This is a genomic window from Alkalispirillum mobile (assembly GCF_003664325.1).
Lineage (GTDB): Bacteria > Pseudomonadota > Gammaproteobacteria > Nitrococcales > Halorhodospiraceae > Alkalilimnicola > Alkalilimnicola mobilis.
This window is the reverse complement of the sequence record NZ_RCDA01000003.1, coordinates 1-226811: the sequence shown is the minus strand read 5'-3', so window position 1 is coordinate 226811 and position 226811 is coordinate 1. Positions and strand designations below refer to the sequence as shown.

Below are 226811 nucleotides of genomic sequence, written 5' to 3'. Positions count from 1 at the left end.
CAACCGGCAACGGTGGCAATCGCAAGCGGACGGGGCGTGACTGCGAGACAGGCACTTTATGATGGGTAGCACATAAAAATCACTTATGCGCCAAATCCTATATTGCCGGCTTATCGCGTTTAGCGCATAATCAACGCATGAACGTCCTCGCCCGCACCCCCAAACAACTCGGCAATCTCATCCGCCGGGCCCGCAGGAAACAACACCTCACCCAGCAAGCCCTGGGAGAGCGGGCCGGCTATCGGCAAGAGACGATCTCTCTGGTAGAGAACGGCAACCCGGCCGTCAAACTGGAAACCCTGCTCGCCATTCTGGCCGCGCTCGATCTGGAACTGCAGGTCGCCACCCGCACCAAGGGTGACGCCACCGATATCGAGGCACTGTTCTGATGCCGAGGCAGCCGCGCCATATCCCGCTATCCGTTCTCCTGTATCCACGAAAGCGTCAAGCACGCGCTCGCCAATCGGCTACGCACATTGCAGGCAACACTTTAAGAACGGCAGCGCAGGCGAGTCGTTGCGCTCAATTCAACCACCAGATCGCGCCATTGAGCACCATCGCGAACGCCACCCACAGCGCGTAGGGCACGAACAGCCACGCCGCCCAGCGGTCCACCTCGCCGAACTTGCGGATGCAGGCCAGCAGCACGAGAAAGAGCAGACTGATCCAAACCAGCGCCGCGCCAGTCGCCTGCAGCCCGAAGAAGATCACCGACCAGCACAGGTTCATCACCAGTTGCAGGCCCCAGAGCGCCAGCACGCCACGCCCCTGCGCCCAGCCCAGCACCCGCCACAGGCGCCAGCCGGCCACGCCGATGGCCAGGTAAAGTACCGTCCACACCGGCCCGAATAGCCAGTCCGGCGGGTTGAACGGCGGCTTGGCCAGCTCCCGGTACCAGTCATCCACGCTGGTAGCGGTCACCGCGCCCCCCAACGAAGAGACCACCAACACCATAAACAGAAATGCCAGCAGCATCGGGAAATGGCTGCGCGGATTGGTGCGCATTTGATCCGTCATGAGACCTGATCCTCTCCATTGAAACTGGCTTGCCCCGCCGTTACTGCGAGCCCCGAAGGGGCGCCCACTCGGAGCCCCACGGCCCGCCTCGCCGCCCCGGCCAACCGCCAACACCATGTTGCCACGGGCAAACGCCGCCGACTCTGGTATATACTGCGGCGCAACCGAACACCCGACGGATCAACGACTATAAAACGACCCACCCCGGAGGACGCCAATGGCTACCATCCGCCAGGATGACTTCATCCAGAGCATTGCCGACGCGTTGCAGTATATCTCCTACTACCACCCCAAGGACTTCATCGACGCCGCCCACGAAGCCTGGGAAAGGGAGGAATCGCCTGCCGCCAAGGATGCCCTGGCGCAGATCCTGATCAACTCCCGCATGTGCGCCGAGGGCCGCCGGCCCATCTGCCAGGACACCGGCATTGTCACCGTGATCCTCAAGATCGGCATGAACGTGCAGTGGGACGCGGAGATGAGCGTCGAGGACATGGTCAACGAGGGCGTGCGCCGGGCCTACAACCTGCCCGACAACAAGCTGCGCGCCTCCATCCTGGCCGATCCGGCCGGCGCTCGGAAGAACACCGGCGATAACACCCCGGCGGTCATCCACATGTCGCTGGTGCCCGGCGACACGGTGGACGTGCAGGTGGCGGCCAAGGGCGGCGGCTCCGAGGCCAAGACCAAGTTCGCCATGCTCAACCCCTCCGACTCTGTCGTCGACTGGGTGCTGGAGCAGGTGCCGAAGATGGGTGCCGGCTGGTGCCCGCCCGGCATCCTGGGCATCGGCATCGGCGGTACCGCCGACAAGGCCATGCTGATGGCCAAGGAGGCCTGCATGGAGAGCATCGACATCCATGAGCTGAAGGCCCGCGGCCCGCAAAACACCGCCGAGGAGCTGCGCCTTGAGATCTTCGACAAGGTCAACGAGCTGGGCATCGGCGCCCAGGGGCTCGGCGGGCTGACCACGGTGCTGGATATCAAGATCCGCGACTACCCCACCCACGCCGCCAACAAGCCCGTGGCCATGATCCCCAACTGCGCCGCCACCCGCCACGCCCACTTCGTGCTGGACGGCTCCGGCGTGGCCGATCTGCCGGCACCCAAGCTGGAGGACTGGCCGCAGGTAGCCCGCGAGGGCGGCGGCGAGGTCAAGCGCGTGAACCTCGACGAAGTGACCACCGAGGAGGCCCAGAGCTGGAAGCCGGGCGATACCCTGCTGGTGTCCGGCACCATCCTCACCGGCCGCGATGCCGCCCACAAGCGCATGACCGACATGCTCAGCCGCGGCGAGGAACTGCCCGTCGACCTGAAGGGCAAGTTCATCTACTACGTGGGCCCGGTGGACCCGGTGCGCGACGAGCCGGTCGGCCCGGCCGGCCCCACCACGGCCACCCGGATGGACAAGTTCACCGACCAGATGCTGGCCGAGACCGGCCTGATGGGCATGATCGGCAAGGCAGAGCGCGGCCCCGAGGCAGTAGAGGCCATCCGCAAGCACGGCGCGGTCTACCTGATCGCCGTGGGTGGCGCGGCCTACCTGGTGTCCAAGGCCATCCGCAAGAGTCGGGTGGTGGCCTTTGAGGACCTGGGCATGGAGGCCATCCACGAGTTCGAGGTGGAGGACATGCCGGTGACGGTCGCGGTGGACAGCCGCGGCGAGTCGGTGCACGAGACCGGCCCGCGCGAGTGGCAGGCCCGGATCAAGGGGATCCCGGTCACCGAGGCCTGAGGAGGGTGCGCACCCCATGAGCCAGACGCCCCCGCCGGCCAGGTCGCCAGAAGAGCTGCCCATGTTGGCACCCTGCCGCCAGGTGGGGGTGGATGCCCCCTGGCGCTGGTTGCGTCGGGGGTGGGCAGACCTGCGCGCCGCGCCCCGGCAGAGCCTGCTCTTCGGCGCAATTACCGTGATCCTCAGTTACCTGGTCACGGGGGCGACATGGCAGTTCGGCAACCTGGGGCTTTACCTCGGACTGGTTTCCGGCTTTGTCTTCGTGGGACCGTTGCTGGCCTTGACGGTCTACGCGCTTAGCCTGCAACTGGAACGTGGGGAAAACGTCTCGTTGCGCCGGGGTTTACGCAGCACCCTCAGGTCACTGCGCAGCACCCTGTTCTTCGCCGTCATCCTGGTGGTGGTGCTGCTGATCTGGGCGCGGGCCGCCAACACCCTTTATGTCTTCTTCCCGGATACCGCCGAGCCCGCAATCGGGGAATTGGCACTGTTCCTCGGCAGCGGCATGGCCGTTGGGGCGCTGTTCAGCCTGGTGGTGTTCGTGGCCAGCGCCTTCTCGCTGCCCATGTTGATCGAGCGCCGCGCGGATGCGATCACCGCAGTGGTCACCAGCGTCAATGCGGTCATGCGCAACAAGCCGGCGATGCTGACCTGGGCGTTGATAATCGTGGGCTGTGTCGGGATTGCCGTCGCTACCGCCTGGCTGGCCTTTCTGGTGCTTATGCCGCTGCTGGGCCATGCCACTTGGCACGCATACCGAGAGACGATCGACGCATCGGAATGGCCGTTGCTGGAGCCGGAGACGGGCCCGGAGACGGACTAGACGCACTAGGCAGACCGTAAAACTGCTCAGTCCGCCGCACCCATCAGCGCCTTTTCCAGCTCTGCCAACTCGGCACGGGCGGCGTTGAGTACCTCCACGTCGGCCTCCGGCCCCTCGCCCGGCAACTGCAGGCGGCTTAGTGCCGGGGTGGTGTGCAAGGTCTCCAGCGCCGTGTCATCACCGCCGTTGGCGGCGCAGAATAGTCGGGCCACGACCACGGCATCAGCCAGATCGGCCGGACCATCGTGCTGGCGCATGAAGTCGGTGCTCGCCTCCGGCACCTCGACCAGGTCCTCGTCAAAGTCCCAGGCCTCCAGCACCTCGCGCCCCACCAGGCCGCTCAGCCCCTGCACCACTTCCGACAGCTCCGTGCTGTCCGATATGCCGGCCTTCTCGGCGAACGTCACGATGGGCACGGCGCCGATATCGTGGGTCAGGCCCGCGAGCAGGCAGCGGTCCATGTCGAGTCCGGCCGCGGAGCGTTGCGCGATGACGGCCGCTGTCACGGACACCGCCACGCTGGTGCGCCAGTTCTGCTTAAGCAGACGCCGCGCCGAGGGGGACTGGCTTTCGAAGGGCGCCGACAAGGTCATGGCCAGCGCCAGTTTCTTCACCGTGATGAAACCGAGCATGGCCACGGCTTCGCGCAGGGTGGTCACCCGTCCCCCGCTGCGCCGGTAGACCGGGCTGTTGGAGGCCTGGACCACCCGCGCGGCCACGGAGGGCTCGAGCTGCACGATGCGGCCGAGCGCGGTGAGATCCGCCTCCTCCTCCGACAGCCCCTTCAAGCGCAGCGTGATCTCCGGCATCACCGGCAGGTCCAGCGTACCCGCATGCAAGTGATGCAGAATGCGCTGAAACAGGCGCATGCCCGATTCATCCACCTGCACCTCGTGGACATCGTATCCGGCGCTCCGCTCCTCGTCGGCGAGCACATCAAACAGCGGCCGGGGGAGGCGCATGATGACACTGTCCACGTCCGCCCGCGCCACGGTCTGATGGGGCCGCCCGTCGAAGAGCGGCTCACGCGCCGCCTCCGAGTCCGCGGTGATCCTATCGGCGCCACCCCCCTTGGAGACCAGCGTGAACTGCCCGTGGAGCAGGTAGACGAGACTCCGGTCCTCGTTGGGCGCCTGCAGGGTGTCCCCGCGGTTCACCCGGGACAACTCCGCCTTCTCGCTCAGCCGGGCCAGGCGCGTCTCACTCAGTTCGTTCAGCGGCGCCAACGAGGCCAGCCGTGTCTCGTCAGGAATGGCGATCATAGGTGGTCAGGGTCATCTGCCAGGCAACAATGACGGCCATCTTGCCACAGGTTGTCGCCGCCTGCCGTGTCCTGTCGCACGGCACGCCCCGGCTGTATACGCTGCCGGTTTAACTGGAGAAAATCGCCGCGTATACTGAAAGGTTCATTCTCGAAAAATCAGGTGTAACACCATGCAGGTTGCCAAAGACCGGGTCGTGTCCATCGACTACACCCTGAAAGACACCGAAGGCACGTTGCTGGACTCCTCCGAGGGTCGCGGGCCGCTGGCTTACCTCCACGGCGCGGGCAACATCATCCCGGGCCTGGAACAGGCGCTGGAAGGCCAGGACAACGGCGCATCGGTGGAAGTAACCATCGAGCCCTCCAATGCCTACGGCGAGCGCGACGACAACCTGATTCAGGATGTCCCCAAGCAGATGTTCGATTCGGTGGACAAGGTCGAGCCCGGCATGCAGTTCCAGGCCCAGACCCCCAACGGCGCGCAGCTGATCACCGTGCGCGAAGTGGGCGACGAGACCGTGAAAGTGGATGCCAACCATCCGCTGGCCGGCGTCACCCTGAACTTCGATGTGAAGGTGGTGGACATCCGCGACGCCACCAGCGAAGAGGTCGAGAACGGCCAGCCCGAACAGCAGCAGTAAGCTGCCCGGGCGGCCCCGCCGCCCCATCGGGTAAACGCGCCCCCGGCAGGCCGCTCTGCGCGGGCCGGGGGCGGTTCGCCTACCGGAAGACTCGGGAAAGCGCCCCGCTCACCAGCGGAACACCGCCTCCACGCAGTTCCCCCGCCCCTGCCACTCCAGGCGCTCACACAGGGCACTGACCAGCATCAGGCCTCTCCCGGCCGGCGTCACCAACGCCTCCGCCTCTGGGTCATCGCCATCCGATGCGTCCGCCTGCATTTGGTTTTCCGCCAACCACGCCTGCAGGCCCTGATAATCAAACCCCGGGCCGTCATCCTCGACGCGGATCACCAGGCGCTCGCCCTCGTTACGCAACCGGAAGGTGATCTCGCCCTCGGCCAGGTCCGCGAGACGGCTCTCGCGCATCTCGTAGTACGCGACAAAGCCGTCTTCGGTCTTCTTGATGCCGGAGTCCAGCCCCAACAGCCCGTGTTCCAGGGCGTTGGCATAGAGTTCGGCCAGCACCATGTAGACGCTCTGCCGTTGCTGCACCGGACCGTGCAATCGCTCCACCGCACCGAGCAACAGGGGCAGCGGGTTCATCCGGCGCAACAGTGCCGCGCCCAGCCGGATCTCACAGCCCCATTCGCCCTGGCGTACGTCAGGGCCTGTCTCTGCCGCCAGGCCATCGGCCTCGCGGCAGCCGGCCAGCTCACTCAACAAGCGACCGCAGTCTAACTCGACAAAGGTGATGTCATCCGCGCCGGGCAGGTCGTGCCCCAGGTGCGCGACCAGCGCCTGCTCGAGCCGCTCCACCCCTTGGTCCGGTGCCGATTCCGTCAGCACCTGCTCCACCTGCTGCTGGCCAAATGGTTGCCGGCCCCCGGCCTCCACCACGCCGTCGCTGCACAGGAACAGCCGGTCGCCGGCCTGCAACTCCAGCATAGTGGGCAGCTCCCGGCCCGGTGAGTGGGCGCCGTCCACGCCCAGGGGCAGCTGGCTGGAGCCGATGCGGTGGCGGACCGTGCCATCCCGGCCAATGACCAGCAGGGGCGGCATGGCGCTGTTCCACACGGTGAGGGTACGACTCACCGGATCCAGCTCCAGGGTGATCGCCGCCAGGAACATCTCCGCCGGCAGGGCCTCGCACATGCGGGCATCGGCCTCGCGCAGCACTTCCGCCGGGGAGAAGCCTTTACGGGTCATGCTGCGGAAGATGTTCGACAGGGGAATGACACCGATGGCCGCCGCAATGCCGTGCCCGGTGAAATCGCCCAGCATGAGCATCAACCGCCCACCCGGGGTGCAACCGGCCAGCAGGATGTCACCGCTGAGGATCTCGGCCGGATGGTAGCGGTAGCGCAGCCCCGGGGTTTCCAGCACCGGCGACGCCACGGCCTTGCCCACGATACGGCGCGCCAGTTGCTGCTCCATGTCCAGGCGCTGCTGATGGCGCTCCAGCTCATCGTGCTGGCCCTGCAACGTCCGGTGCATGGCCTGGGTGCGCAGCCAGGAGTCGATCTTGGCGTTGAGCTGGACCCGGCTGATCGGCTTGGTGAGGAAGTCATCCCCGCCACAGGCCACGCACTCGGCCAGCCGCTTCTCGTCGGTGAGGGCGGTAACGAACAATACCGGGATGAACCGCCCGGTCTCGGCCTCGATGCGCTTGATATGCCGGGTGGCATCGTAGCCGTCCATGCCCGGCATCATCACGTCCATCAGGACCAGGTCGCAGTGCCCGTCACGCACCCGGTCCACCGCTTTGGCGCCGTCCTCGGCCGTGGCCACATTGAAGCCGCGGGCCTTCAGGATCATCTCCAACAGCAGTACGTTGACCGGCTCGTCGTCCACCACCAGCACGGTCAGCTCGTCCGGCTCCGGCACCCGCTCCCTGTCCGTCGGGTCGGTATCGGTCAGCCCTGGCGAGTCCGCGGCACTCATTTAGGAATCCCCGCGGGCCTCAACCCCGTTGCGCTCAATCTGAAAGAGCTTCTGGAAGTTGGCGATGCGCAGGATCTTCTCCACCTCTTCCTGGCAGTTGCACAGCACCACTTTGGCTCCCTGGCCGGAAGCGTGCTCGCGCAGCAGCAGCAGCATGCCCAGCGCCGAGCTGTCCATGTACTCCGCCTGGGCAAGATCCACCCGGTACACCTCCACCCCGTTGTGGCCACGGTAGGCCTGGCGAAAGGGCTTGTGGAGCGCAAAGTCGAACTGGCCCTTGATCTCCAGCACCAGTTCCTTGCCGTTGCGGGCGGTGTAATCTTTGACTGACATGGGCTCTCCCCGGTTTCTTAAAGGGCGATAAAACTCGCTAGGCCGTGTACTCAGAAAAGCTCCACGTCCCCCTCGTCCATGTTGCGCTGCGCCACGTGGCGCGCCTCGGCACGGCGGCTTTCCCGGGCATCCCGCTGCTCCGCCAGACGGCGCCGGGCCTCGGCCAGACGCGCCACGTAGTCCGCACCATGCTCCGCCTGGTCGGCGGTCTCACTGAGCACATGACCCAGGCCGCTGAGGTAGCGGTCCAGCCCCTCCACGCCGCTGCGCGAGCTGTCCACCAACTGGGTAACGATATCCTCGAACTGCAACGAGCGCACCGCGGCGCCGACGTGGCCATCGATGGACTCCGCCACCTGCTGTATCCGCCCCGCGGCCTGCTCGACCTCGTCGTCCAACTCACGGAGCCGGGTCATCATGTCGGTGATGTGATCCTTGGCCTGCAGGGTCTCGTTCAAATCCTGTGAGGCCATGTCACCGACCGCCTTGCGGGCCTTGTCGACGCTGGTCCGCACCCGCCCCACTTCGCCGCCGATCTTCTCATTAAATTCCCCGGCCTGAACAGAGAGATTCCGGACCTCCTCCGCAACCACGGAGAAGCCACGCCCGGAATCACCGGCGCGGGCCGCCTCGATGCTGGCATTCAACGCCAACAGGTCGGTCTGCTCGGCAATGCCCTTCATGTTGACCAGCAACTGGCTGATACCGTCCATCTGCGTGGCGATATCGTCCATGGCGTGGACGGTCTCCACGCTGTTGCGGCTCATGGAGACCACCAGATCCACGTAGTTGTTGAGGGTGCCCTCGGTCTCCTGCACGAAACTCCGGATACCGAACTGATCCAGGTTACTGTCACCCCCGGTCTGGGTGATGACGTTGTTGGCCAGTTCTTCCTGCTCGCGCGTACCGGCCTGCATCCCGTGGAAGCTGTCGTTGAGCTGGCCGACGGCATCGGAGACCAGACCGCGGATCTGACCCAGGTCATCGAGCACGGTGCGGAACTCCGCCTGCAGGCTGTCATCGATATCGTGCAGCAGACCGCGCAGCTCTTGCTCCAGCTTCTCCAGCGACTCGCCCTCGGCCTCCGCCTGTCCGCCGTCGGCCAGCCGGGCACCGAGGAGCCACGCCACCGCGGTGACCAGCACTGCCGGAACGGCCGCCACCGGCCAGACGAACGCCCCGCCGGCGGCGGCCGCCGTCACCACTCCCGGCACACCGTAGCGCCACAGCCCGCCGCCGGTCCCCGGCCGTGCGGTGTCCGAACCTGCTTTTGCGTCAGTCATGCGCTTTCCTCCCTGGTCTTGCCCCGCGCAGCCGTGAGCAGCCGCTCGGCGATCCGGTCCAGCGGCAGCACATCGCAGGCCGCGCCGATGCGCGCCGCCTCTCCGGGCATGCCCCAGACCACGCTGCTGTCCTCATCCTGCGCCACCGTCCAGGCGCCGGCCTCCCGCAGGGCCAGCAGCCCCTCGGCCCCATCCTTGCCCATGCCGGTGAGCAGGGCAGCGGCGGTGCTCTTGCCGGCCTGCTCCGCCACGCTCCGGAACAGCACGTCCACCGACGGGCGATGGCGGTTGACCAGGGCGCCACTGGACAGGCGACAGATGTAGCGGGCCCCGTCGCGCTCCACCTTCAGGTGGTAGCCGCCGGGGGCGATGTAGGCGTGCCCGGGCAGGATACGCTGCCCGTCCCGCGCCTCGAACACGGTCAACGCGGTGTTCTCGTCCATCCGCCGGGCGAAGGCGGCGCTGAACCCGCCGGGGATATGCTGGGCGATGACGATGCCGGGGCAGTCGGGGGGCATCTGCTCCAGCACATCGCGGATGGCCTCGGTGCCGCCGGTGGATGCGCCGATGGCAATCAGCCGGTCCGTGGTACGGAACCCGCCGCTGCGGGCGCTGGCCAGTTGCCGCCCCGGGCGGCGCGGCTGGTCGGTCAGCTTCTGCACCCGGGCCCGGCTGGCGGCCCGCACCTTGTCGGCAATCTCGTCGGTGTACTCGGCCAGCGAGTGCGCCACGTCCGCATCGGGCTTGGTGACGAAATCCACCGCCCCCAGGGCCAGGGCGTCCAGGGTAATATCGCCCCCCGACTCGGTCAGGGAGGACACCATCACCACCGGCATGGGGCGCAGGCGCATGAGATTGCGCAGGAAGGTGATGCCGTCCATGCGCGGCATCTCCACGTCCAGGGTGAGCACGTCCGGGTCCAGCGCCTTGATCTGCTCGCGGGCGTCGTAGGGGTCCCGGGCGGCGCCGACCACCTCGATGTCCGGCTGGCTCTCCAGCATCTCGGTGAGCAGTCGCCTGATCAGCGCCGAATCGTCCACCACCAGTACGCGTATCATGCGCTCTCCAGGGTCATCAGAACTCAAAAGAGGTCGACCTCACCGCTGACTGGCGACTGGTCGATCTCCTCCAGGTAGTGCACCTCGCGCTGCACCACCGTGTCGTTGCGGGTCCGGTACAGCTTCTTGGCCCGGGCCCGGCCGGACTCCGGAAAATACTGCACCTTTCGCGGATATTCACCCCCGAGATCGCGCGCGGCCAGTTGCAGCCCCTCGGTGATCACGTAGTCAAGCGCGAACTCGATGTTGCGCTGCCCCACGTCGGTGACCCCGGCCAGCACCCGACCGCCGCCGAACAGCTTCACCTCCAGTCGGCTGCGGCGCCCGCCCAGCCCCAGAATGGTGTTGATCAGCTGCTCCATGGCGTGGTTGCCGTAGCGCGTGGCCAGGCTCAGCGGATCCTGCTCCCAGTGGTCCGGATTACCGCCGCGCACGGGCAGCATGAAGTGGTTCATGCCGCCCACGCCCAGGTGCCGGTCGCGCACGCAGGCCGCCACACAGGAGCCGAGCGTGGTGACCACCATCTCATGGCCTCGGGTGACGTAAAACTCTCCCGGCAGGATCTTGGCCGCGTATATGCCGTGCACCGGATCCCAGTAGCGGTTCACGTGGTCGAAGCCGGGGAGGGCCTCCCGGGGCGCTGCCGGCTTTACCGCGCTGCTCATCGCCTCAACCCTCCAGCCGGTAGATGGTGCGGCCGTGGTTCTCGAACCGGTCGGAGACTTTCCAAAGGGTCTCGGAGTGGCCGATGTACAACCAGGCCCTGGGCTGCACGGCGGCCACCAGGCGTTCGAACAGGGTCCGCTGCGTGGCCTTGCTGAAGTAGATGATCACGTTCCGGCAGAACACCACGTCGAACGGTTCGTCGAAGGGCCAGTCGTGCAGCAAATTGAGCTGGCTGAAGCTGACCAGCCGCTGGACCTCCGGCCGCACCCGGACCTTGCCGGCCATCCGTCCCCGGCCTTTCAGAAAGTGCTGTTTGAGTTGCGCCCGGGACAGGCCCGCCACCCGCCGCTGTTCATAGATGCCGGCTGCACCGTGGGCCACCACGTTGCTGTCCAGGTCGGTGGCCTCAATGTGCACCCGGTCGGCCGCGGCCCGCTCGCCCAGGGCCTCGCGGGCGGTCATGGCGATGGAGTAGGCCTCCTCGCCGGTGGAACAGCCGGCAGACCAGATCCGGATGGGTCCGCCCGGATGCGCCTTGAGCACCCCGGCCAGGTGATCGAAGTGGTGCGACTCGCGAAAGAAGGCGGTGAGGTTGGTGGTCAGGGCGTTGACGAAGTGGCCCATCTCCTCGCCGCCGCCGTTCAGCAGCTTCGCCCGGTAGCTGGCGAAATCGGGCAGCCCGAGGGCGCGCAGACGTCGGGCCAGGCGAGAATAGACCATGTCCATCTTGTTCTCGCCCAGCTCGATGCCGGTCTCGCGACCGACCTGCGTCCGCACCCACTCGAAGTCCTCGGGGGTGAAGCGGAATTCCCGCTCCCGTTCAGCCACCCCTCACCCCCGGGCCCGGTGAGCAGGACCCGGGCGCCTGCCGGCGCGTGCGAACGCCATCAAAACTCCTCCCACTCGCTGTCATCCGCGCCGTTGCCGGCCGGTGCCGGCTGACGGCGGGACGAGGCCGAAGAGGGTGCAGGACGGCGCGCCTGGGCACCGGGGCGGGACGTACCCGCAGGCCGCTTCGGGCTCGGCCTGGGCGCCGCGGCAGGGGCCGCCTCGGCCTCACCCCCGAAGAAGGCCATCAGTTCACGCAGGCTCTGGGCCTGGGAATCCAGGGACTCCGCCGCGGCAGCGGACTCTTCCGCCAAGGCCGCATTCTGCTGTGTCACCTCGTCCAGCTGCGTGACCGCCTTGTTGATCTCGTCAATGCCCGAGGATTGCTCCTCGCTGGCCGCCGCGATCTCCGCCACCTTGTCGGTGACCGTCTTCACGCCCTTGACGATCTCTTCCAGCGTCTCGCTGGACTGGTCCACCAGCCGGGTGCCCTCTTCGACCTTCTCGCCGCTGTCCTTGATCAGCGCCTTGATCTCCTTCGCCGAGGTAGCGCTGCGCTGGGCCAGGTTGCGCACCTCCGCTGCCACCACGCCGAAACCGCGACCGTGCTCGCCGGCCCGCGCCGCCTCCACCGCCGCGTTCAGCGCCAACAGGTTGGTCTGGAAGGCGATCTCGTCGATAACGGTGATGATGTCGGCGATCTCGCGGCTCGAACTCTTGATGTCCGACATCGCGGTGACCACCTTGGCGGAAAGCTCTCCCCCCTTCTCGGCGTGCTCCCGGGCGGCCGTGGCCAGCTGGTTGGACTCGCGGGCGTTATCCGCGTTCTGCTTCACCGTGCTGGTCAGCTCCTCCATGCTGGAGGCGGTCTCTTCCAGGGAACTGGCCTGCTCTTCGGTGCGCTGGGAGAGGTCCTGGTTGCCCTCGGAGATCTCACCGGCCGCCGTGCCCACACTGGTGGTGGCCTCGCGGATCTCCGCCACCACCCGGCGGAGGTTGGTGATCGACTCGTTCACCGCATCCTGCAGCCGGCCGAAGTCACCCTTGTACTCCCCCTCCATCTTGTCATCGAGGTTGCCCTCGGCCACACCCTGCATCAGCCGCACCACTTCCTGCATCGGTGCCTGCACGGCGGCCATCACCTGGTTGATGTCGTCGCTGAGCGTCTTGATGAAGCCCTCGGCCATCTCGTCGGTATCGATGCGCTCGTCCAGCCGGCCCTCGCGGATCTTGGCGATCACATCATCGAGATCGGCCTGCGCGATCCGTTCGGCCTCCTCACGCCGGCGCTCATCGGTGACGTCGAACCACTCCAGGGTGTTACCCAGAAAGTCACCCTCCTCGGAGTCCTCGCCGGTGACGTACACCCGGAAGTGGACATCACCGATGGAGAGTTCCTCTTGCAGGGCATCCTCGCGCACCCTTTCCATCTGGCGGGCATAGACCCGGAACTGCGGCAGCACGTCGACCAGCGGCTCGCCCTCAAGCGTATCCGCCCGGAATCCGCGATTTTCGGTGGCGATCTCCGCCTCCCGCTGCTGTAGCATGGCCAGCATGGGCTCGTTCAGGTACTCGATGCGACCGTCCGGCCCGGTCTTCATGAACGCCGTGGTGGCGGTGTCCATGGCCAGCTTGAAACGGTAGATGGTGTTCCACTCGTCGCGACTGACGGTGACCTGGTCATTGCTTTTGCGGGTGTTGCTCGGGGTGGCCATTGGGCTGCCCTCCTCGGCTGATTGCGCCTGTTCGGATTCCGCGTGATCGTTGTCGTCGTGTCCGGTTCCCGGTGACGGTTCCGGCTGCCGGTCCTCCCCGGCCAATGGCGGCGGGGGCACCGGCTCCTGTTGGTCCGCTGGCTCCGGCGGGGGCTGCGCGTCGGCGGCCTCCTGCTTCATCCAGGCCAACGGATCGTTGCCGAGCTTCTTGCGGCCGGAACCGCTGCGGCTGCTGCGGGCCATCAGTGCACCCTCCCCTGCTTCAAGTCCTCGACCAGCGCGGCATAATCGGCGGCACCGTTGCTGTCGGGTTGGTATTCGAAGATGCTCTGGCCGAAACCGGGGGCCTCGGCCAGTGCCACGTTGTCCCGTATCGCGGTACGCAGCAGCTGGTCCGGGAAGTACTCCAGCAACTTGTCCTGCACCTCGCGGGGCAGCCGGCGCCGGGGGTGGAAGCGGGTGAGCACCAGCCACTTGCGACTCCATGCCCCCAAGCGCTGTTCCACCCGCTGCAGGGTCTGCATCAGGGTCGACAGCCCCTGCAGCGCCAGAAAATCACTGCTCACCGGCACCAGCAGGTCATCGGCCGCCAGCAGGCCGTTCATGACCAACAGACCCGATGAGGGCGGGCAGTCGATCACCACCCAGTCGGCGACATCGCTCATGCCGTCGATGGCGGCCTTCAGCCGCCAGCCCCGCTCAGGGCCGCCACCGCCCTGCTGCTCCACCTGCATCAGACGCGCACCCGAGGTGAGCAGCTGCAGCCCCTCCCGGGCGGGTCGCATCAAGTCCTCGGGACTCGCCCCTTCCAGCAGCACGCTGTCCATGCCCGGGCGGTCGCTGTCGGCGCCCAGACTGGCGCCCAGGTGGCCCTGCGGGTCCAGGTCCATGGCCAGGACCCGGTTTCCGGACAGGGCCAGCCCGTGGGCCAGCGCCGAGCTGGTGGTGGTCTTGCCCACACCGCCCTTCTGATTGAGCACGGACAGCACGCGCACGGCTCAGACGCTCTCCGTGGCCAGCTCTTCTTCGGCAAGCAACCGGTCCGCATCCAGGACGATGATCATCTTCTCGTCCACCTGCGCCAGGCCGCGGATGAAGTCGGTACGGATGATGCTGCCGAACTCCGGTGGCGGCCGGAGCTCGTCCTCCGGGATGCCGTAGACCTCGGAGAGGGCGTCCACCACCAGGCCCATGATCCGCTCCTTGTCCCCGGGCCCGAGCACGCGCACCAGCACCACCACGGTGAACTGGGTGTACTCGCGGCTGGGCATGCCGAACCGCTCCCGCAGGTCGATGACCGGCACGATGGTGCCGCGCATGTTGATCACGCCCTTGACGTAATCCGGCGTGTTGGGGATGGGCGTGGCACCGCTCCACCCCTTGATCTCCTGCACCCGCAGGATGTCGACGCCGTACTCCTCGTCGCCCAGGTTGAAGGTGAGGTACTGATCACCCTCCCCCACGGTGCCCTGCAGGGCGGCATCCTGCTGGCTTGCGCTCATCTCGCTCATTGGGTTTGCTCCCCGTGCGCTTCTTCGGTGGCGACGCGCATGGCCGCCGCATCGGCTGGTTTACGTTGTGCCTGGGCCAGATCCACCAGCCCGGCGATATCGAGAATCAGGGCCACGGTGCCGTCACCGAGGATGGTGGCGCCGGCAAAGCCGGTAACCCGCTGGTAGTTGGCCTCCAGGCTCTTGATGACCACCTGCTGCTGGCCGAGCAGCTCGTCCACGTGCAGCCCCACCCTTCGGTCGTCGTCCTCGACCACCACCATCAGGCCGTTGGCCAGTTCACCGCCCGGGTCGGGCTCGTTGAAGAGCTCACGCAGCCGCAGCACCGGCAGGTGCCCCTCGCGCCAGTGGTAGAGCTCCGCCTTGCCGGCCACCCGACTGAGCTTCTCGCGCTGGATCTGCAGCGACTCGATGATGGAGACCAGTGGCACGATGTAGACCTGGCCGCCCACGCGGAAGAGCTGCCCGTCGAGGATGGACAGGGTCAGGGGCAGGTGGATGGTCAGCTGCGTGCCCTCACCCGGCTGCGAACGCAGGTTGATGTTGCCGCCCAGTTGCCGGATGTTGCGCTTGACCACGTCCATGCCGACGCCGCGCCCGGAGACGTCGGTGGCCTCCTCGGCGGTGGAAAGCCCCGGATGGAAGATCAGGTCCAGCACCTGCTCGTCGGGCAGTTCCTCGCCCGCCTGCAGCAACCCGGCGGCCCGGGCCTTGGCCAGCAGCTTGTCGCGGCTGATCCCGGCGCCGTCGTCGTTGATCTCGATGACGATGTAACCGCCCTTGTGATAGGCCTCGATCTCCAGGGTGCCGGTCTCCGGCTTGCCCAGCTCGCGCCGCTGCGCCGGGGGCTCAATGCCGTGGTCCAGCGAATTGCGCACTAGGTGGACCAGCGGGTCGATGAGCTTCTCCATGACCGTCTTGTCCAGTTCGGTCTGCTCACCCTCGAGCTTCAGTTCCACCTGCTTGCCGAGCTTGTCGGACAGGTCGTGGACAATGCGCGGCAGCCGGGCGTAGGCAAAGCTGATCGGCACCATGCGGATGCGCATGACGTTTTCCTGCAGCTCCCGGGTGTTGCGCTCGAGCTGTCCCAGGCCGTCGCGCAACTGCTCCAGCTTGTCCTCGCTGAAGTCCTCGCCCAGCTGATTGAGCATGGACTGGGTGATGACCAGTTCGCCCACCATGTCGATGAGTGCATCAATCTTGTCGGTGTTCACCCGGATGGAGCTGGCCGCTGCCGGTTTCCGCGGCTGGCCATTGCCGCCGCCGGCACCGGGCGCCGGGGGTTGGTTCCCGTTATCGCCGTGACCCGCGGACGAAGGGGCGGGCGCCTCGGAAACCACCGCGGCATCGGCGGCCTCGTCGCCTTCGTCATCAACGTCCGGGGCGGCAGCTGCGGTGCTCTCCTCTGGCGCGTCGGGGGACCCTTCGGCCGCCGGCGGCTCGTCCTCAGCGCCCTCGGGCGCCAGCGGACTGATCGTGAGTTCGCAGTCGTCCTCCACCCATTCGAAGACCTCGCGTACCGCGTCTTCATCCGCTCCGCCCTGCAGGGTCAGGGTCCAGCTCAGATGGCACTGCTCCGGGTCGAGGTCGCCGAAGGCGGGCAACTGCCCGCTATCGCACTCGGCGGTCACCTCGCCCAGCTCCGCCAGCTCTTCGACCAGCCGCAGCGGATCGTTGCCGGTCATGAACAGGTGCGGTTCGGGGCGAAAGCCGATCCGCCAGCCGCCGGGAGCCGGCGAGTCGACCGCCTGCGATGCCTGCGACTCTTCGGACTCCGGGGCATCCGGCACCGGTGAGGGGTCATTGCCCTCCGCCACCAGCGCGGCCAGCCGCTTCTCCAGGGCCACGGCCTGTTCCGGATCCGCCTCGCCGCCGTCCTGGGCGGCCTCGAGCATGCCGCGCAGGCAATCGACCGACTCCAGCAGCAGGTTCACCGCCTCGGGGGTCACGGCCTGCCGACCCTCGCGGAGCCGGTCGAGCAGCGTCTCCATGTGGTGGGTGAAGCCGGCCAGGGCCTGCAGGCCGAAGGTGCCGGCCCCGCCCTTGATGGAGTGGGCGGCGCGGAAGATGGTGTGCAGCGTCTCGGTATCGGGATCGCCGCTGTCCAGCGCCAGCAGGCCGGCCTCCATCTCCTGCAGGCCCTCGAAGCTCTCCTCGAAGAAGGTCTGCAGGAATTGCCCCATGTCGATGCTCATGACGCCCCCCGGTGTCAGAACGGCAGTGGTGTGTCGCTAGCGGACGACCTTTTTGACGGTGGCCAGCAGCTTTTCCGGATCAAAGGGCTTGACCAGCCAGCCGGTGGCGCCAGCCGCCTTCCCCTGCTGCTTCTTCTCCGGCGCGGATTCGGTGGTGAGCAGCAGGATGGGCGTGAATTTGAAGTTCGGCAGCGCCCGCAGCTCCTTCACCAGGGTGATGCCGTCCATGTTGGGCATGTTCACGTCGGTGATCACCGCGTCGAATCGCCCCGCCTTGGCCTTGGCCAGGGCATCCCGCCCATCGGCGGCATCCACCACCTGGTGGCCGGCCTGCTTGAGCGTGTAGCTGACCATCTGCCGCATGGAAGCGGAGTCGTCCACCGCCAGGATCTTCGCCATTTTTCTGACTCCCTCGATCGTCAATCGGTCAGGCCGGGCCGGCCTGAAGCTTCAAAGCACTGTCCATGCCAAGCAGCCGGGCCGCATCCACCAGCATGGCGGGTGACTCTGCCCAGCTGCAGTCGACTTGCTGTCGCTCCGCCTCCTGCATGAAGGCGAGCAGCAGTTGCAGGCCGGCGCCGTCAACACGCTCCAGCTCGCTGCCATCCAGCTCGATGGCCTTGACACCCGCTGCCAGGGCCTCGGCCAGGCGTCCGTATAGCTCCGCCGCCATAGAGACCTCCAGCATGGTGCCCAGCGCCACCCGGTGGTTTGCTTGTTCCGACATCAGCCCACTCCTGTACAAAACGTGTACACGACCCTGATCCTAACAGGTTTATCGGCCAGACCAAGGGAAAACTTGAAGAGGAATTCCGGAAGGGTGGGACGGGGCATCAACGCGAGGGGTCAGGTCGACCCCCTCTCGAACCCCGCCAGGACGGTCTCGATCTGCTGATCCAGCTTCGCCAGAACACCCTGCAACTCGGCCACGGCCCGAAGTGCCTCGTCCGCCGTACACGCCCGCGCGCGCTCTTCCAGACTGCGGGCGGCGATCTCGGCTTCCACCGCACCCAGTCCCAGCAGCACGCCCTTGAGGGCATGGGCCTCCCGGGCCAGACGCTCCCGGTCACCCGCCTCGGCTGCCGCCTCGATGCGCCGGGCGCGGGCGGGGGCGTCGTCACGGAACAGGCGCAACAGCTCGGTCATGGTCCGGGTATCGTTGCCCGTCACCTCGCGCAGGCGGGCGAGGTTCAGGCCTGGGGGCGAGGCCGGGGCGGCGTCCTGCGCGTTTGCGGACACCGCCGTCCTCAGGCCACCGCCGGACAAGTGACGGGCCAGCAAATCGCCCAAGTGGTCACGGTCGATGGGTTTACTGAGGTGGTCGTCCATGCCCGCGCCGAGGCACTGGTCGCGGTCCGCTTCCAGGGTGTGCGCGGTCATGGCGATAATGGGGATGTACTGGCCTTCCGGGCTCCGACGGAGGCGCCGCGTCGCCTCCAGGCCGTCCATACCGGGCATCTGGAGGTCCATCAGGATCAGGTCCGGGGCACGCCGGGCCACGCTGTCCAGGGCGGCATATCCGTTTTCCGCCTCGCGTACACGGTAGCCGAGCTGTTCGATCAGGCCGCGCGCCAGTACCCGGTTAACCGGCTGATCCTCGACCAACAGGATCTCAGGTGGGTGGGGTTCGGATGGGTCGGAGCCATCAGTCATACAAGGTTCGGTTTAGAAGTGCGTGACGTGGGCGGGGCGTTAGCGGATATAGCGTTGCAGGACCTCACGGAAGACGTCGGTGCCCGCCCGCTGCAACCACTCGAAGGCGACCATCTCACGGGTGACCAGCCAACAGCCGGCCTGTTGCATGCGTTCCAGTGCGCAGTCCCGGTCGTGCGACCGCCGGGAGCCGACCGCCTCGGCCACCACGAAGACCTCGCGCCCGGCCTCCAGCAATGCCAGCGCCGTCTGCATCACGCAGACATGGGCCTCGGTGCCGGTCAGCACGACCTGGGGCCGGGTCAACCGGGTCAGGGCCTCGGGCTCGTCCGGCCAGCCAAAGCAGATCTTCTCGTGGACGTGATCCTCCTCCAGGCGGCTGCGCAGCAGCGGGATGGTGTGCCCCAGCCCCTTGGGGTACTGCTCGGTGGCGTGCACCGGGATCTTGAGGATGGCCGCCACGTCGATCAGCCAGGCGGTGCAGTCCACCACCCGCTCGTGGTCGTGGATCTCCGGGACCAACTGCTGCTGGATGTCCACCACCAGCAGCGAGGATTCTTCTGCTTTTAAACGCATGCGCGGCTCCTGATAATGTGCCGGCCACGGGGCAGCCCTGCCCACGTAGCAATGCATCATACCACTCAATTGGTAAGGATAATCCCGACGCCGAAGTGGACCCGCGGCGAGGTCCGCTGCACCTCACTGGCCTGGGGCCAGAGGTACAGATCATCGGGCTTGACCCGGGGGTAGCGGTAGGCCGCCTCCCCGATCCGGCCATCGACCACCTCGTCGACCACGCCCGCGACCGTGAGGCTTCGCCCCGGCCCGTAATCGGCGGTCTCCAGGTAGCCGGGGTGCTCCACGATGAATCGACCCTGCGGGCTCTGCGCGGTCCGGGGCCGCTGGCTGCGGTCGAGGGGGTAGGCCAGCACCTCGAGGCGGGTGCGGTCCTCCAGGTTTTTCGACGCCACGATGATACCGCCCCAGACCACCTGCTCGTCCTCGGCCACGTCCGCCACCGCAGAGAGTCGTTGCGGTGTCAGCTCCCGGTCGACGCCCGCGGTATCGAACCCGGGCCCGGTGGCACAGGCCGCGAGCAACAAGGGCGACAGCAACAGCGCAACAAGCTTGAACGTTCGGTTCACGGGCGTCACCAGTAGGGACCGTAATAGGGGTGACGGTAGGGCCGGTGCCACGGCCGGTACCACGGGTCATACCAGGGGTCGTAGAACGGGTCCCGGCGGTAATCGCGCACGGGCTCCCGCTCTGGCCAGAGGTGGTACACCTCGGCCTGGACCACCGGGAACGAATAGGCGTACTCCCCGACGGCCTGCTCGCGCACCCCTTGCACAACACCACGCACGGTGATCGCACGCCCCGCCGCGTAGATGGCCGGATCGAGGAAGCCAGGGACCTGGGCCAGGAAGCGCCCGGGACTGGCGTCATCCCGGTCCACCGGGCGTCCACCGGACTGCAGCCGGCGGGCCACCACCTCCAGCTCGGTGTGATCGGACCGGTTGCGAACCTCGGCGATCACCCCGCCCCACCGGACCGTCTCCCCGACCGCCTCGTCCGGGGCTTCGCGCACCGCCTGCACCCCGGGCGCGGCCTCCGGTGCGCTGCGTATGGGCTCCGGCACGCCGGTGGCACACCCTGCCATAAGAAGCGCGGCCAATAGGGCCAACAGGATTTTCATGGGACACCTCCCAACCCTTTCAGACCCGCTGCAGTCGGGCACAGTTCAATCCATTTTCAGCCGATCGATGGCAGGCAGGCAGGCCGGGCTTTGAAAGTCGAGCCCCAACTCCCGGATGTGGCCGCTGTCCAGTTCGTAGATCCAGCCATGCACGCTCAGCGCCTGCCCCCTGTGCCACGCCCGTTGGACCATCGTAGTCCGGCAGACATTCCGCACGCTCTGGCGGACATTGAGTTCACACAACAGGTCCACCTGGCGCTCAAGGGGAAGGTCACGGAAAGCCTCCTCGTGCAGGTGGTAGACATCCTCGATCAGCCGCAGCCAGTTGTTCACGAAGCCCACGTAGTGGTTGCTCAGCGCCGCCTTGATGCCGCCGCAGCCATAGTGACCACAGACAATGATGTGGGGCACTTTCAGGACATCCACCGCGTACTGCAGCACGCTCAGGCAATTGACATCATTATGGGCGACCACGTTGGCGATGTTCCGGTGCACGAAGACCTCCCCCGGCTCCACGCCCAGCATCTCCCCCACCGCGATACGGCTGTCCGAACACCCGATCCAGAGGTACTCGGGCACCTGTTCGGCCGCGGTCCGTGCAAAGAAGTCCGGGTCGCGCGCCCTTTTTTCCTCGGCCCACACCTTATTGTTGGCGAGTAATTCCTGCAGGCAAGGCATATCATTCCCCAGTTTGATTGACAGTTGCCTCCAACATTGACCGACGGACGGATCCGCCGCAAGCCGGTGCAAGCGCAACGCTTGATAACCCGTGGTAATATCTTGCGCCGACCAAAAAGCCAGCGCCTGGGGGCTGATTTGCAACTCGACCCGGTCATCCTGTTCTTCCTTCTGGGGTTCGGTGCGGGGCTGTTGAAGGCCGAAATGCGGCTACCGTCCGCCGTTTATGAACTGCTCACCGTGGTGCTGTTGCTCTCCATCGGCCTCAAGGGGGGCATGGAGTTGGCGGAGACGGACTGGGTCCGCCTGCTCCCGCAATTGGGCGGGGTTGCCCTGATGGGCGTGGTATTGGGCCTGCTGGCCTTCGCCCTGCTGCGCTTGTCACGCAAGCTGCCCCGTTCTGACGCCGCCGCTATCGCAGCTCACTACGGGTCGGTCAGCGTCGGTACCTACGCGGTGGCGGTTGCGTTCCTGGACACCGTTGGGGTGCCGTATGAGGCGTACTCCGCGGCGTTCGTGGTGGTGCTTGAGGTACCTGCCATCCTGCTGGGGATCATCCTGGTTCGCGGCCTGCGCCCCGATAACGGGTGGAACGAGGTGATGCGGGAGGTCTTCCTCGGCAAGGGCGTCGTGTTGCTGCTCGGTGGCCTGCTCATCGGCCTGATCGTCGGGGCCGAGGGCGTGGCACCACTTGAGCCGTTGTTCATCGATGCTTTCAAGGGGTTCCTCGCCCTCTTCTTGCTGGAAATGGGCCTGGTTGCGGCTTCCCAGTCGGGCACTATCCGGCGTCACGGGATCTTCCTGCTGGCGTTTGCCCTTGTCTTCCCCCTGCTGGGGGCGACTGTAGGAGGGCTGACAGCCTGGCTACTGTCCATGAGTCTCGGCGGCGCCGTCCTTCTCGCCACACTGGGGGCCAGTGCCTCCTACATCGCGGCACCGGCGGCGATGCGACTATCGGTGCCCGAGGCCAATCCAGGGCTCTCGCTGACCGCCGCGCTCGCCATCACCTTTCCCTTCAACGTCCTGGTGGGTGTCCCCCTATACTACGGCGTGTTGAATGCCCTCTACCCCGCGACAGGAGGCTGACGGTGAAACGAAAACTGCTCACGGTCATCACCGAACAAGCGCTGGAGCGCCAGCTTGTCCAATGCATAAAGGCGGCCGGGGCGCACGGGTACACCATCACCGAGGCCCGCGGCGAGGGCCAACGCGGTGTGCGAAACGCCGATTTCGACCAGGGCGCAAACATCCGGGTGGAGGTCGTCTGCGAGGCCAACGTGGCCCAGCAGATATCCGAAGAACTCCACCGCCGGTATTTCCGTGATTTCGCGATGGTGCTCTACCTGAGCGACGTGGAAGTGCTCCGGCCGGAGAAGTTCTGAGCCACGCCCCGCGGCCTGCGCCGTCGGTTTTAGCCCAGTCGGTGGCCCGGCAGCCCCTTCAGGTGGTCGCGGACCTCGGCCCACAGCGCCTCGTAGGCGCGGGCCGCGGGGCTGCTGGGTGCGAAGGCGGGCAGCGGCTGGCGGTGCACGCCCATCTGCTCCACCTGGGTGCTGTAGGGGATGGCCGGGCCGAGCAGGCGCTTCATGTTCAGCGGCGGGCGCTCCAGCAACTGGCGGTGCAGGCTGCGCCGGCGATCCGCCATGGACCAGAAGGGCAGCAGCTTGCTGCGCGGCAGGTCATGGGCCTTGAAAAAGGCGCGCAGTTGCTGCCAGGCGCGCAGGGAGAGCGGCGTGGGCACCAGGGGCACCAGCACCCGGCTGGCGACGCGAAAGACATTCTCGGACAGCCGGGAAAAGCTGGGCGGGCAATCGAGCACGGCCAGGGCGTAGGTCTCGGACAGCGGCTCGAGCAAGCCCTGTAGCCGGTCCGGATCGCCCTTCTCCTCCAGGCGCAGGTCCAGGTGGCGGTAGCTCTCGTCAGCGGGTAACAGTTGCAGGTTGTCCCATTCGGTCTCGCGCAGTTCCCGGCCGATCGGGCGTTTGCCGCTGATGAGCTTGCGCGGCTTGCCCTCCAGCCCCTCGTCCACCCCCAGGTACCAACTGGCAGCGCCTTGTACGTCCAGGTCCCAGAACACGGTGGGCAGCCCGTCGCGGGCGGCCAGCCAGGCCAGGTTGACGGCGGCCGCCGTCTTGCCGACGCCCCCCTTGAGGTTGTAACAGGCGATAACTTCCAAAAATCCTCCCGGGCCGTAGCCCGTTGCCTCGGCTCTGCCGGCCGATTGTTCGGTGCCGGGGCCTACTCCTTTTGGCCCTGCTCTTCCCGCCAGACCGTCCACCACGCCTGCAGCCGCCGGCTGACGGCACCGGGGCGATCCGCGTAGAGCCGCTGGCCAAGTCGCAATGCTGGGACGCGCAACGCTTCGTGCTGCTGGGCGATCATCCCGTGGATCATCCGGCGATGCAGTTCGTCGAGGTGCTCCGGTTCCTGCGCCAGCAGGGTCTCCAGGACGTCGAGGTCATGGTCGTCACCCAACAGGTCGGACAGGCTTTTCAGCTCGGCCTGCAGGGCCTTGAGCACCGGGGGCCAGAGCGGGCGCAGGATCTGGACATGGTACCAGTAGTCCTTCACCCGCTTGCGCCACTCGTGCCAGGGTTCGGGGGCGCCAGTCAGGTGGCTCTGCTGCATGGCGCGGGCGCCATCGGCATAGTAACGGCGAAAACCGCCGGTGAAGGCTGCCGCCCCGGTTGCCTTCATCGGCCAGCTGCCGATGCGCTCACGGGCGATGGCCAGCTCGTCGATCAGCCCTGCGATCTGCTCCGCCAGGCTGCCCTCTTCCTCGACCAGGCGGTCGCGGCGGCGGACCAGGGCCTGGCGACAGGCCTGCAGGGCCTCCTGCTGGGCGGGCAGGCGGAATTGCCCGGCAAGGGCGTCCACGGTCTCGATAACCGCCTGGGCGTCACGGTAGCCGGACAGCGCGCGGGCGTGATCGCGGTACCAGGTGTTCTCGCGGCGTGCGATTCTGCCGCCCAGAGCGGGGCGGAAAAGGCGCACCAGCGCCCGCATCTCCTTGAAGCGCTTGCGCGCCTGGTGGACGGACTCATGCGGGTCCCGCGGGTCGGCCAACACCTCCACGGCGGCGTCGACGCGACCGCGGGCCAGCTTACGGATGTCGTCGGCGAGGGGGCCTTTGCCGTCAAGCCGGAATGCCATGGTCCTTCTCCCTGAGGGCATGGCTTTAGAATAACTTACTCGCCCCGATAATTAATCCTAGTCTAATACTGAGTTTTGCTGCAGGGCGGCATCCACTCCATCGCCCAAGCGCACCCGTTCATTCCAGCGCCGCCTCGGCCGCTTCCAGGCGCTCCAGGGCCTCCATCCAGTCACCCTCCAGCGCCTCCTGCCGCGTCTTCAGTTCGCCCTGGCGCCGGAGTAGTTCCGTCAAGCGCGCCTTGCCCTGCCCCTCGTAGAGCGCCGGGTCGGCCAACTCCTCCTCCACCCGCGCCAGGTCCCCGCCCACCTCGTCCAGGTCCTTCTCCAACTGCTCGGCCTTGCGGCGAAGGGGCCGGAGTTGCTCGCGCTGGCGGGCCTGGGCGCGGCGCTGCGCCTTGCGGGACTCGGCGGTGTGCGCGGTGCCGCCGAGTCCGGCCGCACCGCGATCCGCCTCGGCGGCACCGGCCTCAGCCGCCGCGGCCTTGCGGGCCTCCCGCCACTCGACGAACCACTGGCGGTAGGTCTCCAGGTCGCCGTCCAGGGGGCGCACGGCGCCCTCCGCCACCAGGTAGTACTCGTCGCAGGTGGTGGTGAGCAGGTGGCGGTCGTGGGAGACAAGCACCACGGCCCCCTCGTACTCCTGCAGGGCGACGGTGAGGGCGTGGCGCATCTCCAGGTCCAGGTGGTTGGTGGGCTCGTCCAGCAACAGCAGGTTGGGGCGCTGCCAGACCAGCAGGGCAAGCACCAGGCGCGCCTTCTCGCCACCGCTGAAGGGGGCAACGGCGCGGTCGGCATCGTCGCCGGAGAAGCCAAAGCCGCCGATGAAGTTGCGCAGGGTCTGTTCCTGCGCCTTCGGGGCAAGGCGCTGCAGGTGCAACAGGGGCGAGGCCTCGCCGTCCAGCTGCTCCAACTGGTGCTGGGCGAAGTACCCCACGGCCAGGCCCTGGCTGGTGACGATCTGCCCGGCCTGGGCCGGCAACTCCCCGGCCAGGGCGCGGATGAAGGTGGACTTGCCAGCCCCGTTGGGGCCGAGCAGGCCCATCCGTTCGCCGGGGCGCAGGGAGAGGTGCACCTGGTGCAGCACCGGCTCACCGCCGTAGCCCAGGTCCACCCGATCGAGCACCAGCAGCGGGTTGGCCGCGCGCGGCGGTTCGGGGAAGTGAAACTCGAAGGGGGCATCCACGTGGGCCGGGGCAATGCGCTCCATCCGCTCCAGCGCCTTGACCCGGCTCTGGGCAGCCTTGGCCTTGTTGGCCTGGGCCCGGAACCGGTCGACGAACTTCTGCAGGTGGGCGATCTCCGCCTGTTGCTTTTCGTACTGGGCCTGCTGCTGGGCCAGCCGTTCGGCCCGGCGTTTCTCGAAGTCGCTGTAGCCGCCGGTGTAGTGCACCAGCTGCTGGCCGTCGACGTGCACGATGCCCTGCACGACGGCGTCCAGGAAGTCGCGGTCGTGGGAGATCAGCAGCAACGCCCCCGGGAACTGGCACAGCCACTGCTCCAGCCAGAGCACCGCTTCCAGGTCCAGGTGGTTGGTAGGCTCGTCCAGCAGCAGCAGGTCGGAGGGCTGGATGAGGGCCTGAGCGAGGTTGAGGCGCATCCGCCAGCCACCGGAGAAGTCGCTGACCGGGCGGGCACGCTCGGCCGCGTCGAAGCCCAGCCCCTCCAGCAGGGTCTCGGCGCGGGAGGCCGCGGTGTAGCCGTCGATGGCGTCCAGGCGGGCGTGCAGCCGCCCCATCGCTTCGCCATCGTTACGCTGTTCGGCCTCCGCCAGTTGCGCCTGCAGCTGGCGAAGCGCCTTGTGGCCGTCAAGCACGTAGTCCAGCGCGCTGCAGGCGAGCGCCGGTGTCTCCTGGACCACGTGGGCAATGCGCCAGTCGCGGGGGATGTCCACCTCGCCCGTGTCGGGACCGATCTCGCCCTGCAGCAGGGCGAACAGCGTGCTCTTGCCGCAGCCGTTGGGTCCGACCAGGCCCAGGCGCTGGCCCGGGTAGACGGTCAGGGCGGCCCCGCGCAGCAGCTCCTCGGGGCCACGGGAGAGGGTAATGTCCTTGAGGGTAATCATGGGACGCGATTCTACCAGCCCGGGGCGGGCCGGGCGGTCAGGATTGCGCCACCGGCAGACAGCCCTGCTCGGCCAGCGCCAGGCAGGCATCCACGACGTCCGGGTCGAAGAGTACCCCCCGTTTCGCGCGCAACTCCTCCAGGGCCACGTCCAGCCCGAGCGCGGCCCGGTAGGGGCGGTGGGAGGAGATCGCCTCCACCACGTCGGCTACCGCCAGGATGCGCGCCTCCAGCAGGATTTCGTCCCCCTGCAGGCCGTCCGGGTAGCCGGACCCGTCCAGCCGCTCGTGGTGCTGCCGAACGATCTGCGCCACCGGCCAGGGGAAGTCGATGCCCTTGAGGATCTCATAGCCGGTGGCGGCATGGGTCTTGATGACTTCGAACTCCACGTCACTGAGCCGGCCGGGGCGGGAGAGGATCTCGGCAGGGATGGATATCTTGCCGATGTCGTGGATCGCGCCCGCCAGGTGCAGACCCCGGCGCCGCTCCTCGTCCAGACCCAGCGCCTCGGCGATCACCTCGGCCAGGTCGGTGGTACGCCGCTGGTGGCCCGCGGTGTAGGGGTCACGGACCTCGATGGTGGCCGCGATTGCCTCGATCGTCTGCTCCAGCGACTGGGCCAACGCCCGCCGGGTCTGCTCGCTCTCCTCCCGCCGCTGCTGCGCCCGGATGCCGTAGGCCAGGTCGCCGGCCAGTTCCACCAGCCGTTGTACCTCCTCCGCATCCGTGAACACCCCCGGACGATGGCTGTCGACCTGCAACGCCCCCACCACGCCGGCGGCATCCCGCAGCGGCAGCAGCAGCGCCCGCTGCCCCTCTTGGCCGGCCGACGGCAGCAGGCAGGGCCCATCGGGCGGCACCACCGGCTCCCCGTCCGCCGCCGCGGAGGCCGTCGGCGGATACCGGCCACCATCCGTGAAGGTGATCACCACACCGTCATACCCCCCCTGGTGGACGATGGCGTCGCGCATGCCGCGGAGCAGGTCATCCAGGGTCTGGGCGTGGACCAGGGCCTGGTTGCCGGCGGACAGGGTCCGAAGCGCCCGGGTGCGGTCCTGCACCTGCGCCTCCAGCCGCTGCTGCGAGGCGCGCAACGCGAGGTGGCTCTGCACCCGCACCAGCACCTCCTCGGTCACGAAGGGCTTGGTGATGTAGTCCACCGCCCCCTCGGCAAACCCCCTGACCTTGTCGGCGGGCTCGCGCAGGGCACTGAGGAAGATGACCGGGATGTCCCCGGTGGCGGGGTCGGCCTTCAGACGCCGGCAGACCTCATAGCCGTCCATGTCCGGCATGCGGATATCGAGCAGCACCAGGTCCGGCGGCCGCGCCTGCACCGACTCCAGGCCCAGCCGGCCACCGGGGGCCACCCGCACGGTGTACCCGCCGTCGCGCAGGACCTTGACCATGAGCCGCAGGTTGGCGGGGTTGTCGTCCACCACCAGCACTTCGCCCGGCGTGGCGTGCTGTGCGGTCCCGGTCGCCATCAGCCCCTCTCCTCTTGCAGGGCCCGGAGGATGTCCTGGTAGCGGAACTCCTGAACGAGGCCGTGCAGGGCACGCCCCAGGGCGCCATCCTGCCGGGCAATCGCCTGGACGACAGCCTCCAATGCCTCCAGATCGCCCGCCCGCACCGCGTCAATAAGCGCCTGGCGTTGCTCTGAGGGCAACGCCTGCAGCCGCTGCGGGAAATCCTCCGGGATACCCGGATCCTCGGCATCGGCGGCCGGCTCCTCGTCCGACGGTTCGGCGTAGCGGTATTCCACGCCCAGGTGGCGCTCCATGGCGGCAAACAGGTCCGCCTCGCGGAAGGGCTTGCGATGCAGTTCCACGCAGCCGCTCTCCTTCACCGCCTCCGTCTCGACCAGGGAGGCGCTGGCGGTGAGGGCCGCGATTACCGTCCGGTCACCCCCGGGTAATTGCCGGATGGCCCGGCTGGCCTGGTAGCCATCCATCACCGGCATGCGCAGATCCATCCAGATGAAATGGGGCGCCCAGTCCTGGAAACAGGCGACGGCCTCCTCGCCGTTGGCCGCCTCGCGCACCCGGAACCCCACCTGCTCCAGCAACCGCTTGAGCAACAAGCGGTTGGCGTCGGCGTCGTCCACCACCAGTACCCGCCACGCCGGTTGACCGGGTGCCAGCCCGACCACCCGACGGGGTGTCTGCTGCGCCTCCTCGTCCCCCTCGGCCACCCGCAGCGGCAGGCTGACCACGAACCGGGAGCCCTCGCCCGGGGTGCTCTGCAGACTGATCTCGCCCCCCATCAGCTCGACAAACTGACGGGTGATCGGCAGCCCCAGGCCGGTCCCCTCGGCGGCACCCAACTGGCCGCTCTGGAAAAAGGGCTCGAAGATCCGCGCCTGGTCGTCCAGCGGGATGCCGCGACCGGTGTCGACCACCTCCAGGCGCAACGTTTCCGTCCCCGCCGCGGCCGGGCAGCGGTCCGCTCGCACGGCCACCCGGCCCCGGTCGGTGTACTTCACGGCGTTACTGATGAGGTTGATAAGGATCTGGCGGAGCTTCCGGCCGTCGCTGTGGATATACCGCGGCAGTTCCGGGTCACGCTCGGCGACCAGGCCCAGGCCCTTGCCCTCGGCCCGGTGACGCAGCGCTTCCACGGCGTCATCCAGGGTGCGCGCCAGGTTCACCGTGCCCTCCTCCAGGGTCTGGCGCCCGGACTCGATCTTGGCCATGTCCAGCACATCGTCGATCAGCGAGAGCAGGTGCTCGCCGTTGCGCTGCACGTAACCCAGGTGCTCCCGTTGGTCCGGGCTCGCACCGGGCCCCTGCCCCGCCAGTTGCGCAAAGCCCAGGATGGCGTTGAGCGGGGTGCGCAACTCGTGGCTCATGTTGGCCAGGAAGACGCTCTTGGCGCGATTGGCCGATTCCGCCGACTCGCGCGCCTCCTCCAGTTCGGCGGTGCGCTGGCGGACCCGCTCCTCCAGCCCCTCGTTCAGCGCCCGGATCTCGCGGCTGGCCGCCTCCTGGTTACGGGCGTCACGCACCAGGCGCCGACCGGCATAGCCCAACCCCGCCAGACCAATCAGCCAGACCCCCGAGAGCGCGCCCAGGGTGCGGCTCACGTTCACCTGCTCGTGCTCCTTGTAGCCGGAGAGCGGGACGGCCACGGAGACCCCACCCCGGATATCCCCCTCCTCGTAGCCCTGGTGGGCATGGCATTCCAGGCAGCCCCGATCGGTCTGCATGGGCGCCATGTAGCGCAGGTAGGGTTCACGCTCGATGTAGGAGACCTCCAGCCGTTCTTCCTCGCCGTCCTCGAAAGTCTTGAGGGCCTCGCGCTCCCAGTCGTCAGGGGCGTTCTCGGGGCGAAGCGGGTCCAGGCTGGTGATGTTGCCGCGCACGCCGAACAACTCGCCGAACTGCTCGTTGAGCTGGCGCAGCATGTAGGCCGGGTTCATCAGGGTGAGTTCCTGGCCCTGCGGCGTGGTGATGTCCCGCTCCGGGAGGTGGGCCAGGTGCGGGTTGCGCGGGGTTTCCTCGCTGACCGGCACGTAGACACCACCGTGCAGCGTCCCCCAGAAGCGGAAGGCCTGGTCCTTGTTGAAATTCGCCTTCGCCTCCTGGTAAGCGAGATCTTGCGTGACGCTCTGGAAGTGGCCCGTCAACCACCAGGCCATGCCGGCAAACGTCACCGTCCACGTGACCAGGGCCAGTAGCAGAAAGTACCGCAACCGGCGGACCCGGTCACCGGCACCTTGGCGGGGGGCGGAGAGCCACATCAGGTGCATCTCTGGTTCAGTTAAAGGAACCCGCAGTCTAACAAGGGGATTAGTAGGGCAACAGCGCCCTCACTCCCCGGGCCGGAGCATCCCGCAGTTCCAGCAGACATCGAACTGGCCACCCAGGGTCTCCTTGCAACGCGGGCAGGTCCAGTCGGGGCCGGGGTCCGCCTCCCGCGCCTGTTGCGCCGCCAGCAGCGCCCGGGCCCGATCCTCGTCCTCGTCGGCCACCCAGATCTCGGGCCAGACCTCGTTTACCGGCAGTTCCCCGGCGCCGCCGCCGAGAAACTCGTTGCGCAACTGGCAGGGGATGCCTGCATCCTCCAGCACCTGCCGGTAGCGCTCCACCAGCATCCGGTTCTCGACGCTGAACACCCGTTTCATCACGCCACCGCGGCAGCCACGAACAGGCCGACGATACAGGCGAAGGCGGCCATCCAGATCAGGCTGCGCAGCGTGGCCAGATCGCGGACATAACAGACCCCGAAGGCCAGGCGCAGCAGGATGAACAGCACCGCCAGGGTATCCACCGCGCCCTGGGCGGCCCCCACCTGGTGGGCGATGATCACCCCGGCGGCAAAGGGCGGGAAGGCCTCGAACTGGTTTTGCTGGGCCCAGTTGGCCCGCTGCCGCCAGCCGGAGAGCTGCTCCAGGTAGGCGCGCGGCGCCCGGTTGTCGAAGTCGTTGCCGCCACCGCCGAACTTGGCCGTGGCGGCAAACACGAAGGGCAGGAAGGCGGCAACCAGGACCATCCAGTAGGCAAGCGTCATGGGCGTTTCTCCGGGCGTAGGGAGGCGGCGCGGCCGCCGGAATCAGCGTCGGCGGACCGGGATGTGATCCGCTCTGATGCTGACCGTATCACCTTCGCGCCGCTGGGGCAGGCCCTCGCTGGCCCAGGCGTGGCCGTAGACCACCTCCCAGCTGGCGGGGATGCGCCCATCCGGCCCCTGGTGGGCCGCCTCGTAGGCCTGGCACATGGCCTGGAGCCGCCGCCGGGTGGTGAGCCCGCGGCTGCGGCCACTGGCGGCATTGCCCGCCCCCAGGCCGCGCAGGTCGCGCAGCACGCCCATGGGATCGTCGTAGGTCAGGGTGAAGGCCTCCATGTCCATCACCGGATCGGCGAAACGCGCCTGGATCAGGGCATCACCCACGTCGTGCATGTCGATGAACTCGTGCACGTGGGGCTTGTCGTCCACCTGCGCCCACGCCTCGCGCAGCTCCTTGAGCGTGTCGGGGCCGAAGCTGGAGAACATCAGGAGCCCGCCGGGCCGGAGCACCCGCTGGAACTCGGCGAAGACCCGTTCCAGGTCGGGCAGCCACTGCAGCGCCACGTTGGAGAAGACCATGTCCATGCTCTCGGAGGCCAGCGGCAGGCGCTCGGCGTCGGCACAGACGGTGCGGATGGGGCGCAGCCAACGGCCCCGGCGCCGGGTGGCCTGGAGCATGGCCGGGGCCAGGTCCAGGCCAATGACCCGCGCCTTGCGGTAATGGTCCTGCAGGGCGCGGGTGCAGAAGCCGGTACCGCAGCCCACGTCGAGGATGGTCTGCGGCTGCATCAGGATCAGGGGCAGGCGCTCGATCAGCCGCTCGCCCACCTCGCGCTGCAGCACGGCGACCTGGTCGTAGCTGTCCGCGGCGCGGTGGAAGCGGCGGCGGACCTGGAGCTTGTCGATGGGGGTACGGGTCATGATCGGCTTTGTCGGCTGAGGGCTTGCAGGGCGTCGGTGGCCCACTCGGGGTGGGTGAGAAAGGGCAGGTGCCCTGCCCGGGGATGATACGCGATTTCCCCCCGGGGCATGGCCCGGGCTCCCCACGCCGCGGCCGCCCGGGGGATCAGCGGGTCGCCGTCGCCGGCCAGCCAGCAGGCAGGGCAGTCCACGCGAGCCAGACCGGCCCGCAGGTCGGTATCCCGCAGCAGCGCCAGGCCGGCGCGCAGGGCCCCGGGCGACGCGGAGGGGCGCCGGCGCCAGGGCTTCAGGGCCCGCCGGTCCGCCACCCCGCCCCGGCCTAAGAGGGTGCGGAAGCGGTGCACGGTGGCCTCCGGCGCAGCGTCCAGGCCATGCACCATGGCGTCCAGATCGGCGGCAGGCACCCCGTGGGGCCAGTCCGGGCGTTGGCAAAAACAGGGGCTGGCGGCCAACAGCAGCAGAGCCCGCGGCCTGGCCCCGTCGATGACCGCCTGCAGGAGCGGCAGCCCCCCCAGGGACCAGCCGGCCCACAGGGCGTCCTCCGGGATCGCCCGCCGGATGGCCGCTGCCCACTCCGTCAGCCCCCCCGCCGCGCCGGACGCGGGGCTGCGGCCGTGCCCCGGCAGGTCCACCCGGGTGACCCGCCAGCGGTCCGTGAGCGCGGGCAGCCAGGGGGCGAACACGGTGTGATCGAATCCCCAGCCGTGAACCAGCACCAACGGCTCGCTGCCCTGTCCTTCGGTGCGGGTGAAGATCATCGCGGCAGGCAGTCCCCCAGGGCGCCGAGCAGGCCGTCGACGTGGTGGTCGGCGTGGGCGGCGCTCAGGGTCACGCGCAGCCGGGCCGTACCCGGCGGCACGGTGGGGGGCCGGATGGCGGTAACCCAGTAGCCGCGCGCCTCCAGGGCCCGGCTGGCGGCCAGCGCCTGCCCGGCCTCGCCCACCAGCACGGGCTGAATGGGGGTCTTGGAGGGCATCAGGGGCAGGTTCAGGTCGGCGGCACCGTCGCGGAAACGGCGGATCAGCCGCCCCAGGTGGTCCCGGCGCCAGTCCTGGTCGCGGGCCATCGCCAGGGCCTCCCGGGTGGCGGCCGCCTGGGCGGGGGCCGGGGCGGTGGTGTAGATCCAGGTACGGGCGGACTGAACCAGGGCGTCGATCAGCACGCGGCTACCCGCCACGAAGGCCCCGAAGCTGCCCAAGGCCTTGCCCAGCGTGCCCACCAGCACGGGGACGTCCGCCTGCCCCAACCCGGCTTCCGCCAGCAGGCCGGCACCGCTCCGGCCCAGCACGCCCAGCCCGTGGGCGTCGTCCACCATCAGCCACGCCCCGTGACGACGGGCGACCCGGGCCAGCGCCGGCAACGGTGCGCAGTCGCCGTCCATACTGAAGACCCCGTCGGTCACCACCAGCCGGTGGCGGCCGGTGTCCTTCTGCAGCAGGGCGTCCAGGTGTTCGGCGTCGGCATGGTGATAACGGCGCAGCCGGGCACCGGAGATCCGCGCCCCGTCGAGCAGTGAGGCGTGGTTGAGGCGGTCCTCGAGGACGGTGTCTCCCCGCCCCACCAGGGCGTCGATCACCCCCAGGTTGGCCATGTAGCCGGTGGAGAAGAGCAGCGCCGCCTCGCGCCCTGTCCAGGCGGCCAGGTCGCGCTCCAGGGCCTCGTGCTCCGGACGGTGGCCGCTGACCAGGTGGGCAGCGCCGCTGCCAGCGCCCTGGTCCACCGCGGCCTGGGCCATGGCCTGACCGGGCCGGGGGTCACTGGCCAGGCCCAGGTAGTCGTTGGCACAGAACACCACCACGGTGCGCCCGTCGGGCGTCAGGCCGTAGGGACCTTCCACGCCCTGCAGCCGTCGCGGGCTGCGGTGCAGCCCTGCAGCGTGCCGCTCGGCCAGGCGCTGGCTCAGCACCTGGTCAAGGCCGGGGCGGTTCATGCCGGGTCGTTGGTCTCGCATTGGGTCTGGGCGCAGGCGCGTTCCTCGAACCCCATGCCGAGCCGGTCCAGCAGTTGGCGGTCCGCATCGGCCTCGGGGTTACCGGTGGTCAACAGCTTGTCACCGTAAAAGATGCTATTGGCGCCGGCAAGAAAGCACAGCGCCTGCAGTTCATCGGACATCTGCTCGCGCCCGGCGGACAGGCGGACGTAGCTGCCGGGCATGAGCAGACGGGCGACGGCGATGGTGCGGACGAACTCGAAGGGGTCGGGCGGCTCGATACCGTGCAGCGGCGTGCCCGGCACCTGGACGAGCTGGTTGATGGGCACGCTTTGGGGATGGACGGGCAGCGTGGCCAGTGTTCGGAGCAGCGCGACCCGGTCCTCGCGCGCCTCCCCCATGCCGATGATGCCGCCGCAACAGGTCTTGAGGCCGGCATCACGCACCTTTTCCAGCGTGTCGAGGCGATCCTGGTAGCTGCGGGTGGTGATGATCTCGTCGTAGTACGCTTCGGAGGTATCGAGGTTGTGGTTGTAGTAGTCGAGCCCGGCGTCGCGCAGGCGCTCGGCCTGGCCGTCGCGCAGCATGCCGAGGGTGAGGCAGGTCTCCATGCCCAGCGCCTTGACCTCGCGCACCATGGCCTCGACGGTCTGCAGGTCCTTGTCCTTGGGCGAACGCCACGCGGCACCCATGCAGAAGCGGGTGGCGCCGGCAGCGCGGGCCCGCCGGGCGGCGTCGACCACTTCTTCCACCGCCATGACCTGTTCCCGCTCCAGGCCGGTATCGTAGCGGATGCTCTGCGGGCAGTACTTGCAGTCCTCGGGGCAGGCACCGGTCTTGATGCTCAGCAGCGTGCTGACCTGGACTCGGTTGGGGTCGAAGTGGGCCCGGTGGGTGGCCTGAGCCTGGTGCAGCAGGTCGCTGAAGGGCTGCTGGAAGAGCTGCAGGACCTCCCGCTGGGTCCAGTCGTGGCGGATCGGGCTCGGGTCCATGGAGTTCGGCTCCGGTATGGGTTGTGCTGTCGAGGTGGGTACAGGTGCCGGCGGGCCTCCGGTAGTGCGCACCCCTTCGGGGTTCCCTGCGCTACTCGCGAAAAGGCGGCGGCGCGAACTCGCTTCGCTCGGACAGGCGCGCCTTGTCTCCGCCTTTTCGCTGCGTTGCTCGGTGCGCAATAGTCGGCCCGCCGGCACCTGCACCCACCTCAACAGCACAACACGATATTTTGGGGGCTCAGCGGATGCTAACAACCCCTCACACGCCGTCAACCTGTATCGTTATTTTGTGGTTTACAAATTGGCCTGTTTCTCGTGCCAAGGCGGCTAACCATTCCGCTAAACTGCCCGGATGTGCTCACTGCGGAGGAGACTGCCATGGAAGGCGTACGCCGCTGGTTGCAAGCCCTGGAGCGCGGGCTCGACCGGCTTTACCCGCCCTGTTGCGTGCTGTGCGGCGCGCCGGGCGAGCCACCGGCGCTGGACCTGTGCGCCGGCTGCCGGCAAGACCTGCCCTGGCTAAGCCGGCCGTGCGCAGGTTGCGGTGTCCCCCTGCCCGCTGGCGCCGTCGCCAACGACCTGTGCGGCGATTGCCTGCAGGCACGCCCCTGTTTCGACCGGGTGCTCGCTCCGCTCCACTACCGGTTCCCAGTGGACCGGCTGATCACCGGGTTCAAATTCCACCGCCAGCTGGCCACCGGGCGGGTGCTGGGTGCCCTACTGGCCGAGGTGGCGGACTCCCGGCCGGAGCCCCTGCCAGAACTGCTGTTGCCGGTGCCGCTGCACCCTCAGCGGCTGCGCGCCCGCGGGTATAACCAGGCCACGGAGCTGGCGCGCCAGCTGACAAGCGCACTGCCCGGGGTCAGGATCTGGCACGGGTTACGGCGGGTACGCGCCACCAGCACCCAGAGCGGGCTGGACCGCGCACAGCGACCGGGGAACGTACTCGGGGCCTTCGCGGTGAATGGAACCTTGCCGGCGCGGCACGTGGCGGTGGTGGACGATGTGATGACCACCGGATGCACCCTTGACGAGATCGCCCGGGTACTGAAGGCAGCCGGGGTGGAGACGGTGGAGGCCTGGGCGACGGCGCGGACGCCGCCACCGCCCGGATCGCGCTAGGTGCGGTAGCGGTCAGGCCGCGAGGTGGAGGTCCAGCACCAGGCCCAGAAACACCACCCCGCCCCACCAGTTGTTGTTGAGAAAGGCGCGGAAGCAGTCTTCGCGCTGGCGCGCGCGGATCAGCCACTGCTGATAGGCGAACAGCCCGGCCGCGGCCACCAGCCCCAGGTACCAGAAAAGCCCCAGCCCCACCGCCAGGCCGGCAGCGACCAGCAGCCCCAGCATCACCACCTGCAGGCCGCCGATGATGGCGCGATCGGCCTGGCCAAAGAGCACGGCGGTGGATTTCACGCCGATCTTGAGGTCGTCGTCCCGGTCCACCATGGCGTACTGGGTGTCGTAGATGGTGGCCCAGACCACCGCGGCGATGAACAGCAGCCAGGCCACCGGCGCCACGGCCCCGGTCTGAGCCGCGAAGGCCATGGGGATGGCCCAACCGAACGCCGCCCCCAGGTGGACCTGTGGAAAGTGGGTGTAGCGCTTCATGAACGGGTAGGTGGCAGCCAGGGCCACGGCAACCAGCGAGAGCGCGATGGTCAGCCAGTTCATCAACAACACCAGGCCGAAGGCCACCAGGCAGAGCACCACGAACAGGGTCAGGGCCTCGCGCTCGCTCACCCGGCCATTGGCCATGGGCCGATGGGTGGTGCGCTTGACGTGGCCATCGAAATCGCGATCGGCGTAGTCGTTGATGACGCAACCGGCGGCACGCATGACCAACACGCCGAGCACGAACACCACGAGCACCTTGAGATCGGGCAGACCGTCCGCCGCAATCCACAGCGCCCAGAGCATGGGCCAAAGCAGCAGGAAGTTGCCGATGGGCCGGTTGAGCCGGGTGAGTTGCGCGTACTGCCAGGCGCGGTCGCGCAGCGTATCAGCGGTGAGCTCCATGGGGTTCAGTCCTCCAGATACCGCAGCAACGGCGGCAGAAACACCTCGGTGACCAGCAGGCCGGCATCGCCGTACCACAGCCGCGAGCGCCGCGCCCAGTAGCCGGCCCCGCCCCCCGGCACCCGCCGCGCCAGCGGGTCCCGGCGAGTCAACCGGGCGATGCTCAACGGCCCGCGCACCACCGACCGTCCCCGGAACAGCGCCCCACCCAGCGGCGTCCGCCCAAGCCGGGCGAGGCGCCGGCCATCACCGGCCAGGGCTTCCGGCGGCATGATGGTGCGGGCATAGATCCACGCGGTATCCCGGCTGCCCAGCAACACCTCGCGAATCCGCGCATGGCGCCCGTCGGGCAGGGCCACCGCCCGGGCCTCGTCCTGGCTGGGCCGGCCCCAGCGCTCCACCAGCACGGTCACCACCAGGTCACCGGGCACGCTGCGGCGCAGCCGGGCGGTAAGCGAGCCCGGTTCGTCCAGCCAGGCCTGCAGGCCGGCCGGCGCCTTGCGCCGCACCGGGTGGCGACGCGGCCGCCAACTTGCCTCTGTGTTCCGGTACAAACGATTCTCCAAACAATGCGTTCCGGCCCGGCGAGCGGGCACCGGCGCGGGACTCAGACCTGCCCGTAGCGCTCGGCCGCGCCCACCCATCGGCGCACCAGCGGCTCGACGCGCTCGGGGTGCTGCTGTTGCAGCCGGTCGCCCAATGCCTGGACCCGTGGCAGCAGCGCGGCGTCGCGGTTCAGGTCCGCGACCCGGTAGGTCAGGTCCCCGGTCTGGCGGGTCCCGAGCAGCTCGCCCGGCCCGCGGATCTCCAGATCCCGGCGCGCGATCTCGAAGCCGTCGTTGCTCCGGCGCAGCACCTCCAGCCGCGCCCGCGCCGTGCGGGACAACGGGCCATGATACATCAGCACGCAGCTGCTTTCGGCCTCACCGCGGCCCACCCGCCCGCGCAACTGGTGGAGCTGGGCCAGCCCGAGGCGCTCGGCGTTCTCGATGATCATCAGGCTGGCATTGGGAACATTCACCCCCACCTCGATGACCGTCGTGGCCACCAGCAGCCCGATCCGGCCGGCGGCGAAGTCCGCCATCACCGCATCCTTTTCCGTCGGCTTCATCCGCCCGTGCACCAGTCCCACGGCGTGTTCCGGCAGGGCCTCCTCAAGCGCGGCATAGGTGGCCTCGGCCGCCTGCGCCTCCAGCACCTCGGAGTCCTCGATCAGGGTGCAGACCCAGTAGGCCTGGCGCCCCTGCTCCAGCGCCGCGCCGATGCGGGCCACCACCTCGTCGCGCCGACTCTCGGACAGCGCCACGGTCTTGACCGGCTTGCGCCCGGGGGGCAGCTCGTCGATCAGCGACACATCCAGGTCGGCGTATGCGGTCATCGCCAGGGTGCGCGGGATGGGGGTGGCGGTCATGATGATCTGGTGGGGCTGGCTGCGGCCCTGGTGGCCCTTCTCCTTCAGGGCCAGGCGCTGGTGCACGCCGAAGCGGTGCTGCTCATCGACGATGACCAACCCCAGGGCGTGGAACCGCACGTCCTCCTGGAACAGGGCGTGGGTCCCCACCACCACGGGGAGTTCGCCCGCGGCCAGGGCGGCCAGCACCGCCTCGCGCTTGCGCCCGCTGGCCCGCCCGGAGACCCAGCCCACCTCCAGGCCCAGCGGGGCGAGCCACTCGCTGAAGCTGCGCAGGTGCTGCTCGGCCAGCAGCTCGGTGGGGGCCATGATCACCGCCTGGTAGCCGGCCTCCACCGCGCGCAGCGCCGCCAGCGCGGCCACCACGGTCTTGCCCGAGCCCACGTCCCCCTGCACCAGCCGCAGCATCGGCACCGCGTGGGCCATGTCGCCGGCCAGCTCCCGGTCCACCCGGCGCTGGGCGTTGGTGAGGGCGAAGGGCAGGGATTCCAGCAGCCGCCGGGTCAACCGGCCGTCCCCGTGGATGGCCGGGGCGTCGGCAGAGGCCTGCAGGTGCGCCCGCAGTCGGCGCATGGATAGATGGTGGGCCAGCAGCTCTTCCACCGCCAGCCGCTGCACGCAGGGGTGGCGCCCCTCCACCAGTGGCGCGGTGTCGGCATCCACCGGCGGCTTGTGCACGTAGTGGAGCGCCTCGGCCAGGCTGGGCAGGCCCAGGTCCCGGGTGAGTTCCGTGGGCAGCCAGTCGGGCATGTGCCGGGCGCGGGCCAGCGCCTGGTCGATCAGTTTCCGCAGGGTCTGCTGCTGCAGCCCCTGGGTGGCGGGATAGACGGGCGTGAGTCCGTGCGGCCCCGAGTCACCGGCCTCGGCCTGGGGGCCCAGCCGGTACTCCGGGTGGGCCATCTGCAGTCCGGTGGGGCCGGGGCGGAGTTCACCGAAGCACCGGATCGGCGTACCGGGGCGCATCTGCTGCCGCTGGCCGGGATGAAAGTGAAAAAAGACCAGGTCGGCCTGCCCGGTGCCGTCGCTGATCCGCACGATCAGCCGGCGGCGCCGCCCCTCCGCGACCCCGGCGTGCTCCACCCGGCCCACGATCACCCCGGACTCGCCGGGCTGCATGGCGCCCAGCTGCCGCACCGTATCGCGGTCCTCGTAGCGCAGCGGCAGGTGGAACAACAGGTCCTGCACCGTCTCCAGGTGCAGGCGTGCCAGGCGCTGGGCCATCTGCGGGCCCACCCCTTTCAGGGTGGTGACCGGCTGCATGGCCGGGTCGTCCCGCAGTGCTGGCAAGGGGGCTTTGGTCAAAACCGCCGCGTCAGGGCAGGACCAGGATGGCGTCCATCTCCACCCGGGCGCCCTTGGGCAGTTCTGCCACCCCGATGGCCGCCCGCGCCGGATAGGGCTCGGCGAAGTACGCCTGCATGATCTCGTTGACCAGGCCGAAATGGCTCAGGTCGGTGAGGAAGATGTTCAGCTTCACCACGTCGGCCAGTCGGCCGTCCGCCGCCTCGGCCACCGCCTGCAGGTTGTTGAAGACCTGGCGGATCTGCGCCTCCATGTCGCCCTCCACCAGGGCCATGGTCTCGGGCACCAGGGGGATCTGGCCGGACAGGTAGACGGTGCGGCCGGCCTGGATGGCCTGGGAGTAGGGGCCGATGGCGGCCGGGGCCTTGTCGGTCTGGATGGTCTTGCGTTCCATGACGGGTCCTTGTTGTGTTGAGCGGTCAGTTGCCCTTGCGCCGGGTGATGCGCTGGACCGGGCGGGTCACGCGCAGCCGGCGCATGATGTTCGCCAGGTGGCGGCGATCGCGCACGCTGAGGGTGAAGCGCACGGTGGAGATCATGGCATCCCGTTCGTCGATGACCACGTTGTCGATGTTGCCCTCGGCCTCGGCGATGGTAGTGGCCAGGGTGGCCAGTACCCCCCGCTCGTTGACCACGTCCACCGCGATCACGGTGGAGAAGCTCCCCTCCACCTCCGGCTCCCACTGCACGTCGATCCACTTGTCCGCCTGCTTGCGCGAGGCGGCCACGTTGCGGCAGTCGCGGTGGTGCACCACCACGCCGCGCCCGGCGCTGGCGAAACCGAGGATGGGATCCCCCGGGATCGGCCGGCAGCACTTGGCGAAGCTCACCACCGTGCCCTCGGTACCGCGGATACTGAGTTGCTGGCGATCAGCCTGGTGCGGCAACGGGACCGGCTCGCCCTCGACCGGGGTCTCCTGACCGATCCCGGCCAGCTTTTGCGCCACCACCCAGGGCACCCGCCGCCCCAGGCCGACGGCACGCAGCAGGGTCGGCAGGTCCTTCTCGCCCAGTTCGATGGCGCGCTCGCGCACCTCGTCGGCGGGCAGGTCCTCCAGGCTCAGCGACAGGCTGGTCAGGGCCCGGTCGAGCATGCGCCGCCCGAGGTCTTCGGCCTCGTGCTGCTTGAGCTTCTTCAACGAGTGGCGGATGGCGGCGCGGGCCTTGGCGGTCACCACGAAATCGAGCCAGACCGGGTTGGGCCGACCCACCGGGGCGGTGATAATCTCCACCATCTGCCCGGTCTGCAGCGGGGTGCGCAGCGGGGTAAGCCGGTGGTCCACCTTGGCGGCGATGCAGGCGTTACCGACATCCGAGTGCACGGCGTAGGCGAAGTCCACCGCCGTGGCGCCGCTGGGCAGCTCCATGATCTCGCCCTTGGGGGTAAAGACGTAGATCTCGTCCGGTAGCAGGTCGATCTTGACGTTTTCGATGAACTCCAGCGAATTGCCGGCCGTCTCTTGGATCTCGAGCAGCCCCTTGACCCACTCCCGCGCCCGCACCTGGGCGGTGTTGCCCCCGTTGCCGTCGGACTTGTACAGCCAGTGGGCGGCGATACCCGATTCGGCCACCTGGTCCATCTCCCAGGTGCGCACCTGCACCTCCAGCCGGATGCGGTGGGGCCCGAGCAAGGTGGTGTGCAGCGACTGGTAGCCGTTGGCCTTGGGGATGGCGATGTAGTCCTTCACCCGGCCTGGGCGGGGTTTGTAGATCCCGTGCAACACCCCAAGCATGCGGTAGCAGGCGTCCACGGAGTCCACCAGCACCCGGAAGCCGTACACGTCAAAGACGTCGCGGAAGTTCAGCCCCTTGGTCTGCATCTTTTGGTAGATGCTCCACAGGTGCTTTTCGCGACCGGTGACCTGGCCCTGGATGGTGGCCTCACCCATGCGCGCCTCGATGACCTGACAGACCTTGTCGATGATCTCGCCGCGGTGGCCGCGCTGGCGGCGTAGCTTCTCCTTGAGCACGCGGTAGCGCAACGGGTACAGGGCGGCGAAGCCCAGGTCTTCCAGCTCGACGCGGACGGTGTTAATGCCCAGCCGCTGGGCGATGGGGGCGTAGATCTCGAGGGTCTCGCGGGCGATGCGCCGGCGCTTGTGGGGCGCCATGACCCAGATGGTGCGCATGTTGTGCAGCCGGTCGGCCAGCTTGATCAGGATGACCCGGATGTCCCGGGCCATGGCCAGCACCATCTTGCGGAAGTTCTCCGCCTGGGCCTCGGCCTTGGACTTGAAGTCGATCTGGGTGAGCTTGGAGACCCCGTCCACCAGCTCGGCCACGTCCTCGCCGAACTGGTTACGGAGCTGCTCCTTGGCGGTGGGGGTGTCCTCGATGACGTCGTGCAGGATGGCGGCGACGATGCTGTCGCCATCCATGCGCATCTCGGCCATGATGCGCGCCACCGCCAGGGGGTGGGTAATGTAGGGCTCGCCGGACAGACGGCGCTGGCCGGCGTGGGCCTCGGCGCCGAAACGATAGGCCTCGTAGACCTGCTGAACCTGCTTGGGTTCCAGGTAGGTCTCGAGCAGGGAGCACAGTTCGCTGGCCCGACGGGCCGGCTCGCGGCTCAGGCGCTGCTCACGCGGGGACAAGGCCTCGGCACGACCCATACATGCGTCGCCCTCAGCTGTCCTGGCCCGGGGTCTGCTCCCCGTCGCCCTGACCGGCCTCGGGCTGGGCCTTCGGCTGCACCTTGGCCTCTTCCTCTTCCATCAGCGCACTGGCTTCGGCCTCGAAGTCCATCACCGCCTCGGGCTGTTCCTCGAGGATCTCGCGGCCGACGTGACCATCGGCGATCTCGCGCAGGGCGACCACGGTGGGCTTGTCGTTGTCCCACTCCACGTGGGCCTCGGCGCCATTGGCCAGCTGCCGGGCGCGCTTGGAGCCGACCAGCACGAGCTGGAAGCGGTTGTCCATGTTGGTGAGGCAGTCCTCAACGGTAACTCGGGCCATCGGCCAACCTCCGGGTACTGATTAATAAGAATGCTTGTACGGACTTCTGATTCTATAGTCTTGCGCACAGGACATAAAGGACGTTGCACCGCAGCGTGACAAAACGTTCAACATCGGGCCCCACTTTGGTGCCCGATGGGGCTCAGATACACCTGCCGGGCCTTCGTGGTCGCAAGGGCACCGGCGTACACTTGACCGTCAAACGCGCACCACGGGAGGGCCTGTGACACGCCGCAGACGCGCCCTGCTCCTCGTCGCCGGGCTGCTGGGACTGATCCTGCTCGCGTTGCTCTGGGCCCTGCTTTCACCCGGCGCGGGCTGGCAACCGGAGCGGCTGGAGGCCCTCGGCCGCCGTTTCGCCGACGCGGCCTGGTTCCCCTGGGCGGTGTTTGCGCTGGTGTTGCTGACCCAGCAACTGGCCGTTCCCCATCTGCTGCTGATCGCCCTGGCGGTCTTGCTGCTGGGGTTCTGGCAGGGGTTCCTCGTGGCCTACGCCGCCACGGTCGCCGGGGCGTCCGTCGGCTACGTGGTCGGGCGGCTCTTCGGCCAGGATCTGCTGGAACGGTACTCGGGGCCGCGGCTGGAGCGCCTGAACCGGGCCCTCGCCCGGCGCGGGGTGGCCGGGGCGGCGGTGGCAAACCTCTTCCCGGTGCTGCCCCACACCCTGATCAACCTGGCCGCGGGCACCACTCGCGTGGCCTTCCGCCACTTCATGCTGGGCACGGCCATCGGCCTGTTCCCATCCACGCTCGTGATCGCCCTGATCACCCAGGTGCTGCTCCATTTTGCCCGCATGCCCACTGCCACCGAGGCCTTCGTCGCCCTGTTGGCGACCGGCGTGGTGGCCCTGGCGCTCTGGCTGGTGGGCCGAAGGGTCTGGCAGCGGATGATTGAGGCCGATCAGGACGATCCGTAACCCGGCTGGCGGGTCACCGGCGCTGACGGCATCAGGACAGCAGGTTGTCCAGCGTGCCCTGCAGCAGGGGTTGCTGACGCGCCAGACGAAAGCGCTGGGCGGTGAAGATGGCCTGCAGGTCGGCCAACGTGCGGTCGAAGTCGTCGTTGACCAGCAGGTAGTCGTACTCGTCGTAGTGGGACATCTCGCTGACCGCCTCGGCCATGCGCCCGTCGATGACGGCCTCGTCGTCCTGGCCGCGCTGGGTCAACCGGCGGCGCAACTCCTCGCGCGACGGGGGCAGGATGAATACGGAGACGCAACCCGGCATCAGCGCCCGGACCTGGCGCGCGCCCTGCCAGTCAATCTCCAGGATCACGTCCTGCCCCTGGTCCAGCAGCGCCTGCACGGCGCTGCGCGAGGTGCCGTAGTAGTTCCCGAAGACCTCCGCGTGCTCCAGGAAGTCGCCCTGGGCAACCTGGCCCTGGAACTGCGCCTTCTCAACGAAGTGGTAATTGACGCCGTCCTGCTCCCCCGGGCGGGGCGCACGGGTGGTGTGGGAGACCGACAGACTGACGGCCGGGTCCTGTTCGACCAGGGCGTTGACCAGGCTGGTCTTGCCGGCGCCGGAGGGGGCGGAGACTACGTAGAGGGTTCCTGGCATGGGCTTACTCGATGTTTTGTACCTGTTCGCGCATCTGCTCGATGAGCACTTTCATCTCAACGGCGGCGCGGGTGGTCTCGGTGTCGTTGGACTTTGAGGACAGGGTGTTGGCCTCTCGGTTGAACTCCTGCATCAGGAAGTCGAGGCGACGGCCAATGGGCTCGCTCCGCTGCAGCGCGTCCGCCAGTTCGGCGCAGTGGGCCTGGAGCCGTTCCAGCTCCTCGTCCACGTCCAGCTTCTGGGCGATGATCGCCAGCTCCTGCTCCAGGCGGCCTTCGTCCGCCTCCACGTCCAGGCTCTCCAGGCGGGCCAGAAACTTCTCCCGCACCTTGTCGTTCACCGCCTGGCGGCGGGCGCGGACCTGGTCCACCAGCTCGGTCACGCCGGCCGCCCGGTCACGCAACACCTGGGCCAGTCGCTCGCCCTCGCGCTCCCGCGCCGCCTCAAAGCCGTCCAGGCAGCGGTCCAGCAGCGCCAGGGCGGCCTCGGCCACGGGCTCCAGGTCGGGGTCGCTCTCCTGCACCACGCCGGGCACCTTGAGCAAGTCCAGCCCGGTACCGGCCGGGTCGGCCCCCACTCGCTGCCCCAAGGCGCGGGCCGCCTCGATCACCTGCTCGGCGTACCCCTCGTCGATGGTCAGCCGCCCGGCGTAACCGGCTGCCGGCTTGAAGCGCAGGGTGCATTCCACCTTGCCCCGGCCCAGACGGGCCCCGATGCGTTCGCGCACGGCCGGCTCCAGGTGGCGCAGTTCTTCGGGCAGGCGCGGTTGCACGTCCAGGTAGCGGTGGTTGACCGAGCGCAGCTCCCAACTGATGCGGCCCCACTCGGCCTGGTGCTGCTGGCGGTCGAAGGCGGTCATGCTACGGGTCATGGCGGGCACCCTGTCCGGTTTGGAAAGCGGGCATTCTAACAGGACCAAACCGGCCCCACCCACTTCGCCCCCGTCCGAGGCCCGATCAGGCGGAAAAACCGCTTCGGGCCATCTCCGCGCCAGAGCGGGCCCTGCCCGGTGGCTTGCAAAATAACCCGATACGCCTAAAGTTGCACTGCAACAAAGTCACATTTTTACTGAACGCCCCACCTGACAGAGGGAACTGCCATGGTCACCTTCCTCCGCAACACCGGCATCCGGCTCCGCATCTGGCTCCTCCTCGCGCTCGCCATCCTCGTGCTGGCCGCAAATATCCTCTACTCCAACGTGCACCTGTACGGGAGCCTGCAGCACGAGAAACTGGCCCAAGTGGACAGCGTGGTGGATACCGCCATGCATGTCCTCGAGCACTACCACGAACGCGAGCAGGCCGGCGCCCTGAGTCGCGATGAGGCGCAGGAGCTGGCCCAGGACGCCCTGCGGCGCATCCGCTATCTGGAGAACGACTACCTCTGGATCAACGACTCTCACCCGCGGATGGTCATGCACCCGATCGACCCCGACCTGGAGGGGCAGACGCTTCGGACGTACGAGGACAGCGAGGGCAAGCGGTTCTTCGTGCCCTTTACCGAGCAGGTGGTCCAGCACGGCAGCGGCGAGATCCGCTACCAGTGGCCCCGTCCCGGGGAAACCGACCCGGAGGAAAAGCTCTCCGGCGGACAATACTTCGAGCCTTGGGACTGGGTGGTGGCCAGCGGCATCTATGTCGCGGACATCAACGACGAGGTGGCTGGCGAGGTCACCAGCCAGGTGGCCATCGGGATCGTCCTCTCCGGCCTGTTGCTGATGATTGGCGGCGTGGTTGCCCGCAGCATCACGCAACCGCTGGAACGGACGGCGCAGGTGATCGACGAGATCGCGGAACCACCAGTGGCGCTCAGCACCCGCCTGGAGGCGGAGGGGCGGGACGAACTCACCCGCATGGCCCGCAGCATGAACAACCTGATGGAAGTGCTGCAGCAGCCCGTCTCCCGGGTGCAGCAGGCCAGCACCCAGCTGCGCGATGCCGCCGAGGCCATGAGCGAGGATACCGATCAGCTCAAGGAGGGCGTGCACCACCAGCAGAACGAGACGGAACAGCTGGCCACCGCGATGAATGAGATGGTGGCCACGGTCCAGGAGGTGGCCCGCAACGCCTCGACCGCCGCCGATTCCGCCCGCCAGGCAGACCAGGAGACCGGCAACGGCCAAGAGGTGGTCTCGCGGACCCGCAATGCCATTGAGGCCATGGCCAATGAGCTGCAACACACCCGCGGGGCCGTCGAGCGACTGGCCGCGGACTCGGATAACATCGGCACCGTGCTGGACGTGATCAACGGCATCGCCGAGCAGACCAACCTGCTGGCGCTGAATGCCGCCATCGAGGCCGCGCGCGCCGGCGATCACGGCCGGGGCTTCGCGGTGGTAGCCGACGAGGTCCGCACCCTGGCCAGCCGGACGCAGGAGTCCACCCGTGAAATCCAGGAGATCATCGGGCGGCTCCAGGAGGGCACCGAGGCAGCCGTACAGGCCATGAAGACCAGCGCCGACCGTGCCCATAAAACGGTGGAAACCTCCGGCGAGACCGGCGAGGCGCTGGATGCCATCACCCAGGCGGTCGCTACCATCAACGAGATGAACGACCAGATCGCCAGTGCGGCCGAGGAGCAGGCCTCCACCGCCGAGGAGATCAACCGTAATGTCATCGATATCCGCGACGTAGGTGAACGCAGCGGCCAGTCGCTGAACCGGACGAACGAGGCGGCGGAAAGCCTGCGCCAGCTCGCCCGCAAACTGACCGAGTCGGTGGCCGACCTGCGCAGCTGACGACGGCGGGGGTTGGGCAGCCGGGCGCCTGTGTTAACCTTCGCGCCCAGTTCCCCCCCAGCCAACCAACCAGGGAGTCGTTCATGCGCCCCAGCGGTCGAAAGCCCGACGAGTTGCGCCCCGTGCGCCTGACCCGCCATTACACCTGCCATGCGGAGGGCTCGGTGCTGGTGGAGTTCGGCAACACCAAGGTGCTGTGCACGGCCAGCGTCGAGGAGCGCGTGCCGCCGTGGTTGCGCAACAAGGGCCGGGGCTGGGTGACCGCGGAATACGGTATGCTGCCCCGCGCCACCGGCTCACGGAATGACCGGGAGGCCGCCCGCGGCAAGCAGCAGGGCCGCACCATCGAGATCCAGCGCCTGATCGGCCGCGCCCTGCGCGCGGCGGTGGACCTGGAGGCCCTGGGCGAGCGCCGCGTCGTGCTGGACTGCGACGTGCTGCAGGCCGACGGCGGTACCCGCACGGCCGCGATCACCGGCAGTTACGTGGCCCTGGTGGACGCCTGCCGCCTGCTGGTCAAGCAGGGCCAGATCCGGCGCAGCCCCCTCATGGGCCAGATCGCAGCCATCTCGGTGGGTATCTATAACGGCACGCCGGTGCTCGACCTGGACTACGCCGAGGATTCCGAGGCGGAAACGGACATGAACGTGGTCATGAACGAGGCCCGGGGCTTCATCGAGGTGCAGGGCACCGCCGAGGGCCACGCCTTCCGCCGCGACGAGATGAACGCCATGATGGAACTGGCAGAGCACGGCGTGGCCCAACTGATCGAGATCCAGCAGGCGGCACTGGCGGACTGAGGCCGGCCGCGCCCCACCCGCGTAGTGGCTGACCAGAGAGGCCCATGACCATGAATCGCATCGTCCTCGCCAGCGGTAACCAGGGCAAGGTCCGGGAGCTCCAGGGCCTGCTCGCGGAGACCGGCATTCAGATCATCCCGCAGTCGGAGTTCTGCGTGCCGGACGCCGATGAGACCGGGCTGAGCTTCATCGAGAACGCCATCCTGAAGGCGCGCCACGCCTGCCGGCACACCGATCTGCCGGCCCTGGCCGATGATTCCGGCCTGGAGGTGGATTTCCTGGACGGCGAGCCCGGCATCTACTCCGCCCGATACGCGGGTGGCCACGGCAATGACGCCGCCAACAACACCCGCCTGCTCGGCGAGCTGGATGGCGTACCGGAGGCCGAACGCACCGCCCGGTTCCGCTGCGCCATCGCCCTGCTGCGCCACGCCGACGACCCCATGCCGCTGGTGGTAAGCGGCACCTGGGAGGGGCGCATCCTTACCGCCCCCCGCGGCGAGGGCGGCTTCGGCTATGACCCGCTGTTCTTCGACCCGGAACTGGACCAAAGCGCTGCCGAGCTGGACGGCGAAACCAAGAACCGCCACTCCCACCGGGGCCGGGCCCTGCGCGCCCTGCTGGCGGCGATGACCTCGGAGCCGGCCCTGCAGCGCGCCTGACCCAACCGTGACCCAGGCCGCCCTCAGCCCGCCGCCCCCGCTGGGCGTCTACCTGCACCTGCCCTGGTGCGTGCAGAAGTGTCCCTACTGTGATTTCAACAGCCACGCCCCGCCGCGGACACCGCGCACCGGCGAGGCGGTACTCCACCACCGCCCTGCCGGGACCGCCGAGCCTGCAGGTGAGATCCCCTGGCAGCGCTACACGGAAGCGGTGCTCGCCGACCTGGCCGCCAGCGCCCCGGCGCTGCAGGGCCGCCGGGTGGCCACCGTGTTCATCGGCGGCGGCACGCCCAGCCTGTTCCCACCCGACGCCATCCACCGGATGCTCAGCACCCTGGACCGCGAGATCGGCCTGGCCGACGACGCCGAGATCACCCTGGAGGCCAATCCGGGCACCGTGGAGCAGGCCCGCTTCCACGGTTACCGGGCGGCCGGGGTCAACCGGCTGTCCATCGGCGTGCAGAGCTTCGATAGCAACGCCTTGCGGCGGCTCGGCCGCATCCACGGCCCGGACGAGGCACGCCAGGCCGTGCAGGCTGCGCGCCGGGCCGGGTTTGAGCGGGTCAACCTGGACCTGATGTACGCCCTGCCCGATCAGACCACCGCGCAGGCACTGGCCGACGTGGAGGCCGCCCTGGCGCTGGAGCCGGAGCACCTCTCCCACTACCAGCTCACCCTGGAGCCCGGCACCCCGTTCCACACCCGCCCGCCGGCCGGGCTGCCGGACGAGCCCCGTCTCCTGGCGCTGGAAGGGGCGTGCCGCGACCGACTGGCGGCGGCCGGCTTCCACCGCTACGAGGTCTCCGCCTGGGCCCGTCCGGGCGAGGCCTGCCGCCACAACCTAAATTACTGGCGCTTCGGGGACTACCTGGGGCTGGGCGCCGGCGCCCACGGAAAGATCAGCAACCCGGTGGCGGGAGACATCCAGCGCGAGGCGCGCGTGCGCATGCCCGGCGCTTACATGGCCGGTGCCGGGACCGACGCCGCCATCGCCGAGACCCGCACGCTGCAAAATCCCGACATCGTGCTTGAATTCATGATGAATGCCCTGCGTCTGGCCGACGGGTTCTCCCGCACCGAGTGGCACCGCCACACCGGGCGGCCCGCTGCCCTGTGGCAGGCCACCGTGGCCGAGGCGGTGGCCGACGGCCTGCTGGCCGATGATGGTGAGCGGGTACGACCCACGGCACGCGGTTGGCAATTGCTGGACGCATTGCTGCAACGGTTTCTATAGGCCGCGGCCCGGTTCGGGCGCCCGGCCCCTGCGTGAGGAGGCGCCATGCACGCTGAGACCCAGGAACGCAGCATTCAGTGCCCCTACTGCGGCAAGCACTACACCGCGGTACTGGACCCATCCGGCGGCGATCAGGTCTATATTGAGGATTGCGAGATCTGCTGCCGTCCGATCGAGTTTCATCTCCACCTGGATGATGACGGCGAGTTCGCCGGCCTGGAATTGAGGCGAGACGATGACTGACATGGTGGACGAGGATTACCGCCCGATTTCCTGCGAGCGCTACGCGGAACTGGAACTGTATATCATGCGCTGCCGCCACCTGCGGGTCGCTTGGCGGGACCAGATGGGCGCGCACATCGAGAGCCTGTTACCAGAAGACCTGCGCACCCGCGGCGGCGCGGAGTATCTGCTGGCGCGTACCCGACAGGGCGAGCAGCGCACTATCCGGCTGGACCAGTTGCGCCACTTCACACCCCTTTGAGACCGCTAAAACGCTCAGCGACAATCGGCGGCATTCACATCACCCCGGAATCGTTATAGGCTCCCGCGGATGAGAGCCTTGCTGATCCTCACAGGGGTGGTCCTGCTTGCCCTGCCCGCGCTTTTCCCCGCTGCTTCGTCCGAAGAGTCGCAGGAGTACCGCCTTGGTGCCCTGGGCTTCCGCGACGCGGAGGCCACCCTGGACCGCTGGCAGCCCACGGCCGACTACCTCAGCGAGGCCATCCCCGGCGCCCGCTTCACCGTCGTGCCCATGAATTACCCGGAGCTGGAGGCCGCGATCGCCGAAGAGACCGTGGACTTCGTGCTCACCAACACCGGGCACTACGTGCGCATGGAGGACGAGCACGGCATCACCCGGCTGGTGACCATGATCGCGGACCAGCAGGGCGAGGCGGTGCGGGTATTCGGCGGAGTCCTGTTCACCCGGGCCGATCGAGATGACCTGCAGTCACTCACCGACCTGGCCGGGCAACGGCTGATCGCCGTGGGCGAAGGTTCTCTCGGCGGCTGGCATGTGGGGCGTGAGGCCCTGCTGGACGCCGGCGTCGACCCGGTCAACGACCTGGCCAGCGTCGAGTTCACCGGCATGCCCCACGACCAGGTGGTGGAGGCGGTACTGGCCGGCGAGGGGGACGCCGGTACGGTGCGCACGGGCGTGCTGGAGAGCATGGCCGACGAGGGCCGGCTGGACCCGGCCGATATCCGGGTGCTCAACCCGCGCCAACTGGCCAACTTCCCGTTGCAACACTCCACCAACCTCTACCCGGAGTGGCCCTTCTCCCGACTGAACCACACCCCGGACGCCATCGCCGAGGCGGTGACCGTGGCCCTGCTGGAGATGCCCGCCGAGCACCCGGCTGCGCACCAGGGCGGCTACCAGGGGTGGTCGGCACCGCTCTCCTACGGCGAGGTCCATGATCTTTTCCGGCGGCTGGGAGAACCCCCTTACGAGCCGACGCCCGGTTTCGACCTGCGTGCCGCCTGGGAGAATCACCCCCAGGTCGTACTGGGCCTGATGCTGCTGGTCACCACGCTCATGACCGGCGCCATCGTCAAGTACCGCCGCCTGAACCGAGAGCTGGTCACCGAGGTGGACCAGCGCCGGGTGGTGGAGCAGCAATTGCGGCAACACCAGGCGCGACTGACCCACCTGGCCAATCACGACCCGCTCACCGACCTGCCCAACCGGTTGATGCTCACCACCCGCCTGGAGCAGGCCATCGCCCGGGCCACCGGCACCAATGAACGCGTTGCGGTCATGTTCCTGGACCTGGACCGCTTCAAGACCATCAACGACAGCCTGGGCCACACCGTCGGCGATGACCTGCTGCGGATCCTGGCAGAGCGGCTGAAGCGGCACGTGGACGCCAACACCATCGCGCGCCTCGGGGGGGATGAGTTCATCATCCTGCTGGACCGGGTCACCGACATGGCAGAGGTGGACCGGCACGCGGAGGAACTGCTACGCCTCGTGGCCGAGCCCTTCGCCGTGGGCGGTTGGCGCTCACTGCAGGTGGGCGGCAGCATTGGCATCAGCCTGTTCCCCGATGACGCGGAGGAGGCCTCCGAGCTCATCACCCAGGCCGATGCCGCCATGTACCTGGCCAAGGCCGAGGGCCGCAACACCTTCCGCTACTACACCCAGGCGCTCACCGAGGCCGCCAGCGAGCGCCTGGAGACCGAGACCCGCCTGCGCCGGGCACTGGAACTCGGCCACCTGGAGGTCTTCTACCAGCCGCAACTGGACGTGGCGACGGGCAGCATTATCGGCGTGGAAGCGTTGGTCCGCTGGCGCGACCCGGAGGAGGGGCTGATCTCGCCGGCCCGCTTCATCCCCGTTGCCGAGGAGACCGGGCTGATCAACCGGCTGGGTCAACAGGTGCTGGAGCGCGCCTGCCGGCAGGCGGTGGCATGGGAACAGGCAGGCCTGCCCGCGCTGGACATGGCGGTAAACCTGTCCGCCCACCAGATCATCGACCCGCAAATGACATCCCGGGTCCGCCGCGCTTTGCACGAGAGCGGCCTGTCGGCGGAACGGCTGGTCCTGGAGATCACGGAAAGCACCCTGATGACCCAGGCGGAGGATGTGCTCGGCACCCTGGAGGAACTGAAACAGCTGGGTGTGCAGGTGGCCATCGACGATTTCGGCACCGGGTATTCCTCACTGGCCTACCTGAAACGCTTCGCCATCGACTGGCTGAAGGTGGACCGCTGCTTCATCCAGGACCTGCCGGCGGACAAAAGCGACGCCGAACTAACCCAGACCATCATCAACCTGGCCCACAATCTGGGTATTCAGGTGCTGGCCGAGGGGGTGGAAACGCGGGAACAACTCGACTTCTTGGCCCGACTTGGCTGTGATAGTTGGCAGGGGTTCCTGTGCAGTCGGCCGCTGCCGCCGGAGGAGCTGGCGGAGCATTTGAATAATCGTGATGACGAAAAGCGGCGCGCGTAACACGTGAAAGGCCCCGCTTGGCCCCCGCACCAATTAGGGCTGCAGCATGCACGCCTGGCATCACCGACCATAATAAAAAAACGCCGGCGCAATTTGGCTGCGCCGGCGAACAGGAGGTCTCCCCTCCTCCCGACCAGGACGTATCCCGGTATACCGCTAGGGTCAGCGGCTAGAGTTCTAGCTCATTACGCTCCCGCGTCAGACTATCGATGATGCTGTAAATCAAAGCACGACACGGTTTCAGCATGCCTTGGATATTGCATACCCCCATGCCGCCCAACCCCTCCGCAAAGGCCTCCGGCACGGTTTCGTCTCCGATCCACGGATAGCCAATGCGCACTAGAGGAATGCCCAGCTTGTTGATCGCCGCGGCATCGGTCTGACCAGCCAACATTGGTGCGCCGGGGTACTGGTGCCCTTCCTGGGCTTCCCAGCCTCGGGTTGCTGAGCACACAACCCAATGATCTTCCGGAGTGCGCGACCCCGGTACCGAAGCGTACATCTCCCAGTCGGCCTCGATCTCTGGGTGACGGGCGAGGATTTCGCGCATGGCGGCATCAAACTCCGCCTGCACTTCCGCGGTGCTCTGATAGGGGTTCGACCGAAGGTCGAGATAGATCTCCGTGGTGGCACTGGGGAATGCCGGTTTTTCCGGCCAGCCAGAGCGTACTGCGGCAATCCAACCCTCGGGGGCAATCTGCCCGCGGGTGTTGCGCTCGGTGTATTGGGGCAACCACTCCTCGAGGGCCAGGATCAGCTGGGCTGCCGGCACGATGGAACTGCGGAAGCCCGGGGTTCCGCGCGGGATGCCGGAATAGCCCAGCGTGCCCCGAACGGAAACCTTGAACCAGCACATTCCCGGGTGCTCGTGGTAGATCTCCCACCAAGGCTTGAAGATGATACCGAAATCGGCGGTAACCCCCCGCATCAGCATCTGGCTGACGCCGGAACTCAGACCGAAGTGGTTCCGCTCGGGCACGATCTGCGGCATGCCGCCGCCGGCAAAGGCCAATACCGCCTCACCCTTAAGGGGCACGCCAGCCTCTCGCACAGCATGCACTGCCTCCATCAGCGTGGTTACCATGCATTTAGGGTTCGATGCCCCAAGCCCGATCACCAGATCGCCTTGGGTGTAGGCATCCGTCTGCATGTCATCCCGCAACTCTGGCCCCACCCAAGGGACATCCTGCGCCGCATCGGCCTCAAGGTGCGTATCCACCGGCGCATAAAGCAGCATTCGCGCCCCGTCGCCGGAACCACCCAACCGGCCGACGGCGTTACCACTCAGTTCACTGATGGCCTGGTACTCGGTATCCAGGCCCATACGTTCCATTTCCTCAACCAAGTAGCGGCTTGCCGCCGCCTCGGCCCCGGTGGGGCTGTGGATACGGGTGAGTTCCAGCGTCCGCTGCTTAAGACGGTCCTTATCGATCTGCGCGCAGGCCGCTTCGTACCAGCGCTGTTGTTGCTCCGAGAATGCCATCACAAAACCCTCTGCTTTAGTGGTGCTCGGGGCGCAGGGCGCGCAACCCCAACGCATCGCATAACCAGGTCGTAGCGGCCAGCAGGGCATCATCCCCTCCGCGGCGGCCCACCAGTTGCGCGGCCAGCGGCAGACCGTGCCCCCCCCTGCCCGTTGGCACCGATACGCAGGGTGTGCCGAGCAGTGTCCAGATACGGTTAAACAGGGGATCACCGGTGCTCTCCAGGCCCTTGGGCGCCTCGCCCGGGGTGGCCGGAGTCAAAATAAGGTCGTAGTCGGCAAACAGGCCGTCAATAATCCGCCCCCAACGCTCGCCCAGCTTCAGGGCCTCGGCATAGCGGTCATCACTGACTGATCGGCCGAAGGCCAGGAATTCACTCAGCACCTCACTGAACCCATCAGCGCAACGGGCAAAGTCTTCGGCGAGCGCCTCGCTGCCCTCGCGAGCCATAATCATTCGCTGCGCGTCCAGCAAGGCCTCCATGCCGACAGGCAGTTCCGGTTCTTCCACTTGTACGCCGGCCTCAGCGACGGCCCCTGCCAGAGCATCCAACGCATGTCGCATGTCGAAATCACCTTGGCCCCACATCGGGGTAGGCAGATACGCAATGCGCTTTGGACGTTGGGCCGGCAACCGCGGGGCATCAGTACTGCTCAGTACCTGGCGTGCCAGGGCCAGGTCCTCCGGGCCACGCGCGAACACGCCAATGGTGTCTAGAGACCGGGCGAACTCGTAGACCCCGTCACGGGGGATATCACCAAAGCTTGGCTTGTACCCCAGCACCCCATTGAAGGCAGCGGGTCGAATAACCGAACCCGCCGTTTGAGTCCCCAATGCCAGGGTGACCTGGCCATCAGCCACGGCCGCCGCCGAGCCACTGGAGGACCCCCCTGGCGTGTGTGTAGGGTCGTGTGGGTTGCGCGTTGCCCCCGGGGCGTAAAACGCAAATTCGGTGGTCACCGTCTTGCCCAAGATCACCGCCCCAGCCTTCTGCAGGCGATGGACGCACGCTGCGGAGCGCAGCGGCACGTAACCGCGGTACAGAGCGCTGCCGTACTCCGTAGCCATGTCAGCAGTATCTATGATGTCCTTAATGCCCACCGGCACACCATGTAGCGGCCCGGACACTTCGATGGCCGCATCCTGTTGGCGTGCCTGCTCGAGGGCCTTGTCCGCATTGACGCAGTTCCAGGCGCGAACCGTATCGCCCCGCCGGAGGATACGGTCTAGACAGGCTTCCACCAGCCCCTCTGCACTGAGTTCCCGACGTCGTATGGCTTGCGCGGCACTGGATGCAGGGATCCAATTGAACGCCCCCGCGCCATCGCGCCGCAGTGCCTGACCACCACTGGATTCCCCGAAGGCGGGGGCCTTTAGCTGACTGGATGCCATACAAGGCTGAAAGAGAGACCAGGACATAACGGATCACCTCGTCGCGGGGGCCAAGAATTCGGGGAGGGCCTGCGATAGGGCAAGCCCTCCGGCTCGGTTTATTCGAACGAGCCCTCAGAGGCCTCGGCGAACCGATAGCTCTGATCCTTGAGCACGCCCGGCACGCCCTTGGGCTTGCGGGCCAGGCCACGATTGTGGCGCGACGCGATTTTGCGCCACGTCACCACCGAGGCGTCCATATCGGCCAGCTGCTCCTCGTTCCAGCCAGTGCCATCCGCGTAGAAGTTCTGCATGGCATCACGGGCGAACAGGTCGCAGTCGTTGAAGCCGTGCAGGCACATGGGTTTGTAAAGGTTCTCGAAGCGGTATTCGAAGTCCTTTCGCTCCTGCTCGTCCTTGCAGTGCTTGACCAGGACCTCCCAGTACTCGTAGGTGTCGTCGGTGATCGGCACGTACCACTCGTACTGCACCACGTTATCCTCCGGCCAGTTCTCCACCATGAGCACACCGGGCAGATACATGGAGGTACGGAAGTAGCGGGGCACCGTGCCCTGCGCCTTCACGCCGAGTTTCTCGTTCTCCAGGATCGGCTCGTAGTGGTCGGTGTAATACCGGTTCAGGAACCCCTTGGGTCCGTTATCGTCTTCAATCAGGGCAATGGCCTGATCCGTCACTGGCTTCACGCCCAGCGGTAGGGCCCAGTCACGGGCGTGGACGATGGCATTGTCCTTGTGGATCAGCAGGTGGCCCGGATCGAAGCCGTTTTCCGCCGCCAAACGCCAGTTGGCGTAGCCCTTGCGGTGGATCCCCAGGGCCACGGAGTGCTCATCGAGCACACTGGGGGTATCAGGCCAATAGGGGTGCGGGAAGCGCTCGTTGTTCTCCGGGTAGCGCAGCGGCAAGTCGGCGGCGAGCGGCGGCACATCCTCGTCCCAGTCCTCGTCGCAGACGAAGACGAAGATCATCCCGCTGTGCTCCTCTACCGCAAAGGTCTGCACACCAGTGGTGCCGATAATCTCGTCATCCGGCGCTGCCACGATGGAGACCAGCTTCCCAGAGGCCAGGTCGAAGGTGAACCCGTGGTACCAGCAGGTAATGGTGTCATCAGTCAGGCACATGGGCTTGGCCGAGAGCTTCACGCCACGGTGTATGCACTGATCCTTCAGGGCATACACCTTGCCCTTGGAACGCCGCAGCACGATGGGCACCCCACAAATCTGAATGCCCTTGGTATCGCCCTCCTCCAGCTCATGGGTGAACAAGGCCGGGTACCAATGGTTGATGAAACCCCACTCGGCTTCCAGGTAGGGCTGATACATGCGCTTGGCCATCTTGTCGTTAATGACCTTGGGATCGGCAGCCATCTCTTTTCCTCCTAGGACGAATCGGGGCCCTCTCGGGGCCGTCTTGTGATATCCAGCGGTCGCCTGTCGCCGACCGTGCTTACTGTTTAGTACACATATGGATTGTTTGTCAATTGAATTTTTATCGATCTTCGATGAGTTTTGGCTCCAGCCAACCTGAAAAGGCCCGGGTCAACAGGGGCAGCAACAGATAGCTCATCAACGGCACCACAACCCCCGTCACCACCAACAGGCGGACCGGCAGCGAGAGCTCCATCAACCAGGTACCGGCAACAGAGAAGATCAGCCAGAGCAGTGGGAACAGCGCCAACCACACCAGCAGCGCCATTTTGTAACGGGGCGGTTCGTCCTTGGCGGCCGCCGTCGAAACCGTGCGGCCACAAGTCCTGGCCGTAGTGCTCACACGAGCTGGCGTACCATTGATCACCGAAGGCGACCACAACTGCCAACAGCCCCAGCGGATCGCGAGCGCCCCGGCCAGGTCATCCCAGCGGTCAAACAGAGCGGACCGGCGTAACCGCTCCAGGCTGTCCCGGCTGTTCAGTCGGAGCAGCAACCGGTAACGGCAACTCTCCTTGACCAGATCGCAGACTTGAGCCTCGCCACTGTGCTCAATCGCCTGCCGCCATTCGTTGAACGCCGACATGAACGTCGGCTCCTCACCACAGCGCACATGCCACTCGCTGGTCAGCCAGATGCCATCGCTGGTGTTGTACATATCTCCTCCCGATGCCTCGCATCAACGTTGCCCACAGACAAACCTTATCTTTGTTTTTGATTGACTATCAATAGACTGTCAAGTAATTTTATATCAACCGCGCACCAAAACACTTGCAACCCGCTGCGCGGCAATGCCATGCGAGGAACAAAGGAGAAGACAATGACCCAGAACCCCGAGATCGGTCTGTTCCATGAGGCCGGCGACATCAAGACCAACTACCACGATGTGGGCGAAGGCCATCCGGTGCTGCTGATGCACGGCTCCGGCGCGGGCGTCACTGCGTGGGCCAACTGGATGGGACTCATTCCTGAGCTCTCCCAGGAACGGCGCGTGGTGGCGCCAGACCTGGCCGGTTTCGGATACACGGAGGTTCCGGACGACATTGAATACCGGTTCATGGACACGTGGGTGGAGCAGATGATGCGGCTGCTGGATGACCTGGACATCGAGCAGACCGATCTGGTCGGAAACTCCTTCGGGGGCACGCTGGCCATTGCGCTGGCAGTGCATCACCCGGACCGGGTCCGGCGCATGGTCCTCATGGGCAGCGGCGGCCAGCCGTTCACTGTCAGTCCGGAGTTGGAGGCGCTGTGGGGCTATACGCCGTCGTTTGAGAACATGCGCCGCATTCTTGACATCATGGCCTTCGACCGCTCGCTGGTGACCGACGACATCGCCGATATCCGCTATCGGGCCACCATTCGCCCCGGTGTCCAGGAGCGCTTTGAACGTATCTTCCCGCCGCCGCGGCAGCGCTGGGCCGATGCCACCGCTTTCTCTGACGAGCAGCTCGCGGGCATCGACCACGAGACCTTGATCCTGCATGGCCGGGAGGACCGCGTGGTGCCGGTTTCTGTCTCGGAGCAGCTGTTCCGGAAGATCGACAGAGCGCAACTGCACATCTTCGGCCGTTGCGGTCACTGGACCCAAATCGAGCAAAAGCAGCGTTTCATCAGCCTGGTCCGCCAGTTCCTCAACGAGGCGGAAGACCGGTGAGAACGTCCTGACGGGGAGGAGTAACCCATGATGCCGAAGATCCACATCAGCCCTGATGCACAACAACATTTTCGGGAACTGCTTAACGAGCCCGCCCGTTCAGGCGAGTCGCTCCGCATCTATGTGCTCAACCCAGGGAGCCGGGAGGCCCACTGTGGTATCGGATACCGCGCTGCCGGGCCGCTGGCCGAGGACGAGGCCGTGCTCCCATTCGAAGGCTTTTTGCTGCATTATCGGCCCAGCCAGTCCTTCTACCTGGATGGCGTGCGGGTGGACTACAAGGATGCCCGACGCGGCGGGCGCCTCATCATGAAGGCCCCCAATGCAGCGCGTCTGCCCGAACCCGACGCCATGGACTCGCTGGAGGAACGCATCACCTACGTGCTGGAGACGGAGATCAACCCCGACCTGGCGGCGCACGACGGCAGCGTCACCGTGGAGAGGGTGGATGAGCAGGGTCGCGCGCTGGTCCGTTTCGCCGGTGGCTGTCAGGGTTGTGCCGTGGTGAATCAGACCCTGAGCGGCCTGGTGGAAAAGACACTTCTGGCGCATATACCGGAGCTTAGCGGCATCAAGGACGTCACCAACCACGCGGAGGGCACCAACCCCTTCCACACCATCCGACCCAACCCCCAGCGGCAATCGTCAGCGGCGGGCTAAGGCGCTGCGCACAACCCTCGACGGCAAAACGCCCCGCGTCGGTAAAACCGGGCGGGGCGTTTTGCTATCAGGGCCTGCCGTCAGTCCTGCGCCTTGCCGAGGTTGTGGCCCCAGAGTTTGGGCGCATTGTAGAACTGCACCTCCCACTCTTCCTCATCCTCGATGGTCCGCCCACCATAGCCGTACTCAATGGCAAAGCCCCCGGGGGTCATCATGTAGAAGGACGTCATGTGGTCATTGGTGTGCTTGCCGAGGGTCAGCGCCAGCGGAATACCCAGGCGCTGCACCTCGTCGTAGCCCCGACCCACGTCGTCGATGGATCGGGCCTGCAGCATGAGATGGTTGAGCTCACCGGCACCGGTGCCGAAGCAGGGGTTCATGATGGCCAGACTATGGTGGCGTGGGTTGCAGTGCAGGAAGGTGGCCTTAGCCTCGTCCCAATGGATGTAGTCGCTTACCTTGAAACCCAGCTTATCCTGATACCACTGCACGGTCGCTGCCGGATCAGCGCTGGCCATTAGGATGTGGCCCAGTCCCTGCTCACCCGTGTTGAAGCCGCTGGTAGCGCGGCTGGGCTTAAAGGGTTGGCCGTCCACCACACCCCCGAAGGCCAACTCGGTACGCACGCCGTCTGGCCCTTCGAAGTAGACCATCCGCATCACCGCACGCTCCGCGCACAGGCGTGCATCGGCCTCCTCGCAGGCCACGCCCTGCTCGCGCAGTCCGCGTAGCACCCGGTCGAACTCTGCTTGGGTATCGGCCTCCCAGCCCACGTAGGCCGTGCCGTTCTCACCAGTGGGGTAAAGGGAAATGCGGTGATGGCGGTCATCCACGCGCAGTTGCAGCGGCTCGCCCTCCTCACGCGGCCGGGCTTCGAGGCCCAACACATCAAAAAGGATGGCATTCCACTGTGCATCCAGTTTCTCTACGTTAATGCCCAGATAACTCAGTTGCATGGTTCTCTCTCCTGGCGTTGCCTTGGTTTATGACCCGGGACAGTGCCGGGCTTACTCGGCGCTCGGGGTGAATTGCTCTGCGAAGATGCGGTCCGCTGGCAGACCCAACTCGATCAGGCGCTCACGGGCGGCCTCAATCATGGGCGGCGGACCACAGAGGTAGGCGGTGGTGCCCGGGGTAGCCACATCCTCGGCCTGCAGGGCGTCTACCGGAGTACCAACACGACCGGTGTAGTCCTCTGGTGCGTGGTCCACCGAGGTGCGCACCTCCAGTTTGTTCATCCAGAAGCAGCGCAGCTCTAACTCATCGCCGTGAAATAGGTTGTCCGGGGTAGCACAGCCGAAACTCAGCATGGTTTTGGGGGCGCGGCTGCCCTGCACGCGCACCGTGTCCAACATGGACATCATCGGTGCCAGACCGGTGCCACCAGCCACCATCACCAACGGGCCCTCGGGGTCACGCAGGTAGAAGGCACCGTGCGGCCCCTCTACCTCCATGTGATCCCCAACGGCCGCCTGCCCCCGCAGGTAATCCGACATGGCGCCAGACTCCAGGATGCGGATAAGAAATTCCACGCGTGGTGCTTCGCTGGGGGCACTGGACATGGAATAGGAGCGCCACTCCTCCGTCCCCGGAATACGCAGGCGCGCGTACTGACCCGGCCAGAACTCGAAGGGCTGATCGTCCGGCAGTGTCAGCGCCAGCCGCACCACGTTGCTGCTTAACCACTCGAGTTCCGTGATCTCCGCCTCGGACTGCTCCGCGGTCTGCTCGCCCAACGTGCTGGGGTAGTCCAGCTCCAGCACGCTGTCGGCCTCGGCGAAGGCCTGGCACGTGAGCCGATAGCCCTCCTCGCGCTCGCTGGACAACAGCGCTGTCTGCTTTTTGCTGTTCATCCGCACGTCGCCGTCACAGACACGGGCTATGCAGGTGCCGCAACTACCACTCTCGCACTGGGATATCAGGGGCACGCCCTGAGACAGGGCGGCAGCCAGCACGGACTGGCCGTGGGCTACCTGCACCTGATGCTCCACTTCATCGGCAAAGCGCAAGGTCACCTGGTGACCCCCTTGCGCACCCTGAGTCACTGTCTCGGCATTTGCACTCATGGTCATCTCCTCCGGACTTGCAGACCCCGCTGCAGCCAGTCGCCAGGCCGGCCGAGGCGGTTGTCACGTGTGCAGCCAGGGGCAGGTGAATTGATTGGACGCTGCCCTGCTGGCCGGCTATCATGAAATTATGTATTGACCGTCAATTGAAGTTTTATATTTAATCTATGCGAAGTCAACCGCTATTCCTGAATCCAGGGGAGAGACAGATGGAGCCAGACAAGATCGACCACTACGGCGAGGAGCTACACCAGGCCCTGGTCAACAGCCAGCCAGTGGCGCCCATTACCGAACGCGAGCCGGACCTGACGCTGGACGACGCCTACCAAATTCAGCTGCGCATGGTGCAGCGGCAGCTGGATGCCGGGCAGCGAGTGGTAGGCAAAAAGATTGGCGTCACCAGCAAGGCAGTACAGAACATGTTGGACGTGTACCAGCCTGATTTTGGCCATCTGCTGGACGGCATGGTTTACGGGCAGTCCAGCGCGGTACCGGTTTCGGAGATGATCCGCCCCAAGGCTGAGGGCGAGATCGCCTTTCTGTTGGGGCGCGACCTGGAGGGCCCCGGCATCACCAACGCCGATGTCCTGAGAGCGACTGAACTGGTGATGCCCTGCTTCGAGATCGTTGACTCCCGGGTCCGGGACTGGCGTATCCGCATTCAGGACACGGTGGCCGACAACGCCTCCTGCGGTCTGCTGGTTCTGGGTGATGCCGGTGTTTCCCCGCGAGACTTGGACCTAAGCCTGTGCGGGCTGGTGCTGGAGCGCAACGGTGCCGTGGAACAAACCGGGGCCGGCGCGGCCGCAATGGGCTCGCCAGTGAACTGCGTGACTTGGTTGGCCAACACGCTGGGCCGCTTGGGCATCCCCCTGAAGGCCGGCGAAGTCATTCTGTCCGGCGCACTCACCGCCATGGTGGACGCCCATCCGGGCGACAACATGCGGGTTGCCATCGACGGGATCGGCTCTGTCTCCGTCCGTTTCGTCTGATCCCAGACCCCATGCAACGCGAGGTACCGCACATGAAGATCAAATGCGCCATTATTGGCTCCGGCAACATCGGCACCGACCTGATGGCCAAACTGCAGCGTAGTCCGGTGCTGGAACCGGCCTGGATGGTCGGCATCGACCCGGACTCCGACGGGCTGGCCCGCGCCCGGGCGGCTGGCCTGAAAACCACCCACGACGGCGTGGACGGGCTACTGCCGCACGTTGAGGAGGATGGGGTGCGTATCGCCTTCGACGCCACCTCCGCCTACGTGCATGCAGAGAACGACCGCAAGCTACAGGCGCAAGGGGTCATGATGATCGACTTGACCCCAGCCGCCATCGGCCCCTTCTGCGTCCCACCGGTCAACCTCAAGGACCGGATTGGCGATGGCGCCACCAACGTCAATATGGTGACCTGCGGCGGCCAGGCCACCGTGCCCATCGTGGCGGCGGTGAGCCGCGTGCAACCGGTGGACTACGCCGAGATCGTGGCGACCATCTCCTCCCGCTCCGCCGGGCCGGGCACCCGCAAGAACATCGACGAGTTCACCCGCACCACCTCGCGGGCCATCGAGCAGGTGGGCGGTGCCAAACAGGGCAAGGCGATCATCATCCTCAACCCTGCCGAACCCCCGCTGATCATGCGCGACACCGTGCACTGCCTGGTGCAGGGCGAGCCAGACCGCAAGGCCATAACCGAATCCATCGAACGGATGGTGGCCGAGGTGCAGCGCTACGTGCCCGGTTACCGGATCAAGAACGGCCCCACTTTTGATGGTCGCCGGGTCAGCACGTTCCTGGAGGTGGAAGGGCTGGGCGATTACCTGCCCCACTACTCCGGCAATCTGGACATCATGACCGCCGCAGCTGCCCGGGCTGCCGAGATCTTCGCCGAGAGCCTGCAATCGCAGTCTGATTCACCGGCCACTGCTTGAGGAGCACACCATGACTGACAAGAAGGAAATCCTGGTCCACGACATGTCCCTGCGCGACGGCATGCACTCGGTCCGCCACCAGTTCTCGCTGGCGCAGATGATCGAGCTCTCCACCGCGCTAGATGAGGCCGGCGTACCGCTCATCGAGGTCACCCACGGCGATGGCCTGGGCGGGCACTCGGTGAACTACGGCTTTGCCGCGCATTCCGACAAGGCCTACCTGGAGGCGGTCATCCCGCGGATGAAGCAGGCCCGCGTTTCGGCCTTGTTGCTACCCGGGATCGGCACCGTGGACGATCTGCGTATGGCCGCCGACTGTGGCGTGCACTGCGTACGCGTGGCCACCCAATGCACCGAGGCCGACGTGTCGGAACAGCATATCGGCCTGTCCCGCAAACTGGGCCTGGATACTGTCGGCTTTCTGATGATGGCCCACATGCTGTCGGCCGAAGGCCTGCTGGAGCAGGCGCGGTTGATGGAGTCCTATGGTGCCAACTGCATCTACATGACGGATTCGGCGGGCTACATGCTACCGGAAGAGGTACGTGAAAAGGTCGCGACGCTGCGGGAAGGCCTCTCCCCGGAGACCGAGGTGGGCTTCCACGGGCACCACAACCTCGCCATGGGCGTGGCCAACTCCATCGCCGCGGTGGAGGCCGGTGCCCACCGGATAGACGGTTCGGTGGCCGGCTTCGGTGCCGGCGCCGGGAACACCCCGTTGGAGGTCTTCGTGGCCGTCTGCGAACGCATGGGCATTGTCACCGGCGTGGACCTGGGGCGGATCCAGGATGTGGCCGAGGACGTGGCGATCCCGATGATGGACGCCCCCACCCGAATCGACCGTGACTCCCTCACCCTCGGGTACGCCGGCGTCTATTCCTCGTTCCTGCTGCACGCCAAGCGTGCTGAGGCCAACCACGGCGTCCCGGCACGGGACATTCTCGTGGAGTTGGGCGCTCGGCGCACCGTCGGCGGCCAGGAGGACATGATCGAGGATGTCGCCCTGGAGATGAGCAAGGCCCGCACGGCGAACGCCTGACTGGATCCGATACGGCCCGGTGGTCACGCCGGGTCGCATCCCTAGGGGAGACGCAGAAGTGAAGACACTGTTACTCGTGCAATCCAGTGCCCGCAGCGAGGGCTCTCGCACCCGCGAGATGGCTGAGATACTGACCGCCCAATGGCGGGCTCGGGGCAGTCACTGCCAGATACAGGTCGTGGACCTGGCCGATGCACCCCCACCCCATGTGGACGCCGCGACCATTCGCCATTTCTTCGGACTTGCCGGACCGGACGAACCAACCACGGCCAGCCTGGAGTTGTCCGAAGCCTGGGTCGAGCAATTACTACAGGCGGATGCCCTCGCCTTTGCCGTGCCGATGTATAATTTTTCGCTGCCCTCGACCCTGAAGGCGTGGCTGGATCACGTCATTCGACCGCGGCGCACCTTCGTAAAGGTGGCCGACGGCCAGTTGGAAGGGCTCGCCGGTCCCAAACCGGCGCTGGTCATGAGTGCCAGTGGGGGCCTGTTCGCCGACACGTCACTGGACCACCTGCGTCCTTATCTCAAAACAGCATTGGGCTTTATCGGCATTGACTCCCCCCAATTTGTCGACTGGGAGGGTACTGCTCGCGCTGATGTAGACCCGGAAGTGAGACGTCGCCAGGTCGTTGCCCAATTGCACGACTGGGTCCAGGCGTGTTGAGACCGATTGCAAACAAGCCAGAGTGTGACCAGGGACAGCTACCAATAAATGCGTGACAACGGCCCAGTAACCCAGCGCCCGATCCACCTAAGCGACCAGGACCGTATTTTCTCCGTCACCACCCACAAGGGGGTGACCAATTACGCCAACGACGATTTCGTTCGCATTAGCCAGTTCACCCGGGAGGAACTGGAGGGCGAGGCGGCCAATCGCGTCCGTCACCCGGACATGCCCCGATCTGTCTTCCGCGAGGTCTGGCAAAAGCTGTCGGCCGGAGGCGCCTGGGTGGGCGTGGTGAAGAACCGCGCAAAGAACGGGGACCATTACTGGGTCAATGCCTACATGATGGCCGTCGAGGATGAAGACGGGCAGGTCACCGAATGCCAGTCGGTTCGCTTCAAACCGGACGCTGCAGCCATCGACCGGGCAGAGAGAGTCTACGCCCGGATGCGCTCTCAAGAGCGGAGCGGCAACGGCTTTGTCGACTACCGCAGCGCCGTCAGGTGCCGGTGGCCCCTCTCTCGACGGCTACCCTCTGTGCTGGGCCTTATCGCTGCGCCCACCCTCGCAGTGCTGCTCCACCTAGCGAACTGGCATCCTCTGGGCGTAGCGGTTGCTGGGCTTGCCGCTATCACGACGGTAGGAGCCAGCTATCTGGTTACACGCCCGGTGGACACCCTAGCCAGCCACGCCCGCCGCATCATTGACGACCCCGTCCAGGAATACATTGAGACGGGTCGCTGCGATGAAATAGGCGCTATCGACATGGCTATCCGGACACTGGAGAACGAACGTCGGGCCGTGGCCGAACGCTTGGCATCAGATACCCGCAGTATTCGCCAAGGCAGCACGCAAGCGAATGCGGCATTGGACCAGGCGAGCCAGATAGTCAATCGGCAAAGCGATGAGGTCACCCAGGTGGCCACGGCCATGAACCAAATGACCGTCAGTGCCCAAGAGATCGCCCGCCTGGCCGATGAGGCCCGCAGCACGGCTGCCCAAACCGACACCTCTGTCGCCGAAGGCAGCGAGCAAGTGGTTGCGGCCACCCAGGCACTCACCGAACTGACCGGGGCGATGGAAACAGTCGGCGAACAAGTGCGGGGCCTGCATGAGCAGTTCTCTGAGATCACTGAGGCCAGCCAACTGATCGAGAATATTGCCAAACAAACCCAACTCCTGGCACTGAACGCCTCGATTGAGGCGGCACGGGCCGGCGAACAGGGCAAGGGGTTCGCTGTGGTGGCCGAAGAAGTACAAGCCCTGGCCCAGCAGGTGAACCAATCGTCCCATCGGATCCGCGAACGGACGATCGAATTGGGCACCACCATAGACACCATGGCTCGGGAGATGGACCAGCGTCAGCGCAGCGCTCGGGCCCATGCCCAACAAGCAGAACGCGCCGCCGGGTCCATTGACAACATGCGTGCCGCTAGCGGCGCGATTGAGTCTATGAGCAACCAGGTTGCCAGTGCGGCGGAGGAGCAGACCCAGGTCGCTCAGGAAATCGATGCGACCTTGGTGCGGATCGCGGAAATGGCCCAGGACTCCAGCGACGCAGTGGAGACGTCGACGAGAGAGGCCGCACAGGTCGCGGAGAGAGCCGGCCAGGTCACGCGCATCGCGGCCCGCATGGCCGGGTAAGCCCAACCCTGCTCAGTATCGAAAGCGTGCAACCAATTCCCGCAATTCCAGGGCCAAATTGCCGAGGGCGCGGCTGCCCTCGGCCGTCTCCCGCGCCCCTTTGGCTGCCTCGTCCGCCAACCCGCCCAATCGAGCCGTGTTCCTAGCCAATTCCCCGGTGGTGGCCGACTGTTGCTCGGTGGCTGAGGCGACCTGCAGGTTCATCGCTTCAACTTCCTGCATCTGATCGGCAATGCGCTCCAGCGCGGACAGGCCCGGACGGGCTTCCGCCATGCATTGCTCTGATAGCGTCTTGCTGCCATTCATGGCGACCACCGCCTCCACAGTCTGCTCCTGGAGGCGCGCGATCATGGCGCCAATCTCCTCCGTCGCACATCGGGTGCGCCCCGCCAGTCCGCGGACCTCGTCCGCCACCACCGCGAAGCCCCGCCCGTGTTCGCCGGCCCGCGCCGCCTCAATGGAGGTATTCAGGGCAAGCAGATTGGTCTGCTCGGCAATGCCCTGAATCGCACCAATAATCGACTCGATCTCATGCCCCACGAGCTGCAACTGCTGCAGCTTTTCGGAGGTACCCTGAACCTCGCCCGCCTGCTGACCGATGGTGTTGACCATTTGCTGGATCACGCCCTGCCCGGCATCTACCTCCTGGCGCCCGGATCGGGTCAGCACAGTGCCCTCCTGGGCATTGCCGGCCACCTGTTGCACGGTGGTACTCAGCTGTTCCATGCCGGCCGCCAATGCCGCAACTTCAGTGCGCTGCTGTTCCACTCCACTGGAAGCAACAGTACTGGTCTCCTGCAGTCGGGTTGCCGTATCGGTCAGGGTTTCACAGTGCGCCGCCACTTGGGCGACCACGCCGCGCACTTGCTCCGCGAAGGCGTTGAAGGCCCGCCCGAGCCGGGCCAACTCGTCAGCACCCCTGACCTCCAGGCGTCGGGTCAAGTCCCCCTCGCCACCTGCCACATCCTCCATCGCCAGGGCTGCAGTCTCCAGGGGCCGACTGATCCCCCGGGCCAGCAGCAGGATGACAACCATCAAGCCGGCCAGACCGGACAGGCCAATCACGATCACTTGCCCCTCAATGGCAGTAACCGCTTCCAGAACCTCACTCATGGGCATCGCCATGGCAAACGACCACGCGCCCGATTCACCGCCTAAAGGGGCAGGCTCGAAGACGATCAACGCCTCCTCACCGAACAAGTCGTTATGCATCACGGTGACGTAGGACTCCCCGGCGGTGACCGCAGAGACGGCGGCGGGCAGTTCCTCTGCCATGAAGTCCCCTTCTGTATCTTCCATCAATTGGCCCAAGCGACTGACGTCGGGGTGCGCGATGATCGCGCCAGTCTGGCCAAAGAGCGCCGTCACACCGGCATTGTGCTGAACCCCCGTTACGCTCTCCTGCAGGCCATTCAAGCTCATCTCCACGGCGACCAAACCGGCATCGTGGTTCGCTGCATTGAGCGGGACCGCCAGCGTGACCACCCAGTGTTCATCCTGGCGCCCCGTGGCGGGATGAGGGTCGGTGACCACTGGTCTCGAACCCTGCACGAGGGACTGCTCCAGCGCTTGCTCCCGATCCCCCCAGGTAATGCCATCCAGGCGCTCCGGCGACGCGCCCACCTCAGCTCGTCGCCAGCCACTGGCGTCGCCCCCCCTGTCCACCCCGTCTGCGGCAGGCCAAGCGCTCCAGGCACGCAACAGATGAGGCCGCTGTGCAAGGTGGGCGCGCAACATGGCAGAAAGCGCGGCCTCGCGTTGCTCCACCGAAAGCATATCGTCAACCTGATCAATGGTGGCGATTGCTGTCAGGGCCTCCCATTCATCATGCAGCGTGCCCACGACGCGCTCACCCTCCAGAGCCGCCAGCGACTGCACCGAAGCGAGCGCCTCCTCCGTCACCGCTTCCTGTACGGCCTGGCGGACAAACAAGAGCACCAGGATGAGAATGGCCGTAACCACCGGGAGCAAGGTAAACAGGAGCTTCCGGTTCATGGGAAGGCGTGAAAGCATCAATCCACCCTCTCGGCGGGTATCGCCCGAAACCACTCGGTTGCTGGCCAGTGGAGTGAGTTCGCGGCTAGCTTTGTGGCTTGCGGGCCGGTACGAAAAGCGGGGGCGGACTGCGTGAGCCCGCCCCGTCAACACGTGGACCAGCGAGGTGTGTTAGGCCGCTTGGCGGCGCTGGGAGAGGAACTGCTCCAAGGCATCCGCCGAGCCAATGAGCCGGCCGTCCACGAACACCTGGGGCAGGCTGCCGGAGCCGGTGGCGGCGCGCACCGAACGGGTGGTGACCCCGTCACCTAGGGTAATCTGCTCGTAAGCCATCTGATGGCTCTCCAACAACGACTTGGCCCGGGCACAGTGGGGGCAGCCGGCCTTGGCAAACAGGGTGACGAACTCCGGATGCGGTGCCTCCGGGTTGATATAGCGCAGCATGGTATCGGCATCGGAGACCTCGAAGGGGTCACCGGGCTTCTCCGGCTCGATGAACATCTTGTCGATGACACCGTCCTTGACGAGCATGGAGTAGCGCCAGGAGCGCTTGCCGAACCCAAGGTCGGTCTTGTCCACCAGCATACCCATGCCTTCGGTGAACTCGCCGTTCCCGTCGGGAATCAGGGTGATGTTCTCGGCGTGCTGATCCCGCGCCCACTCGTTCATCACGAAGGCGTCGTTGACAGACAGGCAGACAATCTCGTCCACACCGTTCTCGAAAAACACAGGCGCCAGCTCATTGAAGCGCGGCAAATGGGTGGACGAGCAGGTCGGGGTAAACGCGCCGGGCAGTGAGAAGACCGCCACGGTCCGGCCGTTGAAAACATCCCTGCTATCCACATCCGCCCAGTCACCATTTTTCCGGGTACGGAAGACGACCTCGGGTACACGCTGACCTTCACGATTTTGCAACATGGTATTCACCTCGATTTTCTATATGGAGTGATGAACTCACCTGCGCTTAGGCGTTCAACCCCATGGGATGGCTGCGAAAGACTTCGATCCGGCGGAACAGCTCACTGTGTGAATCGAGAAACCAGAAATTGCATGCATTGCTCCGCGTCTCACGCCCTTCACGATCCACCAGCCGCACCTGATAAAGGCTGGCAATTGACCGGCCCACCGGATCCACAGTGCTACGGAAGTTGTTGTGTTCGACTTCTAAAAAGTTGTTGAAGATCTCCTCAAAAAGGGCCCGGACCTGGGTATCCCGCCCCTGCAGTATCTGCCCGTCGTTATGCAGAATGAGTTCCACCTCCGGATGCAGACACCTCAGGGTGCCATCCAGATCCTTCCGGTCGCAGGCGCCGAAATAACGAACAATGGCATTGGCTTCGTATTCCTCACGGCTAATTGGGCTCATTGCTTCTCCATCGTCAGCAATCGCCCTCCGGCCCTACCCGCTGACCGGAGGGCTGCGCCCTTATCAGCGCGCTACCGAACGCAGCGTGGATACGCCGATGTCATCCTCCGAGAACCCCGGGGTGTTGGTGCTCCATTCCGCATGGTCCGGAATGAAGATAGTGGCCCGATTGCGTAGGAAATCGATCACTACCCCGGCGTTGGTCCGGATATCACGGAAGCCATCCTCGCCCTCTCCGGGCGTGGAGTTGAACTGCAAGAACTTCCAGAAATCACCTGCCTGGTTGTAGGCCTCGCCGTAGTGCAAGCGCGGATACTGGGTATCCATGTACACCACCTTCTTGCTATAGGGGTGCTCACTCGGCGGGACGGCCTCGATCACCCACACTTCGCGCGGCTCGTAACGATCGAAGTTCACATTCCAGTAGGGGGACTGAGAGAGATCGAACAGCGGGTATTGATCATCCACATCGCTTGCACCGCTGTTGACGTTTTCCTCCCGGCCGTTGGCTGCAGCCAGCACCCAACGCCGCTCCACCAACCGGTACTCGTCATACCAGGATGGTTGCGCGTTGAAGATCTCGATATCGTCTTGGAGCTGGTCGGTGCTGCCCACCGGGTCCATCCAGGCCCCACCCGACAGGCGGCGGACACGACGCACTGCGGGGATATAGGCCCAGACATCCTCCATGGCATCAGAGTCGTACCGGATGCTGAGCGTACCCAAGCCCCGTACGTCGCGCGGCTCAGTGGCCACGAATAGGGTGCGGCTCAGTTCGCTGCCGTCACCAGCGACCGGGTCATCGGCCGCCAGCCGCCCCTTCATGGTGTAGCGCAGGAACCACCAATTCTGGATGCGGTCCACACCGCTGTCACCGTCCACCATCATGTAGGTGACGTTGGGCACGTTCATGACGTCGCCACGGGGCTGACCGTAGTACCAGTTCCAGATCAGCTTTTCGGCGATGTGCGGATCATCCTCGCTGATCTCGGGAAACGGCATCCCGGCCTTCCAGCCCTCCACCTGGCGGGAATCCGGGTTGAAGCTCACAGTGTCTCGATTCGCTTCGGTAGCCTCCTGATAACTGGGATCCAGCTCGATCTCCTGGGAGTGATACATCGGCATTTCAAACCCGGACTCGCGGATGCGCCACTCCAGCCGCTCCGTCAGCAGGTCCTTCACCTTGTGGCCTTGGAAGGTTTGGTCGTAGAGTTCGTCGATATTCTCGGCCGACAGGACCGTGCCCTCAGGGATCTCTGCCCAGGCCCATCCCGGCAGGGCCATCAGGCCCGCCAACAGCGCCGAATAACTCGCATTTCTTAATTTCATATCGTCATCCTCCAACCCAAATCAGAACTGGTAGCGCGCGCGCGCAAATAGCTGATTGTTATCCTCGAAATAACCAAACAACGAACGACTACCAACGTCGTCGCCACCCCAGAAGAGATCCGCCTCAAGCTTGAAGCGCAGGCTGTCGCCGTATTCAAAGGCAATGCTGGGCACGGCAAACCCACCGCCATAGCTGGTATCAAAGCCGAGTACCAACTCCGGATTCACCCGCCCATTCAGGTAACTCAGCCCCAGGATGCTGGTCACCAAGGTGGAGTGCTCGCGGCTTTGCTGCCCAAAGCCCACCAGCTCCACCAACTCGTCGTCGCTGTCGAAGCTGGTGATCCAGGTATCGAAGACCTGTACTGAGAAAAAGGCGGGGCGATCTGCGTTGAATAGCCGGCCCAGGCCGCGCAGGTCCTTGTCCATACGAACCATGGTCCGGACCACGTCCTTGGTCTCGATGCCCTCGAAGCCGGCCAGGCCTAACGCTGCTGCAGCCTCGTTTTCCGCAGAGGCGTTCTCCACGGAGCCGAAGTTGTAGGGCTGATCCTTGATGTAGGCGACCTCTGTACTCCAGATGAAATCACCCCATCCGGCATAGCCATTGGCCGTGGCACCAAAGACATCCACCGTGGGATGGATGGTCTCGCCCCAAGGGCCGCGGGTATCGTCGCTTCGGTAGGGGTTCCAGGCGGGGCTTACCACCGGATCCGCAGCAAAAGTGTGCAGGTAAGCGAGTGAATACCCGATGCCGCCCGCGAAACCTTCCCAGCGAAGCCCGCCGGTGACGTCCTGGTAGTCACCCTGATCATGCTCGTAGTTGTAAGGAACCAAGGTGGTCAGATCGACGCCTTTGTTGGGCGTGTTGGCCCAACGCCCACCCTCCAGGTCGTAGCTGTTACCGATGTCGGTGCGCCGATCCAGGCCCGGCCGGACCAAGACCTGCAACGACCCGTCAAGCGACGGGAAGTGCTGGGTGACATTGGCCATGATGACGGGCTTGCGAAGCTCCTCGTTGGCCGGCTCCAGGAAACTGCGCCAGCGGAAGTCGAACCCGTGCACCAGATCCGTGCCCTGGAAGAAATCGGTCTCGCCCCAAGCCACCTGCTGCTTGCCCAGCCGCACATCCGTGTTGCGGGTGGGGTAGAGATCAACGTAGGCCTCGCGCAATTCGGTCTCGTTGTAATACTCGCGCAGGCTATCCTCATCGCCCGCGTTCGCCCCTGCATCTTCCAGCCGCCGCATGTATCGGGTGCTAGCCTCGCGCACCACCCGTGACTTGGTCACGAATTTTGCCCAATCCGTCTCGGCGTCGATGTCTAGATGCAGTGTGGTCCGCACCATGGAGAGCCGGTTGCGGTGGTTACCCTCCAGCGCCGAATTGGAGGACGCCGGGTTGTCCAGGTTCATGGAGATGTCCTGGGTAATGGCACCGCTGATACTTGCATCCAGGTCCAGGGCCTGCGCGGCGCCGGAGGCCGTCAATAGGGCTAAGGCGCTGACGCCCAGTACCGACGATCGGCACCTGCCCCCCTGTTTGAACACGCAATGGGTCATGGTTGTTGTCTCCTCTTAGACCTCTTTGGCAAAGGACACCGGCACCGCTCAGCCCTCATTCGGGACCAGGCGATCACCGGTTGTAGCGGCCTCTGGGCGAGGCTCTGGTTGGAAGTCCCGGTAGATGAACCGGGGTTTGAACACGTAGGCCAGCGACGGCATGACGAACAGCGCTGTCACGGCAGACACTGTCAGCCACAGCCCCATCAGCAGCCCCATCTCGGCCTGGAAGCGCAGCGATGAGGCCCACCAGAGCAGGGTGCTAGCGATGAGCACGGCTGCTGTGACCAGCACTGCCCGGCCAGCGGAATGCAGGGCCATGCGATAGGCCTGCAGTTCGTCGCCCCCCCGGCGCAGCTCCTCGCGGATGCGGTCACAGATGTAGAGGGCGTAATCGACGCCCAGGCCAATACCCAGCGCGGCCACCGGCACCGTGTTGATGTTCATGCCGATCCCCTGCCAGGCCATGAAGCTGAAGGTCAGGGTGTTGGACATGATCACCGGTACCATGAAGAACATGCCGGCCATGCTGGAGCGGTATACCAGCGTGCACATCACCACCAGCACCAGCAGTGCCAAGGCGATGGACTGGATCTGCCCGGCCAGGATCACCTCGTTGACGGCCCCCAACAAACCGATCAGGCCTCCAGCAAGCAGATACTCGCCCCCCTCCAGCGGATTGTTATCGATGTACTCATTCAGCCGGGCCAGGGCGGTCCGGATGGTCTCCCCCTGGCGGTCTTGGAAGAACAGGGTGATACCGGCATGCTGCTTATCGGAGTCGACGAACTGGTCGAGGTCCCCCGGTTCGGAGACCGACTCGAAGATGTACATCAGTTCGCCGGTCATCAGCGCATCGTTGGGCAGCTCCTGATAATGGGGATTACCCTCACGCAACACCCGATGAACGGTCGGCAGGATGTCGGCCACGGAGAGCGTGCCACCGACCTGGGGTTGTGCTTCCATGAAACGCTGCAAGCGGTTCATGTTGGCCAACACCTCCGGGCGTTGCACGAAGCCCTCCTCCTCGCCACTGGCCACAATGAACATGCGGTCGGCGCCGTGGTAGTTGGCATTGACCGCCGCCGAGTCCTGGTTATAGGTGCTGTCCGGCCACAGGATGGGCGAGCCGGGGTTGGCATCCCCGACCTGCAGGCCGAAGGCGAAGTAGCCGGAACCGACCAGCACCACCAGGGCGGTCACCAGCGCAGGCACCCGAGCACGGCTGGCCACAGTCCGCAGGGCCAGATTCAGCACCGGGCGCAGCGGGTCCAGGCGGCGTCGCGTCTGTACCCGAGCCTGGTTCACCCAGGAGAGCAGCACTGGGGTGAGAATGATGGCGCTGACTGCGACCGTGGATATCCAGGTGATGGCCATGAACGCCAGCTTCTGGAGCAGCGGAATGGGGCTAAGGGCCACCACCGCGACGCAACCGGCGTCCGTGGCGATACCCAGCAGCCCGGGCCGGAACAACTCCCGCAGTGTGTTACTGGCCGCCCGGCGCGAAGCGCCCTCCACGTCGCCAAGACAGCTTAGTTCCTCCTCGAACCGGGTGACGATCTGTACCGAGTGGGAAACCGCGCGGGAGGTGATTAGCACCGCAACCACCACCACCAAGGGATCGAAGTGGATGCCCAGTAGGCTGGCGGTACCCAATGCCCAGCTGCCGCTGGCAAAACCGGATACCAGGGGCAGCAACGTCCCCCGCCAGGTGCGGACCAAGGCGAACAGCACAACCGCCATGACCAACAAAGCCAACAGCGCCAACTGCAGCGTCTCTGTGAGGTAGTGGTTCACCCAGCCGTAGAGGATCGGGTCGCCCACCAGGCGCACGTTGACCGAGGCGTCGTCCACATCGTCGATCAACGCCCGAATCTCGTTGAACACCACCTCGTAGTCGACGAGATGATCAATAAAATCAGCGGTGACCAGCGTGGAGTGCAGGTCCTCAGAGACGTAAGTGCCCATCACCACCGGGTTGGTCACCACGGATTCACGCAGTTGATCCAACTCCGCTTGCGTGGTCGGCACCTCCGGCCACATCAATGACCGGGTGTCTATCCCGGCGGTGGACCCAGTGACCTCTTTGAGCTTGCGGGCGGCCAGGGAGACAATCTGATAGTCGTCCACCGCCGGTACCGTACGCAGCTCTCGTGTCAGGTACTGGACTTTGCGCAGCACCTCGGTCTGGAAGATATCTCCCTCCACCGGCTCGATCATGATCGTGACCATGTTCGAGCTGCCGAAGGCATCCTTGAACTGCTCGTGTGTCTCTACATAGGGGTGTGATTGGGGGAGCAGGTCCTCAAAGACCGTCTCCACGTTGATGTTCAGGGCATTCCAGGCATGGAACAGCGTGATGAAGGCCAACAGGCCAACCAGCCAGGCTCGGAATCGAATGCACAGGTCCGCGAATCGTTGCACCATGACGCCTTACTCCCCGTTGGACGTGAATTGCCGCCAGGCGCCTGCTGGGCCTTCCCAGACCCCGACCTGAGCCCCGACCATCAGCGCACCGCCATCCACGGGCTGCACGTCCATCAACCAAGGCATGCTGTTCTGGCTGATGCGACCGCTCTCCCACTCACCATCGATCTGTCCTACCACCCAAGTGCCCTGGTCGCCCACGGCTAGCCAGCGCTGGGAATCGGCATCCCAAACCACATCGAACAGGTGAAACTCAGTGGGGCTATTGACCTGGGCCCAGGTCTCGCCATGATCGGTGGTGGTCAAAATCACGCCTTCCAAGCCGACCGCCACGCCCTGGCCCTCCTCCGCAAAGGCCACCGACGTCAAGCTGCTTTCGACCTTTGGAGTCAGCGTTTCCCAGGTTTGGCCGCCATCGATGGAACGCCGCATCTCGCCGAACTCACCCACCAGCATCGACACGCCGGTGCCGTTAAAGCTGATGTCGGCCCAGGCCAGGTCCTTCTCGGGCATGGCGCGGGCCCAGGAGGCGCCCCCGTCCTGCGTATGCAACAGCGCCCCCATCTCGCCCACAGCCCAGGCCTCTGCCTCACCCACGGTGCGCACCCGCAGCAGCTTGTTGGCAATCTCGGAGCGGGGGGCATCACCCAGATGCCAACTCGCGCCACCATCCTGGGTGTAGAGGGCGACACCGTCATTCCCGACGGCGACTGCCCGGTCCTCCGACCAGGCCGCAACGTGCTGGAGATGCTCCTGCGTGGCAGCGTCCTGTCGGGTCCAGGTGGCCAACCCGTCTTCGGAGCGCAGGATCTTGCCGTCGCTGCCCACCATCCAAGCCACGTCAGCAGTGGGTAGCGTTGCGCCGAAGAAGGCGTCTCGCTCCTCGATCAGCGGCGGCTGCACCGTGGAGCCCAACGGTTGCGGGCGCACGAAGATGGCAGCCCAAAGCAACCCGGCAATGAACAACCACGGAGCCACCGCCAGCACACCCCGCCCTAGCGCACCGGCAACGCGGACCACACCGGACCGTTCCGACTGTTCTTGAGCCGGCGCTGTCTCTGTGGTCAGCGCGTCCGGGGCGCCATCCCGGAAGAACGCTGTCAAAAAGAACTCGAACCGCATCGTCTCACTCCTCGTTTGCAACGCTGCGGCCGACCGTTGGCAGCAGCGTCAAACGAAAGATGGACAATTTTCAATTGAAAGTCAATTGGTGATTAGTTGGCTTCGAAGCGATAAGCTATTCGATATCATCCGATCGCGCCGGAGACGTGGGCCGCGAGAGAAGTACAAAGCACTCACAGCCAGCGGCAGAGTTGTGAAGAACAGGCAAGACAAAAATCAAAAATTTTCATAAAAAACAATATTTTAAAATATTCAATCCAGTATCCATCAAGGTTCATGTCTGTTAGAATTACGCTGTACAAGCCTTTGCACACGCGCAGGGGCGGGCCCTGGACACCATCCCGGGCCACGAGATTCCACCCAGCGGGACTACGGACTCAGACATGGACTCAGACAAGACGGCACCGGGTGCTCCCGATCGGCCCGGACAGCGCCAGCGAGGCAGACGGCGGGCAACCGATACACCAGTGGCCGACAACTTTGAATGGGCGACGGTACGCATGGCAGAGGCCTTCGACCGTTCTACCAAAGGGCTATTGGCCGCCGTGGGTTATGGAGACGTCACGCCGCAGGAAGAGCGGATACTCAACATGATCCGCCTACACGATCACCCCAAGCCAGCACTAATCGTGGCGCGACTTCTGAACCGCGACGACCTCCCCAATTTGCAGTACAGCCTGCGCAAGCTGGAGCGCAGCGGGTTGGTGGAGAAGGTCGCGGATGAGCGGGGCAAAAAGGTTAATTACACAGTCACGGCAGCCGGCCGGGAACTGACCGAGCGGTTCGCGGAGGTACGTCGACACCTCATCATCGATCAGCTCCAACCCTTAGAGGGCATCGAGGATCGACTGCGGCGCGGGACGCGAATTCTGAGCTTACTCACCGGTCTTTACGACGAAGCAGGCAGAATCTCTGCGACTTACGCGCCAGAGAATAGTTAGCCGGGGGCCCATCGGTTATCGGTTCGGGTGTAAGCCGGCATCATGGCCGCCCCATCCCACTGAGCCGGCTCTATGCACAACAATGGATACCGTTATACTCTCAAGGCGACAGAACGGATGAACCGGAAAACCCAAGCGCCCAGAAACCCTGCAATAGTGGCTCGCGACATGAATTCAATGGTGGACACCAAACGATATCGGAGCTGGCACCTGGCCCGTACCGAGCATGAGGCCCTGACCACGGAGTTCGAGTGGTCGCTGCTCCGATTCCAGGAGGCCTTTCAACGCTTTTGCCTCCAAGTGGCCAGCATCACGGGGCTGGGCAGCCTAAATTACTCGGAGCTGATCATTCTGCACGTCATCAACATGCAGAGCCATCCACAGCCCTCGGCGTTGATCGCCCGCCAGCTCAACCGGGATGACCTACCCAACATCCAGTACAGCCTGCGAAAGCTCATCAAACAGGGCCTGGTGGAAAAGATCAAAGACACCGGCGGCAAGACCTACTGCTTCGATGCCACGGACGAGGGCCGGCGCCGGCTACAGGACTACGCCAGGCTGCGCCACGAGCTGCTCACAGAGCAGACCAAGAACATCGAACACATTGATCGCAAGCTGTTCGAAACCGGTCGGCTCATCAGCCTGCTGACCGGTCTGTACGATGAAGCCGGTCGCATCTCGGCCACCTACAGCCCATATTCCACCGCTGATTACGACGAAGAGGAAGATGCCCGCCCTCAGGGCGATGCCTGATCCCTGATCCCTAAGCCAACGTGCTTGACGAGAAAGGCCGGCAGCCTCCCTGGGCTGCCGGCCTTTTTATGCCCTTATTTCGCGTGAAAGGACTCCATGAGGTCACAAGCCACGCGATCACACACGGCAAGGGGTGCGGTACGACCACAGCGCTGCGCCCCACGCAGTCGGCGCCGGTCCGACTGCCGCAGCCCAGCCAGTCCGGCGTTGAGATAGCGGCTCAAACAGCGGTCCCAGATAGTGTCCACAGCCCCCAGGTGGCAGAATCGCTCCAGAGCCAGGCTGCCATCACCTCGCTCGCCCAGGCTTTGCGGCGCAAACAAGGCTACTGCCTTCTCTGGCAGGGCACGGATGCGGGCGCCCTTCAGGGCATACAGTTCATCCGCCATCATGGCTGAGGCAATAAAACTGGCACCCCAGCCACTCTCACGCAGCAGTGCGATCACCCGATGCCCACGGGTACGGGCATGGGCGATCACCGCCGCAAGGTGCGCGAGGGCCAGCGCAAAGCCTCGCTGCTCATTCTCAACGCTAAAGGCCTGCTCGGCGTCAGCGAGAAGCAGAATAGACCGCCCGGAATCATGCGTCATAGTGGCCAGCAGTTCCTGGGCCAATCGGACCACCTGCACGAAGCCGGCCGGGCGTCCGGAGACGAACCCCAATATCCGGACCTCCTCGCCACAGGTCCTGACCCCGCTGCCCTGAACCAGCCCATCATGCTCGGCAACCACCAAGCCGTTGGGAAACAGGCGGTCCAAGTCGTTCTGGAGGGCTTTGAAAACGCCCCGTTGTTCCGGCTTGGCACCTGGCAGCCTCGTTTGCAGAAGGGCCTGAGTCGTCTTCAGATCCTCGACGCCGGGCGGCTGGTAGTCATCCAAGTACTGGATAATGGCCCCTCGAACCGCCAAGACATCATCCACGACAACGGCATCGGCCTCACCGGTAGCGACCCGGCTGCTGGCCGCAACGGCCATTTCCAACACCTCCCGCTGGTGCGATGTGAGTCCGGCACCTCCATCAGCCATGACATCCATGACCCGAATGCCTGAGGTGCCAAAACGGGCCCCCTCGACCATGACCACTCGATCCGCACTGCGGGCCACCAGAGCAGCCGCACCGAAACAACCGAGTTGGCCCCCAACCACGGCGAGCACGGGGATGCCGGCCGCGCGCAGTTCTTGGATCCCGCGAACGATCTCGGCTGCCCCCAGCATGGCCGATTCGGCTTCCTCCAGACGCACGCCGCCGGAGTCCAGGAGCAGCAGCACCGCATCCGGTGCTGCCCATTGCGCCGCTTCCAGCATGCCTTTCACACGCGCAGCGTGGGTCTCGCCAAACGACCCCCCGCGGCAACTGCTGTTCTGGGCGGCAAGAAAAACCCGACTGCCGTCAATCTCACCCACGCCGACCAGCACGCCATCATTACTGTTGAACTCGACGCGCACCTCTTCGGGCAAGCCCTGCAGGGTGCCCGGCTCAACCAAACGTTCCATGCGCTGACGCGCTGAGGCAGCTCGATATTGACTGGGCGCACCAGGCGATGCCCCCCTGTACTGTTTCTCAATATTTGTAGTCATTACTCCTCCCGGCCAACAATCCTTGCGCGGCCTGTTCTGACGTGGCCTACGCGAGGCTGTTCTGTCACCCGCGGAGAGGTGGTGGCCCCACCTTGTTTATTAAATTATCGCCAATAATCCGCGGATGTATTTTAAGCTTGTCTTACAATATATAAAACTTCAATAGCGTCTCTATAGACCTGCCATAAAAAAGCCGCCATATCCCTGGCGGCCCGCTTTGCTGCATGTGCGCCCTTTCGACGAGGTCAGACGGTGAGCACCGTCGACCCGGTGGTCTGGCGCCCCTCCAGCGCCTTGTGCGCCTCGGCGGCCTGCTGCAGGGGCCAGGTCTGGTTGACCTCCACCTTGAGCACACCCTTCTGCACCACGTCGAACAGCGCCTGGGCCCCGGCCAGCAGGTCCTCGCGCTTCGCGGTGTAGGTCATGACCGTCGGCCGGGTAATGAACAGCGAGCCCTTGGCGGAGAGCGCCTTCAGGTCCACCGGCGGCACGGGGCCCGAGGCGTTGCCGAAGCTCACCATCAGCCCCAGAGGCCGCAGGCAGTCGATGGAGTCCTCGAAGGTGTCCTTGCCGATGGAGTCGTAGACCACCGGCACCCCCTCGCCGTCGGTCAGCTCGCGCACCCGGTCCACGAAACGCTCGCGGGTATAAACGATCGGGTGGTCACAGCCGTGGGCGCGGGCCAGTTCCGCCTTCTCGTCGGTGCCCACGGTGCCGATGACGGTGGCCCCGAGGTGCTTGGCCCACTGGCAGACCATGAGGCCCACCCCGCCGGCAGCGGCGTGGATGAGAATGGTATCGCCGGGCTTGACCTCGTAGGTGCGGCGCAGCAGGTACCAGGTGGTCAGGCCCTGCAGCATCATGGCGGCCGCAGTCTGGTCATCGATGCTGTCGGGCAGCCGCACCAGCCGATCCGCCGGCATCAGCCGTTCCTCGGCGTAGGCGCCCAGCGGCGGCGCCGCGTAGGCCACGCGGTCACCCACCGCCACCTCGGTCACACCATCCCCCACGGCCTCGACCACGGCCGCGCCTTCCAGGCCGAGGCCGCTGGGCAGCGCCGGCGGCGGGTAGAGACCGGTCCGGAAGTAGACGTCGATATAGTTCAGGCCCACGGCGGTCTGGCGCAGGCGCACCTCGCCCGGCCCGGGCTCACCGACCTCAATGGGCTCCCACTTCAGGACTTCCGGGCCGCCGGTCTCGTGGATTCGTATGGCGTGGGGCATGTTCGGTCCTCCGCTTGGTGTTGTTCTGGTTTCGGTGCCGGATCACACCTCAACACCCGGGCGGAGGGCCGCCCGCGACTCAGCCGAAGCGGCTCTTGACGTAGTCGCGGAAGGCCGGGCCCAGCTCCGGGTGCTTGAGGCCGTAGTCCAGCATCGCCTCAAGGTAACCCAGCTTGCTGCCGCAGTCATAGCGGCGTCCGGAAAACTCGTGCACCAGCACCCGCTCCTTCTGGAGCAGACTGGCGATGGCGTCGGTGAGCTGGATCTCGCCCTTGGCGTCGGGCGCGGTCTGCGCCAGTTCATCGAAGATGCCCGGGGTAAGGATATAGCGCCCGACCACGGCCAGATTGGAGGGGGCCTCTTCCGGGGCCGGCTTCTCGACAATGCTGTTCACGGCGAACAGGTCATCGGTAACGGGCTCGGCGCTGACCACGCCGTACTTGTGGGTCTCCTCGCGGGGCACCCGCTCCACGCCCAGTACGCTGTTGTGGTGCTCGGCGTACTGCTCGGCCATCTGGCAGAGCACCGCCTGGCCGTTGCCGTCGATCAGGTCATCGGCCAGCAGCACCGAGAAGGGTTCGTCGCCGATGACGGCGCGAGCGCAGTACACCGCATGCCCCAGGCCCAACGCCTCGCCCTGCCGGATGTATATGCAGTGCACCCCATCGGGCACGGTGGAGCGGACCAGCTCCAGCATCTCATGCTTCTGCTTCTGCTCGAGCTCGGCCTCCAGTTCGTAGGCCTTGTCGAAGTGGTCCTCGATGGCGCGCTTGGTCCGGCCGGTGATGAAGATCAGGGTCTCGGCCCCGGCCGCCACCGCCTCGTCCACGGCGTACTGGATCAGCGGCCGGTCGACGATGGGCAGCATCTCCTTGGGGCTCGCCTTGGTGGCGGGCAGGAAGCGCGTGCCCAGCCCTGCGACGGGGAATACGGCCTTTTTGATGCGGTGGTCGGTCATGGTCCGGGTCCTTGGGTGGTTCTCAGTGTTGCAGGCGCGGCACGCGGGTTGCCTCAGCCGATCCAGCGACGGGCATTACGGAACAACCGGAGCCAGGGGCCGTCCTCGCCCCAGTCCGCCGGGTGCCAGCTGTGCTGCACCGTGCGGAAGACCCGCTCCGGATGGGGCATCATGATGGTGTAGCGCCCGTCCACAGTGGTCAGGCCGGTGATGCCCTCCGGCGAGCCGTTGGGGTTGGCCGGATACTGCGTGGCCACCTGGCCGCGCCCATCAACATAGCGCAACGCGAGCAGGTTGGCCGAGGCCGCCTTGCGCGGGCCGCTCTCGGGGCCGAACGCCACCCGACCCTCGCCGTGGGCCACGGTGATCGGCAGCCGCGAGCCGGCCATCCCGTCCAGGAAGAGCGACGGCGAGGGCACCACCTCCACCTGCGAGAGCCGCGCCTCGAACTGCTCGGAGCGGTTGCGCACGAAACGGGGCCAGAGCTCCGCGCCCGGGATCAGGTCCTTGAGCTGGGAGAGCATCTGGCAGCCATTGCAGACCCCCAGGCCGAAGGTGTCACCCCGGTTGAAGAAGGCCTCGAACTGATCCCGCGCCCGGTCGTTGTAGCGGATGGAGCGGGCCCAACCGCCGCCGGCCCCCAGCACGTCGCCGTAGCTGAAGCCGCCGCAGGCCACCAGCCCGGCGAAGTCACCCAGCTGCGCGCGGCCTTCGATGATGTCGCTCATGTGCACGTCCACCGCCTCGAAGCCGGCGGCGTGGAAGGCGGCGGCCATCTCCGTGTGGCCGTTCACCCCCTGCTCGCGCAGCACCGCCACCCGCGGCCGGGCGCCGCTGGCGATGTAGGGGGCCGCCACGTCCTCGGCCGGGTCGAAGGTGAGCGCCGGGTTCAGGCCGGGGTCATCGCTGTCGGCCAGTGCCGCGAAGGCCTCGTCGGCGCAGGCCGGGTTGTCGCGCAAGGCCTGCATGCGATGGCTGGTCTCCGCCCAGGCCCGCTGCAGGTCCACCCGGGGGGCGTCGATGACCGCCTGATCGTGGAAGCGGAACAGGAAGCGGTCGTCGTCGCGCAGAGTGCCCAGGTTGTGGCTGTGGGCGTCGAGGCCCGCCTCGCCCAGCCGGTCCAGTACGGCGTCCAGTTCGGCACGCCGGACCTGGAGCACGGCACCCGGCTCCTCGGCGAAGAGCGCACCCATCACACCGCTACCCAGGTTGTCCAGGCGGATGTCCAGACCGCAACGGGCGGCGAAGGCCATCTCCGCCAGGGTCGCGAACAGGCCGCCGTCGGAGCGGTCGTGGTAGGCCAGCAGATGCCCGTCGCGCAGCAACCGCTGCACGGCGTTGAAAAACCCGCTGAGCAGTTCCGGCTCGTCCAGGTCGGGCGGGTTCTCGCCCAGCAGCCCGTGCACCTGGGCCAGTGCGGAGCCACCCAGGCGATTGCGGCCGCGCCCAAGGTCCACCAGCAACAGCACGGTGTCGCCACCGTGGGTCTGCAGCGCCGGGGTGAGGGTACGGCGCGCATCGGCCACCGGGGCGAAGGCGGAGACGATCAGCGACAACGGCGAGGTCACGCTGCGGGTCTCGCCGCCCTGCTCCCAGACGGTCTTCATGGACAAGGAGTCCTTGCCCACGGGGATGGCCACGCCCAGTTGGGCGCACAGCTCCATGCCCACGGCACGGACGGTATCGTAGAGCCGGGCGTCCTCCCCGGGGTGACCGGCGGCGGCCATCCAGTTGGCGGAGAGGTTGACCTTGCGGATATCGCCGATGTCGGCGGCGGCCAGATTAGTCAGCGCCTCGGTGACCGCCATGCGACCGGAGGCGGGGGCATCCAGCAGGGCCACCGGGCTGCGCTCGCCCATGGCCATCGCCTCGCCGGTGTAGCCCCGGTAGTCGGCCAGGGTGACGGCCACGTCGGCCACCGGGGTCTGCCAGCGACCCACCATCTGGTCGCGGGCCACCAGGCCGGTGACCGAGCGGTCGCCGATGGTGATCAGGAAGTCCTTGGCGGCCACGGCGGGCAGGCGCAGCACCCGCTCGGCGGCGGTGCGCGGATCGAGCTTCTCGAACTCGTCGGACCGGCCGGCGTCGTCACCGTGCTCGACGTTGCGGTGCATCTTCGGCGGCTTGCCGAAGAGCAGTTCCATGGGCACGTCCACCGCCGGCTCGCCCAGCAGGCGGTCGTCCAGGCGCAGGCGCTGTTCCGCCGTCGCCTCGCCGATCACGGCCACCGGGCAGCGCTCCCGCTGGCACAGGGCGCGGAATGCCTCCAGTCGGTCGGGTGCCACGGCCAGGACGTAGCGCTCCTGGGACTCGTTGCACCAGATCTGCATCGGCGACATGCCCGGCTCGTCGTTGGGTACCTCGCGCAGCTCCAGCTCGCCGCCGCGACCGGAGTCGTCCAGGATCTCGGGCACGGCGTTGGACAGACCGCCGGCGCCCACGTCGTGGATGGAGACGATAGGGTTGTCACCGCCCAGCGCCCAACAGGCGTCGATGACGCCCTGGGCGCGGCGCTGCATCTCCGGGTTGGCCCGCTGCACCGAGGCAAAGTCCAGGGCCTCGTCGCCCTCGCCGCTGGCCACGGAGGAGGCCGCGCCGCCGCCCAGGCCGATCAGCATGGCCGGACCACCGAGCACCACCACCGGGGTGCCGGCGGGCACGTCGCCCTTCTGCACGTGGGCATCGCGGATGTTGCCCATGCCACCGGCGATCATGATGGGCTTGTGGTAGCCGCGCCGCTCACCGTCCGCCTGCACCTCCAGGGTGCGGAAGTAGCCAGCCAGGTTCGGGCGGCCGAACTCGTTGTTGAAGGCGGCCGCACCGATGGGGCCGTCCAGCATGATGTCCAGCGCTGAGGCGATGCGGGCCGGACGGCCGTAATCGGACTCCCAGGGCTGCTCGTGACCGGGGATGCGCAGATCGGAGACCGAGAAGCCGACCAGTCCGGCCTTGCTGCGAGCGCCGACGCCGGTGGCCGCCTCGTCGCGGATCTCGCCGCCGGCGCCGGTGGCTGCGCCGGACCAGGGCTCGATGGCGGTGGGGTGGTTATGGGTTTCCACCTTCATCACCAGGTGGGCGGGCTCGGCGTGCTCGCCGTAGACCCCGCTGCGCGGGTCGGCGAAGAAGCGCTGCGCCGGGTAGCCCTCCGCCACCGCGGCGTTGTCGGCGTAGGCGGACAGCACTCCCTCCGGGCGCTGCTGGTGGGTGTTACGGATCATGGCGAACAGCGAGCGCGCCTGGCGCTCGCCGTCGATGGTCCAGTCGGCGTTGAAGATCTTGTGCCGGCAGTGTTCGGAGTTCGCCTGGGCGAACATCATCAGTTCCACGTCCGTGGGGTTGCGCCCCAGGCCCTGGTACTGCTCGACCAGGTAGTCGATCTCGTCATCGGCCAGGGCCAGGCCCAGCGTTTTGTTCGCCTGGACCAGCGCGTTGCGCCCACCGCCCACAAGGTCCACCCGCGCCAGCGGCGCCGGCTGGTCCTCACGGAACAGGGCCTGCTCCGGCTCCCCCTCGAGCCAGACCGCCTCGGTCATGCGATCGTGCAGCACCGCGCCCAACCGGCGCCAGGTGGCCGCATCGGGCGTATCGCTGCAGACGACGGTGTAACGGATGCCGCGTTCGACCCGGGCCACCGCGTCCAGGCCACAGTGGTGCAGGATGTCGGTGGCCTTGCTCGACCAGGGGGAGAGCGTGCCGGGGCGCGGCGTGACCAGCAGCTCGCGGCCGTTGAGATCCGCTTCGGGCAGGTCCGGGCCGTAATCCAGTAGCCGCTCCAGCAGCGCCCGCTGCTCGCCGGTGAGGGGTTCGCGGCTGGCCGCGAAATGGACGAAGCGGGCGGCCACAGCCTCCACGCCGCCATGAACGGACTGCAGCGCCTCCAGGAGGCGCTGCAAACGAAAGTCGGACAGGGCCGGACGGCCCTGCATTCGCGAGACGTGCATGGTGTTTCCCTGTAGGCGTGTGGTTAACGCATCTGTTCGGAGATCACGGCCAGCAGGCGCTCAGCCAGTTCCTCGTCGGCGGGCTCGCCCTCAGGGGTCTGGACCCGCATCTGGCTGCCGCCGGTACGCGGCTCCACCTGCAGCCGGTAGGGCTGGGGCCCCTCCTGAACCTCGTCACGCCAGAAGGCAAAGCGGTCCAGGAAACCGGTCTCGGGCGCACCCTCCTCCGCGAAGGGATCGTACCGGATCAGGTAAGCGCCGGCGTCCCGGTCGCGGTCGTCCACGCTGAAACCCAACTGGTCCAGGGCCAGCCCGGTGCGGCGCCAGGCGGTTGCCGGGGCGTCCTCAAGCAGCATGACAGGCTGCCCGTCGTCGTCCTGCTCCACGCGGGTCCGCGGGGTGCGCTCCACCGCCCCGATCTGCTGCGCGGCCTCGGCCTGGCGCAACCCCAGGAAGACCATCATGCCGCGCAGCATCTCGGCCTCGGCAAAGCTGTCGGAGGTGCGCCACCGCCAGCTGTCGTCCTCGCGGACCACGGCACTGTGGGCAACGTGCAGTTCGGTCGCGCCATCGTCACCGCGGTCCAGGCGGAAACGGTAACGCTCGGCCAGCGCCCCCTCGTCCTGCTCATCGACGGCAATCGGTGTGAACACGCCGCGGCCGGCGTCCACGCGACCCTCGAGCCATTCGGTCTCCACCAGGCCCAGCGGCGGCGAGGTCTCGGCCACGGGGATCTCCTGGGCGGCCAGGAACTCCTCCAACCACTCCCAGACCTGATCGGGTGCCGCCTGCAGCTCCAGCCAGCGCTGTCCGCCGACGCGCTGCACGCGAACGTTGTCGGCAGCCTCGGGCAGCAGCGTGCGGGAGAGCTGCTCGGCCCCGGTCACCTGGCGCTGCCCTTCGGGGATGCTCATCGCTTCCGAGTGTTGCGCGGTGAGGTCCGGCGGAAGCTTGAGGCGCTCAGGGTAGTCCAGCCGTTCGGGGTCCAGTTCCGGCCGGCCGCACGCGGCCAGCAACAGGGCCGCGGCGGACGCGGCCAGCATCAGTTTAGTCAGTCGCATGGTATGTATGACTCAGAGCGAGCCGGCCAGTTTCATGGCCTGGCGCACGGTTTCATGGTGCTGTTCGGAGAGTTCCGTCAACGGCAAGCGGATGCTGGGGCCACACAGCCCCATCTGACTCACCGCCCACTTCACCGGGATCGGGTTGGACTCGAGGAACAGGGCCGAGTGCAGCGCCGCCAGGTGCGCGTCGATACGACTGGCCTCCTCCCCGTCACCCCGCAGGGCGGCGGCGACCATGTCGTGCATCTGTTGCGGGGCGACGTTGGCGGTGACCGATATCACCCCCTTCGCGCCGGCCAACACGGCCTCGCGACTCAGTCCATCCTCGCCACTGAAGACGTCGAGCCGGTCCGCGCAGCGCTCGACCAGCTCATGGACACGCTCGATGGTCGAGGCCTCCTTGATGCCGACGATATTGGATATGTCGGCCAGGCGATCCACCGTATCGGGCAGCAGGTCGCAGGCGGTCCGCCCGGGCACGTTGTAAAGGATCTGCGGGATGGCCACGGCGTCGGCGATGGCCGCGAAGTGGCGGTACAAGCCATCCTGAGTGGGCTTGTTGTAATAGGGCACTACCAGCAGCGTGGCGTCACAGCCGCCCTCCATCGCGCAGCGGGTCAGCTTGATGGCCTCCCAGGTGGAGTTCGCGCCGGTGCCACCGATAACCGGTATGCGACCACGGGCCGCATCCACCACCTTGCGCATGACATGGCAGTGCTCTTCATAGTCCAGGGTGGCGGACTCACCGGTAGTGCCGACGGCGACGATGGCATCGGTGCCGTGCTCCACGTGAAAATCCACCAGACGCGCCAGCGACGCCTCATCGACCGCCCCATCCGGGTGCATGGGCGTCACCATCGCCACCATGCTGCCATGGAACATCGCCACCTCCGAAAAGCCTGATCAGGGATGAGGCAGCATGGTACTGCCGGTATCCCCAGGACACAAGAATAGCGCGGGTTCCCGGCCGATAGCGCCCCGGCCGCATGCTAAACTCCAGCGTCCAGGCACACCACTCAGGGACGGACCACCCATGCCCGGCCACGACAACGCCATCGCCAACCTGCTGGTCATCACTGCACTGGGGCAGGACCGCCCTGGACTGGTCGGCGACCTGACCGCGGCCGTGGGCGACACCGGCTGCAACATCCTCGACAGCCGCATGACCACGCTGGGCTGCGAGTTTGGCGTGATGATGCTGGTCTCCGGTCGCTGGGACGAGCTGGCGCGCCTGGAGGCGGGCCTGGCCGGCGTGGGCCGCCGCCTCGGGCTGGTCCTGCAGTCACGACGCACGGAGAGCCCGGAACCCACCGGGCAGACCCTGCCCTACGTGGCCGAGGTCGTCAGCCTTGACCAGCCGGGCATCGTCAGCCAGTTGGCCGGCTTCTTCGCCCAGCGGGAGATCAGCATCCGCGACCTCTCCACCGCCAGCTACCAGGCCCAGCACACCGGCACCCGCATGGCGACCGTGCAGATCACCGTGGACGTGCCCGCAAGCCTGCACCTGGCAACGCTGCGGGATGAATTCATGGAGTTCTGTGATCAGCTCAACCTGGATGCGATGATTGAACCCTTGAAACACTGACCGAGAGGACAACCCCATGAGCGAACTCCAAATCGACCAGCCCGTCCCGGATTTCCAGACCGCGGCCACCGGCGGCAGCGATGTCAGCCTGTCCGGGCTGCGCGGCCAGTGGGTGGTGCTGTTCTTCTACCCCCGCGCCAACACCCCGGGCTGCACGCTGGAGGGGCAGGACTTCCGCGACCTGCACAACGAATTCCACCAGCAGGGGGCCGTCATCCTGGGCGCCTCCCGTGACAAGGTCCGCACCCAGGAAAACTTCAAGGCCAAGCACGAGTTCCCCTACACCCTGCTGGCCGACCCGGAGGAATCCCTCTGCGAGCAGTTCGGGGTGATGAAGGACAAAAACATGTACGGCAAGAAGGTGCGCGGCATCGAGCGAAGCACCTTTCTCATCGACCCCGACGGGGTCCTGCGCAAGGAGTGGCGCAAGGTCCAGGTCAAGGGGCACGCCCAGGAAGTGCTGGAGACCCTGAAATCACTGGCCTGAGGCCACAACCCCAACCGCGCACCCGGGGAGGGACTGCAGCGATGATCAACCCGGCCTGCGCACCGGAGCGGCTTTACGTGCTGGACACTTCGGTGCTGATCCACGACCCCACGGCCCTGTTCCGCTTCCAGGAGCACGGGGTCTGCCTGCCCATGGCGGTGCTCACGGAGCTGGATGCGGCCAAGCAGGGGCATTCGGATATCGCCCGCAGCGCCCGCCAGGCGTCGCGGTTCCTGGACGGGCTGCTGAGCGACACCGATCGCGCAGCGCTCACCGCCGGCGTCCCGCTGGCCGGTGCCGACCCGGGCGCCACCGGCCGGCTCTGGTTCCATCACGCCGACGACCGCCCCGGGGACACCGGCATCCTGGCCAGCGCTGACCAGCTCAGCCGGGAGTTGCGCCACACCCGTGTCACCCTGGTCAGCAAGGACGTGAACCTGCGGGTCCGTGCCCTGGCCAGCGGCCTGCGGGCGGAGGACTATCGCAGCGACCGAGTCACCGAGGACCTGGACCTGCTCCACAGCGGCATTGCCACCATCCCCGATGCACAGTGGGAGGAGGCCCGCGAGACCCTGCTGGAGAGCGGCCACGAGGGCTGGCGCATCCCCCTGCCCCCGGAAACCGGCTGGTTCCCCGGGCAGTGCCTGCACCACGACGCAAGCGGCTTCGAGGGGGTGGTACGCCACACCGAGCCTGGCGCCTGCTGGGCAGAGCCCACGCAGGACTACCGCAACGGGGTCGGCCCCTGGGGCATCCAGGCCCGCAACCAGGAGCAGAACTTCGCCCTCAACCTGCTGATGGACCCGGAAATGGACTTCGTCAGCCTGCTCGGCCCTGCGGGCACCGGCAAAACGCTGCTCACCCTGGCTGCCGGCCTGGAACAGACCCTGGAGCAGAACCGCTTCGCGGAGATCATCATGACCCGGGCGACCATCGCCATCGGCGAGGATATCGGCTACCTGCCCGGCTCGGAGGAGGAGAAGATGACCCCCTGGATGGGCGCGCTGGCGGACAACCTGGAAGTGCTCGGCCAGCCGGAGAGCGGCGGAGAGTGGGGACGGGCGGCCACGGCGGACCTGATCCACTCGCGCATCAAGCTGCGCTCGCTGAGCTTCATGCGCGGCCGGACCTTCGTGCGCCGGCTGCTGATTCTCGACGAGGCACAGAACCTGACCTCCAAGCAGATGAAGGCCCTGATCACCCGCGCCGGCCCCGGCACCAAGGTGGTCTGCATGGGCAACCTGGGCCAGATCGACACCCCCTACCTCACCGAGTCCAGTTCCGGGCTCAGCTGGGCGGTACAACGCCTGCGCAACTGGCCCCACAGTGGCCACATCACGCTGCAGCGGGGTGAGCGCTCGCGCCTGGCGGACTTCGCCAACGAGGCGCTCTGAGGCGGCCTGGGCCGACGCGGCTCAGGCCCTGTCCACCGCCGTCTGGGCGGTGCGGGGCCAGGCCTTGATCACCGCCTGGATCAGCGTGGCCAGCGGGATGGCGAAGAACACCCCCCAGAAGCCCCAGAGGCCGCCGAAGACCAGGATGGCGACGATGATTGCCACCGGGTGCAGGTTGACCGCTTCAGAGAAGAGCAGCGGCACCAGCACGTTCCCGTCCAGCGCCTGGATGACGAAATAGGCCACCATCAGCCAGGCGAACTCCGGGCTCAGCCCCCACTGAAAATAGGCAATGATCGCCACCGGCAAGGTCACCACCGCCGCCCCCACGTAGGGCACGATCACCGATAGCCCGACCATGACCGCCAGCAGCATCGCGAACTGCAGGCCGAACAACGAGAACGTAATGAAGGTCACTGCCCAGACGATGAGGATCTCGACGAACTTGCCGCGCACATAGTTGCCGATCTGCAGATCCACCTCGCGCCACACCTCCGAGGCCAGTCCCCGCTCCCGGGGCAAGTGGTCACTCAGCCACTGCAGCATCAGCCGCTTGTCCTTCAAAAAGAAGAACACCATGAACGGCACCAGCACCATGTAGACCAGCAGTGTGATCACCACCACCACGGACTGAAAAGAGAATGACGTGACAATGCGTTGTGCCCAGTCCACCAACTCCCGGCGCAGCCCGTTGATGATCTCGCGCATCTGCGCCTCACTGAACAGTTGCGGGTAGTGCTCCGGCAACTGCAGCAGCACCGACTGCCCCTGGGCGAGGATGGCGGGCAGCTGCTCCACCAGCTGCACCAGCTGGCGATAGAGCACCGGAAAGAGGATCAGGAAGAGCGCAAACAGGAAGGCGGTGAAGGCCAGGAACACCACCGTAACCGCAGCCAGGCGCGGCACCCGCCACCGCTCCAGGTAGCGGACAAACCCCTCCAGCAGGTAGGCCAGCACCAGGCTCGCCAACACCGGCGCCAGCATGTTGCCCATGAAGAGCACCACACCGAAGCCCAACAGCAGCACCACCCCCAGCACCACCACCTGGGGGTCGTTAAAAGTCCGGGAAAACCAGTCTCTGATCAGTCGCATGTCCGTCCTGCGGAATCTTGAATATCCGGGCCCGTCAGACGCCGGCCACCGGCCTCAATCATAGCCAGTAAACCGGCTGGGCGGTAACCTGTCCGGGCAGTGGAACCCCATCCCATCCCCCGGGGTCTTAACGCCGTGACCATGAAGATACGCACGCCCCTGCTGTACCCATTCGTCGCCCTGCTCGCGGTGATAGTGCTGCTCGTCAGCTTCAGCCCGGCGAAGGCGGGCGATGACCTGCGCCTGCCCGACCTCGGCGACCCGGCCTCCCAGGCGCTGTCCCAGGCCGAGGAGCAGGAGATCGGCGATGAGTTGATGCGCCAGTTGCGCCGCCACATCCCGCTCTCCGACGACCCGGAGCTCACCGCTTACGTCGAGGAGCTCGGCCAGCGGCTCGCGGCCCACAGCGATATGCCGGGGCTGCAATACACGTTCTTCCTGGTCGAAGACGACAATATCAACGCCTTCGCGATGCCCGGCGGCTATATCGGCATCAACACCGGCCTGATCGACGCCGCCCGCACCGAGAGCGAGCTCGCCGCCGTAATGGCGCACGAGATCGCCCACGTCACCCAGCGCCATATCGCCCGCCACTATGCCACAGCCCGGCGCCTGAACCTGCAGACCGCGGCGAGCCTGCTGGCCGCCGTGTTGATCGGCGCCTACGACCCACAGGCGGGCAGCGCCGCGGCCATGGCCGGCCTGGGTGGCACCCTGCAACAGCAGCTCAATTACTCCCGCGCCTTCGAGCGCGAGGCCGACCGGGTCGGTCTGCGCATCCTCGCGCGTTCCGGGCTGGACCCACAAGGCATGCCCGGCTTCTTTGAGCGCCTGCTGGAGGCCAGCCGCTACCGCGAACGCGCGCCCGAGTACCTCAGCACCCACCCGTTGACCGAAAACCGCGTCTCCGAGTCCCGCGCCCGCGCCGAGGCATACGAAACGGGAGAGCCACTGGAGAGCGGCCAGTTCCACCTGATCCAGGCGCGCCTGCGCGTCCAGGCAATCAACGACGCCCGGGAGGCCGTGGAGCAGTTCCGCGCCCGGACGGAACAGACCGGGGGCGCGGAGCAGGAGGGGGCCCGTTACGGGCTGGCGCTGGCATTGATCCGAGACCGCCAGTTCGATGAGGCCGAAGCCCTGCTGGAGCAGTTGGAGGAAACCCTGGGGAGCCAACCGGCCTGGCACCTGGCAATGGGGCGCCTGCGCCAAGAGGCTGGCGAACTGGAGGCCGCCATCAAGACCTACGAACAGGCCCAGGAGTTGTTCCCCGGCAACCGGGCCATTCCAACCTACCGGGCGGAGGCGCTGATGGCCGCTGACCGCCCCGGCGAGGCGCGGCAGGTGCTCACCCGCGCCGTGCGCAGCCACCCCGGCCACCCGGAGCTGAAACGCCGTCTGGCCGAGGCCGCCAGCGAGGCCGGCCGACCGGTGGACGCCCACCTGGCGATGGCCCGCTATTACCACCAGCTGGGGGACCTGAGCAGCGCCCTGGGGCAGTTGCGCGAGGTGGAACGCCACCCGGAAGCGGATCACTACCAGCAATCCCGCGCTGCAGCCCTGCAGAGCGATTGGCAGCGCCAGGCCGCCGACCGCTAGCCTGTTATCCACCCGCCGCCCTTACCCCGTGCCGCAGGGGTGGTAGACTGGTGCCGCATAACAGGGGATGTGGGCAAAGTGTCTGAACACGGGGATCAAACCGGAAACGAATGGCGCGCCTGGACGGATGCCGTCCGGGGCCCCTTCCGTGCGTTCTGGACCACTACCAATGAGTTGCTGATCGGCCAGCAGCTCGCCCCGCTGCTCGAAGTCGTTCGCGAGGCGGCCGCCCGGGAGCGCACCCCCGACCCCGCCGCAATGCACCAGGCCCTGGCGCCGCTCCGGGCCCAGCTGGACCAGACCTTCCAGCAGTTCACCCGCACCCTGGACTGGGCCCGCCCCCTGCACCAGGCCATGCAGCCGGGTGGGCCAGACGATGCCAGCCCACCGCCCGCCTGGCTTCGGCCCTGGCTGGACCTGGTGAGCGCCCGCCTGGGCCCGTGGCATGAGCAGCAGGCCCGGCAACAGCAACTCATCGAGGCCGGACTGGACTACCAGGCCGCCCTGGCCGACTACACGAAGCAGGTCCGCCAGTCGGCCCTGGAGGCCCTGGACCGGCTGGTGGACAACCTGGCCACAACGCCCCTCGAAGCTATCGACCTGCACCAGCTGGAAGCGCGCTACCTGGAGGCGGCCGAGCAGGCCTGGGAAGCACGTATCGCCACCACGGCATACCGACAGGCCTTCGCCTCGGTGAGCAACGCCGGTCTGGCCTACACCCGATCGCTGCAGACCCACCTTGACCATTGGCTGGGGCTGCTGGACCTGCCCACACGCCGCGGCCTGCAGAGCACCCAGAGGCGCTTGCACGAGCTACGCCGGGCGCACCGCGCGCTCGCCACCGAGATGGACGCAGACGTGGCCGGTCTGCGGGACGAGGTCCGCAGCCTGCGTGAAGAGGTGCGCCGGCTGAAGGCGGCCTCGGAACAGCAGAGCCAAGGGGGGCGTGGCGCGTGACCGCTGCTGACTCCCCGGGCAGTCAGGGGCCACACCCAAACCAAGAGGCCCTGAAGGCCGCCCTTCGCGAATGCGCGGCGTTGCAGCCAGTCCCCGTGGGCGAGACCCCGCGCCAGGTGGTGCGAGAACTGCCACCGGCCACTCTGTACCACTATCCCTCGGAGCCGGAGGGCAGCGCACCGACCACCGGCAAACGCCCCCTGCTGGTCCTCTACTCGTTGGTCAACCGACCCTACCTGCTGGATCTCTCCCCGCAGCGCTCGATGATCCGCAGCGCCCGTGACGCCGGCCTACCCGTTTACCTGCTGGACTGGGGCCGCCCGGAGCCCGCGGACCGTTTTCTCGGCCTCGATGATTACCTGAACGACACCCTGCACCAGGCCATCGTCGAGCTCAGCAAGCGCTACCAGGGGCAGCCTGTGGACCTGCTGGGGGTCTGCCAGGGGGGCACCTTCGCCCTCTGCTATGCGGCCCTTGAGCCGGCGCGGGTGGGTCGCATTGCCACACTGGCCACACCGGTGGACTTCCACACCCCGGAGGACACCCTGAGCGGGCTGGCCCGCGACCTCCAGCTGGACCTGGCGGTGGAAACCCTGGGCAACATTCCCGCCGACCTGCTCAACTTGGTCTTCATCAGCCTGAAACCGGCGGAGTTGCTCTCGCGCCGTTATCTTGAGCAGCTGCCGCAGCTGCGGGCACGGCCCGACGCGCTGCGGGAGTTCCTGCGCATGGAGCGCTGGATGTACGACAGCCCCGACCTGGGCGGGCAGGTCTTCCTGGAGTTCGTGCGCGCGTTTTACCAGGACAACGCCTTGACCCGGGGCCGGCTGCGGATTGGCGAACGACCGGTGGACCTCTCGCGCCTGCACCACCCCGTCTACAACGCCTACGCAACCCGGGACCATTTGGTACCGGCCGCCGCTGCCGCAGCACTGGCCCGACTGCTACCGGCCGCCGTGGACTACCAGGAAGAGGCGATCCCCGGCGGCCACCTGGGGGTCATGCTGAGTCGAAAGGCGCGCCAGGGCCTGCACCAGCGGCTCTGGCAGTGGCTGGCCCAGCCCCTGCCCTCGCCAGCGCGGCGATAAACCAAGCGTCAGGATGGGGAAAATTTCGGCAGGACAGTCCCTTATGACGGAGCACTCATGATGCGGCGCGTCAACGAAAGTGCTTGCCATGTCTGTCGACCTAACTACAATGGCCCACATTACGCCGTTGGGACAAATTGCCGCAGAGCGACCCAGTCGGCGTAAAAGCAGGACAAAAAAAACCCCCTCATGAGAGAGGGGGCAAGAGGAAGGCGACGTTTACCTAGGATACGCGCCGCCAGGAGGAGACCGACTAACAACTATAAAAAGCAGTCCTTGCCAAGGCGTTACAACAAGCCGCCTGTCATCGAACGGGCCATAACAGCGCCTACTTACCGCCGGGGAGCCGCCACCGCTCCCTAATTTTTTGCCTGTCCGATGTTGCTGTGCAACATTCTATGACCAGCCATTCAGTTTGTCAACGCCAGGTCAATTGGTTTGACCGATCCCGCTGATCGAGGTTCCGCAGGGCACGACCTGATGCGGCGGTGCCCTGCGCCCTACGCGATCAGAATCAGAAGCTGCAGAACAATCCGCCGTTCACCGGGATATTCGCACCGGTGATGTAACCGGAGTCATCCGCGGCCAGGAAACGCACCACCCGGGCAATCTCACCGGGCTCACCCATGCGGCCGGCGGGCACCTGGCCGACGATCGCCTCGCGCACGTCATCGGGCATGGCCGCCGTCATGGAAGTGGCGATGTAACCGGGGGACACCGTGTTGACGGTGACACCTTTGCGCGCCCCTTCCTTGGCCAGGGCCATGGTGAAGCCGTGCATGCCGGCCTTGGCCGCCGAGTAGTTGGCCTGGCCGAACTGGCCGGTCTGGCCATTCACCGAGGAGATGTTGATCACGCGGCCGAACCCGCGCTCGCGCATGCCGGCGACGAACTGCCGGGTCACGTTGAACACGCTGTTCAGGTTGACGTTGATGACCGCGTTCCAGGCCTCGGCATCCATCTTGTGGAGGAAGGTGTCCTTGGTGATGCCGGCCACGTTGACCAGCACGTCCACCGGACCGTGGGCCTCTTCCACCTGGCGCGCCATACGCTCGCAGCTGGCGAAGTCCGCCACGTCGCACTCCACGTACGCCGCGTCCACGCCCTCGGCGCTCAGTTCCGCCTGCCAGCCGGCCAGGTTCTCCTTCTCGGCGTCCAGGCAGGTGGTGATGACCCGGTAACCGGACTGACCCAGTTGCCGACAGATCTCGGTGCCGATACCGCCGTTTCCGCCAGTTACAAGTGCCACGCGCTCTGCCATGACAGTTCCCCTCTTAGATCAGAAAATGGGGGTGGGCGCGCTCAAACCCACCCGAAAGCGGTGTGACCGGAAAGGACAAGGCCTCGGTGTTGCGGCGCACAATCGCTAATGTGAGGCGATACTATGGGGGAATCCCCCGGGTGTCAACCAGGTGATCGGGTATTCAGGTCGTTATTGTGACGGGCGCCTCAGCTCTTGCGGCGGCCGGACTGACCGCCGGGCTTGTTCTTGTCGCCTTCCGGCCCGCTCTTGCCCTTGCCCTGCTGCGGCGCTTCCTGCTCATCCCCCTCACCCGGCCCGTGCGGCTCCAGCCCGCTCATGGCCTGCCACATGGACAGATTGCGCTCGGCGAACTGGGTGAGCACATTCATGGGGCTGTGGTCCATGAATGTCCGGGTGCGCTCCTGGAGCATGCGCTGCTGGTCGAACCACAGCTCAAGGCTTTTCTCGAGGTAGCTGGTCAGCACGTTCTGCATGTTGCCACCGTAGGCGCGGATCAGCTGGGCCAGCAGTTCGCTGCTGAAAATGGGCTCGCCGCCCTCCTCCTCTTCGGAGATGATCTGCAGCAGGATGCTGCGGGTGATGTTCTGCCGGGTCTTGGCGTCAACCACCTGGAAATCCACACCATCAAGCACCAGCCCCTTGACGTCCGCCAGGGTGATGTAACTGCTGATGGCGGTATCGTAGAGACGGCGGTTGGGGTACTTCTTGATGACGCGGGTTTCACTCATGCTGGATTACTCCGGACGGGATCATGCGGGTGGGTAACTACGGTATACTGACCCGAAGCGGCGGGGGAGCTCACCAATGCCATTGCCGCGCCGCACCATAGACTTATGGATTTCACAGTATTGTGCAGGGCCGAGGCTGTCAAGCCGGCATGCCGGACCGCAGCATGAGCCGACCACCCGAAAGAGATGCCCCCGCATGAGCAAGTCCGCGCTGGACACATTACAGGGCCAGGACACGCTGCCGCCGCTGCCCTACGTGGCGCACGACATCCTGCTCGCCGCCAACCGCAGCGAACCGGATATCCGCGAGGTGTCTGACAAGCTGGCACGGGAGCCGGGGCTGTCAGCACGGGTGGTCGCCATGGCCAACTCCGCCTTTTTCGCCAGCCAGCAGCCTCTCTATTCCATCGAGCACGCCATCATGAGGCTGGGGCTGGTTCGGGTGCGGGTGCTGGCCGCCTCGGTGCTGCTCAACAAACTGTTCGACCCGAGCCGTTGCCCGGCCTTCAGCGCCCCGCGCTACTGGCACGACGCGATCGCCACCAGCTACACCGCCTCCCGGCTGGCCCCCTGGCTGGCGCCGGAGGAGGCGGGCGAGGCGGCCTACATCTCGGGGCTGCTGCACAACATCGGCCTGTTGCTGCTGGTGCATTTCTTCCCCGAGACCATGCACCGCATCCTTACCGAGCATGGCCGCCAGCCAGAGGGGTCCTTACTCGCGCTCACCCGCGCGGAGTTGGGCTGCGACCACGGTGAGGCCGGCGGCATGCTCCTCAAGGCCTGGGAATTGCCGGCACCGGTGATAACCGCGGCCGCCCACTTCCACTCCGCTCACTACCGCGGGGAGCACGCCGAGCTGGTCCAGCTGGTGCGCCACGCCGCCGAGTGGCACGAGGCCGGCTTTGAGCTGGCGGAGGACCACCCGCTCTACCAACAACTGGACCCCTCATTGCTAACCCGCGAGGCCCAGCATTGCCGACGCGAAACGGAGCAACTGGCCAGCTTCGCCGAGTTGCTGGCCTGACGACTAGGGGCAGTCCCCGTCGGTCAGCGCCAGAAACGGCAGGGCCTTGTCCACCGTCTCCCGCAGCTCCGCCTCCTCCTGCGAGTCGACCACCACGCCCCCGCCGGCCCAGTAGCGGATTTCACCGTTATCGCAGACGGCCGTCCGGATGGCGATATTGGTGTCCATGTTGCCATCCCAGCCGATGTAGCCGATGGCGCCGCAATACACCCCGCGCGGCCCCGGCTCCAGCTCGTCGATAATCTCCATGGCCCGGCGCTTGGGCGCCCCGGTGATGGACCCCCCGGGCAGGCACGCACGCAGCAGGTCGGTGGCGGTGCGCCCGCGGGCGAGCCGCCCGGTCACGTAGCTGACCAGGTGGTGCACGGCGGGATAGGTCTCCAGCCGGCAGAGCAACGGCACCCGGACCGACCCGGTTTCGCACACCTGGCCGATGTCGTTGCGCAGCAGGTCCACGATCATCACGTTCTCGGCCCGGTCCTTGGCGCTTTGCTGCAGGGCCTCGGCCAGCCGCCGGTCCAGCTGGGGCGACCCGCCGCGCCGGCGCGTGCCCTTGATGGGCCGGGTGTCCACTTCGCCGTCTTCCAGCCGCAGAAAGCGCTCCGGTGAGATGCTGAGCACCTGCTGGCCGGGAAAGCTCTGCCACGCCCCGAACGGGCCGGGCGCGCGCTCACGCATCCGCAGCCAGGCCCCCAGCGGATCCCCCCGGAAAGGCGCACTGAGACGGCGGGCCAGGTTCACCTGGTAGCAGTCACCGGCGTGCAGGTAGTGCTGCACCCGGCGGAACGCCTGGCCGTAGGCCTCGGCGTCGGGCACCCGGGTAATCCCTCCGCTCAGGCGAAAGGCAGGCAGGGCCGTGCCCTGGCAGGCGAACAGGCGCTCGCGCAGCCAGAGCAGTGTTTGCGGGTCGATCTCGCCGAGCACCGCACTCAACCGCTGGTGGTGATCGGTGACCAGCGCCCAGTCGTAAAGCCCGACCCGCATCTCCGGGCCCGCCCCGGCGCGCACCGGCAGGCCGTGCAGCCGACGGCCCAGGTCGTAGCTGAAGTAGCCCACCGCACCGCCGGCAAAGGGCCAGCGGGAGGCCCCGACCGCCTCGCGCCGGGCATCCAGCTGCTGCTGCAGCAGGGCCAGCGGGTCATCCTCACTGGCGGCCGTGCGCCCCCCTGTCGTGATCCGGGTGGTGCCCCCTTCGGACTCCAGCGTGGTCCGCGGCCGCATCACCAGGATGTCGTACCGGCCACCGGAAGCGGCGGGCCACCCGCTGTCCAACCACTGGCACCAGGGCTCATGGCCCACCGCCCGCAACAGGCGGGTGCCATCGGCCAGATAGGGCATCGGGTAATACGCGGGCATGGGCGTGTCCTGCTATGCTCCTGAAAAGTAAAGCACCAATGTCTCCGGTCCACCGTGATGCTGCACGACGGAAGCGGCATTCCGGGCGCACGGACCGTCGGCCTCCGGGGATCGCCAGCACCGTGCCAACAGCGCAGTCATTCTATGACCGACAGCCCTGGCAAGCCGCCTACGGTGAGGGCGTCGATCCGGCCTTCCAGCCGCTGCCGGAGAGCAGCCTGGCGGAGATGTTGCGCCAGAGCAGCCACCGCCACGCTGAATACACCGCCTTCACCACCTGCCTGGACAACGGACTGAACGCCAGCCTGGACTACGACACCACTGACCGGCTGTCCGAGGCCTTCATGGCCTGGCTGCTGGGCGAGGCCGGCCTGCAGCCGGGGGACCCGGTGGCACTGCAGATGCCGAACTGCCTGGCCTTCCCGGTCTGCGCCTTTGGCGCCCTGAAGGCCGGCACGCCGCTGGTCAATATGAACCCCCTCTACACGGCCCACGAGATGCGGCATCAGCTGCAGGACAGCGGTGCGCGCGTACTGGTCATCGTCGACCTATTCGCGGACAAGCTGCCCCAGGCCTTGCCGGATACCCGCGTCGAGCAGGTGGTGGTCGCCTCGGTGGCCGACTTTTTCCCGCCCCCCGTACGATGGCTGATCCAGGGCGCGCTGCGCTGGCGCGGTGAGTGCCCGGCCGCGCCGGCCGACACCGTGGCGCTGCGCCGTGCGCTGGACGCCGGAACCACCCGGCTCGGGCGGTTTACGCCACCCACGCCGGCCACTGACGATATCGCGCTCCTGCAGTACACCGGCGGCACCACCGGCCGCGCCAAGGGGGCGGTGCTGCGCCACAGGCACCTGCTGGCCAACATCGCCCAGGTGGAGGCGGTGGCGGGCCCGGCCCTGCGCGGACGGGAGGATACCGTACTCACCGCGCTGCCGCTCTACCACATCTTCGCCTTCACCTTTAACCTGCTGTTCTTCCACCGCCAGGGCAGCCACAACGTGCTCTGCCCCTCGCCCCGCCCGGTGGACAGGCTCCGCAAGGCGTTCGCCCGCTTCCCGGTGACCAAGTTTTCCGGGGTGAACCTGCTGCTCCACGGGCTGTGCCAGGCCGACTGGTTCCGGGAGACGCCGCCGCCGCGGCTGGACCTGACCATCGCCGGCGGGACCGCCCTGAGCCGGCGGGTGGCGGAGGACTGGCAGACCACCACCCACAGCCGGGTGCTGGAGGGCTATGGACTCACCGAGACGGCCCCCGTGGTCGCCGTGAACCCCCCAGCGGGTGAGTCGCGCCTGGGCACTGTGGGCCTGCCGGTGCCCGGCACGGACGTGCGCATCGTGGACGATGCCGACCAGCCCGTACCCCCCGGCGAGCGGGGCGAGGTGGTGGTGCGCGGCCCCCAGGTCTTCGACGGCTACTGGCATCAACCGCGGGAGAGCGAGCACGCCCTGCGTGGCGGGTGGTTCCACACCGGGGATATCGGCGTCATGGACCAACAGGGCTACCTGCGCATTGTGGACCGCAAGAAGGACATGATCGACGTGGGCGGCTTCAACGTCTTCCCGCAGGAGGTGGAAGAGGCCCTGCTGGAGCACCCGGCGGTGCTGATGGCGGCCGTGGTCGGCGCGCCGGCGGACGGTGAGGCCGGCGGCGAGCAGGTAGTGGCGTATGTGGTCTGCGACCCGGCGGGCGAGGCGCCGGACGAGACCACCCTGCGCGACTTCCTCAACCAGCGGCTGACCCGCTACAAGCTCCCGCGTCGGGTCTTTTTTCGCGAAAGCCTGCCCACGAGCACGGTGGGCAAGGTGCTGCGCCGGGAGCTGCGGGCGCAGGCACTCGAAGATGTGGAAGCGGGGAGCTGAGGCATCAGCCCCCCAGCACGCCCTTCAGCCGCTCAATCTCCTCGCGCGCCTCGTCCAGCAGTGCCGGGTTGGTGGCCAGCAGCCGATCCATGCCCAACTCGACCCAGGCCGGGCCGCCGGCCACGGCGTCCCACGCCGCCTGCTCTTCCAGGGCGCGGGCCAACGCGTCGGCCACCAGGATCAGCGCCGGGTAACCGGCCCCCGCATTGCCGGCGTGCCCACCCTGGCCGGACCAGACAACAGCGGGCACCTCACAGATAGCTTCCGGGAAGTTCCAGTTACGCAGGATCATCCCGCCGAGCTGGCCGGCGTACTCGTGTAGCAGGGCCTCCACCTGGGCCTCGTCGATCGCCCCGCCGTCGAGCCGGTCCAGGTGAGTGAGCAGCGGGATGCCGCCAATGCTGTGGAGCAGACCGCCGAGCAACGCCCGCTCGGGGACGAAACGGGGGAGGTGTCCGCCCAGCAACGCCGCCACCGCCGCCACCCGCGCGCTGTGCTCCCAGAGCTGCGCCATGCGTGCCTGCAGCAGCGGGTGGCGGGCACGGAACACCTCGCGCAGGGTGACCGCGATGACGATATGCCGGACGTTCTCCAGGCCCAGCCGCACGATCGCGCCGGTCAAGGTGTCCACGCCGCTGCGGGAGGAGAACATGGCGCTATTGGCCACCTTGATGAGCCGGGTGACCACCACCGGGTCGGCCTGGAGGATACGTGCCACGGCGGTGCTGTCCGCATCCGGGTCGGCGATCGCCTCCCGCACCCGGATAGCCAGATCGGGCATCGTGGGCAACTCCAGCCGGTCGTGCAGCAGATCCTGGGCCACCTCGGCAAACACCCGGTCGGCCACCGCGCCCCCCTCGCTCAGGTCCTCGACCGCGTAATCCGCGGGACGAACGGCATCCACGCAGGCCTGCACGGTCTCGCGGGGCAACAGCAGCAGTCGGGCATCGGTGCGCGCCACGGCGGTGCAGGGCCAGGGCGGCTCCCAGGCCAGCGGCTCGTCGGGCACATCCTCCCGGCCGGTGGCCACCAGGGTGCGCGCCTCCCCTGGCGCCCGGGCGAGGACCACCTCCCCCGCCAGCAGATAGCGCAGCCAGTGATCGTCACTGTCCTTGCGGAAGATCACGCTGCGCTCAGCCACCGCCTCGACCCGCCCCTGTTCAGCGAGCATCTCCAGGTCGGCGGCGTCCAGCATGTCCAGGGGCTTGAGGTTGCGCAGGAAGGCGGGCGGGATTGGCTGACTCATGGGGTCCATTCCTCACTTGGCATCCGGTGCGGGTACACTGCAGAGTGACAGCGGCAGCACTTGCGAGAAGCCTATCACAGCCGACCGTGGAGCGGCCGGCCAGCGCGGCAGAGGGGTAGCAGACCATCATGTCCCTGAACCAGCCATTGGCCTTGGCGCTGCAGGGGGGCGGTGCCCACGGCGCCTTCACCTGGGGTGTGCTCGACCGTCTGCTGGAGGCCGGCGTGCAGCCCGGCGGCCTCAGCGGCACCAGCGCCGGGGCCATGAACGCCGCCGCCCTGGCCTCCGGTTGGGCCCGGGGCGGGGCCGATGGCGCCCGCGGCACGCTCGCGGACCTTTGGCGCCGGATCAGCGCGCTGGGCAGCCCGGTGCAGCCCTCGCCAGCGGACTACCTGCTCCAGGGCTGGAACCAGGACTGGTCCGTTCACTACCGGGCCTTTCAGGCCGTCACCCGGGTCGCCTCGCCCTACCAGTTCAACCCCACCGGCATCAATCCGCTGCGGGAGCTGCTGACGGAGTGCCTGGACTGGGAGGCGCTCGCCGCACCGGAGGCACCGCCGCTGTTCGTCGCCGCCACCGAGGTGGAAACCGGGCGCCTGCGCATCTTCGCCGGTCGAGAGGTGGACGTATCAGCCCTGCTCGCCTCAGCCTGCCTGCCCACCCTGTTCCACGCGGTGCAGCACGGCGACCACCACTACTGGGATGGCGGCTTCGCGGCCAACCCGGCCCTGCACCCCCTGCTTACCCACCCCACGGCGGACGACCTCTTCCTGATCCAGCTGATGCCCCAGCGGGCGGAGGCCGGTCCGCCGCGGCAACCGGGTGACATCCTGCGCCGGTCGCGGGAGCTCAGCTTCAGCACCCACCTGTACCGGGAGTTGCACTGGCTGGCCCTGCAGCAGGCCGACTGCGGCCCGTTCGCGCAATGGTCCCCCGCCCCGCTGCGCCGCCGTATCGCCCGACTACGCTTCCACCACCTCACCGGCGATGCCGACCTGCTCGGCCTCGGCCCCGCCAGCCACCTGAATGCGGACTGGACCTTCCTCAGCCACCTGCGTGACGCGGGGCGGGAGGCCGCCGGGCGCTGGCTGGCAGAGCACGGTCATTGCCTGGGCAGTACCAGCAGCCGCCCGTTGTCCGACTTTCTCGACTGACCCGGCGGCCACGCCCCAACGGGGATGATAGAATCCCCGCCATCACCGGCAACGCAACGGACGAGGGCTATGGCAGGACACAGCAAGTGGTCCAACATCCAGCACCGCAAGAAGGCGCAGGACGCCAAGCGGGGCAAGATCTTCACCAAGCACATCAAGGAGATCACCGTGGCGGCCCGCATGGGCGGCCCGGACCCCGACAGCAACCCGCGGCTGCGCCTGGCCATCGACCGGGCCTTCGCCCAGAACATGCCCAAGGATAACGTTGAGCGCGCCATCAAGCGCGGCGCCGGGCTGGACGAGAGCATCGAATACGTGGAGCTGCGCTACGAAGGCTACGGCCCCTCCGGCGCGGCGATCATGGTCGACTGCATGACCGACAACCGTAACCGCACCGTCTCCGAGGTGCGCCACGCCTTCACCAAGTGCGGCGGCAATCTGGGCACGGACGGCTCGGTCAGCTACCTGTTCCAGCACCGTGGCGTGCTGCTCTACCCCCCCGGCACCGACGAGGACCGGCTGATGGAGGCGGCCCTGGAAGCCGGTGCCGAGGACATTGTCCACCACGAGGACGACTCGCTGGAGGTGCTGACCACCCCGGACGAGTACCGCCAGGTGCGCGACGCCCTGGTGGCGGCCGGCCTGGAACCGGCGGAGTCCGACGTGACCATGCGGCCGGACGTCATGGTGGCGGTGGACGGCGACGACGCCACCCGCACGGCCAAACTGATCGACATGCTGGAAGACCTGGACGACGTGCAGAACGTCTACACCAACGCCGATATCGCCGAAGAGGCCTACGCCGACTGATGCCCCGCATCCTCGGCATCGACCCCGGCTCGCGCATCACCGGCTTCGGCGTGGTGGAAGGCAGCGGCAACCAGCTGCGCCACATCGCCAGCGGCTGCCTGCGCCTGCCCACCGGGGCCTTCCCTGAGCGGCTGCGGGTGCTCTACCGGGCCCTCACCGAAGTGATCGCCGAACACCGGCCGGAGGCCGCCGTGGTGGAGCAGGTCTTTGTCAGCCGCAACCCCGACTCGGCCCTGAAACTGGGCCAGGCCCGGGGCGCGGCCATCTGCGCCTGTGTCAACGCGGGGCTGCCGGTGGCCGAGTACACCCCGGGGGAGATCAAGCAGGCGCTGGTGGGCCACGGCCGGGCCGGCAAGGCCCAGGTGGGCTACATGGTGCGCATGCTGCTGCGCCTGGACACCACCCCGGCGGAGGACGCGGGCGACGCCCTGGCCGCCGCCATGTGCCACCTGCACCAGGCGGATGTGCGCGCGCGACTGACGAGGGCCGGGGCGTGATCGGGCGGCTGCACGGCACCGTGGCGGAGCGCCACCCGCCGGCCCTGCTGCTGGACGTGGGCGGCGTGGGCTACGAGCTGGAGGCGCCCATGTCCACCTTCTACGCCCTGCCCGCCGGCGACCAGCCGGTCACCCTCTGGACCCACCTGGCAGTGCGCGACGACGGCCAGGCACTGTACGGCTTTGCCAGTCGCTCGGAGCGCGACCTGTTCCGGGTCCTGATCCGTATCAGCGGCGTCGGGCCCAAGCTTGCCCTGGCCCTGCTGTCGGGGATGAACGCCGAGGGCCTGCAGCGCTGTATCGAACAGGAGGACGTGGCCACCCTGACCCGCCTGCCCGGGGTGGGCAAGAAGACCGCCCAGCGGCTGATGGTGGAACTGCGCGACCGGCTGGACGGGCTGCTGCCCGGGGCCGAGGGCAGTGTGCTCACCGCCAGCGGCCGGGGCGGCACCAGCCAGCCCGCCACCCCGGCGGCCGGCCAGAGCGCCCGCGACGACGCGGTGAGCGCGCTGATAGCCCTGGGCTACAAGCCCGCCGAGGCCGGCCGCCTGGTCAACGCCGTACCCGATGCCGACGATACCCCGAGCGAGGAACTGATCCGCCGCGCCCTGCAGGCGGCGGTCAAATAGTCACCCCCTGCCGGCCGCGGCCCCACTCAGAACATGTCCTGCGGGTCCACGTCCAGTGACCAGCGGGCTTGGCGCGCCGTGGGGAGCGCCGCCAGCCCCGGCACCCAGCGCGCCAGCAACCGGTGCAGGGCGGCGCGGCTCTCCGCCTGCAACAGCAGTTGCGCCCGGTAACGTCCGGCCCGCCGCTCCATGGGCGCCGGCACCGGCCCCAGCACCATCACCCCTGCCTGCATGCCGCCCCCGGCCAGCGCCCGGGCCTGCTCCGCAGCCGCCTGCAGAAAACCGCGGGCGTGCCCGGCCTGCACCGCCTCGGCCCGCAACAGGGCCATGGCGGCGAAGGGTGGCAGGCCGGCACCGCGACGCTCCTCCAGGTGGGCGCGGGCGAAGGCGTCGTAGCCGGACCCCAACAGGGTATGAAGCAGCGGGTGCTCCGGGTGGTGAGTCTGGATCAGCACCTCGCCCGGGCGCTCGGCGCGACCGGCCCGGCCCGCCACCTGGATGAGCAACTGCGCCATGCGCTCCAGCGCCCGGAAGTCGGCCCCGTACAGCCCGTGGTCGGCATCCAGCACCCCCACCAGGGTCACATCGGGAAAGTGGTGCCCCTTGGCCAGCATCTGCGTGCCCAGCAGGATGCGCGCGCCCGGCTGGTGGGCCTCGGCCAGCAGGGCGTCCATGGCGCCGCGCCGGCGAGTGCTATCGCGGTCAATGCGCAATACCGGCACGTCGGGGTAGAGCTCGGCGAGCACCTGCTCCACCCGCTCGGTCCCCTGCCCCACCGCCCGCAGGTCCACGCTGCCGCACTCCGGGCAGGCCCGGGGCACCGGTTGCTCGCTGTCGCAGTGGTGGCAGCGCAGCCGCCCGGCCCGCCGGTGCCAGGTGTAGCGGGCGTCGCAGCGCTGGCACTCGGCCACCCAGCCGCACTCGTGGCAGAGCAGCGTGGGCGCGAACCCCCGCCGGTTGAGGAACAGCAGCACCTGGCCGTCGGCGGCCAGGTGCGCGTCCATGGCGGTCTGCAGCGCCGGCGACAACCCCTCGCGCAACGGCCGGCCGCGCACGTCCAGCACCCGGAACGAGGGCATGGCCGCCCCGCCGGCGCGGTGCTTCAGGTGCAGGTGGGCGTAGCGTCCGGCCAGCGCGTTCTGCAGGCTCTCCAGCGAGGGGGTGGCGGTACCGAGCAACACGGGCACACCCAGCCGACGGGCGCGCATCACCGCCAGGTCACGGGCGGAGTAGCGAAAGCCGTCCTGCTGCTTGAAAGAGGTGTCGTGCTCCTCGTCCACCAGGATCAGTCCCGGCTCGGGCAATGGCGCGAAGACCGCCGAGCGGGTGCCGATGAGCACCCGCGCGCGGCCCTCGCGGGCCGCCAGCCAGGCGTCCAGCCGCTCGCGGTCGTTGAGCCCCGAGTGGAACACCGCCATGGGCACCGCCAGCCGGCGGCGGAAACGGCGCAGCAATTGCGGCGTCAGGCCGATCTCGGGGACCAGGATGAGCACCTGCCGGCCCGAGGCCAGGGCCTGCTCCGTGGCGCGCAGGTAGACCTCCGTCTTGCCGCTGCCGGTCACCCCCTCCAGCAGAATGGGCTGAAAGCCCTCACCCGCCGCCTGCAAGTGGTCCAGCACTGCCTGCTGGTCATCCAGCGGGGCCGGCGGCGTCTCCACCCCCTCGCCCTGCAGCAGCTCCGGGCTGGCCTGCTCCGCGCTGACTGCCAGGCCGCGGTCGGCCAGGGCGCGGGCGGCGCGGCGGGCCTGCCCCGGCATCTGCGCCAGCTCTGACGCCTCCAGGCCGCGCTCGCCCAGGGCCTGCAGGCGGGCCAGCAACTGAGCCTGGCGGGGGGCCCGGTTCAGCGCGTCCGGCTCGGTGTTGCGGCCCTGCTCGGTCACCCACCAGTGCTCGCGCAGCCGCCACTGGGCCGGCTCGCCCTGGCGCAGCAGGGTGGGCAGGGCGGCATCCAGCACTTCGCCCAGCGGGTGGTGGTAGTAGCGGGCCGCCCACTCCAGCAGCGCCATCAGGGGCGCGTCCAGCAGAGGCTCCGCATCCAGCCAGGCCTGGGCCGGGCGTAGCTTGTGCTGCGGCACCTCGGTGTGCTCGGTGACGGCCACCACCACGCCCACCCGCCGACCCCGGCCGAAGGGCACGCGCACCCGACAACCGCGGCCGGCCTGCTCAGGCCACGCCTCGCGCGGGGGCAGGTAGTCGTAACAGGTGTACAGCGGCACGGGCAGCGCCACGCGCAGTATGCGAGCCATTCATCCTCCGTGAGTGCAGCCGGCGCCGGGCCGCTTAGGCCCCGGGCGCCCCCTATCGTATACTGCCGGCCATGCACGTGCCGCCGGAACAGGAACTGGAAGCCCTGCTGCCGCAGATTCTCGCCGTGCTGCGGGCGCACCCGCAGGGGCTCGGCGAGTTCGAGCTGGTCCGCGCCCTGGACGAGGCGGCGGTGGGCCCGTTCAGCCGCGAGGGCCTGCGCGAGACCGGCAGCCTGTTCCGCACCCACTTCCTGCTCTTCCACTGCCTCTACCGGCTGCGCCAGCGACTGCGGCGCCAGGGCGAGGACCTGCAGATCCACTGCACCCGCATCGGGCTGACCTGCGGCCCGGCACCCGGCGGCGGCAACCCGGATCGGCGCCAGAGCCTGAGCGCGCCGGACCCGTTGGCGGCCTACTACCTGGACCTGGACCACCTGGCGGAGGCGGACCTGGCCAGCGTGGAGGCCATGCTGGCCGACGGCTGGCGGCGGGTGACTCGCGTGGACCAGCGGGACGCCGCCCTGGCCGAGTTGGAGCTGAGCGAGCCGGTGACCGACGAGGAGATCCGCTTGCAGTACCGGCGCCTGGTGATGCGCCACCACCCGGACCGGGGCGGTGACAAGGCGCGGATGCAGCAGGTGGTGAAGGCCATGGAGCAGCTGGGCCTGGCCCGGGGCGGCTAGCCCGTCCCGCTCAGTACCTCAGGGTGACACGGAAGCGGGCCCCGCCCAGGCGGTCGGACGCCTGTACCGCCACGTCGCCTCCCCGGGCCAGGGCCAGTTCCCGCACCACCGCCAGGCCAATGCCCTGCCCCGGGTGCCGCTCATCGGCCCGACCGCCGCGCGCCAGGACGTGCGCTACCGCCCGCTCCGGGACGCCGGGCCCGTCATCCTCCACCTCCAGCCACAGCCCCCCGCCGTCCCGGCCCCCGGCACTCACCCGGACCTGGCTGCGGGCGTGTCGCAGGGCGTTGTCCAGCAGGTTGCCGGCCAGTTCCATCAGCTCCGCCTCGCCCCCGGGGAAGTGCAGTGAACCGGGACAGTCCAGATCGACGCCCACCCGGTCATTGAGCCGGGCCAGCGCGGCCACCAACCGCTGCAGCACCGGCCGCACCGCTACTCGCGCACCCAGGGGCGCCGGCCCGTGTCCGGCCCGGCGCAGGTGGTAGTCGATGGCCTGGTCCATGCGCCGAAGCTGCTCGGCGGCGGTGTCATCACCGGCGCCCGGCAGCTGGCTGCGCAGCACCGCCAGCGGGGTCTTGAGGCTGTGGGCCAAGTCGGCCAGCACGGTCTGGTGCTGGTCGATACGGCGCTGCTGGGCCGCCAGCAGTTGATTCAGCCGGCCGGTCAACGCCGCCAGCTCCGGCGGGTGCGCCTCGCCCAGACGGCGGGCCTCGCCGGCCTCCACCGCCTGCAACTCCCGGGTCATCCGGCGCAGCGGTTGCAGCGTCCAGCGGAGCAGCAGCAACTGGGTCAGCAGCACGCCGACCGCCGCCAGCGCCAGCCAGCCCCAGAGGGCTTGGCGGAAGCGGCTCAGTTCGTCGCCGAGCACGGTCTGCGCCTCCAGCACCTGCAGGGTAAAACGGCCGGACTCGCCGTCCGCCTCCTCCCAGGCGATGCCGTAGGCGTAGCCGTGCAGGGGCGTGCCGTCGGGCCCCGGCACCGTGCTCTCCCGGGTCTCCCCCGGCGCCAGCAGCGGCGGGGTCGGCAAGGCGCTGTCCAGCAGCGAAGGAGAACGCCAGCGCACCTCACCCTGCTCGTCCACCGCCTGGGCGTAGAGCCCGGAACCGGCACTGCGCAGGCGGGCATCGGGCAGGTCGCCGGGCAGGGTCAGGGCCTGGTCGCGCAGTTCCGCAGCGGCGAGCAGACCGAACACCTGCCCCTGCAGACGCTCGCTGCGGGCCTGCTCCGCGCCCTCACGGTAGGCGTGGTCCACCACCAGGCCGGTAGTGCCGAGCAACAGCAACAGGGAGAGCCCCGCCACCCAGAGCACCCGGTGCAGCAGGGAGAGGCGCTGGACGGTCATCAGCCGCCCCGGGGCAGGCGGAAGCGGTAGCCGCGACCGCGCAGGGTCTCGATGGGTTGGAGCCGACCGTCCGGGTCGAGCTTACGGCGCAGACGGCGGATGAAGACCTCCATGACGTTGCTGTCGTGCTCCGCGGCGTCCGGGTAGAGGTGGTCCTCCAGCACCGCCTTGGACAAGACCTCGCCCTGGTGCAGCATCATGTAGTGCAGGAGCCGGAACTCGCTTCCGGTCAGCTCCACCCGGTCATCGCCCCGCCAGGCGGTCTGGCTGCGGCTGTCCACCGCCAGCGGCGGACAGCGCAACACCGGGGCGGCCCAGCCGCCGGCGCGCCGCAGCAGCGCCTGCACCCGGGCCAGGAGTTCCGGCATTTCGAAGGGCTTGACCAGGTAATCATCGGCACCGGCCTCCAGCCCGGTGACCCGGTCCTGCCAATGGCCACGGGCGGTGAGAACCAGCACCGGGAGGTTGCTGCCCTCGTCACGCAGGGCGCGGATCAGCTCCAGCCCGGAGAGCCCGGGCAGCCCGAGGTCCACGATGGCCAGGTCGAGCGGGTAGTCACGGGCCATGTGCAGCCCTTCGGGGCCGTCCGCGGCCACATCCACCACGTAACCGACACCGCCCAGGGCGGTCTGGAGCTGGTCGCGCAGGGCGGCCTCGTCCTCCACCACCAGCAGGCGCATCAGCGCACCTCCCCGGAGCGGGCATCCACCCGGTAGACCCGCACCTGGCCGGGCGCGACCAGCACCCTGACCCGGTAGTGGCTGCCGCGACGTTCCACGCCCAGGACGCGGCCATCGGTGTGTTCACGCACGCGGGCCACGGCCTCGCGTTCGCTCAGTTCCGCGAGGGCCGGGGGCGCGATGAGCACCAGCGGGGCGGCGCAGAGCAGCCGGATACAGTTTCGGCGGTTCATCCCGCTAATTTACACCAGCGCGGCCATCGCGCCCCACACCGGTGACCGGATCAATAGTGGTCCGGGGTCACCGAAACCCGCAGCCGGATGCGATCCCCCGGGTGGGAGTTGGTCCGCGTGGAGTATTCCTGCCCATCGTAGAGGTAGCGCACCCGGTAGCCGTCGCGGCGCTCCTCCGTCCGGGTATCGTGGACAGTACGGCACTGGCGCTCGTTTACGGTGTAGGTCCGGGATTCGGTGCCGCTCAGCCCGTCGGCGATACCGGCCCCGGCCAGGGTACCGGCAGCGATGGCGGCATCCCGCCCGCGGCCCCCGCCGAACCGGCTGCCCACCACTCCGCCGGCCACGCCACCGGCGATCACCGCCGCGGTGTTGCGCTGCCCCTGGGTGGTACGCTGCACCGGCTGATCCCAGCACTCCTGGCGCGGATTGGACACCTCCACGGTGCGGTACTGCGGCGTAACACTGAGCACCTCGCCGTAGGCATACTGGCTGCCCGCGGCCTGCGCCAGGCCGGCGGCCAGCAGGCCGGCGGTTGCCAGTGCGGTGAGAATCGGCTTGTTCATGGCAGACCTCTGCTGTTCTTGTTGGACCAGACAGGGGAGAGCATGCCGCACGCCGGCTGAACGCAGGCTGAACAGCACCACCGCCACCGCTTGGTTTAGAATGGCCCCATGGCCAAACGACTGATGAACCTGCGCAACGTCCCCGCCGACGAGGCCGACGAGGTGCGCGAACTGCTGACCCGCGAGGGCATTGACTACTACGAGACACCCCCGAACCGCTGGGGGTTGAGTGCCGGTGGCATATGGCTGCGTGACGAGGGCCAGCACCCCGCGGCCCGCCGGCTGCTGGACGACTACCAGCGCGAACGCCAGCGCCGGGTGCGCGAGGCCTACGAGCAGCAGAAACGCGACGGCACCGCCGAGACGGTGACCAGCCTGTTCCTGCGCAATCCGCTCAAGGTCACCGCCTACGTCGCGCTCGTGGCGATCATCCTGTACTTCTCGATCCGCCCCTTCTTCTCCATGGGCGCCGGCTGAACCGGCCCCGCAACCAGACAAGGGCTGCCATGACCACTGCGCCGCAAGACCTCTGGCCCAGCTGCGGTTACCGGACGCTGACCGCGACCCCGGCGGGCCTGCAACCCACCGCCGACCTTTACCGCCACCTGCTGCAACGGCCCGAACTCCGCCCCCCCGAGGAGGCCGGGGAGGCGGAACGGCGACTGTACCGCCGACTGCTGGACGACCCACTGCTGCCGCTGAACGACGAGGTCCTGAAGACCCTGGGCGATCCCGAGGCGGAGACCAACTACCAGGTCTACCGCCGGTTCCGCGACCTGCTGGAACAGGCCGAAACCCTGGAGCAGGCCTACCTGCGCATTGCCCGCGGCCAGAGCGGCGGGCCGGTCCCGCCGGTGCTGATGGATTGGCTCACCCAACTCATCCTCCGCGGGCTGCTGGGCCCGAACCCGGACGCTTTCCGCGCCCGCGCCGCGGAGCTCTTCTTCCGGGAGCAAAAGGTGGCCCTGGAGGGCGGGGTGGTGCTGGCCGACCACGAATACCTGGAGGGCCGGCGCGGCACCCCGGGGGGCACCGACATCATCCAGTCGCTATTGCGGGAGGCCCAGGGCCTGGCCTCCGACGGCCGCCCCACCCTGGACGTGCTCAACTCGGAGACCGCGCCACGCTATCTCACTGCCAGCGAGGCCCATGATCTGGCGCTGGACATCAGCTTCGACAGCCCCGGGCTGATCGCCCTGGCCGGGCTGCTGCAGGACTGGCTGCACCACTTCACCGGACTGACCGGCCGACTGGCGCCGGTGAAAGCCATCGAGGACGAGCGCTGGCGCTGGCACATCGGCCTGGACGTCAACAGCACCGACCTGCTGAACCGGCTGTACCAGGGGGCGGAGCTGAAGCGTGACGAACAACGCCAGATCCTGGCACTCTTTACCCTGGAGCTGACCGGTGAGCAACGGCTGCGTCCCGACGCAGAGGGCTACCCGGTCCACCTTGGACTGGCCATGGATCGCCAGGGCTTCCTGCGGATGAAACCGCAGAACCTGCTGATCAACCTGCCGCTGCGCGAGGACGGTTGAGGCGGGCTGCCAGCCATGCCACCAGGGTGGGCTCCAGCCAGTAGCGGGGTCGCCAGGGCCAGCCCGCCACGAAACCCAGGTGGCCGCCGCCGGGGCTCATGGCCAGCTGCACCCAGGGGGTCAACGCACCGGGCGGGGGCAGGGTATCGGCCGGGCAGAAGGGGTCGTCGGCAGCGTTGATCATCAGGGTGGGCACGCGGATGCACCCCAGGCGCTGCTCCGGGGCGCACCGCTGATAGTAATCGGCAGCGCCGTCAAAACCGTGCAGCGGCGCGGTCAGCCGGTCGTCGAACTCCCACAGGCTGCGGGCGCGGAAGGCGGCCTCGGCCTGGGGCGGTGGGCAGCCGGCCTCGCGCTTGCGCGCCAACATGGCCTTGAGATCGCGCACCATGGCCCACTGGTAGAGGCGCGAGAACCCGCGGTCCAGCCGGCGGGAGCACTCCGCCAGCTGCAACGGCGCCGAGACGATGACCGCCTGCTCAACCGCCGCCCGGACACCCAGCCTGCCCAGCCAGTTCAGTCCCACGATGCCGCCCATGGAGAAGCCCACCAGGGCCAGTGGCCGGTCGGGGTGGCGCGCGCGTACATGCTGGACCGCGCACTGGACGTCCTCGGTCTCGCCGGCATGGAAGAAGCGGGGCAAGCGGTTGGGGCGCACCCCGGCGCCTCGAAACTCCATCACCACCGATCCCATCGCCGCCTGCGCCAGTGCTGCCATCAGCCCCTGCACGTAAGAGGCCGTGGCACTGCCCGCCAGCCCGTGCAGGATCAGCACCAAGGGGCCGGTTCGCGGCCCCGGGCCCCAGACCAGGTTGAGCTCATCGCCATCGGGCAGCGCGAGCCGTTCGCACTGACGGGCCACGGCGGGCGGTCGCCGGACCAGCGCTGGCCAGAGGGTCTGGGCATGGCCGCTGGCCAACCAGAAAGGGGGCTCGAACCGCGGTGGTGCCAGCGTCAGCTGTTCAGGCATGCCACGCGGTCGCGGCCCAGGTGCTTGGCCCGGTAGAGCGCCTCGTCCACCCGGCGCAACAAGTCCTTGCGGGTATCATCCTCGCGCAATGCCGAGACGCCGAAGCTGGCGGTCACCGGGTCGCCGTGGGCAAACCGGTGCGCGGCCACCCGCTCGCGCAACTTCTCGGCGAGGATCTCCGCCGATCGCAGGCCGGTCTCCGGCAACAGGATCATGAACTCCTCGCCGCCCCAGCGGGCCACCGTATCGGCCGTGCGCACGTTGGCCAGCACCAGTCCGGCCAGGGCGCGCAACACGGCATCCCCGGCCTCGTGCCCGTGCTGGTCATTGATGTCCTTGAAAAGGTCGAGGTCGAACATCACCAGCGACAGCGGACAATCGTAGCGGCGGGCACGTTCGTACTCGCGCTCCAGCAACTGCTCGAAGCTCAACCGGTTGGCCAGACCGGTCAGGGCATCGGTGGTCGCCGCGCGCTTGAGCTCGTCCTCGATGCGCACCCGCTCGGTGATGTCCTTCCCGGTCCCCACGTATCGGATCACCTCGCCGTGATCGCCCAGCACCGGGGTGATGCTTTGCTGCAGGTAAAAGCGCCGCCCGTGCCGATCGCGGTTAACGAAGGTACCGCGGAAGGTCTCGCCGCGCTCCAGGGTGGACCACAGGTCCGAGTAGAAACGGCGCGACTGCTCGCCAAAGCTCAACAGCCTGGGGCTCTGACCGATGACCTCATCACGGCGATAGCCGGTGATCTGCTCGAAGCCGCGGTTGACGTAGACGATCCTGCCTTCCGGGTCGGTGATCAGGATACTGGCCGCGGAGGCCTCCACCGCGGTGGAGAGCAGGCGGGCCTCCTGCTCGAGCTGACGCTCCCGGGTCACATCCCGCTGAATCGACAACCAGGCGGTGACGACGCCGTCGTCGTCCAGGACCGGCGATATGGACCACTGCACGTGATAGGGCCGCCCATCCTTGCGGTAGTTGACCGCGCTGCCCTCGAAGAACTCGCCCTGCTCCAGTTGCCGGCGCAGGCGCTGCAGTTCCTCCGGGTCGGTGGCCGGGCCCTGGAGCATGGCGGGCGTCTGGCCAATGAGCTCCTCGCGCCGGTAGCCGGTCATCTGCTCAAACGCCGCGTTGACGTAACGGATTCTCGGCCCGGGCCCGTCCAGCTGCGGTTCGGTCACCACCACCGCGTTGTACGACTGCTCCAATGCCGCCATCAACAGCCGCTCGTCCAGTACGCCCTGCATGGCCCTCTCCGTCTAATAGTGATGGTTTTTAGCATAGTACCGGATCGGGGGCCGGAACCTGCACCCGATTTGCCCTACCCTGCACGCTAGGCAGATTGGGGCAGCAGGCAAGCCCTTGCCGACCCTGACGGTAGCGGACTGCCCGGCGCCGGCACGGGTTGACCACCGACCGGATGCGTATCCGGGGCCAAAAATTGTTAAAGGTCACGGGCACTTCGCCGATAGGGCGGGATAGCAGGTCGGCAACTCCTCAACACCCTGGCGTGGTTCAATTCTTGTATGGGACCATGCGGCCCCCGCCCGCCAGCCCGCGGTCGGGGAGAGGGTCACAACGCAGTGGATGGTCATTATGGCTAGCATCAGTTCCCTGGGCGTCGGTTCCGGAATGGATATCCAGGACATGGTTACGCAATTGGTCGAGGCGGAGCGCCAGCCCGCGCAGCAACGCATCGACCGCCAGGAGCAGCGGCTGGAATCGGAGATCTCCGGGCTGGGTAAGCTGCAGCAGGCGGTGTCCGAGTTCGGCGGGGCACTGGGCAGCGTCTCCAGCGAGGGGGATTTCCGCAGCGTGGAGGCGTCCAGCAACAACGAGCAGGCAGTCAGCGTCTCGGCGGACGACGACGCGCCGCCCGGCAGCTACAACGTGGAAGTGGAACAGATCGCCCAGGCCCAACGCGTGGCCACCACCGAGGATGCGTTTGCCGGGGTGGATGACTTCTCCGCCGGCAGCACCTCGCTGGGTGCCGGCAGCTTCGCCCTCGCCTTCGAGGACGGCAGTACCGAGACCTTCGAGCTGGAGGAAGGGGCCGACACCCTGCAGGACGTGCGCGCGATCATCAATCAGGAGAGCCAGAACGTGCGCGCCTCCGTGGTGGATGATGGCGAGGGGCCGCGGCTGGTGCTGACCAGTCGGGAGACCGGGGAAGAGAACTCGGTGACCGCCCTGGAGGTGGACGCGGAGGATGGCGACGAGGCTCTGCTGAACAACCTGGCGTTCTCCCGCGAGGATCTGGACGAAGACGGGCAAGGCGCTGCCGACGAGCTGACCGAGGCGCAGAACGCCCGCGTCCTGGTGGACGGCCTGGAGATCGAACGCCCCACCAACGAGATCAACGACGCCATCGACGGCGTCTCCCTCACCGTCAACGAGGAGGACGAGACGGCGCAGGTGAACGTCAGCGAGGAGCAGGGTGCCGCCGAGGGCGCGGTGCGCGAGTTCGTCGAGGCCTACAACACGCTGCAGGGCACCCTGACCGAGTTGAACGCCTACGACCCGGAAGAGGACGAGGCCGGTCCCCTCAACGGCGATGCCACCCTGCGCTCGGTGCAGTCGCGGATGCGCCAGTTGATCAACGAGCCCATCCCCAACGCCGAAGGTCCGGTGCAGACCCTGGCCGACCTGGGCATGACCACCCAGCGCGACGGCACCCTGTCGGTGGATGACCAGCAGCTGAGCCAGGCCCTGAACGAAAACCGTCTGGATGTGGTGCGGCTGTTCACCGACGAGGAGGACGGCATGACCCGCCGGCTGGAGGATGCCGTGGACGAGTTCACCGGCGCGGACAGCGTCATTGGCAACCGCACCGACTCCCTGCAGGACCGCATGGGGGCACTGGAGCCGCAGCAGGAGCGGTTGGACAACCGCATGGAGCGGCGAGAGGAGAGCCTGATCCGGGAGTTCTCGGCCATGGATCAGATGGTCGCCGAGATGAACCAGACCGGTGACTACCTGGCCAACAACCTGCCGGGTGGTGGTGGCGGTGGGGCACTGCCGATGTAAATCCACTGAGGCGCGGCCAACCCGCAACCGCGCCGCATTACGGCTCCACGTGCAGCACCGTGCCCTCCCGCCTCGGGTCAGCGGCCCCGTGGCGCACCCCGTCACCGTCCACCCAGATGGCGTGCACCCCGCTGGTCATCCCCCGCACCGACACCTCGTGGCCACGCTCGCGCAGGGCCTCGGCCAGCGCCTCGCTGCCCTCCATCTCTTCCAGCTTGGTGGGGCCGTTGCGGTTGTTCCAGTTGGGTGCGGCCACCGCCTCGGCCAGCGGCGCCCCCTCCCCCAACACCAGCGCCAGGCGGCGGGCGGTGTAACCGATGATCCAGGGGCCGCCCGGCGAGCCCACGGCCAGGCGCAGGGCGTCGTCCTCGAAGGCGAGGGTGGGCGACATGGCGCTCATGGGGCGCTTGCCCGGTGCCACCCGGTTGGCCACCGGATTGCCCTCGCGGTCCTCCGGCTCAAAGGCGAAGTCGGTCAGCTGGTTGTTCAGGATGAAGCCGCGCACGAACAGCCCGGAGCCGAAGGGCATCTCCACCGACGAGGTCATGGACACGGCATTGCCCTGGGCATCCACGATGGAGAGGTGGGAGGTGGAGGGCCGCGCCGGCCCCCGGGGCATGGCGGCCTGCTCCGGCTCCATTACCAGCCCGGCTTCCGCCTCGCCCAGGCTCTGGGTCGGGTCGACCAGGGCGGCGCGTTCGTCCAAGTAATCGGGGTCCAGCAGCTCAGCCACCGGCACCGGTTCGTGGTCCGGATCGGCGGCGAAGCGGGCGCGGTCCGCGTAGGCCAGGCGCGAGGCCTCCGCCAGCAGGTGGGCGCGGTCGACCTCATCCTCCGGGGGGTGGGCGCCCTCCGCCCGCTCCAGTAGCCCCAGGATCTGCAGCACGACGAACCCGCCGGCCGGGGGCGGTGCGCTGCAGACCCGGTGCCCGGCGTAGGGCGCACAGACCGGCGCCCGCAATTCCGCCCGGTAACCGGCCATGTCCTCCAGGGTCAGCCGGCCCGGGTTGTGCGCCGCCCCCTGCACGGCGTCGACGATATCCTCGGCGATGGGGCCCGCGTAAAAGGCCTCCGCCCCCTCCTCGGCGATCCGGTGCAGGGTATCGGCCAGCGCCGGGTTGCGCAGGCGCTGGCCCACCGGCAGGGGCTCACCCTCGTCGGTGTGGAAATAGGCCCGGGCGGCCTCGTGGTCGACGATGGCCCAGTCGCTCTGGAGGATGTCGTTCAGGCGAGGACTGACCTCGAAGCCCTCCCGCGCCAGCTCGATGGCCGGTTGGAACAGCTCCGCCCACGGCAGGACACCGTGGTGGTCATGGGCGCGCTCTAACAGCCGCACCACGCCGGGGACACCCACGGCGAGGCCGCCGCTGACCGCCTCGCGGAAGTCCATGGGCTCGCCCTCCTGCAGGAAGAGTTCGGCGTCCGCCGCCGCCGGCGCGGTCTCCCGGCCGTCGTAGGCCAGCGTTTCACCGGTCTCGGCGTCGTGGTGCAGCAGAAAGGCGCCGCCGCCGATGCCGCTGGACTGGGGCTCCACCAGGGTGAGCACCAGCTGCGCGGCGATGGCCGCATCCACGGCACTGCCCCCGGCAGCCAGCATCTCATGGGCCGCCCGGGTAGCGTGGGGGTTGGCGGTCACCGCCATGGCCCCCTCGCCCTGGGCGGTGCGTTTTTCCTCCGCCACCCAGGGCGGGGTGTCGCCGCTGGCAAGAGGCGCCATCAGCAGGGCGACCAGGGCGCAGGCCGCGGGCAGGCGGAGGCACCATCGGCGCATTGGGGCGGGTGGTGGCAAGGGTTCACTCATGTCGATCCATCCAACCGTGCGTTGTTTTCAGCGTACCGTGTATGCTCGCTATTGACGCGCCCCGGGGCGCTCCGGCCAAGGTGAGGGCATGACCACGCAATACTACTTTTACGAACCGGGCAAGGGGCATGGTCTGGCCCATGACCCCTTCAACGCCATCGTCGCACCCCGACCCATCGGCTGGGTGGCCTCCAGCGACCACCGGGGGCAGATCAATCTGGCACCCTACAGCTTCTTCAATGCCTTCAACTACCGGCCGCCGATCATCGGCTTCTCCAGCATCGGCTATAAGGATTCGGTGCGGAACATCGCCGACACCGGCTGCTTTGTCTGGAACCTGGCCACCCTTCCCCTGGCGGAGGCGATGAACCTGACCAGCTCCAGCGTACCGGCGGAGGTCAGCGAGTTTGAACTGGCCGGCCTTACCCCGGCCCCCTGCCGGCTGGTGGACGTGCCCCGGGTCGCCGAATCGCCGGTGGCCTTCGAGTGCCGGCTGAGCCAACTGCTGCAACTGCAGGGGGCCGACCAGCAGCCGGTGGACACGTGGATGGTCTTCGGCGAAGTGGTGGGCGTGCACATCGACCCGGCCCTGCTGCAGGACGGTGTCTACGACACCACCGCCGCGGAGCCCATTCTCCGTGGCGGTGGCCCAGCCGACTACTTTACGGTGGGCCCCGCCCAGCGTTTCCGCATGCACCGGCCGGGCTAAGGCCGACGTCGCCGGCCCGGTGGCTTGCCGCATCGGGCCGGTCGCTTACAGGGGCTTAAGCCGGCGTTCGATCGCCTCCCGCCGAGACTCCAGGAAGGGCGGCAGCGTCAGGGATTCGCCCAGGTGCTCCAGGGGCTCATCCGTCGCGAACCCGGGTCCGTCGCTGGCCAGCTCCATGAGGATCCCGTTGGGCTCCCGGAAATACAGGCTGCGGAAATAGAAGCGATCCACCGGACCGCTGTTGGGCAGGCGGATGTCGGCCAGGTGGCGGGCCCAGGCCTCGTACTCATCGTCCGCGACCCGAAACGCCACGTGGTGCACCCCGCCGGCTCCCGGGCGGGCGGGGGCCCGGTCCGGTTCCTCGGCTACGTGCAATTCCGCTCCAGCGCCCCCAGGGCCCATGGCGTACACCCGCACCGCCACCCCATCATCGCGGTAGCGGCGCACCTCCCGCATCCCCAGGGCAGCGGTCAGCAGGTTATCCAGCGCCTCGGGCTCGCGTACGCTGAGGGTGATCGGCCCCAGGCCCCGAACCTGGAGGGCCGCCGGTACCGGGCTGCCGGACCAGGGCCGGGCGGGCTCGCCCTCACCACCGTCGTCCACCAGGCTCAGGCGCTGCCCCTCCGGATCCTCGAAGTCGATAACCCGACGGCCATCCCGGGTCGTGATCCCGCCGCAGGGGACGCCGGCGGCCTCCAAGCGGGCCTGCCACCACGCCAGGGCCTCCTCGCCGGCCACCCGCAGCGCGGTACGGCAGATGCTCTGGCTTCCCCGCCGTTCCGGGGGCGCGGGGAAATCGAAGAAGGTAATGTCGGTACCCGGCGAACCCACGGCATCGGCGTAATACAGGTGATAGGCCTCGGTCTGGTCCTGGTTGACCGTCTTCTTGACCAGCCGCATGCCCAGTGTGCCGGTGTAGAAGGCCAGGTTGCCCGGCGCATCGGCGGTGATAGCAGTCAGGTGGTGGATACCCAGCAGTCGCATGGTCGCTCCCGGTTGAACGGTCTATCCGGACAGCTTACGCAGGGCTGTGGGAAGAGGAAGGCCTGGGCCACGAACACAGCTTTCCGCGCGGCACAACAATGCCGCAGACGCAAAAAAGCCCGCGCGGGGCGGGCTTGACGAGCGGTGCTGGTGGGCCCGGCAGGACTTGAACCTGCGACCTATCGATTATGAGTCGACTGCTCTAACCAACTGAGCTACAGGCCCGTATCTGGGTGGGTTCGGGAAGGGAGTATATACCGCTGGCCGGGCCGGGGTCACCGGCCCGGCCAGCAGCCCTGCAACCGTTACTCGTCGAGGAAGCTGCGCAGCCCCTCGGAACGGGTCGGGTGGCGCAGCTTGCGCAGCGCCTTGGCCTCAATCTGGCGGATGCGCTCACGGGTGACATCGAACTGCTTGCCGACCTCCTCAAGGGTGTGGTCGGTGTTCATGTCGATGCCGAAGCGCATGCGCAGCACCTTGGCCTCCCGCGGGGTCAGGCCGGAGAGCACGCCCTTCACCGACTCGCGCAGCCCCTCCCGGGTGGCTGAGTCCACCGGGGACATGGCGTTGATGTCCTCAATGAAATCACCCAGGTGCGAGTCCTCATCATCGCCGATGGGCGTCTCCATGGAGATCGGCTCCTTGGCGATCTTGAGCACCTTGCGCACCTTGTCCTCGGGCATTTCCATGCGCTCGGCCAACTCATCCGGGCTGGGCTCGCGCCCCATCTCCTGGAGCATCTGCCGGGAGACGCGGTTGAGCTTGTTGATGGTCTCGATCATGTGCACCGGGATACGGATGGTGCGGGCCTGGTCCGCGATGGAGCGGGTGATGGCCTGCCGGATCCACCAGGTGGCGTAGGTCGAGAACTTGTAGCCGCGACGGTACTCGAACTTGTCCACCGCCTTCATCAGGCCGATGTTGCCCTCCTGGATCAGATCCAGGAACTGCAGGCCGCGGTTGGTGTACTTCTTGGCGATGGAGATGACCAGGCGCAGGTTGGCCTCCACCATCTCCTTCTTGGCCCGGCGGGCCTTGGCCTCGCCGATGGACATGCGCCGGTTGATGTCCTTGATCTCGCCGATGGTCATGCCGACCTTCTTCTCGGCGTCGATCAACACTTGCTGGGAGCGGCGGATATCCTCCTCGTGCTCGGCCAGCCGCGCGGCCCAGGTGTCCTTGCCGGCCAGCATCTCGTCCAGCCAGCCCGGGTCGGTCTCGCGGGTGATGAAGCTGCGCACGAAGGTCTTGCGGGGCATGCCCGCCTTGGTGCAGGCCTTGAGGATGGCGCGCTCGTTGCGACGCAGGACGTTCACGTCCCGGCGCAGCCCGTCGACCAGTTGGTCGATGATCTTCGGCGGAAACTTGAAGGTGAGGAAGATCTCCGCCAGCTGCTCGCGCAACACCTTGCACTCGTCGCTGCCCGAGCCCTGGCTGGCCAGGCACGCCTTCATCGCGGCGTCGGTTTCGGCCAGGCGGCGGAACAGCTCGGCGGCCATATCCGGGTCCGGCCCGGTGTCGGCGGTGGCCTCTTCGCCATCCTCGTCTTCCTCCTTGCCCGCATCCACGGCGTGGGAGGAGAGCTCCTCGTCCGGGTTGCGGAAACCGCCCACCAGTTCGTTCAAGCGCATCTCGCCGTCCTGTACCTTCTGGAACAGGCCGAGCAGCTTGGCGGCGGCACCCGGGTAGGAGGAGAGGGCCACGAGCACCTGGTCGAGCCCCTCTTCAATGCGTTTCGCGAGCTCGATCTCGCCCTCACGGGTCAGCAATTCCACGGTACCCATCTCGCGCATGTACATGCGCACCGGGTCGGTGGTCCGGCCGAACTCGGCATCCACAGCTGCCAGGGCCGCGGCGGCCTCCTCGGCCTCGTCCTCATCGGTACTGACCGCAGTATCGCCGAGCAGCAACTCATCGGAATCAGGTGCAACCTCATGGACATTGATGCCCATGTCGTTGATCATGCCGATGATATCTTCGATCTGCTCCGGATCGACGATATCGTCGGGCAGATGGTCATTCACCTCGGCATAAGTGAGGAACCCCTGCTCCTTGCCTTTGGCAATGAGCTGCTTGATCTGTGACTGCTGATCCTGTGTCATAGAGTACAGTTACCTGAGGCGGCGGTGAACTTGCCGGGCAGTTGGTGAACCCGGCAGTATAAGTGGCAGTGCAGGCTGCTGACAAGACTGCGTCGTATCAAAGTTGACCCTGCTCCAGGGTCTGCAGTTCCCTCGATTCCCTCTCGTCCAGCGCTCCCCGCTTCGACTTTTCCTGCAAGTATTGCAGCCTGCGCCGCTGCATCAACACGCGCAGCTTGTCCTTGGCCGCGTCGAAGTCGTGCTCCTCGGTGAGGGCGGCACGCAATTGACTGGTCTGCTCGCTGCTGCAGGCCTGGCGAACACGGCCCATGCAGTCCTCGAACTCCGCCGCCACATCGCCCCCCGGCAGCTCCCAGGTGGCCAGGCGCCAAAGGGCGGTTTCCTGCGGATGACCTTGAAAACGCTGCAACAGCCCCGCTGTACTGACATCGGGGTGGTCGCGCGCGATTTCAAGGATCTGGCGCAACAACTCAAGCCCGGGCAGATCCCCGTGCAGCTCATCCAGGGGACCGGCTTGCTCTGCCAACGCCGGGCGCTGCAGCAGCAGGGTCAGGGCCTGGCGCACCGGGGTCCGGCGCACCATGGCGGAGCCGGTCCGGCCCCGGCCGGCCGTGCGGGGTCGCTCCATCGGCGGCCTTGCCGGTTCACGGGCGCCTGCCGACGACTGCTGCAGGGCCTGCTCGATGCGCTCCACCCGGGTGTGCGCCAACTCGGCCAGTTTCTCGATGTAAAAATCGCGGTAGATGCCCACCGGCAGGCGCTGCACCAGCGGCAGCGCGCGCTGTACCAGGCGCGCCCGGTCATCCACCGTGTCCGGTTTCAGCCCCTCGGCGAGCGCCTCCAGGCTGTACTCGGCGAGCGGACGGGTCTCCGCCTCCAGGCGCCCCCGGAAGGCCTCGGGCCCCTCGGCCCGGACCAGGCTATCCGGGTCCTCGCCCTCGGGCAGCAGCAAGATCTCCACCGAGCGCCCCTCCCGCATGGCGGGCAGGCTGTTCTCCACCGCCCGCCATGCGGCCTGGCGCCCGGCCCGGTCGCCATCAAAGCAGAACACCACCCGGTCCGTGGCCCGGAACAGGCGGCTGACCTGGTCGGGCGTCACCGCGGTGCCCAGGGTGGCCACCGCCCCCTGCACCCCGTGCTGGGCCAGGGCCACCACATCCATGTAGCCCTCCACCACCAACAACAGCGGCGGGTTACGCTCCGCCTGGACGGCCTCGTACAGCCCGTAGAGCTCCCGCCCCTTGTGGAAGACCGGGGTCTCGGGGGAGTTCAGGTACTTGGGCTCGCCATCACCCAGCACCCGGCCACCGAACCCCACCACCGTGCCCCGGCGGTTGCGGATGGGGAACATGATCCGGTCGCGGAAGCGGTCGTAGACCCGGCCGCCATCTCGCTCGATCAGCAGCCCCGCCTCCACCAGGTCGGCCTGGCGATCACGGTGGCGCTTGAGCAGGTTGTCCCAGCCCGGCGGCGAGAAACCCAGCGCGAATCGCGCCGCGATATCCCCGGAAAGGCCCCGCTGCTTTAAGTACTCCACCGCCTTGCTCCGGGCGGGATGGCGACGCAGGGCGTCCTGGTAAAAGGCGGCGGCCTCGGCAAGCACCTCGTAAAGCCGGGCATGGCGATCGGGAACCGGCGTGGCCGCGGCGCTCGCCGGCAGCTCCATCCCAGCCTGGCGGGCCAGGTATTCCACCGCCTCCCGGAAGTCCATCCGCTCGTAGTCCATGAGGAAGCGGATAGCGGTGCCGTGCGCGCCACAGCCGAAGCAGTGATAGAACTGTTTCGCGGGGGCGACGGTGAAGGAGGGGGTCTTTTCGGTATGGAAGGGGCAGAGACCGAGCAGGTTAGCGCCGGTCTTTTTCAAACGCACACGGGCGCCTACCACCTCGGAGATATCCGTGCGGTGGAGCAGCTCGTCGATGAACTCGTCGGGAATCCTGCCGGCCATAACACCCCGAACCTGTGGGCGCGGGTGACGCCAACCGGCACGGGACTCAGCTCGCCAGTCGGGCCTTCACCATTTTGCTGACGGCGCCCATGTCGGCCCGGCCCTGAACCTGGGACTTGAGCTGCCCCATGACCCGGCCCATGTCCTGCATGCCCTCGGCGCCGGTGTCGCTGATCGCCTGCGCGACCAGCGCGTCCAGCTCCTGCTCGCTGAGCGGCTGGGGCATGAACTCGGCGAGCACTTCAAGCTCGGCCTCTTCCACGGCTGCCAGGTCATCCCGACCGGCGTCGCGGTATTGGGCGATGGACTCGCGCCGCTGCTTGACCATGCGGGTGAGCACTTCCAGCACCTGCGCATCGTCCAGCTCGGTGCGCTCGTCCACCTCACGCTGCTTGACCGCGGCGGTCACCATGCGCAGCACGCCAAGGCGTGTCTTGTCCTTGGCCCGCATGGCATCCTTGACCGCCTGTTGCAGGCGATGCTTCAAGTCACTGGCCGCGGCCATGTTCGCTCCCGGTTCCGGTTGCGATCAGTACAGGCGACGCCGACGGGCCTGTTCGCGGGACAGGCGCTTCATGTGACGCTTGACCGCGGCCGCGGCCTTACGCTTGCGCTCTTGGGTCGGCTTCTCGTAGTGCTCCCGACGACGGATTTCAGACAGGACACCCGCCTTTTCGCAGGAGCGCTTGAAACGGCGCAGCGCCACCTCGAAGGGCTCGTTTTCGCGAACCTTAACAATCGGCATGCGTGATCACACCCTTTTAAATGCTTGATGAGAATTTTTTGGACCACCCCTGCATACGGGGTGAAGGCGCGGTATTCTATCCGCGCCCCGCGGCGAATGCAAAACCCTTAAGCGGAAAAAGATAGCACATGCGTGTACTCGGTGTAGAAAGCTCCTGTGATGAGACCGGCCTGGCCCTTTACGACAGCACCCAGGGGCTGATGGCCCACGCCCTGCACAGCCAGGTGGCCACCCACGCGGAATATGGCGGCGTGGTGCCCGAACTGGCCTCGCGCGACCACGTACGGCGGGTCATCCCCCTGACCCGCCGGGTACTGGCCGAGGCCAACTGCGACCTGGCGTCCGTCGACGCGGTGGCCTACACCCGCGGCCCGGGCCTGGTGGGCGCGCTGATGGTCGGGGCCGGCATGGCCCGCAGCCTGGCCTGGGGCCTGGGGGTGCCGGCGCTGGGCGTGCACCACATGGAGGCCCACCTGCTGGCCCCCATGCTGGAGCCGGACCCGCCGGCCTTCCCCTTTGTGGCCCTGCTGGTCTCCGGCGGCCATACCCTGCTGGTGCAGGTGGCCGGGATCGGCCGCTACCACGTGTTGGGGGAGACCCTGGATGACGCTGCCGGGGAGGCCTTCGACAAGACCGCCAAGCTGCTGGGCCTGCCCTACCCCGGCGGCCCGGAGCTGGAGCGCCTGGCACGCACCGGGGACGCCGGCCGCTACCGCTTCCCCCGCCCCATGACCGACCGCCCCGGGCTGGACTTCAGCTTCAGCGGCCTGAAGACCCGGGTGCTGCAGACGGTACAGCAGAGCACGGAGGCCGACCGGGCGGATATCGCGGCCGCCTTCCAGGAGGCGGTGGTGGACACTCTGGTGATCAAGTGCCGGCGGGCGCTGCGGGAGACCGGCAGCCCGCGGCTGGTGATCTCCGGCGGCGTGGGCGCCAACACCCTGTTGCGCGACCGCATGGCCGCGATGGCGGAGAAGGAGCGCGCTGCCGTGCACTATCCGCGGCTGGCCCTGTGCACCGATAACGGCGCCATGGTGGCCTACGCCGGCTGGTGCCGGCTGTGCGAGGGCCAGCACGATGACCTGGATTTCAGTGTCACCGCCCGCTGGCCGCTGAGCGAGCTCAGGCCCCCGGCCTGACGCGCACCGCCTCAGCCCTTGCGGCGGCCGATCTTCGGCTCCTCGCCGGCGGCCAGGCGCTTGAGGTTGCTCCGGTGTCGCCACCAGCTGAAGGCGGTGATCACGAACATGCAGGTGGTCAGTGCCGCGCTGCCGGTCACCACCGCGATCCAGACCGGCGCCAGCACGAAGGCGATGAGTGCGGCCAGAGAGGAGTACCGGGATGCCGCGGCGACCAGCAGCCAGGTGGCGCCGGTGAGCAGCAGCGCCACCGGCGACCAGCCCAGCAGCACACCCAGCCCGGTGGCCACCCCCTTGCCCCCCTGAAAGCCGAAGAACACCGGGTAGAGGTGTCCCAGGAAAGCCGCCAGCCCCACCAGGCCAATCCCCCACAAGCCATCCAGCAACGCCAGCGCCACCAGCACCGGCAACATGCCCTTCAACCAGTCGAAGCCCAGGGTGAGTGCGGCCGGCAGCTTGCCCCCCAGGCGCAGCACGTTGGTGGCGCCCGGGTTCCCGGACCCCTCCTGGCGCGGGTCGGGCAGCCGGAAGGCCTTGCAGACGAGCACGGCCGAGGAGATCGAGCCGAACAGGTAGGCGGCGATTATCAGCAGGATTGTCATGATCATGGCGATGTATTCCAATGCGCCGCGGGCCCGGGGTCAAGTCGGGCGCCGCATTTGGCGCACCCAACGCGAGCCGCTATAGTGCCCGCTTTGCACCACCCGGAGCCGTCATGGACACCGTTTTTCTGCGCGAAATCCGCCTGGAGACCACCATAGGCGTCACCGCCTGGGAACGACAGGTGCGCCAGACCCTGCTGCTCGATCTGGACCTGGGGACCGACACCCGGCCGGCCGCCGAAAGCGACGACATCCAGGCCGCGGTGGACTACGCCGCCGTGGCGCGGTTCGTCCAGGCACTGGCCGCCGAGGGCGAATGCCAGCTGCTGGAAACCCTGGCGGAGCACATCGCCGACGAACTGCGCACCCAGTTCGGCCTCCCCTGGGTGCGGCTAAGGCTCAGTAAATCCGGCATCCTGCCCCAGTGCCGCACGGTCGGCATCTGCATCGAGCGAGGCGAACAACCATGACCCGCGTCTACGTCAGCATCGGCAGCAACATCGAACCCGAGCAAAATGTGCGCGTGGCCGTGCAGGCCCTGCGCGAGCACTACGGCAGGCTGCTGGTCTCCCCCGTCTACCGCAACCCGGCGGTGGGCTTCGACGGCAACGACTTCTACAACCTGGCGGTGGGCTTCGACACCGAACTGCCGCCGGAGACCCTGGCCGATGCCTTCCGGGCGCTGGAGGCGACACAGGGCCGTCGCCGGGGCGGGGGCAAGTTCGCCGCCCGCACGCTGGACCTGGACCTGCTGACCTGGGGCGACGCCATCATTGACCGGGGCGGGCTGAAACTCCCGCGCGACGAGATCACCCGCTACGCCTTCGTGCTCAAGCCGCTGGCGGATATCGCCGGCGACGAATGCCACCCCGAACTGGGGCAGACCTATGCCGAACTCTGGGCTGCTTTCCAGGGCGAGCACGCGGGCATGACCCAACTGGAGATGGCGCCATGAGCCGGCAGCGCCCACCGGCCCTGGACCTGCCCGCGCCCGACGCCGAGGCCCGTGCCCACAGCGAGACCCTGCAGGCCCGCATCCGCCAGGCCATCGAATCCGCCGACGGCTGGCTGCCCTTTGACCGCTACATGACCATGGCCCTGTACGAACCGGGGCTGGGGTATTACAGCGCCGGGGCGCCACGTTTCGGCAGCGGCGGCGACTTCACCACCGCACCGCTGATCTCGCCGCTGTTCGGCCGCACGCTGGCGCACACCGTCCAGCGCACGCTGCAGGCCCTGGAACTGCCCGCCGGCGAGGGCGAGGTCATGGAGCTGGGCGCCGGCACCGGCCGCATGGCCGCCGACCTGCTGCTGGAGCTGGAGGGGCTGGAACAACTGCCGGCCCGCTACCTCATCCTCGAGGTAAGCGCCGCCCTGCGCCAGGAGCAGCGCAACACCCTGGCCGAGCACGCACCGCACCTGCTGGAACGGGTGGAGTGGCTGGAGGCCCTGCCCGAGGCACCGATTAGCGGCGTCATACTGGCCAACGAGGTGCTGGACGCCCTGCCCTTCCGCTGCTTCCAGCGCGAGGACGCGCACATTCTGGAGCGGGGCGTGGCCCTGAACGAGGGCGGCCAGCTCCACTGGACCCCCCGCCCCGCCGACGACGACCTGGCTGAGCATGTCCGCCATATCGAGCACGAGACCGGCCAGCGGCTGCCCGCCGGCTACCGGAGCGAATGCCTGCCGCAACTGGCCGAGTGGCTGCGCGATACCACCCGCTGCCTGGCGCGCGGACTGGTGCTCTACATCGACTATGGCTACCCGCGCCGCGAGTACTACCTGCCCGATCGGCACATGGGAACGCTGCTCTGCCACTACCGCCATCGCGCCCACGAAGACCCGTTTTTCTGGCCGGGGCTGCAGGACATCACCGCCTTCGTGGACTTCACCGCGGTGGCGGAGGCAGCGCTGGCGGCCGACCTGGACGTGCTCGGCTTCACCAGCCAGGCCCAGTACCTGCTGGCCGCCGGTCTGCCGCAACTGGCGGACGCCGCCATGGCGAAGCATGACGATGACATGCACCGCCTGCGGATCGCCCAGGAGGTCCGCCGCCTCACCCTGCCCGCCGAACTGGGCGAGCGCTTCAAGGTCCTGCCCCTGGGCCGCGACCTGCCCCCGCTGCCCGAATTCATCCAGACCGACCAACGCCACCGGCTCTGATCCCTCGGCTGCTGCCCTGCAGCAATGCCCCTCCCCGAGTTGCACAAAACCCCTATCGGGCCTATAGATGAAACAGGTGTTCAGAGCAGCCAAAAGGGGGAGGACCCAAATGGCCTGGCAGAACCCACCCGAGGTCGGCGCCTGGTACATGGACCACATGGGCCGGGTCTTCGAGATTGTCGCCTCCGACGAGGACGACGAGACCATCGAAATCCAGTACATGGATGGCGCCATCGAGGAACTGGACCTGGAGACCTGGGCCGAATTCCGCAAGGAACCGATCAGCCCACCCGAGGATTGGGTCGCCTCCATGGACATGGACCCCAACATCGAGGGCTGGAACCACCTCCACGGCGACCCGGTACAGCAAACACTGGACGCCCTGGAACGCCAGGAGTGACACCCGCCAATGGGTGTCACCATACGCACACTGCACCCCTGGGCCGTGGACGCCGCCGAGGGCCGGCGGCTCCAGCACACCCTGCGCGAGCAACTCTGCCTCAAAACCCCGCGAGGGTTCCGCCCGCAGCGGGTGGCCGGCATCGATGCGGGCATCGTCGACGGTGGCCGCACCATACGGGCAGCGGTCGTGGTCATGTCCCTGCCGGACCTGCAGGTCATCGCCCAGAGCGTGGCGCGGGCCCCGGCCATCATGCCCTACATCCCCGGCCTGCTCTCCTTTCGCGAACTCCCCGGCGTGGTCGCGGCCCTGGAGCGGCTGGAGGTCACCCCCGACCTGCTGCTCTGTGACGGCCAGGGCATCGCCCACCCACGCCGACTGGGCATCGCCGCCCACCTGGGCCTGATCACCGACCTGCCCGCCATCGGCGTGGGCAAGAGCCGCCTGGTGGGCACCTACCGCGAACCCCGGTCGGAGAAAGGAGCGACCAGCGGCCTGTACGACGGCCACGAGCGCATCGGCACGGTGTTGCGCAGCCGGGATCACGTGCGCCCACTCTACGTCTCCCCCGGTCACCGAATGAGCCACGAGGATGCCGTTCACTGGGTACTGGCCTGCTGCACCCGCTACCGCCTGCCGGAACCGCAACGGGCCGCGGACCGGCTGGCATCAGCCAAGGAAGCCCCCGCATGAACCTGGAAAAAGTCATCTTCGGTTTCTTCATCCTGCTGGCCCTCACCCTCAACTTCGGTTTCTTCATCGGGGACATCGACAACCCCGACCACCACGCCGTCTACGAGCTGTACGCCGCCATCGTCGTCAACCTGATCGCCACGGTGCTCAAGTTCGGCGAACGCACCCAGATCGGCGCCATCCTGCTCGCCTCCAGCCTGGTGGCCGACCTCCAGCTCATAGCAGCCGCCGTGCTCTGGGGCGTGGCGGTGTACGGCACGGAGGTGGGGCTGACACCGATGGTGACCGCCAGCATCGTCTCGCTCTCCGGCGGGGCGCTGCTGGCCAACCTGGTGTCGGTGACGCTGCTGATCATCGAGACTGCAAAGATGCACCGCTAGCGCCATGCATACCGTTATCGCGCTGATCCTGCGGCGCATGCGTTGGCCGCTGCTGCTGGTGATCACCGCCTATTCAATCGCCACTCTCGGCTTGGTCCTCATCCCGGGCGTGGACGACCAGGGCGACCCCTGGCGGATGGACTTCCTGCACGCCTTCTACTTCGTCACCTACACCGCCCCCACCATCGGCTTCGGCGAGGTACCCTACGAGTTCACCCCGGCCCAGCGGCTCTGGGCGCTGGTGGCCATCTACCTGACGGTGATCACCTGGTTCTACGCCCTGGTCACCATCATCGCCCTGGTGCAGGACCGGCAATTCCGGGAGACCGTGACCCAGGCCCGCTTCAGCCGCACCGTGCGCCATCTGCGCGACCCGTTCTACCTGGTGTGCGGCTACGGTGACACCGGGCACCTGCTGGTGCGCTCCCTGACCGAGCGGGGCCTGCGGGCGGTGGTGCTGGATATCCAGGAGGAGCGCATCAACCTGCTGGGTACCCGAGACCTGATCAGTCATGTGCCCGGTCTGCGGGCGGACGCCCGCCAGCCGGAAACCCTGATCAACGCCGGGCTGCAACACGCCTGCTGTGTCGGTGTGCTGGCCGTGACCGACGACGACCAAGCGAACCTGCAGGTGGCCATCAACAGCAAACTGCTCAATCCAGCGCTGCCGGTGACCTGCCGCGCCGAAACCGAGGAGGCCGCCGGCAACATGGCCTCTTTCGGCACGGATCACATCATCAACCCCTTCGAGGCCTTCGGCGACCGGCTGGCGATGGCCATCCGCAGCCCACGGATGCATCAGGCGTACGAATGGCTGTCGAGCATGCCAGGGACCGCGCTGATGGAGCGCCCGCGCCCCCCGCAGGGCACGTGGATCATTTGCGGATACGGCAGACTGGGACGGGCCGTGCACCGGTTTCTGGACGACAGCGGTGTGCCCACCGTGGTGGTGGACGAAACCCCCGAGGAGAATGGCTGCCCGGACGGCAGCATCCGGGGCAAGGGGACCGAGGCGCATACCCTGGACCAAGCAGGCGTCAAGTCCGCGGCGGCAGTGCTCGCCGCCACCGCCGATGACGCCGACAACCTGTCGGTCATCATGACCGCGCGTGATCTCAACCCGGACCTGTACCTGGGGGCGCGCAACAACCAGCTGTCCAACAAACCGGTATTCCGGGCTGCCAACCTGGAACTGCCGGTGGAGCCCAGCTACATAATCGCCACCCGCATCCTCTCCCTGATCAACGCGCCATTGCTACCGGACTTCCTGCGCCTCGCCCGCAAGCAGGAGCCAGGCTGGCACGAGCAGCTGGTGGGCGAGATGCGCAGGGTCTCGGGGGAGAGCGTGCCCGAAATCTGGACGGTGCGGCTGGATGCCGTTTGCTGCCCGGCACTCCTCCTGGCGTTGCGCGAGGGCCTGGTGAAGCGGCTGGGCCACCTCCTGCGCGACCCCGGCGACCGTGACGCCCCGCTGGCCGCCCTGCCCCTGCTGCTGGCCCGCAGCGACGAGGTCTACCTTCACCCGGGCGAAGAGGCGGTCATTGAGCCCGATGACCAAATCCTGTTCTGCGGTACGGAGCGGGCGCGCCACCAACTGGAAGCCAGTGTGAACAACATCAACACCCTGCGCTACCTGGGCACCGGTGAACTGCGCCCGGACGGTTGGCTATGGCGACGGCTCGCCCGGCAAAGCACGATGAGGATGCCAGAGGAATACAAGAAGTGATCGCGCTGGGCCAGCCGACGTGATGGCGACATGGCGCAGCTAACTGGGAAACTTGTGGTATGCGGCGGGATTGTGAGCAAAAAAAGGCGCCCCGAAGGGCGCCTTTCTTTAAAACGCGGCAGGTTTTAGCTGGCGCTGGTTCTTAGCGCACCCCCTCCACGTGGATCTCCACCCGGCGGTTGGGCGCCAGGCATTCAATCAGCTCATCACGGGCCAGGTCGTCGTCACACTCCTTGACCGGGCGATCCTCGCCGTAACCGCGGGAATCGATGATGTTTTCATCCACCCCCTGATCGATCATGAAGTCACGCACGGAGGCCGCACGGCGCTCCGACAGGTCCTGGTTGTACTCGGCGCTACCGATGCGGTCGGTGTGACCCCGCACCTCGACGCTGTCCACGCGCTCCATGGCGTTGATGCGCTCGATGACGGTGCGCAGGTTGGCACGGCCCCCGGGGGTAATCTCAGCGCTGTCGAAGCCGAACAGGGCCTCGCTATCGATGCTGATCTGCTCCAACTCCGGCTCGGGTTCCGGCTCGGGCTCCGGTTCCGGCTCGGGCTCCGGCTCGGGCTGGTCGATGCAGGCTTCCGGTTTGGTGTCGGTCTCCCAGGTCACGCCCCAGCAGTGACCGAACCCGCTGCGCACTTCGTTCCCGCGGGTATCGGTCAGGAAGCCTTCGCCTCCATGCCCCGCTGAGAAGGCGGCCCCGGAAACGGCCAGCATCCCGGCCATCACCAGCCCGGAACACATTGTGCCCAGACCAAAACGGCGGGCCTGCTCGTTGTTTTTCTGCATCATTGGCTTACTGCTCCCAGAAGTTGCGGGAAATCACAGGGGAGAGGCAAAAGCCCCTCACTGCCCTGCAGTCAAAGGTAGACCATTGCCGCTCCATTGCTCAAGCGGAATTTGCTGTGTGTCTCATTCCTGCACAGGACGATCGTTACTGTACTCGAACGAATCGTAGAAGAAACGCGCCTCGGGCAACCCGTGGGCGAGAAGGTCCCGCTTTGCAGCGCTGATCATGCCGGGCGGGCCGGCAACGTAGACGTCGTAACCGGCCAGGTTGGGGATATCGGCCAGCAGGATGTTATGCACCAGCCCGATACGCCCCTGCCAGTTGTCCTCCGGCTGAGGCTCAGACAGCACGGGCACATAATGGACGTGCTCATGCTCACTGGCCCAGCGCCGCGGCAGGCCATCCAGGTAGAGGTCGCGGCGGGCCCGCACCCCCCAGTAGATATGGATGGGGCGCCGGATGCCGACGTACAGGGCGTGCTCGACCATGGCCTTGATGGGTGCGAACCCCGTGCCACCGGCCAGCATGACGACAGGGCGGTCCGACTCCTCGTCCAGCGCGAAGGTGCCCAACGGCCCCTCGATGCGCAGCAGCGCCTTCTCCTTCAATTCATTGAAGACATAGCCGGTGAACTCACCGCCCGGGACGTGGCGCACGTGCAGCTCCAGCAACTCGTCATCGTGGGGCGGGTTGGCGAGGGAGAAGCCTCGCCGCCGGCCATCCCGCAGCAGCACGTCCACGTACTGCCCGGCGAGGTACTGCAACCGCTCGGTCTTGGGCAGCTTGAGCCAGAGCCGGCGTACATCGTGGGCCAGGTCCTCAATGCGAACCACCCGGGTGGGCATCTTGCGCGGCGTCAGGTCGCCGGCCTCGCGCAGTTCGCGCACCTCGATGCTCAGGTCGCTGCGCGGCCGGGCCTGGCAGAACAGCGCCTGGCCCACTGCCTCCTCGGTGTCGCTGAGCCCGTCGGGGCGGCCAGCGGGATAATCGATCTCGCCGGAGATCACCTTGCCCATGCACGCCCCGCAGGAGCCGCCACGACAGCTGTAGGGCAGGATCAGGCCGTGATGGAGGGCGGCATCCAGGATGGACTCGCCCTCCTCGACGGTGAATTCATGTCCGGTCCGCTCGATGAGAACCTTGTAGCTCATGAATGCTTTCCTGTGTCCGTTCGGGGCGGGGGCGCCCGACACTGGCCGCCATGCCCAATACCCCATCAATCACTATGTTATACACGCAACCACTGGGCTGACCAGCGACGGCCGGACTCAGTCCAGCCCCAGGCTCGACCACTTGGCATCCACCTTCGCCTTGGTCTCGTCGTCCATGACGATGGCCCGGCCCCACTCCCGGTTGGTCTCGCCGGGCCATTTGTGGGTGGCGTCGAAGCCCATCTTGGAGCCCAGCCCCGAGACGGGCGACGCGAAATCCAGGTAGTCGATGGGGGTGTTATCCACCATGACGGTGTCGCGCTGCGGGTCCATGCGGGTGGTCATCGCCCAGATGACATCCTTCCAGTCCCGGGCGTTCACATCGTCGTCGGTGACCACGACGAACTTGGTGTACATGAACTGGCGCAGGAAGGACCAGACCCCCAGCATCACCCGCTTGGCGTGGCCCGGGTACTGCTTTTTCATGGTGACCACGGCCATTCGGTAGGAGCACCCCTCAGGCGGCAGGTAGAAGTCGGTGATCTCCGGGAACTGCTTGCGCAGGATGGGCACGAACACCTCGTTGAGCGCCACGCCCAGTATGGCCGGCTCGTCTGGCGGACGGCCGGTGTAGGTGGAGTGGTAGATGGGGTTCTTGCGGTGGGTGATGCGCTCCACGGTGAACACCGGGAAGTGATCCACCTCGTTGTAGTAGCCGGTGTGGTCGCCGAAGGGCCCCTCGGGGGCCATGTCGTCCGGGTGGATATGCCCCTCCAGCACGATCTCCGCCGAGGCCGGCACCTGCAGATCGGAGCCCAGGCACTTCACCAGCTCGGTCTTGCTGCCGCGCAGCAGGCCGGCGAACCCGTACTCGGACAGGCTGTCGGGTACGGGGGTGACGGCCCCGAGGATGGTGGCCGGGTCGGCACCCAGGGCAATGGCCACCGGGAAGGGTTCGCCGGGTCGCTCGCGCTGCCAGTCGCGGAAGTCCAGCGCCCCGCCCCGGTGGGCCAGCCAGCGCATGATAGTGCGGTTCCGGCCGATGACCTGGTTACGGTAGATGCCCAGGTTCTGGCGCTCCTTCTCCGGGCCGCGGGTGACCACCAGCGCCCAGGTGATCAGCGGGCCGGCATCCCCGGGCCAGCAGGTCTGTACCGGCAGCCGGCCCAGGTCCACGTCGTCGCCCTCCAGCACCACCTCCTGGCAGGGGGCGCGGCGGACCTTCTTCGGCCCCATGTCCAGCACTTTGCGAAAGACCGGCAGTTGCGACCAGGCGTCGCGCAGCCCCTTGGGGGGTTCGGGCTGGCGCAGGAAGGCGAGCAGTTCACCGATCTCGCGCAGCGCGGAGACATCATCGGCCCCCATGCCCAGGGCCACCCGGCGCGGGGTGCCGAACAGGTTGCCGAGCACCGGCATCTTGTACCCCGCGGGGTTCTCGAACAGGATCGCCGGCCCCTCGGCGCGCAGGGTGCGGTCGCAGATCTCGGTCATCTCCAGGCGCGGGTCGATCTCCACCTTGACCCGGCGCAGCTCGTCGTCGGCCTCCAGCTTGCTGATGAAGTCGCGTAGATCGCGGTATTTCATGGGCCTTCCTTCTTGAGTGGGACGGTCGGGAGATGATAACACCCGGGCAAGATCGGACAGCCGGGCCGACACGGCGCGCCTCTGCTAGTCTAGTGGCCATGAAAACCCCGGGCGCATGGATGCGCCCCCAAGGACCCAGGCAGGATGCCATGAATGGACTCGAACCCCTCTACCGGCCCGGCTGCACCTTCTTTTTTACCCTTGCCACCGGGCGGCGCCAGCCCCATTTCCGAAACCCCTTGCAGGTGCAGTATCTGCGCACGGCACTGCGCCAGGTGATGCGCGAGCAGCCCTTCCGCGTTCTCGGCACGGTGGTGCTGCCGGACCATCTGCATGCGGTGTGGACGCTGCCCGACAGTGATTACGCTGGGCGTTGGCGGCGGGTGAAGTTGCGTGTATCGCGGCGGGCGGGGCTGCGCGGGTTCTGGGCGCAGGAGGTCCGGTCTCGCCCGCTGGACTCGGTCGCGGCCCTGCAGGCCGCCCTGGACCGGCTGCACGCAGACCCGGTGCGCCACGGGCTGGTGGCCGCGCCCCGGGACTGGCCGCAGAGCTCGTTCCGGTTCTGGGTGGAGCGGGGGCTGTACCCGCCGGACTGGCAGGCGGAGCAGGCGGAGCAGGCGGACGCTCGGCAGTCCGCGCTGCGCCCGCCCCAGCCGTCTTGAAGCCCCGGGCCTTTCAAGCGGAGACGAGTACTAAGCCGCCAGCCCGGAGTGGCGCAACAGGGCGTCGATCCGCGGTTCACGTCCGCGGAAGTTGCGGAACAGCACCATCGGGTCCTCGGAACCGCCCTTCTCCAGGATGTGGGTCATGAACTCGCGCCCGGCCTCCTGGCTGAAGATGCCCTCCTCCTCGAACCGGGAGTAGGCGTCCGCGGACAGCACCTCGGCCCATTTGTAGCTGTAGTAACCGGCCGCGTACCCGCCGGCGAAGATATGGCCGAAGCTGTTGGCAAACCGGTTCCACTCCGGCGGCCGAACCACCGCCACCTGATCGCGCACCTCCTCCAGCAGCGGGTAAATACGTGCCCCCTGCGCCGGGTCGTACTCCGCGTGCAGCCGGAAGTCGAACAGGGAGAACTCCAGCTGCCGCACCATTTGCATGGCGGACTGGAAGTTGCGCGCCGCCTTCATGCGCTGGAAGAGCTCATCCGGTATGGGCTCGCCCGTCTCGTGGTGGGCCGCGAAAAGATCCAGCGCCTCGCGCTCCCAGCACCAGTTCTCCATGAACTGGCTGGGCAGCTCCACCGCATCCCAGGCCACACCCCGAATGCCGGCCACTGCCGGCGCCTCCACCCGCGTCAGCATGTGGTGCAGGCCGTGGCCGAACTCATGGAACAGGGTGATCACCTCGCCGTGGGTCAGCAGCGCGGGCTGATCGCCCACTGCCGGGGTGAAGTTGCAGGTCAGGTAAGCCACCGGCGCCTGCACCCGGTCGCCCTGCCGCATCCGCGCCCGGCACTCGTCCATCCAGGCCCCACCCCGCTTGTGCGGACGGGCGTAGAGATCGGTATAGAAAGCGCCGCGCAGCGCCCCGTCCGGATCGCGGATCTCGTAGTAGCGCACGTCCTCGTGCCAGGTGGGCACGCCCGCGCGCTCCTCAATGCGCAGCCCATAGAGCCGCTGCACCACCTCGAACAGCCCCGCCATCACCCGGTCGGCGGGGAAATAGGGGCGCAAGTCCTCGTCCGAGAGCTCGAAACGGGCCTGGCGGAGCTTCTCGGAGGCGTAGGGGATATCCCAGGGCTCCATCTCATCCAGCCCCAGTTCGCCGGCCGCGAACCGGCGAAGCTCCGCCAGATCCTCCTCGGCGCGGGGCCTGGCGCGCTCGGCCAGGTCGTTGAGGAAACCGAGCACCTCATCGGTGGAACCGGCCATCTTCTTCGCCAGGGAGAGTTCAGCGTAATGGGCGTAGCCCAGCAACTGCGCCTTCTCGTGGCGCAATGCCAGGATCTCCTCCATCAGCGGCAGGTTGTCCCACTCGCCGCCATGGGGGCCCAGCTCGGACGCGCGGGTGCTCCAGGCCTCGTAGGCCTCGCGGCGCAGCGCCCGGTCTTCCGCGTAGGTGATGACGGCGAAGAAGCTGGGAAACTCCAGGTTGATCCGGTAACCCGCCACCCCGGCCCGCTCGGCGGCCTGCCGGGCCAGCGCCAGGGCGGACTCGGGCAGCCCGGCCAGGGCATCGGCGTCGGGCAGGTCCTTGTGCCAGGCGTTGGTGGCATCCAGCACGTTCTCACCAAACTTCGAGGAGAGCTCGGACAACCGCTGGGCGATCTCGCCGTAGCGCTCTTTCTTGTCCTGGGGCAGGTCGACGCCGGAGAGGCGGAAATCGCGCAGGGCGTTGTCCACGGTACGCTGCTGAGCGCTGTCCAGGCGCGGGTAGTCGTCGCTGTCGCGCAGGGCCTGGAAGGCGGCGCACAGCTCGGTGTTCTGCCCCACCTCAGTAGCATAGGCGCTGAGCTTGGGCAGACAGGCGTTGTATGCGGCCCGCATTTCCTCGGTGTTGACCACCGAGTTCATGTGCGAGACGGGCGACCAGGCACGGTTCAGCCGCTCTTCGGTGGCCTCCAGCGGCGCCACCAGGCCGTCCCAGGTCCAGTCGCCCTTCGCCAGCACGTCTTTTAGGGTCTGCCGGCACTCGGCCAGCAGCTGGTCGACGGCCGGCTCCACGTGCTCGGGCTGGATCTCGGGAAAGGGGGGCAACGGGTCGTCACGCAGCAGCGGGTTATCGGTCATTGTTGTCTCTCTCATTCGATGAATCGGGGCGGCCCGGCCATTGTCCGGTCGGACCGCCAGCTAAAGATGATTACCGGCCAGCACCCCCACCCAGCCCTCAACCCGGCAGGGTGACCAGCTCTTCCGCGGCTGTGGGGTGGATGGCGACGGTGTCGTCCAGATCCTGCTTGGTGGCGCCCATGCGTATGGCCACGGCGAACCCCTGCAGCATCTCGTCCGAACCCACCCCGAACAGGTGGGCACCCACCACCCGACGGTTATCGCCCACCGTTACCAGCTTCATGGCGCTGCGCCGCTTGTCATCGCCCATGGCGTAATCCATGGCGACAAAGCGCGTGGTAAAGACCTCGACCTCCTCCTCGCCGTATTGCTCGCGGGCCTCGGGCTCGGTGAGTCCCACCGTGCCGATGGGCGGGTGGCTGAAGACCACCGTGGGTACGCATTGATAGTCCAGGTGGCGGTCCGCCTGCCCGCCGAAAAGGCGGTCGGCCAGCCGACGACCAGCGGCGATGGCCACGGGCGTGAGCGGATGGTGGCCGATGATATCCCCCACCGCGTAGATACCCTGTATGTTGGTCTCCTGGTAGGCGTTGACGGGGATACTGCCATCACCATTACGTTCCACCCCGGCGGCCTCCAGCCCCAGGCCATCCGTGCACAGGTCGCGGCCGATCGCCCAGATGACCTGGTCGTAACCACCAATGTGGCGGCCATCCTCCAGCTCCAGGGTCAGGGTGCCGTCATCCGCCCGTTCCAGCGCCTTGGGCACGGAATGGGTCTGCACGGTGATGCCATCCTGCTCCATCGCCTCCAGCAGGCTGTCACGGATCAGCGGGTCGAAACTGCGCAGCGGTGCCTCGCGCCGCACTACCAGATCGGCCTGCGTACCCAGGTGGTGCAGCACGCCGGCCAGTTCCACCGCGATGTAACCGGCGCCCACCACCGCCACCCGGCGCGGCTGCTCGGCCAACTCGAAGAAGCCGTCGGAGTCGATGCCCAGTTCCTGGCCCGGGATATCGGGCCGACTCGGCCGACCGCCGGTAGCCACGAGGATGTGACTGGCGGTGTAACGGGCACCGGCCACCTCGACGGTGCGGGCGTCCACCAGCCGGGCGTCGCCTTCCAGCAGGGTGATGCCCGCCTTGTCGATGTTGCGCCCGTAGATGCCGTTCAGCCGCCGGATATAGGCATCGCGCCGGCTCTTCAGCTCGCCCCAGTCCAGCGCCGCCGGGCCCACCTGGAACCCGTAATCGGCCGCCCGGTGCAGGGCATCGGCCGTGTGGGCGGCGTTCCACATGACCTTTTTGGGAACACAGCCCACGTTGACGCAGGTCCCGCCGAGGCGGGAGCGCTCGACCAGGGCCACTCTGGCCCCGTAACTGGCCGCCCGGCGCGCCGTGGCCATGCCACCGCTGCCGCCCCCGACAACCAACAGGTCAAAATGCTGTTCCATTGGCAAGTTCCCCTTTTGTTCTGGTTAGGCCATGCCGGCCAAGGCGATCATTGTGACATGACGGTGACCGGCGCCGGTTTCAAGGCAGACGGTCGAGAAAGTCGTCCAGCCCGGCCATGTAGTCGTCCCGGCTGACCAGAAACCCGGTGTTGTGATCGCCCCGCAGTTCGAGCAGCCCCACCGGTTCAGCCGCGGCCTGGTAAAGGGCCTCACCGTGGTGGAAGGGCACGATATCGTCCTGACGACTGTGGACCACCAGCGTGGGGGCATCCACCCGCCCCACCGCCGCGCGCGTATCCAGCTCCAGCCGCGCCAGCAGGCGGACCGGCAGGAAGGGGTACAGCTCCGCCCCCAGGTCCGGCGCGCTGGTGAAGGCCGACTCCACGATCAACCCCCGGGCGCCGTGTTCTGCCGCGGTGCGCGCTGCCACCGCCGCCCCCAGCGAGCGGCCGAAAAGGATCAGCTCCTCCGCCGACACCCCCTGCTCGGCCTGCAGCCAAGCCAGCGCCGCCTCGGCATCCTTGTAGACCCCGGGCTCGCTGGGGCTGCCCTCGCTGCGCCCATAGCCGCGGTAGTCGATGATCAGCACCGATACCCCCAACTGATGGAAGATCTCCAGCGAGTCCAGCCGATGGGAGATATTGCCCGCATTCCCGTGCAGGAACAGCAGGCTGCCGCGCGGCTCGGCGTGCGGCAGCCACCAGCCGTGCAGGCGCACGCCGTCGCGGGTCTCCAGCTCCACGTCCTCGTAGACCAGGTCGCGGGCCTCCGGGGTGGCGTCGAGCTCCCGGCCCGGGATGTGGGGCAGGAAGACCAGCCGATTCTGGCCCAACGCCATGATGAGGGTCAGCGCCAACCAGGCCAGCAGGACCGTACCACCGATGATCAGGACTGCTCTAAGCATGCTATCTCCGTGATTCGACCGGAAAAGCTGTCGGGAATCCGACGTTGATTATTCGCGACAGTCTGCCAATATGGCAAAAGTCGGGTGACATGCTTGACCAGTCTGACTCAGGACTGCCGAATCCCTCGAGTGCATCGTGTGTTCTGCAGCCTCTCAGCCAGCCCGCGCCAAGCCTGAAACCCGGCGGGAACGTTTTACGTCAAGGTTTTCAGAGGTTGCTGTCATGGCAGAACGCGAGACCGGTACGGTCAAATGGTTTGATAACGCCAAGGGGTTTGGCTTCATCCAGCGCCCGCAGGGTGAAGATGTGTTCGTGCACTTCCGCGCGATCCGCGGGGAGGGCTTCCGCTCGTTGGACGAGGGCCAGCAGGTGGAGTTCAACGTGGTTCGCGGCCCCAAGGGCCTGCAGGCGGAGGACGTGGCGGCGATCTGAGCCCGCCTCGACCTGCACGTCCGGACGGGGGCCGCTGCGCCCCCGTCCGCGTTCTGCCCGCCGCCCCGCTTGGTGCGTGCGGGCCTGCGCGGTTCAGCCTTCCGGGTCCTGCTCTGCCAGCTGCAGGATGTAGTCCCAATGCTCAGGCGCCACCGGCATGACGGACAGCCGATTGCCCCGCGCCAGCAGCTTCATGCCCTCCAACTGCGGCTGCGCTTTCAGCTCGTGCAGCGTAACCTTGCGCGGCAGCATCTGCTTGAACGTCACGTCCACCAGATACCAGCGCGGCTTGTCCGGGTCACTTTTGGGGTCGTAATGCTTGTCATCGGGGTCGAACTGGGTCGGGTCGGGGTAACCCTCGCGCACGACCTCCACGACCCCGACGATGCCCGGCGGCTTGGTGTTCGAGTGGTAGAAGAAGGCCAGATCCCCCACCTTCATCTGGTCGCGCATCATGTTGCGCGCCTGGTAGTTGCGCACCCCGTCCCAGGGCTCGGTCTGGTCCGGGCGCTGCTTCAGGTCCTCGATACCGAACTCGTCCGGCTCGGACTTCATCAGCCAGTAGTTCATGGGCTCCCCCCGTCGGAAGAATGACGAGCGCTAGTTTTGCACAGCCGGGCCAGCGTTGTCCGCCGGCGAAAACCCCGCTCCTCAGCGACGCCGCGTAACGCCCCCGTTGCCAACCACCTGGATGCCCCGCTCCGTCGCCACCCCGTGCAGCGGGATATCCCAGGGCGCGAGTGGCAGCTCCGGCACACACTGGAAGGACCAGGCCACGCCCACCAGGCGGGGGTGGGTACGCCAGCGCCAGCGGCCAAGAAAGGCAAAACTGGCATCGTAGAAACCGCCCCCCATCCCCAGCCGGCCGCCCCTCCCGTCGAACGCCACCAGCGGGGTCAGCACCAGGTCCAGCTCAACCGGGCGGAGCAACGGGGTGCTGTTCGGCAGCGGCTCCGGTATACCGAAGCGGTTGCGGCGCAACGCTTGGCCGGGGCGCCAGGCGCGGAAGCGCAGCACGCGGGTACCGGGCCGGACCACCGGCAGGTAGACGCGGACCCCCCGCCGGTGCAGCCGGTGCACCAGCGGACGCGGGTCCATCTCGCCATCGGCGGGCAGAAAGGCGGCGAGCCGGCGCACATTGCGCAGCAACGGGTGACGCGAGACGCGTCGGGCCAGGGCTCGGGCGGCCTTGCGACGCACGGCCAGGGGCTGCGCACGACGACGGGCGCGCATCATCTGGCGGAGGCGCTGGCGGTCCAACGGTTTTTCGGGGGCAACAGCGGACATTAAGGAGAGGATACCAGAGCGGTCGGGCGACCGGCTCCGGCAGAAAAGACGCCCCCCACAGGTGCCGTACGGGCATCGCCCTTGAACCCTGAGGTCCAGGTGGGGATATCGGGAGCGCCTTAGGCTTTCCGCTACCAGGGCGGACATGCACACCAGTCACTCCACGCCTTATCCCCTGGCGATCACGTTGAGGCTCAAGAATACTTAGCCCGCTTTCGTACACCGCAGGGGGCGCAATTCCATGATGGACCAGGGTTCCCGCCGGCGTCCAGTGTTATCGGCGCCCGCGGCGACACACCGCACGCTCAGTCGCCGGTGGTCTCGGCGATACGCTGGTCCAGCGCACGGAGCCGGCGGCGGACGTCCTCCATGCTCTCGTTCTCCCGGCGCGCCTCCAGCAGTTCGTAGGTGATGTTGAGCGCCGCCATCACCGCGATACGATCGGTACCCAGCACCTTGCCGCGATCCCGGATCTCCTTCATCTTCCGATGCAGATAATCGGCTGATTGCAGCAGCCCCTGCTTCTCCTCTTCGGGGCAGCCAATCATGTATTCCTTGTCCAGGATCTGGATCTTGACGGGTTCGGTCATCTTGGGGTCTCCGGCGGGGATGAGAGGTCAGCTGTGTTCCATGGCGCGCAGGCGGCTGATCATGGCCTCGATCTGCGACCGGGCCAGGTCGTTCTTCTCCTGCAGACTGGCCCGCTCGCCGTTGAGCTGCTCCAACGACTGGCGAAGCACCCGGTTCTCTTCCCTGAGCCGCGCATCCGCCTTCAGCAGCGCCTCCACGCGCTGTTCCAGGCGAATCAGCTCTTCAGCAACGGAATCAGCCACTTGACGACCTCTTTTGACGTTAATCCGGAATATAGTGTGCGCGCACCGGCAGGTCAACGCAAAAGCCAGTGCCGGGTTGGGGTACGGGGTGGTTGGGATGGGGCGACTTATGCGCACCGAGCAACGCAGGGAAAATCGGAGAAAAGGCGCGAGCTGTCTGAGCGAAGCGAGTTCTCGCGCCGCCGATTTTCCCGAGTAGCACAGGGGACCCCGAAGGGGGGCGCATTCGGAGCCCCATCCCAACCACCCCGTACCCCAACCCGGCGTGCCAAGCGAAGCCCGCCGCGAGGGTGTTAGCATTAAGGCTCCGCCAACAACCGATGTGAGCCCCATGCGCCTGGAAGCAAGCTACGACGACCTCGAGCGCGCCCTCGCGGCCATCAACGCCGGCACCCACCCGGCAGAGGCCCACGGCGTGCTCTGCGGCATGAGCGCCCTCCCCGACGGCGCCGACAAGGCCCGCTGGATCGCCCAAGTGCTGGACGGCACGCAACCCAGCGGCGAGGCGGCCAAAGAGGTGCTGATGCTGCTGGCCGGCCTCTACGACGAGGTCCAGGAACAGCTCGAGGACAAGAACCTCGGCTTCGACCTCCTGTTGCCCGACGACGGCGAGGCGCTGCAGGTGCGCGCGGACGCCCTGTCCAACTGGTGCCAGGGCTTTCTTTACGGCCTGGGCGTGGCGGGGCTGCCGGAGATCGGCGACCTGCCCAAGGACATCCGCGAGGTGCTGACCGACCTGGGCGAAATATCCCGGGTGGAGCTGGACCCGGAGGCCAGCGAGGACAACGAGAGCGCCTACACCGAACTGGTCGAGTACGTCCGCGTCGCGGCCCTGCTGGTGCGCGACAACCTGCACCCGCTCAAGCCGGACGCCGGCCCCGTGCCGGACAAATCCACCCTGCACTGACCCGGAGCAGATATGGCCCCTGCCGAGTACGCCGCCCGTCGCCAGGAACTGATGCAATTCATCGGGGAGGACGGCATTGCCATCATCCCCGGCGCCACCGAGAAGGTGCGCAACCGCGACGTGCACTACCCCTTCCGCCAGGACAGTGACTTCCGCTACCTCACCGGCTTTCCCGAGCCGGACGCCGTGGCCGTGCTGGTCCCGGGGCGGGAACAGGGGGCCTTCCTGCTCTTTTGCCGCGAGCGCAACCCCGAGCGCGAGGTCTGGGACGGCCCCCGGGCCGGCCAAGAGGGCGCGGTACGTGACTACGGCGCCGACGACGCCTTTCCCATCGAGGACATCGACGACATCCTGCCCGGGCTGATGGAGGGCCGCGAGCGGGTCCACTACACCATGGGGCTGGATAAGGTGTTCGACCAGCGGGTGATCGGCTGGACCCGCGAGGTACGCGCCCGCAGCCGCGGTGCCCGGCGCGGCCCCGAGGAGTTCGCGGCCCTGGAACACCACCTGCACGAGATGCGCCTGATCAAACGCCCGGAGGAGGTGGTCTGCATGCGCCGCGCCGCCCGGGTCACCGAGGCGGCCCACATCCGCGCCATGCAGAGCTGCCGGCCGGGCATGATGGAGTACCAGCTGGAGGCCGGGTTTCTGGACGCGTTCCGCCGCGCCGGCGGCGAACCCGCCTACCCGAGCATTGTCGGCGGCGGCGGCAACGGCTGCGTGCTGCACTACATCCTCAACCAGGACGAGCTGCGCGATAATCAGCTGGTGCTGATCGACGCCGGCTGCGAGCTGGCCGGCTACGCCGCCGACGTCACCCGCACCTTCCCGGTGAACGGTCGCTTCAGCGCAGAGCAACGGGCCGTCTACGACGTGGTCCTGGCCGCCCAGTACGCGGCCATCGACGCCGTGCGCCCGGGGGTGAGCTGGAACCTGGCCCACGAGCGCGCCACCGAGGTGCTGGTGGACGGCCTGCTGGACCTGGGCATTCTCCAAGGCGACCGGGCACAGGTCATCGAAGAGGAGCAATACAAGCGCTTCTTCCCGCACCGCACCGGCCACTGGCTGGGCATGGACGTGCACGACGTGGGTGACTACCGCATAGACGGCGAGTGGCGCGAGCTGGAACCGGGCATGACCCTGACCATCGAGCCCGGGCTCTACATCGCCCCGGACTGTCCGGAGGTCGACCCGCGCTGGCACGGCATCGGCGTGCGCATTGAGGACGACCTGCTGGTCACCCGCGACGGCCACGAGAACCTCACGCCGGAGGTCCCCAAGGCTCCGGATGCCATCGAGGCGCTGATGGCGGAGGCCCGGCGATGAGTCGGTACGACGTGGTGATCGCCGGGGGCGGGCTGGTGGGCGGCTGCCTGGCCGTGGCCCTGGGCCAGACCGGCCTGCGCGTGGCCGTGCTCGAGGCCGTAGCCAGCGATGCCGCGAGCCAGCCCAGCTACGACGACCGCACCACCGCCCTGTCGCCGGTCTCCCGCCGCATCCTCGAGGCACTGGACCTCTGGCCCGACCTGCAGGGCGAGATCACCCCCATCCGCGAGATCCACATCTCCGAACAGGCCGGCTTTGGCTACACCCGCATGCGCGCCGACCGCGAGGGCGTCCCGGCACTGGGCTACCTGGTGCCCAACCGCCGCTTCGGCCAGGTCCTGCCCCAGCGCCTGCAGCACCAGCCCGGCCTCGACTACCTGGCCCCGGCCCGCGCCGTGGCCACCCGCACCACCGCCCACGGCATCGAGCTGACCGCGGAGGATGACGAGGGCCGCCAGCAGCTCCTCAAGGCGCGGCTGGTGGTGGCGGCGGACGGGGCGCGCTCGGTGCTGCGCGAACAGTGGGACCTGCCGCTGCACGAGCACGACTACGGCAGCCACGCGGTGATCGCCAACCTCACCCCCGGCGAGGATCACCGCGGCCGTGCCTACGAGCGCTTCACCCCGGACGGGCCCATGGCCCTGCTGCCCACCACCGGCGGGCGCTGCGCCCTGGTGTGGTCGGTGGCGGACGACGAGTTGCACGACGTGCTGGCACTGGACGACGCCGCCTTCCTCGACCAGGTCCAGCGCCGCTTCGGCTACCGGCTGGGCCGCTTCCGCCAGGTGGGCCGGCGCGCCCACTACCCGCTGCGCGGCCACGTGGTCACCCAGCCGCTGGCCCCGCGGGGGGTCGTCATCGGCAATGCCGCCCACACCATGCACCCGGTGGCCGGCCAGGGCCTCAACCTGGCGCTGCGCGACGTGGCCTGGCTGGCGCAGCTGCTGGCGGAGGCCGAGCGGCGCGGCGAGGATGTAGGCCACCCCGCCCTGCTCCAGCGCTACGCCCGCCAGCGCCAGGCGGACACCCGGCTGATCATGGGCTTCACCCACCTGCTGCTGGCCAGCTTCGGCAACCGCCTGCCCGGACTGCGGGCCGGGCGCAACCTGGCGCTGAAATGGCTGGACATCGTGCCGCCGGCGCGCCGGGCCTTCATGAAACTGGGCATGGGGCTGGGAACACCGCTGCCGGCGCTGGCCGCTGGCTGCCCCCTGAACCGCGAGGAGCCGCGATGAGGATCGACTACGAGGCCATCATCCAGGGGGGTGGCATGGTCGGCCTGGCCCTGGCCCTGACGCTGGCTCGCGCGGGGCTGCCGGTGGCCGTGCTGGAGGCCCAGGCCCCACGCCGCTGGCGCCGGGAGGACCCGGTGGACCAGCGGGTATCGGCGTTGTCGGTGGCCTCGGAACGCTACCTGGACCGGCTGGGCGCCTGGGACGCCATCCGCCGCGCCCGCGCCTGCCCGTTCCACGCCATCCACGCCTGGGACAGCGAAGGCGGTGGATCGATAGACTTCGATGCCCACCGCTACGGCGAACCGCACCTGGCGCACATCGTCGAAAACCGCCTGACCCAGACCACCCTCTGGCAGCAGCTCTCGGAGCGGGACAACGCGCGGTTGATCGTGCCGGGCAGCGTCCAGTCCTGGACCGCCGAGGCCGAATGCCTCCGGGTCCGCCTGGCCGATGGCAGCGAGTGCACCACGCGGCTGCTGGTGGGGGCGGACGGGGCCCGCTCGCCGCTGCGCGAGCGGGCCGGCATCGGACACAGCGTCCGCCCGTACGGCCAGCACGGGGTGGTGGGCACCGTCTGGCCGGAGCACCACCACGGCGGCATCGCCCGGCAGCGCTTTTTGCCGACCGGGCCGCTCGCCCTGCTGCCACTGTCCGACGGCAGTTGCTCCATCGTCTGGTCCTGCCCGGAGGCCCAGGCAGCGGAGCTACTGGAACTGCCCGAGGCGCGCTTCCGCGAGCGGCTGACCCAGGCCAGCGAGTCTGTGCTGGGGCCGATCAACGCCTGCGGCCCCCGGGCGGCCTTTCCGCTGCGCCGGTCCCACGCCCGCCGCTATATCGACCGGCGGCTGGCCCTGGTGGGCGATGCGGCGCACACCATCCACCCCCTGGCCGGCCAGGGCGTCAACCTGGGCTTCATGGACGCGGCCACCCTGGCCGAGGAGATGCTGGCCGCCCACGAGCGGGGTCGCGACCCGGGTGGGCCGGCGGTGTTGCACCGCTACCAGCGCCGGCGGCTGGGCGCCAACCACCTGATGCAGACTGGCATGGACGCCTTCCACTGGCTGTTCGCCAATGACCTGCCGCCGCTGGCGGCCCTGCGCAGCGCCGGGCTGAATCTGACCGACCGCTTCACCCCGGCCAAGTCGCTGTTCATGGCACACGCCATGGGGCTCAGCGGCGAGTTGCCGGAATTGGCCCGTCCTCACCTGCGCTAAGGCTGGCGGCCGGCTCCTGCCACCCGGCCCGTTTCTCCGGCGGTGCCGCCTGCAAGGTAATGCGGAAAAGGGCGCCAGGTTCACCGGGGTTCAGCAACTGCAGGCGGGCGCGGTTGCTCTCGCACAGTTCGCGGCATATGAACAGCCCCAGGCCGGAACCGGACGACTCGGTGGTGAAGAAGGGCTCGAACAGGCTGCCGGCAGCCTCGCTGGGCACGCCCGGGCCGTCGTCGCCCACGTCCAACTGCACTCCGCCGTCCCCGGAGGACCGCCCCGTCAGCGTGACCGCCACGGTATCGCGCCCGGCGCGGGCGTGGCGCGCGGCATTCTCCACCAGGTTGGTGAGCACCTGGTGGAGGTGATTGGGGTCAAACAGCACCAGCGGCGCGGCCGGGGAAACACGGCAGTCAATCCGCACAGAGGCCTGCCCGTTCTGCTCCTGCCAGCGTTGCCGGAAGTCTTCCAGGAAGGGCCCCAGTGAAACCGCCTCCCGGCGGCTGTGCCCGCGGCGGGAGAGTTGCTGGACGTCCTCGACAATGCTGTTCAGCCGCCGGCCGTGGCGCCGGATGATATCCAGCAGGCGGCGGTCGTCCTCGTCCAGGTCGGCGGACTCGGTGAGCAGTTGTTCGGCGTGCAGGATGGCGCTGAGCGGGTTGCGGATCTCGTGGGCGATACTGGCGGTAAGCCGCCCCAGCGCGGCCAGCTTCGCCTGCTGCACCCGCGCCCGCAGCCCACCCTCGTCCTCCAGCAGCAGCAGGAGTGCACCGCCCGCATCGCGCCCCAGCGGCGAGATGCTGACCCGCACATCGGCCCCCGAACCCGGCACGGGGACCACCGGGTCATCCCCCCTGGCCCCCTGCCGCCAGCGCTCGACGGCCCGGTGGAGGTCCGGGGCCACATGCTCCAGGGCGGAGCCGCGGCCGGTGGCCAGCCAGCCCATGGCCGAGTGGTTCAGCAGCCGGATGACCCCTTCGTCATCCACCACGATCACCCCCGGCTCCATGTGCTGCACGATGTGTTCGTTAAGGGCCTGCATGTTGGCCAGGTCCACCCCGCGCCGCTCCGCCAGGGCCTGCACCCGGCGCATGCGCACCGACAGCAGACTGCCCCCCGCGCCCAGCAGGAACAGGCCCAGCCCGTACATGGCAACCAGGGTGTAGCCCTCGGCACTGCCCTCGGCGTACACCGCAACGAAGCCCTGCACCGCCAGCAGGGTCAGCGTGGCCATGGCGGCCAGGCCCAGCGCCAGGCGCAGGTTCGACAGCAGCAGGCTGCCGCCGGCCACGGCCATCAGCAGGAGCAGGGCCAGGCCGCCGTCCATGCGGCCGGTGGCCGCCACCAGCAACCCCAGCGTGATGACATCTACGCCCAACTGCGCGTGCAATTGCCAGGCAAAGGGCAGCAATTGGCGCTGCTGCAGGAACAGCGCAACGACCGCCCAGGCCAGGTAGCCCAGCAATGCACTCAGAAAGATATCGGGCCAGCGAACGGCGAGCAGCAGCGGCTCGCCCCGGGCCCACATGAAGAGCATCAGTAGCGCCAGCACCACGGCGATGCGATAGACGCAGAGAACCCGAAGGCCCACCCAGTGGCTAACGTCCGTCCGCGGGGCAGTCATGACCGGGGTCAGCCCCCCCGGCGCGCGGCGTCGCGGTGCTCCTCGCTGCAGTACCACTGCCCGGCATCCTGCAGCGCCTCGTTGCGAGGCACGTAGACCCCGCAATGATCACAGCGGACCATCGCCTCCACCCGGTCCTTGCCCCGCGTGCGCCGCTGGCTCTGCTCATCGGCGACCGCCGCCCGCTCGCGCTGCTCACGCAGTTGGCGCAACACCGAGCGCAAGCCCAGCCAGGCCAGGATGAGCACTATAATGACGAGAATCTGTCCGAGCATGGGCTCTCCGTGGGGCGAAACCGTGATTCAGCCCTACACTTTACCCCATCGCTACCGGGGCCGGGGCGACAATGTGCCGCGCTTTTTGCTTTTGCACCGGCCTTTGATAGAGAATACACCGGCTTTTCACGAGGAGGAGGCAGGCCATCCATGAATCTCCATGAATTTCAGGCTAAACACCTGTTTGCTGATTACAACATTCCCATTCCACAGGGTTACGTGGCCCGCTCCAGCGGCGAGGCGGTAGAGGCCGCCGGCAGGCTGGGCGGCTCGGTCTGGGTCGTCAAGGCCCAGGTACACGCCGGCGGACGCGGTAAGGCCGGCGGGGTCAAGGTCCTGAAGGCGAAAGAAGAAGTAGAAGAATTCACCGACTCCCTCCTGGGCTCCCGCCTCGTCACCCACCAGACCGATTCCAAAGGCCAACCCATCCACGCTGTCCTGGTAGAAGAAGGGCTGGACATCGCCCGCGAACTCTACCTGGGCGCCCTGGTGGACCGCGCCAGCAAGCGCGTCACCTTCATGGGCTCCGCGGCCGGCGGCATGGATATCGAAGAGGTGGCCGCCACCGAGCCCGAGAAAATCATCACCCTGGCGGTGGATCCGGCCGCAGGCTTCCAGGCCTACCAGGGCCGCAAGATGGCCTTTGCGCTGGGCCTCGAAGGCAAGCAGATCGGCCAGCTGGTCAAGATCATGAAGGGTCTGTATCAGATCTTCGAAGAGAAGGATCTGAGCATGATCGAGATCAACCCGCTGATCGTCACCGGCGACGGCCAGCTGCTGGCGCTGGACGCCAAGATCAACGTTGATGACAACGCTGTCGAGATCGGCCGTCAGCCGCAGATCGCCGACATGCGCGACATCACCCAGGAGGATGAGGCCGAGGTTCAGGCCGCCGAGCACAACCTCAACTACATCACCCTGGACGGCAACATCGGCTGCATGGTCAACGGCGCCGGCCTGGCCATGGCCACCATGGACGTGGTCAACCTGCACGGCGGCTCGCCGGCCAACTTCCTGGACGTGGGCGGTGGCACCACCACCGAGCGGGTCACCGCGGCCTTCAAGCTGATCCTCTCCTCCGACACGGTGGAGGGCATCCTGGTGAACATCTTCGGTGGCATCGTGCGCTGCGACGTGATCGCCGAGGGCATCATCGCCGCCGTCAAGGAGGTGGGCGTGGACGTGCCCGTGGTGGTTCGCCTGGAAGGCACCAACGTCGAGCAGGGCAAGCAGATGCTGGCTGACAGCGGCATGGACCTGATCCCCGCCGACGATCTCACCGACGCCGCCAAGAAGGTCGTGGCCGCCGTCGGCAAGGCCGCCTGAACCACGCCGGAGAAGAGGATCCAATCGACATGAGCGTACTTGTAGACAAGAACACGAAGGTCATCGTCCAGGGCTTCACCGGCAAGCAGGGCACCTTCCACGCCGAGCAGGCCATCGCCTACGGCACCAACGTGGTCGGTGGCGTGACCCCCGGCCGCGGCGGCCAGAAGCACCTGGACCGCCCGGTGTTCAACACCGTGGAAGATGCCGTCCAGGAGACCGGCGCCGACGCCAGCATGATCTACGTGCCGGCCGCCTTCGCCGCCGACGCCATCCTGGAAGCGGCCGATGCCGGCATCAAGGTCATCGCCTGCATCACCGAGGGCATCCCGGTGCTGGACATGCTCAAGGTGAAGGCCGCCCTGGCGCAGTACGACTGCCGCCTGATCGGCCCCAACTGCCCGGGCGTCATCACCCCCGGCGAGTGCAAGATCGGCATCATGCCCGGCCACATCCACAAGGCCGGTTCCATCGGCATCGTCTCCCGCTCGGGCACCCTGACCTACGAGGCGGTCAAGCAGACCACCGACATCGGTCTCGGCCAGTCCACCTGCATCGGCATCGGTGGTGACCCGATCCACGGCATGTCCTTCATCGACGCCCTGGAGCTGTTCCAGGCCGACCCGCAGACCAAGGGCATCGTCATGGTGGGCGAGATCGGCGGTACCGCCGAGGAAGAGGCCGCGGAGTACATCCAGCAGAACGTGGACAAGCCGGTGGTGGCCTACATCGCCGGTGTCACCGCACCTCCGGGCAAGCGCATGGGTCACGCCGGCGCCATCATTGCCGGTGGCAAGGGCACCGCGGACGACAAGTTCGCCGCCCTGGAGAAATCCGGTGTCGCCACCGTGCGCTCCCCGGCGGAGATCGGCCAGAAGCTCAACGAGCTGTTCAAAGGCTGATCACCCCGCTGCGATGGCCCAAGCCATTGCCAGCCAGAAAACGGCCCGATCCCGCCCCGCGGGACGGGCCGTTCTCACGTCTGGCCACCAACGCAGGAGAACCGCGACATGACATTGCGCGTCACACTGGCCCAGCTGGCCTGCCCGGTGGGCGATATCGAGGGCAACACCCGGCGAATCGTCCAGGCCATAGAGGCCGCCCGCGACAAGGAACAGGCCCAGCTGGTGGTCTTCCCGGAACTGGCGGTCACCGGCTACCCGCCGGACGACCTGCTGCTGCGTGACGACTTCATCCACGCGGCGGAGAACGCCCTGCAGCCCATTCAGGAGGCCGCGCAGGGGATCACCGCCGTGGTCGGGGTGCCGCTGCGGGACCGCGACGGGCTGCACAACGCCGCCGTGGTGGTTCAGGACGGCCGGGTCATCGCCCGCTACGCCAAGCGGGAGCTGCCCACCTACAGCGTGTTCGACGACAGCCGCCACTTCGTGCCCGGCACACGCCCCTGCGTAGTGGAGGTGGCCGGCACCCGCGTGGGGCTGAGCCTGTGCGAGGACATCTGGTGGCCCACCCCCGCCCGCGAGGCCGTGGCCGCCGGCGCTGACCTGGTGGTCAACCTCAACGCCTCCCCCTTCCACCGGCGCAAGCAGGCGGAACGCGAGGCGGTGCTGCGCGAGCGCGCCCTCGATACCCACCGGGCGATGCTCTACGTCAACATGACCGGCGGCCACGACGAGGTGGTCTACGACGGCGGCTCGGTGGCGGTGGACGCCTGCGGCACCGTTCAGGCCCGCGCCCCCCGCTTCCGGAGCGAGCTGTGCACGGTGGAGGTAGACCCGGCACACGGGAACGTCAACGGTGAGCAGAGCACGCAGCCCTCCGAGGAGGGCGCCGTCTACCAGGCGCTGGTCACCGGCCTGCGTGACTACGTGCGTCGCAACGGCTTTCCCGGGGTGGTGCTGGGCCTCTCCGGCGGGCTGGACTCGGCGCTGGCCGCCGCCGTGGCGGTGGACGCCCTGGGCGCCGACAAGGTGCAGGCGGTGATGATGCCCAGCCGCTACACCGCTCCCATGAGTCTGGATGACGCCCAGGCCATCGCCCGCATGCTGGGCATCCGCTACCAGACCACCTCCATTGAGCCGATCTTCCAGGGCTTCCTCAGCACCCTGGCCCCCAGCTTTGAGGGGATGGCGCCGGACGTGACCGAGGAGAACCTGCAGTCGCGTATCCGCGGCACCCTGCTGATGGCCCTGTCCAACAAGACCGGCCGCATGGTCATTGCCTGTGGCAACAAGAGCGAGCTGGCGGTGGGCTACGCCACCCTCTACGGCGACATGTGCGGGGGCTACGCCCCGCTCAAGGACGTGTACAAGACCGAGGCCTACCGTCTGGCCCGCTATCGGCATAGCCTGAACCCGGCATTCCCGGAGGGGGTGTTCAACCGCCCGCCCACCGCCGAGTTGGCCCCGGACCAGAAGGACGAGGACAGCCTTCCGCCCTACCCCGTGCTCGACGATATACTTGAGAGGTACGTGGAGCACGACCAGAGCGAGGCCCTGATCGTCGCCGCCGGCCACGAACCGCAGACCGTGGCGAGAGTCACCCGGCTGGTCCGGCGCAACGAGTACAAGCGCCGCCAGTCGGCGCCCGGCCCCAAGGTAACCCCGCGCGCCTTCGGCCGGGACCGCCGCTACCCCATCAGTTCCGGCTGGCCAGGGGTGCCGGTAGAATCCTGAGCGTTTTCAGATCGGGTTCGCACGCTTACACTCGGGGCAACCGGGAATCCTCCGGCCCCGCAGACGAGGGAGAATCAAGGCATGAAAAAGGTTGAGGCCATCATCAAGCCCTTCAAACTGGACGACGTGCGCGAAGCACTGTCCGAGATCGGCATCACCGGCATGACCGTCACCGAGGTCAAGGGCTTTGGCCGGCAAAAGGGCCACACCGAGCTGTACCGTGGCGCCGAGTACGTGGTGGACTTCCTGCCAAAGATGCGGCTCGAGGTTGTCATCGCCGACGACCAGGTGGACCGTTGCCTGGAGGTGATCACCAAGGCCGCCCACACCGGCAAGATCGGTGACGGCAAGATCTTCGTCAGCGACGTGGAGCGGGTCATCCGCATCCGCACCGGTGAAGAGGACGAAAACGCCATCTGACCCCCCGGCCGGCCTGGCCCCTCCCAGGGGCTGGGCCCCTGCCAATTACCTCACTGCACAGCCGCTTGTTTCCCTTCCGGTTTCCTGCATAGACTGAAACGACGAATAAGTCACAAAGGCAGCCTGGCCGCCGGGCCCGAGCTGCCGTGACCCAGGAAGTCAGAATAATAAGCGGCCATGACGGCCCACCGCTCGCGTGACGGGCGGGCTGGGATGCGCCAATGGAGGGACCGGCAGTGAGTTCAGTCATTGAAACCCTGATCGAGGAGACCAGGGACAGCAGCACGTACGTGGGCGACCTGGCCACCAGGGCCCGCTTCCTCGCCTCCACCCTGAGGCAGAAACCCGTATCGGAATGGCTGCGCCAAGAGCTCGACGGCTACCCGGAGGATGCCCCGGTGCCGGTGCCCTACCGGCAGACCAGCGGCGGCGTACTGGTGGCCTGGCGGCCTGGCATGGGTTGGGTGGAAGCGCCGATCACCGACGCGGTCAACGAGCGCTTGTCCCGGTTCGAAATCCGCGACGGCATCCGTGATCTGGAATCGAACGCTATGCACCAGGCGGGCAAGCGGCAGATGGATATCCCGGTGGAACTGCCCGAGGAGCGGCAACTGGAGCTGCGGGTGGAGACCCGGTTGGACACCCGTCTGGCGCTGGTGGTGCCCGCCCGGAACCTGCAAGTGCTGCTGGCCACCCTGCGCCTGGGTATAAGGCGCTGGGCGGAGGGGTTGGCGGCCGCGGGCCTGCAGGGCAGCGGCACCTCGTTCAGCAAGGAGGACCGCAGCGTTGCCGCGGCCATCACCGACGAGCTGGACAGCCTGATCGAAGCCGCCCACGCCGAGGCCCGGCAGCAACAGGCGAAGAGCGAATCCGCCGGCCAGGCGGGCAGTTTCTTCTCCCGCCTGCTCGGTGCCTGACCCCTAGTTGGCGGCCAGCGGGTGGCCGGGGAAGTTCTCGCCGATCACCCGGCGCACATCCGCCTGCAGGTCCTCGATCTCCAGGACGCCGTACGCCTCCACCAGCACCTCCAGCGCCTCCTCCACGGCGCTGGTGCCCTGGTAATCGGCGAGTACCGTGCGGGCGCGGCCCACTGCCGCCACCGGCGCATCGCGGCGCAGGTAGTAGCGGGCGACATTGATCTCGTGGCGGGCCAGGATGTCACGGATCTCGCGCATGCGCTCCTGGGCATCTTCCACGTAATCGCTGTCCGGGTGGCGCTGGATCAGCTCCCGGAAATCCACGAACGCCCGGCGCAACGGCTGCGGGTCACGCAGGCTACGGTCCAGGTTAAACAGTCGGGAAAAGAACTCATCGCCACTGCTGGCATGGGCCAGGCCCCGCATGTAGCGGGCGTAAGCGACGTTGGGGTCCCGCGGGTAGAGCCGCATGAAGCGGTCGGCGGCAGCGATGGCGGATTCCATCTCGCCCGCCTCGTAGTAGGCGTAGATAATGTCCAGCTGCGCCTGCGTGGCGTAAGGGCCGAAGGGGAAGCGGCCCTGCAACCGCTCCAGGGTCTCCACGGCCATGCTGTAGTTGCCGTTGGCCAACTGCCTGCGGGCGCGCTGGTAGAGCTCCTCCGCAGTCTCCTGGGCCTCCGGCTCCCGGTCAGGGCCATTGGACGAGCAACCGCTGGCCAGCAACAGCGGCACAATCAGGATTAGCAGCCATATCCAGCGCTTCGGCAACATACGGGACCTCAATCTGACATCAAGCGGGAAAGCGCTTATTCTACGCGCCTTGGCGCAGCGGGAAAGCATCATGGGCACTCGAATAGAACACGACATCCTGATCGAAGACGCACAAGCGGGCCAACGGCTGGACCAGGCACTGGCAGCGCTGCTGCCGGACTACTCGCGCAGCCGCATCCAGCAGTGGATCCGGCAGGGCGAGGTCACCGTCGACGGTCGCCAGCCGCGGCCCCGGGACAAGGTGGCCAGCGGCCAGCAGGTCACGCTGCGCGCCGAGCTGGAGGAGGAACAACGGGTCTCCGCCGAGCCCATCCCCCTGCGTATTCTCCACGAGGACGCCCATCTGCTGGTAGTGGACAAGCCGGCCGGGCTGGTGGTTCACCCGGGCGCGGGCAACCGCGAGGGCACCCTGCAGAACGCTCTGCTCCACCACGACCCGACGCTGGCGGAACTGCCCCGGGCCGGCATCGTCCACCGGCTCGACAAGGACACCTCCGGGCTGATGGTGGTGGCCCGCAGCCTGCCGGCCCACACCGCGCTGGTGGCCCAGCTCCAGGCGCGCAGCGTGAGCCGCGAGTACCTGGCGCTGGTCAGCGGCTGCCCGGTGGCGGGCGGCACGGTCGAGGCGCCCATCGGCCGCCACCCCCGCGATCGCAAGCGCATGGCGGTTGTGGAGCGCGGCCGTCCCGCGGTCACCCACTACCGGGTGGAGACCCGTCTGCGCGCCCACACCCTGCTGCGCTGCTTCCTGGAGACCGGTCGCACCCACCAGATCCGGGTGCACATGGCCTACGTGGGCTACCCGCTGGTGGGCGACCCGGTGTACGGCGGCCGGCTGCGCCTGCCCCCCGGCGCCACCGAGGCCCAGCGCCAGGCCCTGCGCGGTTTCCACCGCCAGGCGCTGCACGCCACCCGGCTGGCGCTGGACCACCCGGACAGCGGGGAGCGGGTGCGCTGGGACGCCCCCATGCCGGAGGACATGCAGGCGCTGATCGCCTGCCTGCAGGGCTGACCCGCGCGCTTTCCGCGACCGCCCCCGGCGCGCTAGGCTTGGGACATGGACGCACTGACCGCGAAACAGGCGCTGGAAAAGGGCAAGGCCACCCGGCACGAGTTCGAGGGGCTGAGCTACATCCGCCTGCACGACAGCGTGGCCCGGCTGCCCAAGGGCAGCGTCCGGCTGGACACCGGGCGGGTCATACCCGGCTACCCCTCCATCGGCCGCATCCAGGCGCTGGCCACCGGCCTGGAGAAGCAGTACGGCGACGAACCCTTCTGGGCCGAGGAGAAGATCGACGGCTTCAATATCCGCATCGTGGCCCACGAGGGCCGGCTGCTGGCCTTCAGCCGGGGCGGTTTTCTCTGCCCCTTCAGCACCGACCGCGTCCCTGAACTGCTCGACCCGGCCCTGTTCGACGAGCACCCGGGGCTGATCGCCTGCGCCGAGCTGGCCGGCCCGGAGAACCCCTACATGGAGGGCAGCCCGCCCCACGTGGCGCATGACGTGGCGCTGTTCGTCTTTGACCTGATGCGGGACGGGCAGCCCGGCTTCATTGCGCAGGCGGAAAAACAGGGCCTGGCGGAGCGCTACCGCCTGCCGGTGGCGCGGGTCTTCGGCCGCTACCGGGCACAGGACCAGCAGGCGCTGACCGAGCTAATCCTGTCGCTGGACCGGGCCGGCTGCGAGGGGCTGGTATTCAAGGGTGAGGTGCAGGGCGCGCGCAGCAAGTACGTCACCGCCCGCTCCAACATCAACGACATTGCCCTGGTCAGTGACGCACTTCTCGACCTGCCGCCGGAGTACTTCACCAACCGCATGATGCGCCTGGCCCTGTTCGAGGCCGAGCACCGGGGCAACGACCCGGACCTGGAGCGGGAACTGGGGCGCGCCCTGCTGCAGGGGCTCGGCCGCTCGGTGCAGCGCAGCCGGGAGGTGGGCCGGGTAGGCCACCGCTACCGCTGCCGCTTCCGCCACCAGCGCAACCTGGACCACTTCGTCGCGCACCTGGAGGCCACCGGCGGCCCGCAGCACGTGAAGATCCTCTACCAGCCCAGCCGCCAGCAGGACGGCTACTGGGTGCTGGAGTTCGAGCGGGTCCTGCCGCGGATGACCGGCACCCTGGCCCACGCCCTCTCCGGTGGCGCCCAGTTCGACTGAGCGCCGCAGGCCTCAGCCCCCCTCTTCGCCCCGCGCCCAGCGCACCAGCCTCTCGATGCCATTGACCACGTTTGGGCAGGAGTGGGTCAGGAACTCATCGGAGAGCGGCCCGGCGGGCTCGTCTCCCGCCGCGGTCAGGACCTTGGCACCGTCAAAATCCACGTAGGCGAGCCGCGCGGAGAGCTCCTCGTCCGGGCGGCCGAAGGCACTCCCCGGCAGCAATGCCACGCCGGTGTCCTCCAGCAGCTGGTTGCACAGCTGCGAGGCGGTGCCAATGCCCCGTGCAGTCAATTGCTCGCGCAGCGGACTGAAATCGGGGAACAGGTAGAACCCCCCGGCCGGGCGGGGGGTGTGCAACCCGGCCCCGTCCAGCCGGCGCCAGCAGTACTGGCCCAGGGCCTGCAGCACCCGCCGGGACTGCTGCAGGTACTGCTCGATCTCCAGCCCGCCCTGGAACGCGCGTACAGCGGCAAACTGTATGGGGGCGCTGGTGGAGGTATAGGTCTCGCTGGCAACCACGGACATCGCCTCCAGCAACCAGTGCAGCCCCCGCGGGAAGGCGAAAGTACCCAGCCGCCAGCCGCCGGCGCCGCACCACTTGCTCAGCCCGCTGCTGATGATGGTGCCCTCGGGGTAGAAGCGGGCCACGGACATGTGCTGCCCGCGGTGGTGCAACTCGCCGTAGATCTCGTCGGAGAGCAGCACCACCCGGTACCGGCGGGCCACCTGCGCCAGCGCCTGCAACTCGTCCGCGCTGTAGGTCTCACCGGTGGGGTTGTTGGGGTAATTGAGGATCAGGATGCGCGGACGGGAGGGGTCCCGCGCGCAGAGCCTTTCCAGGTCCTCCGGCATCAGCCGCCAGTTGTTCTGGTATCGGGTCTGCACCCAGCGGATCTGGCGTCCGATGATGTGCGCCTGCGGTGCGTAGGAGACCCAGCTGGGGGTCGGGATGACCAGGTCGCCGTAATAGACCAGCTGCAGGATGAACATCAACTCCTTGGAGCCGGGGCCGATCATCACGTCCTCGGCGGAGACCTCCACGCCCTGGCCGCGCCGGTGGTACTCGGCCACCGCCTCGCGCAGGTTGCGCAGCCCCTTCACCGGCAGGTAGTCCTTTTGGTGGGCGTTCGCCTTCAGCTCTGACTCCACCGCGGCCGGGATGGGAAAGGGCGACTGCCCCAGCCCGAAGCGGAAGACGTGCCGCCCATCCGCCGCGAGCGCGGCGCTGCGCTCATTGATGGCCAGGGTGGCGGACTGGCCCAGGTCCCGCACGTTGAGGTTGAGGTGGATCTCCGGCGCATGGCCGTAACGCCGCTCATCGATACTCATTCCCGTCACTACGTCACCCCCGCGTTGCTGGGGGCCACCCGCGCCCCCTACCCCTGAGCGTAGCCAGTGGCGGCGGTCTGTCACGGCGGTGTGACCCGCCGGCGGCGACCCGGGTCAGTAGCCGCCCGCCAGGTTCTCCATCACCCGCCGCAGGTAGTCCGCGGTGAGCAGCTTCACGCCCATCCGGTTGCCCAGTTTGCGCATGCCCTCGTCGGCGCTGACCAGCTCCGCGTCCAGTTCCATGGCCAGCAGCACCGCATCCACGTCCTCACGGGAGTCCACCAGTCCCTTGCGCATGGCCTCGCGGTAGCGCTCGCGCAGGCTGGCGATCAGCTCCGGGCGCATGTCGGTGGCGGCGCCCGCCTGGCGGGTATGCTCCTCGGCGATGCGCAGGCCGCGGTCGATGCGACCGCGCAGTTCGTAGATGAACTCGTAGAGGATCTCCGCCGGTATGTTCATGCTGAACCGGCGCGGCGACCGGACCCATACCTCGGTCTCGAAATCCGCTGCCATCTCCGCCAGGTCGCGCATGCGCCGGAACTCGTCGTACACCGACAGCGGCATGTAGAACTCCGCCGGCGAGCGCCGGGCCAGCTGGAGGAAGGTCTGCACCCCGGCCAGCGGGTCCTCGCCGAACTGCACGGCGCAGTGGGGATTGGTGAAAACACTGGTGTCGAGCACGAATCGGCGCATGGTGGCACTCCCTGTGGTCCTTGCCCTGATGATCCGCCGCGCCGCCAGCCGGGTCAATCCGTGCCGCGGCGCTGTCGCGGCCTCACGCCAGCCAGATCAGCGTGGCCATGCGCCCGGTCTCGCCGTCGCGGCGGTAGGAGTAGAAGCGAGCGGCCTCCGTGTGGGTGCAGTGGTCACCGCCGTACACGGCGTGGACCCCGACAGTGGCCAGGCGGCGGGCGGCCAGGGCGTAGAGGTCGGCCCGCCACCGGCCCTCCTGGTCCTCGCGGAAACAGGGGGCGGCCCCCTCATCCCGGGCCAGGAAGGCCTGGCGCACCTCTGCCCCCACCTGGAAGGCGTCGGGGCCGATGGCCGGGCCCAGCCACGCCATCAGGCCTTCCGGGCCGCCCAGCGCCGCGACCCCGGACTCCAGCATCCCGTCGACCAGGCCGCGCCAGCCGGCGTGCAGTGCCGCCACCCGCGTCCCGTCCTGGTCGCAGAGCAGCACCGGCAGGCAGTCGGCGGTCAGGATGGCGCAGACCAGCCCCCGCCGGTCCGTGACGCTGCCATCGGCCTCCGGCACGCCGGTCGCCCGGTGCGCCGCCACCACGGCCGTGCCGTGCACCTGCTTCAGCCATACCGGCGCCCCCGGCAAGTCCGCCGCCAACGCGAGGCGGCGGCGGTTTTCCGCAACGCAAGCCGCCGCATCGCCGGTGTGGGCCCCCAGGTTCAGGCTATCGTAGGGGGGTGGACTGACCCCGCCCGCGCGGGTGGTGGTCAGTGCCCGCACTCCGGGCGGCGCCGGCCAGTCGGGCCGTATGAAATCCAGTTCACTCATGCCGTCCATCATCGGCCATTGCGTCGCCGGCGCCAAGCCGCAGCACCGCTCATGGTTGAAAAGCCCGGCGCGCTCCCCCATCTGTTATTGCAAAGGCATTGACGGGTGACTCACACCCCGGAGCAAGAGGATTCATCATGCGGCAGGACAAACTGACCACGAAATTCCAAATGGCCATCGCCGATGCGCAGAGCCTGGCCGTGGGCCGCGATCACCAGATGATCGAGCCGGTCCACCTGATGGCCGCACTGCTCGACCAGGAGGGCGGTGTCGGCCAGCTGTTCTCGCGCGCCGGCGTGAACATCAACCAACTGCGCACCGAGCTGGGCCGGGCCCTGGACCGGCTGCCCACGGTGGAGGGCAGTGCCGGCGAGGTGCACCTGTCCAACGAGCTGGGCCGGCTGCTCAACCTCACCGACAAACTGGCCCAGAAGCGCAAGGACCAGTACATCTCCAGTGAGCTGTTCGTACTGGCGGCGGTGACCGACAAGGGCCAGCTGGGCGAATTGCTGCGCGGCGCCGGCGCCACCCAGGAGGCGGTGGAGAAGGCCATCGAGGAGCTGCGCGGCGGCCAGTCGGTGGACGACCCCAACGCCGAGGACCAGCGTCAGGCGCTGGAGAAGTACACCATCGACCTCACCGAGCGGGCCGAACAGGGCAAGCTGGACCCGGTGATCGGCCGGGATGAAGAGATCCGCCGCACCATCCAGGTACTCTCCCGGCGCACGAAGAACAACCCGGTGCTGATCGGCGAGCCCGGCGTCGGCAAGACCGCCATCGCCGAGGGCCTGGCCAACCGCATCATCAACGGCGAAGTGCCGGAAGGGCTGAAGACCAAGCGCATCCTCTCCCTGGACATGGCCGCGCTGATCGCCGGCGCCAAGTACCGGGGCGAGTTCGAGGAGCGGCTGAAGGCCGTGCTCAACGACCTGGCCAAGCAGGAGGGCCAGATCATCCTCTTCATCGACGAGATCCACACCATCGTCGGGGCCGGCAAGGCCGAGGGCGCCATGGACGCGGGCAACATGCTCAAGCCCGCCCTCGCCCGGGGCGAACTGCACTGCATCGGCGCCACCACCCTGGACGAATACCGCAAGCACATCGAAAAGGACGCGGCCCTGGAGCGCCGCTTCCAGAAGGTGCTGGTGGACGAACCCTCGGTAGAGGACACGGTGGCCATCCTGCGCGGGCTGAAGGAGCGCTACGAGGTGCACCACGGGGTGGAGATCACCGACCCGGCCATCGTGGCGGCAGCCCAGCTCTCCCACCGCTACATCACCGACCGACAACTGCCCGACAAGGCCATCGACCTGGTGGACGAGGCGGCCAGCCGCATCAAGATGGAGATCGACTCCAAGCCTGAGGAGATGGACCGCCTGGAGCGGCGGCTGATCCAGCTCAAGATCGAGCGCGAGGCCCTGGCCAAGGAGGAGGACGACGCCTCCCGCAAGCGCCTGGACGCGCTGGAGGGGGAGATCAACGAGCTGGAGGACGAGTACAAGGCGCTGGAAGAGATCTGGAACTCCGAGAAGGCGGCCGTGGAGGGCGCCCAGAGCATCAAGGAGCAGCTGGAGCGTGCCCGGCAAGAGCTGGAGACCGCCCGCCGAGCCGGCGACCTGGGCCGCATGTCAGAGCTTCAGTACGGCCGCATCCCGGAGCTGGAGCGCCAGCTCGACCTGGCCCTGCAGGCGGAGATGCACGACACCCAGCTGCTGCGCACCAGCGTGGGCACCGAGGAGATCGCCGAGGTGGTCTCGCGCTGGACCGGCATCCCGGTGAACAAGATGCTGGAGGGCGAGCGCGACAAACTGCTGCGCATGGAGGACGAGATCCGCAAGCGCGTGGTGGGTCAGGACGAGGCGGTCGGCGCCGTGGCCAACGCCATCCGCCGCTCCCGCGCCGGGCTGTCCGACCCGAACCGGCCCAACGGGTCGTTCCTGTTCCTTGGCCCCACCGGCGTGGGCAAGACCGAGCTGTGCAAAGCGCTGGCCAGCTTCCTCTTCGACACCGAGGAGGCCATGATCCGCATCGACATGTCGGAGTTCATGGAGAAGCACGCCGTGGCCCGGCTGATCGGCGCGCCCCCCGGCTACGTGGGCTACGAGGAAGGCGGCTATCTCACCGAGCACGTGCGCCGTAAGCCCTACTCGGTGATCCTGCTGGACGAGGTGGAAAAGGCCCACGCGGACGTCTTCAACGTGCTGCTGCAGGTACTGGACGACGGCCGGCTGACCGACAGCCACGGCCGCACCGTGGACTTCCGCAACACCGTGATCGTGATGACCTCCAACCTGGGCTCGGACGTGATCCAGCAGATGGCGGGCGAGGAGCACTACCAGGAGATGCGCTCGGCGGTGATGGACATCGTCGGCACCCACTTCCGGCCGGAGTTCATCAACCGGGTGGACGAGGTGGTGGTCTTCCACCCCCTGGGCCGCGAGCACATCCGCTCCATCACCGACATCCAGCTGCGTCAGCTCAACGCCCGGCTGGCGGACAAGGAGCTGGCGCTGGAGGTCTCCGAGGCGGCGAAGGACCAGTTGGGCGAGGCCGGTTTCGACCCGGTGTACGGGGCGCGGCCCCTCAAGCGGGTACTGCAGCAACGGCTGGAAAACGCCCTGGCCCAGCGGATACTGCGCGGCGAGTTTATGCCTGGGGATAGTATTCGGGTGGATACCGAGGGCGACGCGCTGACCTTCAGCAAGGGGGCGTCGGCCGCCACCGAGGCCTGACAAATGGGCATTGGGCAGCCCGGGCGGTTGGGCGCTGCTCCCCGCCCGGGCCAGACCCGGGGAGCAGCGCCGCTGCCGTGATCAGAGGCTTTTCTTGTTCCCGCCGTTCTCGAACATGGCCCGCTTGCTGCGGTACAGCCCGGAGATATCGTCATCCCCGTGGCCGCCTTCGATCAACGGCCGATACTGCTTCAGGGTCATCTCCACCACCGGCAGGGCCACGCCCATGTTCTCCAGCATGGCGCGGCAGATCTCCAGGTCCTTGCGGTGAAGGGCCATCTTGAAGCCGGGCTCGTACACCCCGCGCACCATGGTGGGACCGCGGTGCTGCAGGAACCAGCTGCCGGCCGCGCCGCCGCTCAGCACCTCGATGACCTTGTCCATGTCCAGGCCCTGGGCCTGGCCGAAGGCCAGCGCCTCGGTCACCCCCTGGTTGATGCCGGCCACCATGATCTGGTTGACCGCCTTGGTGACCTGCCCGGCACCCGACGGCCCCATGTAGGTGGCCGAGCGGCTGATGGCCGAGAGCACCGGCCGCACGCGCTCCAGGGTGGCCTCGTCGCCGCCCACCATCATCACCATGGTGGCCTTCTCGGCGCCCTCCTTGCCGCCGGAGACCGGGGCGTCCAGGAACTGCGCGCCGGTGGCTGCAACCCGCTCGGCGGCCTCCCGGGCGGTATCCGCGCTGACGGTGGAGGTGTCGACCACCACCTTGCCCTCGCCCAGCTCGGGCAGCATGGCGTCCACTACCTCCAGCACGTCGGCGTCCGCCGACACGCAGGTGACGATCACGTCGCACTGGGCCGCCACGGTGGGGGCATCCGCTGCCGCCGCCACCCCGTGCTGACCGGCAAAATCCACCGCCTTGTCATAGGTGCGGTTCCATACGGCCGCCAACAGCCCCTGTTTGGTCAGGTTGGCGGCCATGCCGGCGCCCATGGCACCCAGTCCGATCACGCCTGCTTTCATTGCGACTCCGTTGTGCTCTGGTTGGGAATGGGTTCGACGGGCCTGCGGGTCAGGCCTCGTGCACGTACTGGCGGTGCTCCGCCGGGCGCTGCAGCGCCTGCTCCACCTCGACGGCCTTCTGCTCGCCGTCCAACAGCTCAATAAGCCGCAGGGCGAAGTCCATGGCGGTGCCCGGGCCGCGGGAGGTGACCACGCTGCCATCCACCACCACCGGCTCGCCGCCGCGTAACTCCACCCCTGGGCTGTCGTCCAGTGCGCCCGGGAAGGCGGTGGCCTGGCGGCCCTCCAGCACGCCGGCACCGGCCAGCACCTTGGGGGCGGCGCAAATGGCGGCGGTGAAACGCTCGCTGTCTGCCAGCTTGCGCAGCAGTGTGTTGACCCGTTCGTCCTCGCCCAGCCGCCGGGCCCCTTCGGCCCCACCGGGCAGGACGACCATGTCGTAGTCGCGGTCCAGCGCCTCGTCCAGGGCGGTGTCCGCGACCAACGTGACACCGCGGCTGGCCTGCACCGGCTCACCGTCCAGGGAGGCGGTGACCACGTCAATGCCCGCCCGTCGCAGCAGGTCGATCACCGTGACCGCCTCCAGCTCCTCACACCCCTGCGCCAGGGGCACCAGCACGCTACTCATGGCTGTTCTCCTCCTCCTGACCATGCAACTCCACCAACCGCGAGACCGGCACCAGCTTGATGCCCGCCCCGGCCAGTTCCGGCAGCACCTCCTCCAGTACTGCCAGGGTCTCCGGGTAGGGATGGCCGATGGCGATCCCGTAACCGGTGCGCTCTGCAAGCCGTACCAGCCGCCGGAAATGGTAGCGGATCGTGTCCTCGTCCCGGTCGTGGTCCAGGAAGACGTGGCGGTCCAGCGCAGGCACGCCGGTCTCCTGCGCCACCTGGCCCGCCACGCTACGAGGGGTGGTGCGGCTGTCCACGAAATAGTAGTCACCCTCGGCCCGCAGCGCCTCGAGGAACCAGCGCATGTTGCCCGGGTGCCGGGTGTAGAGGCTGCCCATGTGGTTGTTGACGCCGCGCACGTGGGGCACGGCGGCCAGATCGTCGGCCACGGCCTGCTCTACCGCCGCCTGGTCCATGTGGATATCGACCCCGCCCGGCCCCCGATCAGCGCCGTTCTTGGCCTGCATGGGCACGTGGAGCATGACCTCCTTGCCGGCGCGATAGCAGGCCTCGGCCAACGGGCGGGCGTGCGGGGTGTGGGGCAGCACGGAACAGGTGATCGGGCCGGGCAGGTCCACGGTGCGCTCGCCCAGGGCGCGATGATCGCCCATGTCGTCGATGATCACCGCCACCCGCACCGGCTCATCAGCCTGGGCGGCCCCGACAAGCCAGAGCATCAGCCCGCACAGCAGTCCCTGCCACCAGGGTCGCTGCCATTCCCGTTGCCGGTCCGCGCCGCCTGTCCGCATCTCAGCGCCCGGTGAAGATGCCCACGCCCTTCAGCAGGTTGAGCGCCTCGTACAGGGTGAAGTCCTCCTGGGCCAGGGTCCTCTCCGCCTCGTCGTCGCGCTCCGGACGCTCGCCCTGGAGGTGGCGCTCCAGCTCGGCCTCGGACATGTCGTCGCGCTCACGCTCCACCCGCGAAACCTTCAGGTCCTCCGACAGGATATCGGGCTGAATGCCCTCGTCCTGGATAGAGCGCCCACCGGGGGTGTAGTAACGGGCGGTGGTCAGCTTGATGGCGCTGTCGCGGCCGAGGGGCAGGATGCTCTGCACCGAGCCCTTGCCGAAGGTGGGCGAGCCCATGATGACCGCGCGGCCGTGATCCTGCAGGGCACCGGCGACGATTTCCGAGGCGGAGGCCGAACCCCGGTTGACCAGCACCACCATCGGGGCCCCGTGCAGCATGTCCACCGGAGTGGCGTTGAAGTCCATTTCGGCGCGCTCATCGCGGCCTTCGGTGTAGACGATCCGACCGTTGCTCAGGAAGATATCGGAGACGCTCACCGCGCCGTCCAGCACGCCGCCGGGGTTGTTGCGCAGGTCCAGCACCAGGCCGCGCAGGCTACCGTCGGCCTCCTTCTTGAGATCGCTGAGCGCCTCGCGCACATCGCGGCCGGTACGCTCCTGGAACTGGCTGATGCGCAGGTAGCCATAGCCCGGCTCCAGCATGCGCGACCGCACGCTCTGCACCTGGATCACGTCGCGGGTGAGCTCGAAGGTGATCGGCCGGTCCTCGCCCTCGCGCACCACGGTCAGCTCCACGGTGCTGCCCGGCTCGCCGCGCATCCGCTTCACCGCCTCGTTGAGGGATTTGCCCTTGATCGGCTCGTCATCGATGCGGGTAATGAGATCACCGGGGCGCAAACCGGCGCGGCTGGCCGGGGTATCGTCGATGGGGGCGATGACCTTAATGAAGCCGTCCTCCATCCCCACCTCGATGCCCAGGCCGCCGAACTCGCCACGGGTCCCCTCCTGCAGGGCCTTGAACTCGTCGCTGTCCAGGTAGCTGGAGTGGGGATCCAGGCTGCTGAGCATGCCGCGCACGGCGGCCTCCAGCAGTTCTTCGTCGTCCACCTCGTCCACGTAGTGGCTGCGGATGCGGGCGTAAACCTCCGCCACCGCCTGGAGCTTCTCCAGGGGCAGTTCCGCATTGGCCTGCTGGCGCTCGGCCCAGACGGTCTGGCCCAGCCCCAGCCAGATGGCCAGCAGTAGCAGAGCGGCGGTGAAATACAGTGGTCGAATCATGCGCATGCCTGCGGCGCTCCTCAGCCTGATGCCTCGCCGGCCGGGCCGTTCCCGGGCGGCGGGTTCTGTTCAGTATTGCCGCAGTTTAACCCTGATGCATGCGGTTGTCAGACCCGGCCGCTCAGTCCGCTTCCGCCAGCCAGGGCAGCGGATCCACCGGATCACCGTCCGCGCGCACCTCGAAGTAGAGCCCCGGCTCACGTCGGCCACCGCTGGCGCCCACCGAGGCGACCACCGCCCCGGCCTGGACGCTGTCACCCTCCTCCACGAACAACGACTCGTTGTAGCCGTAGAGGCTCAGGTAACCCTCCCCGTGGTCGACGATCACCAACAGCCCCAGGCCGCGGAACCAGTCAGCGTAGACCACCTGCCCGGTGGCCACCGCCTGCACCTCGGTGCCGTTTTCCGCCTCGATCACCAGCCCGCGCCACTTGATGTCGCCGATATCCCGCGCCTCACCGAAGCGCGCTACCAGGGCCCCGTCCACCGGCCAGGGCAACTCCCCCCGGTGCTCCCGAAACTGCAGGTCGCGCAGGTCCCGGTCGGGCACCGCGGCCAACTCCTCGGCCAGCTCATCGAGCAGGCCCTGCAGCCGCTGTTCATCCGCCTCCATGCGCACCAGCCGCTCGCCGGTCTCGGCCAGCCGCGCCTCCAGCGCCTGCAGCCGTTCGCGCTGCTGCGCCCGCTCCTGCGCCAGCTCGTCGCGACGGGCCTCGGCCTCGTCTTCGGCGCGGGCCAGGGCGGCGGCCTCCTCCTCCAGCTCGGTTTCCAGCGCCTGCAGGCGCTCCAACTCGTCGATGATGTTCACCAACTCGGCGCGGCGCGCGGCATCCAGGCGCCCGTGATAGGCCAGCAGCCGCTGCAATGCGGAGGGGTCCTCCTGGTTGAGCAACACACGCAGGCCGGCATCGCGCCCGCCCTGCCAGACCGCCCGCAGCTGTTGCGCCAGGCGCTGGCGTTGAGCCTGCAGCGCCTCGTCACGCTCGGCCATCTCCGCCTCCAGGTCCGCGACCCGCGCCGCCAGCTCGCTGCGCTCCTGCTGAGCGGCGCGCAGCGCCCTGGCGGCCCGCTCCACTCGCCGGTCGCTCTCTTCCAGGGCAGCCTCCGCCTCGTCCCGCTCGGATTCGTCCTCCGCCAGGGACTGGCGCACGGACTCGATACGCTCGCGCACGGCCTCCAGTTCCGCCTCGGTGTCGGCGTAGTCGCCTTCGACGGCAACCGCCGGCCATGAAACCAGGGTCAGTAACAACGACAGGATAATGAGAGGCGCTCTGGGCATGGACTTTCCGGTCGTGGGCAAAGGGCACTGCGCGGTGAACAGGAGGCTGGTATCATGGCCGCCCACTTGGCACTCCGCAAGGCGCCGCAGCGCCGGCCAGCGGGGCTGCCGTCCGCGTAACCGGTCGAACAAAAACGGGACCTTTCATGGAGCAGTTGCTGGAATTCATCACCGACAACTGGATGCTGGTGCTGGCGTTCATGCTCATCCTGGGCTATTGGATCGGCGCCGAGATCTACCACTTCAGCAGTGGCGTCAAGACGGTCACACCGGAAGTCGCCACCCAGCTCTACAACCGCGAAAACGCGCTGTTCGTGGACATCCGCAACAACGCCGAGTACCGCAAGTCCCACCTGCCGGGGGCGTTCAACATGCCCTCCACCGAGGTGGAGCAACTGCTGGACAAGCTGCGTCGCAACCACCAGGACCAGCCGCTGATCGTCTATGATGCCACTGGGCTGCAGGCTAACAAGACGGCGCGCCGGCTGGCCAAGGCGGGCATCCAGACCGTCTACCAGCTCAAGACCGGCCTGAGCGGCTGGGAGGGCGCGGGCTACCCCATGGAGCGCGGCAAGACCAAGAAGGCGAAGGGCTGACCCTTCCGGCGCGCTGCACAATCACGGCAAAGACATCACGGAGCAGGCAGAGATGGCAGAGGAACAACCCCAAGGTAACGGTCAGGGCGCCGCCCAGGGCGACAAGGCCCAGCAGCAATTCCAGATCGCCAAGCTGTACCTGAAGGACGTATCGCTGGAGACCCCGAACAGCCCGGAGGTGTTCACCGGCGAATGGAAGCCCCAGATCAACGTCGACCTCAGCAGCAAGACCCGCTCGCTGCAGGAGAACCACTACGAGGTGGCGCTCACTGTTACGGTCACGGCCAAGCAGGGCGAAAAGACGGCCTACCTGTGCGAGGTCACCCAGGCCGGGGTCTTCCAGATCAGCGGCTTTGAGGACGGGGCACGCAACGGGCTGCTCGGCGCCTACTGCCCCGCCCAGCTCTTCCCCTACGTGCGCGAGCAGGTCAACAGCCTGGTGACCCAGGGCGGCTTCCCCGCCATGATGCTGCAACCGGTCAACTTCGACGCCCTGTACCAGCAGCGCCTGGCCAAGGCGGCGGAACAGCGCAAGGCGGAGCAGCAGGGCGAGCAAACCGCGGCCAGCCAGGCCCAACAAGGGCAGGGCTCCCAGCAGTAACCGCCGGAGGGCAGGCCATGAGCAGGCCACTGGGCATTATCGGCGCCGGCGCCTGGGGTACGGCGCTGGCCATCGCTGCCGGTCACGCCGGCCAGCCGGTCCGGCTCTGGGGGCGTGACGCCACCAACCTGGCGGCCATGGCCCGCGACCGGGTCAACCGCCGCAACCTGCCGGACTGCCCCCTGCCGGACCCGGTGCAACCGGAGCCGGACCTCAACACCCTGCTCGCCGCGTGCGACGACCTGATGCTGGTCGTGCCCAGCCGCGCCTTCGAGGACACCCTGCGCACCCTCGCCCCGTCGCTGCGACCCGAGCACCGGATCGCCTGGGCCACCAAGGGGCTGGACGCCGCTTCCGGCGGCCTGCTCAGCCAGGTGGCCGAGCGGGTGCTTTCGCCGCTCCCGCCGCTGGCGGTGCTCTCCGGCCCCAGCTTCGCCGGGGAAGTGGGGCGCGGCCTGCCCACCGCCGTCACCGTGGCCGCCAAAGACAGTCGGTTCGCCGACGACCTGGCCGCGGCCTTTCGTTACGAGCGTTTCCGCGTGTACGTCAGCACCGACCTGGTGGGCGTGCAGCTGGGCGGCGCCGTCAAGAACGTCCTGGCCATCGCCACCGGGGTGGCCGACGGGCTGGGCTTTGGCGCCAACGCCCGGGCAGCGCTCATCACCCGCGGGCTGGCCGAGACCCGCCGCCTGGGCGAGGCCCTGGGCGCTGAGCCGGACACCCTCACCGGCCTCGCCGGCATGGGCGACCTAATCCTGACCTGCACCGATGACCAGTCCCGCAACCGCCGCCTCGGGCTTGCCCTGGGCCGGGGCGAGGAGCTGGAAGCCGCCATCAACGCCATCGGCACCGTGGAGGGCGTGCGCACCGCCGAAGAGCTGCACCGGCTGGCGGTCCGCCACGGCGTGGAGATGCCCATCTGCGAGCAGGCCTACCTGCGCCTGACCGGCCGCATCTCCACCCGCGAGGCCGTGGAAAACCTGCTGCTCCGGCCCGGCGGCCGCCAGGAGCAATAACCCCCGCATGTTCCATATCGTCCTGGTCGAGCCGGAGATCCCGGGCAACACCGGCAATATCATCCGGCTGGCCGCCAATACCGGTGCCCACCTGCACCTGATCCACCCGTTGGGGTTCGAGCTGGATGATACCCGCCTGCGCCGGGCCGGGCTGGACTACCATGAATGGGCGCGGGTCCAGGAGCACGCCAGCCTGGTGGACTGCCTGTGCCGGCTCCGCCCCCGCCGTGCCTGGGCCCTGTCCACCCGGGGCCACACCGGCTACCACCAGGCCCGTTACCAACCCGGCGATGCGCTGGTGTTCGGCTGCGAGACCGGCGGCCTGCGCCAGCATCTGGTGCGCTTCAGCCCCGGCCGCCGGCTGCGTCTGCCCATGCGCCGGGAGAGCCGGAGCATGAACCTGGGCAACAGCGTCTCAGTGGTGCTGTACGAAGCCCTCCGCCAGCATGACTTTCCTGAATTGGAATAACTAAAACCTACAAACAGAATAAGACTTTGCAGAGTGCAATGAGAATGCTTATCATCTCGGTCAGCATCCTCGCTGCAAGGAGTGGCACCATGAAGCTCAAGCGTCTTCTCACCGGCCTGCTGGCCGCCCCCCTCGCCCTGCCGCTGGCCGCGACCCTGGCCGTGCCAGGCACCGCCCAGGCCAGCGACGACACCGTAACGGTCTACTCCGCCCGGCAGGAGCACCTGATCAAACCGCTGTTCGACCGGTTCACCGAAGAGACCGGCATCAACGTGCGGTACGTGACCGACAGCGCCGGCCCGCTGCTGGCCCGGCTGCAGCAGGAGGGGCGCCGTACCCCTGCCGACGTGCTAATGACGGTGGATGCCGGCAACCTGTGGCAGGCCGCCGACCGGGGCGTCCTCCAGTCCATCGACTCCGAGCCCCTGCGCGAATCCATCCCGGAACACCTGCGTGACCCCGACGACCAGTGGTTCGGCCTGTCGGTGCGCGCCCGCACCATCATGTACGCCCCGGACCGGGTGGACCCGGAGGAGCTGTCCACTTACGAGGACCTGGCCGATCCGAAGTGGGAGGGCCGCCTCTGCGTGCGCACCTCGCAGCACGTCTACAACCAGTCACTGGTGGCCACCATGATCTCCCACCACGGTGAGGAGCGGACCCGCGAGGTGCTGGAGGGCTGGGTGAACAACTTCGCCGACCGCCCCTTCTCCAACGATACCTCCACGCTGCGCGCCATCGCCGCCGGCCAGTGTGATGTCAGCATCACCAACACCTACTACCTGGGCCGGGTGCTCAAGGACGACCCCGACTTCCCGGTGGCCCCGTTCTGGCCCAACCAGGATGACGTGGGCGTGCATGTGAACGTCTCCGGCGCCGGCGTTACCCGCCATGCGAACAACCCGGAGCAGGCGCAGAAGCTGATCGAGTGGCTGGCCAGCGATGCCGCCCAAGAGGACTTCGCCGCGCTCAACATGGAATACCCGGCCAACCCCGACATCGCCCTGGACCCGATTGTCGCCGAATGGGGCGATTTCGAGGCCGACAACATCAACGTCTCCGAGGCCGGCCGGCTGCAACGGCAGGCCGCCATGCTGATGGACCGGGTGGGCTGGCGCTGATCCGATGTCCGTCGCCTGGTCCGGCAACGCGCCCCCGCGGGGGCTGACCGCCAGCCTGCTCGACCCGCTCCGGCGGGTCGGGTTCTGGCGGTTTTTTGCCGTCTGTATGGGGGCACTGCTGTTCATCCCCATCGCGGTGACGCTGGCCAGCTGGTTCAACCCGGACATGGAGGTCTGGCGGCACGTCCAGGAGACGCTGCTCGCCGAGATCCTGACCAACACGCTGCTGCTGGTCTTCGGGGTGGGCTCCGGGGTGCTGTTCATCGGCGTCGGCCTGGCCTGGCTGACGGCCCGCTGCGACTTCCCCGGCCGCAACATCTTTGACTGGGCACTGATCCTGCCCCTGGCGGTACCCACCTACGTGCTGGCCTTCGTCTTTGTAGGCCTGTTCGAGTATGCCGGGCCGGTGCAGGGCTTTCTCCGCGAGACCATCTCTTCCGATCTGCGCCTGCCCTCCATCCGTTCCACGCCGGGCCTTATCCTGGTGATGAGCCTGGTGCTCTACCCCTACGTCTACATGCTCAGCCGCGCGGCCTTCCTCAGCCAGGGCACTGCCCCCATAGAGGCGGCCCGGGTGCAGGGGCTGGGGGCCTGGGGCAGCTTCTTCCGGGTAGCGCTGCCCATGGCGCGCCCCGCCATCGCCGCCGGTACCGCGCTGGCCCTGATGGAAACGCTGGCCGACTTCGGCGCCGTCTCGGTGTTCAACTTCGAGACCTTCACCACCGCCATCTACCGCGCCTGGTTCGGCTATTACAGCCTGGCGGCTGCCGGCCAGCTGGCAGCGCTGCTGCTGCTGTTCATCCTGCTGGGCCTGACCGCCGAGAAGATGGCCCGCGGACGGGCCCGCTTTGACCAGCGCCAGGGCGGCGAGATCACCCGCATCCAGCTCCATGGCTGGCGCGCCTGGGCCGCCACCGGGTTCGCCTTCACCGTGCTCTTTCTGGGCTTTCTGCTGCCCGTGTTGCAGTTGATGATCTGGGGCTGGGGCTACCTCGCGGACTTCAATGAGCGCTACCTGGAGCTGGTGGTCAACACCCTGACCCTGGGCGCCGTGTCTGCCGTCGTCACGGTCAGCATCGCCCTGATGCTCGCCTATGCCCGCCGGGCCCAGCCGGACTTCATCACCCGCCGGGCGGTGGGCGCCTCCACACTGGGCTACGCCCTGCCCGGCTCGGTGCTGGCCGTCGGCATCATGATCGTCTTCACCTGGCTGGACCACCGGGTGGCGGACCTGCTCGAGCCGCTGGTGGGCGATTTGGGGGGCCAACTGCTCACCGGCAGTGTCTTCGCCCTGGTGCTGGCCTACGTGATGCGCTTCATGGCGGTGGCCTTCGGCGCCGTGGACAGCGCACTGGAACAGATCCGCCCCAGCCTCCGCGAGGCGGCGCGCAGCCTGGGCGCCCGCGACAGCGAGATTATCCGCCGTATCTACATCCCGGTGCTGCGCCCCGGGCTGATCACCGCCGCCCTGCTGGTGGGCGTGGACGTAATGAAGGAGATGCCCGCTACCCTGCTGCTGCGGCCCTTTGGCTGGGATACGCTGGCGGTGCGGATCTTCGAGTTCACGGTGGAAGGCCAATGGGAGCGTGCCGCCCTGCCGGCGGTCACGCTGGTGGCGGTGGGCCTGATCCCGGTGATCTTCCTGGTCAATCGCACGGTGCGCAAACACCCGCGCAACCAGAAGCCCGCGGCCGCCGAGGCCTTGCAGAACTGACCCCGCCCCCCTGTTCCCGCGCCGGTAATTGGCGCTATAGTGGTCCGACCGCTGGCACAGCCGGATCAGATCGCCAAGGGAGCCCATGCATCGCACGCCGCTCTACCGCCGCCACCAGCAAGCCGACGCCCGACTGGTGGATTTCGCTGGCTGGCAGTTGCCCATGGACTTCGGCTCCGCCCTCGCCGAGCACCGGGCGGTGCGCGAGCATTGCGGGCTGTTCGACGTCTCCCACATGGCCATCACCGACCTGGAGGGCGCTACCGCCTGCGACGCCCTGCGCCTGATTCTGGCCGCAGACGTGGCCCGGCTGGACGACGCCCCACCCGGCAAGGCCCAGTACGGCTGCCTGCTCAACGAATCCGGCGGCATCATCGACGACCTGATCATCTTCCGCCGCGGCGAGGGGCGCTACCGCCTGGTTTCCAACGCCGCCACCCGCGAGGTGGTACAGGGCTGGCTGGAGCGACTCACCGCCGCCTTCGGTCTGCGGCCGCAGTGCCGCAACGACCTGGCCATGATCGCCCTCCAGGGCCCCGCCGCCCCCAACCTGATCGAACAACTGCCCGGCGCTGCCAGGGCGGTGGGGCTACCCCCCTTCGAGGCCCTGGACCAGGACCCGCTGTTCATCAGCCGCACCGGCTACACCGGAGAGGACGGCTTCGAGATCATCCTGCCCGGGGGCGAGGCCGGGGCCGCCTGGGATGCGCTGATCGCCGCCGGGGCCCGGCCCTGCGGGCTGGCCGCTCGGGACAGCCTGCGACTTGAGGCGGGCCTGAACCTCAGCGGCCAGGATATGGACGAGCACACCACCCCCCTGGAGTGCGGTCTGGGCTGGACCGTTCACTGGTCACCGGAAGACCGCGACTTCATCGGTCGCCACGCCCTGGCAGCGCAGCGCGCTGCCGGCGCCGGCCGGCGCCGGCAGGGGCTGGTGCTGCAGGGGCGCGGTATCCCCCGCCACGGACACCCGGTGCTGGATTCCGCGGGCACGCCGGTAGGCGAGGTGACCAGCGGCGGCTGGTCACCGGTGCTGCAGCGGGGTATCGCCCTGGCGCGGGTAGCCGCGGACGCCCGTGGCCCTTTCCGGGTAGAGATCCGCGGCCGCGCCCTGGAGGCGGAGCCCGTGCGGCCGCCATTCGTGCGCAACGGCAAGCCGCGGGTGGACGGCCCGGGTTAGCCTCGCTTACACCGACATGAGCAATATGGGGTGGCCTGCCACCCCGGACCCACACCACGACCAAGGGGATCACCCAGACATGAGCCAGGTACCCGAAACCCTCAAGTACAGCCGCACCCACGAATGGACCCGCCTGGAGGACGACGGCACGCTCACGATCGGCATCACCGATCACGCCCAGAACGCTCTGGGCGACCTGGTGTTTGTGGAAACCCCCACCGTGGGCCGGCACTACGACGCCGAGGAGGCCTGCGCGGTGGTGGAGTCGGTAAAGGCCGCCTCCGACATCTACGCACCGGTGTCCGGCGAGGTTATCGACGCCAATGCCGAACTGCAGGACAGCCCCGAGCTGGTCAACACCGACCCCTACGGCGAGGGCTGGATCATGCGCATCCGCCCCGACGACGCCGATGACCTGGAGACGCTACTGCCTCCCGAGGACTACGAAGACCTGGTGGCCGACGAGGACTAGCGGCGCATGCCCTTTATCCCGCATACCGAGGCGGAAGTCCGGCGGATGCTGGAAACCATCGGCGTCCGCGACCTGGAAGCGCTGTTCGACGAGATCCCGGAGGGGTTGCGGGCGCCGGCGCTGGAACAGGTGCCCCCGGCCGCGCCGGAGATGGCGGTCCAGCGCACCGCCCGCCGCCGGGCCGACCAGGACCGGCAACCGCTCTGCTTCCTGGGGGCGGGGTGCTACGAGCACCACATCCCCGCCGCCGTCTGGCAGATCGCCGCCCGGGGCGAGTTCTACAGCGCCTACACCCCCTACCAGGCGGAGGCCTCCCAGGGGACGCTGCAGGTCATCTACGAGTTCCAGACCATGCTGGCAGAGCTCACCGGCCTGCCCGTAAGCAACGCCTCACTCTACGATGGCGCCACCGCCACCGCGGAGGCCGCGCTGATGGCGGTGCGCCAGCGCCGGCGCGATGCCGCCCACCGGGTGGTGGTGCCGAGGACCCTGCACCCGCTCTACCGCCGGGTGTTGGAGACCCTGCTCAGCCCCCAGCGCATCGCCATCGAGCTACTCGACTACGACCACCACCGGGGGCACCTGCCGGCTACGGCACTGGACGCCATCGAGGGCGACTTCGACGCCCTGTTGCTCCCCCAGCCCAACTTCCTCGGCGTGCTGGAGCCGGTGGACGAGCTGACCCACGCCGCCCGGGCACGCGGCGCCCTGGTGATCGGCGTGGTCAACCCGGTCGCCCTCGCGCGCCTGGCTCCGCCGGGGGAATGGGCCGAGGACGGGGCGGACCTCGCCTGCGGCGAGGGCCAGCCGCTGGGCATCCCCATGAGTTCCGGCGGCCCCGGTTTCGGCTTTCTCACCTGCAGGCGATCGCTCCTGCGCCAGCTGCCGGGTCGGCTGGTGGGCCGCACCGTCGACCTGGACGGGCGCACCGGCTACACCCTGACCCTGCAGGCCCGCGAGCAGCACATCCGCCGCGGCCGCGCCACCTCCAACATTTGCACCAACCAGGGCCTGATGGCGACCGCGGCCACCATCCACCTGGCGCTGCTCGGCCCCGACGGCCTGGAGCGGGTGGCCGATTGCTGCCTGGCCCACACCCAGGCCCTGGTGGAGGCACTCACCGACCTGCCCGGCGTGACCGAGGCATTGTCCGGCCCGCGCTTCCACGAGGCGGTGCTGCGTCTGGACCGCCCCGTGGCCCCGGTGCTGCAGGCACTGGAGCAACAGGGCATTCTGGGTGGCCATGATCTTGCGGGCGACTACCCGGAGCTGGGCGACACGCTGCTGGTCTGCGCGACCGAGATGCGCGACCGGACGGACATCGAGCACTACCGTTCCGCCCTGGCCGGGGTACTGGAGCCCCCGGCCTGACACCGTTCCAAAACCAACCAGACCAACAGCAAGGAGAAGACCATGGCGACAATCACCCTGGCAGGGGACCCCATCCAGACCTGCGGCGACCTCCCGGCCGTCGGGAGCATGGCCCCCGACTTCACCCTTACCGACGTCAACCTGAAGGACGTGGGCCTGGCCGACTTCCGCGGCAAGAAGGTCATCCTGAACATCACGCCCAGCCTGGACACCGGCCTCTGCGCCACCTCGGCCAAGACCTTCGACGAGGCCGCGAAAAAGCGCGATGACCTGGTGGTCCTCAATGTCTCCGCGGACCTGCCCTTTGCCCAGCAGCGCTTCTGTCAGGCGGAAGGCATCGACAATGTGAAAACCCTGTCGATGATGCGTGACCGGCACTTCGCCAAAGATTACGGCGTGCTGGTGGAGACCGGTCCCACCGCGGGCATCACCTGCCGCGCCGTGGTGGTAATCGACGAATCCGGCAAGGTATGCCATACCGAGCTGGTCCCTGAGATCAAACAGGAACCCGATTACCAGGCCGCACTCAAGGCGCTGGACTGACCGCTCGCCGACGGGGCCGTCCGGCGGCCCCGTCGCCCAACCCCAGTTACCGACCCAGGACACCGCCGATGCTGATCTTCGAACAGGCCAGCGAGGGGCGGCGCGCCGCGGCGCAGGCCCCACAGCCCCCGGAACAGGTCCCAGCGCTGCCCGAGGCCTTCCGTCGCCGGCGCCGCCCGGCCCTGCCGGAGGTGTCCGAGTTGCAGGCGGTCCGCCACTACACCCGCCTGTCCCAGCGCAACTTTTCCATCGACACCCACTTTTACCCGCTGGGCTCCTGCACCATGAAGTACAACCCCCGCGGCTGCCACGCGGTGGCCAGCCTGCCGGGGTTCGCCGACCGCCACCCCCTCGCCCCGGCCACCACCGGCCAGGGGATGATGGCCTGTCTGCACGAGTTGCAGGACTGGCTCAGCGAGGTGACGGGCATGGCCGAGACCAGCCTGGCCGCCATGGCCGGCGCCCAGGGCGAGTTCTGCGGCGTGGCCATGATCATGGCCTGGCACGCCGGGCGCGGCGACCACGAGCGGCGCGAGATCATCGTCCCCGATGCCGCCCACGGCACCAACCCGGCCACCGCGGCGCTCTGCGGCTGCACCGTCCGCGAGATCCCCACCGGGGCCGACGGCGACGTCGACATGGCGGCCCTGCGCGAGGCCCTGGGCCCCCGGACCGCAGGCATCATGCTCACCAACCCCTCCACCGTGGGCGTGTTCGAGCGCCGCATCCGCGAGATGGCCGACGCGGTGCACGAGGCCGGCGGCCTGCTCTACTACGACGGCGCCAACCTGAACGCCATTCTCGGCCGGGTGCGTCCGGGGGATATGGGCTTCGACGTCATGCACCTGAACCTGCACAAGACCTTCTCCACCCCCCACGGCGGGGGCGGCCCCGGGGCCGGGGCGGTCTGCGTGGGCGAGCGGCTCGCGCCCTACCTGCCGGTCCCGCAGGTTATCCGCGAGCGCGACGGCCGCTACCGCTGGCTGCACGAGGGCGACCGGCCGGAGAGCATCGGCCGGCTGTCCACCTTCGGCGGGAACGTGGGCGTGCTGCTGCGGGCCTGGGCCTACGCCCGCATGCTGGGCCGGGAGGGCATGCCCCGGGTGGCCGCGTACGCCACGCTGAACGCCAACTACCTGATGGCGGGGTTGCAGGCCGAGGGCTTCCAACTGGCCTACCCGGAACGGCGGGCCAGTCACGAGTTCGTGATCACCCTCCGCCAGGAGGCGAAGGAACTGGGCGTCACTGCCCTGGACTTCAGCAAGGCGCTGCTGGACCACGGCATTCACGCCCCCACCATGTACTTCCCGGTACACATCCCCGAATGCCTGCTGATCGAGCCCACCGAGACCGAGAGCCTGGCCGAACTGGACGCCTTCGTGGATGCCATGGTGGCCATCCGCGAGGCGGCCCGACAGGACCCCGCCCAGGTGCACGGCGCCCCCTACAGGCTGCCGGTAAGGCGCCTGGACGAAGTACGGGCGGCCCGCCAACCCGACCTGGCCTGGCACAAAGAAAAGGACCCCACCGGGGCCTGACGCCGGGCGCAGCCGCCTACGCCTACACCCCGCCGGCCGACGGCGGCCGACCGGGGACAGCACGCAGTGCCAGGGCACTATGGGCTGCCAGGGTGACCAGCAGCAACGCCCCGGCGGCCAGGGTTTGCGGGGTGGGCCACTCCCCCAGCCAGGCGGCCACCCAGACCGGCGCCAGCACCATTTCCACCAGCATGAACAGGCTGACCTCCGGCGAGGTGATATAGCGCGTCGCCGTGGCCAGCAGCCCCAGCGCGAGCGGCATCTGCACCAGGCCCATCAGCGCCAGTACCGCGTAACTGTCGGCCCCCAGCCCCCAGGGGGCGGCAAAGGGCAGTGCCAGTAGTGCAGTGACTACCCCGCCGAGGGAGACCGTGGGCAGCCGCGGTACCTGCGGGAACCGGCGCAGCAGCGTGAAGTTGCCCCCCAGCACCATGGCCGCCCCCAGGGCGAAGAGATCCCCCGCCAGGCCATCCCCGTCCAGCGAACCGGCGAAAACGGCGCCGACGGCGACCACCGCCACCACCATCGCCACCCAGGTGTGCGCGGCCACCCCTTCGCGCAGGAACAGCCGGGTACAGGCAGCCGCAAACAAGGGGGCCGCACTGAGGATTATCACCACGTTGGCGACAGCGGTGTGCATGATGGCCAGGACAAACAGCAGGCCATTCAGCCCGAACATGATGCCGGCGCCCAGCAGCGGCAGCCGGGGTGCGCGCAGCGCCTTGCCCCAGCCGCCCATCCAACCGGCCACCAGGGCCAGCGACAGGGCGATGAACACCCCACGCCAGACGGCCACCTCCCAGGGGCCCACCCCCGCCAGCCGCACCAGCAGGGCATCGAAGCTCAGCGCCAGCACCCCGGCGCCGGCGATCAACATGCCCCGGGCCTGCCGTGACAGACCGCTTACCATGGTCTGGATACCCCCTCCTTACCCCCGACTGCACGGCCGTGGCCGCCGCGCCGGCGGATCCGTATCATGCAAAGGATCAATCGCAAACAGACGGTGCAAACGACCCATGATACTGCCCCTGATACACAGCGGCATGGTCGCCGGCCCCGGCGACACCACGCAAGCCGGACGCCATGCCTGGGAACGCGGCGACGCGGCAGAGGCAGCCCGGCTCTGGCAGCCGGCGGCGGAACAGGGCGACCCGGACGCCCAAGTGGGCCTTGGTTTGCTGCTGGCCCACGGGGAGGGTCTCACCCAGGACCTGGCCGCGGCACGCCGCTGGTGGGAGAAGGCGGCCGAGCAGGGCCACGCCGACGCCTGCTTCAACCTCGGCCAGCTCACCGAGTACGGCCTGGACGGTGAACCGAACCCGGCCCGGGCGGCCGAGCTATACCGCCATGCCGCCGGCCAGGGCCACCCCCAGGGGCTGCACGCCCTGGCCGCGCTACTGTTCCAAGGCCAGGGGATCGCCGAAGACCCGGCGCAGGCGGTGGCATTGTGGCAACAGGCCGCCGCGGCCGGGCTGCCGGACGCCGACAACAGCCTGGGCGTTGCCCACCAGCTGGGCCGCGGGGTGGACGAGGACTTCACCGCTGCCGCGCGTCATTACCGCCGGGCCGCCGAACAGGGTCACCCCCAGGCCGCTGCCAACCTGGCCGGTCTGCTGACCATGGGCGTGGGCGTGGCGCAGGACCTGGCCGAGGCGGTCCGTTGGTGGCAGCAGGCGGCCGAGGCCGGGGACGCCGACGCACAGGTGCAGTTGGGCAACTGTTATCGCGATGGCAACGGCGTGGCCACCGACGACCGGGCCGCCGTGGACTGGTATTGGCGGGCCGCCCGCCAGGGCCACCCGGAGGGCCAGACCAACGTGGGTGTCATGCACGACCAGGGACGCGGGGTGGTGAAAGACCCGGCCAAGGCCGTCAAGTGGTACCACCTGGCCGCCGAACAGGGCTTTCCCCCGGCCCAGTACAACCTGGCCATCATGTACTCCGAGGGCCATGGCGTGGACGAGGACAAGCTCGAGGCCTGGTGCTGGTTCAGCATGGCCGACGATCAGGGCTACCCGCCGGCGCGGGACGCCGTGACCTGGCTGGATGAAGTGATGGACCCGATCAGCCGGGCCCGGGCCGAGGAACGCCTGCAGGCCCTGAGGGGTCAATAAGGCGTAGCCCCGCCCGTCGCCGGCCCGGCGCCGGGGCGGCTTCGGATAAGGAGAACTGCTCGTGATTAAAACCTGGTCCGCCACCACCCTTGCCGGCCTGCTGCTCACCGCACCCGCCCTGCTGCACGGGCAGCAGACCGTCACGGAGAGCACCGCCGACGACCGCAGCGCCCTGTCCATCACCGTCTACCAGCGCGATCTCGCCCTGGTCCGGGAGCAGCGCCAACTGGCGCTGGACAGTGACGGTACCCGCGTCCGCTTCACCGGCATGCCCGGAACGCTGGACCCGGCCAGCCTCCACGTGCGCAGCGAGGCCCCCCTGCGGGCCAGCGGCCTGGACTGGACCCGCGGCAACCTGGACACCGAACGGCTGCTCGCCGACCACCGCGGCCGGACACTGTCGCTGATCCATGACGAGACGGGCCGCCAGATCAGCGGGCGGCTGCTGCACCACGACGACCGGCAGGTGTTACTGGAAACCGACCGCGGCGCCGAGACCGTCCCACTGAATGACCACTGGCGGATCCGCTTCAGCGACCTGCCGACGCACCGCCACCCCCTGCCCGCGCTCACCCTGGACCTGACGCCGGAACAGGCCGGCGAGCAGCCGGTGGACCTGGCCTACCTTACCGGCGGCCTGTCCTGGTCGGCCCGCCACACCGCTACCCTGGACGAGGCCGGGGAGCAGCTCCGGCTGGAATCCCTGGCCGCCATCGACAACAACAGCGGGACCAACTGGGTGGACGCGCGGCTGCAGCTGCTCGCCGGCGACACCCACGGCGAGGAACGCCCGGTGCAACCCATGGCGCTGCGCAGCCAACTGGCCGAGGCCGAAACCGTGGAGCGCGAGGCGCTGGCCGGCTACCACCTGTACACGCTGCCCGACCCGGTCACCCTGCGCGACGGGGAGACCCGCCTGGCCACTCTGTCCGAGTCCCGCAGCGTGCCGGTAGAGCAGCAGTGGGTCAGCCGCGGCCAGGCCCAGCAGCGCCTCTCCGATCCCCGGCCCCAGGGGGTGAGCCACCGCCTGGTCTTCGACAACGGCGCACGGGGTGAGGGCAGCCCCATGCCCGCAGGCCCCATGCAGGTCTACGGCCCGGACGCCGAGGGCGAGCTGCACTACCTGGGCGAACAACGCCTCGACGCCACCCCGGCCGGCCAGACCGTGAGACTGGATATCGGCCGCAGCTTTGACATCACGGCCGAGCGCACGCCGGTCGAATGGCGGCGGCTGGATGATCGCGGCGGTTTTGAGGCCGAGTGGCGCATCCAGGTGGACAACGCCACCGACGAGACCGTTGCCGTGCTTCTGGAAGAGCAGCTGGACGGCGACTGGGAGATCCTGGACGAGAGCAGCGAGCATGAGCGAGTCTCGGCCCGGCTGGCCCGCTGGTCGCTGGAAGTCCCCGCCGAGGACAGCGCCGAGCTGCGCTACCGGGTGGAAGTCCGCCGTTAGCCGCGTTAATCTGCGGTGTTCCGCCACACGGGGTGCCCGCCGGCACCCCGGCCCTCCACAGCACACCGCAGGGACCCATGATCAGCCTCAACCAACACCTGGAGAACGCCGGCCTCGATTTCGCCCGTCTGCAGACCCCGGAGGGTCTGGCCGAACTGGACCGCCGCTTTCTCGACTGGCTGGGTGAGCGCGATGCCGAGTTGCGCGACCGGCTGCTGGCTACTCGCGACCGCTCCCCCGAGGCCACACCGGCCTACAGCGGCCTGCTACTGGCTGTCGCCCCCCACCTGGAGCAGTGGCTGGCGGGGCTTTTCGGTATCACCGAGCCGCTGACCCGCCGGCGCGCGGAGCTGGCCGCCGACGATGTCATCGTCGACTTCAAACGTGAGTTCGTCCAGAAGCGGGCCCGCAAGGCCCGGCCGGAGGACGACTTCACCACCCTGGACGCGGAGCTGACCGCCGCCCTGCGCCGGGCCGGCCTGCCCACCGATCTCGACGAGGAACTGGCCGTGGCCCGCTACGGGCTGAACCTGTTGGGCGACCAGCAGACCCATGAACAGGCCATCCGCCAGCTGGCCGACTGGTGCGCCCGCGCCCTGGAAACCCCCGAGGGCCGCGCCCGGGTGGCTGGCTGGTCCGCCTTCCGTCTGCCTCGCAAGGTGGACCACGCCCGTCTGGTGCCCCTGCGCCGCGCCGACCTGCCCGGGGCCCCCCGGCTGGAGGCCACCGAGGCCGACCGGCGCAACCGTGACGGCTTCAGCCTGACCGATGCACGCATGTCCGCCCGTGATGTGCACGCCGAGGCGCACTACTGCGTGCTCTGCCACGACCACGCGGGCGACTTCTGCTCCCGCGGCTTCCCCGAGAAGAAAAAGCAGCCGGAGCTGGGCTTTCGCCAGGACCCGCTGGGCAACACCCTCACCGGCTGCCCGCTGGAGGAGAAGATCGGCGAGATGAATGCCCTGCGCCGGGAGGGCCGGGTGATCGCCGCCCTGGCCATGATCATGGTGGACAACCCCATGGTCCCGGCCACCGGTCACCGCATCTGCAACGACTGCATGAAATCCTGCATCTACCAGAAGCAGGACCCGGTCGACATCCCGCAGGCGGAAACCGGCGTGCTCACCGAGGTGCTGGACCTGCCCTGGGGGGTTGAACTCTACCACCTGCTGGCACGCTGGAACCCGCTGCGGCCCCAGCAGTACCTGCAACAGCCCCACAACGGCCGCCGCGTGCTGGTGGCCGGCATGGGGCCCGCCGGCTTCACCATGGCCCACCACCTGACCATGGCCGGCTGCAAGGTGGTCGGCATTGACGGCCTGAAGGTGGAGCCGCTGCCCGAGGACATCCTGAAGGGCCCGGTGCGCGACTGGGGCCAGCTGGCCGAGGACCTGGACGAGCGCATCCTGCTCGGTTTCGGCGGGGTGGCCGAGTACGGCATCACCGTCCGCTGGGACAAGAACTTCCTCAAACTCATCTACCTCACCCTGGCCCGGCGCCAGACCTTCAGTGTCCACGGCGGCGTGCGCCTGGGGGGCACCCTCACCCTGGAGGATGCCTGGGAGCAGGGCTTCGACCACGTCTGCGTGGCCACCGGCGCCGGCTACCCGCGGGTTATCCCCATGGGCAACTCGCTGGCCCGGGGCATGCGCCAGGCCAACGACTTCCTGATGGCGCTGCAGCTCACCGGCGCCGGCAAGATGAGCTCCATCGCCACCCTGCAGGTGCGTCTGCCGGCGGTGGTCATCGGCGGCGGGCTCACCGGCGTGGACACCGCCACCGAGGTGCAGGCCTATTACATCCGCCAGGTGGAAAAGGTGCTCTGGCGCTACGAGACCCTGGTAGCGGAGCGCGGCGAGGAGGCCGTGCGCGGCCGGCTGGGCGAGGAGGACCAGACCATCCTGGACGAGTTCCTGGCCCACGGCCGGGCGGCCCGCGAGGAACGGGAGCGGGCTGCAGCCGAGGACCGTGAACCGGACTTCGTACCGCTCATCCAGCAATGGGGCGGGGTCACCATCGCCTACCGCAAGGGCATGAACGCCTCCCCCGCCTACACCCGTAACCACGAGGAGCTGCGGGCGGCCACCGAGGAGGGGCTTTACTACGCCGAGGGGCTGGACCCGATCCACGCCCGGCTGGACGAGCACCAGCACATCCGCAGCCTGGTCTGCCGCCAGATGAAGCATGATGCGGGGCGCTGGTTCACCACCAACAACGAGGTGGAGCTGCCCGCCCGCTCGGTGTTCGTGGCCGCCGGCACCGTGCCCAACACCATCTACGAGCATGAACACCCAGGCAGCCTGGAGCTGGAGGACAACCACTACCGCACCCACGCCTTCCACAGCGAGGGGCTGCAGCCGGTACAGAAGGCGGAGCACGTCAAATCCCCCGAGGTGGGCCCCTTTACCGGCTACCGCCGCCAGGGCCGGACGGTGACCTTCCTGGGCGACACCCACCCCGTCTACCAGGGGAGCGTGGTGCGTGCCATCGCCTCGGCCCGTGACAGCTGGCCGGAGGTCATGAAGGCCCTGGACAGCCTGCCGGCCCGGGTGCCCAACCCCGACCCCACCGCCTTCCAGCTCCGTATCAGTGACCTGCTGCGCGCCGAGGTGGTGTCGGTCAACCGCGACAACCCGGCGGTCACCGAGCTCTGGGTGCGCGCCCCGGCCGCTGCGCGGCGCTTCCGCCCGGGGCAGTTCTTCCGCCTGCAGACCTACGAGAGCTACTCGCCGCTGGTGGCCGGCACCCGGCTGCAGGTACCCATCCTCACCGTCTCCGGGACCGGTATCGACGGCGACTGCATCCGCCTGATGGTCTTCCAGTGGGGGGCGGGGCCGCGCATCGCCGGGCGGCTGCAACCGGGCGACCCGGTGGTGCTGATGGGGCCCACCGGCGCCGCCACCGACATCCCGTCCAACGAGACCGTGCTGGTGGTGGCCGGGCGCTGGGGGGCGGCGGTGATGCACGACATCGGCTCGGCCCTGCGCGCCGCCGGCAATCGCGTGCTCTACCTGGCCGCCTTCGGCTCACCCCGCGACGTGGACCACCAGGAGGAGCTGGAGGCCGGTGCCGACCAGATCATCTGGTGCACGGCCGGTGAAGCGCTCATCCCGGCCCGGCGCCCCGGCGACTGCGCGGTGCAGGCCACGGACATGCTGGACGTGCTGCGCCGCTACGGCGATGGCGAGATCCAGCCCGCCGAGGGGCGCGGCCTCCCGCTGTCCTCGGTAGACCGCATCCTGGTGATGGGCGGGACCGGCCTGCTCAAGGGCTTCCAGGCCGCGTTGGAGGACCACCTGGGCGGCCGGCTGGCCCCCGGGGTGCAGGCCCACGGCACCGTGGGCAGCCCCATGCAGTGCATGCTCAAGGGCGTCTGCGCCCAGTGCCTGCAATGGCAGGTGGACCCGGAGACCGGCAAGCGCACCCGGCCGGTGTTCTCCTGCGCCGAGCAGGATCAGCCCCTGGCCTGGATCGACCTGGACAACCTGGCTGCCCGCCAGCAGCAGAACCGGTTGCTGGATCAGCTCACCGGGCAGTGGGTGGACTATGTTCTGAAGCAGGCCGAGAGCTGATGCCGATCCGGGCTTGAAAAGCGGACAAATAAGGCGCACGCTGATATTCTATATTTATTGAATACATCAGCCCTTAATCCGGAGGCAACAAGCATGAACCTGACCAAGAACATGGGCACCATCGACCGGGCGATCCGCGCCGTGGTTGGCGTCATCCTGCTGGCGCTGGTCGTAGTCGGCCCGCAGACCGCCTGGGGCCTGATCGGCATCATCCCGCTGGCCACCGCCGCCATCGGCTGGTGCCCCGCCTACATGCCGCTGGGCATCAGCACCTGCGAAAAGAAGGCCTGACCCGGACACCCGGGACCACAGGCAAAAACGCCCGGGGGCCGATGGCCTCCGGGCGTTTCTTTTTTGCGGGACGGGCCGCTGCCCTACCAGCGCTTGTAGGGCAGGAACTTGCCGTTCAGGGTCAGCACCACCCGGTCGCCCTTCGGGTCCTCCACCTTGTCTACCTCCATGGTGAAGTCGATGGCGCTCATGATGCCGTCACCGAACTTCTCCTGGATCACCTCCTTCAGGGTCTCGCCGTAGACCATCACCACCTCGTTGAGGCGGTAGACCAGCGGGTCGGAGAGCATCTCCTGGTAGCGCTGGCCCTTCTCCGGGTAGACCTGCAAAGCCGCCCCCACCTCGCCGGGTAGCCCCAGCACGCCGCAGAGTTTCTCGGCCTGATCGGCCAGCAGGCTGTTCTCGCCAAGACAGGCGGAGCAGATGAAGACCGGCGACATGCCCGTGGCCTCGCCGATGGCCTCCCAGCTCATGCCCTTCGACTGCTTGGCGGCCAGGATCGCTTCACGCATTTGTGACTTGTTCATGGTTGTCATCCTCTCGAAGATCAAGGGTTAGGTAGCACGGCTACGCCGCGTTCAAGGTAGTACTCACCCGCCGTGGCAGGTGCGGTTCAGCCATTGGCAACCCGCTTTCCGGGCTCCGGTTCCTCGCCGACATTGACCTCGGCCGCTTTGCGGGTGCCGCGTTGCCCCTGCAGCTCACGTGAGCGCCGGACCAGGAAGTCGACCAGGTGGTTGCGGGTCGGGTAGTAGTTGGGGTGCTCGATGATGGAGGTCCGGTCCCGGGGCCGGGGGATATCCACCTTCACCGCCTCGGCCACGTGGGCCTCCGGGCCGTTGGTCATCAGCAGGATGCGGTCGGAGAGCAGGATGGCCTCGTCCACATCGTGGGTGATCATGAACACCGTCTGCCCGGAGTCGCTCCAGATCCGCAGCAACTCGTCCTGGATGGTGCCCCGGGTCAGGGCATCCAGGGCGCCGAAGGGCTCGTCCATGAGCAGCAGCTTGGGCTCGATGGCGAAGGCGCGGGCGATACCCACCCGCTGGCGCATGCCGCCGGAAAGCTCCGACGGTCGGCGGTTCTCACTGCCCTCCAGCCCCACCAGACGGATGTACTTCATGGCGTGATCGCGCACCTGCTGACGGCTCCAGCCGGGCCAGCGGGCCTGGGTGGCGAAGACCACGTTGGCCAGGGCGCTCTTCCAGGGCAGCAGGCTGTGGTTCTGGAAGATCACCCCCCGGTCCAGGCTGGGGCCCTTCACCTCCTTGCCATCCATGAAGACGTTGCCGTCGGTGGCCTCGTCGAGGCCCGCCAGCACGTTCAGGATGGTGGACTTGCCGCAGCCGGAGTGGCCGATCACACAGATGAACTCGCCCTTCTCGATGTTGAAGTCCACTCCGTCAAAGACGGTGAGCGGGTCCCCGCCGCGGGCGGCGGGAAAGGTCTTCTTGAGGCTCTCCACCTCGAGGAATGCATGACTCATAGGGTCTCTCCCGGGGCGGCCCCCGGCGCTCGGCCGGGGGTGGATTGCCCACAGTGACGTTGTATTCGGATGCCTGAATGCAGTGTGGTACCCGGGCTCATTCGGCGTACTGCACGGCCCGGGTGGCCATGGCCAGCATGCTGTCCAGGATCATGCCGACGATCCCGATCATGAGCACCGCGAAGATCACGCTGGTCAGATCCAGGTTGTTCCACTGGTTCCAGACGAAGTAGCCGATGCCGGTCCCACCGACGAGCATCTCGGCGGCCACGATGACCAGCCAGGAGATCCCGATGGCGATACGCATGCCGGTGAGGATCGTGGGCGCCGCCGCCGGCAGGATCACCGAGAAGGCGGTTTTCACCGGCGAGAGCTGCAGCGTGCGCGCCACGTTCAGCAGGTCCCTCTTGACCCCCGCCACCCCGAAGGCGGTGTTCACCAGGATGGGCCAGACGGAACAGATGAAGATGACGAAGATCGCCGACTGCACGGAGTCCTGGATGATGTAGAGCGCCAGGGGCATCCAGGCCAGCGGCGAGATGGGCCGCAGCACCTGGATGTAGGGGTTAAGCGCCTTCTGCATCACCGGTGACATGCCCACCACGAAGCCCAGCGGGATGGCCACCAGCACCGCCAGGCCGTAACCCGCCAGCACCCGGCTGATGGAGTAGGCCAGCTGCGTACCGATACCCTTGTCGTTGCTGCCCCGGTCGTAGAAGGGGTCGGAGAGCTCCGTCACCGCCAGGCTCAATACCTCCGACGGCGCCGGGATGTTGCTGCTGGAGCTGCTGCCCCCGCCAGTGAGCATCTCGTACTCGCTCAACTCTTCCTGACCGGGTATCAAAGCCCCGCCCACGCTCCATTCCCAGATCCCCAGTATCACCACGAGCATGGCGAGGCTGAGGGCGAAGGCCTTGAGGTTCTCGCGACTCAACATGGCTTAAGACCTCCGGATCTCGAAGCTGTCCACATAGGCCTCCGGCTGCTCGGGGTCGAACTCCTTGCCCATGATCATGTGGCTCTTGTAGGTGACCTCCGGCGGCTCGTAGCCCAGTTCGCGCATGACCCGGCCGCATTCCGTGGCCAGGTAGACCTCTTCGGCGATGCCCTTGTAGTCCACGTCGCCGTCCACGTAACCCCAGCGCTTCATCTGGGTCATGATCCACACCGCCATGGAGTGCCAGGGGAAGGGGTCGAAGTCGATCCGGTCCGGGTCCTCCTTGACGTTGCCCAGCCCGTCGGCGTAGCGGCCGGTCAGCACCTGCTGAATCACCGAGACCGGCTGGTTCAGGTAGTTGCGCGGCGCGATGGCCTCGGCGATCTCGGCCCGGTTCTCGTGCTCGGAAGAGTAATGGGTGGCCTCCACAATGGCCTTGAACAGGGCCCCGAAGCTGTTCGGGTACTCCTCGGCAAAGGCGCGGCTGGTGGCAAAGGCGCAGCAGGGGTGGCCGTCCCAGATCTCCTTGGTGAGCATGTGGATGAAGCCCACCTCCTCCCAGACCGCCCGCTGGTTGAAGGGGTCGGGGGCCAGGTAGCCGTCCACATTGCCGGCCCGCAGGTTGGCAACCATCTCCGGCGGCGGCAGCACGCGGATCTGGATATCCCGGTCCGGGTCCAGGCCGTGCTCGGCAACGTAGTAGCGCAACAGGAAGTTGTGCATGGAGAAGTCGAAGGGCACGGCGAAGCGGAAGCCCTTCCACTGGCTGGGGTCGCGCTTGTCCTTGTGCTTGTTGTGCAGCGTGATGGCCTGGCCGTTGATGTTCTCCACCGCCGGCATTATGAAAGGCATGCTCGACGAGCCGGTGCCCATGGTCATGGCCAGGGGCATGGGGGTGAGCATGTGGGAGGCATCATACTCCCGGTTCATGGACATATCCCGGGCCACCGCCCAGCCGGCGGTGGAGCGCAGGTCCACGTTCAACCCGTAGCGCTCGTAGAAGCCCATGGGGTGAGCCATGATGATGGGCGTGGCGCAGGTGATGGGCACGAAGCCCACGGTCAGGTCGCGCTTCTCCGGGTCACCCAGGTTGTCCTTGAGCAGGGCCTTGGCCGCGTCCAGCGGGAATATGGAGCCCACCGCCGCGGCGAAGGTGCCGGCCCCCACCGCCTTCAGAAAGAAGCGCCGGCTGGCGTCGTGGTGACCGAACAGGGCGCGCACCACCGCGCTCTCCACGGCCCGGTCGAACATGGCCTCCTTGTCGACGCCCTGCTTCGCGGCGAGCATCGGGTTGGTTTCCTGCTCCACCGGGGTGGCCCCGTGGTCGTGGTGGGCGTGTTCGCTGCCGCCGCAGCTGGAGCAGGTGCAACCCGCCCCGTGGCGCAGATCCGCCTCCGGGTTGAACGGGTCGTTGAGTGATCGGTTGCTCATGGTTCATACCTCCCGCCGAAAACAAAAAAGGGCGCGGCATCGGCCGGAAGCCGACGCCAGACGCCCTTGCCTGCAAAGCCTGTTTCAATGCCTGCCACAACCCGCCGTTGGGTGCCGCGCTGCGACGGACAGAGCACTGATGTCAACAATCTAAATTCAATTTACGTGCCAGGTTTGTCTTTTACCGTTAAAACATCGTTTTACGAAAGAAAGTCAGCCCCCGTGGCGGGGCGGCTGCACGCTAGCGGTGCGAGCATGCACCGCCGCGGGTCAACCGTGGGCGAGGCCGGCGTCGGCCAGCAACCGACGCGCCAGACGCGGAATAGGCTGGCCGCTGTTCATGGCGCGCCGGCGCAGCAGGTGGTAGGCATCGGCCTCCCCCAGCCCCTCGCGCTCCATCAGCAGGCACTTGGCCTGGTGCACATCACGCTGCTCGGCGAGCTGGCGGCGGGTGTCCGCCAGCTCGCGGGCCAACCCCTGGAAGCGCTCATACTGCCGGATGGCCAGGCGAATCGCCCCCTGCACCCCTTCGCGCGGCACGCCCCCCACGGCGTAGGCACTGAGCCCTGCCGCCGCGGCTGTGCTCATCAGTTCCGGGTCGTGATGAACGGAGCCGTTCATCACTGGCCCCGGGTACCGCCCCCCGCGGCTGCACAGCCCCTCCAGGGTGTCGCGTTTGCCCGATACCGCCTCGGTGATGACCACCTCCGGCTCCTCGTCGAGCACCCGCTGGTAGAGGTCATCCTCGCCCTGCACGGTGGCCACCACGGTGAAGCCTGCTACCTGCAATGACTCCTCGAGCCAGGCCGAACGCTCCGGCGAATCATCAACCAGCATGACTTTGGTGACCATGAGCAACTCCAGGGGCTGAGCCCGTCAGCATTGATGCAGTGCAAAACAATACAAGGTGCGTGCCAATGGCCAGGCCTGGCGGCAAAACAGGAGGTTGCATAAAACCGGCGGGTACCGACGGGGTGTGTCGCGCCCGCCGGTGGTGCGCGCATTGAGCGCTGGAGCACGCCAGCGCACCAAGTTGGACGTTGGGGGCCACAAACTGGCTATCGGGGGCGGCATTAGCCTTCATCACGCGGTAACATATGCGCCATCGTCCGGCCAATACATTCAATAAAACGCACAGGCCGCCCCGGCAAACACGAATACACGAGGAGCTAGCAAGTGACGTTCTCCCTGGAAATGCATGGCATCGAGGTGGCGGAAGTCCTGCGCAACCCCGCGCCCGCGCGGCTTTACGAGGAGGCCCTGGCCCATGAGAAGGGCTCGGCCATCTCCTCCACCGGTGCGCTGATCGCCCGCTCCGGCGAAAAAACGGGGCGCAGCCCCAAGGACAAGCGCGTCGCCGATCACCCACAGGTCACCGACGATGTGTGGTGGGGGGACGTGAACATCGATCTGCAACCGGACAGCTTCGATGCACTACAACAGCAGGCGGTGAACTACCTGAACACCCGCGACCGGCTCTACGTTATCGACGCCTATGCCGGCTGGGATCCCCGCTACCGGGTGAAGGTGCGAGTGATCTGCGAGCGGGCCTACCACGCGCTGTTCATGCACAACATGCTCATCCGCCCGACCCGCGAGGAACTGGCCGAGTTCGGCGAGCCCGATTACACCATTTACAACGCCGGCCGGCTCTCCGCCAACCAGGAGGTGCCCGGGGTCAACTCGAAGACCAGCGTCAGCCTCTGCCTCAGCCGGGGCGAGTTCGTGATCCTGGGGACGGAATACGCCGGTGAGATGAAAAAGGGCGTGTTCACCATCATGAACTACATCATGCCCAAGCAGGATGTGCTCTCGATGCACTGCTCGGCCAACGAGGGCCCGGAGGGCGATGTCTCGGTCTTCTTCGGCCTGTCCGGCACCGGCAAGACCACCCTGTCCGCGGACCCCCGCCGCCGGCTGATCGGCGACGACGAGCACTGCTGGACCGACGAGGGCGTGTTCAACATCGAAGGCGGCTGCTACGCCAAGGCCATCGGCCTGGACCGCCACGCCGAACCGGAGATCTACGACGCCATCCGCTTTGGCGCAGTGCTGGAGAACGTGGTCTTCGACCCCGAAACCCGCGAAGTGGACTACCACGACGGCTCGGTCACCGAGAACACCCGGTGCTCCTACCCCATCGAGTACATCCCCAACGCGCGCCTGCCCTGCGTGGGCGGCATCCCGAAGAATGTCATCTTCCTCACCTGCGACGCCTTCAGCGTGCTGCCGCCGGTAAGCAAGCTGACCCCGGCGCAGGCCATGTACCACTTCATCAGCGGCTACACGGCCAAGGTCGCCGGCACCGAGATGGGGGTCACCGAGCCACAGGCCACCTTCTCCGCCTGCTTCGGCGCGCCGTTCCTGGTCATGCACCCCACCCGCTATGCCGAGCTGCTGGCAGAGAAGATCCGCGCCAGCGGAGCGCAGGTGTGGCTGGTGAACACCGGATGGACCGGCGGCCCCTACGGCGAGGGGCAGCGCATGAGCCTGGCCCACACCCGGGCCATCATCGACGCCATCCACGACGGCACCCTGAAGGATCAGGAAACGGTGACCGACCCGGTATTCGGGGTGCAGGTGCCCGTGCAGTGCCACGGCGTGCCGGACGAGGTGCTCATCCCGGCGAAGACCTGGGCCGATCCGTCGGCCTACGATGAAATGGCCAACCACCTGGCGGGGCTGTTCCACAAGAACTTCGAAACCTACGCCGACCAGGCCAGCCCGGAGATCCGCGCCGCCGCACCGAAAGCGGGCACTGCCACCGCCTGACCGGTGCCCGACCGGGCCTGCTCAGTAGCGCTCCGCGTTGCGCAGGCCCCGGTCCAGGGCATCCAGATCGGTGGTGTCGGTCGTGTGATGGATCACCTCCAGCCGCGGCCGGCCCCCGTCGGCGGGCGCACGCCCCGCGGACAGCCCGCCCTCCCCGCCCACGCGGTTGATCTGCTGCCACCCCTGATCGGTCCGCAGTATCCCCTTGACCCGCTCGGCGCCAAGCCCGTCGATCAGCTGCGCCAGTGCCGCGTGGTCCAGGCAGCAGTACGTGGGCAGCAGCCAGCTGCGCCCGACGAAGTCATCCGCCCGGTTATCGATGAACACCCAGGCCTCCCCGGCCGCATCGCCGGGCCCGGCGTGGTTGTGGGCATGGTGGTGGTCACCGGTGCGGGCGGCCTGCCGGGCCTGAAAGGCGCGCACTTCCGGGAAGAGTGCCCCGCCCCGGTCCAGGCGGGGCTGGTCCAGCAGCGCCGGGGCCATGCGTCCGTGGCGGGTTTCGATGACCCGGGGCCGCGGGGCCGGGCGCTCGGCCACGAAACCCTGCAGGGCCACCCGGTCCGCGTGGTCGTAGAGGTCTGCCTTGTTGGCCAGCAGCACGTCTGCCAGGTAGATCTGGTCATTCCAGTTGGGGTGCTCGCGGTGCCGGGTGGAGGCCAGGTGGCGCGCGTCCATCAGGGTGACCGTGGCGCGGAGGTCCAGCAACCGATCGTAGGGCAGCGTGGTCAGGGTACGGATGATCTCCGCGGGGTGGCCCAGGCCGGTGGGCTCGATCAGGATGCGATCGGGCCGGGCGTGGCGGATCAACCGGTCCAGGCCGACCGTGAACAGGTTGGCGGAGACGCAGCAGAGGCACCCACCGGGGATCTCCTCCAGGGCAACGCCCGTATCCTCCAGCAAACCGCCATCCACGCCGATTTCGCCGAACTCGTTGACCAGCACGGCCCAGCGCTCCTCCGCCGGCCGGTTGGCCAACAGCCCCCGGATGGTGGTGGTCTTGCCGGTGCCCAGAAAACCGGTGATGAGGTTGGTCTTGATAGGTCGTCTGCCGCCGGTACCGGCCATGCCTTCGTCCCTCCGTTTCGCCTGCGCCTGCATCCATTACAACACAGCCGCGGGCCCGGGCGCTGAGCGGTGGCTCCGGTCCGGCGGCCGGGCTTGGGCGCTCCGGCCGCCGGCGATACCATGACACCAGCGGATTGGCGGAGAAGAGGCGCGCGCATGGCCCGTGCGGTGTTTCGCTTTTACGAGGAGTTGAACGACTTCCTGCCGCCGGAACGGCGCAAGGTGGCCTTCGATTACCCGCTGGACCGCCGGGCCGCCGTCAAGGACGTGATTGAAGCGCTGGGTGTACCCCACCCGGAGGTGGAGCTGATCCTGGTCAACGGCGAGTCGGTGGGCTTCGACTATATCGTCCGCGATGGCGACCGGGTGGCGGTCTATCCGGTGTTCGAGTCCTTCGACATCAGCGAGCACCTGCGCGTGCGCGAGTTTCCCCTGCGCGAGTTGCGGTTCGTGCTGGACGCCCACCTGGGACGACTGGCCCGCTACCTGCGGCTGTGCGGCTTCGATACCCTCTACCGCAACGATTTTCGGGATGCAGAACTGGCCTCGATCTCGGCCCACAAAGGCCGGGTGCTGTTGACCCGGGATATACGGCTGTTGAAACGGCGCATCATCACCCACGGCTACTTCGTACGCAGCGACCGGCCGGAGGCGCAGCTCACTGAGGTGCTCCACCGCTTTCAGCTCCAGGACCGGGCGGCCCCCTTCCGGCGCTGCGCCCGCTGCAACGCCCTGCTGCGGGACGCCGACAAGGCCGAGGTGGCGCCGCGGCTGGAGCCGCTGACCCGGCGCTATTACGACACCTTCAAGGTCTGCAGCGGTTGCGGCCAGGTCTATTGGTACGGCAGCCATGCCCGGCGGATAGAACGGCTGATCGAGCGGTCACGACAGGGCGGAGACCCGGCACCGGACGCGCCCTGCCGCAGTGGCGGCTGACCGGCCGTGCTCTAGGCAATCACCCACCACCAGCGGTCGGTGACGCACACGGCCGAAGCCGATCATCGCCACCCTCCAACGTCGACGTATCCCCCTCCGGCAGGCCCAACTCACGCGCCCGCAACAACCGGCGCATGATCTTGCCGCTGCGGGTCCGGGGCAGCTGATCGGCGAAGGCTATCTCCCGCGGCGCCACCGCCGCCCCCAGGCGCTTGCGGGCCAGGGCCATCAATGCACGGCGCAGTTCGTCGTCGGGCGCATGGCCGGGCTTGAGGGCCACGAAGGCCTTGATCCGCTCGCCGGTCACCTCATCCGGAACGCCGATCACCCCCACTTCGGCCACCGCCGGATGCTCCATCAGCGCGCTCTCCACCTCGAAGGGGCCGATCAGGTGGCCGGAGGTCTTGATCACGTCGTCGCCCCGGCCGATGAACCAGTAGTAGCCGTCGACGTCCCGCCGGACCAGATCACCAGTCAGGTACCAGTCACCGGAAAATGCCTTGCGGTAGCGCGCCTCCTCGTGCAGATAGCCGCGGAACATGGCGGGCCAGCCCTTGCGCAGGGCCAGTTCCCCGGTCTCATCCGCGGCATCGATACGTTCGATGCCCCCGGCATCATCGCGCCGGACCACGGCAGCCTCGATCCCGGGCACCGGGCGGCCCATTGAGCCGGGCTTGATGGGCAGGCAGCGGAAATTGGCGATCATGATGCCGCCGGTCTCGGTCTGCCACCAGTTGTCGTGGAAGGGCAGTCCCAGGGTCGCCCGGCTCCAGTGGACAGCCTCGGGGTTGAGTGGCTCGCCGACACTGGCGATAAAGCGCAGTGCCGAGAGATCGTACCGGGCGGGCAGCTCCGGCCCGCACTTCATGAGCATGCGGATGGCGGTGGGCGCGGTGTACCAGACGTTGACCCGCTGCTCATCCAGGATGCGGTACCAGCGTTCGGCGTCGAACTCGGCCTCGTCCACCACCAGGGTGACGCCAGCGGCGAAGGGGCCGATGATGCCGTAGGACATCCCCGCCACCCAACCCGGGTCCGCAGTGCTCCAGTAGACATCCCCCGGCTGCAGGTCCAGCGCCTGCTCGGCGGTAACCCGGTGCAGCACCACAGCCTCGTGCGCGTGGACGGCGCCCTTGGGCCGACCGGTGGTCCCGCTGGTGAAATGGAGCAGCGCCATCGCCTCCGGATCCATCGGGCGGGTGGTGTATTCAGCGGACAGGGCGTCCATGGCCCGGGCCGCGTCCACCGTCCCTTCCGGCGCCTCGTCCACGTCCCCGATCAGCAGCACGTGCCGCAGACAGGGGGTCTCCGCGATCCAGTCGGCCATCTTGCGCCGGTAGAGCCGCGCGGTGGTCACCACCGCCGCCGGCTCGCCGATCTCCACCCGGGAGCGGATGGGCTCGGGGCCGAAGGCGGAGAACAGCGGCGTGAACACACACCCGTGCTTGAGCGTGCCCAGGGCCGCGGCGTAGAGATCGGGGATGCGGTGGGCCAGACAGTAGACCCGGTCGCCCGGCTGCAGGCCGCGCTCCGCCAACAGGTTGGCAAACTGGTTGGCGCGGGCGTTGAGCGCCCGGTAGGTGATCGCCAGCGGGTCGCCCCCGTCGCGGGGGAGGAAACGGATAGCGGTGCGGTCCGCACCCGGGCCGTCCAGGTGGCGGTCCAGCGCCTCGTAGGCGATATTGAGCCGGCCGCCGCCGAGGTCGGTGACCTCCCGGCGGGCCTGCGCCCAGTCGAATGCGGCGTAACCCCGGTCGTAGTCCTGCAGCCGGGACGGCAGGGTGCGCTGGTCAGCGGGAGATGGTGGCGGAGGGGGCATAGGGTACTCCTGCGAGTGAGCAAGGCCCGATGCTCGCGGCCCGGTCGCACCCGTAACGATGCTTTTCACATTAAGCATAGAAACGGACGGCGCGCGGTACAATCTGTTACCGTCCCAGGCTCGGCGGTGATCGCCGCCGGTCGGCCCAGTCACAACCACCGCGGGATGCCAACCTTGTCGAAAGGAAAGACACCGGTCACCGACCCGCTGATCGCAGCCATCGTCTTTCAGGGACTCATCTTCCCGCTGGCCATCGGCCTGGCCTTCCTGCTCGGCGTCCGACCCTGGACGGCCATGGATGCCGACCTGGATGCGGTGCTGCTGGCGGTGCTCGCCACCCTCCCCCCGCTGCTGGGCCTGTGGGCCCTGTCACGGGCCCGGGTACCCTGGATGGAAGAGCTGGACGCGTTGGTACGGCCCATGATCGACGCCCTGTTCCGCGGGCGCGGGCCCGGGCCGGTGGTACTGATCTCCCTGCTGGCCGGCTTCGGCGAGGAGTTGCTCTTCCGCGGGGTCCTGCAGGGCTGGCTCACCGGGCTGGCCGGGCCGTGGGTGGGGGTGATGGTGGCAGCGCTGGTTTTCGGCCTGTTGCACTGCCTGTCCTGGACCTACTTCGTGTTCGCCGTGATCTTCGGCCTGTACCTGGGCGTGATCTACGAGCTGACCGGCAACCTGTTGATCGTCTGTCTGATTCACGCCCTCTACGACTGGGCCGCCATTCACTACCTGCTACGCCATGCGCCGGCCGCGACGCCGGACGAGCACTGACCGCCGCACCCTTTCGGGCCGATTGAAATTAGTTGTTGCACTGCACCAAACCCACTGCTATGCTGCATCGCAACAAGGTTGGAGAAGGGCTCCACGCCTTGTCGCAAATTCAAACGCAATGAGGTGTTGCCATGATGAACCCGATTCTCGAGCAGATGACCAAGCAGTTTGAGCAACTGGTTTCCGGCCCGGCCCGCAGCTTCGCCGCGCTGAACATCAACCACATGGAAGCGCTGGTGAGCAACCAGGTCGAGCTGTCCAAGAACTACTCTGACCTGGGCTTCAAGCAGCTCCGCGCCGCGCTGGACATCAAGTCCGCCGACGACGTGCAGAGCTACTTCCAGAACCAGCAGACCGTCGCGCAGGAGCTCAGCGAGCGCGTGAAGGCCGACGCCGAGAAGGTGGTCAGCCTGAACCGCAAGTACGCCGAAGAGGCTCAGGCCCTCGGCCAGGAGAGCGTGCAGGCGGCGGCGAAGGCCAGCGGTCAGTCCAAGTAAGGGCTAAACCGTAGCGCCAGACGCGAACGCCGGCCCCTTCCGGGGGGCCGGCGTTTTTTTATGTCGGCACCGGGGCTGCCAGACAGCGGCCGTCACAGTGCCCAGAGGTCCACGAACTCGTTGACCGGCATCCGCTCGAGCGCCTTTTGCTTGTCACACGCCTTGCGGATGGCCTCCGCCCGCCGCGGGGCAAACCGGGTCGCCAGGGCTCGGTGGAACTTGTCCACCAGCACCGGTATCCCCTCCTTGCGCCGGCGACGATGGCCGATGGGGTATTCGACCGCTACCCGGTCGGTCTTGCTCCCATCCTTGAAGTGCACCTGCACGGCATTGCCGATGGAGCGCTTTTTCTCGTCCAGGTAGTCCTTGGAGAACTGCTTGTTCTCCACCACCTCCATCTTCTCCCGCAGGGCGTCGATGCGCGGGTCGGCGGCCACGCTGTCCTCGTAGTCGTCGGCGGTGAGCCGGCCGAAGATCAGGGGCACGGCGACCATGTACTGGATGCAGTGGTCGCGGTCGGCGGGGTTGTCCAGCGGCCCCTCCTTGTCGATGATCCGCACCCCCGCCTCCTGGGTCTCGATGACCACCTTCTCCACCTCGTCGAGGCGCTCGCGCACCTGCTCGTGCAGGGTCATGGCCGCCTCGACGGCGGTTTGGGCGTGGAACTCCGCGGGGAAGGAGATCTTGAACAGGATGTTTTCCATGACGTAGCTGTCGTACGCCTGGTTGATCTCGAGCTTGTTGCCCTTGAAGAGCACGTCGTTGAACCCCCAGAAGTCCGCGGACAGGGCGGTGGGGTAACCCATCTCGCCGGTCATGGCGACCAGCGCCAGGCGCACGCCGCGGGCGCTGGCATCCCCCGCCGCCCAGCTCTTGCGTGAGCCAGTGTTGGGGGCGTGGCGGTAGGTGCGCAGGGCAGAGCCGTCGATGAAGGCGTGGGACAGGGCGTTGCTGATGTCCTGCTGGTTACCGCCCAGCATGCCGGTGGCCACGGCGGTGGTGGCAATGCGCACGAGCATGACGTGGTCCAGCCCCACCCGGTTGAACGAGTTCTCCAGGGCCAGCACGCCCTGGATCTCATGGGCCTTGATCATGGCCGTGAGCACGTCCTTCATGACCAGGGGCTTTTTGCCCTGCGCCAGGCGTTGGCGGCTGAGGTAGTCGGCCACGGCGAGGATGCCCCCCAGGTTGTCGGAGGGGTGGCCCCACTCGGCGGCCAGCCAGGTGTCGTTGAAGTCGAGCCAGCGGACCATGGCGCCGATGTTGAAGGCGGCCTGGACGGGGTCGAGCTGGTAGGGGGTGCCGGGGACCTTGGCCCCGTCGGCCATCTGCGCCCCGGGGACGACCGGGCCGAGCAGCTTGGTGCAGGCCGGGTACTGCAGGGCCAGCATCCCGCAGGCCAGGGTGTCCATGAGGCAGTAGCGGGCGGTGTCGTAGGCCTCGTCGGATTTGATGTCTTTCTTGGCGACGTATTTGGCGATGTCTACCAGTTCCTTGTCCGGCTTGGGCCGCTTGCTGGATTTGGTGCCCCGATCGGTTGCACTCATGGCTGTTCCTCCTTTTGGCGGTCGGCTTTCCCGTTTGTGTTGGTTGTTCTTCCCTCAGTGTAGGTATTTGAGAGCCGGGTGTGAGGTCGTGATGGCGTGGCGTTCTGGGGGGATCTTTTGGGGACTTGGGCTTCGACAAGCTGGGGACGGCCGAGGGGTGGGGTTCGGTTGTGGACTCGCCGTGAATACGTCCATGTAGGCGCGTAGGCGGCATCCCTGCCGGAAGCCCCAGGCCCGATCCGCAGCCCAACCGAAGCCCCCAAAAAAGTGGGTGGAGCGCTTAGAAGCTATCCCCCGGCACCCTCACCCAGCCTTCCATCAAGACCCGCGCGCTGCGGCTCATGATGGCCTGTTTCACCATCCATTCGCCGTTCTCCTGAACGGCCTCGGCGCCCACCCGCAAGGTGCCGGAGGGATGACCGAAGTGGACGGAGTCGCGGTCGCCGCCACCGGCGGCCTCGTTGACCAGGGTGCCGGGGATGGCCGCGGCGGTGCCGATGGCCACGGCGGCGGTGCCCATCATGGCGTGGTGCAGCTTACCCATGGACAGGGCGCGCACCAGCAGGTCGATGTCCTCGGCCTGTACCGCCTTGCCACTGGAGGCGGTGTAGCTGGCCGGCGGGGCCACGAAGGCCACCTTGGGGGTATGCTGGCGGGCCGCCGCCTCGGCCGGATCGTTGATGAGGCCCATCTTCACCGCCCCGTGGGCGCGGATGGTCTCGAACATATCCAGCGCCTTCGGGTCGCCGTTGATGGCCTCCTGCAATTCGGTGCCGGTGTAGCCGATCTCGTCCGCGTTGACGAAGACCGTGGGAATACCGGCATTGATGAGGGTCGCCTTCAGGGTCCCCACGCCGGGCACCTCCAGATCATCCACCCGGTTGCCGGTGGGGAAGATGGCGCCGCCGCCGTCCGCCGGGTCCATGAAGGCCACCGGCACCTCGGCCGCCGGGAAGGTCACCCCGTCCAGCTCGAAGTCGCCGGTCTCCTGCACCTCGCCGTTGGTGATCGGCACCCGGGCGACGATGGTCTTGCCGATGTTCACCTGCCAGATGCGCACCTCGACCTCGCCGTTCTCGGGGATGCGGGCCGGGTCCACCAGTCCGTTGCTGACGGCGAAGGGGCCGACGGCGGCGGAAAGGTTGCCGCAGTTGCCGCTCCAATCCACGAAGGGCTTGTCGATGGAGACCTGGCCGAAGAGGTAGTCCACGTCGTGATCGGGGCTGTCACTCTTGGAGAGGACCACCGTCTTGCTGGTGCTGGAGGTGGCGCCACCCATGCCGTCGGTGTGCTTGCCGTAGGGGTCGGGGCTGCCGATAACCCGGAGCAGCAGCTGGTCCCGGGCCTCGCCGGGCTGTTGGGCCGCCTCGGGCAGGTCGTCCAGGCGGAAGAAGACGCCCTTGCTGGTGCCGCCGCGCATGTAAGTGGCGGGGATACGGATCTGTGGGGTGTGTGCCATGGGCCTTTTTCGTCCTGATGCAAGGGTGCCCCGCCACTGGGCGAGGCACCGCTGAATGGCGGGGCGAATCCGGGCGCATGCCCGCTCCGCCCCCCTCGCGAAGCCGCCGGTGGCCTGGTCCGAGGCCACGCGGGACGCCCACCCGCCGTCGTCGAGAGCAGGCGCCCCTGGGCCGGTTTCTGGGCCGGTCCCTGAACCGGTCAGGCGCGGCGGCCCTGCTGCTCTTCGGCCTCTGCCTCCAGGAAGTCCTGGGCGAAGCGCTGCAGCACGCCGCCGGCCTCGTAGATGGAGACCTCCTCGGCGGTATCCAGCCGGCAGATCACCGGGACCTCCTCGCGGCCGCCATCCTGGCGGTTGACGATGAGGGTCAGGGTGGCACCCGGCGCCAGCTCGCCCTGCACGTCATAGGTCTCGGTGCCGTCCAGGCCCAGGGTCTTGCGGGTGGTGCCTTCCTGGAACTGCAGCGGCAGCACGCCCATGCCCACCAGGTTGGTGCGGTGGATGCGCTCGAAGCCTTCCGCCACGATGGCCTCCACCCCGGCCAGACGCACGCCCTTGGCGGCCCAGTCGCGGGAGGAGCCCTGACCATAGTCCGCGCCAGCGATGATGATCAGGTTCTGCTTGCGCTCCATGTAGGTCTCGATCACGTCCCACATGCGCATCACCTTGCCCTCCGGCTCCAGCCGGGCCAGCGAGCCCTGCTTCACCTCGCCGTTCTCGTCCCGCACCATCTCGTTGAACAGCTTGGGGTTGGCCAGCGTCGCCCGCTGGGCGGTCAGGTGGTCGCCCCGGTGGGTGGCGTAGGAGTTGAAGTCCTCCTCCGGCAGGCCCATCTTCTCCAGGTACTCGCCGGCGGCGCTGTCCCGCATGATGGCGTTGGAGGGGGACAGGTGGTCGGTGGTGATGTTGTCGGGCAGGATCGCCAGCGGCCGCATGCCCTTGAGGGTGCGCTCGGCGGCCAGGGCGCCCTCCCAGTAGGGGGGCCGGCGGATGTAGGTGCTCTGGGGGCGCCAGTCGTAGAGAGGGCTCACCTGGTCGGCCTTCTCCACCTTCTTCTCGAACATGGGAATGTAGACCTTGCGGAAGTGGTCCGGCTTCACGTGCTCGGCCACGATGCGGTCGATCTCCTCGTCGGTGGGCCACAGGTCCTTCAGGGTGACCGGGTTGCCGTCGGCATCGGTGCCCAGGGCGTCCTTCTCGATGTCGAAGCGGACGGTGCCGGCGATGGCGTAGGCCACCACCAGGGCCGGCGAGGCCAGGAAGGCCTGCTTGGCGTAGGGGTGGATGCGGCCGTCGAAGTTGCGGTTACCGGAGAGCACGGCGGTGGAGTAGAGATCGCGGTCGATGATCTCCTGCTGGATCTTCGGGTCCAGGGCCCCGCTCATGCCGTTGCAGGTAGTGCAGGCGAAGGCGACAATGCCGAAGCCCAGCTTCTCCAGCTCGGGCAGCAGGCCGGCGTCCTCCAGGTAGTACTGGACCGCCTTGGAGCCGGGGGCCAGGGAGGTCTTCACCCAGGGCTTGCGGTCCATGCCCAGCTCGTTGGCCTTCTTCGCCAGCAGACCGGCGGCGATGACGTTGCGCGGGTTGCTGGTGTTGGTGCAACTGGTGATGGCGGCGATGATCACCGCGCCGTCGGGCATCAGGCCGTCATCGCGCTGCTCCACCTCGCCGGCGATCCCGGCCTTGGCCAGATCGGTGGTGGACACGCGCCGGTGGGGGTTGGAGGGGCCCGCCATGTTGCGCACCACGGTGGAGAGGTCGAAGGTGAGCACCCGCTCGTACTCGGCCTGTTTCAGGTCGTCGCCCCAGAGGCCGGCGGTCTTGGCGTACTTCTCCACCAGGTCCACCTGCTCCGGCTCTCGGCCGGTGAGGGTCAGGTAGTCCAGGGTCTGCTGGTCGATGTGGAACATGGCGGCGGTGGCGCCGAACTCCGGGGTCATGTTGGAGATGGTGGCCCGGTCGCCGACGCTGAGGGCCTCGGCCCCCTCGCCGTAGAACTCCAGGTAGGCGGAGACCACCCGCTCCTTGCGCAGGAACTCGGTGAGCGCCAGCACGATGTCGGTGCAGGTGATGCCCGGCGCGGGCTTGCCGGTGAGTTCCACGCCGACGATGTCGGGCAGCCGCATGTAGCTGGGCCGGCCCAGCATGACGCTCTCGGCCTCCAGGCCGCCGACGCCGATGGCGATCACGCCCAGGGCGTCCACGTGGGGGGTGTGGCTGTCGGTGCCCACCAGGGTGTCGGGGAAGGCGACGCCGTCCTTCTTGTGCACCACGGGGGACATCCGCTCCAGGTTGATCTGGTGCATGATGCCGTTGCCCGGGGGGATGACGTCGACGTTCTCGAAGGCCTGCTTGGTCCAGTTGATGAAGTGGAAGCGGTCTTCGTTGCGGCGCTCCTCGATGGCGCGGTTCTTCTCGAAGGCGTCCTTCTCGAAGCCGGCGTGCTCCACCGCCAGGGAGTGGTCAACGATGAGCTGGGTGGGCACCACCGGGTTGACCTTGGCCGGGTCGCCGCCCTTTTCGGCGATGGCGTCGCGCAGGCCGGCCAGGTCGACGAAGGCGGTCTGGCCGAGGATGTCGTGACAGACCACCCGCGCCGGGTACCAGGGGAAGTCCAGGTCGCGCTTGCGCTCGATGATCTGCTTCAGGGAATCGGTGAGCCGTTCGGGCTCGCAGCGGCGCACCAGGTTCTCGGCCAGCACGCGGGAGGTGAAGGGCAGTTTGTCGTAGGCGCCCGGCTGGATGTCCTCGACGGCGGCGCGCACGTCGAAATAATCGAGATCGGTGCCGGGCAGGTTCTTGCGGTATTTGGTGTTCATGGCGTCTGCTTTCCGTCGAGTCGGTGGTCGGGTCGGGGGGCCTTTTATGTGCCCCCATTGGGCTGATTAGGCTGCCGGTCCGATGGCCAGTTCCCGTTGTACTTCGCCCCGGTTGGGGGCCTGCTCAGATATAAAATCGCGCGCTAGGCGCGGAGTCGGGGGCCGGCGGGCGTGCCGGCTCCGGTGGGAGACACGCCGTGAATACTTGCAAGCTACGCGGTCCTGCTCCGCTTGCAAGTCCAGCCCGGCCCTCCCTGGCCGGGCGTTCGCCGCAGTGCGGCTCACCCCTGTAGGCTCGTAGGCGACATCCCTGTCGCCTACGGTCCCCCACCGGAACCGGCACACCCGCCGACCCATCGGGGCTGGGTAGCGCCATTCCTGGCGCCGCCCTGGTCATCGCGAGGGCCGAAGGCCCGTGGCGATCCACGCGCTGCGCTGGACTGCCACGTCGGCTGCGCCTCCTCGCAGTGACGGTGGGGGCGCACACCCACCGCCGCAGTCTTCAGCCCCGCTGATCGATGGGGGTGAAGGGCCGCTCGTCGGGGCCAGTGTAGTCCGCGCTGGGGCGGATGATGCGGTTGTTGGCCCGCTGCTCGAAGATGTGGGCCGCCCAGCCGGTCACCCGAGACATCACGAAGATGGGGGTGAACAGCTTGGTGGGGATGCCCATGAAGTGGTAGGCGGAGGCGTGGAAGAAGTCCGCGTTGGGGAAGAGCTTCTTCTCGTCCCACATGACCTGCGCCACCCGCTCGGAGACCGGGTAGAGCACGGTGTCGCCCACTTCGTCGGCCAGCTTCTTCGACCAGGCCTTGATGATCTCGTTGCGCGGATCGGAGACGCGGTAGATGGCGTGACCGAAGCCCATCACCTTCTCCTTGCGCTCGAGCATGCCCTTGAGCTCGCGCTCGGCCTCATCGGCGCTGCCCCACTGCTCGATCATGGCCATGGCCGCCTCGTTGGCGCCGCCGTGGAGCGGGCCGCGCAGGGAGCCGATGGCGCCGGTGACGCAGGAGTGGATGTCGGACAGGGTGGAGGCGCAGACCCGGGCGGTGAAGGTGGAGGCGTTGAACTCGTGCTCCGCGTACAGGATCAGCGACGCGTGCATCACCTTCTCGTGCAGGCTGTTGGGCTTCTCGCCGTGCAGCAGGTGCAGGAACTGGGCGCCGATGGAGTCATCGTCAGTGGCGGTGTCGATGCGCACGCCGTCGTGGCTGTAGCGGTACCAATAGGTGATGATCCCCGGCAGCACGGCCAGCAAGCGGTCGGTGGCGGCCTGCTGCTCGTCGAAGCTCTGCTCGGTCTCCAGGTTGCCCAGCATGGAGGCGCCGGTACGCATCACGTCCATGGGGTGGGCGTCCGCCGGGATCTGCTCAAGCACGGTCTTCAGCGCATCGGGCAGGCCACGCAGGCTCTTCAGTTTCTCGGTATAGGCGTCCAACTGCGCCCGGGTGGGCAGCTCGCCCTTCAGCAGCAGATAGGCCACCTCTTCGAACGTGGCTCCCTCGGCCAGCTCGCGGACGTCGTAGCCGCGATAGGTCAGGCCGGAGCCCTTGCCCACGGTGCACAGTGCGGTCTCGCCGGCGGACTGGCCGCGCAGGCCGGCACCGCCCAGTTTTTTATCGCTCATAAGTCTCTCCTCGTGCGGTTTGGCAATTCAGTCAAAATGCTGCCCCGGAGCCGGCCATTGGGTGGCCGGAACTTCCGTCGTGGGGCGTCGCCGGCCAGGGAAGGCCGGCGTCGAGCGTACGGGGACGTACTCGCAGCGTCCCCGCGACGGAAGTTCCGGCCGCCCAATGGCCGGCGTCCCGCCGCAAGCCCGCAAAATACTTACTTGTCCTGCTCGAACAGCGCGTCCAGCTTCTGTTCGAAGTCGTGGTAATTCAGGAAATCGTAGAGCTCGTCACGGGTCTGCATCAGCTCGACCACATCCCGCTGATGGCCCTTTTCGTGGATATCCTGGTAGACCTTCAGCGCCGCCGCGTTCATGGCCCGGAAGGCGGACAGCGGGTAGAGCACCATCTGGCAGCCCACCTCCGCCAGCTCCTGCTGGCTAAACAACGGCGTGGCCCCGAACTCGGTGATGTTCGCCAGGATCGGCGCATCCACCCGCTCGCAGAAGGCGCGGTAGTCTTCAAGGGTGTGCACCGCCTCGGCGAAGATGGCGTCGGCCCCGGCCTCGATGCAGGCGGCCGCCCGCTCGATGGCGGCGTCCAGCCCCTCCTTCTGGAAGGCGTCGGTGCGGGCAATCAGGTAAAAGTCGGGATCGATGCGCGCATCGGCAGCCGCCTTCACCCGATCCACCATCTCCTGCTGGGAGACGATCTCCTTGTTGGGGCGGTGCCCGCAGCGCTTCTGCGCCACCTGATCCTCCAGGTGCACCGCCGCCACCCCGGCCCGCTGCATCTCCTTAACCGTGCGGGCGATGTTGAAGGCCCCGCCCCAACCGGTGTCGATGTCCACCAGCAGGGGAAGATCGGTGGCGCCGCAGATGCGGTGGGCGTCCTGCACCACGTCGTTCATGGTGGTCATGCCGAGGTCCGGCAGACCGAAGGAGGCGTTGGCCACCCCGCCACCAGACAGATAAATGGCCTTATGACCCACCCGCTCCGCCATCATGGCGGTGTAGGCATTGATGGTGCCCACGATGGGCAGCGGCCGGTTGGCCTCCAGGGCGGCCCGAAAGCGGCCGCCGGGGGTTGTATCGCTCATGGTGTTTCCTCCTGGCACGCGAGTGCTTGGGGTGGGGCCGACCACCGGCCCCTGATTTTCATTGATTATCCGGTCGGCCGGGTGAGGCCAGATCCACCAGAATCCGACCGCGGACACGGCGTTCAAGCAGGTCTTCAAAGCCGCCCTGCAACTGCTCCAGCGGCAGGACCCGATCCACCACTTCGTCCAGATGGCGCGGCCGCAGCGCCTCACCCAGCCGTGCCCACACCTGACGACGTAGCGGCTGCGGGCAGTTGGCCGAGCTGATCCCCAGCAGGCTCACACCGCGCAGGATGTGCGGCATCACCGTGGTCTCCAGCCGGGCGCCGCCGGCCAGGCCGATGGCGGCCAGGCCGATGGCGGCCACGTTGCCGAAAAGGTCCACGTGGCGGCAGATCCCCGCCAGCAGCTCACCGCCCACTGAGTCCACTGCACCAGCCCAACGGGCCTTCTCCAGCGGCCGATGCCCCAGGCCCAACGCCTCCGGCGTCGTAACCTCGTCCGCCCCGAGACGTTGCAGCCAATCCGCGGCCTCCGGCTTGCCGCTGACCGCGTGCACGGTGTAGCCGGCCCGCTTCAGACACTGCACGGCGAAGTTACCCACCCCGCCACTGGCGCCGGTGACCAGCACCGGGCCCTGTTCCGGAGTCTGGCCCAGCGCTTCCATGCGGGTCAGGGCCAGTGCGGCAGTAAAGCCGGCCGTGCCCAGAATCATCGCATCGCGGGTGGACAACCCATCCGGCAGGGCGACCACCCAGTCACCGGGCACGCAGACGCACTCGGCAAAGCCGCCATCGTGGTTCTCGCCCAGCCCGCAGCCGTTGACCAGCACCGGCTGCCCAACACGCCAGTCCGGGTGCCGGCTCTCCGCCACCGTGCCGGCCACGTCGATACCGGCCGTGAGCGGGAAACGGCGCAGGATCTTGCCCGCACCCGTGGCGCCCAGGGCATCCTTGTAGTTGATGCCGGACCACTTGGCGCGGATAAGGACCTCGCCCTCGCCGGGAACGGGCAGTGGCAGCGACTCCACGGCCCCGGCAATTCGGTCTCCATTCTGGTGAACACGCCAGGCTCGGAATGTGGACATCAGGGCACCTCATGTCGAATGGGCTACAAGTCTACCCTGCCGGAATAGCGTTTCCCAAATCCTTTTAAAATCAAATACCTGAAAAGCAAAAACGGGCCACAAATGTGAACGGCCGCAAACGGGAATCGGACGCTATTATCCCACTCAATACTGGCCATCCTGATGGATTGGGAACGCTCTCATTTCCACCTGGAAACGCCACAAAAAAAACCCCGCCACCGGAGAAAGGTGACGGGGTCTCGCGCGCTGTCCGGGCGAAGGCCGCCGGTACAGCGACGCACAGCGGGCAGGCGGGTCAGTTCGCCTTATGGATCGCCCGCTTGGAGACGGACAGCGCCGCCTCGTGCACAGCCTCCGACAGGGTCGGGTGCGCGTGGATGATGCGGGCCAGGTCCTCGGCAGAACCGGCAAACTCCATGGCCACCACGGCCTCGGCGATCAGCTCGGAGGCGGATGCCCCCACCATGTGCACACCGAGGATCCGGTCGGTCTCCGCATGGGAGATCACCTTGACCATCCCCACCGACTCCTCCATGGCACGCGCCCGGCCGGTGGCGGCGAAGTTGAAGGTACCGGACTTGTAGGGGATGCCGGCGCTCTTCAATTGCGTCTCGGTCCTGCCCACCCAGGCGATCTCCGGATGGGTGTAGATGACCCATGGGATGGTGTCGTAGTTAATGTGCCCCGGATGGCCGGCGATCAGCTCGGCCACCATGACGCCCTCTTCCGACCCCTTGTGGGCCAGCATCGGGCCGCGCACCACGTCACCCACGGCGTAGACGTTCGGCAGGTTGGTGCGGCACTCGTCGTCCACGTGCACAAAGCCGCGCTCGTCCAGCAGCAGGTCGACGTCGTCGGCGGCCAGCCCGTCGGTGTTGGGCCGGCGGCCCACCGAGACGATCAGCTTGTCCACCTGCATGTTGTGCTTGCCGTCCTTGTCCTCGTAGTGGACGGAGACCTGTTTGCCCACCTTGGTGTCGGTCACGCGGCACCCGAGGCGGATGTCCAGCCCCTGGTCCTTGAAGGCCTTCTGGGCCATGCGGGATACCTGGCGGTCCACCGGGGCAAGGAACTCGTCCTGGGCCTCCAGCAGCACCACCTTGGACCCCAGCCGGTTCCACACCGAGCCCATCTCCAGCCCGATGACACCAGCGCCGATGACGCCCAGGCGCTTGGGCACCTCTTCCATGTCCAGCGCACCGTTGGAGGTGAGGATGGACTTCTCGTCCGCGGGCGCGGCGCTGATATCGATGGGCTTGGACCCGGTGGCCAGGATGATGTACTCGCCCTTCAGCTCCTCGGCCGCCCCCTCGTGCGGGGTGAACTCGACGGTGCTGTTGGAGGTGAGCTTGCCGTGGCCGGTCTTGAAGTCGATCTTGTTCGCCTTGAGCAGCTGGTGGATCCCGCCGGTGAGATCACGCACCACCTTGTCCTTGCGCTCGATCATCTTCTTGACATCGATGCTGACATCCTTGGCCGTGATGCCATGCACCTGCAGCTCTTCCCTGGCCTTGTGGTAGTGCTCGGAGGAGTCGAGCAGCGCCTTGGAAGGGATGCAGCCCACGTTCAGGCAAGTCCCCCCGGGTTGCGGCTTACCGTCCTTGTAACGGAATTCGTCGATCAGCGCAGTCGTCATGCCCAACTGCGCGCAGCGGATGGCCGCCACGTAGCCGGCAGGCCCGGCACCGATGACGATCACGTCGTAACTATTCGCCATGTTGTCCTCTCCAGTTATGGCTGTAGGCGTTCAGGCCGCGGATCTCAGACTTCCAGCAGCAGCCGGGTCGGATCCTCCAGGCATTCCTTGATGGTCACCAGGAACTGCACGGCCTCGCGCCCGTCGATGATACGGTGATCGTAGGAATGCGCCAGGTACATCATGGGGCGCACCACCACTTCGCCGTTCTCTACCATCGGGCGCTCCTGGATCTTGTGCATGCCCATGATGCCGCTCTGCGGCGGGTTCAGGATCGGGGTGGACAACAGGGAACCGAAGATACCGCCGTTGGTGATCGTGAATGTGCCGCCGGTCAGCTCCTCCATGGAGAGTTTGCCGTCGCGGGCCTTCTGACCGAACTCGGCAATCTTGGCCTCGATCTCGGCGAAGCTCATCTGGTCGGCGTCACGCAGCACCGGCACCACCAGGCCACGGGGGGAGGACACGGCAATCCCAATGTCGTAATAGCCGTGGTACATGATGTCCTTGCCGTCGATGGAGGCGTTGACGGCAGGATAGCGCTTCAGCGCCTCGACGGCGGCCTTCACGAAAAAGGACATGAAGCCCAGCTTGATACCGTGGGTCTTCTCGAACTTGTCCTTGTACTGGGTGCGCGTCTGCATCACCGGCTGCATGTTCACCTCGTTGAAGGTGGTGAGCATGGCAGCGGTCTGCTGTGCCTCGACCAGCCGCTCAGCGATGCGCTGACGCAGGCGGGTCATGGGGACGCGCTTCTCGGGGCGCTCGGTGGCATCCGCGGACACCTGCGGTGCCGCGGCAGCCGCCGGCTGCTGCGGGGCGGCAGCGGGCTGCTGCGCCGGCTGGGTCTCGCCCTTCATGAAGCGGACCACGTCCTCCTTGGTGATCCGACCGTCGCGCCCGGTGCCCGGGATCTGTTTCGGATCCAGGTCGTTCTCCTCCACCAGGCGGCGGGCGGCAGGGGGCAGCTCGGCCAGATCTTTACTGGAGGCGCCGGAAGCCGCGGCGGGCTTCTCCGCCGGTGCGGCGGGGGCGGCCTGCTCGGCTGCCGGGGCGGCCTCCTGGGCGGGCTCGGCAGCCGGTTTGGCGGGGGCAGCGCCCTCCTCCAGCTTGCCCAGCACCTCGTCCGCGGTGACAGTGTCACCCTCGTTCTTGATCAGCTCGCCCATCACGCCGTCGGCCGGGGCCGGAACCTCTAGCACGACCTTGTCGGTCTCCAGGTCCACCAGGTTCTCATCCCGGGATACGGCGTCCCCCGGCTGCTTGTGCCAGGCCACGATGGTGGCTTCGGAAACGGACTCCGGTAGCGGCGGCACTTTGACTTCGATGCTCATCGACTCCTCGCTTCAGACTTCTTGGTGTCTGTTTGTTCGGGTGAAATGCGGCGGGCGGCCCTCCGAGGGCCGCCCGGGGTTCTTACTCGCTCAGCGGCTGGTTGAGGGCGTGGTCCACCAGGGCACGCTGCTGCTCGTGGTGCACCTTGGCGGAGCCAACAGCCGGAGAGGCGGAGGCCTGACGGCCGGCATAACCGATCGACTGGCCACTCTTCATGCAGGCGCGGAAGTGGTGGTTGCTGGAGTACCAGGCGCCCTGGTTCTTGGGCTCCTCCTGGCACCAGACCACCTCCTTGGCCTTGCCATAGCGGTCGCGCAGCAACTCTGCCAGGGCATCCTCCGGGAAGGGGTAGAGCTGCTCGATCCGGACGATAGCGACGTCCTCCTGCTCGGCCTTACGGCGGGCATCCAGCAGATCGTAGAAGACCTTGCCGCTGCACAGCACCACCCGCTTGACCTTGCTGGCGGTCACGCCGTCCGGGTCGTCGATCACCGGCTGGAAGCGGCCCTCGGAGAGGTCCTCCAGGGAAGAGGTGGACAGCTTGTGACGCAGCAGGCTCTTCGGCGTCATGACCACCAGCGGCTTGCGGTAGGGCCGCATCATCTGCCGGCGGATCATGTGGAAGAACTGGGCGGGGGTGGAGGGCACCACCACCTGCATGTTGTGCTCGGCGCAGAGTTGCAGGTAGCGCTCCAGGCGCGCGGAGGAGTGCTCCGGCCCCTGGCCTTCGTAACCGTGCGGCAGATAGAGCGTCAGGCCGCAGAGCCGGCCCCACTTGGACTCGCCGGAACTGATGAACTGGTCGATGACCACCTGGGCACCGTTGGCGAAGTCACCGAACTGCCCCTCCCAGATCACCATGGTTTGCGGATCCGCGGTGGCGTAACCGTACTCGAAGCCCATGACTGCCTCTTCTGAGAGCAGCGAGTCGATGACCACGAAGTCGTTCTGGTCGGTGGTCACGTCCTTCAGCGGGATGAAGCTGGAGCCGTCCTGCGCGTTATGCAGCACCGCATGGCGGTGGAAGAAGGTGCCCCGACCGGAGTCCTGCCCCACCAGGCGTACCTTGTAGCCCTGCCGGAGCAGGCTGGCATAGGCCATGGTCTCGGCGAAGCCCCAGTCCAGGGCCAGGGCGCCGGCCGCCATCTTGCGGCGGTTTTCCATGATGGCCCCGACGCGGTTGTTGAGCTCGAAGCCCTCGGGCAGCTTGTCCAGCAGCCCTTGGAGCTCGCGCAGGGTGTCCAGCGGCAGGGCCGTGTCCACCGGGTCGTTCCACTGGGTACCGATATAGGGACTCCAGTCCACCGCGTAGTCGTTACGTACCCCCGTGAGGATGCCGCGGGCCACAATCTCGCCGGCGTCCAGCTTATCGCGGTAGACCTGGGTGAAGTCCTTGGCCTCGTCGGCGGCGAGCACCCCCTCCTGCTCCAGGCGCTGGGCGTAGAGCTGGCGGGTGGTCGGGCGGCCCTTGATCTTCTGGTACATGACCGGCTGGGTGGCCGAGGGCTCGTCCGCCTCGTTGTGACCGTGCCGGCGGTAGCAAACCACGTCGATGATCACGTCACGGTTGAAGGCCTGGCGGTAGTCCAGCGCCAGCTGGGTGACGAAGGCCACGGCGTCGGGGTCGTCACCGTTCACGTGGAAGATCGGCGCCTGGATCATCTTCGCCACCTCGGTGCAGTACACCGTGGAGCGGGTGTCCAGCGGGTTGGAGGTGGTGAACCCGATCTGGTTGTTGATGACGATGTGCACCGTGCCGCCGGTGTAAAAGCCGCGGGCCTGGGAGAGCTGGAAGGTCTCCATGACCACGCCCTGGCCGGCGAAGGCGGCATCGCCGTGGATCAGTACCGGCATCACTTCGGCACCCACCTGGTCGCGACGGCGATGCATCCGGGCCCGTGCGGAACCCTCCACCACCGGATTGACAATCTCCAGGTGGGAGGGGTTAAAGGCCATGGCCACATGCAGCGCGCCGCCCGGCGTCTGGATGTCGCTGGAGAAGCCCATGTGGTACTTCACGTCACCGGAGCCGTTGATGTCGGAGGGCTTCTTGCCCTCGAACTCCGCGAACAGGTCCTTGGGCGACTTGCCCATGATGTTGATGAGCACGTTCAGGCGGCCGCGGTGCGCCATGCCCAGCACCACCTCGCGGACCCCCTGCTTGCCGGCGTCCTGAATCAGGTCGTCCAGCATCGGGATCAGCGACTCGCCCCCCTCCAGAGAGAAGCGCTTCTGGCCGACGTACTTGGAGTGCAGGTACTTCTCGATCCCCTCGGCCGCGGTGAGCCGCTCGAGAATAGCCTTACGCCGGTCAGCGGGGAGGTCCGCCTGCGCCCGGCTGGACTCCAGGCGCTCCTGGATCCAGCGCTTCTGGTCGGTGTCGGTGATGTGCATGTACTCCGAGCCGATGGGGCCGGCGTACACCTGCTGCAGCAGTTCGATGATGCGGCGCAGCGGCATGCGGTCCGGGGCGAACAGGGAGCCCGTATTGAACTCCTCTCCCATGTCCGCCTCGGTGAGCCCGTGGTAGGCAGGGTCCAGGTCCTGCACCTCGGGCTTGGCACGCAGGTTCAGCGGGTCCACATCCGCCAGCTGGTGACCGCGGAAACGGTACGCGTTGATCAAACGCAGCACCGCGGCCTGCTTCTCGGCCGCATCCGGCGTCATCGCCGGCACGGCCACACGGGTGGTGCCGGGGGTGCGCGCCAGGCGCGCAAACTCTTCGCGGACCGGACCGTGGGGGACATCCTGCACCCCGCCATCGGCTAGCGCGCGAAAATAGCCACGCCACTCCGGGTCGATGCCGTTGGGATCGCGCAGATACTCCTCGTACATGTCCTCAATAAAGGTGCTGTTGGCCCCATTGAGGTACGACGTCTGCTGAAGTCTCTGGAAAAGACCGTTCATCGGTTAGCTCACCTGCCTGATTCGGGGTTTGCGGGTGGACAGGTTGCACGGAGGCCCGGGCGCGACCTGAATATCGGACGCGCCAGACGGGACGGCAAACCTGGGAAAAGACTGAAAACCGAAAAGAACCGGACAGGGGCACGGCCACATGAACACATTGAGACCGTCGCCGCCGCCACTGTCATGGTTACGCCCTCTCCAGGAGCGCTTCGCAAGGCAGTGAACGGGCGACAGCCCAGGCCAGCACGGGGCAGCAACCCTGAGGGGCGACGCCCTGGGGAAAGGGAAGCGGTGCTGGTGTGGCGGTCTCTTGTTGCATCTCGGGTGCGGATGCCTCCAGACGTTCGCGCTAAACCAAGAGGCGCGCGACGTTTTTCTCCTCGTTACCCATCCGGATTATGTCCTGGCCCAGATAAATACGGGGCGCGTGGCCTGTGAGGCGGGAGCCACCAGGGAACGCACCCGATTAATCATCTGATTTTTTCATTGTAGGCCCCTACCGCAGATATTGCGTCAGGGCGGCCAGAACGCTGTTCTTATGCGCAGTAAAATAACCCGTAATGCCCGCGCGGCGCAAGGCGCGGCCGGCGAAAACCGGCCTGGACGGCGCCCGTGGTCACTCCTGCTGCTCCTCTGGCGTCCGGGTACGCCAGGCGAGCAGAATCCCCAGCTCATAGAGCAGGTAAACGGGCACTGCCAGCAGGACCTGGGAAATCACGTCTGGCGGGGTCAGCAGCATACCCAGCACAAAAGCCCCGACGATCACGTAAGGGCGCTTGGCGGCCAGCGCCTCGCGGGTGGTCACCCCGGTGCGCACCATGAGAATAGTCGCCACCGGGACCTGGAAGGCCACGCCGAAGGCGAAGAACAGCGTGAGCACGAAGGACAGGTACTCACTGATGTCCGTCATCATGGACACGCCCTCGGGCGTGGTGGCGGCAAAAAAGGAAAAGGCGAGCGGGAAGACGGCGTAGTAAGCGAACGCCGCCCCACCATAAAACAGCACCGTGCTGGCCATCACCAGCGGGCCCACCAGCCGCCGCTCATGCCGGTAAAGGCCCGGCGCGACGAACGCCCAGGCCTGGTAGAGGGTGTAGGGAATGGTCAGGAAGATGGCCGCCACCAGGGCCAGCTTCATCGGGATGAGGAAGGGCGAGGCCACCTTGATGGCGATCATCGAGGTGCCCTCGGGCAATACCTCCCGCAGCGGACCGGAAACGAACTGGTAGATCTCGTCCGCAAAGGGGTACAGCGCCAGGAACGCCACCAGGATCACGACAACCGCGCGGAACAGCCGGCCGCGCAGCTCCAGCAGATGGCTCAGCAGCGGCTGATCCTCCATCTCCTCCTGGTCGGAATCCTGCCGCCGATCTCGATCCCGGTCCGGGGAACGGTCACTCACTGACGCCTCTCCTCACCACCTTCCTGCACGGCCGGGTCACCCGCCGCCTTGTCACTAGCCGGTTCCGCCTCCCGACCCGCGGGGGCGCCCCCGGCAGGCGGCTGACTGTTGCCGCGCTGATCTGACAGGGCCTCGGAGGCGCCCTCGCCTCGGGCCTTGTCGGCCGACTCCTTACTGCTGCCAGCCGACTCCGCCGACGCGGCCTTCCGACCGGTTTCGCGGTAGGCCCGACTCACGCCATCGGCCTCGGCCTCAAAACGCCGGGCATCCTTCTCCACGTCCTTGCGCACCTTGTCCACGTCCTTGCGCACGGATTCGGTTGCCTTGCGCATCTCCTCGACGTGCAACTCGCGCTCCACCTCGGACTTGGCGGCATTAAAAGCCGCCCGCGCCTTGCCCAGGTAGAGCCCGGCCGTCCGCACGGTACGCGCCATCCGCTCCGGCCCCAGAATCAGCAGGCCGATCAGCATGATGATGAGTACCTCCCAGAAGCCCAGGTCAAACATGGGCGGCGACCCCTCTCAGCGACAGTGAATCAGGAGGAATGGCGATCGCGGGACTTCTCGGTGTGCTCGCCCTCGATGGTATGTCCCTGGGTGGGCTTCTCGTCTTCGCCGGAAGGCTGCTCCAGCTTGGAGGGCTCGGACTTCTCACCCTCCTTGTCACCCTCCTCGCCTTCCTTCATGGCATCCTTGAAGCCCTTGATGGCCCCACCCATGTCACCACCCAGATTACGCAGCTTCTTGGTGCCGAACACCAGAAGCACAATCAGAAGCACAATCAGCAAGGTCCAGGGGCTGATACCCATAACAAACTCCTCCGGGGCGCGGGGCCCGCTCTGCTACTGCCCTTTACGGGCCGCTTTCTCGTCGATACCGGACAACCCGAACCGACGCTCCAGTTCTGCCAGCACATCATCCGGCCCAGCGCCACAGGCCGAGAGCATGATAAGGCTATGGAACCACAGATCGGCGGTTTCATAAATGACTTGTGAGCGATCACCGCCCTTAGCCGCCACCACCGCCTCGGTGGCCTCCTCGCCGACCTTCTTCAGGATCGCGTCCAGCCCCTTGTGATGCAGCCTGGCCACGTAGGAGGATTCGGGGTCCGCCTGCCGGCGCTGCTCCAGCACTTCGGCCAGGGCGTTCAGGATATCGCGCTGCTCGCTCATACGTCGGTCCGCTCGTCGCCGGTGATACGCACGGTGATGCCGCGATCGGCCATCAGCCGCTTGGCCTGGGCCACGGTATAGCGCCCAAAGTGGAAGATGCTGGCGGCCAGCACCGCGTCGGCACCCCCCTCCAGCACACCCTCGGCCAGATCGGGCAGGTTGCCGACCCCACCGGAGGCGATCACCGGCACCGGCACCGCATCGCTGACCGCGCGGGTCAGAGCCAGGTCGAAGCCGGACTGGGTACCATCCCGATCCATGCTGGTCAGCAGGATCTCGCCGGCGCCCAGCTCCGCCATGCGGCGGGCCCACGCCACTGCATCGAGCCCGGTGGCCTTGCGCCCGCCGTGGGTAAAGACCTCCCAGCGGGGCGGCTCATCCGGCCGACTGACCTGCTTGGCATCCACCGCCACCACGATGCATTGCGAGCCGAAGCGCTCGGCGGCCTCGGCCACAAACTCCGGCCGTGCCACGGCGGCGGTGTTGATGCCCACCTTGTCGGCGCCGGCGTTGAGCATGCGCCGGATGTCCGCCACCTCGCGGATGCCACCGCCGACGGTCAACGGAATGAAGACCTGACTGGCCACCCGCTCCACCACCTGCACCATGGTGTCGCGCTGCTCGTGGCTGGCGGTAATGTCCAGGAAGGTGATCTCGTCGGCGCCCATGGCGTCGTAACGGCGCGCGATCTCCACCGGGTCGCCGGCATCGCGGATGTCGACGAACTTGACCCCCTTCACCACCCGGCCGTCGTCCACATCCAGGCAGGGAATGATGCGCTTGGCGACGGTCACGGCTTCACCTCGGCGCAAAGCTGATCCGCCAGGGCCTGGGCTTCCGCCAGATCCAGGCTGCCCTCGTAGATGGCCCGTCCGACGATGGCGCCGGCGATACCGTCGCCAACCGCCGCGCACAGCGCCCGCACGTCGTCCAGGCTGGAGACCCCGCCGGAGGCGATCACCGGGATGCTGACACCCCGGGCCAGTTCGCGGGTCGCCTCCACGTTGACGCCTTTCATCATGCCGTCCCGGCCGATATCGGTGAAGACGATGGCGTTCACCCCGGCGGACTCGAAACGGCGGGCCAGGTCCACCGCCAGCACCTCCGAGACCTGCTCCCAGCCATCGGTGGCCACCCGGCCGTCACGGGCGTCCAACCCGACGATGATATGACCGGGAAAGGCCTCGCAGGCCTCGTTGACGAACTCCGGGCGGCGCACGGCCTGCGTCCCGATGATCAGGTCATCCACCCCGGCCTCTCGGTAGGCCCGGATGGTCTCCAGGTCACGGATGCCACCGCCCACCTGGATGCGCAGTTCCGGATAACGGTTGGCGATTCGCTGGATGACTTCCGCGTTGACCGGCTCGCCGGCAACCGCACCGTTCAGGTCGACCAGGTGCAGGCGGCGGGTACCGGCGTTGACCCAGCGCCCGGCCATGGCGACCGGGTCGTCGGAAAAGACCGTTTCATCATCCATGCGCCCCTGGCGCAGGCGGACACAGCGGCCGTCCTTGAGATCGATGGCGGGTATCAACTGCATGGCATCACTCGTGAGGTTATTCGCTGCCGTCCCAGCGCAGGAAGTTGCCCAGCAGGACCAGGCCCGGGCGTTGGCTCTTCTCGGGGTGAAACTGGGTGGCGAAGACATTGCCGCGGGCGACGGCGCTGGCAAAGTGGACCCCGTACTCGGTGCGCCCGGCCACCCAGTCCTCCTGGGCCGGCGCCACGTAGTAGCTGTGCACGAAATAGAACCAGCTGTCGTCCGGGATATCGGCCCACAGGGGGTGGCCCTGCACCTGGCGGACCTGGTTCCACCCCATGTGCGGCACCTTAAGCCGCCGGCCATCCGGCCCCGCCTGGTCATCGGCGAAGCGGCGCACCGCGCCGGGCAGTATGTCCAGGGCCTCGACGCCGTCGTTCTCTTCGCTGCGGCTGAGCAGGGCCTGCATGCCCAGGCAGACCCCGAGAAAGGGCTTGGTTTGTGCCGCCTCGCGCAGCACGTCCACCAGCTCCAGGCGCTGCAGCTCGCTCATGCAGTCGCGCATGGCGCCCACGCCGGGGAAGACCACCCGCTCGGCCCGCTGGACATCGTCGGCATCCGCGGTGATACGCACACGCCCACCGCCACCGGCAAACTCCAGCGCCCGGGACACCGAACGCAGGTTGCCCATGCCGTAATCGACGACCGCCACGAAGCCCATCAGAGCGCCCCCTTGGTGGAGGGTATCCGGTCGGCCTGGCGCGGGTCCGCCTCGGCTGCCATGCGCAGCGCCCGGCCCAGCGCCTTGAACACCGTCTCGGCCTGGTGGTGGGCATTGACCCCACGGATGTTATCCACGTGCAGGGTCAGGAAGCCGTGATTGACCACCCCCTGGAAGAACTCCTGGAACAGGTCCACGTCGAACTGGCCGATACGGGCACGGGTGAAGTCCACGTGGAATTGCAACCCGGGGCGGCCGGAGAAGTCCACCACGACACGGGAGAGCGCCTCGTCCAGGGGCACGTAGGCGTGCCCGTAGCGGCGGAGCCCCTTCTTGTCGCCCAGGGCACGGGCCAACGCCTGCCCCAGGGTGATGCCCACGTCCTCCACCGTGTGGTGGTCGTCGATGTGGGTATCGCCATCGGCCTCGATGTCCAGGTCGATCAGCCCGTGGCGGGCCACCTGATCCAGCATATGCTCCATGAAGGGCACACCGATGCGAATGCGGGATTCGCCGGCCCCGTCCAGGTCCAGGCGCACTTTCACCCGGGTCTCCAGGGTGTCGCGCTGCACCTCGGCACTGCGGTTGGTCATGATTGGGCGCTCACCTGTGAAAGGGTCATTTCTGAGGACATTTACTCGGTTTCGACCGCCGAGGATACCACAACCCGCATGGCCGCCTCGCCCATGGGGCGCCGTGGCGGGATACAGGACACACCCGGCCGTGGTGGCCGGCCGTCACTCCCCCGGGGGCCGCGCCTCCAGCCAGAAGGTTACCGGCCCGTCGTTGACCAGGTGGACCTGCATGTCGGCGCCGAAACGCCCGGCCCCCACCGGCACCCCGCTCTTCTGTGCCAGCGCGACCAGAATGTTGAACAGCCGCTCACCCTCCTCCGGCGGCGCCGCCGGACCGAAGCTGGCCCGCATGCCCTTGCGGGTATCGGCCGCCAGGGTGAACTGCGGCACCAGAAGCAGCCCCCCGCCGATATCCTGCAGCGAACGGTTCATCCGTCCCGCCTCGTCGGGAAACACCCGGTAGCCGAGCATGCGCTCAAGCAACCGCCGGGCCTGGGCCTCGACATCACCCCGCTGCACCCCGACCAGCGCCAGCAGCCCCCGGCCCGTCCGGCCCACCAAATGGCCGTCGACCTCCACCCGCGCCTCACTCACGCGCTGAATCAGTCCGATCATTTCGTTCCCCCGGGAAAATTCAGAAAAATCCTACAAGGATTGCTGACAAATCCTACAGACACGAGCGCTACCGGGCAGGATAATCATACGTGCCAGCAGGGGCAGGAGGCCGCAGCCACCAGGAGGGGACCACTGCCAGGCAACCCAGGAGAGCAATTCGGCCAGGGATGGTCGAGCGGGCCAGGGAGGGCCCCGTCTTCCACCAACCTGTGAGATCGAGCGGGACACAGGGCGGGCAAAGCACCGGGCCGCCCGGAGGGGCGGCCCGACGGTTTCAGCTGATGGCATCGGCGTCTGCCGCCGATGCGGCATTACCCCTTGCGGGTACCGCCACCGGGCTTGCCCGGCGCCTTGGGGGCCTTGGCCGCCTTGGGAGCCTCCTCACCCATCCGGGTCGCGGTCTTGGACAACTCGGCGAGGGCGTCCTGGGCCCGCTGGGTGGCGTCCTGCCAGGCGTGAAGCACGCGCTGGCCCTCCTCCTCCCAGTTGCTTCCCATCTTGGAGGGGTCCACGTTGCGGGCACTTTCAAACCAGGCGTTCCAGAGCTGGCCCTGAGCCTCGGTCCAGGCCTTCATCATCTCCTGCACCTGGTGCACCCATTGGGAGACGGCCTCCGGAGCCTGCCCGTCCTTCTCCAGTGCATCGGCGAAGTGACTGCTCCACTGGCTCTGGGCATCCAATGCGTCACGCACCGCCTTTTCCCAGGCCTCGAGGTTCTTCTGGTACTCCTGCTGTACGGACTCCATGCCCTGGGCGGAAGACCCGGGCGCACCCATGCCCTTCATGGCCTGCAGCCAGCTGTCCCACATCTGCTGCTGCATGCTGGTCCAGTTCTGCACCATGTCTTCCATCTGTTTGTTCCAGCTCATTTCTAGCGACTCCTTGTTGCCGTCTGGCAGTCTCCGGTGACATTACCGGTCAACAACTTGACCTTCACCGGAAGTCTAAACCCTGAGGGAGAATCCGCCAGACTTGCAAGCTGCGGGCGCCCGCGTTTAGCTATGCCACCCAGTCGGACAAGCCGCCAGCCGAACCGAGGCCTGCTCATGGATCGCGCCGCCCTGCTGAAATCGCTGCTCACCGCCCTGGCCACCCTGCCGGTGGGCGCCATGCACCGCGTCGGGGCGGTGCTGGGCCCCTGGCTGAGCCGGCCGGGCACCCGCGCGGATGAGGTACTGCAACGCAACCTGGCTGTCTGCTTTCCGGAACGATCGGAAGAGGCCCTCGCGGCACTGACCCGCTCCGCGCGCCGGGAGTACGGACGGCAGATCATGGAGGTGCCGGCGCTGTTCCGCCAACCGGTGGAGCGATTGCTGGCACGCATCGACCGGGTGGAGGGGGCGGAGTTGCTGGACCAGGCCTATCGCGAGGGCCGCGGCGCCATCATTGCCGCCCCGCACCTGGGGTCATGGGAGTTGCTCAACCTCTGGGTGGCCCGGCATTACCCGTTGCACTTCCTCTACCGCCCGCCCCGGCAGCCGGTGCTGGAGCCGATCATGGTCGAAGCCCGCAACCGCGGGGGTGGGCACGCCTTGCCGGCAAACACTGCCGGCTTGCGCGCCCTGTACAAGGCACTGCGCCAGGGGGACGTGGTGGGAATACTGCCGGATCAGGAACCACCCAAGGATGAGGGACGCTATGCCCCTTTCTTCGGCCGCCCGGCCCTGACCATGGACCTGCCGGTGAAGCTGGCCGCCCGCCAACGGGCGCCGGTGGTTTTCGGGTATGCCCGCCGTGCGGCGACGGGCGGGCGCTGGACCATCCGCTTTCTGCCCGCCCCCGAGGGCATCCACGACCCCGACCCGGATCGCGCGCTGGCGGCACTCAATGCCGGTGTCGAGGCGTGCGTACGGGAGACCCCGGAGCAATACCTCTGGACTTACAAGCGCTTCGCCCACCAGCCCGAGGGCTGGGATCGGGTCTACCCGAAACGGCGGCGCAAGCGCTGAGCATCAACTGCCGCGCCGTTTTTCCAACCGCCCCAGGAACACCCGCATCTCCTTCACCGCCTGCTTGTCGCCCTGGGCCTCGGCCACATCAATCCCACGCCGGTAGGCAGTAATGGCCTCGTCCAGCCGGTCGTCGTCGGCCAGGGCCGCCGCGTAGACTTTCCAGGCGGCGGAGTAGTCACCATCCTGCTCCAGCGCGGCCTCCAGGTGGTCGATGGCCCGGCCGGGCTCCCCCTGTTTGAGGTAACCCGATCCCAAGCTCAGGCGCAGCATGGGGCTGTCGCGACCGGTGGCGAGCATCTTCTCCAGGTTGTCCAGCATACTCATGGCAATCCCCCTTGGGTGGCGATGCGGGCGGCGCGGCTCAGAGGAAGGTGACGCCGACGGAGAAGAGGCGTTCCACCTCCGACACGCGCTTCTTGTCCACCAGGAACAGTATGACGTGATCCTCCGGCTCGATCACCAGGTCGTGGTGCGCCATCAGTACCTCGTCACCGCGCACCACGGCACCGATGGTGGTGCCCGGCGGCAGCCGGATCTCGTCGATGGCCCGCCCGATCACCTGGGAACTGGCCGGCGAGCCGTGGGCCACCGCTTCCATGGCCTCGGCGGCACCGCGGCGCAGGGAGTGGACATTGGCCATATCGCCCCGCCGGATGTGCGCCAGCAGGCTGCCGATGGTGGCCTGCTGCGGCGAGACGGCGATATCGATATCCTCACTGGACTGGATCAGCTCCACGTAGGCCGCCCGGTTGATCAGGGCCATCACCTGCCGGGCCCCCAGCCGCTTGGCGAGCATTGCCGACAGGATGTTGGCCTCATCGTCGTTGGTCACCGCGCAGAAGACGTCCGTGTTCTCAATATTCTCCTCAAGCAACAGCTCCTCGTCGGCGGCGTCCCCCAGCAGTACGATCGCGCGCTTCAGTTCCTCGGAGATCTCGCGGGCGCGCTCCGGGGAGTGCTCGATCAGCTTGACCTGGTAGCGGCGCTCCAGGGCCTGGGCCAGCCGCTTGCCGATATTGCCGCCACCGGCGATGGTCAGGCGCTTGACTGGCTTCTCCAGCCGGCGCAGCTCGCTCATCACGGCGCGGATGTCCTTCTTTGCGGCAATGAAGAAGACCTCATCGCCGGCCTCGATGACGGTGTTGCCCTCCGGCAGGATGGGCTTGCCCCGGCGGAAGATGGCCGCGACCCGGGTCGGCGTGCCCGGCATGTGCTCGCGGAGGGTGGAGAGCTCATGCCCCACCAGCGGACCGCCGTAATAGGCCCGCACGCAGACCAGCCGGACCCGCCCCTGGGCGAAGTCCAGCACCTGCAGGGCCCCGGGGTGCTCGATCAGCCGCTGCACGTAGTCGGTGACCAGCTGCTCCGGGCTGATGATCACGTCGATGGGCAGCGCGTCCGGGCTGAACAATTGCGGGTGGTGCAGGTACTCCAACGCCCTCACCCGAGCGATCTTTGTGGGGGTACGGAACAGGGTGTAGGCCACCTGGCAGGCGGTCATGTTGGCCTCGTCGGAGTTGGTCACCGCCAGGATCATGTCGGCATCCTGCGCCCCGGCCCGCTCCAGCACGTCCGGGTAGGTCCCGCTGCCATGGACCGTGCGGATATCCAACCGGTCCTGGAGGTCCTGCAGCACCGTGGTGCGGGTATCCACCAGGGTGATGTCATTGGCCTCGCTGGAGAGGTTCTCGGCCACGGTACTACCCACCTGGCCGGCCCCGAGGATGATTATCTTCATGCCCGCTCCCGGGGGTCGATGCCCAGCGCCTTGAGCTTGCGGTACAGGTGGGTGCGCTCCATGCCGGTCAGCCGGGCCAGCTGCCCGACACTGCCCTGCGCCCGGCGCAACTGCTCCTGCAGGTAACGGCGTTCGAAGGCCTCGCGGGCCTCGCGCAGGGGCAGCTCCAGGTGCAGGTCGGCGGACAGCCCTTCGGCCGCATTGCCGCTGCGGCGCTCCTCCGCCAGCGCGGCCTCCACCTCTGCCACCTCGATCTTCTCGCCCTCGCCCATGATCAGCAGCCGCTGGACCAGATTTTCCAGCTCGCGCACGTTGCCCGGCCAACTGTGGTTCCGCAGCCGGTTCTGGGCAGCGACGGTGAATTCGCGGTAACTCAGCCCATCGCGCTCCACCAGGCAGTTGACGTAATAGTGCAGCAGCTCCGGCACGTCTTCGACGTGCTCGCGCAGCGCCGGGACCGCCAGGGGCACCACGTCCAGGTAGTAGTAAAAATCCTCGCGGAACCGCCCTGCGCGGACGGCATCGGCCAGCTCCAACCGCGTGCCGGCGATCAGGCGCACATCCAGGTCCAGCACCTCGGCTCCACCCTGGCGCTGGAACCGACCGCTCTTGAGCACCGATAGCAACTGTCCTTGCAACTCAGCATCCAACTCGCAGACATCAGCCAGGTAGAGCGTCCCGCCACGCGCCAGCTCCAGCGCACCGGGCGCCGGCTGACCGTTCCGGTCGATGCCAAACAGGTCGCCAACACCCCGCTCGCCCAAGCTGCCGGCGCTCAGCTCAATAAACGGACCTTCCCGGCGCGGGCTGTGGTCGTGGATATAGCGCGCCAGGCAACGCTTGCCGGCGCCGGCCTCGCCGCGCAGCAGCACCCGGGTGTCGTGGGCGGCAATGCGGCGGGCGTCGTCCCGCAATTGGCGCATGACCGCACTCTTGCCCACCGGCTCGGCGGCGGGCTCGCCACGGGCCCCGGCCAACGGTTGCGGGGTGCCCGGCCGCCCTGATTCCAGGGCCCGCTCCACGGTGAGCAGCAGCTTGGGCATGGACAAGGGCTTTTCAATGAAGTCCCAGGCCCCCAGGCGGGTGGCCTCCACCGCAGTTTCCACGGTGCCGTGGCCAGACATCATCACGACCGGGCAGGCGGGGCCGCCGCCGTCGGTCCACTCCTTCAGCAAGGTGACGCCGTCCACGTCCGGCATCCAGATGTCCAGCAGCACCAGGTCGGGCACGTGGGCGCGCATCGCCTCGCGCGCCGAGGCACCGTCCTGGGCGGTGCGGACCCGATAGCCCTCGTCCTCGAGGATCTCCTCCACCAGGTCGCGGATCTCCTGCTCGTCGTCAACAACCAGAATCTGTGCGCTATTCATGGGCGATTCTTCTCCCCGGGCGCGCTCAGGGCGCCCTGTTCCTGGGGCACGGGGAAGCGCATGGCGATGCAGGCGCCGCCCTCGTCACTGTTACGGGCACTGATGCTGCCGCCGTGTTCCTCGACAATCTTCTTGACGATGGGGAGCCCCAGCCCCGTGCCCCGGGCCTTCGTCGTCACATAAGGCTCGAACAGACTGGCCAGCATCTCGGCATTGAACCCCGGTCCGTTGTCGCACACCTGCAAGTGCACCCGGCGCTGGCCGTTGGCGTACCCGCTGCAGGTCTCGAGCCGCACCCGGGCCGGGCCTTCGGCCGCCTCCTGGGCGTTCTTGATCAGGTTATGCAGCAGTTGCCGCAACCGCCCGGCATCGCCCCGGATACGGGGCAACTCGTCGGCCGGTAGCAGCTCCAGGGCGAGACCGGCTTCCCCTTGATACAGTTCTGCCACCTCGGCCACCAGGGTATTCAGATCGACCGCTTCCAGCCGCAGCCGCGGTGGCCGGGCGTACTCGGAGAAGGCGTTGACCATCTCCTTCATCGCACTGACCTGGCGCACGATAGTGCCAGTCGATCGCTCCAGCAACTCGGCATCCCGGCCGGTGAGCCGGTCCGCGAGTTTGTGGCGTAACCGCTCGGCCGAGAGCTGAATGGGGGTGAGGGGGTTCTTGATCTCGTGGGCCAGCCGGCGGGCCACCTCACCCCAGGCCGCGTCTCGCTGGGCCTGGATAAGCGTGGTGATATCGTCGATGACGATCACGTGCCCACCATTCTGCCGGTGCCCCGGCAAGGTGGCCCCGCTGAGCATGAGCACCCGCTCCCCGTCCTCGGCCGGCAGCACCAGCTGCTCGCGCCAGTCGGGGTCGCCCCCTTGCAGGTGGCGCATCACCACGGCTGACAGCCCGGTCAACCGCGGATAGGTCCGGGCCAGCTGCTCCAGGTCGCCACCGGCATGGCCTACCAGGCTCACGCCCAGGATCTCCTCCAGCGCCCGGTTGCTGGTCCGGAAGCGGCCCTCCGCGTCCAGCGCCAGCACCCCGGAGGAGAGCCGCCCCAGGACCGTCTCCAGGTAGGCGCGCTGGCGCTCCACCTGGACCTGGCTGCGCCGGGCACTGTCCCGCGTCCGGGCGATACGCCGGCTCATCTCGTTGAAGGACTCCACCAGGAAACCCAGTTCGTCGCGACTGCCGGCCCGCAACTGGGTGCCGTAGTCACCGGCCGCGACCGCGCGGGTGCCCTCGGCCAGATTGCGGATCGGGGCGACCATGCGCCGGGCCAGGTAGAAGGCTGTCCAGACCGCGAACAGCAGGCTGAGCAGCAGCACCAGGGACAGGGTAAGGATGAAGCTGTCCTTCAGCGGTTGGCGCAGGAAGGCGATCTCGCGGTACTCGCCGTAAGCGGTCTGCACCTCCTCGGCCAGCGCTCCCAGCCGGGAAGGGATGGGGAAATAGGCCTGGAGGAAACGGGTATCACTGGGCCCCGCCGGCCCCCGGGCAGGCACCACCACCCGCGCCTGCAACTCGCCGTCCTCCATCGGGTCCAGGGCCACGTACGGCAGCCCCTGGCGCAGTTGCAGCAAGATCTCCTCCTCCGGGCGATCCGGCAGGGTGGCGGAGGGCTGGGCACTACTGGTGGCAATGATCTGGCCGCTGGAACGCATGAGGGTCACCTCGCTGGCCTGCAACTGCTCACGCAGGTCATTGACGGTGATGGCGGCCAACGATTCCGGGGTGTCGGAGACATCCCGCGCCGCGGCCTCGACCCGGCGCAACAGGTCTCGGGTGCGCAGGTCCAGCGAGGCCTGGGAGAGGGTGAGCGCATCCTCCAGGGCGTGCTCCACGCGGACATCAAACCAGCTGTCGATGCCCGCCCGCAGGAACTGCATGGAGAAGTAGTAGACCACTGACACCGGCACCACGGAGAGCAGCACGAAAACCGCCACCAGGCGTACCGTGAGCCGGCTGCCCACCTGCCCGCGCCGGCGCTGACGAAACAACCGCCAGAGGTTGGCGGCAATGACGCTGAACAGCAGCACCAGACCGATGCTGTTGACCGCGATCAGCCAGACGTAGAGCCGGCCGAAACGCTCGGTGTTCTCGGTG

At 67.6% G+C, this 226811-nt stretch carries 211 protein-coding genes, 1 tRNA gene and 1 other RNA gene; 83 read left to right on the top strand and 130 right to left on the bottom strand.

Going from position 1 to position 226811, the window contains the following annotated elements; all coding sequences use genetic code 11:
• Positions 1-137: 137 nt before the first annotated feature.
• The gene (locus tag DFR31_RS11010; RefSeq protein WP_121442733.1) at positions 138-389 is read left to right on the top strand and encodes a helix-turn-helix transcriptional regulator; all 252 of its coding nucleotides are present in this window, start codon (positions 138-140) and stop codon (positions 387-389) included.
• Between the two features lie 133 nt (positions 390-522).
• On the opposite strand, the gene DFR31_RS11005 is transcribed toward DFR31_RS11010, so the two are convergent.
• Positions 523-1017: a TspO/MBR family protein gene (locus DFR31_RS11005; RefSeq protein WP_245971170.1), complete on the bottom strand. Its 495-nt coding sequence runs from the start codon at positions 1015-1017 to the stop codon at positions 523-525.
• A gap of 217 nt (positions 1018-1234) precedes the next feature.
• Between DFR31_RS11005 and DFR31_RS11000 the strand changes: the two genes are divergently transcribed.
• Positions 1235-2752: a fumarate hydratase gene (locus DFR31_RS11000; protein ID WP_121442732.1), complete on the top strand. Its 1518-nt coding sequence runs from the start codon at positions 1235-1237 to the stop codon at positions 2750-2752.
• 16 nt (positions 2753-2768) lie between these two features.
• A complete protein-coding gene (locus tag DFR31_RS10995; protein ID WP_121442731.1) occupies positions 2769-3575 on the top strand; it encodes a DUF2189 domain-containing protein in 807 nt (268 codons plus the stop codon).
• 26 nt (positions 3576-3601) lie between these two features.
• On the opposite strand, the gene DFR31_RS10990 is transcribed toward DFR31_RS10995, so the two are convergent.
• Entirely contained in the window at positions 3602-4837 is a 1236-nt protein-coding gene (locus DFR31_RS10990) for an HDOD domain-containing protein (RefSeq protein ID WP_121442730.1), read from the bottom strand.
• A gap of 172 nt (positions 4838-5009) precedes the next feature.
• Here DFR31_RS10990 and DFR31_RS10985 point away from each other — a divergent pair, with 172 nt between their 5' ends.
• Positions 5010-5480 carry an FKBP-type peptidyl-prolyl cis-trans isomerase gene (locus DFR31_RS10985; protein ID WP_121442729.1) on the top strand — a complete coding sequence of 157 codons (471 nt, stop codon included), beginning with the start codon at positions 5010-5012 and terminating at the stop codon, positions 5478-5480.
• A gap of 108 nt (positions 5481-5588) precedes the next feature.
• Here DFR31_RS10985 and DFR31_RS10980 read toward each other — a convergent pair whose 3' ends face one another.
• From DFR31_RS10980 to DFR31_RS10900, 17 genes are all read right to left on the bottom strand, one after another.
• Positions 5589-7400 carry an ATP-binding SpoIIE family protein phosphatase gene (locus DFR31_RS10980; RefSeq protein ID WP_121442728.1) on the bottom strand — a complete coding sequence of 604 codons (1812 nt, stop codon included), beginning with the start codon at positions 7398-7400 and terminating at the stop codon, positions 5589-5591.
• Positions 7401-7733, bottom strand: coding sequence for an STAS domain-containing protein (locus DFR31_RS10975; RefSeq protein ID WP_121442727.1), 333 nt, complete (start codon positions 7731-7733; stop codon positions 7401-7403).
• 50 nt (positions 7734-7783) lie between these two features.
• Complete coding sequence (locus DFR31_RS10970; RefSeq protein WP_121442726.1) at positions 7784-9016, bottom strand: methyl-accepting chemotaxis protein; 1233 nt, start codon at positions 9014-9016, stop codon at positions 7784-7786.
• Positions 9013-10074 (bottom strand): protein-glutamate methylesterase/protein-glutamine glutaminase, encoded by a 1062-nt coding sequence (locus tag DFR31_RS10965; protein WP_121442725.1) that lies wholly within the window; start codon positions 10072-10074, stop codon positions 9013-9015. The genes DFR31_RS10970 and DFR31_RS10965 overlap by 4 nt, the downstream gene beginning before the upstream one ends.
• Before the next feature lie 23 nt (positions 10075-10097).
• Positions 10098-10739: a chemoreceptor glutamine deamidase CheD gene (cheD, locus tag DFR31_RS10960; RefSeq protein ID WP_121442724.1), complete on the bottom strand. Its 642-nt coding sequence runs from the start codon at positions 10737-10739 to the stop codon at positions 10098-10100.
• Between the two features lie 4 nt (positions 10740-10743).
• A complete protein-coding gene (locus DFR31_RS10955) occupies positions 10744-11568 on the bottom strand; it encodes a CheR family methyltransferase (RefSeq protein ID WP_211328293.1) in 825 nt (274 codons plus the stop codon).
• A 59-nt stretch (positions 11569-11627) separates the two neighbouring features.
• Positions 11628-13526 carry a methyl-accepting chemotaxis protein gene (locus DFR31_RS10950; protein WP_121442723.1) on the bottom strand — a complete coding sequence of 633 codons (1899 nt, stop codon included), beginning with the start codon at positions 13524-13526 and terminating at the stop codon, positions 11628-11630.
• Entirely contained in the window at positions 13526-14278 is a 753-nt protein-coding gene (locus DFR31_RS10945) for a ParA family protein (RefSeq protein WP_121442722.1), read from the bottom strand. Before DFR31_RS10945 ends, DFR31_RS10950 begins: the two co-directional genes overlap by 1 nt.
• A gap of 3 nt (positions 14279-14281) precedes the next feature.
• Positions 14282-14794 carry a chemotaxis protein CheW gene (locus tag DFR31_RS10940; RefSeq protein WP_425452559.1) on the bottom strand — a complete coding sequence of 171 codons (513 nt, stop codon included), beginning with the start codon at positions 14792-14794 and terminating at the stop codon, positions 14282-14284.
• Entirely contained in the window at positions 14791-16989 is a 2199-nt protein-coding gene (locus DFR31_RS10935; RefSeq protein WP_121442721.1) for a chemotaxis protein CheA, read from the bottom strand. Before DFR31_RS10935 ends, DFR31_RS10940 begins: the two co-directional genes overlap by 4 nt.
• Positions 16990-17025: 36 nt before the next feature.
• A complete protein-coding gene (locus DFR31_RS10930) occupies positions 17026-17388 on the bottom strand; it encodes a response regulator (RefSeq protein ID WP_121442720.1) in 363 nt (120 codons plus the stop codon).
• A 28-nt stretch (positions 17389-17416) separates the two neighbouring features.
• The gene (locus DFR31_RS10925; protein ID WP_121442719.1) at positions 17417-17716 is read right to left on the bottom strand and encodes an STAS domain-containing protein; all 300 of its coding nucleotides are present in this window, start codon (positions 17714-17716) and stop codon (positions 17417-17419) included.
• Between the two features lie 119 nt (positions 17717-17835).
• Positions 17836-18642, bottom strand: a complete 807-nt coding sequence (locus DFR31_RS10920; protein WP_121442718.1) for a response regulator — start codon at positions 18640-18642, stop codon at positions 17836-17838.
• A gap of 39 nt (positions 18643-18681) precedes the next feature.
• Positions 18682-19218 (bottom strand): hydrolase, encoded by a 537-nt coding sequence (locus DFR31_RS10915; protein WP_121442717.1) that lies wholly within the window; start codon positions 19216-19218, stop codon positions 18682-18684.
• A 65-nt stretch (positions 19219-19283) separates the two neighbouring features.
• Positions 19284-19787 (bottom strand): Slp family lipoprotein, encoded by a 504-nt coding sequence (locus DFR31_RS10910; RefSeq protein WP_121442716.1) that lies wholly within the window; start codon positions 19785-19787, stop codon positions 19284-19286.
• A 5-nt stretch (positions 19788-19792) separates the two neighbouring features.
• Positions 19793-20338, bottom strand: a complete 546-nt coding sequence (locus tag DFR31_RS10905) for a Slp family lipoprotein (RefSeq protein ID WP_121442715.1) — start codon at positions 20336-20338, stop codon at positions 19793-19795.
• 45 nt (positions 20339-20383) lie between these two features.
• Positions 20384-21016: a carbonic anhydrase gene (locus DFR31_RS10900; protein WP_121442714.1), complete on the bottom strand. Its 633-nt coding sequence runs from the start codon at positions 21014-21016 to the stop codon at positions 20384-20386.
• A gap of 138 nt (positions 21017-21154) precedes the next feature.
• Between DFR31_RS10900 and DFR31_RS10895 the strand changes: the two genes are divergently transcribed.
• Positions 21155-22102, top strand: coding sequence for a sodium-dependent bicarbonate transport family permease (locus DFR31_RS10895; protein ID WP_121442713.1), 948 nt, complete (start codon positions 21155-21157; stop codon positions 22100-22102).
• A 2-nt stretch (positions 22103-22104) separates the two neighbouring features.
• Entirely contained in the window at positions 22105-22398 is a 294-nt protein-coding gene (locus DFR31_RS10890; protein ID WP_245971168.1) for a DUF3240 family protein, read from the top strand.
• 29 nt (positions 22399-22427) lie between these two features.
• On the opposite strand, the gene DFR31_RS10885 is transcribed toward DFR31_RS10890, so the two are convergent.
• The 11 genes from DFR31_RS10885 to bioB all read right to left on the bottom strand — a co-directional run bounded on the left by DFR31_RS10885 (position 22428) and on the right by bioB (position 34579).
• Positions 22428-23192 (bottom strand): ParA family protein, encoded by a 765-nt coding sequence (locus tag DFR31_RS10885; RefSeq protein WP_121442711.1) that lies wholly within the window; start codon positions 23190-23192, stop codon positions 22428-22430.
• Positions 23193-23254: 62 nt separating this feature from the next.
• Positions 23255-24169, bottom strand: coding sequence for a CHAD domain-containing protein (locus DFR31_RS10880; protein WP_170153669.1), 915 nt, complete (start codon positions 24167-24169; stop codon positions 23255-23257).
• A 118-nt stretch (positions 24170-24287) separates the two neighbouring features.
• Positions 24288-26231, bottom strand: coding sequence for an ATP-binding cassette domain-containing protein (locus tag DFR31_RS10875; protein ID WP_121442709.1), 1944 nt, complete (start codon positions 26229-26231; stop codon positions 24288-24290).
• Positions 26232-26268: 37 nt separating this feature from the next.
• Entirely contained in the window at positions 26269-27714 is a 1446-nt protein-coding gene (locus tag DFR31_RS10870; protein WP_121442708.1) for an HD domain-containing phosphohydrolase, read from the bottom strand.
• On the bottom strand, positions 27714-29969 hold the full coding sequence (locus tag DFR31_RS10865; protein WP_121442789.1) for an ATP-binding protein: 2256 nt from the start codon (positions 29967-29969) through the stop codon (positions 27714-27716). Before DFR31_RS10865 ends, DFR31_RS10870 begins: the two co-directional genes overlap by 1 nt.
• Before the next feature lie 69 nt (positions 29970-30038).
• Positions 30039-30353 carry a putative signal transducing protein gene (locus DFR31_RS10860; RefSeq protein ID WP_121442707.1) on the bottom strand — a complete coding sequence of 105 codons (315 nt, stop codon included), beginning with the start codon at positions 30351-30353 and terminating at the stop codon, positions 30039-30041.
• A complete protein-coding gene (locus tag DFR31_RS10855; protein ID WP_121442706.1) occupies positions 30353-30739 on the bottom strand; it encodes an MAPEG family protein in 387 nt (128 codons plus the stop codon). The genes DFR31_RS10860 and DFR31_RS10855 overlap by 1 nt, the downstream gene beginning before the upstream one ends.
• Before the next feature lie 42 nt (positions 30740-30781).
• Positions 30782-31657 carry a malonyl-ACP O-methyltransferase BioC gene (bioC, locus tag DFR31_RS10850; protein WP_121442705.1) on the bottom strand — a complete coding sequence of 292 codons (876 nt, stop codon included), beginning with the start codon at positions 31655-31657 and terminating at the stop codon, positions 30782-30784.
• A complete protein-coding gene (locus tag DFR31_RS10845; protein WP_121442704.1) occupies positions 31654-32415 on the bottom strand; it encodes an alpha/beta fold hydrolase in 762 nt (253 codons plus the stop codon). Before DFR31_RS10845 ends, bioC begins: the two co-directional genes overlap by 4 nt.
• A complete protein-coding gene (gene bioF, locus DFR31_RS10840) occupies positions 32412-33587 on the bottom strand; it encodes an 8-amino-7-oxononanoate synthase (RefSeq protein WP_121442788.1) in 1176 nt (391 codons plus the stop codon). The genes DFR31_RS10845 and bioF overlap by 4 nt, the downstream gene beginning before the upstream one ends.
• The gene (gene bioB / locus DFR31_RS10835) at positions 33584-34579 is read right to left on the bottom strand and encodes a biotin synthase BioB (protein ID WP_121442703.1); all 996 of its coding nucleotides are present in this window, start codon (positions 34577-34579) and stop codon (positions 33584-33586) included. Before bioB ends, bioF begins: the two co-directional genes overlap by 4 nt.
• Before the next feature lie 378 nt (positions 34580-34957).
• On the opposite strand from bioB, the gene DFR31_RS10830 reads away from it, so the two are divergent.
• The gene (locus tag DFR31_RS10830) at positions 34958-35701 is read left to right on the top strand and encodes a ComF family protein (protein ID WP_121442702.1); all 744 of its coding nucleotides are present in this window, start codon (positions 34958-34960) and stop codon (positions 35699-35701) included.
• Positions 35702-35713: 12 nt separating this feature from the next.
• Here DFR31_RS10830 and ubiA read toward each other — a convergent pair whose 3' ends face one another.
• Genes ubiA through rpoZ form a run of 6 tightly spaced genes read right to left on the bottom strand, consistent with a single transcriptional unit; the run spans position 35714 to position 42263 of the window.
• The gene (gene ubiA, locus DFR31_RS10825) at positions 35714-36595 is read right to left on the bottom strand and encodes a 4-hydroxybenzoate octaprenyltransferase (protein WP_121442701.1); all 882 of its coding nucleotides are present in this window, start codon (positions 36593-36595) and stop codon (positions 35714-35716) included.
• Between the two features lie 5 nt (positions 36596-36600).
• On the bottom strand, positions 36601-37149 hold the full coding sequence (locus DFR31_RS10820) for a chorismate--pyruvate lyase family protein (protein WP_170153668.1): 549 nt from the start codon (positions 37147-37149) through the stop codon (positions 36601-36603).
• A gap of 53 nt (positions 37150-37202) precedes the next feature.
• On the bottom strand, positions 37203-39266 hold the full coding sequence (gene recG / locus DFR31_RS10815) for an ATP-dependent DNA helicase RecG (protein WP_121442699.1): 2064 nt from the start codon (positions 39264-39266) through the stop codon (positions 37203-37205).
• 52 nt (positions 39267-39318) lie between these two features.
• Positions 39319-39702 (bottom strand): RidA family protein, encoded by a 384-nt coding sequence (locus tag DFR31_RS10810; RefSeq protein WP_121442698.1) that lies wholly within the window; start codon positions 39700-39702, stop codon positions 39319-39321.
• Between the two features lie 25 nt (positions 39703-39727).
• Positions 39728-41920 (bottom strand): bifunctional GTP diphosphokinase/guanosine-3',5'-bis pyrophosphate 3'-pyrophosphohydrolase, encoded by a 2193-nt coding sequence (gene spoT, locus DFR31_RS10805; protein ID WP_121442697.1) that lies wholly within the window; start codon positions 41918-41920, stop codon positions 39728-39730.
• 13 nt (positions 41921-41933) lie between these two features.
• Positions 41934-42263: a DNA-directed RNA polymerase subunit omega gene (rpoZ, locus tag DFR31_RS10800; RefSeq protein ID WP_121442696.1), complete on the bottom strand. Its 330-nt coding sequence runs from the start codon at positions 42261-42263 to the stop codon at positions 41934-41936.
• Between the two features lie 223 nt (positions 42264-42486).
• On the opposite strand from rpoZ, the gene DFR31_RS10795 reads away from it, so the two are divergent.
• Positions 42487-43179 (top strand): TVP38/TMEM64 family protein, encoded by a 693-nt coding sequence (locus tag DFR31_RS10795; RefSeq protein ID WP_170153667.1) that lies wholly within the window; start codon positions 42487-42489, stop codon positions 43177-43179.
• A 31-nt stretch (positions 43180-43210) separates the two neighbouring features.
• On the opposite strand, the gene gmk is transcribed toward DFR31_RS10795, so the two are convergent.
• Both gmk and DFR31_RS10785 read right to left on the bottom strand, forming a co-directional pair.
• The gene (gmk, locus tag DFR31_RS10790; protein WP_121442694.1) at positions 43211-43822 is read right to left on the bottom strand and encodes a guanylate kinase; all 612 of its coding nucleotides are present in this window, start codon (positions 43820-43822) and stop codon (positions 43211-43213) included.
• A gap of 4 nt (positions 43823-43826) precedes the next feature.
• Positions 43827-44693 carry a YicC/YloC family endoribonuclease gene (locus tag DFR31_RS10785; protein WP_121442693.1) on the bottom strand — a complete coding sequence of 289 codons (867 nt, stop codon included), beginning with the start codon at positions 44691-44693 and terminating at the stop codon, positions 43827-43829.
• A gap of 228 nt (positions 44694-44921) precedes the next feature.
• On the opposite strand from DFR31_RS10785, the gene DFR31_RS10780 reads away from it, so the two are divergent.
• The 7 genes from DFR31_RS10780 to DFR31_RS10750 all read left to right on the top strand — a co-directional run bounded on the left by DFR31_RS10780 (position 44922) and on the right by DFR31_RS10750 (position 52214).
• On the top strand, positions 44922-46559 hold the full coding sequence (locus tag DFR31_RS10780) for a methyl-accepting chemotaxis protein (protein ID WP_121442692.1): 1638 nt from the start codon (positions 44922-44924) through the stop codon (positions 46557-46559).
• A gap of 83 nt (positions 46560-46642) precedes the next feature.
• Positions 46643-47359 (top strand): ribonuclease PH, encoded by a 717-nt coding sequence (rph, locus tag DFR31_RS10775; protein WP_121442691.1) that lies wholly within the window; start codon positions 46643-46645, stop codon positions 47357-47359.
• Positions 47360-47409: 50 nt separating this feature from the next.
• Positions 47410-48021 (top strand): RdgB/HAM1 family non-canonical purine NTP pyrophosphatase, encoded by a 612-nt coding sequence (gene rdgB, locus DFR31_RS10770; RefSeq protein WP_121442787.1) that lies wholly within the window; start codon positions 47410-47412, stop codon positions 48019-48021.
• A 7-nt stretch (positions 48022-48028) separates the two neighbouring features.
• On the top strand, positions 48029-49255 hold the full coding sequence (gene hemW / locus DFR31_RS10765) for a radical SAM family heme chaperone HemW (RefSeq protein ID WP_121442690.1): 1227 nt from the start codon (positions 48029-48031) through the stop codon (positions 49253-49255).
• A gap of 45 nt (positions 49256-49300) precedes the next feature.
• The gene (locus DFR31_RS10760; RefSeq protein ID WP_121442689.1) at positions 49301-49498 is read left to right on the top strand and encodes a CPXCG motif-containing cysteine-rich protein; all 198 of its coding nucleotides are present in this window, start codon (positions 49301-49303) and stop codon (positions 49496-49498) included.
• Positions 49491-49739, top strand: a complete 249-nt coding sequence (locus tag DFR31_RS10755) for a transcriptional antiterminator, Rof (protein ID WP_425452557.1) — start codon at positions 49491-49493, stop codon at positions 49737-49739. Before DFR31_RS10760 ends, DFR31_RS10755 begins: the two co-directional genes overlap by 8 nt.
• 69 nt (positions 49740-49808) lie before the next feature.
• A complete protein-coding gene (locus DFR31_RS10750) occupies positions 49809-52214 on the top strand; it encodes an EAL domain-containing protein (protein WP_121442687.1) in 2406 nt (801 codons plus the stop codon).
• A gap of 169 nt (positions 52215-52383) precedes the next feature.
• On the opposite strand, the gene DFR31_RS10745 is transcribed toward DFR31_RS10750, so the two are convergent.
• From DFR31_RS10745 to DFR31_RS10730, 4 genes are all read right to left on the bottom strand, one after another.
• Positions 52384-53697, bottom strand: coding sequence for a M20 family metallopeptidase (locus DFR31_RS10745; RefSeq protein WP_121442686.1), 1314 nt, complete (start codon positions 53695-53697; stop codon positions 52384-52386).
• Between the two features lie 16 nt (positions 53698-53713).
• Positions 53714-54940 carry an amidase gene (locus DFR31_RS10740; protein ID WP_170153666.1) on the bottom strand — a complete coding sequence of 409 codons (1227 nt, stop codon included), beginning with the start codon at positions 54938-54940 and terminating at the stop codon, positions 53714-53716.
• Between the two features lie 248 nt (positions 54941-55188).
• Positions 55189-56454 (bottom strand): aromatic ring-hydroxylating dioxygenase subunit alpha, encoded by a 1266-nt coding sequence (locus tag DFR31_RS10735; RefSeq protein ID WP_121442684.1) that lies wholly within the window; start codon positions 56452-56454, stop codon positions 55189-55191.
• 121 nt (positions 56455-56575) lie between these two features.
• Positions 56576-57172: a putative antibiotic biosynthesis monooxygenase gene (locus DFR31_RS10730; RefSeq protein ID WP_121442683.1), complete on the bottom strand. Its 597-nt coding sequence runs from the start codon at positions 57170-57172 to the stop codon at positions 56576-56578.
• Between the two features lie 162 nt (positions 57173-57334).
• Between DFR31_RS10730 and DFR31_RS10725 the strand changes: the two genes are divergently transcribed.
• Together DFR31_RS10725 and DFR31_RS10720 are read left to right on the top strand one after the other, a co-directional pair.
• Complete coding sequence (locus DFR31_RS10725) at positions 57335-58171, top strand: alpha/beta fold hydrolase (protein ID WP_121442682.1); 837 nt, start codon at positions 57335-57337, stop codon at positions 58169-58171.
• A 27-nt stretch (positions 58172-58198) separates the two neighbouring features.
• The gene (locus tag DFR31_RS10720; protein ID WP_121442681.1) at positions 58199-58831 is read left to right on the top strand and encodes a NifU family protein; all 633 of its coding nucleotides are present in this window, start codon (positions 58199-58201) and stop codon (positions 58829-58831) included.
• Between the two features lie 80 nt (positions 58832-58911).
• Here DFR31_RS10720 and DFR31_RS10715 read toward each other — a convergent pair whose 3' ends face one another.
• The gene (locus DFR31_RS10715; protein ID WP_121442680.1) at positions 58912-59787 is read right to left on the bottom strand and encodes a VOC family protein; all 876 of its coding nucleotides are present in this window, start codon (positions 59785-59787) and stop codon (positions 58912-58914) included.
• A 51-nt stretch (positions 59788-59838) separates the two neighbouring features.
• A complete protein-coding gene (locus tag DFR31_RS10710) occupies positions 59839-60897 on the bottom strand; it encodes a ring-hydroxylating dioxygenase ferredoxin reductase family protein (protein WP_170153665.1) in 1059 nt (352 codons plus the stop codon).
• Between the two features lie 209 nt (positions 60898-61106).
• Here DFR31_RS10710 and dmpE point away from each other — a divergent pair, with 209 nt between their 5' ends.
• From dmpE to DFR31_RS10685, 5 genes are read left to right on the top strand one after another with little or no spacing between them, the layout of a single operon-like run.
• Positions 61107-61889: a 2-oxopent-4-enoate hydratase gene (dmpE, locus tag DFR31_RS10705; RefSeq protein WP_121442678.1), complete on the top strand. Its 783-nt coding sequence runs from the start codon at positions 61107-61109 to the stop codon at positions 61887-61889.
• Between the two features lie 32 nt (positions 61890-61921).
• Positions 61922-62824 (top strand): acetaldehyde dehydrogenase (acetylating), encoded by a 903-nt coding sequence (locus tag DFR31_RS10700; RefSeq protein ID WP_121442677.1) that lies wholly within the window; start codon positions 61922-61924, stop codon positions 62822-62824.
• Between the two features lie 10 nt (positions 62825-62834).
• On the top strand, positions 62835-63863 hold the full coding sequence (gene dmpG / locus DFR31_RS10695) for a 4-hydroxy-2-oxovalerate aldolase (protein ID WP_121442676.1): 1029 nt from the start codon (positions 62835-62837) through the stop codon (positions 63861-63863).
• A 58-nt stretch (positions 63864-63921) separates the two neighbouring features.
• Positions 63922-64530, top strand: a complete 609-nt coding sequence (locus DFR31_RS10690) for an FMN-dependent NADH-azoreductase (protein ID WP_170153664.1) — start codon at positions 63922-63924, stop codon at positions 64528-64530.
• A 48-nt stretch (positions 64531-64578) separates the two neighbouring features.
• Entirely contained in the window at positions 64579-66174 is a 1596-nt protein-coding gene (locus tag DFR31_RS10685; RefSeq protein WP_121442674.1) for a methyl-accepting chemotaxis protein, read from the top strand.
• A 12-nt stretch (positions 66175-66186) separates the two neighbouring features.
• On the opposite strand, the gene DFR31_RS10680 is transcribed toward DFR31_RS10685, so the two are convergent.
• The 7 genes from DFR31_RS10680 to DFR31_RS10650 form a co-directional block, all read right to left on the bottom strand.
• Entirely contained in the window at positions 66187-68187 is a 2001-nt protein-coding gene (locus tag DFR31_RS10680) for a methyl-accepting chemotaxis protein (RefSeq protein WP_121442673.1), read from the bottom strand.
• Between the two features lie 153 nt (positions 68188-68340).
• Positions 68341-69087: a glutathione peroxidase gene (locus tag DFR31_RS10675; protein ID WP_121442672.1), complete on the bottom strand. Its 747-nt coding sequence runs from the start codon at positions 69085-69087 to the stop codon at positions 68341-68343.
• 46 nt (positions 69088-69133) lie between these two features.
• Positions 69134-69535 (bottom strand): nuclear transport factor 2 family protein, encoded by a 402-nt coding sequence (locus DFR31_RS10670; protein WP_121442671.1) that lies wholly within the window; start codon positions 69533-69535, stop codon positions 69134-69136.
• 63 nt (positions 69536-69598) lie between these two features.
• A complete protein-coding gene (locus DFR31_RS10665; protein WP_121442670.1) occupies positions 69599-70864 on the bottom strand; it encodes a DUF1329 domain-containing protein in 1266 nt (421 codons plus the stop codon).
• 21 nt (positions 70865-70885) lie between these two features.
• Positions 70886-72424, bottom strand: coding sequence for a DUF1302 family protein (locus DFR31_RS10660; protein WP_121442669.1), 1539 nt, complete (start codon positions 72422-72424; stop codon positions 70886-70888).
• A 48-nt stretch (positions 72425-72472) separates the two neighbouring features.
• The gene (locus tag DFR31_RS10655) at positions 72473-74851 is read right to left on the bottom strand and encodes an efflux RND transporter permease subunit (protein ID WP_121442668.1); all 2379 of its coding nucleotides are present in this window, start codon (positions 74849-74851) and stop codon (positions 72473-72475) included.
• A gap of 6 nt (positions 74852-74857) precedes the next feature.
• A complete protein-coding gene (locus tag DFR31_RS10650) occupies positions 74858-75973 on the bottom strand; it encodes a WD40/YVTN/BNR-like repeat-containing protein (RefSeq protein ID WP_121442667.1) in 1116 nt (371 codons plus the stop codon).
• Between the two features lie 383 nt (positions 75974-76356).
• On the opposite strand from DFR31_RS10650, the gene DFR31_RS10645 reads away from it, so the two are divergent.
• Positions 76357-76914: a winged helix DNA-binding protein gene (locus DFR31_RS10645; RefSeq protein ID WP_121442666.1), complete on the top strand. Its 558-nt coding sequence runs from the start codon at positions 76357-76359 to the stop codon at positions 76912-76914.
• 177 nt (positions 76915-77091) lie between these two features.
• A complete protein-coding gene (locus DFR31_RS10640) occupies positions 77092-77667 on the top strand; it encodes a winged helix DNA-binding protein (protein WP_245971174.1) in 576 nt (191 codons plus the stop codon).
• Between the two features lie 74 nt (positions 77668-77741).
• Here DFR31_RS10640 and DFR31_RS10635 read toward each other — a convergent pair whose 3' ends face one another.
• The 6 genes from DFR31_RS10635 to dapA form a co-directional block, all read right to left on the bottom strand.
• A complete protein-coding gene (locus DFR31_RS10635; RefSeq protein WP_170153663.1) occupies positions 77742-79160 on the bottom strand; it encodes a biotin-independent malonate decarboxylase subunit gamma in 1419 nt (472 codons plus the stop codon).
• 329 nt (positions 79161-79489) lie between these two features.
• Positions 79490-80467 carry a quinone oxidoreductase family protein gene (locus DFR31_RS10630; protein WP_121442663.1) on the bottom strand — a complete coding sequence of 326 codons (978 nt, stop codon included), beginning with the start codon at positions 80465-80467 and terminating at the stop codon, positions 79490-79492.
• A 79-nt stretch (positions 80468-80546) separates the two neighbouring features.
• Positions 80547-81425 (bottom strand): UTP--glucose-1-phosphate uridylyltransferase GalU, encoded by an 879-nt coding sequence (gene galU / locus DFR31_RS10625; protein ID WP_121442662.1) that lies wholly within the window; start codon positions 81423-81425, stop codon positions 80547-80549.
• A gap of 53 nt (positions 81426-81478) precedes the next feature.
• On the bottom strand, positions 81479-85366 hold the full coding sequence (purL, locus tag DFR31_RS10620; protein ID WP_121442661.1) for a phosphoribosylformylglycinamidine synthase: 3888 nt from the start codon (positions 85364-85366) through the stop codon (positions 81479-81481).
• Between the two features lie 23 nt (positions 85367-85389).
• Positions 85390-86427 carry an outer membrane protein assembly factor BamC gene (bamC, locus tag DFR31_RS10615; protein WP_121442660.1) on the bottom strand — a complete coding sequence of 346 codons (1038 nt, stop codon included), beginning with the start codon at positions 86425-86427 and terminating at the stop codon, positions 85390-85392.
• 12 nt (positions 86428-86439) lie between these two features.
• Positions 86440-87312 carry a 4-hydroxy-tetrahydrodipicolinate synthase gene (dapA, locus tag DFR31_RS10610; RefSeq protein ID WP_121442659.1) on the bottom strand — a complete coding sequence of 291 codons (873 nt, stop codon included), beginning with the start codon at positions 87310-87312 and terminating at the stop codon, positions 86440-86442.
• Between the two features lie 151 nt (positions 87313-87463).
• Here dapA and DFR31_RS10605 point away from each other — a divergent pair, with 151 nt between their 5' ends.
• Genes DFR31_RS10605 through DFR31_RS10595 form a run of 3 tightly spaced genes read left to right on the top strand, consistent with a single transcriptional unit; the run spans position 87464 to position 89896 of the window.
• Complete coding sequence (locus DFR31_RS10605) at positions 87464-88015, top strand: glycine cleavage system transcriptional repressor (RefSeq protein WP_121442658.1); 552 nt, start codon at positions 87464-87466, stop codon at positions 88013-88015.
• Between the two features lie 16 nt (positions 88016-88031).
• A complete protein-coding gene (locus tag DFR31_RS10600) occupies positions 88032-88502 on the top strand; it encodes a peroxiredoxin (RefSeq protein WP_121442657.1) in 471 nt (156 codons plus the stop codon).
• 41 nt (positions 88503-88543) lie between these two features.
• Positions 88544-89896 (top strand): PhoH family protein, encoded by a 1353-nt coding sequence (locus DFR31_RS10595; RefSeq protein WP_121442656.1) that lies wholly within the window; start codon positions 88544-88546, stop codon positions 89894-89896.
• Positions 89897-89917: 21 nt separating this feature from the next.
• Here DFR31_RS10595 and DFR31_RS10590 read toward each other — a convergent pair whose 3' ends face one another.
• Positions 89918-90988, bottom strand: a complete 1071-nt coding sequence (locus tag DFR31_RS10590) for an AI-2E family transporter (RefSeq protein WP_121442655.1) — start codon at positions 90986-90988, stop codon at positions 89918-89920.
• Between the two features lie 141 nt (positions 90989-91129).
• Here DFR31_RS10590 and DFR31_RS14065 point away from each other — a divergent pair, with 141 nt between their 5' ends.
• The 3 genes from DFR31_RS14065 to DFR31_RS10575 all read left to right on the top strand — a co-directional run bounded on the left by DFR31_RS14065 (position 91130) and on the right by DFR31_RS10575 (position 94629).
• Entirely contained in the window at positions 91130-92584 is a 1455-nt protein-coding gene (locus DFR31_RS14065; RefSeq protein ID WP_121442654.1) for a beta-barrel assembly-enhancing protease, read from the top strand.
• Positions 92585-92662: 78 nt separating this feature from the next.
• Positions 92663-93541 (top strand): poly(R)-hydroxyalkanoic acid synthase subunit PhaE, encoded by an 879-nt coding sequence (locus tag DFR31_RS10580; RefSeq protein ID WP_121442653.1) that lies wholly within the window; start codon positions 92663-92665, stop codon positions 93539-93541.
• Positions 93542-93636: 95 nt separating this feature from the next.
• A complete protein-coding gene (locus DFR31_RS10575; protein WP_121442652.1) occupies positions 93637-94629 on the top strand; it encodes an alpha/beta fold hydrolase in 993 nt (330 codons plus the stop codon).
• A 514-nt stretch (positions 94630-95143) separates the two neighbouring features.
• Here DFR31_RS10575 and phbB read toward each other — a convergent pair.
• Both phbB and phaR read right to left on the bottom strand, forming a co-directional pair.
• Complete coding sequence (gene phbB / locus DFR31_RS10570; protein ID WP_121442651.1) at positions 95144-95890, bottom strand: acetoacetyl-CoA reductase; 747 nt, start codon at positions 95888-95890, stop codon at positions 95144-95146.
• 188 nt (positions 95891-96078) lie between these two features.
• Positions 96079-96621, bottom strand: a complete 543-nt coding sequence (phaR, locus tag DFR31_RS10565; RefSeq protein WP_245971167.1) for a polyhydroxyalkanoate synthesis repressor PhaR — start codon at positions 96619-96621, stop codon at positions 96079-96081.
• A 196-nt stretch (positions 96622-96817) separates the two neighbouring features.
• Here phaR and DFR31_RS10560 point away from each other — a divergent pair, with 196 nt between their 5' ends.
• The gene (locus DFR31_RS10560) at positions 96818-97645 is read left to right on the top strand and encodes an HDOD domain-containing protein (RefSeq protein WP_121442650.1); all 828 of its coding nucleotides are present in this window, start codon (positions 96818-96820) and stop codon (positions 97643-97645) included.
• Positions 97646-97648: 3 nt separating this feature from the next.
• Here the strand turns inward: DFR31_RS10560 and pabB are convergent, their stop codons facing one another.
• Positions 97649-99001, bottom strand: a complete 1353-nt coding sequence (pabB, locus tag DFR31_RS10555; protein WP_121442649.1) for an aminodeoxychorismate synthase component I — start codon at positions 98999-99001, stop codon at positions 97649-97651.
• A gap of 122 nt (positions 99002-99123) precedes the next feature.
• Between pabB and DFR31_RS10550 the strand changes: the two genes are divergently transcribed.
• Entirely contained in the window at positions 99124-100860 is a 1737-nt protein-coding gene (locus tag DFR31_RS10550) for a long-chain-fatty-acid--CoA ligase (RefSeq protein WP_245971166.1), read from the top strand.
• Between the two features lie 4 nt (positions 100861-100864).
• On the opposite strand, the gene DFR31_RS10545 is transcribed toward DFR31_RS10550, so the two are convergent.
• Complete coding sequence (locus tag DFR31_RS10545) at positions 100865-102106, bottom strand: HDOD domain-containing protein (RefSeq protein ID WP_121442648.1); 1242 nt, start codon at positions 102104-102106, stop codon at positions 100865-100867.
• Between the two features lie 128 nt (positions 102107-102234).
• On the opposite strand from DFR31_RS10545, the gene DFR31_RS10540 reads away from it, so the two are divergent.
• From DFR31_RS10540 to ruvA, 4 genes are all read left to right on the top strand, one after another.
• Positions 102235-103260 carry a patatin-like phospholipase family protein gene (locus tag DFR31_RS10540; RefSeq protein ID WP_121442647.1) on the top strand — a complete coding sequence of 342 codons (1026 nt, stop codon included), beginning with the start codon at positions 102235-102237 and terminating at the stop codon, positions 103258-103260.
• Between the two features lie 69 nt (positions 103261-103329).
• Positions 103330-104070, top strand: a complete 741-nt coding sequence (locus DFR31_RS10535) for a YebC/PmpR family DNA-binding transcriptional regulator (RefSeq protein WP_121442646.1) — start codon at positions 103330-103332, stop codon at positions 104068-104070.
• On the top strand, positions 104070-104567 hold the full coding sequence (ruvC, locus tag DFR31_RS10530) for a crossover junction endodeoxyribonuclease RuvC (protein WP_121442645.1): 498 nt from the start codon (positions 104070-104072) through the stop codon (positions 104565-104567). The genes DFR31_RS10535 and ruvC overlap by 1 nt, the downstream gene beginning before the upstream one ends.
• Positions 104564-105196 carry a Holliday junction branch migration protein RuvA gene (ruvA, locus tag DFR31_RS10525; RefSeq protein ID WP_121442644.1) on the top strand — a complete coding sequence of 211 codons (633 nt, stop codon included), beginning with the start codon at positions 104564-104566 and terminating at the stop codon, positions 105194-105196. Before ruvC ends, ruvA begins: the two co-directional genes overlap by 4 nt.
• 26 nt (positions 105197-105222) lie before the next feature.
• Here ruvA and DFR31_RS10520 read toward each other — a convergent pair whose 3' ends face one another.
• Positions 105223-107442 carry a primosomal protein N' gene (locus DFR31_RS10520; RefSeq protein WP_121442643.1) on the bottom strand — a complete coding sequence of 740 codons (2220 nt, stop codon included), beginning with the start codon at positions 107440-107442 and terminating at the stop codon, positions 105223-105225.
• A gap of 71 nt (positions 107443-107513) precedes the next feature.
• Here DFR31_RS10520 and DFR31_RS10515 point away from each other — a divergent pair, with 71 nt between their 5' ends.
• Complete coding sequence (locus DFR31_RS10515) at positions 107514-108125, top strand: DNA-J related domain-containing protein (RefSeq protein WP_121442642.1); 612 nt, start codon at positions 107514-107516, stop codon at positions 108123-108125.
• Between the two features lie 10 nt (positions 108126-108135).
• Here the strand turns inward: DFR31_RS10515 and DFR31_RS10510 are convergent, their stop codons facing one another.
• The 4 genes from DFR31_RS10510 to DFR31_RS10495 are packed head-to-tail and all read right to left on the bottom strand — an operon-like array spanning position 108136 to position 110946.
• Complete coding sequence (locus tag DFR31_RS10510) at positions 108136-109467, bottom strand: ATP-binding protein (protein WP_121442641.1); 1332 nt, start codon at positions 109465-109467, stop codon at positions 108136-108138.
• On the bottom strand, positions 109467-110147 hold the full coding sequence (locus DFR31_RS10505) for a response regulator transcription factor (protein ID WP_121442640.1): 681 nt from the start codon (positions 110145-110147) through the stop codon (positions 109467-109469). Before DFR31_RS10505 ends, DFR31_RS10510 begins: the two co-directional genes overlap by 1 nt.
• Positions 110147-110380: a PepSY domain-containing protein gene (locus DFR31_RS10500; protein WP_121442639.1), complete on the bottom strand. Its 234-nt coding sequence runs from the start codon at positions 110378-110380 to the stop codon at positions 110147-110149. Before DFR31_RS10500 ends, DFR31_RS10505 begins: the two co-directional genes overlap by 1 nt.
• A 50-nt stretch (positions 110381-110430) precedes the next feature.
• Positions 110431-110946, bottom strand: a complete 516-nt coding sequence (locus DFR31_RS10495; RefSeq protein ID WP_121442638.1) for a glycine zipper 2TM domain-containing protein — start codon at positions 110944-110946, stop codon at positions 110431-110433.
• Positions 110947-111054: 108 nt separating this feature from the next.
• On the opposite strand from DFR31_RS10495, the gene DFR31_RS10490 reads away from it, so the two are divergent.
• Both DFR31_RS10490 and DFR31_RS10485 read left to right on the top strand, forming a co-directional pair.
• The gene (locus DFR31_RS10490; protein ID WP_121442637.1) at positions 111055-111423 is read left to right on the top strand and encodes a DUF6164 family protein; all 369 of its coding nucleotides are present in this window, start codon (positions 111055-111057) and stop codon (positions 111421-111423) included.
• Between the two features lie 29 nt (positions 111424-111452).
• Positions 111453-112484 (top strand): DUF6352 family protein, encoded by a 1032-nt coding sequence (locus DFR31_RS10485; RefSeq protein WP_121442636.1) that lies wholly within the window; start codon positions 111453-111455, stop codon positions 112482-112484.
• On the opposite strand, the gene DFR31_RS10480 is transcribed toward DFR31_RS10485, so the two are convergent.
• Together DFR31_RS10480 and DFR31_RS10475 are read right to left on the bottom strand one after the other, a co-directional pair.
• Positions 112456-113454, bottom strand: a complete 999-nt coding sequence (locus DFR31_RS10480; protein WP_121442785.1) for a hydrolase — start codon at positions 113452-113454, stop codon at positions 112456-112458. The two genes, DFR31_RS10485 and DFR31_RS10480, sit on opposite strands and share 29 nt — an antisense overlap.
• Positions 113439-114698: a sensor domain-containing diguanylate cyclase gene (locus DFR31_RS10475; protein ID WP_121442635.1), complete on the bottom strand. Its 1260-nt coding sequence runs from the start codon at positions 114696-114698 to the stop codon at positions 113439-113441. The genes DFR31_RS10480 and DFR31_RS10475 overlap by 16 nt, the downstream gene beginning before the upstream one ends.
• Before the next feature lie 349 nt (positions 114699-115047).
• On the opposite strand from DFR31_RS10475, the gene fliD reads away from it, so the two are divergent.
• Positions 115048-116478, top strand: a complete 1431-nt coding sequence (gene fliD / locus DFR31_RS10470; protein ID WP_121442784.1) for a flagellar filament capping protein FliD — start codon at positions 115048-115050, stop codon at positions 116476-116478.
• Positions 116479-116515: 37 nt separating this feature from the next.
• Here the strand turns inward: fliD and ggt are convergent, their stop codons facing one another.
• Positions 116516-118279, bottom strand: a complete 1764-nt coding sequence (gene ggt, locus DFR31_RS10465; RefSeq protein ID WP_121442634.1) for a gamma-glutamyltransferase — start codon at positions 118277-118279, stop codon at positions 116516-116518.
• An 88-nt stretch (positions 118280-118367) separates the two neighbouring features.
• Here ggt and DFR31_RS10460 point away from each other — a divergent pair, with 88 nt between their 5' ends.
• Complete coding sequence (locus DFR31_RS10460; protein WP_121442633.1) at positions 118368-118988, top strand: flavin reductase family protein; 621 nt, start codon at positions 118368-118370, stop codon at positions 118986-118988.
• A gap of 45 nt (positions 118989-119033) precedes the next feature.
• On the opposite strand, the gene DFR31_RS10455 is transcribed toward DFR31_RS10460, so the two are convergent.
• The 6 genes from DFR31_RS10455 to rpsU all read right to left on the bottom strand — a co-directional run bounded on the left by DFR31_RS10455 (position 119034) and on the right by rpsU (position 124767).
• On the bottom strand, positions 119034-119972 hold the full coding sequence (locus DFR31_RS10455) for a ring-cleaving dioxygenase (protein ID WP_121442632.1): 939 nt from the start codon (positions 119970-119972) through the stop codon (positions 119034-119036).
• A gap of 148 nt (positions 119973-120120) precedes the next feature.
• A tRNA-Ile gene (locus DFR31_RS10450) sits at positions 120121-120197 on the bottom strand.
• Between the two features lie 80 nt (positions 120198-120277).
• Positions 120278-122074 (bottom strand): RNA polymerase sigma factor RpoD, encoded by a 1797-nt coding sequence (gene rpoD / locus DFR31_RS10445; RefSeq protein ID WP_121442631.1) that lies wholly within the window; start codon positions 122072-122074, stop codon positions 120278-120280.
• A 97-nt stretch (positions 122075-122171) separates the two neighbouring features.
• Positions 122172-124022 carry a DNA primase gene (gene dnaG / locus DFR31_RS10440; RefSeq protein ID WP_121442630.1) on the bottom strand — a complete coding sequence of 617 codons (1851 nt, stop codon included), beginning with the start codon at positions 124020-124022 and terminating at the stop codon, positions 122172-122174.
• A 46-nt stretch (positions 124023-124068) separates the two neighbouring features.
• Positions 124069-124527, bottom strand: coding sequence for a GatB/YqeY domain-containing protein (locus DFR31_RS10435; RefSeq protein ID WP_121442629.1), 459 nt, complete (start codon positions 124525-124527; stop codon positions 124069-124071).
• 24 nt (positions 124528-124551) lie between these two features.
• Positions 124552-124767, bottom strand: coding sequence for a 30S ribosomal protein S21 (gene rpsU / locus DFR31_RS10430; RefSeq protein WP_011630252.1), 216 nt, complete (start codon positions 124765-124767; stop codon positions 124552-124554).
• A 128-nt stretch (positions 124768-124895) separates the two neighbouring features.
• Here rpsU and tsaD point away from each other — a divergent pair, with 128 nt between their 5' ends.
• Complete coding sequence (tsaD, locus tag DFR31_RS10425; protein WP_121442628.1) at positions 124896-125906, top strand: tRNA (adenosine(37)-N6)-threonylcarbamoyltransferase complex transferase subunit TsaD; 1011 nt, start codon at positions 124896-124898, stop codon at positions 125904-125906.
• An 11-nt stretch (positions 125907-125917) separates the two neighbouring features.
• Here the strand turns inward: tsaD and plsY are convergent, their stop codons facing one another.
• Complete coding sequence (plsY, locus tag DFR31_RS10420) at positions 125918-126514, bottom strand: glycerol-3-phosphate 1-O-acyltransferase PlsY (RefSeq protein ID WP_170153662.1); 597 nt, start codon at positions 126512-126514, stop codon at positions 125918-125920.
• Between the two features lie 107 nt (positions 126515-126621).
• Between plsY and folB the strand changes: the two genes are divergently transcribed.
• From folB to DFR31_RS10385, 7 genes are all read left to right on the top strand, one after another.
• On the top strand, positions 126622-126978 hold the full coding sequence (gene folB, locus DFR31_RS10415; protein ID WP_121442626.1) for a dihydroneopterin aldolase: 357 nt from the start codon (positions 126622-126624) through the stop codon (positions 126976-126978).
• Positions 126975-127463, top strand: coding sequence for a 2-amino-4-hydroxy-6-hydroxymethyldihydropteridine diphosphokinase (gene folK, locus DFR31_RS10410; RefSeq protein WP_121442625.1), 489 nt, complete (start codon positions 126975-126977; stop codon positions 127461-127463). Before folB ends, folK begins: the two co-directional genes overlap by 4 nt.
• Positions 127460-128671, top strand: coding sequence for a class I SAM-dependent methyltransferase (locus tag DFR31_RS10405; RefSeq protein ID WP_121442624.1), 1212 nt, complete (start codon positions 127460-127462; stop codon positions 128669-128671). Before folK ends, DFR31_RS10405 begins: the two co-directional genes overlap by 4 nt.
• A 109-nt stretch (positions 128672-128780) precedes the next feature.
• Positions 128781-129071, top strand: coding sequence for a DUF6763 family protein (locus DFR31_RS10400; RefSeq protein WP_121442623.1), 291 nt, complete (start codon positions 128781-128783; stop codon positions 129069-129071).
• A gap of 9 nt (positions 129072-129080) precedes the next feature.
• Positions 129081-129764, top strand: a complete 684-nt coding sequence (gene nfi, locus DFR31_RS10395) for a deoxyribonuclease V (protein WP_121442622.1) — start codon at positions 129081-129083, stop codon at positions 129762-129764.
• Positions 129761-130144, top strand: a complete 384-nt coding sequence (locus tag DFR31_RS10390) for a DUF6394 family protein (RefSeq protein ID WP_121442621.1) — start codon at positions 129761-129763, stop codon at positions 130142-130144. The genes nfi and DFR31_RS10390 overlap by 4 nt, the downstream gene beginning before the upstream one ends.
• A 4-nt stretch (positions 130145-130148) precedes the next feature.
• A complete protein-coding gene (locus tag DFR31_RS10385; protein ID WP_121442620.1) occupies positions 130149-131870 on the top strand; it encodes an NAD-binding protein in 1722 nt (573 codons plus the stop codon).
• 142 nt (positions 131871-132012) lie between these two features.
• Here DFR31_RS10385 and DFR31_RS10380 read toward each other — a convergent pair whose 3' ends face one another.
• The 3 genes from DFR31_RS10380 to ubiD form a co-directional block, all read right to left on the bottom strand.
• Positions 132013-132669, bottom strand: a complete 657-nt coding sequence (locus DFR31_RS10380) for an OmpA family protein (RefSeq protein WP_121442619.1) — start codon at positions 132667-132669, stop codon at positions 132013-132015.
• Between the two features lie 120 nt (positions 132670-132789).
• Positions 132790-133818, bottom strand: coding sequence for a CDP-6-deoxy-delta-3,4-glucoseen reductase (locus DFR31_RS10375; protein ID WP_121442618.1), 1029 nt, complete (start codon positions 133816-133818; stop codon positions 132790-132792).
• A 117-nt stretch (positions 133819-133935) separates the two neighbouring features.
• Positions 133936-135402, bottom strand: coding sequence for a 4-hydroxy-3-polyprenylbenzoate decarboxylase (gene ubiD, locus DFR31_RS10370; protein WP_121442617.1), 1467 nt, complete (start codon positions 135400-135402; stop codon positions 133936-133938).
• A gap of 149 nt (positions 135403-135551) precedes the next feature.
• On the opposite strand from ubiD, the gene DFR31_RS10365 reads away from it, so the two are divergent.
• Entirely contained in the window at positions 135552-136064 is a 513-nt protein-coding gene (locus DFR31_RS10365; protein ID WP_121442616.1) for an REP-associated tyrosine transposase, read from the top strand.
• 30 nt (positions 136065-136094) lie between these two features.
• On the opposite strand, the gene prlC is transcribed toward DFR31_RS10365, so the two are convergent.
• From prlC to DFR31_RS10350, 3 genes are all read right to left on the bottom strand, one after another.
• Positions 136095-138134: an oligopeptidase A gene (gene prlC / locus DFR31_RS10360; RefSeq protein WP_121442615.1), complete on the bottom strand. Its 2040-nt coding sequence runs from the start codon at positions 138132-138134 to the stop codon at positions 136095-136097.
• 97 nt (positions 138135-138231) lie between these two features.
• A complete protein-coding gene (gorA, locus tag DFR31_RS10355) occupies positions 138232-139587 on the bottom strand; it encodes a glutathione-disulfide reductase (protein WP_121442614.1) in 1356 nt (451 codons plus the stop codon).
• 79 nt (positions 139588-139666) lie between these two features.
• Positions 139667-140491 carry an alpha/beta hydrolase gene (locus DFR31_RS10350; RefSeq protein WP_121442613.1) on the bottom strand — a complete coding sequence of 275 codons (825 nt, stop codon included), beginning with the start codon at positions 140489-140491 and terminating at the stop codon, positions 139667-139669.
• A gap of 223 nt (positions 140492-140714) precedes the next feature.
• Between DFR31_RS10350 and DFR31_RS10345 the strand changes: the two genes are divergently transcribed.
• On the top strand, positions 140715-140924 hold the full coding sequence (locus DFR31_RS10345) for a cold-shock protein (protein ID WP_121442612.1): 210 nt from the start codon (positions 140715-140717) through the stop codon (positions 140922-140924).
• 93 nt (positions 140925-141017) lie between these two features.
• On the opposite strand, the gene DFR31_RS10340 is transcribed toward DFR31_RS10345, so the two are convergent.
• The 5 genes from DFR31_RS10340 to DFR31_RS10320 form a co-directional block, all read right to left on the bottom strand.
• The gene (locus DFR31_RS10340; RefSeq protein WP_121442611.1) at positions 141018-141494 is read right to left on the bottom strand and encodes an EVE domain-containing protein; all 477 of its coding nucleotides are present in this window, start codon (positions 141492-141494) and stop codon (positions 141018-141020) included.
• An 81-nt stretch (positions 141495-141575) separates the two neighbouring features.
• Positions 141576-142211: a 5-formyltetrahydrofolate cyclo-ligase gene (locus DFR31_RS10335; RefSeq protein WP_121442610.1), complete on the bottom strand. Its 636-nt coding sequence runs from the start codon at positions 142209-142211 to the stop codon at positions 141576-141578.
• Between the two features lie 48 nt (positions 142212-142259).
• A non-coding RNA gene (gene ssrS / locus DFR31_RS10330) (6S RNA) lies at positions 142260-142445 on the bottom strand.
• A 71-nt stretch (positions 142446-142516) separates the two neighbouring features.
• Positions 142517-142801, bottom strand: coding sequence for a cell division protein ZapA (locus DFR31_RS10325; protein ID WP_121442609.1), 285 nt, complete (start codon positions 142799-142801; stop codon positions 142517-142519).
• A 27-nt stretch (positions 142802-142828) separates the two neighbouring features.
• A complete protein-coding gene (locus tag DFR31_RS10320; RefSeq protein ID WP_121442608.1) occupies positions 142829-143044 on the bottom strand; it encodes a TIGR02449 family protein in 216 nt (71 codons plus the stop codon).
• Positions 143045-143375: 331 nt separating this feature from the next.
• Between DFR31_RS10320 and DFR31_RS10315 the strand changes: the two genes are divergently transcribed.
• The 4 genes from DFR31_RS10315 to DFR31_RS10300 are packed head-to-tail and all read left to right on the top strand — an operon-like array spanning position 143376 to position 147726.
• Complete coding sequence (locus tag DFR31_RS10315) at positions 143376-143951, top strand: UPF0149 family protein (RefSeq protein WP_121442607.1); 576 nt, start codon at positions 143376-143378, stop codon at positions 143949-143951.
• A gap of 12 nt (positions 143952-143963) precedes the next feature.
• Entirely contained in the window at positions 143964-145277 is a 1314-nt protein-coding gene (locus DFR31_RS10310) for an aminopeptidase P N-terminal domain-containing protein (RefSeq protein WP_121442606.1), read from the top strand.
• Positions 145274-146512: a 2-octaprenyl-6-methoxyphenyl hydroxylase gene (ubiH, locus tag DFR31_RS10305; RefSeq protein ID WP_121442605.1), complete on the top strand. Its 1239-nt coding sequence runs from the start codon at positions 145274-145276 to the stop codon at positions 146510-146512. Before DFR31_RS10310 ends, ubiH begins: the two co-directional genes overlap by 4 nt.
• Positions 146509-147726, top strand: a complete 1218-nt coding sequence (locus tag DFR31_RS10300; RefSeq protein WP_121442604.1) for a UbiH/UbiF/VisC/COQ6 family ubiquinone biosynthesis hydroxylase — start codon at positions 146509-146511, stop codon at positions 147724-147726. The genes ubiH and DFR31_RS10300 overlap by 4 nt, the downstream gene beginning before the upstream one ends.
• On the opposite strand, the gene DFR31_RS10295 is transcribed toward DFR31_RS10300, so the two are convergent.
• The gene (locus DFR31_RS10295) at positions 147683-149344 is read right to left on the bottom strand and encodes a sensor histidine kinase (RefSeq protein WP_147436973.1); all 1662 of its coding nucleotides are present in this window, start codon (positions 149342-149344) and stop codon (positions 147683-147685) included. The genes DFR31_RS10300 and DFR31_RS10295 overlap by 44 nt on opposite strands.
• 8 nt (positions 149345-149352) lie before the next feature.
• Complete coding sequence (locus DFR31_RS10290; RefSeq protein ID WP_121442602.1) at positions 149353-149619, bottom strand: PP0621 family protein; 267 nt, start codon at positions 149617-149619, stop codon at positions 149353-149355.
• 150 nt (positions 149620-149769) lie between these two features.
• Here DFR31_RS10290 and sucC point away from each other — a divergent pair, with 150 nt between their 5' ends.
• The 5 genes from sucC (at position 149770) to DFR31_RS10265 (ending at position 154918) form a co-directional block, all read left to right on the top strand.
• A complete protein-coding gene (gene sucC / locus DFR31_RS10285; protein ID WP_121442601.1) occupies positions 149770-150945 on the top strand; it encodes an ADP-forming succinate--CoA ligase subunit beta in 1176 nt (391 codons plus the stop codon).
• A 29-nt stretch (positions 150946-150974) separates the two neighbouring features.
• Entirely contained in the window at positions 150975-151847 is an 873-nt protein-coding gene (sucD, locus tag DFR31_RS10280) for a succinate--CoA ligase subunit alpha (RefSeq protein WP_121442600.1), read from the top strand.
• A gap of 108 nt (positions 151848-151955) precedes the next feature.
• Positions 151956-153581: an NAD+ synthase gene (locus DFR31_RS10275; protein ID WP_121442599.1), complete on the top strand. Its 1626-nt coding sequence runs from the start codon at positions 151956-151958 to the stop codon at positions 153579-153581.
• Between the two features lie 81 nt (positions 153582-153662).
• On the top strand, positions 153663-154001 hold the full coding sequence (gene glnB / locus DFR31_RS10270) for a nitrogen regulatory protein P-II (protein ID WP_121442598.1): 339 nt from the start codon (positions 153663-153665) through the stop codon (positions 153999-154001).
• A gap of 236 nt (positions 154002-154237) precedes the next feature.
• The gene (locus DFR31_RS10265; protein WP_121442597.1) at positions 154238-154918 is read left to right on the top strand and encodes an AbiTii domain-containing protein; all 681 of its coding nucleotides are present in this window, start codon (positions 154238-154240) and stop codon (positions 154916-154918) included.
• A 3-nt stretch (positions 154919-154921) separates the two neighbouring features.
• On the opposite strand, the gene DFR31_RS10260 is transcribed toward DFR31_RS10265, so the two are convergent.
• Positions 154922-155689, bottom strand: coding sequence for an outer membrane protein assembly factor BamD (locus tag DFR31_RS10260; RefSeq protein ID WP_121442596.1), 768 nt, complete (start codon positions 155687-155689; stop codon positions 154922-154924).
• Between the two features lie 70 nt (positions 155690-155759).
• Here DFR31_RS10260 and rluD point away from each other — a divergent pair, with 70 nt between their 5' ends.
• Together rluD and DFR31_RS10250 are read left to right on the top strand one after the other, a co-directional pair.
• Positions 155760-156701: a 23S rRNA pseudouridine(1911/1915/1917) synthase RluD gene (rluD, locus tag DFR31_RS10255; protein WP_121442595.1), complete on the top strand. Its 942-nt coding sequence runs from the start codon at positions 155760-155762 to the stop codon at positions 156699-156701.
• Between the two features lie 45 nt (positions 156702-156746).
• Positions 156747-157847: an RNA ligase gene (locus tag DFR31_RS10250; RefSeq protein WP_121442594.1), complete on the top strand. Its 1101-nt coding sequence runs from the start codon at positions 156747-156749 to the stop codon at positions 157845-157847.
• A 12-nt stretch (positions 157848-157859) separates the two neighbouring features.
• On the opposite strand, the gene DFR31_RS10245 is transcribed toward DFR31_RS10250, so the two are convergent.
• The 3 genes from DFR31_RS10245 to pgeF form a co-directional block, all read right to left on the bottom strand.
• Complete coding sequence (locus DFR31_RS10245) at positions 157860-159176, bottom strand: pyridoxal phosphate-dependent aminotransferase (protein WP_121442593.1); 1317 nt, start codon at positions 159174-159176, stop codon at positions 157860-157862.
• A 114-nt stretch (positions 159177-159290) separates the two neighbouring features.
• Positions 159291-159869 carry an RNA ligase partner protein gene (locus tag DFR31_RS10240; RefSeq protein ID WP_121442592.1) on the bottom strand — a complete coding sequence of 193 codons (579 nt, stop codon included), beginning with the start codon at positions 159867-159869 and terminating at the stop codon, positions 159291-159293.
• 82 nt (positions 159870-159951) lie between these two features.
• Positions 159952-160686 carry a peptidoglycan editing factor PgeF gene (gene pgeF, locus DFR31_RS10235; protein ID WP_245971165.1) on the bottom strand — a complete coding sequence of 245 codons (735 nt, stop codon included), beginning with the start codon at positions 160684-160686 and terminating at the stop codon, positions 159952-159954.
• Positions 160687-160823: 137 nt separating this feature from the next.
• Here pgeF and clpB point away from each other — a divergent pair, with 137 nt between their 5' ends.
• Entirely contained in the window at positions 160824-163418 is a 2595-nt protein-coding gene (gene clpB / locus DFR31_RS10230; RefSeq protein WP_121442590.1) for an ATP-dependent chaperone ClpB, read from the top strand.
• A gap of 81 nt (positions 163419-163499) precedes the next feature.
• Here the strand turns inward: clpB and DFR31_RS10225 are convergent, their stop codons facing one another.
• The 5 genes from DFR31_RS10225 to DFR31_RS10205 all read right to left on the bottom strand — a co-directional run bounded on the left by DFR31_RS10225 (position 163500) and on the right by DFR31_RS10205 (position 168366).
• A complete protein-coding gene (locus tag DFR31_RS10225) occupies positions 163500-164387 on the bottom strand; it encodes an NAD(P)-dependent oxidoreductase (RefSeq protein ID WP_121442589.1) in 888 nt (295 codons plus the stop codon).
• Between the two features lie 49 nt (positions 164388-164436).
• Positions 164437-165015: a DJ-1 family glyoxalase III gene (locus tag DFR31_RS10220; RefSeq protein WP_121442588.1), complete on the bottom strand. Its 579-nt coding sequence runs from the start codon at positions 165013-165015 to the stop codon at positions 164437-164439.
• Positions 165008-165808, bottom strand: coding sequence for a divergent polysaccharide deacetylase family protein (locus DFR31_RS10215; protein ID WP_121442587.1), 801 nt, complete (start codon positions 165806-165808; stop codon positions 165008-165010). Before DFR31_RS10215 ends, DFR31_RS10220 begins: the two co-directional genes overlap by 8 nt.
• A gap of 1 nt (position 165809) precedes the next feature.
• Entirely contained in the window at positions 165810-167093 is a 1284-nt protein-coding gene (locus DFR31_RS10210) for a S41 family peptidase (RefSeq protein ID WP_121442586.1), read from the bottom strand.
• A gap of 115 nt (positions 167094-167208) precedes the next feature.
• The gene (locus DFR31_RS10205) at positions 167209-168366 is read right to left on the bottom strand and encodes a murein hydrolase activator EnvC family protein (protein WP_121442585.1); all 1158 of its coding nucleotides are present in this window, start codon (positions 168364-168366) and stop codon (positions 167209-167211) included.
• Positions 168367-168512: 146 nt separating this feature from the next.
• Here DFR31_RS10205 and DFR31_RS10200 point away from each other — a divergent pair, with 146 nt between their 5' ends.
• The 11 genes from DFR31_RS10200 (at position 168513) to gcvPB (ending at position 178987) form a co-directional block, all read left to right on the top strand.
• Positions 168513-168962, top strand: coding sequence for a rhodanese-like domain-containing protein (locus tag DFR31_RS10200; RefSeq protein WP_121442584.1), 450 nt, complete (start codon positions 168513-168515; stop codon positions 168960-168962).
• A 52-nt stretch (positions 168963-169014) separates the two neighbouring features.
• Complete coding sequence (secB, locus tag DFR31_RS10195; protein ID WP_121442583.1) at positions 169015-169563, top strand: protein-export chaperone SecB; 549 nt, start codon at positions 169015-169017, stop codon at positions 169561-169563.
• A 17-nt stretch (positions 169564-169580) separates the two neighbouring features.
• Entirely contained in the window at positions 169581-170579 is a 999-nt protein-coding gene (locus DFR31_RS10190; RefSeq protein WP_121442582.1) for an NAD(P)H-dependent glycerol-3-phosphate dehydrogenase, read from the top strand.
• A gap of 7 nt (positions 170580-170586) precedes the next feature.
• Positions 170587-171048 (top strand): tRNA (cytidine(34)-2'-O)-methyltransferase, encoded by a 462-nt coding sequence (locus DFR31_RS10185; protein ID WP_121442581.1) that lies wholly within the window; start codon positions 170587-170589, stop codon positions 171046-171048.
• An 89-nt stretch (positions 171049-171137) separates the two neighbouring features.
• A complete protein-coding gene (locus tag DFR31_RS10180; RefSeq protein ID WP_121442580.1) occupies positions 171138-172169 on the top strand; it encodes a Fe(3+) ABC transporter substrate-binding protein in 1032 nt (343 codons plus the stop codon).
• Positions 172170-172173: 4 nt separating this feature from the next.
• On the top strand, positions 172174-173883 hold the full coding sequence (locus DFR31_RS10175) for an ABC transporter permease (RefSeq protein WP_211328292.1): 1710 nt from the start codon (positions 172174-172176) through the stop codon (positions 173881-173883).
• Positions 173884-173968: 85 nt separating this feature from the next.
• The gene (gene gcvT, locus DFR31_RS10170) at positions 173969-175063 is read left to right on the top strand and encodes a glycine cleavage system aminomethyltransferase GcvT (protein WP_121442579.1); all 1095 of its coding nucleotides are present in this window, start codon (positions 173969-173971) and stop codon (positions 175061-175063) included.
• A gap of 79 nt (positions 175064-175142) precedes the next feature.
• A complete protein-coding gene (gene gcvH / locus DFR31_RS10165) occupies positions 175143-175535 on the top strand; it encodes a glycine cleavage system protein GcvH (protein ID WP_121442578.1) in 393 nt (130 codons plus the stop codon).
• A gap of 6 nt (positions 175536-175541) precedes the next feature.
• Positions 175542-176906 (top strand): aminomethyl-transferring glycine dehydrogenase subunit GcvPA, encoded by a 1365-nt coding sequence (gcvPA, locus tag DFR31_RS10160; RefSeq protein ID WP_121442577.1) that lies wholly within the window; start codon positions 175542-175544, stop codon positions 176904-176906.
• A 42-nt stretch (positions 176907-176948) separates the two neighbouring features.
• Positions 176949-177449, top strand: a complete 501-nt coding sequence (gene tpx, locus DFR31_RS10155) for a thiol peroxidase (RefSeq protein WP_121442576.1) — start codon at positions 176949-176951, stop codon at positions 177447-177449.
• A 68-nt stretch (positions 177450-177517) separates the two neighbouring features.
• A complete protein-coding gene (gcvPB, locus tag DFR31_RS10150) occupies positions 177518-178987 on the top strand; it encodes an aminomethyl-transferring glycine dehydrogenase subunit GcvPB (RefSeq protein WP_121442575.1) in 1470 nt (489 codons plus the stop codon).
• Between the two features lie 22 nt (positions 178988-179009).
• Here gcvPB and DFR31_RS10145 read toward each other — a convergent pair whose 3' ends face one another.
• Entirely contained in the window at positions 179010-179897 is an 888-nt protein-coding gene (locus DFR31_RS10145) for a DMT family transporter (protein ID WP_121442574.1), read from the bottom strand.
• Between the two features lie 106 nt (positions 179898-180003).
• On the opposite strand from DFR31_RS10145, the gene DFR31_RS13805 reads away from it, so the two are divergent.
• The 4 genes from DFR31_RS13805 to DFR31_RS10105 all read left to right on the top strand — a co-directional run bounded on the left by DFR31_RS13805 (position 180004) and on the right by DFR31_RS10105 (position 186420).
• On the top strand, positions 180004-181101 hold the full coding sequence (locus tag DFR31_RS13805) for an SEL1-like repeat protein (protein WP_170153661.1): 1098 nt from the start codon (positions 180004-180006) through the stop codon (positions 181099-181101).
• 61 nt (positions 181102-181162) lie between these two features.
• Positions 181163-182557, top strand: a complete 1395-nt coding sequence (locus DFR31_RS10115) for a DUF4139 domain-containing protein (protein WP_121442572.1) — start codon at positions 181163-181165, stop codon at positions 182555-182557.
• Between the two features lie 77 nt (positions 182558-182634).
• Entirely contained in the window at positions 182635-186129 is a 3495-nt protein-coding gene (locus DFR31_RS10110; RefSeq protein ID WP_121442571.1) for an FAD-dependent oxidoreductase, read from the top strand.
• 93 nt (positions 186130-186222) lie between these two features.
• Positions 186223-186420 carry a YgaP family membrane protein gene (locus DFR31_RS10105; protein WP_121442570.1) on the top strand — a complete coding sequence of 66 codons (198 nt, stop codon included), beginning with the start codon at positions 186223-186225 and terminating at the stop codon, positions 186418-186420.
• Between the two features lie 83 nt (positions 186421-186503).
• Here DFR31_RS10105 and cynS read toward each other — a convergent pair whose 3' ends face one another.
• The 5 genes from cynS to DFR31_RS10080 all read right to left on the bottom strand — a co-directional run bounded on the left by cynS (position 186504) and on the right by DFR31_RS10080 (position 191126).
• Positions 186504-186947, bottom strand: a complete 444-nt coding sequence (gene cynS, locus DFR31_RS10100) for a cyanase (protein ID WP_121442569.1) — start codon at positions 186945-186947, stop codon at positions 186504-186506.
• An 86-nt stretch (positions 186948-187033) separates the two neighbouring features.
• Positions 187034-187906: an ABC transporter ATP-binding protein gene (locus DFR31_RS10095; RefSeq protein ID WP_121442568.1), complete on the bottom strand. Its 873-nt coding sequence runs from the start codon at positions 187904-187906 to the stop codon at positions 187034-187036.
• Between the two features lie 97 nt (positions 187907-188003).
• Entirely contained in the window at positions 188004-188843 is an 840-nt protein-coding gene (gene ntrB / locus DFR31_RS10090; RefSeq protein ID WP_121442567.1) for a nitrate ABC transporter permease, read from the bottom strand.
• A gap of 3 nt (positions 188844-188846) precedes the next feature.
• The gene (locus DFR31_RS10085) at positions 188847-190274 is read right to left on the bottom strand and encodes a CmpA/NrtA family ABC transporter substrate-binding protein (RefSeq protein ID WP_121442566.1); all 1428 of its coding nucleotides are present in this window, start codon (positions 190272-190274) and stop codon (positions 188847-188849) included.
• 270 nt (positions 190275-190544) lie between these two features.
• Entirely contained in the window at positions 190545-191126 is a 582-nt protein-coding gene (locus DFR31_RS10080; protein ID WP_121442565.1) for an ANTAR domain-containing response regulator, read from the bottom strand.
• A 324-nt stretch (positions 191127-191450) separates the two neighbouring features.
• Between DFR31_RS10080 and pckA the strand changes: the two genes are divergently transcribed.
• Positions 191451-193046 carry a phosphoenolpyruvate carboxykinase (ATP) gene (pckA, locus tag DFR31_RS10075; protein WP_211328291.1) on the top strand — a complete coding sequence of 532 codons (1596 nt, stop codon included), beginning with the start codon at positions 191451-191453 and terminating at the stop codon, positions 193044-193046.
• A gap of 21 nt (positions 193047-193067) precedes the next feature.
• Here pckA and DFR31_RS10070 read toward each other — a convergent pair whose 3' ends face one another.
• Positions 193068-194111 carry a CobW family GTP-binding protein gene (locus tag DFR31_RS10070; RefSeq protein WP_121442564.1) on the bottom strand — a complete coding sequence of 348 codons (1044 nt, stop codon included), beginning with the start codon at positions 194109-194111 and terminating at the stop codon, positions 193068-193070.
• 156 nt (positions 194112-194267) lie between these two features.
• On the opposite strand from DFR31_RS10070, the gene DFR31_RS10065 reads away from it, so the two are divergent.
• Complete coding sequence (locus DFR31_RS10065) at positions 194268-195047, top strand: Mut7-C RNAse domain-containing protein (protein ID WP_121442563.1); 780 nt, start codon at positions 194268-194270, stop codon at positions 195045-195047.
• A 19-nt stretch (positions 195048-195066) separates the two neighbouring features.
• Here the strand turns inward: DFR31_RS10065 and acsA are convergent, their stop codons facing one another.
• Positions 195067-196866: an acetate--CoA ligase gene (gene acsA / locus DFR31_RS10060; RefSeq protein WP_121442562.1), complete on the bottom strand. Its 1800-nt coding sequence runs from the start codon at positions 196864-196866 to the stop codon at positions 195067-195069.
• Between the two features lie 174 nt (positions 196867-197040).
• On the opposite strand from acsA, the gene DFR31_RS10055 reads away from it, so the two are divergent.
• Positions 197041-197634: a CPBP family intramembrane glutamic endopeptidase gene (locus DFR31_RS10055; RefSeq protein WP_245971164.1), complete on the top strand. Its 594-nt coding sequence runs from the start codon at positions 197041-197043 to the stop codon at positions 197632-197634.
• A gap of 131 nt (positions 197635-197765) precedes the next feature.
• The gene (locus tag DFR31_RS10050) at positions 197766-198131 is read left to right on the top strand and encodes a phasin family protein (protein WP_121442561.1); all 366 of its coding nucleotides are present in this window, start codon (positions 197766-197768) and stop codon (positions 198129-198131) included.
• Between the two features lie 92 nt (positions 198132-198223).
• Here DFR31_RS10050 and DFR31_RS10045 read toward each other — a convergent pair whose 3' ends face one another.
• From DFR31_RS10045 to DFR31_RS09955, 19 genes are all read right to left on the bottom strand, one after another.
• Positions 198224-199678, bottom strand: coding sequence for a bifunctional 2-methylcitrate dehydratase/aconitate hydratase (locus DFR31_RS10045; RefSeq protein ID WP_121442560.1), 1455 nt, complete (start codon positions 199676-199678; stop codon positions 198224-198226).
• A 280-nt stretch (positions 199679-199958) separates the two neighbouring features.
• Positions 199959-201137, bottom strand: coding sequence for a 2-methylaconitate cis-trans isomerase PrpF (prpF, locus tag DFR31_RS10040; RefSeq protein WP_121442559.1), 1179 nt, complete (start codon positions 201135-201137; stop codon positions 199959-199961).
• A 200-nt stretch (positions 201138-201337) separates the two neighbouring features.
• Positions 201338-203956, bottom strand: a complete 2619-nt coding sequence (gene acnD, locus DFR31_RS10035; protein WP_121442558.1) for a Fe/S-dependent 2-methylisocitrate dehydratase AcnD — start codon at positions 203954-203956, stop codon at positions 201338-201340.
• 502 nt (positions 203957-204458) lie between these two features.
• On the bottom strand, positions 204459-205583 hold the full coding sequence (gene prpC, locus DFR31_RS10030) for a bifunctional 2-methylcitrate synthase/citrate synthase (RefSeq protein WP_121442557.1): 1125 nt from the start codon (positions 205581-205583) through the stop codon (positions 204459-204461).
• Between the two features lie 200 nt (positions 205584-205783).
• On the bottom strand, positions 205784-206665 hold the full coding sequence (gene prpB / locus DFR31_RS10025) for a methylisocitrate lyase (RefSeq protein WP_121442556.1): 882 nt from the start codon (positions 206663-206665) through the stop codon (positions 205784-205786).
• A 58-nt stretch (positions 206666-206723) separates the two neighbouring features.
• Entirely contained in the window at positions 206724-207752 is a 1029-nt protein-coding gene (locus DFR31_RS10020) for a YhdH/YhfP family quinone oxidoreductase (protein WP_121442555.1), read from the bottom strand.
• Between the two features lie 295 nt (positions 207753-208047).
• Entirely contained in the window at positions 208048-209469 is a 1422-nt protein-coding gene (gene lpdA / locus DFR31_RS10015; RefSeq protein WP_121442554.1) for a dihydrolipoyl dehydrogenase, read from the bottom strand.
• A gap of 44 nt (positions 209470-209513) precedes the next feature.
• Positions 209514-210782, bottom strand: a complete 1269-nt coding sequence (odhB, locus tag DFR31_RS10010; RefSeq protein WP_121442553.1) for a 2-oxoglutarate dehydrogenase complex dihydrolipoyllysine-residue succinyltransferase — start codon at positions 210780-210782, stop codon at positions 209514-209516.
• 82 nt (positions 210783-210864) lie between these two features.
• Positions 210865-213690: a 2-oxoglutarate dehydrogenase E1 component gene (locus DFR31_RS10005; protein WP_121442552.1), complete on the bottom strand. Its 2826-nt coding sequence runs from the start codon at positions 213688-213690 to the stop codon at positions 210865-210867.
• 616 nt (positions 213691-214306) lie between these two features.
• Positions 214307-215092 carry a twin-arginine translocase subunit TatC gene (gene tatC / locus DFR31_RS10000; RefSeq protein WP_121442551.1) on the bottom strand — a complete coding sequence of 262 codons (786 nt, stop codon included), beginning with the start codon at positions 215090-215092 and terminating at the stop codon, positions 214307-214309.
• Positions 215089-215598, bottom strand: coding sequence for a Sec-independent protein translocase protein TatB (gene tatB / locus DFR31_RS09995; protein ID WP_121442550.1), 510 nt, complete (start codon positions 215596-215598; stop codon positions 215089-215091). Before tatB ends, tatC begins: the two co-directional genes overlap by 4 nt.
• A 29-nt stretch (positions 215599-215627) precedes the next feature.
• On the bottom strand, positions 215628-215900 hold the full coding sequence (tatA, locus tag DFR31_RS09990; protein ID WP_121442549.1) for a Sec-independent protein translocase subunit TatA: 273 nt from the start codon (positions 215898-215900) through the stop codon (positions 215628-215630).
• Positions 215901-215933: 33 nt separating this feature from the next.
• Positions 215934-216263 (bottom strand): phosphoribosyl-ATP diphosphatase, encoded by a 330-nt coding sequence (locus tag DFR31_RS09985; protein WP_121442548.1) that lies wholly within the window; start codon positions 216261-216263, stop codon positions 215934-215936.
• Positions 216260-217057 (bottom strand): imidazole glycerol phosphate synthase subunit HisF, encoded by a 798-nt coding sequence (gene hisF / locus DFR31_RS09980; RefSeq protein WP_121442547.1) that lies wholly within the window; start codon positions 217055-217057, stop codon positions 216260-216262. The genes DFR31_RS09985 and hisF overlap by 4 nt, the downstream gene beginning before the upstream one ends.
• Positions 217054-217803, bottom strand: a complete 750-nt coding sequence (gene hisA / locus DFR31_RS09975) for a 1-(5-phosphoribosyl)-5-[(5-phosphoribosylamino)methylideneamino]imidazole-4-carboxamide isomerase (RefSeq protein ID WP_121442546.1) — start codon at positions 217801-217803, stop codon at positions 217054-217056. The genes hisF and hisA overlap by 4 nt, the downstream gene beginning before the upstream one ends.
• 16 nt (positions 217804-217819) lie before the next feature.
• Positions 217820-218464 carry an imidazole glycerol phosphate synthase subunit HisH gene (gene hisH, locus DFR31_RS09970; protein ID WP_121442545.1) on the bottom strand — a complete coding sequence of 215 codons (645 nt, stop codon included), beginning with the start codon at positions 218462-218464 and terminating at the stop codon, positions 217820-217822.
• The gene (gene hisB, locus DFR31_RS09965) at positions 218464-219057 is read right to left on the bottom strand and encodes an imidazoleglycerol-phosphate dehydratase HisB (protein ID WP_121442544.1); all 594 of its coding nucleotides are present in this window, start codon (positions 219055-219057) and stop codon (positions 218464-218466) included. The genes hisH and hisB overlap by 1 nt, the downstream gene beginning before the upstream one ends.
• Positions 219058-219201: 144 nt before the next feature.
• Positions 219202-219654: a D-aminoacyl-tRNA deacylase gene (gene dtd / locus DFR31_RS09960; protein ID WP_121442543.1), complete on the bottom strand. Its 453-nt coding sequence runs from the start codon at positions 219652-219654 to the stop codon at positions 219202-219204.
• A 311-nt stretch (positions 219655-219965) separates the two neighbouring features.
• Entirely contained in the window at positions 219966-220523 is a 558-nt protein-coding gene (locus DFR31_RS09955) for a hypothetical protein (RefSeq protein WP_121442542.1), read from the bottom strand.
• Positions 220524-220700: 177 nt separating this feature from the next.
• Here DFR31_RS09955 and DFR31_RS09950 point away from each other — a divergent pair, with 177 nt between their 5' ends.
• Positions 220701-221603 (top strand): lysophospholipid acyltransferase family protein, encoded by a 903-nt coding sequence (locus DFR31_RS09950; RefSeq protein ID WP_170153660.1) that lies wholly within the window; start codon positions 220701-220703, stop codon positions 221601-221603.
• Positions 221604-221606: 3 nt separating this feature from the next.
• Here the strand turns inward: DFR31_RS09950 and DFR31_RS09945 are convergent, their stop codons facing one another.
• The 4 genes from DFR31_RS09945 to DFR31_RS09930 form a co-directional block, all read right to left on the bottom strand.
• On the bottom strand, positions 221607-221930 hold the full coding sequence (locus DFR31_RS09945; RefSeq protein ID WP_211328289.1) for a tetratricopeptide repeat protein: 324 nt from the start codon (positions 221928-221930) through the stop codon (positions 221607-221609).
• Positions 221931-221967: 37 nt separating this feature from the next.
• The gene (gene trkA / locus DFR31_RS09940; protein WP_121442540.1) at positions 221968-223344 is read right to left on the bottom strand and encodes a Trk system potassium transporter TrkA; all 1377 of its coding nucleotides are present in this window, start codon (positions 223342-223344) and stop codon (positions 221968-221970) included.
• The gene (locus DFR31_RS09935) at positions 223341-224711 is read right to left on the bottom strand and encodes a sigma-54-dependent transcriptional regulator (protein ID WP_121442539.1); all 1371 of its coding nucleotides are present in this window, start codon (positions 224709-224711) and stop codon (positions 223341-223343) included. Before DFR31_RS09935 ends, trkA begins: the two co-directional genes overlap by 4 nt.
• A partial coding sequence (locus tag DFR31_RS09930; RefSeq protein ID WP_121442538.1) for a sensor histidine kinase occupies positions 224708-226811 on the bottom strand: 2104 nt, incomplete at its 5' end. The genes DFR31_RS09930 and DFR31_RS09935, both read right to left, overlap by 4 nt.

Bases quoted from the DNA above. Each gene is read 5' to 3' on its own strand.
- DFR31_RS11010 (WP_121442733.1), top strand. From the start codon at position 138: ATGAACGTCCTCGCCCGCACCCCCAAACAACTCGGCAATCTCATCCGC.
- DFR31_RS11005 (WP_245971170.1), bottom strand. From the start codon at position 1,017: ATGACGGATCAAATGCGCACCAATCCGCGCAGCCATTTCCCGATGCTG.
- DFR31_RS11000 (WP_121442732.1), top strand. From the start codon at position 1,235: ATGGCTACCATCCGCCAGGATGACTTCATCCAGAGCATTGCCGACGCG.
- DFR31_RS10995 (WP_121442731.1), top strand. From the start codon at position 2,769: ATGAGCCAGACGCCCCCGCCGGCCAGGTCGCCAGAAGAGCTGCCCATG.
- DFR31_RS10990 (WP_121442730.1), bottom strand. From the start codon at position 4,837: ATGATCGCCATTCCTGACGAGACACGGCTGGCCTCGTTGGCGCCGCTG.
- DFR31_RS10985 (WP_121442729.1), top strand. From the start codon at position 5,010: ATGCAGGTTGCCAAAGACCGGGTCGTGTCCATCGACTACACCCTGAAA.
- DFR31_RS10980 (WP_121442728.1), bottom strand. From the start codon at position 7,400: ATGAGTGCCGCGGACTCGCCAGGGCTGACCGATACCGACCCGACGGAC.
- DFR31_RS10975 (WP_121442727.1), bottom strand. From the start codon at position 7,733: ATGTCAGTCAAAGATTACACCGCCCGCAACGGCAAGGAACTGGTGCTG.
- DFR31_RS10970 (WP_121442726.1), bottom strand. From the start codon at position 9,016: ATGACTGACGCAAAAGCAGGTTCGGACACCGCACGGCCGGGGACCGGC.
- DFR31_RS10965 (WP_121442725.1), bottom strand. From the start codon at position 10,074: ATGATACGCGTACTGGTGGTGGACGATTCGGCGCTGATCAGGCGACTG.
- cheD (WP_121442724.1), bottom strand. From the start codon at position 10,739: ATGAGCAGCGCGGTAAAGCCGGCAGCGCCCCGGGAGGCCCTCCCCGGC.
- DFR31_RS10950 (WP_121442723.1), bottom strand. From the start codon at position 13,526: ATGGCCCGCAGCAGCCGCAGCGGTTCCGGCCGCAAGAAGCTCGGCAAC.
- DFR31_RS10940 (WP_425452559.1), bottom strand. From the start codon at position 14,794: ATGAGCGAGATGAGCGCAAGCCAGCAGGATGCCGCCCTGCAGGGCACC.
- DFR31_RS10935 (WP_121442721.1), bottom strand. From the start codon at position 16,989: ATGAGCATCGACATGGGGCAATTCCTGCAGACCTTCTTCGAGGAGAGC.
- DFR31_RS10930 (WP_121442720.1), bottom strand. From the start codon at position 17,388: ATGGCGAAGATCCTGGCGGTGGACGACTCCGCTTCCATGCGGCAGATG.
- DFR31_RS10925 (WP_121442719.1), bottom strand. From the start codon at position 17,716: ATGTCGGAACAAGCAAACCACCGGGTGGCGCTGGGCACCATGCTGGAG.
- DFR31_RS10920 (WP_121442718.1), bottom strand. From the start codon at position 18,642: ATGACTGATGGCTCCGACCCATCCGAACCCCACCCACCTGAGATCCTG.
- DFR31_RS10915 (WP_121442717.1), bottom strand. From the start codon at position 19,218: ATGCGTTTAAAAGCAGAAGAATCCTCGCTGCTGGTGGTGGACATCCAG.
- DFR31_RS10905 (WP_121442715.1), bottom strand. From the start codon at position 20,338: ATGAAAATCCTGTTGGCCCTATTGGCCGCGCTTCTTATGGCAGGGTGT.
- DFR31_RS10900 (WP_121442714.1), bottom strand. From the start codon at position 21,016: ATGCCTTGCCTGCAGGAATTACTCGCCAACAATAAGGTGTGGGCCGAG.
- DFR31_RS10880 (WP_170153669.1), bottom strand. From the start codon at position 24,169: ATGGCATTCCGGCTTGACGGCAAAGGCCCCCTCGCCGACGACATCCGT.
- DFR31_RS10875 (WP_121442709.1), bottom strand. From the start codon at position 26,231: ATGATTACCCTCAAGGACATTACCCTCTCCCGTGGCCCCGAGGAGCTG.
- DFR31_RS10870 (WP_121442708.1), bottom strand. From the start codon at position 27,714: ATGGCGACCGGGACCGCACAGCACGCCACGCCGGGCGAAGTGCTGGTG.
- DFR31_RS10865 (WP_121442789.1), bottom strand. From the start codon at position 29,969: ATGTGGCTCTCCGCCCCCCGCCAAGGTGCCGGTGACCGGGTCCGCCGG.
- DFR31_RS10860 (WP_121442707.1), bottom strand. From the start codon at position 30,353: ATGAAACGGGTGTTCAGCGTCGAGAACCGGATGCTGGTGGAGCGCTAC.
- DFR31_RS10855 (WP_121442706.1), bottom strand. From the start codon at position 30,739: ATGACGCTTGCCTACTGGATGGTCCTGGTTGCCGCCTTCCTGCCCTTC.
- bioC (WP_121442705.1), bottom strand. From the start codon at position 31,657: ATGACCCGTACCCCCATCGACAAGCTCCAGGTCCGCCGCCGCTTCCAC.
- DFR31_RS10845 (WP_121442704.1), bottom strand. From the start codon at position 32,415: ATGATCTTCACCCGCACCGAAGGACAGGGCAGCGAGCCGTTGGTGCTG.
- bioF (WP_121442788.1), bottom strand. From the start codon at position 33,587: ATGAACCGCCCCGGCCTTGACCAGGTGCTGAGCCAGCGCCTGGCCGAG.
- bioB (WP_121442703.1), bottom strand. From the start codon at position 34,579: ATGGACCCGAGCCCGATCCGCCACGACTGGACCCAGCGGGAGGTCCTG.
- DFR31_RS10830 (WP_121442702.1), top strand. From the start codon at position 34,958: ATGGAAGGCGTACGCCGCTGGTTGCAAGCCCTGGAGCGCGGGCTCGAC.
- ubiA (WP_121442701.1), bottom strand. From the start codon at position 36,595: ATGGAGCTCACCGCTGATACGCTGCGCGACCGCGCCTGGCAGTACGCG.
- recG (WP_121442699.1), bottom strand. From the start codon at position 39,266: ATGCAGCCGGTCACCACCCTGAAAGGGGTGGGCCCGCAGATGGCCCAG.
- DFR31_RS10810 (WP_121442698.1), bottom strand. From the start codon at position 39,702: ATGGAACGCAAGACCATCCAGACCGACAAGGCCCCGGCCGCCATCGGC.
- spoT (WP_121442697.1), bottom strand. From the start codon at position 41,920: ATGGGTCGTGCCGAGGCCTTGTCCCCGCGTGAGCAGCGCCTGAGCCGC.
- rpoZ (WP_121442696.1), bottom strand. From the start codon at position 42,263: ATGGCCCGAGTTACCGTTGAGGACTGCCTCACCAACATGGACAACCGC.
- gmk (WP_121442694.1), bottom strand. From the start codon at position 43,822: ATGCCAGGAACCCTCTACGTAGTCTCCGCCCCCTCCGGCGCCGGCAAG.
- DFR31_RS10785 (WP_121442693.1), bottom strand. From the start codon at position 44,693: ATGACCCGTAGCATGACCGCCTTCGACCGCCAGCAGCACCAGGCCGAG.
- DFR31_RS10780 (WP_121442692.1), top strand. From the start codon at position 44,922: ATGGTCACCTTCCTCCGCAACACCGGCATCCGGCTCCGCATCTGGCTC.
- rph (WP_121442691.1), top strand. From the start codon at position 46,643: ATGCGCCCCAGCGGTCGAAAGCCCGACGAGTTGCGCCCCGTGCGCCTG.
- rdgB (WP_121442787.1), top strand. From the start codon at position 47,410: ATGAATCGCATCGTCCTCGCCAGCGGTAACCAGGGCAAGGTCCGGGAG.
- DFR31_RS10760 (WP_121442689.1), top strand. From the start codon at position 49,301: ATGCACGCTGAGACCCAGGAACGCAGCATTCAGTGCCCCTACTGCGGC.
- DFR31_RS10755 (WP_425452557.1), top strand. From the start codon at position 49,491: ATGACTGACATGGTGGACGAGGATTACCGCCCGATTTCCTGCGAGCGC.
- DFR31_RS10750 (WP_121442687.1), top strand. From the start codon at position 49,809: ATGAGAGCCTTGCTGATCCTCACAGGGGTGGTCCTGCTTGCCCTGCCC.
- DFR31_RS10745 (WP_121442686.1), bottom strand. From the start codon at position 53,697: ATGGCATTCTCGGAGCAACAACAGCGCTGGTACGAAGCGGCCTGCGCG.
- DFR31_RS10735 (WP_121442684.1), bottom strand. From the start codon at position 56,454: ATGGCTGCCGATCCCAAGGTCATTAACGACAAGATGGCCAAGCGCATG.
- DFR31_RS10730 (WP_121442683.1), bottom strand. From the start codon at position 57,172: ATGTACAACACCAGCGATGGCATCTGGCTGACCAGCGAGTGGCATGTG.
- DFR31_RS10725 (WP_121442682.1), top strand. From the start codon at position 57,335: ATGACCCAGAACCCCGAGATCGGTCTGTTCCATGAGGCCGGCGACATC.
- DFR31_RS10720 (WP_121442681.1), top strand. From the start codon at position 58,199: ATGATGCCGAAGATCCACATCAGCCCTGATGCACAACAACATTTTCGG.
- DFR31_RS10715 (WP_121442680.1), bottom strand. From the start codon at position 59,787: ATGCAACTGAGTTATCTGGGCATTAACGTAGAGAAACTGGATGCACAG.
- DFR31_RS10710 (WP_170153665.1), bottom strand. From the start codon at position 60,897: ATGAGTGCAAATGCCGAGACAGTGACTCAGGGTGCGCAAGGGGGTCAC.
- dmpE (WP_121442678.1), top strand. From the start codon at position 61,107: ATGGAGCCAGACAAGATCGACCACTACGGCGAGGAGCTACACCAGGCC.
- DFR31_RS10700 (WP_121442677.1), top strand. From the start codon at position 61,922: ATGAAGATCAAATGCGCCATTATTGGCTCCGGCAACATCGGCACCGAC.
- dmpG (WP_121442676.1), top strand. From the start codon at position 62,835: ATGACTGACAAGAAGGAAATCCTGGTCCACGACATGTCCCTGCGCGAC.
- DFR31_RS10685 (WP_121442674.1), top strand. From the start codon at position 64,579: ATGCGTGACAACGGCCCAGTAACCCAGCGCCCGATCCACCTAAGCGAC.
- DFR31_RS10680 (WP_121442673.1), bottom strand. From the start codon at position 68,187: ATGCTTTCACGCCTTCCCATGAACCGGAAGCTCCTGTTTACCTTGCTC.
- DFR31_RS10675 (WP_121442672.1), bottom strand. From the start codon at position 69,087: ATGTTGCAAAATCGTGAAGGTCAGCGTGTACCCGAGGTCGTCTTCCGT.
- DFR31_RS10670 (WP_121442671.1), bottom strand. From the start codon at position 69,535: ATGAGCCCAATTAGCCGTGAGGAATACGAAGCCAATGCCATTGTTCGT.
- DFR31_RS10665 (WP_121442670.1), bottom strand. From the start codon at position 70,864: ATGAAATTAAGAAATGCGAGTTATTCGGCGCTGTTGGCGGGCCTGATG.
- DFR31_RS10660 (WP_121442669.1), bottom strand. From the start codon at position 72,424: ATGACCCATTGCGTGTTCAAACAGGGGGGCAGGTGCCGATCGTCGGTA.
- DFR31_RS10655 (WP_121442668.1), bottom strand. From the start codon at position 74,851: ATGGTGCAACGATTCGCGGACCTGTGCATTCGATTCCGAGCCTGGCTG.
- DFR31_RS10650 (WP_121442667.1), bottom strand. From the start codon at position 75,973: ATGCGGTTCGAGTTCTTTTTGACAGCGTTCTTCCGGGATGGCGCCCCG.
- DFR31_RS10645 (WP_121442666.1), top strand. From the start codon at position 76,357: ATGGACTCAGACAAGACGGCACCGGGTGCTCCCGATCGGCCCGGACAG.
- DFR31_RS10640 (WP_245971174.1), top strand. From the start codon at position 77,092: ATGGTGGACACCAAACGATATCGGAGCTGGCACCTGGCCCGTACCGAG.
- DFR31_RS10635 (WP_170153663.1), bottom strand. From the start codon at position 79,160: ATGGAACGTTTGGTTGAGCCGGGCACCCTGCAGGGCTTGCCCGAAGAG.
- DFR31_RS10630 (WP_121442663.1), bottom strand. From the start codon at position 80,467: ATGCCCCACGCCATACGAATCCACGAGACCGGCGGCCCGGAAGTCCTG.
- galU (WP_121442662.1), bottom strand. From the start codon at position 81,425: ATGACCGACCACCGCATCAAAAAGGCCGTATTCCCCGTCGCAGGGCTG.
- purL (WP_121442661.1), bottom strand. From the start codon at position 85,366: ATGCACGTCTCGCGAATGCAGGGCCGTCCGGCCCTGTCCGACTTTCGT.
- bamC (WP_121442660.1), bottom strand. From the start codon at position 86,427: ATGCGACTGACTAAACTGATGCTGGCCGCGTCCGCCGCGGCCCTGTTG.
- dapA (WP_121442659.1), bottom strand. From the start codon at position 87,312: ATGTTCCATGGCAGCATGGTGGCGATGGTGACGCCCATGCACCCGGAT.
- DFR31_RS10605 (WP_121442658.1), top strand. From the start codon at position 87,464: ATGCCCGGCCACGACAACGCCATCGCCAACCTGCTGGTCATCACTGCA.
- DFR31_RS10600 (WP_121442657.1), top strand. From the start codon at position 88,032: ATGAGCGAACTCCAAATCGACCAGCCCGTCCCGGATTTCCAGACCGCG.
- DFR31_RS10595 (WP_121442656.1), top strand. From the start codon at position 88,544: ATGATCAACCCGGCCTGCGCACCGGAGCGGCTTTACGTGCTGGACACT.
- DFR31_RS10590 (WP_121442655.1), bottom strand. From the start codon at position 90,988: ATGCGACTGATCAGAGACTGGTTTTCCCGGACTTTTAACGACCCCCAG.
- DFR31_RS14065 (WP_121442654.1), top strand. From the start codon at position 91,130: ATGAAGATACGCACGCCCCTGCTGTACCCATTCGTCGCCCTGCTCGCG.
- phbB (WP_121442651.1), bottom strand. From the start codon at position 95,890: ATGGCAGAGCGCGTGGCACTTGTAACTGGCGGAAACGGCGGTATCGGC.
- phaR (WP_245971167.1), bottom strand. From the start codon at position 96,621: ATGAGTGAAACCCGCGTCATCAAGAAGTACCCCAACCGCCGTCTCTAC.
- DFR31_RS10560 (WP_121442650.1), top strand. From the start codon at position 96,818: ATGAGCAAGTCCGCGCTGGACACATTACAGGGCCAGGACACGCTGCCG.
- pabB (WP_121442649.1), bottom strand. From the start codon at position 99,001: ATGCCCGCGTATTACCCGATGCCCTATCTGGCCGATGGCACCCGCCTG.
- DFR31_RS10545 (WP_121442648.1), bottom strand. From the start codon at position 102,106: ATGAGTCAGCCAATCCCGCCCGCCTTCCTGCGCAACCTCAAGCCCCTG.
- DFR31_RS10540 (WP_121442647.1), top strand. From the start codon at position 102,235: ATGTCCCTGAACCAGCCATTGGCCTTGGCGCTGCAGGGGGGCGGTGCC.
- DFR31_RS10535 (WP_121442646.1), top strand. From the start codon at position 103,330: ATGGCAGGACACAGCAAGTGGTCCAACATCCAGCACCGCAAGAAGGCG.
- ruvC (WP_121442645.1), top strand. From the start codon at position 104,070: ATGCCCCGCATCCTCGGCATCGACCCCGGCTCGCGCATCACCGGCTTC.
- DFR31_RS10520 (WP_121442643.1), bottom strand. From the start codon at position 107,442: ATGGCTCGCATACTGCGCGTGGCGCTGCCCGTGCCGCTGTACACCTGT.
- DFR31_RS10515 (WP_121442642.1), top strand. From the start codon at position 107,514: ATGCACGTGCCGCCGGAACAGGAACTGGAAGCCCTGCTGCCGCAGATT.
- DFR31_RS10510 (WP_121442641.1), bottom strand. From the start codon at position 109,467: ATGACCGTCCAGCGCCTCTCCCTGCTGCACCGGGTGCTCTGGGTGGCG.
- DFR31_RS10505 (WP_121442640.1), bottom strand. From the start codon at position 110,147: ATGCGCCTGCTGGTGGTGGAGGACGAGGCCGCCCTGCGCGACCAGCTC.
- DFR31_RS10500 (WP_121442639.1), bottom strand. From the start codon at position 110,380: ATGAACCGCCGAAACTGTATCCGGCTGCTCTGCGCCGCCCCGCTGGTG.
- DFR31_RS10495 (WP_121442638.1), bottom strand. From the start codon at position 110,946: ATGAACAAGCCGATTCTCACCGCACTGGCAACCGCCGGCCTGCTGGCC.
- DFR31_RS10490 (WP_121442637.1), top strand. From the start codon at position 111,055: ATGGCCAAACGACTGATGAACCTGCGCAACGTCCCCGCCGACGAGGCC.
- DFR31_RS10485 (WP_121442636.1), top strand. From the start codon at position 111,453: ATGACCACTGCGCCGCAAGACCTCTGGCCCAGCTGCGGTTACCGGACG.
- DFR31_RS10480 (WP_121442785.1), bottom strand. From the start codon at position 113,454: ATGCCTGAACAGCTGACGCTGGCACCACCGCGGTTCGAGCCCCCTTTC.
- DFR31_RS10475 (WP_121442635.1), bottom strand. From the start codon at position 114,698: ATGCAGGGCGTACTGGACGAGCGGCTGTTGATGGCGGCATTGGAGCAG.
- fliD (WP_121442784.1), top strand. From the start codon at position 115,048: ATGGCTAGCATCAGTTCCCTGGGCGTCGGTTCCGGAATGGATATCCAG.
- ggt (WP_121442634.1), bottom strand. From the start codon at position 118,279: ATGAGTGAACCCTTGCCACCACCCGCCCCAATGCGCCGATGGTGCCTC.
- DFR31_RS10460 (WP_121442633.1), top strand. From the start codon at position 118,368: ATGACCACGCAATACTACTTTTACGAACCGGGCAAGGGGCATGGTCTG.
- DFR31_RS10455 (WP_121442632.1), bottom strand. From the start codon at position 119,972: ATGCGACTGCTGGGTATCCACCACCTGACTGCTATCACCGCCGATGCG.
- rpoD (WP_121442631.1), bottom strand. From the start codon at position 122,074: ATGACACAGGATCAGCAGTCACAGATCAAGCAGCTCATTGCCAAAGGC.
- dnaG (WP_121442630.1), bottom strand. From the start codon at position 124,022: ATGGCCGGCAGGATTCCCGACGAGTTCATCGACGAGCTGCTCCACCGC.
- DFR31_RS10435 (WP_121442629.1), bottom strand. From the start codon at position 124,527: ATGGCCGCGGCCAGTGACTTGAAGCATCGCCTGCAACAGGCGGTCAAG.
- rpsU (WP_011630252.1), bottom strand. From the start codon at position 124,767: ATGCCGATTGTTAAGGTTCGCGAAAACGAGCCCTTCGAGGTGGCGCTG.
- tsaD (WP_121442628.1), top strand. From the start codon at position 124,896: ATGCGTGTACTCGGTGTAGAAAGCTCCTGTGATGAGACCGGCCTGGCC.
- plsY (WP_170153662.1), bottom strand. From the start codon at position 126,514: ATGATCATGACAATCCTGCTGATAATCGCCGCCTACCTGTTCGGCTCG.
- folB (WP_121442626.1), top strand. From the start codon at position 126,622: ATGGACACCGTTTTTCTGCGCGAAATCCGCCTGGAGACCACCATAGGC.
- folK (WP_121442625.1), top strand. From the start codon at position 126,975: ATGACCCGCGTCTACGTCAGCATCGGCAGCAACATCGAACCCGAGCAA.
- DFR31_RS10405 (WP_121442624.1), top strand. From the start codon at position 127,460: ATGAGCCGGCAGCGCCCACCGGCCCTGGACCTGCCCGCGCCCGACGCC.
- DFR31_RS10400 (WP_121442623.1), top strand. From the start codon at position 128,781: ATGGCCTGGCAGAACCCACCCGAGGTCGGCGCCTGGTACATGGACCAC.
- nfi (WP_121442622.1), top strand. From the start codon at position 129,081: ATGGGTGTCACCATACGCACACTGCACCCCTGGGCCGTGGACGCCGCC.
- DFR31_RS10390 (WP_121442621.1), top strand. From the start codon at position 129,761: ATGAACCTGGAAAAAGTCATCTTCGGTTTCTTCATCCTGCTGGCCCTC.
- DFR31_RS10385 (WP_121442620.1), top strand. From the start codon at position 130,149: ATGCATACCGTTATCGCGCTGATCCTGCGGCGCATGCGTTGGCCGCTG.
- DFR31_RS10380 (WP_121442619.1), bottom strand. From the start codon at position 132,669: ATGATGCAGAAAAACAACGAGCAGGCCCGCCGTTTTGGTCTGGGCACA.
- DFR31_RS10375 (WP_121442618.1), bottom strand. From the start codon at position 133,818: ATGAGCTACAAGGTTCTCATCGAGCGGACCGGACATGAATTCACCGTC.
- ubiD (WP_121442617.1), bottom strand. From the start codon at position 135,402: ATGAAATACCGCGATCTACGCGACTTCATCAGCAAGCTGGAGGCCGAC.
- DFR31_RS10365 (WP_121442616.1), top strand. From the start codon at position 135,552: ATGAATGGACTCGAACCCCTCTACCGGCCCGGCTGCACCTTCTTTTTT.
- prlC (WP_121442615.1), bottom strand. From the start codon at position 138,134: ATGACCGATAACCCGCTGCTGCGTGACGACCCGTTGCCCCCCTTTCCC.
- gorA (WP_121442614.1), bottom strand. From the start codon at position 139,587: ATGGAACAGCATTTTGACCTGTTGGTTGTCGGGGGCGGCAGCGGTGGC.
- DFR31_RS10350 (WP_121442613.1), bottom strand. From the start codon at position 140,491: ATGCTTAGAGCAGTCCTGATCATCGGTGGTACGGTCCTGCTGGCCTGG.
- DFR31_RS10345 (WP_121442612.1), top strand. From the start codon at position 140,715: ATGGCAGAACGCGAGACCGGTACGGTCAAATGGTTTGATAACGCCAAG.
- DFR31_RS10340 (WP_121442611.1), bottom strand. From the start codon at position 141,494: ATGAACTACTGGCTGATGAAGTCCGAGCCGGACGAGTTCGGTATCGAG.
- DFR31_RS10335 (WP_121442610.1), bottom strand. From the start codon at position 142,211: ATGTCCGCTGTTGCCCCCGAAAAACCGTTGGACCGCCAGCGCCTCCGC.
- DFR31_RS10325 (WP_121442609.1), bottom strand. From the start codon at position 142,801: ATGACCGAACCCGTCAAGATCCAGATCCTGGACAAGGAATACATGATT.
- DFR31_RS10315 (WP_121442607.1), top strand. From the start codon at position 143,376: ATGCGCCTGGAAGCAAGCTACGACGACCTCGAGCGCGCCCTCGCGGCC.
- DFR31_RS10310 (WP_121442606.1), top strand. From the start codon at position 143,964: ATGGCCCCTGCCGAGTACGCCGCCCGTCGCCAGGAACTGATGCAATTC.
- ubiH (WP_121442605.1), top strand. From the start codon at position 145,274: ATGAGTCGGTACGACGTGGTGATCGCCGGGGGCGGGCTGGTGGGCGGC.
- DFR31_RS10300 (WP_121442604.1), top strand. From the start codon at position 146,509: ATGAGGATCGACTACGAGGCCATCATCCAGGGGGGTGGCATGGTCGGC.
- DFR31_RS10295 (WP_147436973.1), bottom strand. From the start codon at position 149,344: ATGACTGCCCCGCGGACGGACGTTAGCCACTGGGTGGGCCTTCGGGTT.
- DFR31_RS10290 (WP_121442602.1), bottom strand. From the start codon at position 149,619: ATGCTCGGACAGATTCTCGTCATTATAGTGCTCATCCTGGCCTGGCTG.
- sucC (WP_121442601.1), top strand. From the start codon at position 149,770: ATGAATCTCCATGAATTTCAGGCTAAACACCTGTTTGCTGATTACAAC.
- sucD (WP_121442600.1), top strand. From the start codon at position 150,975: ATGAGCGTACTTGTAGACAAGAACACGAAGGTCATCGTCCAGGGCTTC.
- DFR31_RS10275 (WP_121442599.1), top strand. From the start codon at position 151,956: ATGACATTGCGCGTCACACTGGCCCAGCTGGCCTGCCCGGTGGGCGAT.
- glnB (WP_121442598.1), top strand. From the start codon at position 153,663: ATGAAAAAGGTTGAGGCCATCATCAAGCCCTTCAAACTGGACGACGTG.
- DFR31_RS10260 (WP_121442596.1), bottom strand. From the start codon at position 155,689: ATGTTGCCGAAGCGCTGGATATGGCTGCTAATCCTGATTGTGCCGCTG.
- rluD (WP_121442595.1), top strand. From the start codon at position 155,760: ATGGGCACTCGAATAGAACACGACATCCTGATCGAAGACGCACAAGCG.
- DFR31_RS10250 (WP_121442594.1), top strand. From the start codon at position 156,747: ATGGACGCACTGACCGCGAAACAGGCGCTGGAAAAGGGCAAGGCCACC.
- DFR31_RS10245 (WP_121442593.1), bottom strand. From the start codon at position 159,176: ATGAGTATCGATGAGCGGCGTTACGGCCATGCGCCGGAGATCCACCTC.
- DFR31_RS10240 (WP_121442592.1), bottom strand. From the start codon at position 159,869: ATGCGCCGATTCGTGCTCGACACCAGTGTTTTCACCAATCCCCACTGC.
- pgeF (WP_245971165.1), bottom strand. From the start codon at position 160,686: ATGAGTGAACTGGATTTCATACGGCCCGACTGGCCGGCGCCGCCCGGA.
- clpB (WP_121442590.1), top strand. From the start codon at position 160,824: ATGCGGCAGGACAAACTGACCACGAAATTCCAAATGGCCATCGCCGAT.
- DFR31_RS10225 (WP_121442589.1), bottom strand. From the start codon at position 164,387: ATGAAAGCAGGCGTGATCGGACTGGGTGCCATGGGCGCCGGCATGGCC.
- DFR31_RS10220 (WP_121442588.1), bottom strand. From the start codon at position 165,015: ATGAGTAGCGTGCTGGTGCCCCTGGCGCAGGGGTGTGAGGAGCTGGAG.
- DFR31_RS10215 (WP_121442587.1), bottom strand. From the start codon at position 165,808: ATGCGGACAGGCGGCGCGGACCGGCAACGGGAATGGCAGCGACCCTGG.
- DFR31_RS10210 (WP_121442586.1), bottom strand. From the start codon at position 167,093: ATGCGCATGATTCGACCACTGTATTTCACCGCCGCTCTGCTACTGCTG.
- DFR31_RS10205 (WP_121442585.1), bottom strand. From the start codon at position 168,366: ATGCCCAGAGCGCCTCTCATTATCCTGTCGTTGTTACTGACCCTGGTT.
- DFR31_RS10200 (WP_121442584.1), top strand. From the start codon at position 168,513: ATGGAGCAGTTGCTGGAATTCATCACCGACAACTGGATGCTGGTGCTG.
- secB (WP_121442583.1), top strand. From the start codon at position 169,015: ATGGCAGAGGAACAACCCCAAGGTAACGGTCAGGGCGCCGCCCAGGGC.
- DFR31_RS10190 (WP_121442582.1), top strand. From the start codon at position 169,581: ATGAGCAGGCCACTGGGCATTATCGGCGCCGGCGCCTGGGGTACGGCG.
- DFR31_RS10185 (WP_121442581.1), top strand. From the start codon at position 170,587: ATGTTCCATATCGTCCTGGTCGAGCCGGAGATCCCGGGCAACACCGGC.
- DFR31_RS10180 (WP_121442580.1), top strand. From the start codon at position 171,138: ATGAAGCTCAAGCGTCTTCTCACCGGCCTGCTGGCCGCCCCCCTCGCC.
- DFR31_RS10175 (WP_211328292.1), top strand. From the start codon at position 172,174: ATGTCCGTCGCCTGGTCCGGCAACGCGCCCCCGCGGGGGCTGACCGCC.
- gcvT (WP_121442579.1), top strand. From the start codon at position 173,969: ATGCATCGCACGCCGCTCTACCGCCGCCACCAGCAAGCCGACGCCCGA.
- gcvH (WP_121442578.1), top strand. From the start codon at position 175,143: ATGAGCCAGGTACCCGAAACCCTCAAGTACAGCCGCACCCACGAATGG.
- gcvPA (WP_121442577.1), top strand. From the start codon at position 175,542: ATGCCCTTTATCCCGCATACCGAGGCGGAAGTCCGGCGGATGCTGGAA.
- tpx (WP_121442576.1), top strand. From the start codon at position 176,949: ATGGCGACAATCACCCTGGCAGGGGACCCCATCCAGACCTGCGGCGAC.
- gcvPB (WP_121442575.1), top strand. From the start codon at position 177,518: ATGCTGATCTTCGAACAGGCCAGCGAGGGGCGGCGCGCCGCGGCGCAG.
- DFR31_RS10145 (WP_121442574.1), bottom strand. From the start codon at position 179,897: ATGGTAAGCGGTCTGTCACGGCAGGCCCGGGGCATGTTGATCGCCGGC.
- DFR31_RS13805 (WP_170153661.1), top strand. From the start codon at position 180,004: ATGATACTGCCCCTGATACACAGCGGCATGGTCGCCGGCCCCGGCGAC.
- DFR31_RS10110 (WP_121442571.1), top strand. From the start codon at position 182,635: ATGATCAGCCTCAACCAACACCTGGAGAACGCCGGCCTCGATTTCGCC.
- DFR31_RS10105 (WP_121442570.1), top strand. From the start codon at position 186,223: ATGAACCTGACCAAGAACATGGGCACCATCGACCGGGCGATCCGCGCC.
- cynS (WP_121442569.1), bottom strand. From the start codon at position 186,947: ATGAACAAGTCACAAATGCGTGAAGCGATCCTGGCCGCCAAGCAGTCG.
- DFR31_RS10095 (WP_121442568.1), bottom strand. From the start codon at position 187,906: ATGAGTCATGCATTCCTCGAGGTGGAGAGCCTCAAGAAGACCTTTCCC.
- ntrB (WP_121442567.1), bottom strand. From the start codon at position 188,843: ATGTTGAGTCGCGAGAACCTCAAGGCCTTCGCCCTCAGCCTCGCCATG.
- DFR31_RS10085 (WP_121442566.1), bottom strand. From the start codon at position 190,274: ATGAGCAACCGATCACTCAACGACCCGTTCAACCCGGAGGCGGATCTG.
- DFR31_RS10080 (WP_121442565.1), bottom strand. From the start codon at position 191,126: ATGGTCACCAAAGTCATGCTGGTTGATGATTCGCCGGAGCGTTCGGCC.
- DFR31_RS10070 (WP_121442564.1), bottom strand. From the start codon at position 194,111: ATGGCCGGTACCGGCGGCAGACGACCTATCAAGACCAACCTCATCACC.
- DFR31_RS10065 (WP_121442563.1), top strand. From the start codon at position 194,268: ATGGCCCGTGCGGTGTTTCGCTTTTACGAGGAGTTGAACGACTTCCTG.
- acsA (WP_121442562.1), bottom strand. From the start codon at position 196,866: ATGCCCCCTCCGCCACCATCTCCCGCTGACCAGCGCACCCTGCCGTCC.
- DFR31_RS10050 (WP_121442561.1), top strand. From the start codon at position 197,766: ATGATGAACCCGATTCTCGAGCAGATGACCAAGCAGTTTGAGCAACTG.
- DFR31_RS10045 (WP_121442560.1), bottom strand. From the start codon at position 199,678: ATGAGTGCAACCGATCGGGGCACCAAATCCAGCAAGCGGCCCAAGCCG.
- prpF (WP_121442559.1), bottom strand. From the start codon at position 201,137: ATGGCACACACCCCACAGATCCGTATCCCCGCCACTTACATGCGCGGC.
- acnD (WP_121442558.1), bottom strand. From the start codon at position 203,956: ATGAACACCAAATACCGCAAGAACCTGCCCGGCACCGATCTCGATTAT.
- prpC (WP_121442557.1), bottom strand. From the start codon at position 205,583: ATGAGCGATAAAAAACTGGGCGGTGCCGGCCTGCGCGGCCAGTCCGCC.
- prpB (WP_121442556.1), bottom strand. From the start codon at position 206,665: ATGAGCGATACAACCCCCGGCGGCCGCTTTCGGGCCGCCCTGGAGGCC.
- DFR31_RS10020 (WP_121442555.1), bottom strand. From the start codon at position 207,752: ATGTCCACATTCCGAGCCTGGCGTGTTCACCAGAATGGAGACCGAATT.
- lpdA (WP_121442554.1), bottom strand. From the start codon at position 209,469: ATGGCGAATAGTTACGACGTGATCGTCATCGGTGCCGGGCCTGCCGGC.
- odhB (WP_121442553.1), bottom strand. From the start codon at position 210,782: ATGAGCATCGAAGTCAAAGTGCCGCCGCTACCGGAGTCCGTTTCCGAA.
- DFR31_RS10005 (WP_121442552.1), bottom strand. From the start codon at position 213,690: ATGAACGGTCTTTTCCAGAGACTTCAGCAGACGTCGTACCTCAATGGG.
- tatB (WP_121442550.1), bottom strand. From the start codon at position 215,598: ATGTTTGACCTGGGCTTCTGGGAGGTACTCATCATCATGCTGATCGGC.
- tatA (WP_121442549.1), bottom strand. From the start codon at position 215,900: ATGGGTATCAGCCCCTGGACCTTGCTGATTGTGCTTCTGATTGTGCTT.
- DFR31_RS09985 (WP_121442548.1), bottom strand. From the start codon at position 216,263: ATGAGCGAGCAGCGCGATATCCTGAACGCCCTGGCCGAAGTGCTGGAG.
- hisA (WP_121442546.1), bottom strand. From the start codon at position 217,803: ATGCAGTTGATACCCGCCATCGATCTCAAGGACGGCCGCTGTGTCCGC.
- hisH (WP_121442545.1), bottom strand. From the start codon at position 218,464: ATGGGCTTCGTGGCGGTCGTCGATTACGGCATGGGCAACCTGCGTTCG.
- hisB (WP_121442544.1), bottom strand. From the start codon at position 219,057: ATGACCAACCGCAGTGCCGAGGTGCAGCGCGACACCCTGGAGACCCGG.
- dtd (WP_121442543.1), bottom strand. From the start codon at position 219,654: ATGATCGGACTGATTCAGCGCGTGAGTGAGGCGCGGGTGGAGGTCGAC.
- DFR31_RS09955 (WP_121442542.1), bottom strand. From the start codon at position 220,523: ATGAGCTGGAACAAACAGATGGAAGACATGGTGCAGAACTGGACCAGC.
- DFR31_RS09950 (WP_170153660.1), top strand. From the start codon at position 220,701: ATGGATCGCGCCGCCCTGCTGAAATCGCTGCTCACCGCCCTGGCCACC.
- DFR31_RS09945 (WP_211328289.1), bottom strand. From the start codon at position 221,930: ATGAGTATGCTGGACAACCTGGAGAAGATGCTCGCCACCGGTCGCGAC.
- trkA (WP_121442540.1), bottom strand. From the start codon at position 223,344: ATGAAGATAATCATCCTCGGGGCCGGCCAGGTGGGTAGTACCGTGGCC.
- DFR31_RS09935 (WP_121442539.1), bottom strand. From the start codon at position 224,711: ATGAATAGCGCACAGATTCTGGTTGTTGACGACGAGCAGGAGATCCGC.